The sequence below is a fragment of the Micromonospora taraxaci genome, assembly GCF_007830095.1.
GTDB classification, from domain to species: Bacteria; Actinomycetota; Actinomycetes; order Mycobacteriales; family Micromonosporaceae; genus Micromonospora; species Micromonospora taraxaci.
This window is the reverse complement of sequence record NZ_VIWZ01000001.1, coordinates 5,082,224-5,308,932: the sequence shown is the minus strand read 5'-3', so window position 1 is coordinate 5,308,932 and position 226,709 is coordinate 5,082,224. Positions and strand designations below refer to the sequence as shown.

Sequence of the window (226,709 nt, the reverse complement as noted above, 5' to 3'; positions counted from 1 at the left end):
ACGCCTCACGGATGGTGGGGGAGCGGAACGCCTGCGGGGTCTGCCCCCGGCGCAGCCGGGACCGCACCGGGATGTCGGTGATGCAGTCGTTGTCGTCCACCTGGATGATCGTGTCCGCGGAGGGGATGGCCACGTCCACGGCGTCGTAGGTCCAGAGGGCGTTGACGCACTCACGCACGATCCGGCCGCTGAGCAGCGGGCGTACCGCGTCGTGGAAGAGGATGTTGCAGTCCTCCGGGCCGACCGCGTCCAGGGCGATCCGGGTGGTGGCGTTGCGGGTGTCGCCACCCTCGATCACCTTGGTGACCTTGCGCAGGCCGGCCTTGTCGACGATCTGCTGGGCGTCATCGACGTGACCGGACGCCATCAGCACGATGATCTCGTCGATCTCGGGTGCCGCCTCGAAGACCGCCAGGGTGTGCTCGATGATCGGCTTACCGGCGATCTTCAGCAGCTGCTTCGGGATGCCGAGGCCCAGCCGGGTCCCGGTGCCGCCGGCCAGAACCACGGCCACCGTCCGCGAGGGCCGCCATGGCGTCGGGGTCTCCGCTGCGGCGTCCGGGCCAGTGGTCTGGTCCTGCGTCATTGCCGGATCCTCACTCTCAGGGATGCGTTAACGGAAAGTTCCGCCCGAGCGGCGACGGGATGAACCTTAACGCGCGGACCGCGCCGCCCCAACGCGGGCGACGCGGTCCGTGGCGTCGTGTCGATGCCGAGGCGCTACTTGCTGTTCGCGTACGCCTCGTAGGCCCGGACGACCTCGTCGGTGGGGCCGTCCATCCGCAGGACGCCCGATTCCAGCCAGATCGTCCGCTCGCAGGTGTCCCGTACGGAGGAGAGCTGGTGGCTGACCAGGAACACAGTGCCCGCGCCCTCGCGCAACTCCCGCACCCGCTGCTCGCTGCGCTTGCGGAAACCCTTGTCGCCGGTGGCGAGCGCCTCGTCGATGAGCAGCACGTCGTGCTTCTTGGCCGCGGCGATGGAGAACCGTAGCCGGGCCGCCATGCCGGAGGAGTACGTCCGCATCGGCAGGCTGGCGAAGTCGCCCCGCTCGTTGATACCGGAGAACTCGATGATGCCCGCGGCCTGCCGGGCGACGTCGTCGGGATGCATGCCCATGGCCAGGCAACCGAGGGTGACGTTGCGCTCGCCGGAGAGGTCGTTGAGCAGGGCGGCGTTCACGCCCAGCAGCGACGGCTGCCCCTGGGTGTAGATCGCGCCCCGGTTGACCGGCAGCAGCCCGGCGATGGCCCGCAGGATGGTGGACTTGCCGGAGCCGTTGGTGCCGATCAGCCCGATCGCCTCACCCCGGTACGCGGTGAAGGAGATTCCCTTGACCGCGTGCACCTCCCGGATGTTCGGCGCGGAGGTGCGCTTGACCAGTCGGCGCAGCGCGGCGACCGGTGTGGTGCCACCGCCGGCGCCCTGGTGCACCCGGTAGATGATGTGCGCGTCGTCGACCACGACGGTCGGGATGCGCTCCTGCGTCGGGGTCATCGTCGCGGTCGCCTCGATGGGCGTGTCGAAGTGCTCAGCCACGGCCGTACTCCTGTTCCCCGCGCCAGAAGTAGATGAACCCGCCGATCCCGGCGACCAGGGCCCACCCGGCGCCGACCAGCCAGAGCTGGGTCAGCGACTCGTTGAGCAGCGGTGCCTCCTCGAGCAGCGCGTACCGCGCCAGCTCGATGTAGACCAGCAGCGGGTTGTACTGCACGACCGTCGTCGCCCAGGCCGGCAGCCGCTCGAACAGGCTGACGCTGTAGAGGACGCCGGAGCCGTACATCCAGGTGCGCAGGACGAACGGCATGACCTGCTTGAGGTCGCTCGCCTTGGAGCCCATCCGGGCCACCAGCAGCACCACGCCGGCGTTGAACACCGCCTGCAGGAACAGGGCCGGTATCAGCAGCAACCACTCCAGTGTGATCGGCTCGCCGGTGACCAGCACGATGCCGATCAACACCACCATCGAGGCCAGCAGTTGCTGGAACTGCGTCAGCGTGGTGGACAGCGGCAGGCTGGCCCGGGGGAAGTGCAGCGCCCGGATCAGCCCCAGGTTGCTGCTGATCGCCTGGGTGCCGGTCAGGACCGCGCTCTGGGTGAAGTTGAAGATGAACAGCCCGGTGGTCAGGTAGGCGATGTAGTTCGGCATGTCGTTCTGTGCCAGCACCACCCCGAAGATCAGGTAGTAGACCGCCGCGTTGGTGAGCGGGGTGAGCACCTGCCAGAGCTGACCCAGCTTGGCGTTGCTGTACGAGGCGACCAGCTTGGCGTTGGCGTACGCGGCGATGAAGTGGCGGTACGCCCATAGTCGGCGGCTGTACTCGACGACGCTGGGGCGCTCACCGGCGACCCGTAGCCCGTGTCGAGCGGCCAGCTGCGCCTGGGTCAGGCCCGTGTCGGGGTCGACCAGCGCGGTGGTGGCCATGGAAATGGCGCTCCGATCTCTGTGCAGACGGGGTGGCTCGCGACGATGGGATCCTAGTGGGAGATGTGCGCGGGGCGCCGCCTCGTCGCTGCGTGGACAGTAGTCCGAAACACGTCGGGACGCAACCGTATCGTCGTTGCGTTACGCTGGTCCCCGTGACCTGCGATAAGAGCCCTGGATGACGACCGAGAAGAGGCGGGCCCCGGCCGGAGCGGCGGTGCTGCGCGACGAGATCACCGCGGCGATCCGGCGTGCGTTGATGCAGGAGCTCGCCGCCGTCGGCTACGGCCGGCTCTCCATCGAGGCGGTGGCCCGGCGGGCCGGCGTCAGCAAGACGGCGATCTACCGGCGGTGGAGCTCGAAGCTCGACCTGGTGTTGGAGATCGTCGCCGCGGCGGCACACGGCAAACTCCCGGCGCTGGACACCGGCACCCTGCGCGGTGACCTCGCCCTGCTGTTCCAGGCCGTGGCGCACGCGCTGCGGCACCCGCTGGCGTCGCAGATCATCCCGGACCTGCTGGCCGAGGCCGCCCGCAACCCGAGCATCGACGAGACCCTGCGTCGGGTGCTGCACGCGCGCCAACAGGAGATCGGCGGTCGCCTGGTCACCCGCGCGGTGCAGCGCGGCGAGCTGCCCGCCGACACCGACCCGGACGCGGCGATCGACCTGATCGTCGGCCCGCTCTACTGGCGGCTCGCCATCGCCCGACTGCCGCTCACCGACAGCTACCTCGACAACCTGGTCGAATCAGTGGCCGCCGGGCTCGGCGCCGACAGCGTCCTGCCCCGACCCCGGCCGGCCCCGATCCCGGGTTGACCAGGCGTCCGACACTCGGTCGCCCGCAGCATCGGTCTGCCTGTCCGATTCCGCTACGCTGCCCCCTTGACACCCGGCTGTCACCACGCCGAAAACCCTGATCCGCCTGACGAGTAAGGACGCCCGTGGCCAACGTCGACAGCATCGCCGTAGCGCCCGCCGATTCGGATCCGACGCCCGGGGCCGAGCAGGCAACCCGGCCCGCCGACAGTCGCGCCCTGGCGTCCCGGGTACGCGCACTGGTGGCCGACGCCCCGGCGCTGCTCACCGACGGGGCGGTGATGGCGTTCGCACTCTTCACAGTGCTCTACCACGCGGCCTTCCTGGGCGACCTGCGCCCGTCGGTGACCTTCCGGATCTGGCTGGTCGCCTGCGTACTGCTCGCGGTGGTGGCCCTCGTCCGTCGCCGTCGCCGTTCGGCCGCCGCCACGGCACCCGCCACCACCGCTGCCGGCGAGCCGAGCGAGCCGGCCGTGGAGCGGCCCGCCGTCGACCGCCGCCTGCTGATCGGGGTGCTGGTCGCCGCCGCCGTCGCGGCAGTCTCCGCCGGTGTGGCCGGGACCGGGGTCAGCCTCACGTGGTGGATTCCGGCGGTCGCCGGTCTGCTCGCCGCGGTCGGCGGGATCCTGCTCCTCCGCCGGGCCTGGCTCGACGGTCCGGTCCCCAACCCGGCCGCCCCGGCGCCCACCGCAGCGCAGTCGACGTACGCGCTGGTCATCTCGGTGCTGGTCGGAATCTCCTCGTTCTTCATGGCCCGCAACACCCCGGACGACGTGTACTACGTCGGCAAGTCGGTCTGGATCGCCGAGCGTGACCTGGTCCCGCTCAACGACTTCCTGTTCTCCGAGAACGTCCTGCCGGCCATGGGCTCGCAGCCGCCGATCCCCTCGATCGAGGTCTTCGACGGTGCGTTCGCCAACGTCGTCGGCATCCACGCCAGCTCGGCCCTCTGGTACGTGCTGCTGCCGATCATGGCGGTGCTCGCCGCGCTCGCCCTCTGGCGGCTGACGCACCGGTGGGCCCCGCGTCGCCCGGTGCTTGCCTTCACCGTGGCCATCGCCTACCTGTACCTCGTCGCCGGCGGCGACGCCGCGCTGGGCACGTTCCACCTTCCTCGGCTACACGAGGGCAAGGGCATGTTCGTCTCGGCGGTCATCCCGCTGATGTGGCTCTACCTGACCGAGTGGTTCGACAACCGGTCGCGGCGCAGCCTGGTGCTCATCGTGGCGCTCTCGATCACCGCGATCGGCCTCACCAACACCGCGGCGATCATCCTGCCGATGCTGGTGGGCGCCGCCGGCTTCGCCATGCTCCTGGTCGGGCGCTGGAAGGCCGCCATCGTCGCCGCGGTCGCCGCTCTCGCGTACCCGATCGGCTCACTGGTGGTCTCGCGGCTGCTGCTTGGCGGGATGGCCGCGGAGGGCGCGGACGACGCCTTCTACAACGCGGCCTCCACCTACCGGCGGACGCTGTTGTTCGGCGTGGTCGGGGTGATCAGCGGTCTGGCGCTGTGGTGCGGGCCACTGCTCGCCCGTCGGCGCACCCCGGCGCTGCTCATCGCCGGCGCCACCCTGGCGCTGAGTGTGATGTTCGTACCCGGCGTGCTGGAGCTGATAAGCGCGTTGAGCGGCATCTCGGTAGTGCTCTGGCGCGTGCCGTGGCTGCTCGCCCTGCCGACGCTGATCGGTCTGCTCTGTACCGTGCGCGTGCCGGCGCCGACACCGGCGCTGCGGCGCGCGGCGGCCGGCGGGGTCGCGGTGCTGCTGGTTGCCGCGTTCGCCCTGTTCGCGACTCCGATGTGGTCGCCGAAGAGCTGGGTCGAGGTGCACGAGCGGCCCACCTGGAAGCTTCCGCAGCAGCGTCAGAAGATCGCGTTCTGGATCAAGGAGTTGGACCGCCCGGAGGGCATGCTGCTGGCCCCGAAGGTGATCATGCGCACCACGCCGATCGTCACCAGCGAGGTCCGGGTCGTCCTGCCCCGCGACTTCTACCTCGTCGAGTACGACCTCAACTCGCAGTTCGCCAAGGACCGGTTGCTGCTCGCCGGCTTCGCCGACGGCGTCAGCGCCCCGGCGCCGGCCGAGCTGGCGCCCGCGCTGGACCGCCTCGACGTGGGCACCATCTGCGTCTACAAGGGCAACCAGTACGCGCGCGACACCGCGCCGCAGCTCGGCTACCAGGAGTTCGCCGCGCGCAAGGCGCCCGGGGCGATGATCTGCTTCCGGCGGGTCGCCTGAGCGGATCCCTGTCGAGCAGCCCGACCCAGGGATGGGTCGGGCGCACCCAGGCGCGGAGCTTTGCCCGAAATGGTGCCGGATACCCGAGTGACGCTCGGGCGTCCCCTCGCGTTAAGGTCGCAGTCACGCGCAGGCGGCTGCGGTCGACCCGCCGCGCGACGGGGGAGTGGCGTCGATCCATTCACGGGCACAGCCCGCAACGAAATCTTGTAGGGAGCGAACTCGTTTGTTCGGCACGTTGACAGGACGCCTCGGAGTGGCCGCCCACAGTGCCCTGCTGGTGGTGGCCTACCTCGTCATGCTCGTCGGTGGTGTATTCGGCTGGATCGGTCTGTTCGCTGTCGCAGGGCTCGCCGCCGTCATCGGCGAGTTCGCCGTCGCCCGCTGGTCGCCGTCGTCGCACCTGCTGCTGGAGAAGGTGGGCCTGCACTGGTCGTACCGGCAGCTCACCCGGGACCTCGCGGCCGTTCTGCTCGTCGCCGCCGAGGTGCGGCTCAGCGGCGGGGAGCTGACCCTGTTGCTGGCGCTGCCGGCTGCGGTGTGGGTCGTGTCCGTTTTCGCCGGCGCGCTCTCCGTCATGATCGAGCGTCGTAACCCGCTCTCCGCGATGGTGCGCAACATCGATCTGGGCGACCTGCGCTCCGCGAACCAACTGCCGGCCTGGGTGGCGGCGGTCACCGGTGACCGGATGCCCCTGCTCAACCTGCTGCTCGTTCCGGCCGCCGTGGTCGCCGCGGTGCGGCACGACCCGACGCCGTTCTTCGTCGCCGCCGCAGTGGCGGTCGTGATGACCGGTGTGGTGGGTGCCATCACCGCTCTGACCTGGTTGCGAGGCCGGGGTCAGGGCGCCGGGCAGGGTGTGGTGCTGCCCGCCGTCCAGCGGTGGATGGACACCTACCGACCCGAGGTGGCGCTCTACTTCGCAGGCCCGGCCAAGGACGTCTACCAGGCCAACATGTGGCTCGCTCCGACCGAGGCGCTCCACCAGCGCGCGGTGGTGCTGATGCGCAGCCGCGACGCGTTCCTGGAACTGGCCGACACCCGGCTGCCGGTGATCTGCGTACCGGCCGGTGTCGACTTCATGAACCTCGACCTTCGCGGCATCCGCGCGGCGCTGTACGCCGCGAACGTCGGCGCGAACATCCACATGCTTCGCGAGCCCACCACGAAGCACGTCTTCGTCGGGCACGGTGACAGCGACAAGCAGGCCAGCGTCAACCCCTACAGCAAGGTGTACGACGAGGTCTGGGTCGCCGGGCTGGCGGGGCGGGAGCGGTACGCCCGGGCCGGCGTGGGGGTGCTCGACTCGGACATCGTTGAGATCGGCCGGCCGCAGCTCGCCGGGGTGCACACCTTCGGCGCCGAGTCGGTGGACCGGCCGTTCACAGTGCTCTACGCCCCCACCTGGGAGGGTTGGCTCGACGACGACCCGTACCACACCTCGCTGGTGCTGATGGGTGAGCGGATCGTCAAGGGGCTGCTGGCCACGAACCCTCGGCTGCGACTGGTCTACAAGCCGCACCCGCTCACCGGGTCGCGGTCCAACAAGGCCAGGGCCGCACACGAGCGGATCGTCGCGGCCATCCGCGCCGCCGGCGGCAACGCGGACGCGTCCTCCTTGGACGGCACCGCGCACCTGGTGGTGACCGGTCGTACGCCGGCGTTGTTCGACTGCTTCAACCAGACCGACCTGCTGATCAGCGACGTGTCCAGCGTGGTCTCCGACTTCGTGCAGAGTCAGCGCCCGTACGTGGTGGCAAACCCGGCCGGTCTGTCCGAGGACGAGTTCCGCCGGGATTACCCGACGGCCCGGGCCGCGTACCTGCTCTCGAAGGACTGCGGTGAGCTGGAGAAGATCGTGTCGGTGACGCGGGCCGGCGACGACCCGATGACCGAGGCCCGGCGGGAGCTGAAGACCTACCTGCTCGGCCCCGCCGAGGCGAACCCGATGGACCGGTTCCAGGAGGAGATCAGCCGGCTCTGCCGCTGAGTCCGCACGGATGGCGTTGCGCGCCCGGCCCGACACCTGTCGGGCCGGGCGCGACCGTGTCAGCCCAACAGGGTGGCCACCGCCTCGGCGACCGGGGTGTCCGCGGGCAACGCCTGCGCCGCCACCACCGCGGCGACCGGCAGCGGACCGTACACATGCGGGAAGAGCTGCCCACCGCGCGACGGCTCCCACCGCAACGCGTCGCCCAGCCGGTCCTCCGCCACGCTCAGCAGCGTCAGCCCGGTCACGCCGGCGAAGTGTCGCCGCGCCGTCTCCACGACCTGGTCGCCGCCGGAGAGGTGGATGAAACCGTCCTGCCGGTCCAGGGCGGAGCCGGTGAAGGCGCCGGCGGCGAGGGCGTCGTCCCACTCCGTGCTGGACAGCAGTTTGTAGATCACTTCGTTAGCCTACGGCGCTGCCGTGGGCGCGCCGAGCCGGTTTCCCCGGTACCGCCGCGCTCGTCACCTCCCGCCGGGCATGCTCAGGTCAAGGCCGCGGAGGGGATGGGCGATGCAGAGCTACGACGACGACTGGACCGACAGCCAGCGCGCGCTGTACGACGAGTGTTACCGGGCTGGCGGCGAGTGGGCCGAGGACCCGGACACTCCGTCCGACGACGTCCAGCACGTGATCAACCTGGCTGAGGCGGACGACGACGCCTTCCAGGATGCCGAGATCGACTATCCGCCCCTGGTCGACGCGGTCACCCAGGCCAGCGGTGTCAACGTCACGAGCGTGCCAGCCAGCCACGAGGACCCGGGCTTCCGTGGTTTCACCGACGGCGTCCGGGACGCCACCGCCGACGACGTCTTCGGTTTGTAGCGGGTAGGCGGCCTCCCGCTCCGCGCCCCCTTCTGCCACCATTCGCAGAACGGTTGCGACGGACGGAGGCACGGGTGCGGATCCTGCTGGTGGAGGACGACCGCCGGGTCGCCGGTGCGCTCTCCTCCGCCCTGACCCGCCGTGGATACGAGGTGGAGCACGCGGCCACGGTCGCGGCCGCGCTCTCCGCAGCCCCGTGTGACCTGGTGTTGCTCGATCTGACCCTGCCCGACGGCGACGGTACGGACCTGTGCCGCGAGCTGCGCCGCCGCAGCAGCCAGCTCGGCATCATCGCGGTGACCGCGCGGGGTGAGGAGCGGGACCGGGTGCTCGGTCTGCGCCTCGGCGCGGATGACTACGTCGTCAAGCCGTTCTCGATGGTGGAGTTGCAGGCCCGGATCGAGGCGGTGCTGCGCCGGGCCGCCAACGCCGCGCCGGAGCGACACCTCATCGAGGCCGGGTCGGTTCGCATCGACGTGGCTGCCCGGACGGTGACCGTGGACGGCCGCGCCGTCACCCTGACCCGCAAGGAGTTCGACGTCCTGCTCTCGCTGGCCCGCCAGCCCGGGGTGGCGGTGCCGCGCGATCGCATCCTGCTCGACGCGTGGGGCACCACCTGGGCCGATCGGCACACGGTCGAGGTGCACGTCGGGTCGCTGCGCGGCAAGCTCGGTGACGCCCGCCTGGTGGAGACCGTCCGCGGCGTCGGCTATCGACTGCGTGACGCGTGAGGGGCTGACGTGCGCCGCCGACTGGTGATCAGCTACCTGCTGCTGATGGTGCTCGTCCTCATCGCGTTGGAGACACCGCTCGCCGCCACCATGGCCAGCCGGGAGACCGAACGGGTCCGCGCCGACCGGCTCGCCGACGCCACCCGGTTCGCCTCGCTGGCCGGCCCGGCGTTGCGCGACGGGGGGCCGGGCCCGATCGAGTCGGAGCTGAACAGCTACGACAACCTGTACGCGATCGGCGTCGCGGTCGTCGACCGGGACCGGAGCACCCCGGTCTCGTCGCCGAGGTGGCAGCCCAGCCCGGGGACGGCGATGGTTCTGGACATCGCGTTGTCCGGGCAGCAGACCAGCGCGCCCGAGTCGGTCTGGCCCTGGACGACCGACCCGGTGGTGGTGGCCGCGCCGATCAACGACGGCGGTGAGGTGCTCGGCGCGGTGGTGATCGCGTCGCCGTCCGGCCCGATCCGCCGAGCTGTCGCCGCGTGGTGGCTGCTGCTCGCCCTGGCCGGTCTGCTCGCCGTGCTAGCCTGCGTGCTCACCGCGTTCGGGCTGGCCGGTTGGGTGCTGCGCCCGGTCACCGAACTGGACGCGGTCACCCACGAGATCGCCGAGGGCGATCGGGGCGCCCGGGTGCAGCACCGCCTGGGCCCTCCGGAGCTACGCCGGCTCGCGACCAGTTTCAACCACATGGCCGACGTGGTGTCCGACGTGATGGACCGGCAACGCGCCTTCGTCGCGCACGCCAGCCACCAACTGCGCAACCCGCTCACCGCGCTGCGGCTGCGGGTGGAGGAGCTGGGCCCCAGCCTCACCGACCCCGACGGCCGGTCCGAGCACCAGCTGGCCCTGGAGGAGACCGACCGACTGGCGTTGGTACTCGACGCCCTGCTCACCCTCGCCCGGGCCGAACGGGAGGAGAACGAGCGGGTCACCGTGGACGCCGCCGCGGTGGCAGCCTCCCGGGTGTCCGCGTGGGCGCCGCTGGCCCGGCACCGGTCGGTCGCGTTGCGGTTGGCTACGAGCGACGCCCCGGCGTACGCCCAGACCGTGCCGACAGCCGTCGACCAGGCGCTGGACGCGTTGATCGACAACGCGGTGAAGTTCAGCGGGGCCGGCGGGGCGGTGACGGTGACCGTCGATCGCCGCGACGACGGGGTGTCCCTGGAGGTGCGTGACTCCGGCCCTGGCATGACCGAGAGTCAGCTCCGCCAGGCGACCGAGCGGTTCTGGCGAGCGCCGGACGCGCAGAACGTGGACGGCGCGGGGCTGGGCCTCACCATCGCCGCCGTGCTGGTGGACGCCTCCGACGGGCGGCTCACCATGCGCCCGGGGGAGTCGCGCGGCCTGGTCGCCGCCCTGTGGTTCCCGGCGGCGGAGCCCGACCCGGCGGCGGAGCCCGTGGACGAGGAACCGCCCGCCGACCTGCGGCCCGCCCCGGCGCGCTGAGGGCGGGTCGTCAGGGCTTGGCCGCCCGGTACCAGTCGGCGGCCCCGGGGTGCAGCGACAGCGGCGCGGTGACGATCGCCGAGCGGGGGCTCATCCGTCCCGCCGCCGGATGTGCGGCGGCCAGTTCGGCACGGCGTTCCATCAACAGCCTGGTCACCTCCCGGACCAACTGCTCCGGCAGGTTGGCCCGGACGATGAGGTAGTTCGGGTCGGCGACAGTGGTCACCGCGTCCACCCCGTACACCGAGCGGGGGATGTCCCGGGAGACGTAGACCTGGCCGTAGCGGTCGCGCAGCGGCTCGGTCCACTCGCTGAGGTCCACGATCCGGGTGGCGCTGCGCCAGGCCAACTCCTCGATGCCCCGCACCGGCAACCCGCCGGAGAAGAAGAACGCGTCGATGCGCCCGGACCGCAACGCCGCCACCGAGTCGTCCAGCCCGAGCCGCTCCCGACGGATCTCGTCGCCGCCGAGGCGGGCCACCTCCAGCAGCCGGGTCGCGGTGATCTCGGTGCCCGAGCCGGGTGCGCCGACGGAGACGCGACGGCCGCGCAGGTCGGCGACCGTGCGGACCGGGCCGCCGCCCGTGGTGACCAGGTGCAGTTGGTCGTCGTACACCCGGGCGATGGCCTCGACCGTCGGGTTCTCCGCCATGGTGGTGGGCAGCACGTCGGCCTGGGTGAAGCCCAGCTCGGCCGCGCCCGAACCGACCAGTTGGACGTTCTCCGCCGACGCGGCGGTGATCACCACGCTGGCCCGCACGTCGGGCAGGTCCCGGTTGAGGATGGCCGCCAGGGACTGCCCGAACGCGTAGTAGACGGCGGTGGGGCTGCCGGTGGCGATCCGGATCGTCGTCGGCGCGGTCGGGGCGTCCCGGCATCCGGCGGCCAGGGCCGCGGTCAGCAGCACCGTCAACAGGGCCGCCCACCCGGCGCGGTGGCGTCCGGGCCTGCGGGACAAGGTACGACTCACGCGGTGCACTGTGCGCCGTCGGGCCCGTGCGCGCAAGCCCTCCGTCGGTGCGCCGGGCGGGATCAGTAGGGCGGGCGTCCTGCCGTCGCCGTGGCCACGGCCCGAGTCGACGGCGGGGCCGTGCCGCGCGGCGTCGCTGGCCCGCGCGCCGGCTCCAGGGCAGCGCTACTCAGGATCCGCGCCCGGTCCGGGCCGTCGTTCACGCTGACCAGGAAGCAGCCGGTGCCGGGGCGGAGCCGGGCCGGCACGTCCAGCACCGCCGCGCTCCGGATCAGCACCGCGGCCAGCTCCCGGTCGGTGAGCCGCACGCCGAGGATGTGCCGGCGGACGTGCCGCCCGGCGGCCAGCAGCGCCGAGCGCCAGGCCGCCGCCGAGAGCCGGGTGGCCAACCGTCGGCGCGCCGGCGAGGCCCCGGGCAGCGGCCCGCCGAGCAGCTCACGCCGCCCCTGCCACCAACCCGCGTCCACCACCCGGGTGTACGCGCCCCGGTGTTCCTGGGGCACCCACAGCCGATGCAGCTCGTAGCGGCGGCGTAGACCTCCGACGGCGACCTCGTGGGTGACCGGGATGTCCAGCCGGGCGAGCAGTTGCCGCATCCGTTGTGCCGCGTCCTCCCGGTTGAACTCCACCCCCGACGCGTACGCCGGGAGTGCTGTGCTCGACCGGGCGGTGGCCGGGGGCGGCGTGCAGCGCAGCAGGCAGGCGGCCTCGAACGCGTCGCCCAGGGTCAGCCAGTCCATCGGAGACGGCAGCGCCGGAGGGCGGGGCCGGTCGAGCACTGCGGGTTCGGAGGTCAACGGAGGCTCCCTCGTCGGAGTCTGGGTGTCCCTACCGTGGCCCCTGCGCCCCCGTTACGGAACTGCTCCGGCCCAGCCTTGAGCAAATCTTGCGGCTGCCGACCCGTCAGAGGTCGGTGACCACCACATCCACCTGCCGTGCCCGCCCGCGCGCGGGGGTCTGCTCCACGACCGTGTGTTTCAACTCCCGCAACGCGCCGACCAGTTCGGTGGCGGTGCGCGGTCGAGCGCCGGCGACGAGGAGGTCACGCACCAGACGTCCCTTGGTCGCCTTGTTGAAGTGGCTGACCACCGAGCGGACCGGGACGCCGTCGACCTCCCGCTCGTGCAGCACCCGCACGGTGACCGTCCGCTCGGCCAGCTTCCCGCGCGGCGTCCAGGTGGCCGCGTACGCGCCGGAGCGCAGATCCAGCACCGGGCCGTTGCCTGCGGCGGCGTCCAGCACCGGCGCCAGCTCGGCGCGCCAGTACGCCGACAGCGCCCCCACGTCCGGCAGGCGAGCGCCGATCGGGCAGCGGTACGGGGGGATCCGGTCGGCCAGCCGGACCACGCCCCACAACCCGGAGCTGATCATGATCGACCGGCGGGCCGCCCGCTGCGCCGTGGCCGGCAGCGAGGCCAGGTCCAACGCCTCGTAGAGCACCCCGGTGTAGAGCCGTTCGGCAGGCGCGGTGGCTGCCTCCCGCAGTCGGGCGTTGCGGCGCAGTTCGCCGAGCTGACCCTCGCTGAGCCCGAGCGCCGCCCGCGCGGCTTCCGCGTCCGGCCCGGCGCAGAGCGCCACCAGCGCGTCCAGCACCCGCTCCCGGGCCGGGTTCAGCTCGGGCAGCGACATCCGGTCCGGGGACCAGCGCCGTCCGGTGCCGGCGTCGGCCTTCCCCTCGGAGGGCGGCAGCAGGATGAGCATGGGTCTCCTCGGGCGGTGCAACGGCGGCGGCCCGGCCAGCGTACGACCCGCCACTACCGCCAGGGGCGCACCGGGGTGTCGGGGTGGTACACGCGATACCCACCGACCTCGCGCACCGGTGCGGCATCGCCCCGGTCGGCGAGCAGCCGGCGCAGCCTCCGGTCCATCGGCGAGTCGACCTCCGTCACGTAACCCGGCCGATCGGCCCGACCGACCTGCCGCCAGTACGGCAGGTAGCGGTTCTGCCCGGGGGACAGGTCGCCGTCGAGCACCCCGCAGACCACCGTCTCGTCCGTGTTGAAGATCAACCGGTTGCAGGTCCAGTAGTCCCCGTACACCTGGTGGGGGCCGTTGGCCCGCAGCGCGGCGGCCAACTCCCGGGCCTGGCGCTCCTCGGTCCGGGACGCCGCCGTGCCGGTTGCCGCGAAGAGCACCGTGATCAGCAGCGCGGTCGCGGTCAGGGCGGCCAGCACGGCGGTGGACAGCGCCCCGGCGAGCCGTCCGAGCGCGCCGACAGTGCCCCGCCAACAGGCGACCGCCACCACCCAGAGCGGCCAGAGCACCGCAGGCAGCGACAGTTGCAGCACCGACAGGTACCGGGCGTTGTCCAGCGGGCTGGTCGCGGCGAGCGGGCTGCGGACGTACGACAACAGGGTCAACGCGGCACCGACGACCAGCGCGAGCTGCACGACCGGCCCGACCCGCGCCCCGCGCGGCCCCGCAGCCGCCCGGTCAGCCTGCTCCTCGCGCGGCCGGGCCGCCCGGCGGTAGGCGAGCGCGGCGAACACCGCGCCGGCCAGCAGCAGCACCGGATACAGCACCCCGAACCACTGTTGCCACCGACCGCAGCCGTCCACCGGGCAGAGCCCGTGTGCCAGCGGCACCCCCTCCAGCAGCCCGCCCCGGATCCGGTCGGACCACGGCGGCAGCGGCCCGGCCTTGGTGCTGATCTCCCGGAACACCGACAGCGAGTCGTCACCGGGCCCGGCCCGCAGGTTGTCGACGATCATCGGTGCCACGCCGACGGCGACCCCGGCCACCAGCAGCAGACCGGACCAGCCGAGCAGTTCCCGCCGCGCCGCCCAGACCAGGGCCAGCCCGGCCACCGCCAGGTACGGCAGGATCAGCCAGTCCGACCAGAGGGCCAGCCCGACGAGCAGGCCGAACGCGGTGACGGCGAGTCGTCGGCGGCGGATCGTGCCGGCGGCCAACCCCACAGTGATCAGCAGCATCAACAGCACCGCCGGCTTCACCTCGGGCCGACCGCCGACCACGGTGAGCTGGTCGCGCACCACCCGCTCGCCTCCGAGTACGAGCAGGCCGACGACGAAGGTGGCGAACCAGGGTGTGCAGATCCGGCGGGTCAACCGGTGGATCAGATAGAGGAACAGCGCGTACAGCGCGAGCATCGGCAACCGCAGCACCGGCCAGCTCGGCCCGGCCACCGCCACCAGGGGCGCCGCCAGGTACGACTCCACCATCCCCATGTAGTGCTGGCCGTAGAGGAAGACCGGGCGTTCCCGGCCCTGCCCGATGTGCAGCGCGGCAAGGCCGAACGTGGCCTCGTCGCTGTTCGACACCGGCACCGTGAACAGGGTCAGGACCAGTCGGTAGACCACACCGGCCACCCCGAACAGCAGCGCGACGAGCGCCGGCCGGTCGAGTCGCGGACGCCATCGCCCACGGTGCTGCTCTGGTTGCGACACGACCAACGCCCCCGTCGTCGTCCCGACCGGAGTGTTTCACGTTCCGTCGGGCCGCCGAGGTGGATCAGCACAGTCGGAGGCCACTCGCGTGGCCGCGGCTGTCGCCGTGTGGCAGGGTTGGCGCGTGCCACCCACTCCCGCCGGCCAGCTGGCCGTTCCGAACCTGCACCGGGCTGCGCGGATCGAGGACGCCGTTCACCAGCTCGTGCAGCGTCGGCTGCGGCGCACCGGCTGGCGGGTCAACATCGTCGCGTACACCGGCTACGGCGCTCCGGGCTGGGTACGGGTGATGTGCCGGGTGCTGCTGGGACGCCCGGACACCCGCCAGCGGGGTCGACTGGACAAGGTCCGCGGCTGGCGCAGCTTCACCACGCTGCCCAACAAGCACGTCACGGTGACCATCGAGGCGGGCGGGGTGCGGCACGAGACCCAGGCGGACCGCAGCGGCTTCGTCGACACACTCGTCGAGGCCGACCTGCCGCCCGGCTGGGGCACCGTCCGCCTCAGCGTCCCGGACGCCGAACCCGTCGACGCGCCGGTGCGCATCCTCGACCCGGAGGTCAAGTTCGGCATCCTCTCCGACATCGACGACACGGTGATGGTCACCGCGCTGCCCCGACCGCTGCTCGCCGCCTGGAACACGTTCGTGCTCGACGAACACGCCCGAGCCGCCGTACCCGGCATGGCGGTGCTCTACGAGCGGCTGGTCACCGCGCACCCGGGCGCGCCGGTCTTCTACCTCTCCACCGGCGCGTGGAACGTGGCACCCACCCTGACCCGCTTCCTGTCCCGGCACCTCTACCCGGCCGGGCCGCTGCTGCTCACCGACTGGGGCCCGACCGCCGACCGCTGGTTCCGCAGCGGCATGGAACACAAGCGGTCCACCCTGGCCCGGTTGGCCAAGGAGTTCCCCGACGTGCGCTGGCTGCTCGTCGGCGACGACGGCCAGCACGACCAGGAGATCTACCGGGAGTTCGCCGCCGCCCACCCGGAGAACGTCGCCGGGGTGGCGATCCGCCGCCTCTCCCCGACGCAGTCGGTGCTGGCCGGCACCCTGCCCGCCCCGGCCGGACGCCCCTCGTCGGGGCCGGTGGGGCAGAAGTGGCTGTCCGCGCCGGACGGCGCCGGCCTGTGGCAACTGCTCCGCGACGCCGGCCTGGTCTGACGCGGATTCCTGCGGGATGCCGCACTGATCAAGTGATGAAAAGTAGGTCAGAAACGACCCTGGCACCTACTTCTCATCACTTGATCAAGGTGAGTGCATCGTTGGCCGTTGTCGGGTGGTGGGTCAGCCCTGACGGAGCCAGACGGCACCCAACGGTGGCACCTGGAGAGCGGCGGAGGCGACCATCCCGTGCCACGGCACGTCCTCGGCCCGTACCTCGCCCAGGTTGCCCACCCCCGACCCGCCGTAGTGGTGCGCGTCGGTGTTGAGCACCTCCGTCCACGTCCCGCCGGCCGGCAACCCGATTCGGTAGTCGTGCAGGGGTTGGGCGGAGAAGTTCGCCACGCAGACCAGCGTGGAGCCGTCCGGGGCGATCCGGACGAACGACACTGTGTTGTTGGCGACGTCGTCGCCGGCGATCCAGCGGAACCCGGCCGGGTCGGTGTCCTGTGCCCAGAGCGCCGGGGTGTCCCGGTAGACCCGGTTGAGGTCGCCGACGAGCCGCTGCACACCGGCGCGGGCCGGGTCGTGCAGCAGGTACCAGTCGAGGCCGCGTTCCTCGCTCCACTCCCGGTCGTCGGCCAGTTCGGAGCCCATGAAGAGCAACTGCTTGCCCGGGTGCGCCCACATGTACGCCAGTAGCGCGCGCACGTTCGCCAGCCGCTGCCAGGTGTCGCCGGGCATCTTGCCGGCCAGGGAGCCCTTGCCGTGCACGACCTCGTCGTGGCTGATCGGCAGCACGTAGTTCTCGCTCCAGGCGTACGCCAGGGAGAAGGTGAGCTGATGGTGGTGGTGCTGGCGGTAGATCGGGTCCTTCGAGGTGTAGAGCAGGGTGTCGTGCATCCAGCCCATGTTCCACTTGAACCCGAAGCCCAGCCCGCCGTCGGCGGTGGAGCGGGTGACGCCCGGCCAGGCCGTGGACTCCTCGGCGATCATGACGACGCCGGCGTGGTGCTTGTAGACGGTCGCGTTCACCTCCTGCATGAGCGCGATGGCTTCCAGGTTCTCCCGACCGCCGTACTGGTTGGGCGCCCACTCGCCGTGGTTGCGGGAGTAGTCCAGGTAGAGCATCGAGGCGACGGCGTCGACCCGCAGCCCGTCGACGTGGAACTGGTCGCACCAGTAGAGCGCGTTGGCGACCAGGAAGTTGCGCACCTCGCTGCGGCCGAAGTCGAAAACGTACGTACCCCAGTCGGGGTGTTCGCCACGGCGCGGGTCGGGGTGTTCGTAGAGCGGGGTGCCGTCGAAGCGGGCCAGGGCCCACTCGTCCTTGGGGAAGTGCGCGGGCACCCAGTCGAGGATCACGCCGATGCCGGCGGCGTGCAGCCGGTCGACGAGGTAGCGGAAGTCGTCCGGGTCGCCGAAGCGGGACGTCGGCGCGAAGTAACCGGTGACCTGGTAACCCCAGGAACCGCCGAACGGGTGCTCCATCACCGGCAGGAACTCGACGTGCGTGAAGCCCAACCCGCTGACGTACTCGGTGAGCTGTTCGGCCAGCTCGCGGTAACTCAGGCCGGGTCGCCACGAGCCGAGGTGGACCTCGTAGACGCTCATCGGTTCCTGGTGCGGCTGCCGTTCGGCCCGCCGGGCCAGCCAGTCCGCGTCGTTCCACCGGTACGTCGAGTGGTGCACCACCGACGCGGTGGCCGGCGGCACCTCGGCGTACGCGGCCAGGGGGTCGGCCTTGTCCCGCCACTGGCCGTCGGCGCCGAGGATCCGGTACTTGTAGCGGGCACCGACGCGTGCGTTGGGCACGAACAGTTCCCACACGCCGGTGGAGCCGAGCGACCGCATCGGCCAGCCGTCGTCGGGCGCCCAGCCGGTGAAGTCACCGATCACCCGGACTCCGCGGGCGTTGGGCGCCCACACGCTGAACGCCACGCCCTCGTCGAAGACCCGAGCGCCCAGCGCGTCCCACAGCCGCTCGTGCCGGCCCTCGCCGATCAGGTGCAGGTCCAGCTCACCGAGGGTCGGCGGGTAGCGGTACGGGTCGTCGTGCGCGGTGCCGTCGACCTCCACCCGGTAGTCGAGCACGGTGCCCTCGACGGTGGCCTCGAAGACGCCCGCGTCGTGCACCCGCTTCATCGGGTACCGCTCGTCGCCGACGAGCAGCACCACGTCGCCGGCGCCCCGGCGCAGCGTGCGGATCGTCGTCGAGGAGTCGGTTGGGTGCGCGCCGAGCACCGAGTGCGGGTCGTGCGTCGCGCCGGAGATCAGCTGGTCCATCGGGCGTCCTTCGGGGCAGCGTCGGTCGGTGCGGAGGCGGGCGGACGGGTCGCCGATCGGCGCGGCGGGGTCGGTACCGGGCGCGACCGGCGAGGCGGAGTCGGAACGGGAGCTGCCGATACCGGAGCTGCCGGCGCGGGAGCCGTCGGCGCGGTGCCGCCGGAGAGTTCGTCCGGCACCTCGGCGACGGTGAGGTCGGCCGGCTCGGCGCCCGCTGGTAGCGGCTCGGCGGGCGGGGTCGGGCGGCGCACTGTCAACACGTGCGCCGGTTGCAGGTACGGGTCGAGCCGTACCGCGTTGCGTTGACCCCAGTCGTAGCTCGTGCCGGTGAGCTCGTCGTGCACTGTGAACCGCTCGTGCCAGTCGAAGCCCAGCGCCGGCATGTCCAGCGTCGTGTTGCCCCACTGCACCTCGCGCGAGTCGAACGAGCAGACCACGATGACGGTGTTGCCGGTCTCCGGGTCGTGCTTCGACCAGCACAGCAACGCCGGGTTGTCGATCTCGTGGAACCGCAGGTTGCGGAGCTGGTGCAGCGCCGGGTTGTCCCGGCGTACCCGATTGAGGGTGGCCAGGAACGGGGCCAGTGAGCGGCCCTGCGCCTCGGCGGCGGCCCAGTCCCGGGGGCGCAGCTCGTACTTCTCGTTGTCCAGGTACTCCTCGGCACCCGGGCGGGCCACGTGCTCGAACAGCTCGAACCCGGCGTACATGCCCCAGGAGGGGGAGAGCAGCGCGGCCAGCACCGCCCGGATCTTGAACATCGGCGGGCCGCCGTGCTGCAACGACTCGTGCAGGATGTCCGGCGTGTTGGGCCAGAAGTTCGGCCGCATGTAGTCGGCCGACTCGACCAGTTCCTCGCAGTACTCCCGCATCTCGGCGGCCGTCGTGCGCCAGGTGAAATAGGTGTACGACTGCGTGAAGCCGATCTTGCCGAGGCCGTGCATGATCGCCGGACGGGTGAACGCCTCGGCCAGGAACAGCACGTCCGGGTCGATCTTCTTGACCTCGGCGATCAGCCAGTGCCAGAAGTCGAACGGCTTGGTGTGCGGGTTGTCCACCCGGAAGATCCGGATGCCCTCGCCGACCCAGTGCAGCACCACCCGCAACACCTCGGCCCGGATGCCCTCCGGGTCGTTGTCGAAGTTGACCGGGTAGATGTCCTGGTACTTCTTCGGGGGGTTCTCCGCGTACGCGATGCTCCCGTCGGCCCGGGTGGTGAACCACTCCGGGTGCTCCGTCACCCAGGGGTGGTCCGGCGCGCACTGCAACGCCAGGTCCATCGCCACCTCGAGGCCCTGCGCCGCAGCCGCCTGGACGAAGGCCCGGAAGTCTGCCGGCGTACCCAGGTCGGGGTGGATGGTGTCGTGGCCGCCCTCGGCGGCGCCGATCGCCCACGGCGAGCCCACGTCGGTCGGGCCGGCGGTGAGCGCGTTGTTGCGGCCCTTGCGGTTGACCCGGCCGATCGGGTGGATCGGCGGCAGGTAGAGCACGTCGAAGCCCATCGCGGCCACCCCCGGCAGCCGGTCGGTGGCCGTCGCGAACGTGCCGGAGCGGCCGCCCACGGCCCCCTCGGAGCGGGGGAAGAACTCGTACCAGGCGGAGAAGAGCGCCCGCTTGCGGTCAACCCAGATCGAGTACGTCTCACCGGCGGTCACCAACTCCCGCACCGGGTGCTCCCAGAGCAGGTCGGCCAGGGCGAGCGCCGGGTCGACCCGCTGCGGCAGCGGCAGGTCGGTCTCGACGAGCGCGGCGAGCGCGTCGGCGACCCGGAGTCGGTCGGCGGCCGGGACGAGGTCCCGGGCGGCGGCGAGCACCCGCGCGCCCTCGGCCAGGTCGTTGGCCAGTTCGGCCGGCCCCTGCCCGGCGGCGATCTTCTTGGTCACCGCGTTCTGCCAGGTGAGGTACGGGTCCTGGAACGCCTCGACGGAGAACGTCCACGCGCCGACGGCGTCCGGCGTGATGACGGTGTGCCAGCGATCCTGGCCGGGTTCACCGGGACGCATCCGGGTGAACGGCCGGGTAGTGCCGTCGGGGCCGGCCCACACCACGTTGCAGCCCAGCGCGTCGTGCCCCTCCCGGTAGGCGCGTGCCGACACCGGAACCGGCTCGTCGACCACCGCCTTGGCCGGGTATCGCCCGCACGAGACGACGGGGGAGACGTCTTCGATCGGGAACCGTCCAGTCACCCCGCCAACCTACTGCGCGAGATCCGTTCGCGCGCGGCCAAGCACCTCCGTCCGCCCTCCAGCGGTCGCCAGCACAGATGTCCCGTATCGGGATGTGTCACGTATCGTTGGTATTACGTGACGGAGGTCCAGAGCATGCGGTTGAACAGCAAGGGTCAGGTGACCATCCCGGCAGCTCTGCGGGCGCGCTACAACCTGCACGAGGGCGACGAGGTCGATGTGGTCGAGGAGGGCGGGGCCCTCCGCATCGTGCGCGTGCACGGTGCCGACACCCGTGGGGAGCGTCTCGTCCGCCACATGCGGGGTCGGGGGAGCGCCAAGGAGACCGAGCACATGTCCACCGAGGAACTGATGGAGTTGCTGCGTGGCGAGTGACCGGCTCCGCGCCGTGCCGCCGCGTCCAACTGACGCCGTGACGACCCTGGTCGACACCAACGTGCTGCTGGACATCCTCACCGATGACCCCAAGTGGGCGGAGTGGTCCGGGGGCGCCCTCGCCGAGGCCCGCGACGCGGGCCATCTGGTGATCAACCCCATCGTGTACGCCGAGGCGTCGGTCCGGTTCGACCGGATCGAGGAGCTGGACGAGGCGTTGCCGGCGGGTGACTTCCTCCGCGAGGAGCTCCCATACCTGGCAGGCTTCCTCGCCGGCAAGGCGTACGCGCGATATCGGAGGCTGGGTGGCGCGAAGCGGTCGCCGCTTGCCGATTTCTACATCGGCGCGCATGCGGCCGTATGCCGGTACGACCTGCTGACCCGCGATGGGGCGCGATACCGCACGTACTTCCCGACCCTGACGCTGACCACACCAGGCGAGTGACCGCCCCTGGGTCATCGCTAGGCCGTGGGAGACGGCCGACGCGGCTCTCGGCGACGTCACCACGGCGACGGCCCGGCACGGGCGGCTGGTGGCCGGTGACGAGTGGCGGGGGTTGCCGCCCGAGCACCGGGCCGGGTACCTCCTTGATGTGGCCCGCCTGTACGCCTTGAACGGTGACATGCACCGCGCGGGCCCGAGCCGTCCTCGACGCGGAACGCACCGCCCGCAGTGAGGTGCACGACCGGCCGGCGGTACGGAAGCTGGTCGCCGTCGTGTGGCGGTCCGCCGACGCTCCGACCGGACTGGCGCAGCTCGCCGCCACCCTCGGCGTTGCCTGAGGGTGGTGCGCTGGTGCGTGCCTGAACTCGCTCATCGGGAGCGCTATCTGCGCCGGTGGTAGTGGTTGCGGCGGGGGAGTTGTTCGGGGTCGAGCCAGGCCGGTGGGATGAATTCTGGATGCCCGTCGCCGCCAAGCTGCACGACCCAGTCGCCGCGATGCACGTGTCGGTGGTGGTGGCCGCAGAGCAGCACGGCGTTGTCGAGGCTGGTGTCGCCGCCGTCGGCCCAGTGCCGCATGTGGTGGCCGTCGCACCAACGCGGTGGGCGATCGCACCCGGGAAACGCGCAACCACGGTCGCGCAGCACCAGGGCGCGACGGAGCGGGCCGCTGATGAGGCGGCGTTGCCGGCCGACGTCGAGGACCTGGCCGCCGCCGTCGAGCACGGCGGGCAGGATGCGCGCGTCGCAGGCGAGCCGACGCACGGCCTCGGCACTGAGGTGTAGGCCGCTGTCCAGAGCGCCGATGCCCACCTGCCGCGTCAACCCGTCGTAGCTGGTGGTGACGACGACCTGGGTCAGGTCGCCACCGTTCTCGGGTAGCTCACCGGTGCGCAGGGCGAGCCGGCACACGTCAGCCAGGGCGTCGTGGCGGCGTTGACCCGGGGTGCGGGTGTCGTCGGGCCCGCTGGGGGTGGTGAGCGGGTCGATTGCGGCGCGCACCGCGGCGGCGGCCTCGGTGTCGAGGATGCCGGCGAGGCGGAGCCGACCATCGGTCTGCTCGCTGATGGTGACGTGCCGGTCCCGGGCGGCCCGCGAATCCTGCGCCCGCAGCGCCGCCTCGGCGGTGGCGTCGGCGACCTCAGGGGCGACGTGGTCGAGGATCCGGGTGCCGAGCTTGCGCAACAGGGCGGCGTCGAACTGCGCCGCCCAGTCGACGAGGATGGCGACGGCCTTGTCTGCGGCCTGGGCGCCGGCGGCGGTCTGGACGGTCTGGACGGTTTCGGCGATGACCCGTACCTGTTCCAGGTCGACCGTTCCGCCAGACAACGCCTCCCGGATCCCGGCAGGGGCGGTATCGAGCGTCGCGGCCATCTCGACCAGTCGCCGGGCGGCACCGACCCCGATCCGCAGCCGGTCGCGCAGCCACACCGCCGTCGAGGACGCGCCCTGCGCCGTCGCGGTGCCTCGACCGTCCAGTTCCCGTACGAGACTCAGCTTGACTGCCGCCAAGCGCTGCTCCAGGCGATGCGTCGCATCCAACGCCGCCACGAGATCGCGCTCGCTGGTGGCCCAGGCGGGCGTCTCGAAGCAGGCCGCCATCACGGCCTCCGCCTGCTCCAACGCATCGATCACCTCTAAAGACTAGAACAGGTGTACGACAATTCCCGGTGCTGTCGGCGGTCCTGTCGGGGCGGCTCACCACACCGGAGGTGGCGTAGCCTCCCGCCATGATCGAACGGGTGAGGGTCGCGGTTGTCGGGGTCGGTAACAACACGTCGGCGCTGGTGCAGGGGCTTGCTCTCTACCGCCAGAGCGGCAGCCTGGTCGGAATCCGCAGACCGGTGATCGACGGGCTCGGGGTGGGCGACATCGACGTCGTGGCGGCCTTCGCCACCTCCGCGGAGAAGGTCGGTCGGGACCTGACCGAGGCGATCTTCCTGCCGCCCAACAACTTCCCCCGGCTGCCGTGCGACCTGCCCTGGGCGGATGTGCCCGTCACGAAGGGCCTCGTCGACGCGACCGAGGTGCGGCGGGTGGCTGCGGCGCTGGCGGGAGCGGAGGTGCTGCTCTACTCGGCGCCGAGCGGCCGGCCGGAGACCGCCCAGGCGTACGCCGAGGCAGCTCTCACCGCGGGTGTCGCCTTCATCAACACCACCGCCGACCCGGTCGCCCGCGACCCACGCCGGATGGAGAGGTTCGAGGCCGCCGGCCTGCCGCTGATCGGCGACGACCTGGCCAGCCAGTTCGGCACCTCGGTGGTGCACAACGCGCTGCTGCGGCTCCTGAAGGAGCGGGGCCTCACACTGGTCAGCTCCTACCAGGTCAATCTGGGCGGCACCGAGGACTTCCGCAACCTGGTCGAGAACCCCGACACCAAGAAGCGGTCCAAGCTCAACGCCCTGTCGGACGCCGACAGCGTCGAGGTCGCCCCCCTTGGGTACCTGCCGCACCTCGGGTCGCAGAAGGTGGCGCACCTCAACGTCGAGGCGCGGGGTTGGGGTGAGACCTCAGTGAGCCTCGACGTGAAACTGAAGGTGCACGATCCGAGTGGCGCCGCGGGCGTCAACATCGACCTCGTCCGCATTGCCGCCAGCGCCCTGCGCAACGGGCGTGGCGGTCACTGCGCCGAGGCGACGTCGTTGCTCAAGTCGCCGCCGGGAACGGCTATCTGAATTCGGCGCCGACCGAGCGGTAGACCTCCAGCGTCTGGCGGGCGATGGAGTCCCAGGAGAAGTGCTCCACCGCGCGCCGGCGACCGGCCAGGCCGAACCGCTCCGTACGTGCCGGGTCGGCGAGCAGGGTGTTGATCGCCGCCGCCAGGTCCGCCACGAACTTCTCCGGCTGCAACGGGGTTCCGGAGCCGTCGGTGGCCTGCTCGATGGGCACCAGCAGGCCGGTCTCATCGCCGGCCACGACCTCGGGGATGCCGCCGGTGGCGGTCGCCACCACTGCCGTCTCGCAGGCCATCGCCTCCAGGTTGACGATGCCCATCGGTTCGTAGACAGACGGGCAGACGAAGACCGTCGCGTGGGTGAGCACCTGGATCACCTCGGGCTTGGGCAGCATCTCGGCCACCCAGACCACTCCGGAGCGGTTGGCCCGCAACTCCGCGACCAGTCCCTCCACCTCGGCGGCGATATCCGCCGTGTCCGGCGCGCCGGCGAGAAGCACGAGCTGCGTGTCCGCCGGCAACTCCCGAGCGGCCCGCAGCAGGTACGGCAGCCCCTTCTGCCGGGTGATCCTTCCCACATACACCACGCTGGGACGGGACGGGTCGATGCCGAGTCGGTCGAGCACGTCGGTGTCGTGGTCCGGGGCGTACTGCACGGTGTCGATGCCGTTGTAGACCACCCGCACCTTCGACGGGTCGATCTGCGGATAGGCGGTCAACACGTCGCTGCGCATCCCCCCACTCACGGCGATCACCGCGTCGGCGGCCTCCATCGCGGTCCGCTCGATCCAGGACGAGAGCGCGTACCCGCCGCCGAGCTGCTCGGCCTTCCACGGCCGCAGCGGCTCCAGGCTGTGCGCGGTCACCACGTGCGGCACCCCGTGCAGCAGCTTCGCGGTGTGTCCGGCCAGGTTCGCGTACCAGGTGTGGCTGTGCACCACGTCGCTACCCGCGGTGCCGGCGGCCATCTCCAGGTCCACACCCATCGTCCGGAGCGCGGCGTTCGCACCGGTCAGGCCGGGCGGTCCGGGGTACGCGGTGACGCCCGGCTCGGTGCGCTGCTGGCCAAAGCAGTGCACGCGGACGTCGGTGAGGCGGCGCAACTCCCGGGCCAGGTACTCGACGTGCACGCCCGCTCCGCCGTAGACCTCCGGCGGGTACTCGCGGGTGAGCAGATCGACGCGCAGCGGGGTGGGTTCCGTCATGACCCCGCACCCTAGTGCAGAAGAGTCCCCGTACGAGTGGTGAAGTGCGACGCGGGTGGATAGCGTCGTGGCATGGCTGCCAAGGTGCTCGCGATCGTCCTGGCGGGTGGGGAGGGCAAGCGCCTGATGCCACTCACCACGGATCGGGCCAAGCCGGCCGTCCCGTTCGGCGGGATGTACCGCATGGTCGACTTCGTCCTCTCCAACCTGGCCAACGCCGGCTATCTCAAGATCGTCGTGTTGACCCAGTACAAGTCCCACTCCCTCGACCGGCACATCACCAAGACCTGGCGGATGTCCACGCTGCTCGGCAACTACGTCACCCCGGTGCCCGCGCAGCAGCGTCGCGGCCCGTGGTGGTTCGCCGGCTCGGCCGACGCCATCTACCAGAGCTTCAACCTCATCAACGACGAGCAGCCCGACTACGTGATCGTCTTCGGCGCCGACCACATCTACCGGATGGACCCCCGGCAGATGGTGGAGGACCACATCGCCTCCGGCGCCGCGGTGACCGTTGCCGGCATCCGCCAGCCGCTGTCGATGGCCGACCAGTTCGGTGTCATCGAGGTCGGCGAGGACGGCAAGCGCATCAGGGCGTTCCGCGAGAAGCCGACCGACGCTGTCGGTCTGCCCGACGCGCCGGACGAGATCTACGCCTCGATGGGCAACTACGTCTTCACCACCCGCGCACTGTGCGAGGCGGTCGAGCGCGACGCGGAAGACAAGACCAGCAAGCACGACATGGGCGGCAGCATCATCCCGATGCTCGTCGAGCGGGGCGAGGCGAACGTCTACGACTTCCGCGACAACGAGGTGCCGGGCAGCACCGACCGCGACCGTGGCTACTGGCGTGACGTGGGGACGCTCGACTCGTTCTACGACGCGCACATGGATCTGATCAACGTGCACCCCGTCTTCAACATGTACAACTTCGACTGGCCGATCTACACCGAGCAGCTGCCGTGGCCGCCGGCGAAGTTCGTCCACCAGTGGGGTGAGCGGGTCGGCCGCGCTGTCGGCTCGATGGTCTCCCCGGGCGTGGTGATCTCCGGTTCGCTGGTGGAGAACTCGATCGTGTCGCCGAAGGTGCGGGTGCACTCCTGGGCGCACGTCGAGGGCTCGGTGCTGATGGAGGGTGTGGAGATCGGCCGGCACGCGGTGGTTCGGCGGGCCATCCTGGACAAGAACGTGTTCGTCCCGGAGGGCGTCGAGATCGGCGTCGACCTGGAGAAGGACCGGCAGCGCTACACCGTCTCCGACAACGGCATCGTGGTGATCGGCAAGGGCCAGAAGGTCGAGCCGTGACCGACCCGCACACACCGAGGAGGATCCCGCAGTGACCCACCCCCGTGCCGGCCAGCCCGCCGAGCCCGCCGACCTGGTCGACGTGCCGCGCCTGGTGACCGCCTACTACGCCGAACATCCGGATCCCGCGGACCCGGCGCAGCAGGTCTCCTTCGGCACTTCCGGCCACCGCGGCTCCAGCCTGCGCAACGCGTTCAACTCCGACCACATCCTGGCGGTCACCCAGGCGCTCTGCGACTACCGACGGGAGCAGGGGCTCGACGGGCCGCTGTTCCTCGCCCGGGACACCCACGCGCTGTCCGCGCCCGCCGCTGTGGACGCGCTGGAGGTGCTCGCCGCCAACGGGGTCACAGTGCTGGTGGACAGCCGCGACGGCTACACCCCGACGCCGGCGCTGTCGCACGCGATCCTCACCCACAATCGGGGGCGGACCAGCGGGCTCGCCGACGGCATCGTCATCACCCCGTCGCACAATCCGCCCGACGACGGCGGGTTCAAGTACAACCCCACCAACGGCGGTCCGGCCGACACCGACGTCACCCGGTGGATCCAGGACCGGGCCAACGCGATCCTCGCCGCCGGGCTCAAGGAGGTCCGCCGGATCACCTACGCGCGGGCCCGGGCCGCGGACACCACCGGGGAGTACGACTTCCTCGCGCACTACGTCGACGACCTGCCGGCGGCGATCGACATCGACGCGATCCGCGACGCCGGAGTGCGGATCGGCGCTGACCCCCTCGGTGGGGCGAGCGTGGCGTACTGGGGCGAGATCGCCGAGCGGCACCGGCTGGACCTGACAGTGGTCAACCCGACGGTGGACCCGACCTGGCGGTTCATGACCCTGGACGGCGACGGCAAGATCCGGATGGACTGCTCCTCGCCGAACGCGATGGCGTCGCTGATCGCCGCCCGCGCCGACTTCCAGATCTCCACCGGCAACGACGCCGACGCCGACCGGCACGGCATCGTCACCCCCGACGCCGGCCTGATGAACCCCAACCACTTCCTGGCGGTGGCGATCGGTCACCTGTTCCGTACCCGTTCCGAATGGGGTCCGGCCGCCGCCGTGGGCAAGACGCTGGTCTCCTCGTCGATGATCGACCGGGTCGCCGCGGACCTGGGCCGACCGCTGCTGGAGGTGCCGGTCGGCTTCAAGTGGTTCGTGCCCGGCCTGCTCGACGGTGCTGTCGGCTTCGGCGGTGAGGAGAGCGCCGGGGCGTCGTTCCTGCGCCGCGACGGTTCCACCTGGACCACCGACAAGGACGGCATCCTGCTCTGCCTGCTCGCTTCCGAGATCCTGGCCACCACCGGGCGGAGCCCGAGCGAACACTGGGCGGAGCTGGCCGAGCGCTTCGGCGCCCCCTCGTACGCCCGGATCGACGCCCCGGCCACCCGGGAGCAGAAGGCAGTGCTCGGCAAGCTCTCCCCGGAGCAGGTCACCGCCACCGAGTTGGCGGGTGAGCCGATCACCGCGACGTTGACCACCGCACCTGGCAACGGCGCACCGATCGGCGGCCTCAAGGTCAGCACCGAGTCCGGCTGGTTCGCCGCGAGGCCCTCCGGCACGGAGGACGTCTACAAGATCTACGCCGAGTCCTTCCAGGGCCCCGACCACCTGAAGCAGATCCAGGAAGAAGCCAAAAACCTGGTGGACCAAGCCCTGACCCAGTCCTGACCCCCTGGACCCACGTTGATCAAGAGGTTTGCGTCATGCCGCCCGGCGTGTCGTGACGCAAACCTCTTGATCGAGCGCAGGGCTTCAGCAGGGTGGGGGGTCGGCGGGTGGGGGTAGCTCCTGGCTGCGTCGGCGTAGCTCTTCGGGCAGCAGTTCGCGGAGCTGCTCGGGGAGGAACGGCAGGTCGAGCAGCGTCATCTTCAACTGGTTGCGCTCCTGGTAGCGCAACGGGTCGAAGCGGACCACCAGACCGGCGTCGCGGCGGTACGAGATGTCCACAGTCCCCTCCGTGGCCGCGTCGCGGAACACCAGGCCGTCCATCTCCACCACGACCGGCGACGAGTTGGGCTGCAACTCCAACCGGATCTTCTCGTCCGGCGAGAGCACGACCGCCCGGGAGATGCCGGCCATCGGCGCCGCCGGCGTGATCACCACCGAGTCCGCCGCCGGGGAGATCAGTGGACCACCGGCCGCGTAGCTGTACGCCGTCGAGCCGATCGGGGTGCTGACCACCACGGCGTCGCTGCGGTAGTAGCCGTACTGCTGGCCGTCGATGGCGAGCGTGACGCTGACGAAACCGGCACCCGGCTGGCGGACCAACGCGATGTCGTTGAACGCCACGACGTCGTCACCGCACACGTCGCAGGCGAGGCACGCGTGCGACTCGACGGTGAAGTCCTTCGACAGCAGCCGACTCAGCGCGTCGGGCAACTCCGGCGGTTCGATCTCGACGAGAAACCCCAGACGACCCAGGTGTACGCCGAGCACCGGCTTCGGGTCGCGGACGGCGGAGCGCAGCGCACCCAGCATGGTGCCGTCACCACCGATGCTGATCAACGCGTCGGCGCGGACGGCGACCTCGCCCTCCGGCACCGGTTCGACGCAGGACGGGACGCGGTGCTGGTCCTCCTCGCGCACGAACAGCGTCTTGTGGTGGCGGGTGGCCCACCGTTCGATGATTTCGGCCACCTCGGTGACATCCCGGGTGGGGTGCAGCACAAGTCCCAGCCCCGACACCCGTACAGCTCATCACATCGTCGGCGGGCGCACCCGGCGTACGCCGAAGGTGCGCCGGCGGCCCGTGGACCGCCGGCGCACCTCGCCGCCGTCAGGGGCGGGGTTGACCGGTGAGGTGGGTCAACGAGCGGGCGACCAGGTCATCGCGGGCCGCCGGGGAGAGGCCCTCCAACCCGAAGCCCAGGTACACCGTGCCCCCGGTGACCACCACCGAGCCCTCCTCGAACGCCTGCTGGCTGCGCGACCAGTCGTTGGCGTTGCCACCGGACCCGGCCGGAGGCCCGGCCACCGTCCAGCCGCCCAGGTCGGCGGACTCGAACGAGGTCTCCGCCACCGTCGACCCGTCAACCACGACCCGGGCGTCGTCCAGGAAGACGCCGAGGCCCTGCGTGGCCCAGTCCGAGGCGTACGTGATCGACACCTCGACCTGCTTGCCGGCGTACGCGGTCAGGTCGACCACGAACTCCTTCCAACCGCTCGACGTCCCGGTCGCCGCGTTCCAGCTTCCGGTGCTACCGGTGGGGGAGCAGCCCGCGCCCTGGTAGTGGGCGAGGAACGGGTGCAACTGGCCCCAACCGGAGGCGCAGCTCTCCCCGGTGACCGTGCTGGTCTTGCCGTTGACGTCCGGCAGGGTCGTCCAGTCGTCGCTGCCCACCTCGTGGGCCTCGACAAAGAGGAAGTCCCAGTTCTGCTCGATTTCGTACGAGGTGAAGAAGCGCAGCTCCCCGCTGGTCGCCCCGCTGAGGTCCACCGTGCGGGTGAGCCGCTTGTACGACTCGTCGGCCTGCCCGCTGTGCAGGTACCACTCACCCGTACGCGGGTCGAACGGCGCGCCACCCGGTCGGGTCCAGCCCACCGGTGCGGAGCTGGCGAACTGCGGGAACTCGTCCGGCGGCAGGAAACTCGACGTGGTCAGGAACGACGCGGTGTGCCCCTGGTTCTCCGCCGAACCGGCCGCGTTGAGCTGCCCGTTGAAGCCGGTGAACGCGCCGTCGCGGCCGGCGACCGGGAACGGCTCTCCCTCCGGCGCGGTGCCGCCGTCGCTGACGTAGGTGTGCGCCCCCAACCAGTACTGCTGGAAGTCGTTCAGCAGCGGCAGGCAGGTGAGGTCGTCGGCGTTGGTGCACTCCGGCGGCGCGTCCGGGTGGTAGACGTACGAACCGTTGGCGCCCTGGGCGAACAACGCGTACTGGCCGCTGACCAGGAGCTTGCCACCCTCGTTCAGGTAGTCCCGGACGGCCAGTTCGGTGTCCAGCGCCGCCTTGGCCGTGGTGCCGGCGACCTGGCCGGGCGAACGCATGATCACGTCGTCGCCGGTCTCCCACACCACGGCCTTGTAGTGCGACAGCACCCCGAGCGGGTGCGGCGCCTTACGGCCCATCACGTCGAAGTCGTACACGTCGCTGCTGCGCCCGGCGGCGCTCAACGATGCCGCGATCTCGTCGGCGTACTTCGCGGAGGTGCCGGTCTGCGCCGGGCTGAGACCGGTGACGTCCTCAGCAGCGAGAACCAGCACGTCACCGCCGATGTCGCTGTGCACCCGGTAGGTGAAGTGAACGCTTGCGACCACCCCGGACCGGGGTTTGTTGCCGGTGAACCAGACCTCCACCCGGTCTCCCGGTTTCGTGCCGCCGACCGTCCCGCGTAGCTCCGCGTAGTAGTCGTCGTGCGTGCCGCCGTACCGCTCGCCGCCGCGCCACTCGCGGACCGCGACGGTCTTCGGTCGCCCGCCGTTGACCGTGTAGTGCATCTTCACGTTCTTGAGCGCCCGCCGGGTGATGGCGGCGACCTGCTGGGTGCGCCCGTACGAGGTGTCGAAGGCGTCCACCACGAAGTCCGGGGTGCTCCGGCCGACCACCGACACCGGCTCGTCCGGGTCCGCCGCCGACTTGGCCACGGCCAGCGCGAACGGCAGGTTCTTGCTCACCTCACCAGCGATCAACGTCTCGTCGTCGGGGAAGATGAAGCCACTGACGCAGTCCTCCGGGCGCCACTCGTCGTCCGGGTCGACCGCCGAGGCGGCCTCACAGGTGGACATCTCGGGGGTGAAGCCCAGCGTGCCGTACCGGACGGTGGCGTGGCTGTCGGTGTCACCGTTGGTCGTGTACAGCTCGGCGGAGATGTCCGGGTCGTAACCGGGCACCGCCGGGTGCGCGTCGTCCCCGGCCATCGCCTTGTAGATCTCGTCATCCGGGGTGGGAGTGCTCACCTGCCAGCCGAGGCCGTAGAGCAGCAGCTCGGCCGCCGAGTGATAGTTGACGAAGAATTCGAACCCGACTCGCTTGAAGAGCTGGTCCAGGGCCTTGGTCTCCGGCTCCGAGTTGGGGCCCGGGCCCCGGTAGGTCTCGCTGTTCGGCTCCGGTGACGAACCCTCGTTGTCGTACCCCCACTTGTAGCTGAAGTTGCGGTTGAGGTCCACACCGTCGCCGGAGGTGATCTGTCCGTCGCCGTTGTTGTCCCGCAGGTTCTTGCGCCACAGCCGGTTGCCCGAGGTGAAGGTGAAGTCGTAACCGTCCGGGTTGGCCACCGGCAGGAACCACAGCTCGGTCGTGTCCAGAAGTTTCGTGATCTCCTGGTCGGTGCCGTAGCTGTCCAGCACGTGGTGCATCAACCGGCGGGTCATCTCCGGCGTGATCCACTCGCGGGCGTGCTGCGCGCCGGCGTAGAGCACGGCGGGCCGCTTCCCGTCCGCGACGGTCCGCGCGTTCTTGGTGACCTTCACGGCGACGATCGGCTGACCCTGCTGGGTGCGGCCGATCGTCTCCACCTTGGTCAGCTTGGGATAACGGGCCGCGGTGGCGTTCAGCTCGTCGCGCAGACCGCCCGGCTCCCCATAGGGCCGGAACGCCGTCCAGCCCGCCGCCGCCTGCTCCCGCAGCGCCTGCGACGCGTCCTTGCCGCGCACCTTCTTCACCGACAACGGGACGCCCTGGTCGGTCAGCCGCTTCGCCTGCCGGCGACTGAGCACCGTCTCGACGGTCGTCGTGCCGGTCGAGTCCGTCTTCGCGTCGTGGCCGAGGTCGACCCCCGCCGCGCGTAGCTGGTCCCGCTGTTTCGCGTCGACCGTGCCGACGTAGACCTCCAGGCCGTCGCGGGCGCCCGGTTCGGACGGTGGCTTCGCGCTTGCCGGCGGGGTCAACGCCAGTGCGCCGAGCAGGGTGACCACGCTGGCGATCGCCAGTCGTCTCGGTCTCATCGCGCCTCCTTGGGTGAAGGACCTGTAGGCGCGAGCCTTCTGCTGGGGGGTGATCGATGTCAATAGGTCGAGAGGTGCGAGGTAGCTGGCCGTGTCGGTGTCGCTCCCTCGCGTGACGACCCGGGGCGGAAGGGGATCGGATTGAGGGTGCAGGCATGACCGGCGGGCCAAGAATGTGAATCAGGCATCGAGCGGTAGCGGTTCCGATACGCTCCGCTCCCATGGGGACAATCCATGCACCGGTCAGCCGTTCGGCGTTGCACGCCCGCCCGCGCGCCGGCGGGGTGCCCCAGTTCATGCGGAACCTGGCCGCCGGTACGGCGTGGCTGGTGGCCGGTGCCGCCTGCTTCGTTCTCAACCCGGCCCTGGCAACCGATTGGCACCGCGAGGCCACCATTGCCCTGAGTCTCCTCGCCATCCTCTTCGGCACCTGGGTCTTCTGGCGGCACGGGGGCACGCGGATCACGGCGGTGGGGATCTACAACCTCGCCTTCGCGGTCTTCGTCGGGTTCGGCGGCTTCTACCACAGCATCAAGAACGTGGCGACCGATCCCGGTATCCCGTTGTTCACCACCGTCGCCGTCTGCTTCTTCGGTCATGTGCTCACCTGGATGCTGTTCTGGGGTGACGGCGCGCCCTCCAGGGCCCGGTCCGACGCCGCCCGGGTGGACGCGGGCACCGCGGGGTGGGCGTTCACCTTCGGGCTGGTCCTCCTCGCCGTCGCCGTCATCGCCTCGCTGGTTGACGCCGAGACCGAGTTCACGGCGAAGCCGGTCGGCTTCGTCGGCGTCGTGTTACTGGCGGCGGGCCTGCTGCGTGGCCCACTCGGTCGGTGGAAGGTGCTGTGCGGATCGGTGTGTGCCGTCGCCTTCACCGTCTATTTCTTCTATCTGTTCAATGGATTCGGCCGCATCGTCCTCGGGTCCCTCGCCCTCGCCCTGCTCGTCGTCCTGGCTCACGGCGACCGGCGGCGTTACACCAAGGGGATCGTGATCCTCGGTGGAATTCCGGCCCTGTCGTTTCTCGCCGCGCTGCGCGCCGGCGGGGCAGCCTCGGACGTGGACAGCGACGGCTTCGGATCGGCCGTCAGTCCGATGTCCGCGTTCGCCGAACTCTGGCAGATGAACACCATCGGTCTGCTGCCCCGGGGATGGGGCGAGACCTTCTTCGCCGCCGCGGTCGCCCTGGTGCCCCGCGCGTTCTGGCCCGACAAACCAGTCGGCTTCGGTTATGAGCTGGTGCCTTACCTCGCGCCCGGACTGGCCGGCACCGGCCATTCCGTGGCGGCCCTCTGGTATGGCGAGTGGCTGTTCAATTTCGGTGTCGTCGGCATGGCGGTGATGATTCCGGTGACCGGTTTCGCCGTGTCCGCCATCGACCGGTTCCTGGCTCGTGCATCGGCGCGGCCGCTGACCACGCCCACGGCGCTCGGCCGGTACGTCGGCGGAGTTCTTCTCGCCGTCGGTCTCTTCGATCTGGTCTGGGTGGGTGGGTTCACCTACATGACCCGTACCGGGCCCCGGTTGGTGGTTCTGGCCATGTTGGTAATCGCGACGGCGTGGCTTGCCCGTCGTCCGACCGAGCCGGAATCGATGTTTAAGACGACCGCCCGCGCCCGTCGGTGATGCGCCAACATTGACCGCCCGGCCAAGTAACTGATCGTACGGCAACTCGTTGTTTCATTGCGCCAGCGCTTGCCGTAATGAGCATTGCTAACCAGGGGGAGTAATTGTGTCAGGCCGCCTTTTCACGTCCGAGTCAGTCACCGAGGGGCATCCTGACAAGGTTGCTGACCAGATCAGCGACGGCATCCTGGACGCGTTGCTCACCATCGACCCTCGTAGCCGGGTCGCCGTGGAAACTCTCCTCACCACCGGCCAGGTGCACGTTGCCGGCGAAGTGGCGACGACGGCGCAGGTGGACATCCCGGAGATCGTTCGCCGGCTGATCGTCGACATCGGATACGACTCGTCGGCCAAAGGATTCGACGGCGCCTCCTGTGGTGTGAGCGTCTCCATCGGTAAACAGTCTCCGGACATCGCTCAGGGTGTCGACAGCGCGATCGAGGTGCGGTCTGGCTCGTCCAGCGCGTTGGACACCCAGGGTGCCGGTGACCAGGGCATGATGTTCGGCTTCGCCTGCTCGGAAACTCCCGAGTTGATGCCTCTGCCGATCGCGCTCGCGCATCGACTGGCGCGCCGACTCGCTGCCGTACGCAAGAACGGCGCCATTCCCTATCTTCGTCCCGACGGCAAGACGCAGGTCACCGTCGAGTACGAGGGAATGCGTCCGGTCCGTCTGCACACGGTGGTCGTGTCCACCCAGCACGCCCCGAACATCGCGTTGGATTCGCTGCTCACGCCGGACATCCGTGAACAGGTCATCGCCCCGGAACTCGAAGGCCTGGACCTGGACACGGACGGATACCGGCTGCTGGTCAACCCGACCGGACGATTCGAAGTCGGTGGACCGATGGGCGATGCCGGTCTGACGGGACGGAAGATCATCGTCGACACCTACGGCGGTTACGCCCGTCACGGCGGTGGCGCGTTCTCCGGGAAAGACCCGTCCAAGGTGGACCGTTCCGCGGCCTATGCCATGCGATGGGTGGCCAAGAACGTCGTGGCCGCGGGTCTGGCCGAGCGCTGTGAGGTACAGGTCGCCTATGCCATCGGCAAGGCGCACCCCGTCAGCCTCTCCGTGGAGACCTTCGGCACGGAGAACGTGCCCGTGTCGACGATCAGCAGGAGCATCACCGAGGTCTTCGACCTGCGGCCGGCAGCCATCGTTCGTGACCTGGACCTGCTCCGCCCGATCTATCGGCAGACCGCGGCGTACGGACACTTCGGCCGTGAGCTGACGGACTTCACCTGGGAAAGTGCCGGCCGTGCGATCGCCCTCAAGTCCAGTGCCCTCTGAGCACGACTACCGGGTGCTGGCTACTTCGGCGTACTTCGAACCGGGTTATCGTGCCGGCGGTCCGGTGCGATCCATGGTCTGCATGGTTGACGGGGTGCCGTCGGACGTGCGCCTGACGCTGGTCACCAATGACCGTGATCTCGGTTGCCGGACGCCATATCCGGGACTGTCCGGACGGTGGACGACCCGGTCCCGGTCCCGGGTCTTCTATCTGAACCGCCGTAGCCCGCGGCACTGGTGGCGCATCTGGCGCGCTCAGCGGTCGGCCGGCCCGTTCGACCTGCTCTACGTCAACAGCGTCTGGCAGCCGACCTTCTCGTTGCTGCCGGTGCTGGCGACCATCCTGGGGCTGGTTTCCGCGAAGCGGATCCTCATCGCGCCGCGCGGAGAGTTCTCGCCGGGGGCGCTCGGTATCCGGTCGCACAAGAAGCGGCTGTTCCTGGCCCTCTGGCGTCGGCTCCTGGGCCGGCGGGATGTCCTCTGGCATGCGACGAACGATCGCGAGGCGGCGCACATCCGCGCCCTCGTTCCCGGAGCGCGGATCGTGCTACGGGAGAACCAGACGCTGCTGCCGGTGGACCCCGCACCGCCGGTGGAGCACGACGACGATCGCCTGCGACTCGTCTTCCTCAGCCGCATCACGCCGATGAAGAACCTCGACATGGTGCTGCGGGCCCTGACGACGGTCAGCCGCCCGCTGAGTCTCGACATCCACGGGCCGGTGGACGACCCGTCGTACTGGCGGGAGTGTCAACGGCTGTGCGACGAGCTACCTGCCACCGTGACGGTCCGGTACCGCGGTCCGGTGCCTCCGGCCGAGGTCCGCGCCACCTTCACGCGCTACGACGCCTTCGTGCTGCCGACCCGCGGGGAGAACTTCGGGCACGTCATCGCCGAGAGCCTGTCCGCCTCGTGCCCGGTGGTCTGCTCGGCGGAGACACCCTGGACCGACGTCCTCGAAGGCGGCGGCGGTGTCGTCCTCCCGGCGCTCTCCCCTGCGGAGTTGAGCCGGGTCATCGAGCGTATGGCAGCCGACGGCGTCGCCGAGCGTCACGCGAGGCGGGCCGCGGCCGGCGAGGCCTACCGCGCCTGGCGGGCCCGGCAGGCCACGCACAGTGTGGTCGATCTCGTCCGCACTGACACGTTCACCGACGTGACCGGTCCGCCGCCGCAGGGGCGCGCTGGCCGCGTACCGAGCGGCACGACCGCCGTCCGGGAGAGGAGCTGACGCATCGTGGCGGAGGTCCTCTTCATCGTGGAGGTGCCCACTCCATACCGGAATCCGGTGCTCGACCACCTGCACGTCGCGGGTCTCGATATGCACGCTCTCTATCACCGGGGCGACGCGGATCGTGGCTGGGGCGCGGCCGTGCCGGCTCATCCGCACGAGGTGGTTGATGGCGGGACGGTGTCGAGGTGCGTGGCCCTGGTGCGCGCCGCGCTCCGCCCCGACCTGAAGGTCGTCTGCTGTTTCGGCTACGCCCGGCTCGCGAACGTCCTCGCCGTGCTCACCGCCCGGCTGCGCGGCGCCCAGGTGGTGCTCCGGTCCGACAGCAACTGGCTCGACGAGCGCCGACGGCCGGCAGTGCGGCGATGGGGAAAGCGGCTGCTGCTGCGGGCGATCCTCGGGCGGCGGGCCCGGGTGTGGACGGTGGGAGCGCAGAACGACAGGTACTGGGCGGAGTACGGCTTCGGCAACCGACACCTGATCCCGTTCGGTCTGCCCAGGCCGCCCGTCGCGAGCCCGGAGCAGGCTGCGGCGCTGCGGACCCGACACGCCCTCGGCGACGGGCTCGTCATCCTGTTCGTGGGGCGACTCGCGCCGGCCAAGGGACTGGACACGCTGCTGTCCGCTTTCGCGGCGTTCGCCGATCCCGCTGCGCGGCTGGTGATCGTGGGGCAGGGGCCGCAACGGTCCCTGGTCGACCGCGCGGCTGCCGCCGATCCGCGTATCCGTGTCCTGGGCGCGCTGCCGCAGGACGAGCTCGGTCCCGTCTTCGCGGCGGCCGACCTCTTCGTCCTGCCGTCGCGCTACGAGCCGTGGGGTCTCGTTGTCGCGGAGGCGCAGGCCAACGGCGTGCGGGTCGCTGTTAGCGACGCCGTCGGATGTCATGCCGATCGCGTCACCACTGACAACGGTTGGGTGTTCCCAACAGACGATGCCGACCGCCTCGCGGAGGTGTTCGTCGAGGCACGCGACCTGAGCAGCCTGCGCCGGCTCCGCGTACCGGCGACCCCGGCCTTCAATGCCGGCCCCGCCATGGCCGCTGAACTCGTGGCGATGGGTGCCCGGGTGACATCGAGAAGGGCACGTCCGGTGCCGGAATACGAGAACGAAAGGTGTTGAGTGCGATGAGACGTCCGTCGGTGATGGACAGGGTTCGCGCGCGTGTCCCCGGCGTACCACGGAGCGGGCGGGAGGTGCTCACCTCGCTGCAGGTTCTGTCGACGCTCAGGGCGAAGGGTTGGCACCGGTCGGTCTCGGGCGGGGCGCCGAGCGGCTCGGACGGCGGGCCACGCCCCTGGTTGACCTACGGGGCGATGCACTGGCTCGCCACGCACGTCGGAGCCGATCGCCGGGTGTTCGAGTACGGTGCCGGCTCGTCGACCGCATGGTTCGCGGACGCGCTGCGGGTGCGGGAGATCGTGGCCGTCGAACACGACGCCGACTGGTTCCGTCGGGTTCCGCAACCCCGCCACGGTCGGGTCCTGCACGTGCCCTGCGACGGGACCTGGTGGGAGGCGGACGGGTCCGCGCCCTACGTACGGGCCATCGAGGAAGGCGCGCCCTGGGACGTGATCATCATCGACGGGATGGCGCGGACCACCTGCTCCCGTCTCGCGCAGGAGTACCTGACGCCCTCGGGGCTGGTGGTACTCGACGACACCGATCGCCCGACGACACGTCCGGCCGACGACGCGCTCACCGCCCAGGGATTCGGCCGGCTGGACTTCTGGGGCTTCAAGCCCGGGTTGGGTGTCGACGCCTGCACGACGGTGTTCAGCCGCGACTTCAACGCGTGGATGGTGCCGGCGACAGACGCCGTCCGCTAGTGCTGACCGCTCGGGTGGAAGGAGGCACCGGGAATGGCTGAACGGGTACTGATCGTGTCGCAGGATCACGAGGGGCACCGGTTGATGTATGTCCGCCTCCTGGCGTCCGCTGCCCTGGATCGCGGCGACAGCGTGGTGCTCGCCCTCACCCGGTCCGGCCTCCGGTCCACCGAGCATCGGCTGCACCTCGCCGAGGTGGCCGACCGCTGCCGACAGGTGGCGCTGGCGGATCCGTCGCTGACCGTCAGCGGTGTGCGCCGGCAGGCGATGCGGTACGGCTGCACGCGGGTCCTGGTTCCCGACGGCGACCGGTTCGCGATCCGGCTCGGGATTCGGGGCTGGCCGCCGGGCCCCCCGATCGTCGTTCTGGTCACTCAGGACCCCCGCTGGAACACCGACAACCGGCCGTCGATACGGGCCCGGTTGAAGACGAAGGACCTCATCCTGCGACGCACCGAACGGCTTCCCGGGGTCCGGCTGCTGTACCTGTCGGACCACTCGGTAGCGGGCCGGAAGGCCCGCGCGGCCGTCGCGCCCGACCCGGTGTTCTTCGACGCGGAGGACCAGGACCCGACCGCCCTGCGCGGCGCGCTCGGTGTCCCCGAGGACCGGTTCGTCTTCCTCGTGGCGGGTAAGGTGTCGGCCCGCAAGAACCTGCCCCTGGTGCTCCGCTGCCTGCTGCGACTGGCGGACCGGCCGGTGGCGCTGTTCGTGTGTGGGCAACTCGATCCGTCGGTGCGTGCGGAGGTGCAGCCGCTGCTCGACAGGGCCCGAGCCGCAGGGGTGCCGGTGATTCTGGACGACCGGGTGCAGACCGATCACGCCATCAACTGCGCGGTGCAGGCGAGCGACTGTGTCATGGTGGCGTACTCCAGCGACCAGCCCAACTCGATGATGGTCAAGGGCATCCGAGCAGGACGGCAGGTGGTCGTCGCGGGATCCGACCAGTTGGTGACCTGGGCCCAGCATCTCGGGCTGAGCCTCTGCGGACCACTGACCGAGGAGTCCGTGACCGGGCTGATGGAGAAGGCGATCGCCGCGCCCACGCCCGCCCCCCGGGTGGATCTGGGCAGCGACGCGTTCGTCGAGGCTTTCCTTTCATGATCGGTCGTGGCGGCCTCGCGGCGCAGACCGTGATCCTGGTCGTCGCGGGAGCCGCCTCACAGGCGCTGTACGCGGTCCTCGTCGCCCTGGTGGCGAATCGGGCGGGCCCAGCCGCGTTCGGCCTGGCGGCCGGCGCGATGGGCGTCGGTGGGATGTTGGTCGGAGTGGTGGACTTCGGCTTCAACGCCTTCTCGGTGCGGGAGCTCGCCGCCGGTCGGATCACCGAGGAGAGCTACTGGAACCGGCTGCGGGTGCTGTTCGCCGTGGCCGTCGCCGGCGCGCTCGTCATCTCGATGGCGGCACTGGCGACCCCGTGGCCGGAACTCGGTCTGGTGGTCGCCCTCGTCCTGCTCAGCCGGACGGCGATCAACGGCGTCGTGGTGCCGCTGAGGGCTGCCCGTCGGGTCATGAAGGTCGCCACCGTTCTCCTGTTGGAGCGCCTGGTGGCGCTCGTCCTGGCGGTGGTGCTCCTGACGACCACAGCGGTCGGTGCGCTGCCGACGCTGTGGTGGTCACTGGTCGGTGGTGCGTTCGCCGCCTTGGCGGCCGGCGTCCTGCTCGGCGGCCCGTCCCGGCTTCGCTGGGTGCCCACCGGCCTCACCGCACCGTGGCGGGCGACGGCGGGCTACGGCAGGTTCTCGTTGGCCGTCAGCGCCACCTCGCTGGACGTCACGTTGCTCGCGGCGACCGGTGGCAGCGCGCAGGCGGGCATCTACAGCGCGGTGTCCCGATGGACCCAGCCTGTCCAGTTCTTCGCCCAGGCGTACTCGTCCGCCGCCGCACCGGCCATCGCGCAGGCGTCCTCTTCCCGGGTCGCGTTGCAGGCGGTGCGCAGATCCCTCTGGCTGCTCTGCGGAGCAGTCGTCACATGTGCCGCTCTCGTCCTGCTCGCACCCACCGCGGTCTCCCTGGTGCTCGGCGACACCTACCGGCAGTCCGCCGACGTGTTGGTGGTGCTGTCGATCGGTGCCGCGGTGGTGGTGGTGAACCAGCCCCTCGCGACGTTCCTCCAGGCCCGGGGCCACGAGAACGTGGTGGGGATCTGCACGGTCGGCACGGTGTCGCTGCAGTTGGTCGCGGTCTGTGTGACAGCCGGTCCGTTCGGTGCGCAGGGCGCCGCCTGGTCGTACGGGGTGGGTCAACTCGCGCTGACCGCCCTGCTCGCCACGTACGCGTCGCTGCTGGTCCGGCGGCATCGGCGCGACGGGGCCCACCGACCCGGCCCGGGCGTGCGTGAGCCCGTACTGGCTGCGGACGCTCGGGGTGCCGACACCTGACCCCGTCTGGTGTGTCGACATTGGCCCCTTTGGTGACGTTTCGAAGGCTCCTGCTCGCTCGTTGGGCCGATTGCGGCCATTGACACCGCCGGCAGCTGCCGGCTGGACGCGAGCCATCAGTAACGAACGGAGCGGCAGTGACTTTTTTGACCACTGGACGGCGAGTCCTGATCACCGGTGGAACGGGTTCGTTCGGCCGGACGATGGTCCGCCGACTTCTCGATCGGGACGTCGCTGAGGTCCGGGTGTTCAGCCGGGACGAGGCCAAGCAGGACGAGATGCGCCGACTCCTCGGCGACGAGCGCGTCCGCTACTACGTCGGGGACGTACGTGACTACGACTCCGTGCTGCGGGCCAGCCGCGGCATCGACCACGTGTTCCACGCGGCCGCCCTCAAACAGGTGCCCTCGTGCGAGTTCTTTCCCCTCGAGGCGGTGCGGACGAACATCCTCGGCAGCGCGAACGTCGTCGAGGCAGCCGAGCGTAACGGCGTCGGCTCGGTGGTGGTGCTGAGCACGGACAAGGCCGTCTACCCGGTCAACGCGATGGGCATGAGCAAGGCGATGATGGAGAAGGTCGCGCAGGCGCACGCCCGCAACAACCCGAACAGCGCCACCACCGTCTCCTGCGTCCGGTACGGCAACGTCATGTACTCCCGCGGCTCGGTGATCCCGCTGTTCATCGAGCAGATCAAGGCCGGGCGCGCGCCGACCGTCACCGACCCGACGATGACCCGCTTCCTGATGTCCCTCGGCGAGTCGGTGGAGCTGGTGGAGCACGCCTTCCAGCACGCCCGCCCGGGTGACATCTTCATTCGCAAGGCGGCCGCCTGCACCATCGGTGACCTGGCCGAGGCGGTCTGCGAACTCTTCAACGTACCGGCGAAGCTGGACGTCATCGGCGTCCGGCACGGCGAGAAGCTCGACGAGACGTTGGCCAGCCGCGAGGAGCTGACGCAGGCGGAGGACTTCGGCGAGTTCCTCCGGGTGCCGCTGGACGCCCGCGATCTGAACTACTCGCTCTACGTCTCCGAGGGCGAGCTGGACGAAGGGCCCGTCGAGGACTTCAACTCGTCCAATGCGCCACGGATGGGCGTACCGGAGATCATCGAACTGCTGAAGAGGTTGCCGGAGGTCCGCGCCGAGCTGGCCCTGCGTGACCCGGTGCTGGCGTGCTGAAGCTGGCGTTGACCGGGGGCGGCGGATTTCTCGGCTGGCACGTGCGGGTGCTGCTGCGGGCGCTCGGTTGGCCGGAGCCGGTGATCATCACGCGCGCGGACCTGGCCGATCCTCGTGTCGTCGGCGCCAAGGTCAGCGGTGTCGACCGGGTGCTGCACCTGGCCGGCGTGAACCGCGGCGATCCGGCGGAGGTCGCCGAGGGTAACCTGCGCCTCGCCGCGCAACTCGCCGCCGGCCTGCGCGTCGCCGCGGATCCGCCGGCCTGCGTCGTCTACGCGAACTCGGTACAGGCTGGCAACGGCACGCCGTACGGCGACGCCAAGGCGGACGCCGCGCGGATCCTCGCCGACACCGGCATGCCGCTGGAGGACGTGCTGCTGTCCAACCTCTACGGCGAGCACGGCCGCCCGCACTACAACTCGGCGGTGGCGACGTTCTGCCGCGTGCTCGCCGAGGGTGGGCGGCCGGAGGTCCACACCGATCGCGAGATCGCCCTGGTGCACGTGACCGACGCCGCGGCCCGGCTCGTCGGCGTGCCGGCGGGTGGTTCCTGGGATCCGACCATGCCCGCGTTGCGGCTGGGCGTCCGTGAGCTCGCCGAACGTCTGGCCGGGCTGGCCGCCACCTACCGCACCGGCGAGATCCCGGTCCTGACCGACCGGCACCTCGTGCGGTTGTTCAACACCTACCGGTCGCACTGCTTCCCGGCGCACTTCCCGCTGGCACTGCCCCGCCGCGCCGATGTCCGCGGCGAGCTGGTGGAGACGGTCAAGGTGCACGGTGGCGCGGGGCAGACGTTCAGCTCCACCAGTCACCCGGGCGTGACCCGGGGCGAGCACTTCCACCTGGCGAAGGTCGAGCGGTTCGTGGTGTTGCGTGGCACCGCTGAGATCAGCCTGCGGCGGGTCGGTGACACCGACGTGGTGCGCTTTCCGGTCTCCGGGGACGCGCCGGTCGCCGTCGACATGCCCACCATGTGGGTGCACAAGCTGGTCAACACCGGTGACGACGAACTGGTCACCCTGTTCTGGACCAACGAGCTGTTCGACCCGGCGTGTCCGGACACCTGGCCGGAACCGGTGGAGTCGCGGATTCCGAAACCCGCGGTGGTCGCCGCGTGAGGGTCGGCCTGGTCAGCCAGTGGTATCCGCCGGAGGGTGTGTTCATCCCGGGCAATCTGGCACAGCACCTGAGCGCGCGCGGCCACCACGTGCGGGTGCTCACCACCTATCCGAGCTACCCGCACGGGCGGCTCTACCCGGGCTGGCGGCAACGCTGGCGGCATGTCGAGATGCAGGGGGCCGTCGCGGTGCGACGGGTTCCCGCGTACCCGAGCCACGACACGTCGGCGCTGCGCCGAGCGGCCAGCCACATCACGTTCGGTGTGAGCAGCGCGCTCGCCGGCCCGAACTGGCTCGGTGGCGTCGACGTCACGTACGTCTACCATCCACCGCCCACGGCGGTCGCCGCCGCCGCGCTCGTCCGGGCCGCCCGGCGTACGCCGATCGTCCTGCACGTGCAGGACATGTGGCCTGATTCGGTCCTGCATTCCGGGATGTCCCCGACCGGTCTGGCCGGACGAGCGGTGGCGGGCGGTCTGGACGTCCTCATGCGCACGGCGTACCGGTTGGCGGCCGCGATCGTGGTGATCTCACCGGCGATGGCAGCCCTCGTGGTGGAGCGGGGCGCCGATCCGAGCCGTGTGCGTGTGGTGTGGAACTGGACCGACGACGTTCTGTTCCGGCCCGTGGCACCGACGGACGCGGCCCGCGCGACGCTCGGACGACGCGACCGGTGCACGGTGATGTTCACCGGCAACCTTGGTCTGCTCCAGGGCGTGGACACGGCGATCCGCGCGGCGGCCGCCGTCCGGGACCGGGTGGACCTGGTGCTGGTCGGTTCGGGTGCCTACGAGGACGAGGCCCGCCGGCTCGCCACCGAGTTGAACGCGGACAACGTCCGCTTCGTCGGTCGCCGCCCGCCGACGGAGATGGCCGAGCTGTACGCGGCGGCCGACTGGCAGCTGGTGTGCCTGCGGGATCTGCCGGCGCTCCGCGGCACCGTCCCGTCGAAGTTGCAGGCGGCTTTTGCCTGCGGCGCTCCGGTGATCGCCGCCCTGGGCGGGGACGCCGCCGCTCTCGTCGAGTCGACCGGAGCCGGCCTGGTGTGCCCACCGGGGGACTGGGCGGTGCTCGCGGATCGTCTGCGGCAGGCGGCCGACACGGCTGCGGCCGAGCGCGTCGCCATGGGTCAGCGGGCCCGCCGGGCCTACCAGGAGCGCATGTGCGTGCGGGTCGGCGTCGACCAGTTCGAGGACATTCTGACGAAGGTGGCAGCAGGGAAAGGACGGCCATGACCCGTGTGATGACGCTGGTGGGTACCCGGCCGGAGATCATCCGGCTCTCGCGGGTGATGGCGAGGCTGGACGACGTGGTGGAGCACGTGCTGGTCCACACCGGCCAGAACTGGGACAGCTCGTTGTCCGAGATCTTCTTCAAGGAGTTGCGTATCCGGGAACCGGACCGGTTCCTGCGCGTGGACACCTCGACGCTCGGCCGGGTGCTCGGTGGCGTACTGGTCGGTGTGGAGGAGGCCATTGCCGAGGTGCGACCGGACGCATTGCTCGTGCTCGGCGACACCAACAGCTGCATCGGCGCGCTGATGGCCCGCCGGCTGCGGGTGCCGGTCTACCACATGGAGGCCGGCAACCGCTGTTTCGACCTCAACGTTCCGGAGGAGACGAACCGACGTCTGGTGGACCACGTCGCCGACTTCAATCTCGTCTACACGGAGCACGCCCGGCGGAACCTGCTGGCCGAAGGGCTGCACCCGCGCCGGATCCTGCACACCGGTTCCCCCATGCGCGAGGTGCTCGAGCACTACCGGATGGACATCGAGGCATCGACGATCCTGCGTCAGTTGGAGCTGACGCCGGGCCGGTACTTCCTGGTCAGCGCACACCGCGAGGAGAACGTGGACAGCCCGGACCGGTTGGCCCGGTTGCTGGAATGCCTGCGCGCGGTTCGTGACCGCTGGCAGTTCCCGGTACTCGTGTCCACCCACCCCCGGACCCGCAAGCGGCTGGAGTCGTTGGCGCCCGGCGCAGCGGCGCTGGACGGGATCGCCTTCCACGAGCCGTTCGGTCTGCTCGACTACGTGCACCTGCAGACGAAGGCCTTCTGCACGCTGTCGGACAGCGGCACGATCAGCGAGGAGTCGGCGATCCTCAACTTCGCCGCGGTGACGCTGCGCGAGTCGATCGAACGCCCGGAGGCGTTGGACGCCGGCGGCATCATCATGACCGGTCTCGACCCGGATGGCGTGGTGGAGGCGATCCAGGTGACAGTCGACCAGGTCCACGCCGAGGGAGTGCCCTGTCCGGTCGACTACCAGGTTCGGGACACCTCCCGGCGGGTGGTCGACTTCATCCTGTCCACCGTCCGCAGGCACCACGACTGGGCGGGCATCCGCCGCTGACCGTCGGGACAGGCAGCGGGCCCGGCGACCTCGGTCGCCGGGCCCGCTGAGTCTTGCGGCTCGGCCTAACGGGCCAGCGGCACGTGGATCGTTCCCGGCCGGGTGCTCGCCGGTGTGCACAGCGCCGCCAGGTGGGCGATCAGCTTCTCCGCGTCGTCGTACGGGTCGAGTCCGCCCACGTCGAGCGGGTCGAGCGCCGGCACGGTGACGTGTGAGATGAGCGGGTGCAGCGGACGGTCGTCGACCTCGCCGGTGCCGAGCAGGTCCTCGTGGAGTTTCTCGCCGGGCCGAAGCCCGGTGTAGACGATCGGCACCAGACTGTCAGCCTGCTCGGCCATCTGCCTCGCCAGGTCGGCGATGCGTACCGGCGCGCCCATGTCCAGCACGAGGGCCTCTCCGTCCCGGCCGATCTCGGCGGCCTGGAGCACCAGCCGCACCGCCTCCTCCAGCGTCATCAGATAGCGGGTGACGTCCGGATGGGTCACTGTCAACGGATTGCCGGACGCGATCTGGCGTTGGAACGCGGTGATCACTGAGCCGCGGCTGCTGAGCACGTTGCCGAAGCGGACACTGAGGAAGGTGCCGGGGAACCGGCCTGCGGCGTGCGCGGTCAGCCGTTCGGTGATGCGCTTGGAGTAGCCGAGCACGCTGATCGGGTCGGCGGCCTTGTCGGTGCTGATGTTGACGAACTTGGCGACGTCGCGGCACGCGTCCAGCACCGAGAGCGTGCCCCACACGTTTGTCATCACCGCTTCGCCGGGGTTGCGTTGCAGGAGCGTGAGGTGCTTCAGCGCCGCGGCGTGGAAGATGACGTCCGGCCGGCGCTCTCGGATGATGCGCCGGACACGCTCGTCGTCGCGCAGGTCGGCGAGGATCAGCTCGGGGCCGTCGAGCATGGCCCGCCCGTTCAGCGACATCTGTAGGGCGTGCAGGGCGGACTCGTCGCGGTCGAGCATCATCAGCTCGCCGGGGTCGGTCTTCAGAACTTGGCGGCACAGCTCCGAACCGATCGAACCGCCGGCACCGGTGACCAGCACCCGCAGACCGGCGAGGCCGTCCCCGCTCAGCGGCAGGTCGCCGACCACCTGCCGACGCCCCAGCAGGTCGCTGATCTGCACGTCCCGTACGTCGGTGACGGTGATGCGGTGGTCGACCAGTTCGCGGACCGGGGGCAGCACCTTGAAGGCGGCACCGGTCTGCAGGGTGGCCTCGCGGATCTGGCGGATCAGCGCGGCGTCGGCGCTGGCCACCGAGAAGATGACTGTGGTGGCGCCGGTGCGACGGACCGCCTCGGCGAGGTCCGCCCGGCCGCCCAGCACGCGGACACCGCCGAAACGCAGGTTGCGCTTGTCGGGGTCGTCGTCCAGCGCGCCGACCGGCAGGTACCTGCCGCGTGGGTCGCCGATCATCGCGCGCAGTAGCCCCTGACCGGCGTCGCCGAGGCCGAACAGCAGCACCGGCGTGGCGGAGCGCACGTCGGGCCGCATCGCGAGGTCGTGCCGGTGCCGGTACGCGGAGCGGGCCGCGAGCATCAACAGCAGCGTCAGTGAACCGCCGATCAGCGGGGTGCTGGCCGGCACCGGTCGGTCGGCCGACGGCAGCAGCCCGATCAGCAGGATGGCGATGGGTGTGGCGACGTTTCCGGCGAGCCCTCGCACCTCCTGGAGGCTGCCGAGTGGGTGCCGGCCCGAGTGGAGCCGGCGCACCGCAGCGACAGCCACGTAGATCAGCGCCGCGATGCCGCCGACGCCTGCTGCGCGGCTCAGCTGCCCGGCCGGCGGGTGGAACTCGTAGCGGGTCCAGACGGCGGCGACGAAGCCGCCTACCCACGCTGCGGTGTCGGTGGCGAGGAAACCCAGAGCGCGGCGGCGCGCCCGGGCCCGACGGACCCGTTGTTCGGCAGGCTCGGTCCTATCGGTGTCTTGCGACATTTTTGCTCCCGTCTCCGACCGATTGGCCCCGCAGAGCAAGGGTTTGGGGCTCTTTATCCTTTTTACACTTTTATCGGATGTTTCGCGGAATAACTGGATGGTGGCGGCTGCGAGCCAACCAGCTCAGCGCGCCGGCACGCCCTTGACCACCACGCCGTCAGGCACGTTCCGCACCACGCAGGCTCCGGCGCCGACGGTGCTGTCTCGACCTATCCGAAGGCCCTGCAGCACCGCCGCCGTCGTCCCCACCAGCACGCCCTCCGCCAGGTGGCAGTCACCGGAGATCGCGGCGAGCGGATTGACCGAGACGAAGTCGGCAAGCACCGAGTCGTGCCCCACAGTGGTGTTCTGGTTGAGATGGACGTGCCGGCCCACCGTCACGTTGGTGGTGATGCGGGCGCCCGCGAAGACGACCAGGCCGGGCCCGTGCCGCGTGTCCGGCCCGACCGTCGCGTCCGGGTGGACGAGACTGCCGGCTGGACTGCCGTACGCGTCCACCCGCGCGGCGACGGCTCGTCGCACCTTGGGGTCACCGATCCCGATGACGTGGTGGAGATCCGCCGGCGCGTCCCGTAGCCACGCGAGCCCACCCAGGTAGGGCACCTCCAGGCGCTGCACCCGCTTGAGGTTCTCCTCCGACGGCCGGTCGTCGACGAAACCGACCAGGTCCCACTGTTGTCCTCCGGCGACCGCGGCCGCCCGTGCGATAGCCAGTGCCTCCCGGCCGTGGCCGCCGCAACCCACGATGACCAGTGGCGTCACCCGGATACCGCTCCCGTCCGGACGGCCAGGAAACCTTCGATCGCGCCGAACACCGTGGCGATCTGCTGCTCGGTGAGGCCGCTGCCGCTGGGCAGGGTCAACCCCTCGGCGAAGAGATCGTCGGCCGCCCCGGTGAGCAGGCTCTCGAAGTCGGCGTACGCGGGCTGCCGGTGCATCGGCTTCCACACCGGCCGCGTCTCGATGTTCTGGGCGGCGAGGTGTGCGGCGAGATCAGCGGCCCGCCAACCCGAGCGCTCCGACCGCACCCGGATGACGGTGAGCCAGCAGTTGGACTCGACGTCCTCGGCGCCGACCAGCTCCACTCCGGGCACCGAGGCGAAGAGCTTCGCGTACCGGTCTCGCAGCAGGCGACGGCGGCCGATCATTCCGTCGAGCCGTGCCAGCTGGGCCCGGCCCACCGCGGCCAGCAGGTTGCTGAGGCGGTAGTTGTAGCCGGTCTCCCGGTGCTCGTAGTGCGCCACGGGCTCCCGCGCCTGGCTGGCCAGGTGGCGGGCGCGGGCCAGCAGCGGAAGGTCGTCGGAGACGAGCATCCCGCCGCTCGACGTCGTTATGATCTTGTTGCCGTTGAACGACAGAGCGCCGACCTGGCCGAATGAGCCGGCCGCCCGGCCGTGGTCTGTGGCCCCGAGCGCTTCCGCTGCGTCCTCGACGACCGGCACGCCCGCATCCCCGCAGACCGGCAACAACGCCGGGTAGTCGGCGCAGCTACCGAACATGTCGACCGGCACGACCGCGCCGACCCGCTCGCCGCGGGCGCGCAGCCGGTGCAGCAACTCGCTCAACAGTGGCACGTCGATGTTGCCGGTGCGCGCGTCGCAGTCGACGAAGACCGGCCGGGCGCCGGTGTAGCGCACGGCGTTCGCGGTGGCCACGAAGGTCAGCGTCGGGACGACGACGGCGTCACCCGGTTGGACGCCCACCCCGAGGAGCGCCAGGTGCAGCGCTGCGGTGCCGGAGCTGACCGCGACCGCGCCGCGTGTGCCGACCCGCGCCGCGACCTCGTTCTCGAAGGCATCCAGATCGGGACCGACGGGTGCGACCCAGCCGGACCGCAGGGCCGCGACGAGGTACGACTCCTCCAGGGGGCCGACGTCGGGATGGGAGAGGTGCACTCGGTCCGTCATCGGCGTTCGCCCTGCCGTACCGTCACCGCGGTGCGACGCCCCGTCGGGACGGTCCTCAGCGGTGCGGTGGCCCCGGCCGGACTGCCGAGGAATGTCGGAGCGGTGGCCACGCCGGCTGCCGAGATCCCCTCGCGACGCAGCACGGTGCGGACCGTCGCCGCCAGGATCGTCAGGTCGAGTGCGAGACAGCGGGTGTCGACGTACTCCACGTCGAGGTCGAACTTCGTCTCCCAGCTCAGCCCGTTGCGGCCGCGCACCTGCGCCAGGCCGGTCACGCCCGGCCGCACCTCGTGCCGGCGGGCCTGGTGAGGCGAGTAGCGGGGGAGGTACTCCGGCAGCAGCGGGCGGGGGCCGACCAGGCTCATCTCGCCCCGCAGCACGTTCCAGAGCGTGGGCAGCTCGTCCAGGCTGGTGGCACGCAGCCACCGTCCGAGCGGCGTCAGTCGGTCGCCGTCCTCGACAAGGCCGAGGCGGGGGTCGGGCGCACGCATCGTGCGGAACTTGATCAGCTCGAACGGCTCGCCGTGCCGGCCCGTGCGGAGCTGGCGGAACAGCACGGGACGCCCCAACCCGACGGCGACCAGCAGTGCCACCGTGGCGATCACCGGCACCAGCAGTGCGAGCAGGATGACGGCCGCGACGATGTCGATCACCCGCTTGCCGCGATCGGGTCGAACCGTTCGCTGAGGATCTTCGACGGTACTGACGCCCAGAACCGGCACCTTCCACCTCCCGCTCGGACAAATGCCTCTTATGGGTCTACCAGCTATGCGAGTGCGATACAGCGCAAACAGTCACAGTCAGTGCTGATCCCGACGGAACAACGCGGACCGGGACGGGAGGACACGGGTGTGTGAGCTGGTGGCCAGGGGAAACGGCGCTCCGGCACAAGCTGCCGACCGGCGGCGCGTCAGCTCCCGCGCTTGAGCACGGCGGCGAGCGCGCTGTCGAGCCGAGGGGCCAACGTCCGGGAGTAGGTGGCGGTGAGGTGGTTGCCGTCCCGGTAGACCAGCACGCCACCGATGACGGGCGCGCAGCGGTCGGTGGGGCATATCGCGTCGTTGAGGTTGACGAGATGCACGCCCTGTTGACCCTCTGCCGCCTGCTCCTGGGCGACGCCTCCACCGGCCGCCAGCACCTCGTCCCGGGACGGGGCGCACCGGGTGAGCTTGTCGGGGTTGGCCGAGACGCATTCGACGGGGTCTCGACGGTGGTACGGCGTGTCGCGGAGCACCGCCACCGGAATCTTGACCTCGGTCATCTCCCGCCAGGTCTCACGGAGACCGTCCGCCAACGTCTCGTTGACCCGCTGCGTGATCGGTTTGCCGTCACGCACCGGGAGATAGAGCGAGTTGCTGACCAGCAACAGGTCGGGTGGATCGGCGCGTAGTTGGTCGCGGACACGCTGGTTCCACTCGGTGCAGCTCTCGTACGGCCGTCCGGCCAGTGCCACCTCTGCCTTGAGAAACGGGCACGAGGACTTGGTGTGTGAGATCACCCGCCACTTCTGCTTGGCGGCGACCTCCTCGAGGGCGGGCAGCCATTGCGCGGCATGGGAGTCGCCGGCGAGTACGACGGTGAAGGTCGAGTCTCGGACGCCGTAGACGCAGGTCAGCGGATTGCTGCTGTTCTGCTGGACGTGACAGCCCGTTCGCGCGGTGGTCGGCAGATCCTTCGGTGCGACCAACGGGTCCGGGACGATGGACGCGACCCGGTCGACGGGTCGGCCCGCCTTGTCGCCTCGGGGTGACTGACCGAGGGCCGCGGCACCGGGCGGTCCGACGGGCGTGGCGCTCGCTGACGGGCTGGACCCGGCCACCGGCGGCAGTGCCGAGACGGGTGGGGGCGGCTGTGCCGCGGGCCAGACGGTGAGTTGGAAGAGGAGCCCGGCGATCACGGCCGCGCCCGTGCACGCGGCTCCGACGCGCAGCGCCTGCGCCGGTTGCCATTGCAGCGTTTGCGACCGACGAATCGGGTTCTCGACGAAGTGGTAGGTGAGGACCGCCGGCACGACCGAGGCCGCCACCACGGCCAGGCGCGCGGTCGCGCTCAACTCGCCGAACTGGTAGTCGGCGATGACCAGCAGCGGCCAGTGCCACAGATAGAGCGAGTAGGACAGCGCGCCGACCGCGCGCATCGGCGGCAGGCTGAGCAGCCCCGCTGGCCCGGCGCGGCGGGCCGCCACCGCGAACGCGATGACCGCCGCCGTGCCGCCGGTCGGCAGCAACGCGATGTACCCGGGAAACGCTGACGTGGCGTCCAGCAGGAACGCCGAAGCGACAACTGCGGCGAGGCCGGACCAGGCGAGCAGGACTGCCAGCACGCGTGGGGTGCGATGCAGCAGTCCGCCGGCGATGGCCACCGCGCCGCCGAGCGCGAGTTCCCAGAGCCGAGTCGTGGTCACGAAGTACGCCGGAGCGGAATCGGTCGACGTCAGGTGGATCGACCAGGCGAAGGACGGCACGGCCACGACGGCGAACCCGAGCATCAGCACGCCCCGGCGTAGCCGTCGCCGGCCGCCGAGGACGGCCAGGCCGAGCAACAGCAGCGGCCAGAAGAGGTAGAACTGCTCCTCGACGCTGAGTGACCAGTAGTGTTGCAGGACGCTTGGGGCCTGGTCGACGAACATGTAGTCGACGGACTGCTCGGCGAGGCGCCAGTTCATCACGTACAGGGCGCTGCTCACCACATCCCACGCGGTGTTGGAGTAACGCACCCTCGGCAGGAACAGGTACGTGAGCAGCAGAGTGACCAGCAGCACCAGGCCGGCGGCGGGCAGCAGCCGCTTCGCGCGTCGGGCGTAGAAGCCGAGCAGCGAGATGCGCCCGGTGCCGTCGAGTTCGGCGACGAGTAGACCGGTGATCAGAAATCCGGAGATCACGAAGAAGACGTCCACACCGATGAAGCCGGCAGGGACGAACTGACTTCCGGCGTGCCCGGCCAGCACCAGGATGACCGCGAGAGCGCGTAGCCCTTCGATGTCGCCCCGGAAGGACGTCGCCCGTGCTGGGGCCGTCGGCCGGCTTCGTGTCTGCGTCATCGTCCCACCCGAAAATAGAGTGTTATTCCTTTTTGACGTCGAAACGAGGCCAACGTCCGGTATGGTTCCCGCTGCGGATAAACGAGGCGGGCCGCGCGAGGGTGCGCTCAGCAGGCAGCCCGGGTCAGCGCGCGGGCTGTCCCGTCCGTCGAGCGAAGGCATGCCGACGGCGCCATCGGCCGGCCGGGCAGTAGTGACGTGACGCGGGCGTCAGCCGTCAGAACCGGCGTCCAGCCGGCGGGCGAGCAGGGTCCGCAGCGGGATCGACTCCCCGTCCCGGCCACCCTCGCCGACGATCAATGGCGCCGGGCTCGGCTCGGTCTGTGCGCCGAACAGCCGGGCTCGCAGACCTCCCGGCACTGTCAGCAGGTGGAACCGACCGTCCACGTCGACCGCTCGACTGCGGGCCTGGTCCACGTACCACCCGGACAGCCCGGTCCGGTACCAGCCACGACCGTCGTAGGAGCGCGCGACGAGCCGTGTCGGGCGCAGCCCTCGTCGGTTCGCCTCGGCCACGAACCAGGCGACGATCTTCGCGGCCTCGGCGTGCTCGGCCTCCCGCCGGCGTGCGTCGGCCGCCGCGTGCGCCAGCACCGCCTGCCGCTGCTGGTCCCGCCACGTCCGGCCGTCCGGCTCACTCACGACGTCGACGGTACGCGACGGGCCTACTCGAGTACGGCCCGCAGTGTGCGCCGGGCGATCGCGGCCATCACCGGGTTCGTCCGGACGTAGTACGGAAGCGCGTTGATCGCCTGCCCCAGCGCCCAGCCGCGCCCGCGCTCCCAGGTGGCGTCGTCCACGTCCAACGCCCGCCGGTACGTGTCCCGTGACCCGGCGTCGAACAGGTTCCACGCCGGCATCAGGTCCACCGCCGGGTCGCCCACCGTGACCGTCTCCAGGTCGATGACGGCAGCCAGTCGACCGTCCCGGACCAACAGGTTGCCCGGCATCAGGTCAGCGTGGATCCACCCGTCGGCGTCGTGGCGCGGGACGTCGCGGCAGCGGTCCCACACCTCGGCCAGCCGAGCGGTGTCGGTGAGTGCGCCGCTGACGGAGAGGGCCGTCCGCACCCCGGCGTCCTGCGCGGGCAGCGGGCCACCCCGGCCCGACCCGGACCAGACTCGACCGCCGGTGTCGATTTCCCGCAGGGCGGTCACGACGCCGGCCAGGTCGCGGGCGAACCCGTCCAGGTCGTTGATCCGGCCGGGGTGGATCGGCTCGCCGGCGATCCAGCGGTACGCCGTCCACGGCCCGGGGTAACCCTCGCCCGGGCCGCCGAGGCCGAGCGGTTCGGGCACGGCGACCGGTAGACGCGCGGCGAGCATCCTCGCGTGCTCCTGCTCGCGTTCGAGCTCGGCGCGCACTGCCGGATCGGTGCTGGGCCGCAGGGGAAAGCGCAGCACGATCTCCGTGCCGAGCCGGAACAGGGCGTTCACCGTGCCGGTCGAGGCGAGCGGGTGGATCGGCAGTGCCCGCCAGTGGGGGAACTGCGCGGCCACCAACGTGGCGACGACCTCGGCGGTGACGTCGACCTGGTCGGCATGCATCCTCACCAGGAGATCATTGCCCGAGGCCCCATCGCCACGCGAGCGGGTTTCGCGCAGCCGCCGTTGGCTGGCCGCAGCCCGTGCTGGTTGGCCGCAGCCCTCACTGACTGGCCGCAGCCGCGACCAGCCGCCGTCCCGATTGGCCGTCCGTCCACCCGCAAGACGGCCACCGATTGTCAATCTTGGTTCGCGCGGAACGGAAACTGTCCAAGATCTACCCGCGAGACGCGTCGCCCGGGATGCCTGCCGTGAACGAGGCATCCCGGGCGGCGTCGCCGTTGGTCTGGTCAGGCCAGCCCGGCGCGGCGCAAGGCCTCCGCCATCGCGTCGTTGGCCGGAGCCGATCCGCCCTGCCGCTGCTGGCCGCCGCGGCCACCCTGCGACCCGCGACCACTCTGGCCGCCGCGACCGCCCTGACCGCCCTGACCACCGCGACCGCCCTGGCCAGCCTGCGAGCCCTGAGCGCCGCGCCCGCCCTGGCCACCCGGCCCACGCTGGCCACCGCGGCCACCCTCACCGCCGCGTCCCTCCTGGCTCGTCCGGCCAGCACCACCGGCGACGGCGGGCTCGTCCTCCAGGCGCAGGGTCAGCGAGATGCGCTTGCGGGGTACGTCCACGTCGAGCACCCGGACCTTGACCACGTCACCGGACTTCACCACCTCGCGGGGGTCCTTCACGAACGTCCGGGACATGGCCGAGACGTGTACCAGGCCGTCCTGGTGCACCCCGACGTCGACGAACGCGCCGAACGCGGCCACGTTGGTGACCACGCCTTCGAGCACCATGCCGGGCGTCAGGTCGCTGATCTTCTCCACGCCCTCGACGAAGGTGGCGGTGCGGAACTCCGGCCGAGGGTCGCGGCCCGGCTTCTCCAGCTCGGCGAGGATGTCGGTGACGGTGGGCAGACCGAACCGCTCGTCGACGAAGTCGGTGGCCCGCAACCCGCGCAGGATGCCGCTCTTGCCGATCACCGAGCTCAGGTCCTGACCGGTGCTGGTGAGGATCCGGCGCACCACCGGGTACGCCTCCGGGTGCACGCTCGACGAATCCAGCGGGTCGTCGCCGTCGGGGATGCGCAGGAAGCCGGCGCACTGCTCGAACGCCTTCGGCCCGAGGCGCGCCACCTTCTTCAGCTCGGTACGCGACCGGAACGGCCCGTTGGCGTCCCGGTGCAGCACGATGTTCTCGGCCAGCCCGGCGCCGATCCCGGAGACCCGGGTCAACAGCGGCGCGGACGCGGTGTTGACGTCCACCCCGACGGCGTTGACGCAGTCCTCCACCACCGCGTCCAGCGACCGGGACAGCTTCACCTCGGACAGGTCGTGCTGGTACTGCCCCACCCCGATCGACCGCGGGTCGATCTTGACCAGTTCGGCGAGCGGGTCCTGGAGTCGCCGGGCGATGGAGACCGCGCCGCGCAGCGACACGTCCATCCCGGGCAGTTCCTGCGAGGCGTACGCGGACGCGGAGTAGACCGACGCGCCCGCCTCGGAGACCATCACCTTGGTCAGGTTGAGCTGCGGATACTTCTTGATCAGGTCGCCGGCCAGCTTGTCGGTCTCCCGCGAGGCGGTGCCGTTGCCGATCGCCACGAGCTCCACCCCGTGTGCCCCGGCGAGCCGAGCCAGGGTCTCGATCGACGCGTCCCACTGCCGACGGGGCTCGTGCGGGTAGATGGTGTCGGTGGCGAGCACCTTGCCGGTGGCGTCCACCACGGCCACCTTCACGCCGGTCCGCAGGCCCGGGTCCAGACCCATTGTGGGCCGGGTGCCGGCCGGCGCTGCCAGCAGCAGATCACGCAGGTTCGTCGCGAAGACCCGTACCGCCTCCTCCTCGGCCGCCTGCCACAACCGCAAGCGCAGGTCCGCGCCGAGGTGGATGAGGATGCGGGTGCGCCACGCCCACCGCACGGTGTCGGTCAGCCAGCGGTCGGCCGGGCGACCGGCGTCGGACACTCCGAACCGTCCGGCGATGGCCGCCTCGTACCGGCTGGGCCCGGTCGGTACGGCGTCCGCGTCGCCGGCCTCCTCCGGATCCATGGTCAGATCGAGCACGCCCTCCTTCTCGCCCCGGAACATGGCCAGGATCCGGTGTGAGGGCAGCTTCGGGTACGGCTCGGAGAAGTCGAAGTAGTCGGCGAACTTCGCGCCGGCCGTCTCCTGACCGTCGCGTACCCGGGAAACGAGGCGGCCCCGCGACCACATCTGCTCGCGCAGCGTGCCGATCAGGTCGGCGTCCTCGGCGAACGTCTCGATGAGGATCGCCCGGGCGCCCTCCAGCGCGGCGGCGGCGTCCGCGACACCCTTGTCCTCGTCGACGAACCCGGCGGCGGTGGCCCGCGGGTCCTGGGTGGGGTCGGCCAGCAGCGACTCGGCGAGCGGGGCCAACCCGGCCTCGCGGGCGATCTGCGCCCGGGTCCGCCGCTTGGGCTTGTACGGCAGGTAGATGTCCTCCAGCCGGGACTTCGAGTCGGCGGCCATGATCTGCGCTTCCAGGGCCTCGTCGAGCTTGCCCTGGGTGCGGATCGACTCCAGCACCGCGGCCCGCCGCTCGTCCAGCTCGCGCAGGTAGCGCAGCCGCTCCTCCAGGGTGCGCAGCTGGGTGTCGTCGAGCAGGCCGGTGGCCTCCTTGCGGTAGCGGGCGATGAACGGCACTGTCGAGCCGCCGTCGAGCAGCTCCACGGCCGCCCGCACCTGACGCTCGGCCACGCCGAGCTCGTCGGCGATCCGCTGATGAACAGACTGGGTCACGATCTCGATCCGCCTTCGGGAGTGGGTACCGGTTGCATTCTGCCGGGCGGCCCCGGTCGCTGTCGCCGCGCCCGGCCGGGTGACCCGGCGGCGGTCCCTCCCGGCCTGCGCTAGCGTGGCGATCATGGAAACACCTGCGGAGCCGCGTGCCCGGCGGCTCTTCGGCGGCAGCGCCCGAGCCCTCGGCGACCTGACGGCCAACCCGTTCCGTGCCGACCGGGACCGGATCGTCGGCTCACCGTTCTTCGCCCGCCTCGGCGGTGTCACCCAGGTGATCAGCCCGGTCGGCTCCGGGCTGCTGGTGCACAACCGGCTCACCCACAGCCTCAAGGTCGCCCAGGTGGCCCGGGCGATCGCCGAGCGGCTGACGGCCGACGACCGGTGGTGTGACCTGCTGGACAAGCTCGGTGGCCTCGACCCCGACGTGGTGGAGGCGGCGGCGCTCGCCCACGACCTCGGTCATCCGCCGTTCGGGCACCTGGGGGAGCGGGTGCTGGACCGGCTGGCCCGCCAGCGCCTCGGCCTGGCCGACGGTTTCGAGGGCAACGCCCAGTCGTACCGGATCGTCACCAGCACCGAGATCCGCGGCGCGGCCACCACCGGTCTGGACCTGACCGCCGCGGTTCGCGCGGCGATGCTGAAGTACCCGTGGACCCGGCTGGACCACCCCGACCCGCACCCCCGCACGATGGACCCGCCGCCGCGCGGGGCCACCCCGCCGCCGGACGACCCGGAGAGCGGCTCGTCGAAGTTCGGCGCGTACCGGACGGAACTCGACGACCTGCGCCAGGCCCGGGAACCGTTCACCGGTCGCATCCCGGACTGGCAGCAGACCGTGGAGGCGTCGGTGATGGACACCGCCGACGACATCGCGTACGCCATCCACGACGTGGAGGACTTCTACCGGGTCGGTGTGCTCCAACAGGGTTCGGTCTCCGCCGAGCTGATGGCGTGGCAGCGCGAGAGTGGGCACTTCCGGGCGATCACCGATGCGGCGCTGGCCACGTCGGCGCGGCGACCCGGGGCGGCGATCGAGCGGTTGCGGCGGCAACTGCACCGCAAGGACGCCTGGATCGCCGACGACGACGCGTTCGCCGCCGCCGTCGAGCACGTGCGCGAGGAGTTGGTCGACGGGCTGCTGGCGATGCCGTTCGACGGCTCGATCGAGGCCGAGCAGTACGTGGCGCGGTTCTCCGCCCGCTGGTCCACCCGCTTCGTCGAGGCCATCACGGTGACCGACCAGCCGTCGGTGCGGTCCGGGTACGTGCTGCTGGGCTGCGCGCAGTGGCACGAGGTGCAGGTGCTCAAGTTCGTCCACCACCGGTTCGTGCTGGCCCGCCCGGACCTCGCCCTGCACCAGCGCGGCCAGGCCCGGCTGCTGGGCACCCTGGTCGAGGCGCTCTGGGAGTGGCTGCTCGACCCGGAGGAGGAGTCGCGGCTGCCCCGCCGGCTGCACGACCTGGTCGAGTTGGCCGAGGCCGAGCTGCACCCGCGCATCCCGGACCGGATCGGCCGCGCCCGGGGGCGCGCCATCGTGGACTTCGTCGCGCAGCTCACCGACGGGCAGGCGGTGGCCATGCTGGACGCGCTCTCCGGCCGCTCTGGCGCGCTCTGGACCGACGCCTTCGTGCTCTGACCCGCGAGACCCGGGCCGGACGGCTCAGGCCGGCGCCGGACTGCTCAGGCGATGGCCTGCCACCAGCCGTCGACGGCGGGCGGCTCGTCGACCACCACCCGCTCGCCGGGGCGGGGCACGGCGAGCCGTACGTCGCGGGCCTTCGCCTCGGCCCACAGCCGGTCGACCGGCTCGGACCAGTCGTGCAGGGCCAGGTTGAACGTCGCCCAGTGCACCGGGACGAACAGCCCGCCGCGCAGGTCGACGTGTGCGTCGACCGCCTCCTCGGGGAACATGTGGATGGTCGGCCAGGCCCGGTCGTACGCGCCGATCTGCATCAGCGTCACGTCGAACGGCCCGTGTTCGGCGCCGATCGCCGCGTACCCGTCGAAGTAACCCGAGTCACCGGTGTAGAAGACCTTGCGGCGGGCCCCGGCCACCACCCAGGAGCTCCAGAGCGTGCCGTCGCGGCGCAGCCCTCGCCCGGAGAAGTGCTGGGCGGCGGTCGCGGTGATCTCCAGCCCGGCGACCCGGTGCGACTCGGACCAGTCCAGCTCGATGATCCGCTCAGCGGGTACGCCCCAGCGGTCCAGGTGCGCCCCCACCCCGAGCGGGACCAGGAACGGCGCGGACTGTGCGGCGAGCAGCGCCCGCACGGTGGCCATGTCGAGGTGGTCGTAGTGGTCGTGCGAGATCAGGATGGCGTCCAGCGGTGGCAGCTCGTCGATGCCCACCGGCGGCTCGTGCAGCCGGCGAGGACCCACCAGCCCGGAGGGGGAGCACCTGTCGCTCCACACCGGGTCGAGCAGCACCCGCCGGCCCTCGATCTCGATCAGCGTCGAGGCGTGCCCGTACCAGACGATGTTCAGCTCGTCGGCGCGCTCTGCCTGCGCGGGCGCTGCGGTGGGGCGCAGCAGCGGCACCGGTGTGGTCGGGTGCCGCTTCTGCTTACCGAAGATCAGCTCGCGGACCAGGTTGCGGCCCGGCTCGGCGACCATCGTGCGGGTGCCGGCCTGGTTGTGGAAGGTGCCGTCGCGGAACTGGGGCGAGCGGGCCGCCCGTTCGGCGCGGGCCCCGCTGAGCCGGCCGCCGAGCGCCGCCGGCACATCCCGGGCGACCCAGGCCAGCCCGGCAAGCGCGGCGAGCCCGGCCACGCCCCGCATCCGCCGGCCGAGTGACCGTTCGACGTCAGTGCTCTGCGCTCGTGCCATTGCCGTCCCTCCGACGTGTCCGCCCTACACGGTAGTCACACGGACCGGCCCGTGCCCCGGCGGCCGCCAGGCCGGGTCGGTCGCCGCCAGCGGCGACCGACCCGGAATCGCGGTCAGCCGCCGTTGCTGGGGCGCCGGGCGGTGATCCGGAACGTCTTGCCCACGCCAGCGATCCGGTCAACGGCGGCCAGGAACTTCGGGCCCATGGCGGCCCGGGCCTGCACCGCCGGGTGGGTGGCGCCGAAGTCCTCGGGGTTGGCCTGCCCGTCGGCGAAGAGCGCGTAGGTGAGCACCGCCGCCCCGGAACGGTCGAAGATCACTCCGGCCTCGTGCCGGGCGTCGGCGAACCAGCCGGCCTTCGTGGCGATCCGCGCCCGGTCGTCCGACGACATGGTGCGCCGGATGCCGTCGGTGAACGCCACCGGGGACCGCAGCAGCCCCAACAGGTACGTGGTCGAGGCGGGGGAGAGCAACGTGCCGGCGACCAGGGCGCGCAGCAGGTCGTGCGTCTCACGAGGGGTGCTGGTGCCGAGGAAGAACCGGTTCGGGTTGGCCACCGGCTGGACCTGGGTGTTCGGGAAACCCTTGGCGACCAGGATGGAGTTGATCTCGGCGGCCGGGGCGACCAGACCGCACAGCCGTACCGCCGTGTCGTCCGAGACGGTCAGCAGGTTGGCCAGCACGTGCCCGAGGGTGACCAGGCTGGGGTACGCGCCGTCCAGGCTGAAGATGCCGTCACCGCCCGGCACGACGATCGCCGCGCTCACCTCGACCTGCTGGTCCAGGGTGAGCAGCCCTCGGTCGACCTTGTCCAGCACCGCCGTGGCGACGGCGATCTTGTTGACGCTGTACGCCTCGATCCGCCGGTCCGCGTCAGCCTCCACCGCGACCACCGGCGTACCGGACGGGTCGGCGACGCTGACGTACGCCTGCCAGTTTCCACCGGCCGCGACGCTGTGCTTGGTGAAGACGGAGGCGACCCGAAGGGCGGCCCGAGCGGGGGTTGTCGGTGCGGCCTCGGTGGTCTCGGCGGCGCTCGCCGGGGCGGCAGCGCCCAGCACCGTGCCCGCGGTGGCCACAGTGCCCAACCCGAGTGCCGTCCTACGGTTCAGTCGCATTGTCAATCGTCTCCCCGATCGTGGTGTGCCAGAGCGCTTGCTGGCCCACCACCCTAGGCGAGTTGATCGACGCATGAGGCCCCCGAACATGTCCCGAACAAGTCCGAACAGGTCAGCCGAACCGTCTGCGCAGTGCGGCACCCACCACACTGACCGGTCCGAACACGATCTTGCGCAGGTCAGGCAGGTGGCCACCGCGGACGGCCTCGCCGCAGGGGTTCGGGGCGAAGACCGAGCCGTCGTGCGCGGCGACCGGCCGTCCACTCAGGCCCGCCGCCCGCATCAACGGCCCGACGAGGACGTCGTAGACCCCCGGCAGGACGGTGAAGCCGGCCCTCAGCACCACGTTGAGTCGGCCCACCGAGACCTCCCGGCGGGGCCGGTCCACACAGTCCACGATGGCCCGGGCCACCCGCTGCGGGCTGGTGACCGGCGGCGGAGGTCGTCCGACCCGCCCCAGATAGTTGGCCGCCTGCTGGTACACGGGAGTGTCCACGCTGCCCGGGTTGACCAGACACAGTCGGATCTCCGGACTGTCGCGCAGCTCCTGCTGCACCGTCCGGACCAGGCCCTGGATGCCCCACTTGCTGGCCACGTACGCGCTCATGTACGGCGCGGTGATGTGCCCGAGCAACGAGCCGGTGAGGATCACCGTCCCGGCCCCGGCCGCCCGGAAGTGCCGCAGCGCCACCCGCACCGACTCGGCGGTGCCGAGCAGGTCGGTCCGTACCACCTGATCGAAGACCCGCCCGGGCAGCTCGTCGAAGCGCCCGTAGGCCATCACCGCAGCCGTGTGCACCCACACGTCGACGCGACCGAACCGTTCCAGTGCCGCGTCCACGAGCGCGTCCAACGCGCCCGGCTCGGTGACGTCGGTCGGCACGGTCAGCACGTCGACGGCGGCGCACTCCCCGCGTACCTCGGCCAGGGTCGTGCTGGCGCGGGCGGCCAGGACGAGACGGTCGCCGCGCTCGGCGAACGCCCGGGCCGTCGCCCGGCCGATCCCGCTGGTCGCGCCGACGACCACCACCACCCGGCTCACGGCTCACTCCTCGCGCTCACGGTTCGAGCACAACCTTGATGCAGCCGTCCTCCTTCTTCTGGAACATCTCGTACGCCTGCGGCGCCCGGGACAGCGGCACCCGATGGGTCCGCAGGTCCTCGACGCCCAGTGGGTCGTCGTCGCGGGCCAGCAGCGGCAGGATCTCGTCGGTCCACCGGCGCACGTGGCACTGCCCCATCCGCAGTTGGACACCCCGGTCGAACATCTCCATCAGCGGCATCGGGTCCGCCTCGCCGCCGTACACCCCGGAGACCGACACGGTGCCACCGCGCCGAACCCCCTTGACCGCGGCGTGCAGGACGGACAACCGGTCCATGCCCGCCCGGTCGGTCATCGTCCGGGCCACCTTGTCGGGCAGCAGTCCGACGGCGGCGTGGGCCAGCTTGCCCACCGGCGAACCGTGCGCCTCCATCCCGACCGCGTCGATCACCGCGTCCGGGCCCCGCCCGTCCACCAGGTCGATCAGCGCGCCCGCCACGTCGGACAACTCGCGGACGTCCAGCACCTCGATGCCGTGCCGACGCGCCAACTCCAACCGCTCCGGCACCAGGTCCAACCCGATCACCCGGCCGGCGCCCAGATGACGACCGATCCGTGCGCAGAACTGCCCCACCGGGCCGAGCCCGAAGACGGCCAGGGTGCCGCCGGGCGGAGTGTCCGCGTACTTCACCGCCTGCCAGGCGGTCGGCAGGATGTCGGACAGGTACAGGTAGCGCTCGTCCGCGCCGGTCTCCGGAACCTTGATCGGCCCGAACTGGGCCTGCGGCACGCGCAGGTACTCGGCCTGCCCGCCCGGCACAGAGCCGTAGAGCGACGTGTAGCCGAACAGGGCCGCGCCCTTGCCCTCGCTGGTCACCTGGGTGGTCTCGCACTGGGCGTAGAGCTGGCGTTCGCACATCCAGCACCTCCCGCAGGCGATGTTGAACGGCACCACCACCCGGTCGCCCGGCTTGAGCCCGGTCACCTCCGACCCGACCTCCTCGACGATGCCCATGGGCTCGTGGCCCAGCACGTCACCAGGCTTCAGGTACGGCCCGAGCACCTCGTACAGATGCAGGTCGGAGCCGCAGATCGCCGTCGAGGTGATCTTCACGATGGCGTCGGTCGGTGCCTCGATCCGAGGGTCCGGCACCTCCTCGACCCGTACGTCCCGCTTGCCCTGCCAGGTCAGTGCCTTCATGTCCCTCGTCCCCTCTCAACGCCGTGTCAAGGGACTGCTACCCGGCGTCGAGCGCTTGAACCGGACTGCGAGGGCTGTCTGCGTGATCGACTCCAGGTCGCCGATGTGGCGGCATCACCGCCGCCGGACACCCCCAGGTCGGCGAGGTGGAGTCGATCAGGACGACGCCGTCCCCGCGAGGGCCGAACAGCAGACCGCCGTACCCCGGAAGAGGCCCGGGATACGGCGGTCTGGTGAGGCTCAGGAGCCGGGGGTGTTGTCGGCTCCGCCCTTGGCGGTGGCCGTGAGGTAGTCGCGGTTGAGCCGGCCGATGGTGTTGAGCGGGATGCCCTTCGGGCAGGCCGGGGTGCACTCACCCGCGTTGGTGCAGCCGCCGAAGCCGGCCTCGTCGTGCGCGTCGACCATGCCGATCACCCGGGTGTACCGCTCCGGCTGGCCCTGCGGCAGCAGCGAGAGCTGGGTGAGCTTGGCGGCGGTGAAGAGCATGCCGGAGCCGTTCGGGCAGGCTGCCACGCAGGCGCCGCAGCCGATGCAGGCGGCCGATTCGAAAGCGGCGTCGGCGTTGGCCTTGGCCACCGGGGTGGAGTGGGCCTCGGGCGCGCTGCCGGTCGGCGCGGTGACGTAACCGCCCGCCGCGATGATCTTGTCGAAGGCGCTGCGGTTGACGACCAGGTCCTTGACGACCGGGAAGGCGCTGGCCCGCCACGGCTCGATGTCGATCGTCTCGCCGTCCTTGAACTGGCGCATGTGCAGCTGGCACGCCGTGGTGCCGCGCTGCGGCCCGTGCGCGTCACCGTTGATCATCAGGCCGCACATGCCGCAGATGCCCTCACGGCAGTCGTGGTCGAACGCCACCGGGTCCTCGCCGGCGAGGATCAGCCGCTCGTTGAGCACGTCGAGCATCTCCAGGAACGACATGTCCGGGGACACGTCGTCGACCGGGTAGGTCACCATCCGACCCTTGTCCTCAGGGCCCTTCTGGCGCCAGATGCGCAGGGTCAGGTTCACTTGTAGCTCCGCTGCGTGGGGTGGACGTACTCGAATGTCAGGTCTTCCTTGTGCAGCACCGAGGGTTCGCCGTCGGCGGTGAACTCCCAGGCCGCCACGTACGCGAACCGGTCGTCGTCGCGCTGCGCCTCACCGTCGGGGGTCTGGTGCTCGGCCCGGAAGTGGCCGCCGCAGGACTCCTCGCGGTGCAGGGCGTCGATGCACATCAGCTCGGCCAGTTCGAAGAAGTCGGCGACGCGGCCGGCCTTCTCCAGCGACTGGTTGAGTTCCTCGCCGGTGCCGGACACCTTGACCCGCTGCCAGAACGCCTCGCGCAGGTCGCGGATCTCGCCGATCGCCTTGCGCAGCCCGGCCTCGCTGCGCTCCATGCCGCAGTGTTCCCACATGATCTGGCCCAGCTCGCGGTGGAACGAGTCCACGGTCCGGTCCCCGTTGACGGCCAGGAGCCGCCGAATCCGGTCCTCGACGTCGGTGCGGGCCTCGATCGCCGCCGGGTGGCTGGCGTCGACCTTGTCCAGCCCGCCGGAGGCCAGGTAGTTGGCGATGGTGGTGGGCAGGACGAAGTAACCGTCGGCGAGGCCCTGCATCAGCGCCGAGGCGCCGAGCCGGTTCGCGCCGTGGTCGGAGAAGTTCGCCTCACCGATCACGAACAGGCCAGGGATGTTCGACTGGAGGTCGTAGTCGACCCACAGGCCGCCCATCGTGTAGTGCACGGCGGGGTAGATCCGCATCGGCACCTCGTACGGGTCCTCGCCGGTGATCCGCTCGTACATCTCGAAGAGGTTGCCGTACTTGGCCTCGATGGCCTTGCGGCCCAGCCGGTTGATCGCGTCGGCGAAGTCGAGGTAGACGCCGAGCTTGGTCGGACCGACGCCGCGGCCCTCGTCGCACACGTTCTTGGCGGCGCGGGAGGCGATGTCGCGGGGGACCAGGTTGCCGAAGGAGGGGTAGATCCGCTCCAGGTAGTAGTCCCGCTCGTCCTCCGGAATGTCCTTCGGGCTGCGGTCGTCGCCCTTGGCCTTCGGCACCCAGACCCGGCCGTCGTTGCGCAGCGACTCGCTCATCAGGGTCAACTTCGACTGGTGGTCGCCGGAGACCGGGATGCAGGTCGGGTGGATCTGCGTGTAGCAGGGGTTGGCGAAGTACGCGCCCTTGCGGTGTGCCCGCCAGGTGGCGGTGACGTTGCAGCCCTTGGCGTTGGTGGAGAGGTAGAAGACGTTGCCGTAGCCGCCGGAGGCGAGCACGACGGCGTCGGCCATCTCGGTGCTGATCTCGCCGGTGACCATGTCCCGGACGACGATGCCGCGGGCCTTGCCGTCGACGAGGACCAGCTCCAGCATCTCGTGCCGGGTGTTCATCTCCACGTTGCCCAGGCCGATCTGCCGCTCCAGCGCCTGGTACGCGCCGAGCAGCAGCTGCTGGCCCGTCTGCCCCCGGGCGTAGAAGGTGCGCTGCACCTGGGCGCCGCCGAAGGAGCGGGTGTCCAGCAGGCCGCCGTACTCGCGGGCGAACGGCACACCCTGGGCGACGCACTGGTCGATGATGTTGACCGAGACCTCGGCGAGGCGGTGCACGTTCGACTCGCGGGAGCGGAAGTCGCCGCCCTTGACGGTGTCGTAGAACAGCCGGTGCACGGAGTCGCCGTCGTTGCGGTAGTTCTTCGCCGCGTTGATGCCGCCCTGCGCCGCGATGGAGTGTGCCCGGCGTGGGCTGTCCTGGTAGCAGTAGGACTTGACGTGGTAGCCCTGCTCGGCGAGGGTCGCCGCGGCGGATCCGCCGGCGAGACCGGTGCCGACCACGATCACCGTCATCTTGCGGCGGTTGGCCGGGTTGACCAGCTTGGCCTCGAAGCGCCGGGTCTCCCAGCGCTTCTCGACCGGGCCGGCGGGTGCCTTGGTGTCGGCGATCGGGTCGCCCTCGGTGAAGAGTTCCATGTCAGGACACCAATCCGGTGAGTACGGCGAACGGGACCACCAGGTACCCGGCGCAGAGCAGCACGGCGAAGACCAGAGCCGCGACGCGGGCCCGACGCTCGCCGCGCGGCGTCTGCTGGCCGAGGCTGCGGAACGCGCTGAACGCGCCGTGGCGCAGGTGGAAGCCCACCGTGACGATGGCGAGCGTGTAGAAGAGCGTGACGTACCAGCGTTCCGGCGCGAAGTCGGCGACGACGTTGCCGTACGGCTTGCTCTCGTTTCCGACCGGGTTGAGCGTGCCGGTGGTCAGGTCCAGCAGGTGGTAGATCACGAAGAGCAGGATGATCACGCCACCCCAGCGCATCGTGCGGGCCGCGTAGCTGCCGTTGACCTTCTTGCGGTGGGCGTACTTGACCGGGCGGGCGGCGCGGGCGCGCCGAGCCAGCACGGTGGCGGCGACGATGTGGGCGACGACCGCCACGACCAGCACGGTGCGCAGGATCCACAGGAACCAGACGCCGGGCAGCAGTGGCTTGCCGATGTCGCGCAGCCAGTGCGCGTAGTGGTCGAACGAGGTCTCCCCCGTGAACACCTTGAGGTTCCCGAGCATGTGGGCGATGAGGAACAGCGCCAGCAGGATGCCCGTCACCGCCATGACGGCCTTGAGGCCGACGTTGGAGCGGATGGGCGACCGAGTTTTCGTCATTACCACGAGTCCGACGCTAGGAGCACTTTGATCAGTCGTCCAATGCATCAAACTCGTAGTGTTGATAGCCGTAAGCTATGTAGATGCAGCTCCATCAGCTTCGGTACTTCGTCGCGGTGGCCGAAGTACGACATTTCACCCAAGCCGCCGACATCGTGGGCATCACTCAGCCTTCTCTCAGTAAGCAAATTCACGCTCTGGAGGCCGACCTCGGGGCGCCGCTGTTCGAGCGGGTAAGGGGCAACATCGCCCTCACCGCGGCGGGTGAGGTGCTGTTGCCCCTGGCCACCCGGATCCTCGCCGACGTGGAGACCGCGACCCGGGAGGTGCAGGAGCTGGTCGGGCTCCGTCGGGGTCGCGTCCGGCTCGGGGCCACCCCGAGTCTGGCCACCTCGCTCGCCCCGCCGGTGCTACGCCGGTTCCGCGACGCGCACCCCACCATCGACCTGCGGGTGGAGGAGGGCGGTTCCCAGGACCTGGTGCGGGACCTGCTCCGCGGCGATCTCGACCTGGCGTTGATCATCATGCCGGCGCAGGGCGCCGACCCCGGGCTGCGGGTCGACCCGATCCTGCGGGAGAGCCTGGTGGTGGCCTCGGTGGACGAGGTGCCGACCGCCTCGGCGACCGGCGAGCTGCGCATCACCGACCTGCGCGACCTGCCGATGGTCATGTTCCGCGAGGGCTACGACCTGCGCGACGCCACCATCCAGGCGTGTCGCGAGGCGGGGTTCGAACCGAGCTTCGCGGTGGACGGTGGCGAGATGGACGCCGTGCTCAGCTTCGTCGAGGCGGGGCTCGGCATCGCGCTGGTGCCGGGCATCGTGCTGGCCCGCCGACCGGGCGTGCGGATCACCCCGCTCGCACCGCCGGGGGTGCGGCGGACCATCGCGGTGGCCCGCCGCCGCGACATCGTGCCCACCCACGCGGGGCGGGAACTCCGGCGGATCCTGCTCGACTACATCCAGTCCGCGATCGAGCGGGGCGAGCTGCCGCCCGGCGTCGAGCCACTGACCTGACGAGACCCGACCCGCCGGCCGCCGCCGCCGCGAAGCGGCAGCCCGGCCGGGCTCGTCAGCGACCCTCCGCGTCGTCCATCGCGCGGTAGATCCGTTGCTCCGAGACGGGGTACGGAGTGCCCAGCGCCTGGGCGAAGACGTTCACCCGCAACTCCTCGATCATCCAGCGGATCTGCCGGACGGCGGTCTCCTGCCGGCGGGCCGGCGGCAGGTTGGCGAGCAGGTCCGCGTACTCCTTCTGCACCGTCGCGATGCGGTCCTGCTGCTGGCGGTCACGCTGCGGGTTGCCGCCCAGCCGCTCCATCCGGCGCTCGATGGCGCTGAGGTAGCGCAGCAGGTCGGGCAGCCGCGCGTACCCCGTTTCGGTGATGAACCCGGCGTGCACCAGCCCGGCGAGCTGGCTGCGGATGTCGGCCAGGGCGGCCACCACCGCGAGGTTGCGGGTGGCGCCGAGGCGCTGCTCGACGGCGTAGGCGGCGGCGAGGACCTTGCGAACCCGGTCCATCACCTCGACCACTGTGTCGACCAGGTCGGCGCGGACCTTCTCGCGCAGCGCCGCGAAGCCGCCGGCGTCCCACGCCGGGCCGCCCGCCGCGCCGATCAGCCGGTCGATGGCCGCGCCGGCCGCGTCCTCGATCAGCTCCTGCACGCCGCCGTGCGGGTTGCGGCTCAGCGCCAGCTTCGCCGCGTTGTCCAGCCGGCCCTGAAGGAACCGCGCCGGGGACGGCACGGTGAGGCGCAGCAGCCGACGGGTGCCGGCCCAGTGCGCCGCCTCCGCCTCGGCGGGGGAGTCGAACACCTTCACCCCGACCGTCGCGCCCTCGTCGACGAGCGCCGGGTACGCGGTCACCGCGTAGCCGGCACGGACCTGCTCGATGGTCCGTGGCAGGGTGCCGATGCTCCACTCGCGCAGCCCGGTACGGGCCACCTCCGGGGCGGCGGCCGCCACCACCTGGCGTACCTCCTGGCGGAGTTGACGTTGCAGGGCCGGCAGGTCCTTGCCCTCGGCGACCGGCTTCTCGTCGGCGTCGAGCACCCGGAAGGTCACCCGCAGGTGCGCGGGGAGCTTGCCCGGCTCCCAGGCGTCGCGAGGCACTGTGACACCTGTCATCCGGCGCAGTTGCCGGGTCAGCGCGTCCAGCAGCGGCTCCTCGCCCGGGGTGATCGCCGCCAGAGCGGCGCGGGCGTAGTCCGGCACCGGGACGAAGTTGCGGCGGATCGCCTTGGGCAGCGAGCGGATCAGCGCGATCACCGTCTCCTCGCGCAGCCCCGGCACCTGCCAGTCGAAGCTCTCCGCCGGCACCTGGTTGAGCAGCGGCAGGGGGATGTCGACGGTGACGCCGTCATCCGGTGTGCCCGGCTCGAAGCGGTACGTCAGCGGCAGGCTCACCCCCTGCGTCAGCCACTCGTCCGGGTAGTCGCCCTCGTCCACCCCCGGGCGACCGTCGTTGACCAGCAGGTCGCGGGTGAAGGTGAGCAGGTCGGGCTGCTCGCGGCGGGTCTTCTTCCACCAGCTGTCGAAGTGCCGGCCGGAGGACACGTCGGCCGGGATCCGCTGGTCGTAGAAGCCGAAGATGGTCTCGTCGTCGACCAGGATGTCGCGGCGTCGAGCCCGACTCTCCAGCTCCTCGATCTCGGCGAGCAGCCGCTTGTTGTCCGCCCAGAACTGGTGGTGGGTCTGCCAGTCGCCCTCGACGAGGGCGTGCCTGATGAACAGCTCCCGGCTCAACGCCGGGTCGATCCGCCCGAAGTTGACCTTGCGGGAGCTGACCAGCGGGACGCCGTACAGGGTGACCTTCTCGTAGGCCATCACCGCGGCCTGCTTCTTCTCCCAGTGCGGCTCGCTGTAGCTGCGCTTGACCAGGTGCTGCGCCAGCGGCTCGACCCACTCCGGCTCGACGCGGCCGGCGATGCGACCCCAGAGCCGGGAGGTCTCCACCAGCTCGGCGGCCATCACCCAGCGCGGCGGCTTCTTGAACAGCGCCGAGCCGGGGAAGACGGCGAACTTCGCGCCCCGCGCGCCCAGGTACTCGTGCTTCTGGGCGTCCTTGAGCCCGATGTGCGACAGCAGGCCGGGCAGCAGCGACTGGTGCACCTTCGGGGTGTCGATCTCTTCCGGCAGGTCCGTGCCACCCCGGCGACCCCGGCCGGCGTCCGCGTCGTCCGAGGCGTCGCGCGCCGGCCGCCCACCGCGCCGGTCACCTTCGGCCGGGGTACGCAGCACCTGCCGCAGTTGGCCGACGATGTCCTGCCACTCGCGGACCCGCAGGTAGTTCAGGTACTCCGCCTTGCACATCCGGCGGAACGCGCTGGACGACAGCTCTCGCTGCTGCTCCCGCAGGTAGCGCCACAGGTTGAGGTAGGCGACGAAGTCGGACTCCTTGTCGGCGAACCGGGCGTGCGCCTGGTCGGCCTGGGCCTGCTTCTCCGCCGGCCGTTCGCGCGGGTCCTGGATGGAGAGCGCGGCGGCGATCACCAACACCTCGGTGGCGCAGCCGTTGCGTTCGCCCTCGACCACCATCCGGGCGAGACGGGGGTCGACCGGGAGCTGAGCCAGGCGTCGGCCGAGCGCGGTGAGCCGCTTCGCCGGGTCGGCCTCGGTCGGGTCCAACGCGCCGAGCTCGTGCAGCAGGTTGACGCCGTCGGTGATGTTGCGCTTGTCCGGCGGGTCGATGAACGGGAACGCGGCGAGGTCGCCGAGCCCGATCGCGGTCATCTGGAGGATGACCGACGCCAGGTTGGTCCGCAGGATCTCCGGGTCGGTGAACTCGGGTCGGGACAGGAAGTCCTGCTCGTCGTACAGGCGGATGCAGATGCCGTCCGACGTACGGCCGCAGCGGCCCTTGCGCTGGTTGGCCGACGCCTGCGAGATCGGCTCGATGGGCAGCCGCTGCACCTTGAGCCGGCTGGAGTAGCGGGAGATGCGGGCGGTGCCCGGGTCCACCACGTACTTGATGCCGGGCACTGTCAGCGAGGTCTCCGCGACGTTGGTGGCGAGCACCACCCGGCGTGAGCTGTGCGCGGCGAAGACGCGGTGCTGTTCGGCGGAGGACAGCCGGGCGTACAGCGGCAGGATCTCGGTGCCGAGCAGCGACCGCTTCTTCTGCACCAGCTTGCCCAGCGCGTCGGCGGTGTCCCGGATCTCCCGCTCGCCGCTGAGGAAGACCAGGATGTCGCCGGGCCCCTCGGCGGCCAGCTCCTCGACGGCGTCGCCGATCGCCTGGATCTGGTCGCGGACGTTCTCCTCGTCGCCGTCACCGTCCTCCTCGCCCTCGGCGACCTCCAGCAGCGGGCGGTAGCGAACCTCCACCGGGTAGGTGCGCCCGGAGACCTCGACTACCGGCGCCGGTACGCCCTCCGGCTCGTCGGCGGTGGGCGGCCCGACGAAGTGCCGGGCGAACCGGTCGGTCTCGATGGTCGCCGAGGTGATGATCACCTTGAGGTCGGGGCGGCGGGGCAGCAGCTCCCGCAGGTACCCGAGGATGAAGTCGATGTTGAGGCTGCGCTCGTGCGCCTCGTCGATGATCAACGTGTCGTACTGGCGCAGCATCCGGTCGGTCTGCAACTCGGCCAGCAGGATGCCGTCGGTCATCAGCTTCACCAGGCTGCGTTCGCTGACCTGGTCGGTGAAGCGCACCTTGTAGCCGACCACGTCACCCAGCTCGGTGCCCAGCTCGTCGGCGATCCGGTCGGCCACCGTCCGGGCGGCCAGCCGCCGGGGCTGGGTGTGCCCGATCAGGCCGTGCACCCCGCGCCCCAGCTCCAGGCAGATCTTCGGGAGCTGGGTCGTCTTGCCGGAGCCGGTCTCGCCGGCCACGATCACCACCTGGTGATCGCGGATCGCGGCGGCGATGTCGTCCTTGCGCTCACTGACCGGCAACCCCGCCGGGTACGTGATCACGGGCACCGCCGCTCGTCGGGTGGCGAGCCGCTGCTCGGCCCGGGCCACCTCGGCGGTGATCTCAGCGAGGGCCGCTTCCCGGCGCTGCGGGTCGCGCAGCTTGCGGGCACCGTCGAGGCGCCGCTGGAGCCGGCGCTGGTCGCGGAACATCAGAGGGGTGAGGCGGCGGTGCAGCTCGCGGACCGGGTCGGTCGCGACGGAGGCGGTTGGATTCTGCATGTCGTGCCCAAGGATAGGCAGCCCGACGGCGCACCGCCCCTGGGTTACCGCGCTGCCGGCTCTCCGACTGTCACCTCCCGTCCCCGGACAGCCAGGAGCGGGCCCTAGAGTTGGCGGCCGACGTCGAGCGCTGGGGGAGCCGAATGGACATGCGGGACACCGACCGTGCGTTGGTGCAGGCCGCCACGGCGGTCGCCAAGCTGCGGTGTCGCAGCCAGCACCACACCGTCGCCTCGGCCGCCCGGAACGCCGACGGACGGGTCTTCACCGGGGTGAACGTCCAGCACGCGACCGGAGGTGTCTGCGCCGAGCTGGTGGTCATCGGCACGGCCGCCACGCAGGGAATCACCGAACTGGAGACGATCGTCACGGTCGCCGACCGGGGCCGCGAGGTGACCGCGCCCTGTGACAGGTGTGTGCGGGTCCTGCGGGACTACTTCCCGGCACTGCGGGTGATCATCGGCCCGGTGGACGACCTGCGGGTGGTCCCGCTGGCGGACCTGGCGACAGCGGCCGGGAACGGCACGGCCGGCTGACCCGCTCCGGCATCAGTCGCCGGAGGCCGCCTCCATCATCGACCGAGGCACCGGCACGCCCTCGAACCGCAGGTTGCCCTCCGGAAGCAGCCACGTGGTGACCTGCGCGAGCAGGCGGCCGGCCCGCACGGCCGGGTCGTTGGCGTAGAGGGCGCGCGCCTCGTCCGGCGCGATGGACAGCACGACGAATCCACGGAGGTGCTCGTCGTCGCCGTGCAGAAACGGGCCGGCGGCGAGCACCAACCCCTGCTCCACGAGGCCCGCCTGGTGGGCCAGGTGTGCGTGCTGCAGCCGATCGATCGCGTCCTGCGGCAGCTCCGGCGGATCCGACGGTCGGACCAGGAGCACGACCGTGTGCTGGTCGAATCGCATGCTCACACCCTATGACGCGAATGTCCCTCTTATGGGTGTCAACCGCCATCTGTCCGTCCTGTGATCGTCCGCGAAACTCATTCTCTTTCTGGGGAGAAGGCGATGGGAGGCGCGGCATGGTCAGCAGGCGACAGGTGCTCGCGGCGGGTGCCGCCGGCGGTGCGGTGGCTCTGGTTCCGGCGGGCTGGGCGGCATCGGGGCGGGCGCTGGCCGCGGTGGCGCCGCTGGACGCCGGGGACATCCCGAAGTACGTCGCGCCACTGCGGATCCCACCGGCCATGCCGGCGGTGGCGACCGGGCCCGAGCGGGACGAGTACGTGATCGCGGTCCGAGAGTTCCGCCAGCAGATCCTGCCGCGCCCCTGGCCGCGTACCACCGTGTGGGGTTACGGCTCCACCGCGCACGCCGGCAGCTTCGGTTGTCCGGCGCCCACGATCATGGCGCGGGTGGGTCGACCCGTGCGGGTGACCTGGGTCAACCAGCTCGTCGACGATCGGGGCGACCACCTGCCGCACCTGCTGCCGGTGGACCCCACACTGCACTGGGCCAACCCCGCCGGCGGCGTCGCGCACCGGGACCGCCACGGACGCCCAGACGGCAGCCCGCAGGGGTACCGGGGGCCGGTGCCGCAGGTGGTGCACCTGCACGGCGCGCACAGCGCGCAGGAAAGCGACGGGCATTCCGAGGCGTGGTACCTGCCGGCGGCCCGCGACGTGCCTCCCGACTTCGCCCTGACCGGCGGCGCGTACGCCGAGTTCCGGTCCCGGTTCGCCGAGCGGTACGGCCTGCGCTGGGCCCCGGGCTCGGCGACCTTCGAGTACGACAACGACCAGCGGCCCTGCACCCTCTGGTACCACGACCACACGCTGGGGCTCACCCGCGAGAACGTCTACGCCGGGCCGGCCGGGTTCTACCTGCTCGGCGGGGACGACCTGCCCGACGGGGCGCTGCCCGGCCCGGCGCCGGAGCGCGACGACCCGCCGAACACCGCGTACCACGACATTCCGCTGATGATCCAGGACCGCAGCTTCACCGCCGACGGCGACCTCTTCTATCCCGGCGGCTACTCGTCGCACCCCGACGGGCCGGTCTGGGTGCCCGGGTTCTCCGGCTCCACCATGGTGGTCAACGGCCGTACCTGGCCCACGCTCACCGTGCAGCGACGGCGGTACCGGTTCCGGTTGCTCAACGGCTGCAACAGCCGCTTCCTGCTGCTCAGCGTGACCGCGAACGCCACCGCGCGGCCAGCCCGCCCGGTGCTGCCGGTCTGGCAGATCGGCAGCGACGGCGGTCTCCTCCCGGAGCCGGTGCCGCACGAACGCGTGGCGCTCGGCCCCGCCCAGCGGGTCGACGCGATCGTCGACTTCACCGACGTACCGGCCGGGACCGAGCTGTACCTCGTCAACGAGGGCCCCGACGGGATGTACGGCGGCGGCCGACCCGGTGTGGACTTCGCCCCGGCCGACCCGCGGACCACAGGTCAGGTGCTGCGCTTCGTGGTCACCGACGCCACCGGCGTGGACCCGAGCGTGCCGCCTGAGCAGCTGCGACTGCCGTCGCACCCCAGGCTCGGCCCCGCCCAGCGCGTACGCCGGCTGTCGCTCAACGAGCGGAGATCCGGCGAGTCAACGATCATGCTGCTCGGCGTCCTCGACGAGCGCGGCCGCGGCCTACCGCTGCGCTGGAGCGATCCGCCGACCGAGCAGCCCATCCTCGGCGACACCGAGGTCTGGGAGGTGCGCAACTTCACCCGGCACGTACACCCGGTCCACCTGCACCAGGTCCAGTTCGAGCTGCTCGGCCGTGGGCACTCGGGCAGCGTACGACCCGAACCGGGGGACCGGGGGTGGATGGACACGGCGCTCGCGTACCCGTGGGAGGTGACCCGGATCAAGGCGCGCTTCGACCGGCCCGGCCGGTACGCCTGGCACTGTCACCTCCTCGAGCACGAGGACAACGAGATGATGCGACCGCTGAACGTGCTGCCGCGCGGTGCCGCGGCGGCGGGCGACGGTGGCGTGGCGAGCGCGCCGGTCGGGCCCGGATCGGCATCGACACCTACCGGTTAGGTCCCTTTCCGCAGGTCGGCTAAGGTTAGGCGAACCTAAGCCCGATCGTGCAGGAGATTCGTGACCGCCCTCGCCAGCCGGCCGACCCGGAGTCGGGCCAGCACTCGTACCGGGCGTCGGGTGGCCGTCACCGCCGGGGCCGCGCTGGTCCTGTTGCTCACCGTGCTGGCCAGTTTCGCGTTCGGCAGTCGGCAACTCGGCATCGACCAGGTCTGGCACGCCCTCGTCGCACCGGACGGTGGAGACGCCAGCACCATCGTCCGTGAGCTGCGGATGCCGCGTACCGCCCTCGGCCTCGCCGTCGGGCTCGCGCTCGCCGTCGCCGGCGTGCTGTTCCAGGCGCTCACCCGCAACCCCCTCGCCGAGCCCCGCATCCTCGGCATCAGCGCCGGCGCGTCGTTCGGCGTGGTCCTCGCCATCTCCGTCTTCGGCATCAGCACGCTCGCCGGGTACGTCTGGTTCGGCATCGTCGGGGCACTCGTCGCCGGGCTGCTGGTCTTCGCCATCGCCACCCGGGCCCGCGAAGGCGCCAGCCCGGTCACCCTCGCGCTGGTCGGCGCGGCGCTCGACGCCAGTCTCGCCTCCGGGGTGTACGCGCTGCTCAGCATCGACGCCCGCACCTTCGAGGAGTACCGGTTCTGGGTGGTCGGCGGGCTGTCCGGCCGGGACCTGTCAGTCACCGCGCAGGTGCTGCCCTTCGTCCTCGCCGGGCTGGTGCTGGCCGCCCTGGTGGCCCGAGGTCTGGACGCGCTGGCCCTCGGCGACGACGTCGCCCGAGGCCTCGGCCACCGGATCGGCCTGGTCCGCCTCGGCGGTGGCATCGCCGCCGTGCTGCTGACCGGGGCCGCGGTCGCCGCCGCCGGACCGGTCGCCTTCGTCGGGTTGGCGGTGCCGCACCTCGCCCGCGCACTGGTCGGCGCGGACCACCGCTGGACCCTCGCCGTCTCCGCCCTGCTCGGGCCCGCGCTGCTGCTCGGCGCCGACATCATCGGCCGGGTCGTCGCTCCACCCGGCGAGATACCGGCCGGGATCGTCACCGCCCTGATCGGCGCGCCGCTGCTGGCCGTGCTGGTCCGCCGCGCCCGGGTGGTGACCGCATGACCGTCACCTCGGCAGGGCCAGCCGGGCAGGCCCGGCTGGCCGGGCGGTCGCTGCTGCGGATCGGTCCGGTCAGTCTGCTGATCCGCCGCCGGGCGGTGCTGGTGGCCGCCGTGCTGACAGTGCTCCTCCTGCTGGCCGTCGTGCTCAGCCTCTCGCTGGGCACCCCGTACGTCGCACCGGCCGACGTGCTGCGTGCCCTCTCCGGGGCCGGCACGCCGTACGACCTCGTGGTCTTTGACCTTCGGCTGCCCCGGGTCGTGCTGGCCGCGGCGGCTGGCGCGGCCTTCGGTGTGGCTGGCACGCTCATCCAGAGCGTGGCCCGTAACCCACTCGCCAGCCCGGACGTCATCGGCATCACCCAGGGTGCCGGCCTCGCCGCGACGGTGGCCCTGACCAGCGGAATGGCAGCGGTGCTGGTCGCACCCACCGCGCTGGTGGGCGGGTTGCTCGCGGCGGCGGTGCTGTTCGCCCTCGGTGCCCGGCACGGGCTGGCCGCACAACGGTTCGTGCTCGCCGGGGTGGCGGTCGCGTTCGCCTTCCGGGCGCTCACCGAGGTCGTCATGCTCACCGCCGATCCGATCGACGGTCTCCGCGCGCAGATCTGGCTGATCGGCACCCTGGCCGGCAAGGGCTGGACCGAGGCGGCCTGGATCGCCGGCACGCTGCTGGTGCTGCTGCCGGTGCTCGCCTGGGCCGGCTGGGCGTTGAACAGCACCGCCCTGGACGACGACACCGCCCGGGGGGTCGGACTGCGCCCGGTGGCCCGCCGGATTGGCCTGGCCGGCACCGGCGTACTCGTCGCCGCGATGGTCACCGCCCAGGTCGGCGCCGTCGACTTCGTGGCCCTGGTCGCCCCCCAGGTGGCCCGCCGGTTGGTACGCGCCGAACGACCACCGCTGGTCTGCGCCGCGCTGCTCGGCGCGTTGCTGCTGGTGCTGGCCGACCTGGCCGGCCGACGCCTGTTCGCACCCACCCAACTGCCCGCCGGTGTGCTGACCGCCGCGATCGGCGGCCCGTACCTGATCTTCCTGTTGCTGCGCGGCCGGCGGCGGTCGTCGTGACGCCTCAAGGAGTCGTGTGATGCTCTCCACCCGCGACCTGGTCGCCGGCTACGACGAGCGGACGGTGCTCGACGGGCTCGACCTGGACCTGCCGACCGACGCGTTCACTGTGATCGTCGGCCCGAACGCGTGCGGCAAGTCCACCCTGCTGCGCACGATGGCCCGGCTGCTCAACCCGCGCCGGGGCACGGTGCTGCTGGACGGCACCGCGATCCGCGACCTGCCGACCCGGGAGGTGGCCCGTCGCCTCGGCGTCCTGCCGCAGAGCCCGCTGGTGCCCGAGGGCGTCACAGTGGCGGACCTGGTCGGGCGCGGCCGGCAGCCCTACCAGCGCTGGTGGCGGCAGTGGTCGTCGGAGGACGGCGCGGCGGTCGACCAGGCGATGGTCCTGGCCGACGTGAGCGACCTGGCCGACCGGCCGGTGGACAGCCTCTCCGGCGGTCAGCGGCAACGCGTCTGGATCGCCATGACGCTCGCCCAGGACACCGACGCCCTGCTGCTGGACGAGCCGACCACCTTCCTCGACCTGGCCCACCAGGTGGAGGTACTGGACCTGCTGCACCGGCTGCGCGTCGAGCGGGGCCGCACCGTCGTCGCTGTGCTGCACGACCTGAACCAGGCCGCCCGCTACGCCGACCACCTCGTCGCGATGCGCGCCGGCGCCGTGGTGGCCGCCGGACCGCCCCGGGAGATCCTCACCGCCGACCTGGTGCGTGACGTCTTCGGGTTGGCCTGCGTGGTCGTGCCCTGCCCGGTGACCGGCGCACCGCTGGTGGTGCCCGCGTACACCGGCGGCTCGATTGGCGCGTCCGCTGGCGCGGGAGACCGTGACTCGTCGACGGCGTCCGTACCGGACGCTCGATCCACCAACGGTGACGCGGCCACCCCGCTCGCCGACTCGTACCCCTCGAAAGGACTCTGATGCGTCGTCTCGTCGCCGCTCTCGCCGCGGCCGCCGCCCTCGGCGTCGGACTCACCGCCTGCGGTGAGAGCGACCCGGTCGCCGGCTCCACCGCCGGGGAGACCCGGGAGATCACCCACGCCATGGGCACCACCAAGGTCCCGGCCGAGCCCAAGCGCGTCGTCGTGCTCGACACCGACAAGATCGACACGGCGCTCTCGTTGGGCGTCACCCCGGTCGGCGCCGCCACTGCCGGTGAGGCCAAGAGCTGGCCCACGTACTTCGGCGCGGACAAGCTCGCCAGCATCAAGGAGGTCGGAGTGCTCACCGAGCCCGACCTGGAGGCGATCAACGCGCTGAAGCCGGACCTCATCCTCGGCAGCAAGTTCCGCCAGGAGAAGTTCTACGACGAGCTGGCCGCCATCGCGCCGACGGTGTTCACCGACAAGGTGGGCATCACCTGGAAGGAGAACCTCCTCCTGGACGGCAAGGCACTCGGCCGTGAGCAGCAGGCCAAGGACCTGCTCGGCGCGTACGAGAAGCGGGCCAAGGACTTCGGCGCGACCCTCGGCGACGCCGCCGCCCGCAAGGTGTCGATCGTGCGGTTCATCCCGGGCAACATCCGGGTGTACGGCCCGGACTCGTTCTCCGGCATCGTCATCGGCGACACCGGCCTCGGCCGCCCCGAGCGGCAGTTGCTCGCCAACAAGGAGGACAAGCGCTTCGACCTGGTCAGCCCCGAGCGCGTCAACGAGGTCGACGGCGACGTCATCTTCGTGACCGCGTACGGCGACAAGGCCGCAGCCGAGCAGAGCAAGGTCACCGGCGGGACTCTGTGGAAGGGCCTCAACGCCGTCAAGGCCGGCAAGGCGTACCCCGTCTCCGACGAGGTCTGGATGACCGGCATCGGCGTCGGCGCCGCCAACAAGATCCTCGACGACCTGGCCAAGTACATCCCGGCCGCCTGAGCCACGCCCGCCCCGTGCCCCTCCGGGCCCTCCGGGCCTCCCGCGGGCTCCAAGATCCGCGCAAGTTCGGGGAAACTGCTGCCTCAATTGCTGGCGAGGCAGCAGAATCCCTGAAGTTGCGCGGATCTTGCCTGTCTGGGGTGCTCAGCGGGAGCGGGACCTCAGGGCTTGACGAAGTTCGGCCAGGAAGCCGTCGAAATCCTCACGGAATCGCTTCGCGGTGACGTGGAGGACAAGCCAGTCCTCACCCAGTAGGCGGTTGAGGCGGCGTCGGTCCCGGTGGAACTGCTCGGGGTCGTCGTGCCACAAGCCGTCGTACTCGACGGCGACCTTGAGGCGTGGCCACGCAAGATCGAGTCGGGCCACGAACCTCCCGTCGCGTTCGACGACGAACTGGGTCACGGGAACCGGCACTCCGGCGAGCACGATCCGCACCCGCAACCGCGACTCCGGGGCGGATTCCGCGCCCGCGTCGGCCAGCTCGGCGACCTGCGTCATCCGTTTCCAGCCCCGCTTGCCGACCCGGGGCCTGATCGATGCACGTAGCTCAGGGATCGCCACCAGTCGGTGGTGGGCGAGGCGATCCACGATCGCGACAGCTTCCTCGGTTGGCAGCCATTGGGCCAGATCCCGGCAGGTGCGGGTTGGCGTGGTCAGCGGAATGCCGTGACGTAGCGTGATGTCGGTCGCAGCAAACTCGCCGCGGTGCACGATGAGCCCCTTGACCGGACCGAACCGCTGACCGGTAGGCACGAGCACGTCAAGTGGCTCGTGACTGACCACCGACGGCGCGTCGTAGAGTGCCGCAGCACTGCGACCCGCGACCACCACACCTGCTGGCAGAACCCACTGCGCCACGGCGGCGCAGCGAACGCGATGAGTGATCGCAAGCCCGGCATCCGCGTAGACGTCTCGGAACAGGGGGCGCCATGCCGCGCTTCGCAGCTCCGTCCGAGTGAGCAGGCCTTCGGTGACGACGTCGGAGCCGCGAAACACGCGTCCCTGCAAACTCGCCGGCCGTCGAGGGGGAACAGGCATGACGAAACCTTGACCGACGGAGGTGCTCGCTTGCAGTCCCTGTGGATAACCCCAATAGGTGCCCGAACGCCATGATCCGCGCACCTTCGGTGTTCTTGCTGCCTCTTCGCGACAGGAGGCAGCAGTATCACCGAAGGTGCGCGGATCTTGGGCGGTGAATAGGGGTGGGTGGATTGGTGGTTAGGCGGCGGTGGACCAGATGGCGCGGAAGGCGGCTGCTTCGCCGGACAGCCATCGCTCGATCTGGTCGGGCTTGGCGTCGGTGGGCATGTGGTGGGCCTGGCCGCGACGGACGTCGACCAGGACCGGCTCGGCGTGCGGGAGCACCGCGTCCATGTGTCGGGCCATCAGGTGCAGGGTGGCGAGCACCGACTCCTCGCTCGGTGGAGTCTCGTCGAAGTGCAGGCGGATGGCTTCGGCGCGACCGTCGGAGTGGCGTACCCCGAAATGGGGGTTGATCTTGACGGGTAGGTCACCCAGCATGGCCAGGGCGTCGCGGGTCTGGGCGAGGTCGACGGCGGCCGGCTCGCCGAGGGAGTGCAGCCAGGCCGTGGCGCCGGGAACGAGCGCCTGGTAGAGCGGGCGCCACCGTGGCTTGACCACGTCGACCACCCCGGTCAGGTGCGTGCCGCCGGTGTGGAAGGCGATGTCGGCCTTGAGTGCCTTGACGAACTGGCCGTGCGGGTTGAAGCCGGACCGGCTCGCGCGCTGCTTGCGCAGCCCTCCGACGAAGGTCGCCTTGGTCGGGCCGGTGCGGTCGACGTAGCGGGTGAAGCCGAGCAGGGTGGCGTAGGGAGTGAGGGGGGTGGAGGCGGGCGCGGTCATGGGCATCCTCCCAGGTCAGGAACCCGATTAGTACATACATTCTAATCGACACCCCTGACATCGCCCAGCGAATCTGGGTGCCGGAAGTTGTCTCTTGGAGGTCCCTCACAGGGTCAGCCGGCGGCGACCGGATCGCGCACTGTGACGCCGGTCAGGTCGTCGACGGCCCAGTCGGCTTTCAGTGCGTCCAGCTCCTCAATGGCGAAGGTGGTGGCCACCGCGATGACCCGCATGCCTGCCGCGCGACCCGACTCGATGCCCGCCGGGCTGTCCTCGACCACGACGCAGTCGGCCGGCGGGCAGCCCAGGCGCGCCGCCGCCATCAGGTAGCCGTCCGGGGCCGGCTTACCGTGGGCCGTGTCGTCGGCGGTGACCAGCACCCGGGGGGCCGGCAGTCCCAGGTGGCGGAGTCGGATCTCGGCCAGTCGGTGCCACGCCGAGGTCACCACGGCCCACCGCCGCGGGGGCAGCGCGGCCAACAGCCGCGCTGCCCCGGCGACCGGCCGGAGGCCGTCGGTGTCCTGCTCCTCGCGCCGGGCCAGGTCCGCCACCTCCGCCGCCAGGTCGAGGTGGGGAGCCATCAACCGGACGGTGTCGGCCAACTGGAGGCCGTGCGAGACGCGCAGCAGCTCGTCGACGTCCAGGCCGTGCCGGCGGCACCAGTCGCGCCACTTGCGCTCCACGCAGACCTGGGAGTCGACAAGGGTGCCGTCCATGTCCAGCAACAGGGCGCCGCAGGCGATGGTCACCGTCCGGCCGGCCGTGGTGATCGTGAGCTGCATCGTCGTACCGATCCGGCGGTCAGCGCTCGGCGCCGACGAACCGTTGACCCATTCCCCGGGTCTGCACCAGCTCGGGGTACGCCCGGGTCGGGTCGCCGTACGTGTTGCCGGCGCGGTCCTTGCCCCGGGCCAGGAAGATCTGGTGCTTGTGCCCCACCCCCTCGTGGTTGAACCGGACACTCGTGCTGATGTAGCGCATGGTGAACCCGCACCGCCGCAGTGCGCTGCGGTTGACCTCGCTGCTGTGGACGAGGGCCCCGGAGTGGATGCTGAACTGGTTGGGCCGTAGCTGCACGGGGATGGCCCGGCTGGCGTCGACGCGACTCTGGTCCAGCTCCTCGTCGAAGACGCTGGTGTCGTCCGTGACGCGCCGGTAGCTTTCCGTGCCGTCGACGTGGCTGCCAGGGATGACCTTCATGCAGCCGTTCTCCAGCGTGGACGGGTCGATCGCCAACCAGATCGTCATGGCCTGGCCGGCCGGTTCGATCATCTCCCGCCAGAAGTAGCCGTCGGTGTGCCACGGGACGCTCTTGCCGTCGCCCGCCGGCTTGCAGAAGAAGTGCGACGTGAACAGGGCGATGTCCGGCCCCACCACGCTCTCGACCACGTCGAGCACGTCCGGGTCGAGCAACCACCGGAACAGTTCCGGGTCGGTGAAGTGTGGAACGTCCATGTCCTCGGGCCGCTCTCCCTCGGGCAGGGCGGCGAGCTTGCGTTCGAAGTGGTTCTTGAGGCCGAGAAAGGTGTCCGGCTTGAGCAGTCCGTCGCCGATGACGTATCCGTCGGTGCGGTACGCCGCCACCTGTTCCGGGTCGAGCCCTCGCTTGCTGGTGCTCATCGCGTTGCCATCCTCTCTGACGCCAGCATCGACGCCGTCGTCGTCACCTCCCGGTCTGGGAGGAAGTCGTCGCGCACCCGTCGGTGCGCCCGTTCCCCGATCTCCTGGCGATCCGTCGCGTCACTCAGGACGGCGGCGACGATCTGGCCCAGGCCCCGCAGGTCCGCCGGATCGGTCAGCAGGAAACCGTCGACCCCGTCGGTGATCTGCGCTCGGATGCCGCCCACGGCGCTGCCCACCACCACCCGCGACTTCCACATGGCCTCCGACACGGTGAGGCCGAAGCCCTCGGCGAGGCTCTTCTGTACGACCACGTCGGACGCCCGCTGAACCGCATTGACCAGCAGCGCGTTCTCCGTCGGGTCGGCCATGGGGAGGCAGATCAGACTCACCCGTCGCCGCTGTGCCGGTGACAGCTTCCGCCAGTGGTCGAGGCAGTCCGCGTACCAGAAACCCTGCTCGACGTCGTCGGCGATCGCCGCGGGATCCGGGCCGACCAGGGCGAGATGCCCGACCGGTACGTGGTCGGTGACCGCGGTGAGGACGCCGGCCATGTCCTTGAGCCGGTCCCACCGGGACACCTGGGTGATCAGCGGTTCGCCGAGCTGATGGCCGCCGTCGGAGATCACGCTCGGCGTGGACTGGAGTCGGACGTCTCCCGCCGCGGTCTCCAGCAGCAGCGGCGACCTCGCCGGTGCGCCGGCTGGGTCGAGACCGCACTGCGCCAGGCAGGCGCGGACGGTGTCGGCCGGCAGGTCGACGTTCTTGGCGTCGAACGGGGAGATGAACGGCGGTTGGATCAGTACGGTCCGGTCGCGCAGCCGGGCGGGGACGTGGTCGGCGACCGAGAAGATCAGCGAGTCGACCTCGTCCAGCAGTTCGGTCAGGAAGTCCCACCCGCGCTCGGCGGCGTCGGTGGGCTCGTCCACGCCGACGTGGCAGCGCCAGTGCACCGACGCGACCCGGCCCGCCAGTGACGGGACCAGGCCGGCGGTCTGGTGGTCGTGCAGGATCACCACGTCGCGACTGTCGACCTTCTGGACGAGGCGGTCGGCGGCGGGCTTGAGGGCACGCAGGTACGCCTCGCGCTCGGCCGGACCGAGCGGACCCCCGTCGCCGTCGCTGCCGTAGAGGGCCACACCGAGCCGTTTGGTGATCCGGAAGAACGCGTCGTCTCCGCTGACCACCGCCCACCGGGACCGCACACCCAACTCGTCGTAGAGGGGCAGCAACGTCCGCAGCATCTCGGCCACGCCACCGCCGGTCGGGGTGGAGTTGACGTGCCAGAGCGTGCCGCCGTGGAGCCGGTCCTGGATCTCCGCGGCGGCTCGCCGGAGCCGGTCGGCCCGCTGCGGGCCGATGAGCCGTTCGAGTGAGGCGAGCACCGGCCTCGACCGGACTGGGTTGATCGTCAACATCGGGGCACCTCCTTTCGGCTACGCGGTCAGCTGAACCGCTTGGGCCGCCTGCCCGACGCGTTGCTTGAGCAGGCCGACCAGCATGTGGTTGACCGAGAGCATCAGGTCCTCGAAGTGGAAGTTGTTGTCGTTGCGTCCGGTCTGGCCGGGGAACCGGGAGGTGCCGGGCACGACGAGGCACACGTCGGCCAGTTCCCGGCAGCGACCGCCGTCGCCCTTGGTCATCGCGAAGGTGCGCGCGCCGGCCTTCGTCGCGGCCTGCAGGGCCCGTACCACGTTGGGGGAGTTGCCACTTCCGCTGTACGCCATGACCAGGTCGCGTTCGGTGGCGAACGGTTCGAGGGAGGCGGAGAACATGTTGTCCGGGCCGAGGTCGTTGACCAGTCCACTGAGCTCCGCCGAGGACCCGCACAGGTTGACGAAGGTGAGCCGTCGCACCGACGCCGACACCGGCCGGCTCTTGTCCTCGGAGACGAACGGGTGGTGCTTGAAGTCGCAGTAGGCGTGGTCGAGGGTGCCGGCGTTGCCGCCGTTGCCCATCGCGTACACCGTGCCGCCCTCGTCGTAGGTGCGGAACAGCATCTCCGCGGCGGCCACCACGGCGTCGACCGGGAACTGGTCGATGATGGCGCGCTTCTCCGCCAGGTAGAGCTGGATGTCGTCGACGGTGCTCATACCCGCGCCCCCACGTGCTCGACCTCGATGCGACCGTTGCCGCGGTTGGTGTCGTCCGCCCACCGGATCACGTCGTCCAGTTCCGGGGTGGAGACCTCGACGGACGTGTAGTCCGACTCGGCGATCACCCGGTGCAGCACGTTCGCGGCCGAGGACCAGCCCGACCTGCGGGCGTGCACCGCGCGTGGCAGGGCGTCGGTGTCGATGACGGCGTCGGTGTCCCCGGGTGCCGGCGTGCCGTTGAGGACTGTCGCCTGCCCGTCGACGACGTAGTTGGTCTCCACCTTCTGCTGGTGCGACTGCAACGACGACTGGTGCCCGGCGGTCATGTGGATCTGCTTGAGGGCGTACGGGATGTCGCCGAGGTTGTTGGTGTACCAGACCTCGTGCCCCCACGGCTTGTCGACGCGGTAGGAGTCGACGTCGCGGCAGTGGGCAGCTGTGGTCGGGGAGACCGGGACGTCCCAGGACTCGTGCACGGGACCGGTAGTGGATCCGGCCTCCACCACCACGGCCGGCTCCACGCCGACCTGGGCGAAGCGGTAGGTCGCGCCCGGCTCCGCGTGCCAGCCCCGTAGGTAGCCGTACTCGCGGTGACCGCTGCCGTCGGCGTGCCGTGACTCGACGCGGACCCGGCCGCCGATCACGATGAAGCTGCGGTGGTCGCCGGGGTGGCACCGGTACGGGGAGCTGGCGCCGAGGACCAGCTCGTGTTCGACGAACAGGTAGGGGGCCTGCGGGAGGTCGTGGGCGAGATTCTTCGGCGGGTCGATTCGCGTCATCGCTGGCTGTCTCCGATCTCGGGGGAGTTGGTGGTCACGGCTCGGATCCGGCTGGCCACACCGGGGGCGTCGAGCTCGTAGCGTTCGTAGAGTTCCTCCGGCGAGCCGGCCTGCCCGTAGTCGTCGACTCCCCAGGCGTCGAACCGGACGTGCCGGTCGAGGCCCAGCACGATCCGTCCGACCTCGTCGATGAGGCCGCCGCGGATGAAGTGGTCCTCGAAGACGAGGACGTGCCGGTGCTGCCTCAGCAGGTCGGTGGTGGCGGGCACGTCCAGGGGGAGGGACGAGGCGTTGACCACTGTGGGCCGGAGACCGGTCGGGGCGAGCAGTTCGACGGCGTCGAGCACCACCGGCACCATGCCGCCCATCGTCACGACGGCGACGTCCGTACCGTGGCTGACGACGTCCGGGTGGCCGGAGCGGAACCGGTAGTCCTGGTCGTGCACCTCGCGTTGGGGCTGCCGGCACAGCCGCAGATAGATGGGCCGGTCATGGGTCACCGCGTAGGCCACCATGGCGCGCGTCTCCACGCCGTCGGCCGGTTGCAGCACCTCCACGTTCGGCAGGCTGCGCATCAGGGCCAGATCGCGCAGCCCCATCTGGGTGGGGCCGTCCTTGCCGATGGCGAGCCCCGCGTGCGTGCCCACCAGCACGACACCGGCGTTGTTGAGACCCACCGACTGGAAGATCTCCAGGAACTTGCCGGTCAGGAAGTGACCGAAGCTGGCGACGAAGGGGCGGTACCCCTCCTGGGCCAGGCCCGCCGCGACGCCGATGCCGTTGGCCTCGGCGATGCCGATCTCGAAGAACCGGTCGGGGAAGGTCTTCTTGAACTGGGTGGTCTTGGTCGCCGAGGCGAGGTCGCAGTTGACGACCAGGACGTTCTCGTGGTCCGCGGCGACGTCCACCAACGCGTCCCCGAACCAGTCGCGCGTCGCCTTCACACGCTCACCCGCCCCAGGTAGCCGATGGCGTCCTCGTACACCTCCGGGGTCATGGTGCCGCTGTGTGAGCCGTTGAGCAGGATCTGTCCGGGGCCGAGGTAGCCCTTGCGGGTGTGCGCGATGATCACGGACGGCTGCATCCAGTTGTCCCGCGCGTTGGCGACGGCGTCCCGGATCGCCAGGTGGGAGTGGCCGTTGACCTCCTGGACGTGCCAGTGGAACGACCGCAGCTTCTCCGGGAGGGGGTGCAGCGGCATGATCTCTTCGAGCGTGCCGTCGTTCTGGCTGCGGTTGTAGTCGACGAGTAGCACCACGTTGCCCAGGCCCCGGGCCCCGGCGTACATGATGGCCTCCCACATCTGCCCCTCCTGCAACTCGCCGTCACCGACGAGGCAGTACACGTTGGAGTTGTCGCCCCGCAGGCGTCGCGCCTGGGCGCGCCCGATGCCGACCGACAGGCCCTGGCCGAGCGCGCCGGTGCTCACCGCCACGAGATCCAGCCGGGTGCGGTCGGGGTGTCCCTGGAGTCGGCTGTCGATCCGGCGCAGCGTGCCGATCTCGGCGGTGTCGAGGTCACCGGCGACCATCAGGGCGGCGTACCAGGTCGGTGCGGCGTGGCCCTTGGAGAGGACGAAGACGTCGTTGCCGGCGGTGTCCATCTGGTCGAACTTGAGCACGCTGACCAGGTCCGCGCAGGAGAGTGACGATCCCACGTGGCCGGAGCCGGCGAGGTGGATCATTTTGAGCAGATGTGCCCGTACGTCGTTGGACAACTGCGCGAGGCGGGAGAGTCGATACGGCAGTTCGAATTCATCGTCCACCAGATTCGGGTGCCGGTCCGGTGGTAGCGCGTCGAGATACGTCATGCTGGCAGTCAACAGATTCCGCCCTTCGAAACGAAGTGAGGAAAGGTCGTCGGACCTCTCCGATGTTCGGATTTCGGGCAGCATTCAACGCGCTTTTCTGTTGCTAGAAAAGTGTCGCTAGAATGCGTGCCGAATTGGCTGCGCGAATGGCGCAGCCTGTTGGTCGCATCTTTTCTGTGCGATTTGTCTGGCGGTCGTGGCACCCGCCCAGACGTCAGATGGAGGCGAATCGGCGCCTCGTGGTGCGAAACTTAATGACACCCCCGGCATAGACATTGTTGAGTATCTTCCTGTCACGAGATTTCCACAGAGCGCCATAGGCGTCAAGCGCTCGGTCACAGAAACATCGCCCGATCGGCTATTTTCTCTTTAAACAGTGATCCGCGTCACACCGGTGTTGGTGCAATTCCCACGGATCCCTGTGCTGTCTTTCGAGGGATACAGTGGCGTCATTTTCTGGAAACACAGGTAACGCTATCGAGATCACTTCACGCGGCTATAGCCGACGATGTTCGGCAAGCGCCAAGAATGGTGTCGGCCCGCATTGCAGCGGCCTGACCGGCGTCCTGTTCGCGCACGCCACCGACTTGCTTCGCGGCGGCCCTTGGTGATCAGTCCAGCGCCACCACGGCGTGCGGTTCGTAGCACCCCTCGAGCTGGTCGACCTCGTCCGCCGACAACTCGACGTCGAGGGCGCCCAACGCCTCGTCGAGCTGCCGCACGTCCGTCACGCCGATGATCGGGGCGCTCACCACGGGCTGCCGCAGCAGCCAGGCCAGCGCGATCTGCGCCCGAGGTGTCCCTCGGCCCTGGGCGACATCACCGAGTCGGGCCGCGACCGCCCGGTCCGAGTCCTCGGTCCGGGCGTACAGGCTGTGCCCGAAGGCGTCATCGGCCGTACGCCGGGTGCTCGTGGTCCAGTCACGGGCCAGCTTGCCGCGGGCCAACGGACTCCACGGCAGAGTGCCGATCCCCCGGGCCCGGCAGAGGGGGAGCATCTCCCGCTCCTCCTCGCGGTAGATCAGGTTGTGGTAGTTCTGCATGCTGACGAACCGGGACCAGCCGTGCTGCTCGGCGACCTGCAATGCGGTGGCGAACTGCCACGCGTACATCGAGGACGCGCCGAGATAGCGAACCTTGCCGGCCCGTACGACGTCGTGCAGGGTCTCCAACGTCTCCTCGATCGGAGTGGACGGATCCCAGCGGTGAATCTGGTACAGGTCCACATAGTCGGTGCGGAGCCGGCGCAGGCTGTTGTCCAGCTCGGCGAGTATCGCCTTGCGCGACAGCCCCCGCTGGTTGGGTCCCGGCCCCATCGGGCCGAAGACCTTCGTGGCAATGACCACGTCGTCGCGTCGCGCGTACTCGCCGAGGGCGCGGCCGAGGATCTCCTCGCTGGAGCCGTCGGAGTAGACGTTGGCGGTGTCGAAGAAGGTGATGCCGGCGTCGAGCGCGTGGCGGATCACCCTCCGGCTCTCCGACTCGGGCAGCGTCCACGAGTCGGCCCCACGGTGTGGTTCGCCGAAGCTCATCCCACCGAGGCAGAGCTGGGAGATGGTGAGCCCCGTCGAGCCGAGCCGCGCATACCGCATCGTCGAACCTCCTGTCACCGTGCCCGGGGACCGCGTGGTGCGGGCGGCCGGGTCACCGGACCGCCCGTGGCAGCGCGCCCAGCACCAGCGCGGCGCCGACCGCCATGATCGCGAAGACCATCACCATGCCGAACGCGTCGGTCAGTGGCCCCACCACGATCGGCGCCGAGATGGCGCCGACCCGGGACAGCGCCGAGACCATGGACGCCGTTCGGGCCGGGGGAATGCCGTGCCGCACGCTGAGCTGGTCGGCCGAGCCGAAGAGCAGGGGGAAGGCCGGCCCGGCCCCGAAGCCCGCCATGGCGACCGCCGCCAACGCCCACCACACCGGCGCGCCGACGAGCGTGCACACCAGACCGATACCCACAGCCGTCATCATGGTGGCGCCGCTGATCGCCGCGACCCTCGCCTGGCCGACCCGGGACACCGCCGCGTCCAACAGCAGGCGGGAGGCCAGCAGGCCGGCGCCGAAGAGCACCGGCGCCGCGGCTGCCACCTGCGGTGTCGCGTCGAACCCGCGGCTCAACAGGAGACCGGTCCACTCCTGCCCCGGGCTCTCCACATAGCTGGCGGCCACCGCCGCGAGCCCCAGCACCGGCAGCACGTACCGCAGGCGAGCAAGGGAACGCGCCGGTCGCGCCGGGCCATCGCCCGTCGAGGCTGGCGTGGACGAGCTGTCGCCCGTCGAGGCCAGCTCGGACGGGCCGTCGACCGGCGGGGTCGGCCCGGGCGGGCCCTCGGCCACCATCCCCTTGCGGCCGAGGGCGATTGCGAGCTGGGCGACCAGCGCCACCGTGGCGGCGATGCCGACGTGCAGGGCCACCGGCACCCGGAGCCCGGCGGCGACCGTGCCGAGCACGCCCGCACCGGCCAGTGAGAGCGACCAGGTGGCGTGCATGCGGCCCATCAGGGTCGTGGCGCGGTGCTGCTGCACCCGGACCGCGAAGGCGTTCATCACCACGTCGTGCGCGCCGTCGAGGATGCCCAGCAGCAGCAGCGCACCGCCCAACAGGATCAACTGCGGCGCCCACGCCACACCGACGGCCAGCAGCGCGTAACCCGCCCCGGCGAGCAGCGTGGCCGACCGTTCGCCGACGGCGCGGGCGAGCAGGGGGGCGACCAGCGAACCGAGCAGCCCACCGATCGCCGCCGCGAAGAGCACCACACCGAACTGGGTCTCGCTGGCGGACACCCGGTCCGCGATCTCGGGAAAGCGGGTGAGCAGGCTGCCGTAAAGTGCGCCGTTGACCGCGAAAGCGACCGCCGGCACGCGCCAGTCGCTGCTGGTGCGGCCGTCCAGGCCGTCCGCGACATCGACGCTCATGTGGCTAACTTATACGTATCAGAGGACCGGCACAACGCAGGGAGGTTCTCCAGTGCCCAGCGACCAACCCCCACGGATGCGAGACGTCGCGCGAGCGCTCGGAGTCAGTCAGGCCACGGTGAGCAACGCCTTCAACCGGCCCGACCAGCTCAGCCGCGAGCTGCGCGACCGGATCCTGACCGCGGCACGGGACCTCGGCTACCCCGGCCCCGACCCGATCGCCAACACGTTCCGCCGAGGACGGACCGGCGCGATCGGGCTGATCATCCACGAGCCCCTCCAGTACCTCTTCGAGGACCCCGCCGCCCGCCTGACCATGGCCGGCGTCGCCCGGGTCTGCGGCGAGCACGGCTCGTCACTGGTGCTGGTGCCCCGCGCCGAGCCGGGCCTGCCGGACGTCGTCCCCACCGCGCTCGTGGACGGGTTCGTCGCCTTCTGCGACCCGCTGGAGCCCGAGCGACGGGAGCTGCTGCGTGCCCGACGGCTGCCGGTCGTCGGGCTCGACGCCCCCGTGACGCCGGGGGAGCCGTACGTCGGCATCGACGACCGGGCTGCGGCCCGCGCGGCGGCGGCCCACCTGGTCGCCCTCGGCCACCGCCGGATCGGCGTGATCAGCTTCGCGCTGGCCCGCGACTCGGAGACGACTGTGGTGCCCGCCGGGCTCGACGCGCCCACCGGGTACGTCGCCAACCGGGCCCGACTGGACGGCTACCGGGACGCGCTCGGCCCCGCGCTCGACGACGGCGGCGGCCGGATCGTCGTCGTGGCGGCGCGCGGGGTCGAGGAGGCCGACGGGGCCGCCGCCGCAGTGCCCCTGCTCGACCACGCCGAGCCGCCCACGGCGATCCTGGCGATGAGTGACCGGCTGGCGCTCGGCGTCATCGCCGAAGCCACCCGTCGGGGCATCGACGTTCCCGGCGACCTCTCCGTCGTCGGCTTCGACGACGTGCCGGCGGCGTCTGCGGCCGACCCGGCCCTGACCACCGTGCGGCAACCGCACGACCGCAAGGGCGCGGAGGCGGTCCGCATGCTCCTGCGGCCGGCGTCCACCCGTCAGGCCCTGATCCTGCCGACCGAGGTCGTCGTCCGTGCCTCGACGGCGCCACCCCGGACGTAGGCCGGCCGTCGCCCGGCGCTACGTCCCGGGTCGGTCCGCCCCCGACGGTCCGTCGGGGGCAGACACCTCAGAGTTGGCCGACGTCGGTGACCCGGACGACCGCCGCGCCGACCTCGTCCGAGGCGGCCAGGTCGACCTCGGCGCTGATGCCCCAGTCGTGGTCGCCGTCCGGGTCGTCGAAGATCTGCCGCACGGTCCACCGCTCCCGACCCTGCTCGATCATCAGCAACGCCGGCCCGCGGGCGTTCGGCCCGACCCCGATCGAGTCGTACGCCTCGAAGTACGGCCCCAGCGCGTCGGACCACGCGTCGTAGTCCCAGCCGTCCTCGGCGTCCAACTCGGCGAGCAGGTCCCAGCGGCGCAGGGCGGCCAGCTCCACCCGGCGGAACAACGCGTTGCGCACCAGCACCCGGAACGCCCGCGCGTTGCGGGTCACCGCCGGCGGCCGGTCGGTCAGCGCCGCGTGCGCCTGGGCGACCTCGGCGACGTCGGACGGGTTGCGCAGCCGCTCCCACTCGTCGATCAGGCTGGAGTCGACCTGGCGGACCAACTCGCCCAACCACTCGATGAGGTCGATCAGCTCCTCGGTCTTGGCGTCCTCGGGCACTGTCTGCCGCAACGTCTTGTACGCGTCGGCCAGGTAGCGCAGGACGAGGCCCTCCGAGCGGGTCAACCCGTAGAACTGCACGTACTCGGTGAAGGTCATCGCCCGCTCGAACATGTCGCGGACGACGGCCTTGGGGGAGAGCTGGTGGTCGGCGACCCAGGGGTGGCCCTGCCGGTACATCTCGTACGCGGCGTTCAGCAGCTCGTCGAGGGGCTTCGGGTGGGTCACGTCCTCGAGCAGTTCGATGCGGGCCTCGTACTCGATGCCTTCGGCCTTCATCGCGGCGACCGCCTCGCCGCGCGCCTTGAACTGCTGCGCGGACAGGATCTGCCGGGGGTCGTCGAGGATCGACTCGATGACGCTCAGCACGTCGAGGGCGTACGACGGGGACTCGGCGTCGAGCAACTCGATGGCGGCGAGCGCGAGCGGGGACAGCGGCTGGTTGAGCGCGAAGTCGAGCTGGAGGTCGACGGTGAGCCGGATCCGCCGGCCCGTCTCGTCCGGCTCGGGCAGCTCCTCGACCACACCGCCGGCCCGCAGCGCCCGGTAGATGGCGATCGCCCGGCGGATGTGCCGACGCTGCGCGGCGGCGTCCTCGTGGTTGTCGGTGAGCAGGTGGCGCATCGCGCTGAAGGCGTCCCCGGGCCGGCCGATGACGTTGAGGAGCATCGAGTGGCTGACCTGGAAGCTGGACGTCAGCGGTTCCGGCTCGGCGTCGACGAGCCGGTCGAAGGTGGGCTGACCCCAGCCGATCGAGCCCTCCGGTGGCTTCTTGCGGACCACCTTGCGCCGCTTCTTCGGGTCGTCCCCGGCCTTGGCGAGGGCCTTCTCGTTGTCGATGACGTGCTCGGGGGCCTGCACCACGACCCGGCCGATGGTGTCGTAGCCGGCCCGACCGGCCCGCCCGGCGATCTGGTGGAACTCCCGGTTCTTGAGTAGCCGGGTACGGACGCCGTCGTACTTGGACAGGCCGGTGAACAGCACGGTGCGGATCGGCACGTTGATGCCGACGCCGAGGGTGTCGGTGCCGCAGATGACCTTGAGCAGGCCGGCTTGGGCGAGGGTCTCCACCAACCGGCGGTACTTGGGCAGCATGCCGGCGTGGTGCACGCCGATGCCGTGCCGGACCAGCCGGGAGAGCGTCTTGCCGAAGCCGGCGGTGAACCGGAAGTTGCCGATCGCCTCGGCGATCATGTCCTTCTCGGCGCGGGTGGCGACGTTGACGCTGGTCAGCGCCTGGGCGCGCTCCAGTGCGGCGGCCTGGGTGAAGTGCACCACGTACACCGGGGCCTGCTTTGTCTCCAGCAGCTCCTCGAGTGTCTCGTGCAGCGGCGTCATCGCGTACGAGAAGATGAGCGGGACCGGCCGCTCGGCCGAGCGCACCACGGCGGTCGGCCGCCCGGTGCGCCGGGTCAGGTCGTCGACGAACCGGGTGGTGTCCCCCAGGGTGGCGGACATCAGGATGAACTGGGCCTGCGGCAACTCGATGATCGGCACCTGCCACGCCCAACCCCGGTCGGGTTCGGCGTAGAAGTGGAACTCGTCCATGATCACCTGGCCGACGTCGGCCTTCGTGCCCTCGCGCAGCGCCAGGTTGGCCAGGATCTCCGCCGTGCAGCAGATGATCGGGGCGTCGGCGTTGACGCTGGCGTCGCCGGTCAGCATGCCGACGTTCTCGGCGCCGAAGACCTCGCAGAGCGCGAAGAACTTCTCCGACACCAGGGCCTTGATCGGCGCGGTGTAGAACGTCGTCCGGTTGTCGGCGAGAGCCGCGAAGTGCGCTGCGATCGCCACCAGGCTCTTACCCGAGCCGGTCGGAGTGTTCATGATCAGGTTGGCGCCGGAGACGATCTCGATGACCGCCTCCTCCTGATGGGGGTAGAGGTCGAGGCCGCGCTCCTTCGCCCAGCCGGCGAACGCGTCGAAGAGGGTGTCGGGGTCGGCGCTTCTCGGTAGCGCGGCGGTGAGCGTCATAGCCTGTCCATGGTGCCTGGATCATGCCCCGGTACGCCAACCCGGCCTCCGCCGGCCCCTCCACGGGGTGGTCTTCGCCGGTCAGCGCCGGCGGTAGATCAGGTCCGCGACCGGTCGACCGGCCGTGATCGCCCGCCGCTCGAACTTCGTCACCGGGCGATGCGCCGGACGTGGCGCGAAACCGCCGTACGCGTCCACCAGCTCCGGATCCGCATCCAGGGTCTCCCGCATCGCCTCGGCGTACTCGGCCCAGTCGGTCGCGCAGTGCAGCGTGCCGCCGGAACGCAGTCGGGACCGCAGCAACGCCACGTGCGCGGGCTGGATGATCCGCCGCTTGTGGTGGCGCGTCTTGGGCCACGGGTCCGGGAAGAAGACGTGCACCGCGTCCAGCACACCCTCGGGCAAGCCGCTGACCAGGGACAACGCGTCGCCCTCCGCCACCCGTACGTTGCGTAGGCCGCCACGCTCCACCAGGTCGAGCAGGTTGGCGATTCCCGGCGTGTGCACTTCGACCGCCAGATAATCTCGGTCCGGGTCGGCGGCAGCCATCGCTGCGGTGCTGTCACCCATGCCCGAGCCGATCTCCAGCACGACCGGGGCCCGGCGACCGAACAGGTCGGGCAGGTCCACGGGCACGACCGGTCCGTCCGGCACATTTAGGCCGTACGCGGGCCAGAGCCGGCCCAGCGCGTCGGTCTGCCGGTCGCTCATCCGACCCCGACGGGGGTGGAACGTGCGGATCGTCCGGCTCGCGGGCGGGACGGCGGGGTCATGGTCGGTGGTGGTCACAGCGACCCGAGCGTACGCGACGCCGTCGCCGGATCGGATGTGATGTGCGACCGGAAATGAGAGGATCCAACTGGTACGGCAGGTCGGGTGCTCCGCTGCCCGACACGGCCGCGCGGCGTCGAGAGGGGGCATCGTGACAGTGACCCGGGGCGGCGTGATCCTTTCCGTGCTGACCCTGCTCGCCAGCCCTCTGCTCGCTGCGCCTCCGGCGTTGGCCGCCTCTCCCGTGCTCGCGGTGCCCAAGCCTGTCGCAGCGGTGCTTGCCGCTCCTGCGGCCGCGCCCGCGCCGCAACCTGGAGGGCCGCCGGGCGGCGCGCCTCAGCCGGCGCCGGTGGACATCTTCGTCGAGGTGAGCCCGAGCACCGTGCAGCCCGGCTACCTGGTCGGCATCCGGGCCAGTTGCCGGGACAACTCGGTGGGTGCCACCGTCGTCTCGGACGCGTTCGGCGCGGTCGGTGTGCAGCCGCAACGCGGGGTGCTCACCGCCGCGCCGATGGTGCGCGAGCGCACCCGTCCCGGCAACTACCGGGTCAAGCTGGAGTGCCGGGACGGCGAGACCGCCTCGACCATGCTCCAGGTGGTCAAGAAGGTGCCGTCCCAGCCCAGTCGGGGTCCGGCTACCGGCTTCGGTGGTGGCACCGGCGGAATCACCGGCAAGCTGCTGTTGCCCGTCGGCGCGGCGCTGACCATCACCGGGTTGGTCCTCGCCGTAGTGGCGCTGCGTCGGCCGCGTCTGGTCCGTGGCGCTGGGCGCTGAGCCGGCCATGGAGATCTTCCGACCCGCGTCGCCACCGCCCGGTCCCCGCCCGTCCCCCGGTCCCCGCCCGTCGTCGGGTCCCCGCCCGTCCCCTGGTCCGCACCCCACCCGAGACGACCGGGACGACCGCTCGCCGACGGACGACCGCTTCGACGACCGGCTCCCGCGGGACGACCGTTGGCCGGGGGACGACCGCTTCGACGACCGCCCCCTGCCGCTGGACGACAGCCCGTTCGTCCCCGAGCGTCCGACTGTGGCTGCTCGCCCGCCGACCGCAGTCACGCCTCGGCGCAGCCGGCCCTCGGGCCGTAGCCCGTGGTCGGTGCCGCTGGCCGTGGTGCTGGTGCTGGCCGGGGTCTTCGCCACCGGGGCGGGGCTGGGTCGCTCGGTCGGACCGTTCGACTTCGCCCCGGCCGGCGGCGACCGGCCGCCCCGCAGCGAGTCCGTCGGGTTGTCGGCCAGTCGTCCGGTGCGCCTCAACGTCCCGTCGATCAAGGTGGCTGCGCCGGTGGAACCCGTCGGGCAGGCACGGGACGGCTCGATCGCCGTACCGCCGTTGGAACGGCACAACGAGACCGGCTGGTACGACCGTGGGCCGACGCCCGGCGAGCCCGGCCCGGCGGTGATCGTCGGGCACGTGGACACCAAGACCGGCCCGTCGGTCTTCTACGACCTGGGCAAGCTGAAGCCCGGCGACCTGATCGAGGTGGCCCGCGCGGACGAGTCGGTGGTGGTGTTCCGGGTCGACACCGTGGAGCACTTCCCGAAGGACCAGTTGCCCGCCGAACGGATCTACGGCCACGACGGGCCCCCCGGTCTGCGGTTGATCACCTGCGGCGGGCAGTTCATCGGCGGACGCACCGGCTACGCCGACAACGTCATCGCCTTCGCCACCTTCCAGTCCTCCCGCAAGTCCTGAGGCGGCGCTCAACCGCTTGATCCACTCGCCTTCGCCGACGTTGGGGTATCCCCGCCGCCCGGACACCCCCAGTTCGGCGAACTCGAGCGGATCAAGCCCGGGGTGGGCGGCCCGTGGGGTGCAGCGCGCTACTCGGCCTCGGCGACGAACACGCCTTGGCCTTGCTGTCCGTAGACGAGGTTGCGGTCATGCAGCTCTTTGACTGCGCGGTACGCGGTTGACCGCGCGACGTTGTAGATCTCGCCGATCTCCGACACGGATGGCAACTGGTGCCCAGGTCGGTATTCACCGGAGCGGATCTTCAGCTCGATGTCGTCCGCAACACGGCGGTAGTGCGGTGGTCTGGTTGGCATGATCGACTCTCCTGGACTTCAGCGGAGATCATGTTTCCAGCCCGGGCCCGAGCAGGACAAGGCGACAATCCAGCAAAGTAGATACAGTGAGAACTTGACTACACTGAGACAGTGGATACAGTGAGACAGTCGGGTAGTTCTGGACTTCAGCACTCCGAGGTATCCGGCACGTCCCGGGGAGCACGACGTCGGGCTCTGCCCCCGGGGCAGCTACTTCGGGACGCATGGAGGTGTCGCACATGCCCATCGACGAGCCGGTGTCCAAGGCGACCGAGTTGTTCGTGGCGAAGCGCGTGCTTGACGCGCATTGGACTCGGGCGGTCGATCGGCCCTGGCAGGCAGGCGGCTGCCGAGAGTGTCGAGGTCACGGTGACTGTCCGCAGCTCGATTGGTCGCTGGAGCTCCTGGCGGACGTCGCCGCAGTCATGTTCCAGAAACAGTGACCACTCGGCCCCGCAGTCTGCCGGCAAACGTCAACGCCTTCGCCCTCTCCAGTCCTCCCGCAAGTCCTGAGGCCGGATCAAGCCCTGGGGTGAGCGGCCCTCGGGCCGTGGCGGACTGGTATTCGCCGGGCATCAGTTCAGGAAGTCGAGGAGTTGGCGGGTGGTTTCGTCGGGGGCCTCTTCCGGGATGAAGTGCCCGACCGGCACCGGCCCACCGCGAACGTCGTCGGCCCACTCCCGCCAGATCGCGAGCGGGTCGTCGTAGAGCTTCGCGACCTGGCCGCGTTGGCTCCACAGGAACAGCACCGGGCAGGTGATCTTCCGGTTTCCCCGGTCCGCCTCGTCCTGCTGGTAGTCGAGCGTCGCGGCGGCGCGGAACTCCTCGCAGATCGCGTGTGCCGTGGCGGGGTCGCGGAACTGCTCGACGTACGCCGCCCGTACCTCGGGCGGGAAGGCGTCCTTGACCTCGGGCCAGGTGTCGAGCACGAAGTCGACGAGCACCGCGGGCGCCGCGTCGATGAACTGCTCGGGCACCGGCGCCGGTGCCGCCAGGAAGGACCAGACCCAGTAGGAGAGGCTGAACGCCTTGTCGGCGCGGTTGTAGACATCTCCGATGGGGACGACGTCCAGGACGGCCAGCCGGGTGACGACGTCCGGTTCGTCCAGCGCTAGACGGTACGCGCAGCGGGCCCCGCGGTCGTGGCCGACGAGCCGGAACCGCTCGTGGCCCAGGCGTCGCATCACCACGATCTGGTCGCGGGCGATGGCACGCATGCTGTACGGCTCGTGATCGGCGGTGCTCGGCGGTTTGCCGCTGCCGCCCCAGCCCCGCAGGTCGGTGGCGACGACTGCGTACTTCTCGGCGAGCCGTGGCGCGACCTGGTGCCACATGAGGTGCGTCTCGGGGATGCCGTGTAGCAGCAGAACGGGCGGCCCGCTTCCGCCTCGGCGTCCGTGGATCCTCGCGCCGGGCGTGTCGATGTCGAACTCTTCGAACCCGTCGAACATGACCAGGTCCCCCGCGCCTTGGGATGCGCCCTGACCGAACGGCGTGGAATGGCTGGCAGGGCGACTGGTGGCCGACCACCGTTCGGTCTGCTTCGACGCTATCAACGGCGACAGCCGGTCCGGCGCGATTCGGCTGCGGTGCTGGCTTGGGTACATCTGTGGGTGTGGCGGCGCGGCTTCGACGTCCCCGTGAACTCCGCCATCGATCTCCCGACTTCCCGCTTGACTTCAACCAGCATTCAGGTCCTAGCGTCGCTGACACGAGGTAGGGAAGCGGATCCGAAAGCACTGGACCGCGGCTGATCGGAGACATGCGTGCGGGCGATCCAGGTTTCTGAGTACGGGGGTCCAGAGGTTCTGATCCTGGTGGACCTGCCCGATCCGCAAGCCGGGGAGAGGGAGGTCATCGTTCGGGCCGAGGCCGTGGACACGATCTACCTTGAGACTCAGATCCGCGGTGGCTGGGGTGAGATGTTCGGTGTCACCCCGCCGTACGTACCGGGCGGCGCAGCGGCGGGAACTGTGGTTTCCACTGGTCCAGGCGTCTCTGCGTCCTGGCTTGGCCGCCAGGTCGTTGCGGGTGCCGGGACGCGGGGTTCATACGCTGAACTGGTTCGGGCCAGCGTCGACCGGCTGGTGCCGGTCCCCGACGGACTGAGCCTGCGGGAAGCGGCTGGTCTCGCACACGACGGCGTGACCGCCATGGGCATCATCGACAGTGTCGGCGTCAAGCCGGGCGACCGCGTCCTGATCCTGGGGGCCGCGGGCGGCATGGGAACGCTGCTTGTTCAGCTCGCACACCGTCTCGGTGCGCAGGTCGTGGGGGCGGCCCGTGGCGCGGACAAGCTCACACTGGTACGACGGCTCGGCGCCGATGCTGTCGTCGATTACGCCGGTGACGGATGGACCGACGCGGTACGCGAAGCCCTTGGCGGTCTGTCGGTCGATGTGCTGCTGGACGGTGTCGGGGGAAAACTCGGCAGCGACGCCTTTCATCTGGTGGCCGACGGCGGGCGGGTCTCGGCCCATGGGGCGGCGAGTGGCGAGTTCGCCACGATGGATCTACCGAGTTCGCGGGCGCGCGGCATCGATCTGTACGGCATTGCGGACGTTCAGTTCCAGGCGCCGGAGATGGTGCAGCTCGCGGGCAGGGCCCTGACCGAGGCGGTGGAGGGGCGGATACGCCCGGTGATCGCACGCGAGTATCCACTGCCTTCCGCGGCTGAGGCTCACCGCGCGATGGAGGCGCGCTCGATCCCGGGCAAGGCCCTCCTCATTCCGTGAGACGTGGCCGTCGCTCAGGGCTGGGGGACGTGCAGCGCCACCTCGAACTCCAGCAGGCTGGCACCGGTGGAGACCGGGGGACGAGGCTTGTCGCCGGGGGCGGCGGCGTGGGCGGCGCGCGACGGCCCGGCGGCCCATGCCTGGAACGCTTCTTCGCTCTCCCACTTCGTGTAGACGAAGTAGCGGGTCTCGCCGGCCACCGGGCGGAGGAGTTCGAAGCCGAGGAAGCCGGGGGAGTTCTCCACAGCTCCGGCCCGTGCGGCGAACCGCTTCTCCAACTCCGCGCCGCCACCAGGCGGGACGTCGATCGCGTTGATCTTCACGACTGCCATCTGCCCACCCTAGCCAGGCTCAGAACGTCTCGACTGCTGGGACCAGGTCCACGTCGACAACGATCGGCGCGTGGTCGGAGGGGCCCTTGCCCTTGCGGGCCTCCCGGTCCACGTACGCCGAGCGGACCGCCCGGGCGAATGGCGCGGACGCGTACACCAGGTCGATTCTCATGCCCTTGTTCTGGTGGAACATTCCGGCCCGGTAGTCCCAGTACGTGAAGGGGTGTGGCCCCTTCATGGGGGTGGGCACGACGTCGCTGAGGCCCAGGTCGCGCAGCGCGGCGAGGGCGGCCCGCTCGGCCGGGGTGACGTGCGTGGAGTGGGTGAAGACGGCCGGGTCCCAGACGTCGGCGTCGGTCGGGGCGACGTTGAAGTCACCGCTGACCGCCAGCGGGAGCCCGCCGGCCAACTCCGTCTCCAGCGCGTCGCGTAGCGCGGCGAACCAGGCCAACTTGTACGCGTAGTGCGGGTCGTCCGGCGTCCGGCCGTTGGGCACGTACACCGACCAGACCCGGACCCCGTCGCAGGTCGCGGAGATGGCCCGGGCCTCCGGGGCGGGAAAGCCGGGCTCGCCGGCGAACCCGACCCGGACGTCGTCCAGCCCGACCCGGGACAGGATGGCGACCCCGTTCCACCGGCCGTCGCTGTGGCTGGCCACGCTGTAGCCCAACGTGCCCACCTCGGCCACCGGGAAGGCCCCGTCGGGGCACTTGGTCTCCTGCAGGCAGACGACGTCCGGCCCGGTGTCGGCCAGCCACTCCAACATTCGGGGTAGGCGGGCCTTCACCGAGTTGACGTTCCAGGTCGCCAGGCGCATGCCTCCAGCCTGCCGCATCCGCCGCCGCTACGCCGGGTCAGCCGGCCGGGGTGTCGCCGGGACGGGTCTGTTCGGCCAGGAACCGTTCCAGTTCCGCGCCGAGTTCGTCGGCCGTCGGCAGTGGTCCGGCGTCCGGGGCGAGCAGGCTCTTCTCGCCCCGACCTCGGGCGAACGCGTCGTACTGCTCCTCCAGGGCCTGGACCAGGGCGGCGGCGTCGTCGGTCTGGGCGACCTGCCTGTCGATCTCCACCCGAACCACCTCGGCGGCCGAGCGCAGCCCGTCACCGGGCAGCAGCAGGCCGGTGCTGCGGGACACCGAGGTGAGCAGCACCTCGGCGGCGGCCGGGTACTCGGTCTGCGCCACGTAGTGCGGCACGTGGGCGGCGAAGCCCAGCGCGTCGCGACCCTGCTCGCCGAGGCGGAACTCCAGCAGGTGGCCGACGCTTCCGGGCACCTGGACGCGTTGCAGCCAGGGCTCGTAGCCGGAGATCAGTTCCGGGCGGGTGGCGTGCGCGGTCACCCCGGTCGGACGGGTGTGTGGCACCGCCATGGGGATGGAGTTGAGCCCCACGGTGAGCCGGACGTCCAGCCGGGCGGCGAGCCCGGCGACGGCGGCCACGAACCGTTCCCACTGCAGGTCCGGCTCGGGGCCGGTGAGCAGCAGGAACGGTGTCTCGTCGTCGTCCTGCAGGAGGTGCAGCTCCAGCGAGGGGGCATCGATGCTCTCCCAGTGGTCCTCGACGAAGGTCATCACCGGTCGTCGCGATCGGTAGTCGAAGAGCTGGTCGACGTCGAAGGTGGCGATCGGCCGACCTTCCAGCGAGGTGAGCAGTTGCTCGCGCGCCAGCCGGCTGGCGTTGCCGGCGTCCACGAACCCGGTGAGGGCCTGGATCAGGACCGGTTGCCCGAGGTCGGGCAGATCGTCGGTGAGCTGGTAGAGCTCGTGTGGGTCGAGCACCGGTGCGGACCTCCCTGAAATGTGCCTGCGGGGTGCCGTCGCGACGGAGGGCACCCGTTCGGGCAACGTACCCGCCATCCTGGCGCATTCCTGCTCCGGGCGATCCGCCGCCCGGGGGATGGGCATGACCGGACTAATCAGCTGTTTTCATCGCGAGGCGGGTCCGGCGGGCCGATCGGTGGAGGTCCGGTTCAGCCCAAAGGCCGAGTTTGTCGATCATGTCGGGTCCGAGAGTCGGATGTGGCTCCCTGTCCCCGGCCGGGTCGGCCTGCGGGAAATGCCGGCTTCATCCGGTACGCGAGGTCCGTTCCTCGGGCGGGTCGACCCGACCCTGTCGTCCACCGGGGCGGACCGGATGTGTGGCGATGGCCACGTGATCACCGTGCGTGATCGGCGTTTCCACCTGCCTAGCCTCGGTTGATGCGTGACGACGGCACCCTCGACGACCCGTACGCCCCGAGTACGCCCACTGCCGATACGGAGGATGGCACTTCAGCCGAACGGACAACAGCCGCGAGCCGGCTCCGGGCGTACGCCCGGGACCTGACCGGTCGACGCCGGGCGCAGGTGGCGCTCGCCACCGGGGTGGTCTGCTGCCTCGGCCTGGCCGCCGTCGCGCAGGTCCAGGACGGCACCGCGGACGCCGCGACGCGGGGCACGTCGCCGACCACCTCCGAGCTGGCCCAGCGCGCCGAGCAGCAGACCGCCTCGCGTGGCCTCGACCGGACGGCTGTCCCGAGCCCATCCGCCACGGCGACCCCGGCCGACCCGGACACCACGGCTCCGACCCGCAAGGCCAAGCCGGCTCGCCCGACCCGCCCGGCTCCCGTCGCCGGCCTGGACCGGGCTCAGATGGAGAACGCCGAGGCGATCGTCCGTACCGGCCGCAAAATGGGGGTGCCCCGCCGCGGGCTGGTGATCGCGGTGGCCACCGCCATGCAGGAGAGCAACCTCTACAACGTGGCCAGCGGCGTCCTGCCCGAGTCGCAGGACTACCCGCACCAGGGCGTCGGCTGGGACCACGACTCGGTCGGGTTGTTCCAGCAGCGTTCGAGCAGCGGTTGGGGTCCGGTGGGTCAGTTGATGGACCCGGAGTTCGCCACCCGGCAGTTCCTCGCCGCGCTGGAGCAGGTGCCCGGCTGGGAGGGGATGCGACTGACCGACGCCGCTCAGGCGGTGCAGGTGTCCGCGTACCCCGAGCACTACCAGCAGCACGAATGGCGGGCCACCCGGGTCGTCGACGCCATCGTGCCGGCGGGGCGGTAACCTACCGACCACTGTGGACGGTGAGGGTTGAGGCTGTCGTATCCCGGGTACATGTGTTGCGGGTTAGGGGTACACATGACAGAGGGATCATCGACAGGAGGACGCCATGTCACTGATGCAGCGAATCACCACGTTCCTCAGATCGCCGAAGGGGCAGCAGTTGGTGGAGCGAGGCCGTCGCGAGATGGCCAAGCCGGCCAACCAGCAGAAGCTCAAGGGGCTGGCGGCTCGGCTGTCCAACCGCCGCCGCTGACCGCTCCATCGGCCGCCCTGTCCGCCATCTCCACCCCTGGGGAGACCCGGTGACCGACACCCCACCCGTTGGCGGCCAGCCCGCCGCCCCCACTCCGCAGCCGTCCGCCGGCCTCCCGGCCGAGCCGGTGGGCGCCCCCGAGGGTCCACCGGCCCGTCTCTGGGACCGGATGCGGGACGACCCGCAGTACGCGCCGGAACACCTCGCCCTGGAGGCCGTACGCCGGCTCGGGCCGGAGGCCGTGCAGTGGGCCGCCCGGGCCCGGGCCGAGCAGCCCGGCGTGTCGGCCGACGTCCTCGCCGACCAGGCGGCCCGCAAGTTCGTCAACCTGGCCCGGCTGTCGGGCGCGGTCTCCGGAGTGGCCGGGCTGCCCGGGGCGGTGATCGACGTGGGCGTGCTGGCCTGGACCCAGGCGCGGATGGTGCTGCACATCGCCGCCGCCTACGACGTCGACCCGCTGCACGGCGACCGGGCCACCGACCTGCTGGTGCTCCAGCGCGTGCACAAGGTTGCCGAGAGCGCGCGGCTGGCTCTCGGCGTGGCCGCCGGCCGGGAACGCGCCGACGCGCTCTTCGGTCTGGGCGGCCAGCGCCCGCTCGGTCGGGTCATGCTGCAACTCGGCGTCCGGCTGGCCCAGATGGCCGGTGTCCGGGCCGCCAAGCGGATGGTCGCCAAGGTCATCCCGGGCGCCGCCATCGTGCTCGGCACCTGGGCCAACTCGTCGGCCACGAAGGACCTTGCGAAGCGATCCCGGGCCCTCTACCGCGCCCGGGGCGTCGGCGTCCCGGAGCCCCGCCAGCGCTGAGGGTCGGCCGGGCCGGTCAGTTCGCCGGGCCGGTCAGTTCGCCAGGCCGGAGGAGCGCCAGGTGACCTCGGCGATGCGGCCCTGGCCGGTGGCGTTGGGGTGGAACCAGTCCAGTGGGTTGAGCATGTCCAGAGTGAACCGGACCTTGTGCACCGCGCCGCCGTCGTGCCGGCAGCGTGAGCCGTACGCCCGGCAGGCCGCCACCAGCTCGGTGTTGTACGCCTGGATCCGCTCCCGTACGGCGGCGCGGCGAGCCCGGTCGGCGGGCGCCGTCGAGGTCGCCTCGGCCAACAGGGACGGGCAGATGCCCCGGCGCCACGCGCGAACCGCCCGGGAGTCGCCGTGCCCGACCTCCCAGAGCCGGTACAGGTCGGGGATGCTAACCACCAGCACCCGGGCCTTCGGGCGGCCGGTCTTCAGCACCCGTAGGCCCCGGTCGACGTCGGCGCGGAACTCGGCGACCGGCGTCATCGCGTCCACCCCGCCCCTGCAGACGTCGTTGGCGCCGATCAACACGGTGACGTAGTCGGGGCGGTCGCGTACCGCCGCCTGGGCCTGGCCTTCGAGGGCGTCCGCGCGGGCGCCCGGACGGGCGTGGTTGTACGTCCGCTCGCGGATCGCCGAATTCTGCTCCAGCAGTCGCCGGTAGTGGCTCTGCACCCGCAGGCCGTCCCCCGTCGACCAGGAGTTGCGCTCGCAGGAGGTCAACACCAGGCAGGACGCGAAGCCGGTGGTGATCGAGTCGCCGAGCGCGGCGATGCCACCCGGCCCGCTCGACGGCGGGGCGCTCTTGGTGGGGCGGGGCGTCGCGGAGGTGCCGCCCTCGCAGGCCAGCGCCACCAGCGCCGCGGTACAGGCCAGGGCGGCGACCCAGCGTCGAGGCATGACGTCTCCCGTTCCCGCAGCACAGAGCGACAGCGCGGTAACTCTATGCGTAGGACGGGGTTTGTCGCGAAGTTGCTGTCGGCTATGCGGCAGAGCGCCGACGTAGACGCTCTCGGGGTGCTATAAGCCCCGCCAGGGTGCCCGCTGGCCGTGCAGCCACCAGTGCAACGCCCGGGTGATCCGCGGCAGCACCAGGTACGTCATCAGCGGGGTCAGGCAGAGCGTCATCAGCAGCACCCGCGCCGCCAACGGCACCGCGTCGAGGAAGTGACTCGTCAGCAGCGTGGCGCTGAGGCTCAGCGGAAAGAACGCCAGCCAGATGGTCACCGCCTGCTTCCACCTGGGCGGCGACGTCGGGGCGACCGGCGCGACCAGGTCCACCGAGTGCTCCGACGGAGGGTCGAACCACCCCTCGATACCGGTACGCCGCTCGACCCGGGTGTGCTCGACGATGCCCTGCGCCGAGCTGAGCCACCAGTGCCGCTGCGGGGACTCCTCCCACCGGCGCAGCGTCTCGGCGTCGGCGAAGCGGTAGAGCATGTGCCACTCCGGCGAACCCGGGCCGCTCTGCACCCAACCGGCGCCGAGGAACCCGGGAAACGCCTCGGCCAGCGCGGTACCGGCCCGCATCCAGGCCACCATCTCGCTGGACCGGCCCGGGTCGACACGGCGGGCGATGGCGACGGTCACCGGCACGGCGAGGGTCATTGACATGCGCCCATCCTGCGGTCGGCGGGGCTGCGGGCGCGAACGGATGTAATCGAGCACACCAGCCCGCCGGGGGTGGGAGCGCGCACTGCCGGTTAACCCGGCGAATCGGGGGTAGGTGCGTGGGTATGACGAGATCGCAGCCCCGGCGCGCCCGTGGCACGGTCGGCCACGCCTACAGCGCGCTGAACCTCCGGCTCACCCTCGCCGGCTTCGGGCTGGTGATCATGGTGGTCTTCGCGGTGTTGGCATTCTGGGCCGGCATCGCCTGGCTCGGCGTGGTCTGTGCGATCTTCGCTGTGGTCGCCGTAATCGACCTGGTCGTGATCCAGCGCCGCCGCGCCGCCCGCCGCCGCGAGGAGCCGGGCGTACGCCACTCGTTGTTCGAGTGACAGGAGGACGAGATGCCCCACATCGCCACCACCAACCCCGCCACCGGACAGGTGCTCAAGACCTACGAGGCGATGTCCACCGAGCAGCTCGACGGTGCCATCGAGCGCACCCACCTCGCCTACCAGCAGTTGCGGACGACGACCGTCGACCAGCGTGCCCGGTGGATGAACGCCGCCGCCGACCTGCTCGACGCCGAGCGCGACGAGATCGCGCGGATCATGACCACCGAGATGGGCAAGACCTACGCCTCCGCGCAGGCCGAGGTGACCAAGTGCGCCACGGCCGCCCGCTTCTACGCCGACAAGGCCCCCGCGTTCCTGGCCGACGAGCCCGCCGACTCCGCCGCCGTCAAGGCGACCCGGGCGTTCATCCGCTACCAGCCGATCGGTGTGGTGCTCGCGGTGATGCCGTGGAACTTCCCGCTCTGGCAGGTGATGCGTTTCGCGGCGCCGGCGCTGATGGCCGGCAACACCGGGCTGCTCAAACACGCCTCCAACGTGCCGCAGACCGCCCTGCTGCTGGAGGATGTGTTCCGACGCGCGGGCTTCCCCGAGGGGGCCTTCACCACGGTGCTGGTCGGCTCCGACGCTGTCGACCGGATCCTCAGCGACCCCCGGGTCCGCGCGGCCACGCTCACCGGCAGCGAACCGGCCGGTCGGTCCATCGCGCAGATCGCCGGGCGGGAGCTGAAGAAGACCGTCCTGGAACTCGGCGGCAGCGACCCCTTCGTGGTGATGCCCTCGGCCGACGTGGACCGGGCCGCCGAGGTGGCCACCACCGCCCGCTGCCAGAACAACGGCCAGTCGTGCATCGCCGCGAAGCGGTTCATCGTGCACACCGACGTGTTCGACGCCTTCGCGGAGAAGTTCGCCGCGAACATGGCGGCGCTGCGCGTCGGTGACCCGATGGACGCGAACACCGACGTGGGGCCCCTGGCCAGCGAGCGGGGCCGCGACGAGGTGCACGCCCAGGTCCGCGACGCGGTCGACAACGGCGCCACGGTCCTCTGCGGCGGCGAGCTGCCCGGCGGTGACGGGTGGTTCTACCCGCCGACAGTGGTCACCGACCTGACCCCGCAGATGCGGATGTGGTCCGAGGAGGTGTTCGGCCCGGTCGCCGGCCTGTTCCGGGTCTCGTCGTACGAGGAGGCGATCGAGGTCGCCAACGGCACCAACTTCGGGCTCGGCTCGAACGCCTGGACCCGGGACCCGGACGAGCAGGAGCGCTTCGCCACCGACCTGGACGCCGGGAACGTCTTCGTCAACGGCATGACCACGTCCTACCCGGAGTTGCCGTTCGGAGGGGTGAAGAACTCCGGTTACGGGCGGGAGCTGTCCGCGCTCGGTATGCGGGAGTTCTGCAACACCAAGACGGTGTGGGTCGGCGAGGGCGCCGCCTCGGCCGGCGCGGGGGCACACGCGGAATAGCGCACGCATCAGCCGACGCCGACATGGGTAGGAAGTGCGCCCATGACGACGTTCGGATTCCACGCCTCACATGAGCAGATCGGCCCGCGCGCCCTCCTGGAGGCGGTGATGCACGCCGAGCGGGCCGGCTTCGACGCCGCCATGTGCTCCGACCACTTCTCCCCGTGGAGCGCCCGGCAGGGCGAATCCGGCTTCGCCTGGTCCTGGCTGGGCTCCGCGTTGCAGGCCACCGGTCTGCCGTTCGGAGTGGTCAACGCACCCGGCCAGCGGTACCACCCGGCGATCATCGCGCAGGCCATCGGCACCCTCGGCGCGATGTACCCGGGCCGTTTCTGGGCGGCGCTGGGCACCGGCGAGGCCAGCAACGAGCACATCACCGGCGACCCGTGGCCGCGCAAGGACGTCCGCGCCGACCGGCTGCGCGAGTGCGTGGACGTGATCCGGGCGCTGCTGGCCGGCGAGGAGGTCAGCCACGACGGCCTGGTCCGGGTGGACCGGGCCCGGCTGTGGACCCGCCCGGAGCAGCCGCCCGCGCTGGTCGGCGCCGCCGTCAGCGTGGCCACCGCCCGCTGGTGCGCCGAGTGGGCGGACGGGCTGATCACCGTGAACGCGCCGGTGGCGCACCTGCGCGAGATGATCGACGCGTACCGGGACGCCGGTGGGCGCGGGCCGCTGCACCTGCAGGTGCACGTCTCCTGGGCGCCCGACCAGGCGCAGGCCGAGGCCATCGCGTACGACCAGTGGCGCAGCAACGTCTTCGCCCCGCCGGTCTGCTGGGACCTGGAGACCGCCGAGCACTTCGACGTGGTCTCCGCCGACGTACCGGCGCAGCGGGTCGCCGAGGTGGTCAACGTGTCGGCGGACCTGGGTCGGCACGTCGGCTGGCTGGAGGAGTACCTGGAACTCGGCTTCGACCAGATCGCCCTGCACCACGTCGGGCAGGAGCAGCGCGGGTTCATCGACGCGTTCGGCACCGAGGTGCTGCCGAAGCTGCGCCCGGCTGGCTGATCGAGGCTCGGATCCGCCGGACCCCTAGGCTCGTACCCCATGGAAAGCCTGTTTCCGGTCGTCGTCTTCCTGGCGATCGCCACCCTGGGCGCCGCGCTGGCCCGGCGGCTCGGCCTGCTCGCGCCGATCGTGCTGGTCGTGCTCGGTCTGGCGCTCTCGTTCGTGCCGGGCTTCCCGCAGGTCCACCTCGAGCCCGAGTTGGTGCTGATCGGCATCCTGCCGCCGCTGCTCTACGTGGCCGCGCTGGAGACCTCGGTACCGGCGTTCAAGAACAACATCCGGCCGATCCTGCTACTCGCTGTCGGCCTGGTGCTGTTCACCGCGTTCGTGGTCGGGTTGGTGCTGCACCTGCTGCTGCCGCAGTTGCCGTTCGCGATCTGCCTGGCCCTCGGCGCGGTGGTCGCCCCGCCGGACGCGGTGGCCGCCACGGCGGTGGCCCGGCGGGTCGGCCTACCCCGCCGGGTCGTCACCATCCTGGAGGGGGAGAGCCTGGTCAACGACGCCACCGCGTTGGTGCTGCTGCGGGTCGCGACGATGGCCACGGTCGGCTCGGCGGTCGGCACTGCCGACGTCGCCATCGAGGTGCTGCGGGCCACCGGCGGCGGCATCCTGATCGGGGCGCTCGGGGCGGTGGTCTTCGGGTTCCTGCACCGGCGGATCAGCGACCCGCTGCTGGACAACGCCCTGTCGCTGATCATCCCGTTCGCTGTGGTGTTCACCGCCGAGCACCTGCACGCCTCCGGGGTGGTCGCGGTGGTCGTCACCGGCCTGGTGCTCGGCCACAAGCTGCCCCAGTTGCTGTCGGCGGCGTCCCGGTTGCAGATCGGCGCGTTCTGGCGGCTGGTCCGTTTCCTGCTGGAGGGCCTGGTCTTCCTGCTGGTCGGGCTCCAACTACGGGAGGTGCTGCGCGACCTTGACGAGCCGATCGGCTCGCTCGTCCTGATCACGTTCGCGGTGCTCGCCGCCGTCTTCCTGACCCGGTTCGTCTGGCTCTTCCCGGCCACCTACCTGGCCCGGTTGGTGCCCCGGGTGCGCCGACGGGACGCCAGGCCGTCGCCGAAGTTCCCGATCATCATCGGCTGGGCCGGGATGCGCGGCGTGGTGACCCTGGCCGCCGCTCTGGCGTTGCCGCTGACCCTCGCCGACGACGAGCCGTACCCCCGGGCGTTGTTCATCTGGCTGGCCTTCGCGGTGATCGTCTTCACGCTCGTCGGCCAGGGCGCCACGCTACCGTTGGTCGCACGCCGGTTGCGGCTGCCACCGGACGACCCGGTGCAGGACGCGCTGTCCGCGGCCGGTGTGCAGCAGCAGGCCAGCCGGGCCGCCCAGGAGCGCCTCGACGCGCTGGCCGACAGCGCCCCGGAGGCGGTGGTGGACCGGCTGCGTCGAGCGGTGGAGGACCGCACCAACATGGCGTGGGAACGGCTCGGCGGCACCGAGCGGGAGACCCCGTCGCAGGCGTACGGTCGGCTGCGGCAGGAGATGATCGACGCCGAGCGGGATGTGTTCCGGTCCGCCCGGGACTCCGGTCAGATTCCTGAGGAGGTGCTGGTGCGGGCCTATCGTGACCTGGACCTGGAAGAGTCGTTGCTGCGGGAGGTCGAGAAGTGAGTTGTGAGCACCTGACCGAGGCGGGTGCCGTCGAGGCGCGCACCCCCGACGAGTGCGCGGACTGCGTCGCCGTCGGCGACACCTACTGGGTGCACCTGCGTACCTGCCTGAGCTGCGGGCAGGTCGGCTGCTGCGACTCGTCGCCGAACCAGCACGCGAGCAAGCACTACGCGTCCACCGGTCACCCGGTGATCCGTTCGGCGCAGCCCGGCGAGGCGTGGCGCTGGTGCTACGTCGACGAGGAGATCGGCTGACCACTGGCCGGAAGCGGCTCGGCGCGGTGCGCCAGGGCCCGTCGGGTCAGCGGTGGCACAGCCAGACCGGTGACCGCGAGCAGCCCGGCAAGGGCCAGCCAACCGATCGGGCCTCCGTCGAGGATCAGCCAGGTCAGCAGGGCCGGCCCGGCCGCGCGGGCCAGCCCGGCGAGCAGTGTGTCGACCCCCTGGTACGCGCCGATGGCGTCCGGGGCGGCGAGGTCGTAGGCCAGCGCCGCCCCGGCACCGCTGTGCCACAGGTCGCCCACGGTGTACACCACCGTCGCGACCAGTAGCAGGCCGACCGCCACCGCGGTGGGCACGACAGCGGTCGCGGCCCAGAGCAGCATCCCGGCCGCGAGCACCAGGCCGCCCCGCCGCATCGTCGCCGCCGCCGGCACCGCGTGCCGGGCGCTCCCGCTGAGCCGTACCGCGAACAGCACGGTGAGCAGCGTGTTGACCAGCAGCACGGCCGCGACCGTCACCGGGGGCGCGTCGGTGCGGGTCACCACCCACAGCGGCAGAATCAGCGTCAGCGCCACCCAGTGCAGGGAGAGCACCGCCGAAGCGCCGGCGACCGCGAGGAAGCGCCCGTCGCGCAACGCGCGGCCCGGTCGCGGCCGGACCGGCCGCCGGACCGGCGGATACGACGGCAGTCGCATGATCAGCGCCGCCGAGACCAGGTAGGTCGCGACGTTGCCGAGCACCAGCAGCCGGTACGCCCACCCGGTGTCCGCCACCAACGCGAACGCGGCCAGCCCCGCGCCGAGCGTCACGCCCAGGTTCGCCACCGCCCGCAATGTGGCGAAGGCGTGCACCCGGCCCTCCGGACCGCCGACCGCGGCGACCAGCGCGGCACGGACCGCCAGGTTGCCGGAGACCAGCAACGCGTCCACAGTGGCCACCAACAGGAAAACCGGGAACGAGTCGACCAGCAGGTACGCGGCGGCGACAGCGGCCTGTGCCAGTTGGAGGATCGCGCGTAACGCTCGCGGATCATGCCGGTCGGCGAGCCCACCGAGCGGCACGCTCGCGGTGAGCCCGACCAGGCCGGCGACGGTGAGCCCCCACCCCACCTCCGTCGGCGTCAGCCCCACGAAACGGGTCAGATAGAGCGCCGCAGCGGTCACCCACAACCCCGTGCCGACCGTGTTGGCCAGAGTGGCCAGCGACAACGTGCGCAGCCGACCGGGCGGCGGCAGCGGCGACAACGACCGCCAGCGGCCGCGAAACCCCGCCCGGGTGCCCATTCACCGACCCTAGAGCCGCCGCCCGCGCACCGATGCCCCGCACAGTGCGGCCCCCATCACAGTCAGTGGCCAGCTCGTCTGGTCACGTCCGTCGGTGGTACTCGTTCCGACGGGGAAGTTGGTCGGGATCGAGCCAGGCCGGCGGAACGAACTCGGGGTGACCGTCGCCGCTGAGCCGGACCGCCCACTCACCTCGGTGGACGTGTCGGTGATGGTGGGCGCAGAGCAACACGGAGTTGGCCAGGCTGGTGCTGCCACCGTCGACCCAGTGGCGGATGTGGTGGGCGTCGCACCAGCGGGGCGGGCGGTCGCAGCCCGGGAAGGCGCAGCCGCGGTCGCGCAGAACCAGGGCGCGTCGCAGGGGGCCGGTGACCAACCTGCGTTGCCGGCCCACGTCGAGCGTCTGACCACTGCCGCCGAGGACGGCCGGAAGGATCGCCGCGTCACAGGCGAGGCGACGTACCGTCTCCGGGGTCACCCGTGGCCCGGTGTCGAGGGTGCCGGCGGCGAGCTGCCGGGTCAACACGTCGAAGCTCGTGGTGACGACGACCTGGGCGGCCTCGCCGCCGTGCTCGGGTAGCTCGTCGCTCCGCAGGGCGAGCCGACAGAGGTCGGCGAGCGCGTCGTGGCGGCGTTGCCCAGCACAACGCGGATCGTCCGGACCGGACGGCGCGGTCAAGGGGTCGAGCGCGGCACGCAGCAGACCGGCCGTCTCGGCATCGAGGTTGCCGGACAGTCGCAGCCGGCCGTCGCGACGCTCGGACAGCGTGAGGTGACGATCCTGGCCGGCTCGACGCGCCTCGGCGTCCCACGCCGCCCGGGCCGCCGCTTCGGCGACCTCCGGGGCGACGTGGTCGAGGACCCGGGTGCCCACCTTGCGCAGCAGCGCCGGCTCGAACTGCCCGGCCCACTCGACCAGGACACCGACCGCTTTCTCGGCCGCCTCGGCGCCAGCGGCCGTGTGCACAGTGCGGACCGTGTCGCCGATGACCCGGGCCTGCTCCACGCTGATCCTTCCGCTGGCCAGCGCAGCGCTCACCCCGGGCGCTCCGGCGTCCAACGCGCTGGCGAGGTCGACCAGCCGGCGAGCGGCGGCGACGTTCAGCCGCAACCGGTCCCGCAACCACACCGCTGTCGAGGACGCGCCCTGCGTCACTGCCGTGCCACGGCCGTCCAGCTCGCGCACCAGGGCCAGTTGCACGGCCGCCAGGCGCTGCTCGAGCCGGTGCGCGGCGTCGAGTGCCGCGACGAGGTCGTGCTCTTGAAGGGCCCACATTGAGGCGTCGAGGCACTCGGCGACGCCCGCCTCCGCCTGCGCCAACCCCTCCCACATGGACCGATAATAGAACAGGTGTACGACATTCTTGCCGCCTGGAAGGACAGCACAGCGCGGCGATCAGAGGCCTGATGGGGTACGAGGTCCGAGCGTCGGGAAGGCTCGCCTCAGTGGGCCACGTGGCCGGCGAGGCGTTCGGTGGCGAGGCACGAGATGAGGCAGCGTTCCTTGGCGTCGCCGCTCAGTCGGGCGGTCCAGTCGGTGAGGCCGCCGTCGCCGATCTCCAGGTCGCCGTCGAGGAGGCTGATCCGTAGGGCGCAACCGGTGTAGTAGCCGCGTCCGCGTGTGCGCTCCGGCTCGTCCACGAGCGGCACCGCGTCCTCGTCGAGAGCCGGTCGGACGGTGTCCGCCAGCCGTTCCCGGACGACGCCCTCGTCGTCGAGCGTCGTGACGTGCAGCTGAGGCGCAGCCGCCGGCGCCAGGTCGGCGAGGACCGTCTGCCAGTAGGTGAGGTGCCGGATCAGCAGGCGGGCCTGGGTGCTGCCCGAACCGGTGTCCCGGGCGCTGGACACCAGGGCGAAGAGCCGGAAGTGCGACGACGCGCCGCTACCGAAATCCTGCGCCCGAAGTACGCGATGGGCGGCGGCCAGGTGCACCTCGTCCTGTCGACGGCGACGCACGGCTGCCTCGATCGCGAGGGCGTTGGTGGGGTCGCTCAGCACCTCGCTGGCCCGCATCGTGGTGACGATCCTGTTCTGGCTGCCCGGCGCGACCGCCGAGCAGGCGCCCACCGGCACGACCGGCGACAACTCGACCCCGGAGACGTCAGCGGGCAGCAGTTGCCACATCCGGGCCTCCACCCGAGCGAGTACGCGTGGATCCGCGCCGGCCGGGCGGACGAACCGGTCCTCGCGCCAACGGCGTACCACCTCGGACGGGCGCACAGTCGCCGCGCGGTCGCGGGCCACGCCCAACAGCAGGCTGCGCAGATCCGCGCCGGACAGCCCGGCCAGTGCGGCCCGCGTTCCCGCCGGCATCGTCGTCCACACACGACACTCCGCGTCGGTCAGTTCACCGTCGTCCATGGCCTCACCATGGCCCACCCGGACCGACGGTTCCACCGAGTTTGGCGGGCACGGGTTGGTGAATCGTCTACGCCGCCCGCCCGCAGCCGCAGCCCGCCGCCCGCGCGGGGGAGCGCGGGAGTCGTTTGCCATTTATGCTCCGCCCGGAGCTGCACCATGACGGGGGTCAGGAATGATCAATGCGGTCTTCTTCGATGTCGGTGGAACGATTTTGGACGAATCCCGCGAGTTCGCGGCATGGGCGGACTGGCTCGGCGTTCCCCGGCACACGTTCTCGGCGGTCTTCGGTGCGGTGATCGCCCGAGGGCTGGACTACCAGGAGACGTTCCGAACCTTCCGCCCCGACTTCGATCTCGCGGCCGAGCTCGATCGTCGGGCGACCGCCGGTCAGCCGGAGACGTTCGGCGCGGAAGACCTCTATCCGGACGCGCGAGGGTGCCTGACCGCATTGCGGGACCAGGGTCTGTTGGTGGGCCTGGCCGGTAACCAGCCGGCCCACGCCGAGGCGACCCTGCGCGCTCTCGATCTCTCCGTGGACGTGATCGGCACGTCGCACGGTTGGGGTGTGGCGAAGCCGTCGGCCGCATTCTTCGAGCGAGTCCTCGCCGAGGGTGGCGGCGACGCGTCGTCGATCCTGTACGTCGGCGACCGGCCCGACAACGACGCACGTCCGGCCCTGGCGGCCGGGATGAAGGCCTGCCTGATCCGGCGCTCCCCGTGGGGACACATCCTGGACGTCCCGGCCGTGGCTGAGCAGTGCCTGTTCCGCATCGACTCGCTCGACGACCTGCCGGGTCTGGTCGCCGAGCACAACGCGGCACGCGTCTAGGGCCTGTTTCATAAGGACTGGCCGGCCTGCGCGGGCCCGGACGACGCCCGGCGGCGTTGCGGTTTCGTCCGGATACAACACCGGTATCCGGACGAAACCGCGCCTTGCCGGATCGCCGCCCGGACTCCGCCTCGGCTCGACCGCCCTTATGAAACAGGCCCTGGGGCGGGGCCCTGGGTGGCCGCCCCGGGGGAAGGGCGGCCACCCAGGAAGACGTCAGCTCAGCGAGCAGGCCGCCCCGTTGACGGTCACCAGGCCGGGGCTCGGGTTGGCGCCCCCGGTGGTCGTCGCGTTGAAGCCGAACATCACTGAGCCGCCCGGCGCGATCTTGGCGTTGTGCGACTCGTTGCGCGCGGTCACCGTCGCGCCGGACTGGGTGACCTTCGCCAGCCACGCCTCGCGTACGCGCTGGTCGCCGGTGAACGCGAACCGCACGTTCCACCCGTTGACGGCCGTGGCGCCGGTGTTGCGGACGGTCAACTGGGCGGTGAACCCGGTGCCGCCGTGCCAGGCGCCGTAGTTGGTGTAGGCCACCGAGCAGGTGGTGGCCGGCACCGCGCCGGAGTCACCCTGGTCGGCCAGGAACGAGGCGATCCAGGTCAGCGCCGAGTTCCAGTTGATCGCGACCTCGTTCGTCGAGTACGAGTTGATGTCGTCGACGTAGCAGAACATCGGCTTGCAGCCGGCCAGCAACTGCGCCACGAACGGGTCCTGGAGGGCCGCGTTCGGGCCACCGGCGATCGAGCCGGCCGGCGGCCGGGGCATGCTCGGGTTGAGCTGGTGGCCGAAGATGCGACTGTGCTGGTTCTGCGCGGCGTGCTCGCCCCAACCGGTGACGTAGGAGATGTTCAGCGCGTTGCGACCCAGGATGTAGTCCATCGCCTGCACGGCGCCGTCGCGGTAGACGGGGTTGCGGGTCAGATCGAACGCGGTGGCCAGCACGACGGCGTTGTTGATGACGTTGCTGTTGCCGCCCCAGAAGTAGCTGTTCGCGTCACCAGGCATCGGCAGCCCGTACGCCTGCCGGCGCAGCTCGGTGAGGTACGTGTCGGCGGCGGCGGTGACCGACGCGCGGACCCGGGCCAGGTCGGCGGCGGGCAGCCCGTTCGGCACGGTGGCCAGGTCGAGGCGGCCCAGTGCGGCGACGCTCTGCCAGCCGAAGCCGCGAGCGTCGAACACGTTGCCGGTGTGGTGCGGCGACGCGGTCAGGTCGGTCAGGTAGGTCTGCGCCCCGGTGGTCAGGTACAGCTCGGCCGCCGCCCAGTAGAACTCGTCGGTGACATTGCTGTCGTCGTACGCGCCGCCGCCGGTGCCGTCGGTCGGGCTGGCGTACACCGCCGGGTTGGCCTTGGCCGCGCTGTAGGCGGTCTTCGCCGCTGTGGCGCAACGGTTCGCGAACGCCGCGTCGTAGGGGGCGAACAGGCGCGCGCACTGGGCGGCGGTGGCGGCCATGTTGAGGGTGGCCGCTGTCGACGGCGGGTGCAGCTCGCGCGGCTGCGGGTCGTCCTGCGGGGCGAGTGGCAGTCCGGTCCAGTTCTGGTCGTGGATCTTGTGGTGGACCATTCCGGCGAGCGGCTTGCCGGCCGGCACCTGCATGCGCAGCAGGAACTCCAGCTCCCAGCGGGCCTCGTCGAGGATGTCCGGTACGCCGTTGCCGCGCTCGGGCACCCGCAGGGTGCTGTCGCCCAGCGCCGCGCCGCCGTCGGCGGTGGCCGCCGTCTTGGTCCGCTCGAAGGTGCTCAGCAGCTGGTAGGTGGCGATGCCGCCGTTGACCACGTACTTGCCGTGGTCGCCGGCGTCGTACCAGCCGCCGCGCACGTCCAGCGAGTAGTCGCAGACGCCCGGCTGGCAGGGCACGCTCGTGTCACCCCGGTTGGGTGCCACGCCGAGGTGACCGGCGGGGCGCGCGTACTCGTCGCCGATCAGGTCACCGTCGATGGCGATGCCGCTGCGCTGGGCGTAGAAGAACTGCAACGAGTCGGAACGCAGTTGGTCGTAGAGCGTGCCGGAGATGTCGAACGGGTGACTGGTCTCGCCGTCCACGGTGAGCGTCAGCCCGCTGGCCGGGGTGCGGTAGCTGGAGAAGTCGACGCTGTGCACGTTCTGCCCGGAGGCGGCGTCGACACCGCGCGCGGTGGTGGTGCCGCTGGCCACGACGGCGCCGGCGGCGGAGCGCAGCTGCCAGGGCAGCGCCGTGGTGGCCTCGGTGACGACAGTGGCGTTCTTCGGGCCGCCGGGCAGGTAGCCGACCTGGTTGACGCGGACCCGTGGCCCGGTGTCCGGCACGTACGGCTCGGGCGGCTCGCCGCCGCGCAGCGAGACGTCGTCCAGGCAGATGGTCTGCGCCTGGGCGGCGCCACCGACCTGGAAGATCAGTTGGGCGTTGGGGTTGTCGTCCGGCACGGTGAAGGTCTGCTCGACCCGCTGGAGGGTGCCGGTCGCGGCGGCGTCCACGGCCGCGTACGTGGTGTAGGGGGCGCTGCCGAGTTGCAGCACTGCCTTGACTGCGGCGCCGGGCGTGGCGGAGACGGAGAAGCCGAGGGTGTATTCGGCGCCGGCGATCAGTGGCACGCCGTCCTGGCCGATGCCGGCGTCCCACGGGTTGGCCAGGCCGCCTGCGACGGTCGTGCAGAGCCGCCCGTCGGTGACCGCGAGCGCGCCGGTGCCGAAGGAGAACCAGGGGCTCACCCCTTCGCTGAAGTCGCCGTTGTCGATCTGCTCGGGGGCGTCCGGTGGTGGGTCGGCGTGGGCCGCGCCGGCGCCCACGCCGGTGAGGGCCAGAGTGGTCGCCGCTGCCAACAGGAGGCGGCGTCGGGATGACGTCACGGGGAGTCCTTCCGGGACGGAAACGGGACGGTGGTGGCGACAAGAAGCTGGGAGCGCTCCCAGTATCGGCTCGATGTTTCCAGCGTCGGTAGACGATGTCAATTGATCTGGTTGGATGGGTTGTGGCATCCGACAAGGGCGGTCGCGCGCGGCGGTGCACCGACACGCCGCGTCACCAAGACGTGAGATTGGCCGCGCCACGCCCCGTCGTCCTGATCTCCTAGAGACAACTGCGCCCTTCGCCTGGCAGGCTGCCTCCCATGACCCTGAAGCTGCGTTCCGTGGGAACGAGCGACCGTGGGCTGATCCGCAGCGGAAACCAGGACGCCCTGCACGCCGGCACCTGGCTCGTCGCCGTCGCCGACGGCATGGGCGGAATGGCCGCCGGCGACCTGGCCAGCGCCCTCACCATCGACGCCGTCGCCCCACTGGACGTGGAGACACCCGAGGACGCCCTGGTCGCCGCGCTCGAAGGTGCCATCGCCCTGGCCACCTCCCGCATCCGGCAGGCGGTCGCCGAGGACCCCGAGCGTCAGGGCATGGGCACCACACTGACCGCCCTGCTCTTCGCCCGTACCGGCAGCTGCCTGGCCCTCGCACACGTCGGTGACTCCCGGGCCTACCTCTTCCGCGAGGGCGTGCTCAAGCAGGTCACCCGGGACGACACGTTCGTCCAGATGCTGGTCGACCAGGGCGTGATCACCCCGGACCAGGCCAGCAGCCACCCGCGACGCGCCGTGGTCACCCAGGCGTTGCAGGGCGACGAGGTCTCCCCGTCGTACGCGACGATGGTGCCCCGGGCCGGCGACCGGTGGTTGCTGTGCAGCGACGGCCTCTCCAACGTCGTCCGTCCGGACACCCTCACCGAGGTGCTCAGCGGTTACCCGGACCGGTCGGAGTGCGTCGGCAAGCTCATCGACCTGGCACTGCACGCCGGCGCACCGGACAACGTCACGGTGGCGGTGGCCGACGTGTCGGAGGAGTAGGGGCCGCGATCAGCGCCGGCGCGGGGTCGCGTGCCGGGTGGGCGTCGCCGTGCCCGGGTCCTCCGGCCACGGGTGCCGTGGATAACGCCCGCGCAACTCGGAACGGACCTGCGGGTAGCCGGTGCGCCAGAACGAGGCCAGATCGGCGGTGACCGCCACCGGACGGCCGGCGGGGGAGAGCAGGTGCAGCAGCACCGGTACCCGCCCGTCGCCGACGCGTGGCGCCACCGACCAGCCGAACGTCTCCTGGAGTTTCACAGCGAGCACCGGCGCGGCCGGGTCGGTGTAATCCACCCGGATCCGTGAACCGCTCGGCACCTCGATCCGCTCCGGGGCCACCTCGTCCAGCCGGGCGGCCTGCGCCCAGGGCAGCAGCCGGCGCAGCGCCGAGGTCACGTCCGCCCGCGCCAGGTCGGCGCGTCGCCGGGCTGCCGCCAACTCCGGCCCCAACCAGGTGGGTGCCGCGTCGAGCAACGCCGCGTCGCCGACGTCCGGCCACGGGTCGCCCAGATGGTGCCGGAGGAACGCCAGCCGCTCGCGCAGCACCCGCGCCGCCGGCGTCCAGGTCAGCAGCCCCAGACCTTCCTGGCGTAGGCCGGTCAGCAACGCCGCGGCCACCTCGGCCCGGTCCGGCCGCTCCAACCGCCGCTGGACCAGCTCGATCGCGCCCAGGCGAGTCACCTCCCGCGCCACCACGTCCCCGTCGGACCAGCCCACCTCCCGATCGGTGCGCAGCAGCGAGCCGGCCGCCTCCCGGGCCGTCGCCTCGTCCACCGGCGAGGCCCGGCGGATTCGCGCCGCCGACGCGCCGGGCGTGCGGTCCGCGACGGCCACCGCCAGCCAGTCGGCACCGGCCAGCCCCGAGCCGGCCGACAGGTCCGCGGCGGTCCCGCCGGTCATCAGGTACGCCGATCCGCCCGGCCGTCGCACCCGGGCCAACCGTTCCGGGTACGCCAGACCGACGAGCAGCCCGGCGGCGAGATCGTCGCTCAGCGCGCTGGCCCGTCCCACCGAGGTGGCCGTTGCGCCGTGCCGCCCGTCGGCCCGGCCCGCGGCACCGGCCTCGGATCGGCTGTCGGCCGCTCGGCCCTCGGTGGGCAGCGCGGCGCGCAGCCGTCGTACCTCGGTGCGCCAGCGGGCTGTCGCGCCCGCGTCGACACCGGCGCGCAGCCGACGCCAGCCGGCCACCAGGTCGTCGCCAGGGCCGGCCGTGCTCTCCTCGGCGAGCAGGGCGACCACTTCGGCCGCCCGGTCGGCGCCGACCCGACCGGCACCGTCGAGTAGTGCCCGGGCCAATCGGGGATGCGCTCCGGCGGCGGCGATCGCGCGTCCCCGCGCGGTGATCCGGCCGTCGACGTCGACCGCGCCCAGGGTGTGCAGCGTGTCCCGGGCCACCGTCATCGCGGCGGCCGGTGGGGCGTCGGGCAGGGCGAGCCCGACGCCGTCGGGTCGACCCCAGGCGGCCAGCTCCAACGCGAAGCCGGTCAGGTCGGCGGTGGCGATCTCCGGTTCGGGCCGCGCCGGCAGTCGCTCGTGGGTCGCTGCGGACCAGCACCGGTAGACGTACCCGGGAGCCTCCCGGCCGGCCCGGCCCGCGCGTTGGGTGGCGGCGGCACGGGAGACCGGCACGGTGACCAGTGCGCCCAGCCCGCGGGCCAGGTCGATCCGGGGTACCCGGGACAACCCCGCGTCCACGACGACCCGCACGCCCGGAACGGTCAGGCTGGTCTCGGCCAGCGCGGTGGCCAGCACGACCCGACGTCGATCGGCGGGACGCAGCGCGGCGTCCTGCTCGGTGCCGCGCTGCCGTCCGTGCAACGGCAGCAGCGCGACGGCGTCCCGCAGGTCGGTCAGCCGACCGGTGACCGCGGCGATCTCCCCGGCCCCGGGCAGGAAGACCAGCACGTCGCCGTCGCGCTCGCGCAGCGCGCGCCGGACGGTGGCGGCCACGTGGTCGAGCAGGGCCCGGTCCACGGGGCCGGCCCCGGGTGGAGCGATCGGGCGCGCCGGCGGCGCCCAGATCCGCGTCACCGGGTGCAGCGCCGAGTCGGCCCGTACGACCGGGGCCGGGGTGGACCCACCGAGGAGCGCGGCGAACCGGTCGGTGTCCGGGGTGGCGGACATCGCCAGCAACCACAGGTCCGGCCGGAGGGTGGCCCGGGCCTCCACGGCGAAGGCCAGCGCGAGGTCGGCGTCGAGTTGTCGTTCGTGACACTCGTCCAGCAGCACTGCCCCCGTGCCGGGCAGCTCCGGGTCGTGGTGCAGCCGCCGCAGCAGGAGGCCGGTGGTGACAACCTCCACCTGGGTGTCCGGCCCGACCCGGCGTTCGCCGCGGACCGCGTAGCCGACGCGTTCGCCCACCCGCTCGCCGAGCAACTCGGCCATCCGTCGGGCGGCGGCGCGGGCCGCCACCCGCCGGGGCTGGGCGATCACCACCCGGCCGGTGACCTGGTCGGCAACGGCCAGCGGCGCGAGGGTGGTCTTGCCGGTCCCCGGCGGAGCCACCAGCACGCCGGTGCCGGCCGCGTCGAGGGCCGCGACCAGTGCCGGCAGCACGGGGCGTACCGGCAGGTCCACTGTCACATCGGAGAGCACGGCCCAGTCTCGCACCGGCGCGTACGCCTCAGCGGCGATGGACCTCGCCCACGCCGGACACGAAGGCCCGCCAGGCGGTCGGGCCGAAGGCGAGCACCGGGCCGGAACGGTCCTTGCTGTCGCGTACGGCGATCTGACCGTCGGCTGTCGCGACCTCCACGCAGTTGCCGTTGCCACTGCTGCGCGTGCTGGTGCGCCAGGCCGCTCGGGTCAGGTCGTGCGCCGTCATCCGGGGTACCTCTCGTCTGCGTCGGCGTGCCGCCGAAGCGGTCACGCAAAGTTACGAGAAGCATGCTCAAGACGGGTCAAGGACGCCGTCGGATCGAGCGCCATCCGGCACAGCTCCTCGTGCAGAAGGCTATACCCGAGCACCTGGTCGGCTTCCTCCAGAGCCAGCCCCATCGTGAGGTTATCCAGGTAAACCACGGACGCGTCGGCGGCGTCGGCGAAGTTGAGGATCACGTACGGGGTACTCATCGCGGGATGGCCGCCGGCCGCGAAGGGCAGTACCTGAATTGTCACGTTGGGTAACTGTGCGATCCGGCTCATGTGGACCAGCTGTTCGGCCATCACCGCGGTGCCGCCGACCGGTCGCAGCAGCACCGCCTCGTTGAGCACCACCGAGAGTTGGACCGGGTTCTCCCGGCGCAGCACCTCCTGCCGGTGCAGCCGGGCCGCCACCTTGCGCTCCAGGCCGTCCTCGCCGGCGGTACGCCGGTAGATCTCCCGGGCGTACGCCTCGGTCTGCAGCAGCCCCGGCACCGACTCGGCCTCGTACGTGCGCAACGCCGCCGCCTCAGCCTCCAGCCCCACGTAGAACTCGAACCACTCGGGCAGCACGTCGCTGTACTTCTGCCACCAGCCGCGTTGCTGCGCCCCTCGGGCGATCTCGATCAGGGCCTCCGCGTCCGAACCGGTCACCTCGTACAGCGCGAGGGCGGCTCGCACGTCGCGCGGTTTGATGCCGATCTGCGCGGTCTCGATCCGGGAGAGGTTGCTCTTCGACATGTCGAGCTGGCGGGCGGCCACGTCGAGTGTCATGCCCGCGCGTTCCCGGAGCTGACGAAGCTCCCGGGCGATGCGTCGGCGGCGCACGGTCGGGCTGGCGGCGGGTCGGTTGGTCGGGGTGGCGGTCACTGTCCGAGTCTGACAGACCAAGATCCGCAGGTCGCGCCAGCACGGAGTGCAATTGTCAAATCTGGGAGTTGCATTGCAATAGCTCTGGGTGCATCCTTTCCCGGTCGCGATCACTGTGGACACACCTGCGCGGGAGGGCCGTTGCTCATCGCCGACGAGTTCTTCCTGATCGCACACAACGACAGTCGCGGCAAGGCCAAGCTGCACCCGGCGGCGACCGGGCTCGGGCTGGCCAGCGGGCTGCTCGGCGAGTTGCTCCTCTACGGACACATCACCGTGTCGGCCGGGCAGGTCACCGTCATCGACCGCCGTCCGCCCGCGGACGCGCTGGCGCACACGGTGCTCGACCAGCTGATCGGCGAGCCCCAGCACCAGGAACTGCGTACCTGGCTCAGCTTCCTTGCGCAGACCGCCACGACCTCGGTGGGGGAGCGGCTGGCCCGTGCCGGCGTGCTGCGCCGCCAGGAGAGTCGCCGGTTGCTGCGTACCTCGGTCACCTACCTGCCGATCGACCTCAACGCGGTGGCCTGGCCGGCAACCCGGCTGCGGGCGCTGCTGGACCGGCCCGACCCGCCGAACGTGCCGGACGCGTTGCTGCTCGGCCTCGTCGTGGCCGCAGGGCTGACCCGCGAGGTGCTGTGGAGCGCCGGCCCGCGCGCCCACCACCGGCTGAACGTCCTCATCCCCGCACTGCCGGCGCCTTTGAAGGAACTGGTTGGGCACACCGAGGCCGCCGTCGGCGCCGCAGTGCTGCGCGGCATTCCCTGATTTCCCCGGTAACCCCCTACCCCTCCCCCTCGACGACCGGAGTAGTCGTATGCCCTCGACATCGACAGTCGACCGACCCAGCAACGTCTCCGATGCCCTGGCCCGAGGCCGCCTCGGCATCCCCTCGGTGATCTTCTTCGTCCTCTCCGCAGCCGCGCCGCTGACCGTGGTGGCCGGCGTCGTCACCACCGGCTACGGCGTCATCGGGGTGACCGGCATCCCGCTGGCCTTCCTGCTGATCGCCGCAGTGCTCGCGCTCTTCTCGGTGGGCTACGTCGCGATGTCCCGCCGGGTGGAGAACGCCGGCGCCTTCTACGCGTACATCTCCCGCGGTCTCGGCCGACCGGCGGGCGTGGGCGCCGCGTGGGTCGCGCTGATCGCGTACAACGCGCTCCAGGTCGGGCTGTACGGCACGATCGGCGCGGCGGCACAGCCGGTGCTCGACCGGCTCTTCGGCGGACACCCGCACTGGGCGGTGGTGGCCCTGGTGGCGTGGGCGTTGGTCGGCCTGCTCGGCCTGCTCCGGGTCGACCTCAACGGCCGGGTGCTGGCCGCGCTGCTGGTCGCCGAGATCGTGGTGGTCCTGGTCTTCGACCTGGGGCAGCTCGGCAACCCGGCCGGTGACCAGGTCAGCTTCGCCAGCTTCGCGCCGGACAACCTCTTCGTGCCGGGGGTCGGCGCGGTGCTGGTGCTGGCCATCCTGGGCTTCGTCGGCTTCGAGTCGGCGGTGGTCTTCAGCGAGGAGAGCAAGGACCCGAAGCGGACGGTGCCGCTGGCCACCTACCTCTCGGTGGCGATCATCGCCGGGCTGTACGCGCTGTCGTCCTGGACCATGACGGTCGCCGTGGGGCAGGACCAGATCGTCCCCGAAGCCGGCGCGCAGGGCGTCGAGCTGATCTTCAACCTGGCCGCCACGCAACTCGGCGACACCGTGGTCACCATCGGGCAGGTGCTCTTCCTGACCTCGGTGCTCGCAGCGATGATCTCGTTCCACAACACCACTGCCCGCTACACGTTCGCGCTCGGCCGGGAGCGGGTGCTGCCTGCGGTGTTCGGGCAGACCTCGGCCCGAACCGGAGCGCCCCGGGCCGCCTCGGTGGCGCAGAGCGTCCTCGGACTGGTGGTCATCCTGCTGTACGCGATCAACGGCTGGGACCCGGTGATCCAGCTGTTCTTCTGGGTCGGCACCACCGGCGGCTTCGGCGTCCTGCTGCTGATCGCCACCACCTCGGTGGCGGTGATCGCCTACTTCGCCCGTTCCGACAGCGGCGAGAACCTCTGGCGACGGGTCGTCGCGCCCGGCCTGGCGACCATCGCGCTCTTCGTGATCATCTGGTTGGCGGTGTCGAACTTCGCCAACCTGCTCGGCGTCGCGCCGGACTCCACGCTGCGCTGGGCGCTACCCGCCGCTTATCCGGTGGCCGCCCTGCTGGGCATCGGCTGGGCGCTGCTGCTGCGCGGCAGCCGCCCCGACACGTACGCCCGGATCGGCCTGGGCGCGGCGAGCAGCGCCGCCGTCGTCACGCCGTCGGCGCAGCCCACCGCGGAGGCGACCCGATGAGCGTGGTCATCGAGCGGCTCGGGCCGGAGGAGACCGCTCTCGTGGCGGGTCGGATCGCCGAGGCGTTCACCGTGCTCGAGGTGACGTACTGGCTGGTGCCCGACGCGAGCAAGCGGGAGGCCGTGTTGGCCGGGGACTTCGAGATCCTGGTCGGCCATGCCATGCGGCACGGCATGGTGCACGCCACCGAGGACCGGGCGTCGGTAGCGGTCTGGTTCCCGTCGGTCGGTGAGCCGGCGCCGCCACCTGCGGACTACGACGCCCGACTGGCCGCCGCCTGCGGTGAGTGGACCGACCGGTTCCAGCACCTCGACGAGCTGTTCGCGGCGCACCACCCGCACCCGGACCACCACCACCTGGCCTTCCTGGCGACCCGGCCGGATCGGCAGGGGCAGGGGTTGGGCAGCGCGTTGATGCGGCACCACCACGCCTGGCTGGACGCCAACGGGATGCCCGCGTACCTGGAGGCGAGCAGCCCGCGCAGCCGAGACCTGTACGCGAAGCACGGCTACCTGGCCGGGGAGCCGTTCCGGGTGCCAGGCGGTACGCCGTTCTGGCCGATGTGGCGGGAGCCGGCGGGAAACTGACACCGCCCCACACATGCTGTCACGTGAGCGTGACAGCGTGGACATGAGCGGAGGGCCGGGTCCACGGACCCGGCCCTCCGCTTCGTCACTCGCTCAGTACGTGCCGTCCAGCTGGCCGCGCAGCTTGGTCAGCGCCCGGGTCAGCAGCCGGGAGACGTGCATCTGCGAGACACCGATCTGGTCGGCGATCTGCGACTGGGTCAGGTTGCCGTAGAAGCGCAGCGTGAGGATCTTCTGCTCGCGCTCGTCGAGGGTGGCCAGCGCCGGGCCGAGGGCGACCCGCAGCTCGGCCAGCTCGAACTCGTTGTCCTCGCCGCCGAGCATGTCGCCCAGCTCGGTGGCCCGCTCGCCGTCGCCGGTCGGGGTGGAGAGCGACACCGCGTTGTACGCGCGGGCGCCCTCCAGGCCCTCCAGGACCTCTTCCTCGGTGAGCTTGAGGTGGGCGGCGATGTCGGCGACCGTCGGCGAGCGGCCGAGGGTCTGCAGGAGCGAGCTGTTGGCGTCGGAGATGGCCAGCCGCAGCTCCTGGAGCCGGCGGGGCACGCGGATGTCCCAGGTACGGTCCCGGAAGTGCCGCTTGAGCTCGCCGATGATGGTGGGGATCGCGTAGCCGGCGAAGTCGACACCACGGGAGGGGTCGAACTTGTCGATGGCCTTGATCAGGCCGACCGCGGCGGTCTGGGCCAGGTCGTCGGTCGGCTCGCCGCGCCCGCTGTAGCGGTGGGCCAGGTGGTTGGCCAGCGGCAGCCAGGCCTCGATCGCGCGGTCCCGCAGGGCGGCGCGCGACGGGTGGTTGGCGGGCAGCGCCGCCATGGCGTTGAGCAGGTCGGCGGCGCTGTCGGTGAGAGCGCGCGGGTCAAGCTTTGCGGGTGCCTTCACGGCGGTGCTCTGCTGCTCAGTGATCGTTGGCGCGGTCATGGGTGGTCCTCCCTGCACCTCGTCCGCGGACAAAAAAGGTGTGACTCTTTGGTTTAGCTTTCTATGGGCCGTTCGGGAGTCACCTTAACCTGATCGTCTCGCAGAAATCTAGCCGAAAGGCTGATGTACTTAAGGTGTGTTGAGCAACAAAAGCAGCAAATCCGGCATTATGCGGTCTGGCTGTGAGGATCCTTACCCGTTCTGCGGCTGCGCTTCGCCACCCGGTCATCCGTCCGGCCTGACCGACCGGCCGTCGTCCCGCCCCAACCGGTCAACATGAAATCCGACATCAGGGCAGGAGTGTCGCCTATCCGTCGTTGTCCCGCTGGCGGGACCGGCCGTAGCGTCGCCTGTACACACCCGGTTCGGAGGCACCGTGCTCGATCCAGCCGCTCCCCAGCTCGTCCTGAACAGTCGAACGCTCTACTTCAGTTGGCTGCCGGCGGACCCGGACGCGGTCGCCGCACTGGTTCCGCCGGGGCTGTGCCCCCGCCCCGACCGTCAGGTTTTCCTCAACCAGTACATCGTGGATGACGAGACACAGACCTCCGGCTTCGGCGCGTACTCGCTGACCTACCTCGGGGTCTCACTGGTGGGCGTGGACGCCCCCGGTGGCCTCAACCCGGGGGGCTGGTGGAGCCATTACGTGGCCTCCAGTCGGCGGGTCCGTGAGTACGCCGCCGCCCGTGGCGCCCCGGTGCTCTCCGGGCGGACCAGGATCGAGGTGAGCGGCGAGGACCTGCTCTCCGAGACGGAGATCGACGGGGCCCCGTTGATCCGGGCACGCTGCCGGGTGGGCGAGACCGGTCACGTGATCAGCAGCGGGCACCACCGCTACTTCACCCGTCGTGACGGCCAGCTCCTCAGCTCGGCGTACCCGTTCGTCGCCGAGCCGGTCGCCCCGTTCGAGATCGAGTCGGTGGAGTTCCTCCAACCGGGGCACCCGATGTACGCGCTCCGCCCGGCCAACCCGCTGACCATCGGCTTCGGCTACTACTCGCCGCGTTCCTCGTTCGCCTATCCCGGCGGGTTGACGGTGCACCCGGTCGCCGCGCCGGAGCCGGCCCGACCTGTTCACCAGGTGCCGGCCAGCCTCGCCCGCAGTGGCCTGCCGTCCGGGTCGTAGACCAGCCGGTACACCGGCAACGCCCACGCCCTGGTGAACCACGGCAGCCGCTCGGGGCGGTGCGGGCGCAGCCGTCCGGGCGGCCGTTCGCCCACCTGACCGCCGTCGTACCACCGCTGGAGCGCGTCGGCGGCAGCGGTGACAGCCGCGACGGCGTCCGCCGGGTCGAGCAGGTCGGCGTCGTCCGCGCCGTCCGGATCACGATCCAGGTGCTCGCGCCAGAGCCGTAGCCGCAGGTCCCGGGCGAAGACCCGAGCGCCGTCTCCCTGACCTGCCGGATCGGTGGGCTCCCGCTGGTCGCGGGTCTCATCGAGCACGGCGCAGGACAACTCACTGTCGTGCGTCCAGGACCGGCGGTTGAAGTTGTCGCTGCCCACGCTGGCCCACACGTCGTCGACGACACACACCTTCGCGTGCACGTAGACCGGGTCGCCGGAGCGGTTCTCCACGTCGAACACGTGCACCCGGTCCGGTGCGGCGCGCTCGCACAGCGACAGCGCCTGCTCCCGCCCGACCATGTTCGGTGGCAGCGCCAGCCGGCCGTCCACGTCCGGGTGCCGCGGCACCACGGCGACCAGGTGCAGATCCGGGTTGTCCCGCAGTGCGTGCGCGAACAGGTCCGCGACCTCGGCGGACCAGAGGTACTGGTCCTCCAGGTAGATGAGTCGGCGGGCGCGGCGCACCGCCTTGGTGTAACCCCGGGCCACGGTCCGCTCGCCGTCGGGGGCGAACGAGTAGCGGGGGCGGACGGCGGGGTAGGTGCGCAGCACCTGGATCTGGTGCGGACCGCAGGGCGGTGGATCGGCCGGTTGTTCGGGCAGCGGGTCCGGGCGCAGGTCCGCGCCGCGCAGCCGGTCCCGCAGGTAGGCCATCGGGTTCTCCGAGTCCAGGGGCATCGGGTCGGTCCAGCGTTCCCGGAACAGCGTGTCCAACGCGCCGACCACCGGACCGCGTACCGCGAGCTGGACGTCGTGCCAGGGCGGGGTGGGTCCGTAGCGGGGGGACATCTGTACCGGTTGCGGGTCGCCATGGTGATCGGCGTCGTCGCGGCGGCTGTGGCACAGGTCGATCCCGCCGGCGAACGCGATGTCCCGTTCCGGTGCGTCCGGGTGCCGCAACACCACGAGTTTCTGGTGATGCGACCCGCCGCGCCGGACCCGCTGGTCGAGCAGCACCTCGCCACCGGCTGCCGAGATCGTCTCGCTGAGGTCGCGGTTCTCCGCCTCGCTGTAGGCCAGCACGTCGAGGTGCGAGCGCCAGATCAGCCCTTTGACCACCACGCCGCGCTGCGCGGCCTGGGCGAAGAGTTGGGCCACGGTCGGGCCGTCCGGGCGCAGCCGCTGGTCCGGGTCACCCCGCCAGTCGGTGAAGAACAGGTGGTCACCGGGGCCCAGCGCCTGCACCTCGTCGACCAGTCGGTCGAAGTACGCGGCACCGTGAATCAACGGCTCAGCGAGGTTTCCCGTGGTCCAGACGGGTAACCCAGACACCGGGTTGGCGCGTTCCTCAGCGGTGAGAAACCAGTCCTGCAATGGCACCGTCCAGCCCCCTGGAGGTCGGCTACGTCCTCACGGTAGGACGAGCGACCCCGGTCCGCACGCCGGGCCGACGGACCAGTGACCTGGTCAACGTCATCGAAGAGCGACGCGACGACAGCCGAGGAGGCCACACCATGCCCCGCGACATGACGAATCCCGTGACCGAGGACCGCGAGCCGGCGGTGGAGAGCGAACGGGGTGCGCTGGTAGCGGTGTTGCTGATGGTGATTCTGGGCGTCGCCGGGATATTCGCGGTCTCCTGAGGCGGCGCCGACGCCCCGGCGGTGATGCGGGAGCGTCGGCGTCGATCGCAGTGGCGACCTGCCGTCAGGCGGGTCTGACGACCCTGGCACGGGCCCTCGTCAGGGCCGGGTGCCCTGGCCGCCGGTGTGCGGCAGCCGCTCGCTGGGGATCACGCCGAGACGTCCGGCCTGGAAGTCCTCGAAGGCCTGGATCAGCTCGTCCCGGGTGTTCATCACGAACGGGCCGTACTGTGCCACCGGCTCCCGGATCGGCTGACCTCCCATGATGTAGAGGTCGAGCGCCGGGGTGTTGCTGTCCTGTGCGACGTCGGCGCTGAATCGCAGCGCGTCACCCGGGCCGTGCACCGCGAGCTGGCCGGTACGCACCGGCCGCCGGTCGGTGCCGACCGTGCCGCGCCCGCCGAGCACGTACACCAGGGCGTTGAACTCGGGCTGCCAGGGCAGGTCGACCTGAGCCCCCGGCTGCACGGTGACGTGCGTGATGGTGATCGGGGTGAAGGTCGAACCCGGGCCGCGGTGCCCGGCGATCTCACCGGCGATGACCCGGATCAGCGCGCCACCGTCGGGGGTGGTGAGCAGTGCCGACTCGCCGCCCCGGATGTCCTGGTAGCGGGGCGGGTTCATCTTGGCCGAACGGGGCAGGTTGACCCAGAGCTGGGTGCCGTGGAAGAGGCCGCCACTCATCACCAGGTGCTCCGGCGGCGCCTCGATGTGCAGCAGGCCACTGCCCGCCGTCATCCACTGGGTGTCGCCGTCGGTGATGGTGCCGCCACCGCCGTGCGAGTCCTGGTGGTCGAAGACGCCGTCGATGATGTAGGTGACCGTCTCGAAGCCCCGGTGCGGGTGCCACGGGGTGCCCTTCGGCTCACCCGGCGCGTAGTCGACCTCGCCCATCTGGTCGAGGTGGATGAACGGGTCCAGGTCGGTGGTCGACACCCCGGCGAAGGCGCGACGGACCGGGAAGCCCTCGCCCTCGAAGCCGCTGGGCGCGGTGGTCACCGTGCGGACCGGACGGAAGGTGGTGGACTCCTCCAGCTGGGGCAGGCGGGGGAGGACGAGAACGTTGTCGACGGTGATCGCGGGCATCGAAGGCTCCTAGCTCGTGGCATGGGTGGTCGAACCGGAGCGGGACGCCCGCAGGCGGTCACCGATCCGGCCGAAGACCCGGGTGAGGCAGGCGACCTCGGCATCGTCGAGGTCGTCCATCAGGTGGGTGCGCACCGACGCCAGGTGGTGCGGTGCGGCGTCCCGAAGTGCGAGCAGCCCGGCGGCGGTGAGGACCGCCTCGCTGCCGCGTCGGTCGTCCGGGCAGGGCTCCTTGCTGACCATGCCGCGGCGCTGCATCGAGGAGATCTGGTAGGTCAGTCGGCTCGGCGAGAAGATGAGTCGACTGGCCAGCTCACCCATCCGCAGTCGCTGCCCCGGTGCCTCGGAGAGCAGGACCAGCACGTGATAGTCGGCGAAGCTGAGATTGCTCTCGGCGCGCAGGTCTTCTTCCAGCTGGGTGTAGAGACGCTGGCTGGCCTCGATGTAGGCCCGCCAGGCGGCCTCTCGGGTGCTGTCCAGGCTCTCGGTCATGCGGTTGACGATAGCACTCGTTAAAAATTTAACTAGTGCTCCTGCGCGTTGCCTGGATCACCTTTTCGGCATGCGGCACCCGCCTCGTGCAGCTTTGAAAGAAGTGGCCGACAATTCGGCGGCGCGGCTGGTGCGCGATGTGTCAGACTCCGGCCTCGTGGAACACGTACAACTCACCGCCGAAGACCTGCTGCTTCGTCCCTGGCGGGACGAGGACGCCCCAGCGGTGCGCGAGGCCCTGCGCGACCCGGCGATCGCCCAGTGGAACCCGCAGGGCGGCGGCCCGATCGACGACGAGATCGCGTTGTCCTGGGTGCGCCGCCGCGCCGACTGGTCCGCCGGGGACCACGCCTCGATGGCGGTGACCTCGGCGGTCGACGGCGGCCTGCTCGGCTCGGTGTCGCTGCACCGCATCCACGACGGCGACGCGTCCATCGGCTACTGGACGGTGCCCGCCGCCCGAGGGCGTCAGGTGGCGGGCCGCGCCGTCCTCCGGCTCACCGACTGGGCGTTCGTCGACCTCGGGCTGCACCGCGTGGAGTTGTGTCACGCGGTGGCCAACCCGGCCTCCTGTCGGGTGGCCGACCGGGCCGGCTACCGGGCTGAGGGCACGCTGCGCGAGTCGTACCGGTACGGCGACGGCCGCCGCTACGACGAGCACCTGCACGCCCGCCTGGCCACCGACCGCTAGCCGGAGGCGGGCGGGAACCGTTCACGCTTCGGCCCTCGGCCGCCCCGCTCGCCTCGACCCGTCAGTCGGTGACCTTGGAGAGGAATGTCGCGAGGGCGCTCCGCACGCGGTCGATCCTCTCCGGCAGGGGCAGAGGCTCGGGCGCGGGGGGCCCGGCGTGCTTCTTGCCCCGCAGGTAGAGCGAGCAGGCCAGGTCGGAGCACAGGTACGTGCCGACGGAATCACCCTGCCGCCCGCTCGGGCCGGCTTTGGGGGCGGTCATCAACGAGACGCCTCCGCCCAGGTGGGTGGTCAAGCAGAACGAGCACATGCTGTGCCGCACGCGCCCCGTCTGGTGCGTGGCAGCCCGCAGCACCACCCCGGCCAGCCCGCCGTCGGTCTCGGCCACCAGGTAGGCCCGCTGTGGTGCGGACGGGTCCCGCCAGCCGAGAAAGTCGAGGTCGTCCCACGGACGCAATTCAAGATCATTGGGTACGGCCAGCCGCTTCGCCTCGCCCCGACTGCAATTGACGAAGGATGAGCGGATGACGGATTCGGTCAGGGCCAACATAGGCAGTAGCCTAGCCACCCTAGGCAAGTGATTATTAGGGGTAGGTTGGGAGTGTGTTGGATGGCACGTGCCGGGGTTACCGCCGAGCGCCTGACGCTGGCCGCGGCCGCGCTGGCCGACGAGGTGGGCGTGGAGAACGTGACAGTCGCCGCCCTCGCGCGCCACTTCGGGGTCAAGGACGCGAGCCTGTACTTCCACATCAAGAACGCGCGGGACCTGCGCGTCCGGATCGCTCTGCTGGCCCTGGCGGAACTCGCCGACCGGGTCGCCACCGCCCTCGCCGGTCGGGCCGGCAAGGACGCGCTGGTGGCCTTCGCCAACGCGTACCGGGACTACGCGAGGCAACACCCGGGCCGCTACGCCGCGATGCAGATCGACCTCGACCCGGAGACCGCCATGGCGAGCGCCGGCGTTCGGCACGCGGAGATGACCCGGGCCATCCTGCGCGGCTACCGCCTCGCCGAGCCCGACCAGACCGACGCGGTGCGGATGATGCACAGCACGTTCCACGGGTTCGTGAGCCTGGAGAAGACCGGCAGTTTCCGGCACACCCCCCGTACGACCGACGACTCGTGGGCCCGCACGTTGGATGCCCTCGACGCCGTCCTGAGCAACTGGCCGTCCCGGTGAGCGGCCCCGCCGTCACGACATAGGCTCGACGGCGTGGATCATCTTGAGCTGGCCGACTGGCGGGAGCGGGTGGCCCGTCTGTACCTGTCCGACGTCGACCTGACCGGGTTCCGGGCGCAGCGCGACGAGCTGTTCGCCACCCACCCGCAGAGTCCGATCCCGCCGGCGGAGCGATCCGACTTCACTGGGGTTCGTTACTTCCCCGCCAACCCGGACGCCGTGGTGGAGGCGCCGCTGCGACCGGCCAGCGGCGAGCTGCGGATCGACACCGGCGGCCCGGACGGGGTGGTCGCGTACCGGCGGGTGGCGGTGGCCGAGACGCCGTGGGGACCACTGACCCTGTGGTGGATCGAGGCGTACGGGGGTGGACTGTTCGTTCCGGTGCGCGACGGCACCTGCGGGCAGGACACCTACGGGGGTGGGCGGTACCTCACCGACACCGTGAAGGGCACCTTCGGCCGGGGCGTCGAGCTGCTGCCCGGCGACCGGGTCCGGCTGGACGGCAACTATCTCTACAACCCGAGCTGCGCCTATGACGACCGCTGGGCCTGCCCACTCGCACCGCCGGAGAACCGGGTCGCTGTCGACATCCGCGCCGGCGAGCTGGCGTACCACGACTGAACGGCCGCCCGCCCCGAGCGCTGCCGGGACGGGCGGTCGTCAGGTCGTGGCTCAGCGGGCGTTCGCGCCCGGCACCTGCATCCGGGCCAACAGCTGACGTGCCTGGTCGGCGAGCTGCGCGTCGACGATCACCGCGTACTGGCCGGCGCGCAGTGAGCTGGCCGAGGTGAAGTCGCGCTGTCCGCCGGTCATGGCGTGGGCGACCGCGCCGAACACGGCACCCCAGATCGCACCGATGACCAGTCCGACCAGGATCACCGCCAGCCAGTTGCCGACGGTGAAGATGCCGAACAGCAGACCGATGAAGAGCCCGAACCAGGCGCCGGTGCCCGCACCGAGCAGGCCGGCGCGACCGGTGGTCATCCGCCCGAGCACCGTCTCCACAAGTTTGAGGTTCGTGCCGACGATGGCGCTGTGTTCCACCGGGAAACGGTTGTCGGCCAGGTAGTCGACGACCCGCTGCGCAGCCGGATAGTCCGGGTACGAGCCGATCGTCACGGTCGGCGGACCGGCCTCCGGCCCGTGGCCGTCACCGGCCGGCGTCGACGGCCGGCCGGCCGGCCCGGACGGAAGCAGGTCGCCACCCTGTGTGCCGGGCCGCCACGCGGCGGTCGGCCCCGAAGCTGACGTCATGAGCATCCTCCCTCGTCAGCTTCCGGGGTTCCCGCCCACGGCCGGCGGTAACGCCGGCCGGCGTGCTTCGGCCGCTGCGCCCTGGGGCATGGGTCCGACCAGCCCGGGTAGGTACGCAGGTGCAGAGCGGACAGATCAGCGACTACGGCTTCCTCGCCGACGGCCGCAGCGCGGCGCTGGTGGACCACACCGGCTCGGTGAACTGGTGGTGCCCGGGCCGGTTCGATGCCCCGTCGGTGTTCGCGCGGCTGCTCGACGACGGCGCCGGGCACTGGTCGATCCGTCCGGAGGGCGACTACACGGTCGAACGCCGCTACCTCGACGACACCCTGGTGCTGCGGACGGTCTTCCGCACCGCACAGGGGGAGGTGGCGCTCACCGACGCGCTCGCCTTCGAGCCCGGCGCTCGTGGTCACGACATCGGCGTGAACTCGCCGCAGGTGCTGGTCCGCTCGGTCGAAGGGCTGTCCGGTGAGGTGCCGATGCGGTCGTACTACCGGCCGCGCTTCGAGTACGGCCGCACCATCGCGTACCTGGTCGAGCGGGACGACATGTTGGAGGCCATCGCCGGCGCCGCCCGGCTCACCCTGCGGTGCAGTGTGGGATTCACCCCCGGCGACGGCGAGGCCACCGCCACGTTCACGGTCCGCGCCGGCACGACACACAACTTCACCCTCGGGTACGCCCCGACCTACGACGCGCCGTTGCCCGAGGTGCCGGACGCCGACCAGACCATCGCCGACACCGTGGCCGGCTGGCGGTCCTGGGCCGACGAGCACGAGTACCAGGGCCTCTACGCCGAAGAGGTGCGGCGCAGCCGCCTGGTGGTGCAGGGCATGACGTACGGGCCCAGCGGCGCGGTGGTGGCCTCGGTGACCACCTCACTGCCGGAGAAGCTCGGCGGGGACCGCAACTACGACTACCGCTACGTCTGGGTGCGCGACTTCAGTCTCACCCTGCGGGCGCTGTGGCGCTCGACGTGCGTTTCCGAGGTGCAGCGGCAGTTCGCCTGGCTGGGCCGGGCGATGGGCCGGGTCGACGACAAGCCGGTGCCCATCATGTACGGGGTGCTGGGGGAGCGGGACCTCACCGAGCACCGACTGGAGCAGCTCGGCGGGTACCGCGACAGCCCGCCGGTGGTGATCGGCAACGACGCCTGGCAGCAGCGGCAGACCGACATCTTCGGCGAGGCGATGGATGCCGCCTGGTTGATGCGCGACAGGCTGGTGCCGCTGGACCAGGAGGTGCGCCACGTCCTCCGGGTGCTCGCCGACCAGGCCGCTCGGGACTGGGAGCTGCCCGACGCGGGGATGTGGGAGGAACGTGGCATCGAACACCACCACGTGTCGTCGAAGGTGCAGTGCTGGGTCGCGCTCGACCGGGCGGTCCGCTTCGGTGACCGGCTCGGCGAGGCACCCGACGTGGCCCGCTGGGCGGCCGCCCGCGACAAGGTACGCGCCGAGGTGCTCGAACGGGGGTGGAACGAGCGCGTCCAGGCGTACACCGGGAGTTTCGAGTCCGACGAGCTGGACGCCTCGGTGCTGGTGATGCCGCTGGTGGGGTTCCTCCGGGCCGACGACCCGCGGATGCGCTCGACGATTCACGCTGTGGAGGACCGGCTGTCGCACGACGGCCTGTTGCGGCGATGGGACGGCGACCCGGCCGGTTTCCTCATCTGCTCGTTCTGGCTGGTGTGCTGCCTGGCGCTGGCCGGCGACCGCGACCGGGCGCACACTCTGTTCAAGGAGTTGGCGGGGCGGGTCAACGACCTGGGCCTGTTCGCCGAGCAGATCGACCCGCTGACCGGCGAGCAGTTGGGCAACTTTCCCCAGGCGTTCTCCCACATCGGCCTGATCAACGCCGCCGGTGTGCTGACCGACGTCGAGCGGGATCCCGCGTTGCGCGGTCTCGGCATGCCGCCGAAGCACTTCAGTCCGGCGCGTTCCTGAACCGCCGGCTGCCGGCGGGCGGCACCGGGGCGCGGGGGAGAATGCCGGCATGCGGTTGGTGCTCACGGCAGACACCCACGTACCCAAGCGGGCCCGGGACCTGCCCGGCCCGCTCTGGGCCGCGATCGAGGCGGCGGACGTGGTGGTCCACGCCGGCGACTGGGTGGACGAGGCGCTGCTCGACGCGATGACAGCGCGTTCGCGCCGACTCGTCGGGGTGTACGGCAACAACGACGGGCCGGCGCTGCGCGCCCGGCTGCCGGAGGTGGCCCGGGTCGACCTCGACGGCCTGCGGGTCGCCGTGGTGCACGAGACCGGCCCACGGACCGGACGCGAGAAGCGGTGTGCCGCTCTCTACCCCGACGTCGACCTGCTGGTCTTCGGGCACTCGCACATCCCGTGGGACACCGAGGCACCCGGTGGGCTGCGCCTGCTCAACCCCGGGTCACCCACCGACCGGCGCTCCCAACCGCACGCCACCTACCTCAGCGCCACGATCAGCGCCGGCCGCCTGACCGAGGTGACGCTGCACCGGGTCACCCGCGACTGACCGCGCGACGGTCCTGCGCACGTGCGTCCTGCGGGGTCCTACTGGCCTCGGCCCGTCTCCGCCTGGAGTTCGTCGATCTGCTTGGAGGCCTCGGCCTTGGTCAGGTCGGCCGGGATCTCCGCGTTCGCCTCGCGGGCGAGCGTGTGCAGGTAGGACTCCTGCGCCGCGGTGGGCGGCTCGTCGCCGGTGACCCACTCGTCCGGGTCCTTGATCGCGGCGTTCTGGTCGGCCTGCTGGTTGTCGCGGTCCGTCATCGTCATCACCCTTTCTTCGAACAGGTGTGCCAGTACCCCGATCATCGGCGGTTCATGCGCCCCGGCCCCGCTCGCCCGTCCCGGGCGCTCGTCGCCACCATCCGCGCAACATCAGGGATGTTGCTGTCTCCGGCGGGTCTGAGACAGCACCATCCGGGAAGTTGCTCGGGTGTGCGGGGGCAACGGCGAGTCCAGCCCGGGATCGGCCATCGCGCGCCGCCTACGATCAGCGGATGACGGTGGACCGGTCAGGTGTGGTGGTGGTCGGAGCGGGCATCGCCGGGACGGCCTGCGCTGTGGAACTGGTGCGCGCCGGGGTGCCGGTGCAGGTCCGGGAGCGCGGGCACGTCTGCGGAGGCCGGATGGCCAGCAAACGCTTCGGCGGCCGCCCCGCCGACATCGGCGCCGCGTACTTCACCGCCGACGACCCGGACTTCACCGCCGTGGTCGAGCAGTGGCGCGCCGCCGGCCTGGTCCGCGAATGGACCGACACCTTCCAGTCGTACGACCGTGACGGGCGTCGGGACGTACCCGGACCGATGCGCTTCGCCGCGCCGCGCGGGCTGCGGTCGCTTGTCGAACACCTGGCCAGCGCGGTGCCGGTGACCGTCGACCGGCTGGTGCTCACCGTCGAGCCCGGGCCGACGGTGGACGGCCAGCCGTGCGCGGCGGTCGCCCTGGCCATGCCCGGCCCGCAGGCTGCCCTGCTGCTCGACCCCGCCCTGGCCGACGCCACACGGGTCGTGCAGGCGCAGGGCTGGTCGCCGACGATGGCCGCAGTGCTGCGCTTCCCGACCCGGCGGTGGCCGGACTTCCGGGGCGCGTTCGTCAACGACCACCCGGTGCTCGGCCTCGTCTGCGACGACGGTGACCGGCGTGGTGACGGTGCTCCGGTGCTGGTCGCGCACACCGTCGCGGAGTTCGCCGCCGGTCACCTGGCCCAGCCCACCGGGGCCGGACCGGCCGTCGAGCAGGCCGTCCGCGACCTCCTGAGCCTTCCCGAGCAGGCCGTCGACGTGCACGTGCACCGGTGGACGTACGCGAAGCCGACCGCCCACACCGCCGGTGCCACCCACCACCTCGACGCCGACGGGATCGGCCTGGCCGGCGACGCGTTCGGTAAGCCGCAGGTCCAGACCGCCTGGCGCTCCGGCCGGGACCTCGGTCGTGCCCTGGTCGCCCGCCTGACCTGAACAGGTCGTCAGGAGTGCCCGGCCGCCGCGACGGGCCGGGCGTCGCTGTCCCGCTCGGCCGGGTCGGACGTCCGCTCGCCCTCCCGGTCCAGCAGTTGCATCACGGGTGTCGCCGTGATGCCGTGCACCACCACGGACACGAGCACCACCAGGCCGACGGTCGCCCAGAGCAGCTCGGCCTGCGGGAAGTCGGCCTTCGTGGTGGCGTACGCGAGGTAGTAGAACGAGCCGACGCCGCGGATGCCGAACGACGAGATGACCCAGTGCTCGGCCGGCCGTCCCGGCGCCCCGCGCAGCGACAACCAGCCGAACAGCGGCCGGATCAGGAACACCAGCGCCAACCCGACGGCGGCCGCCGACCAGGTCAGCGGGATGAGCAGGCCACCCACGATCGCGCCGCCGAGCAGCAGCAGCAACACCAGGGTGAGCAGCCGTTCGACCTGCTCGGCGAAGTCGTGCAGCACCGAGTGGAACTCGTGGGTCCGCTCGGCGGCCCGGATCGCCCGGGCGGCCACGAACACCGCCAGGAAGCCGTACCCGCCGACCACCTCCACCAGCCCGTACGCGAGGAACGTGGCGGCCAGCGCCAGGAAACCCTCGGCGTGCCGGGCCAGCCGTAGCTTGCTGGGCGCGCGGAAGAACAACTTGCCCAGCAGCCAGCCGATGAGGAGACCGCCGCCGACGCCGACGCCCACCTTCCACAGCACGTCCACCGTGAACCACTCGACGAACCACTCGCGGGGGGCGAGGCTGGTCGAGGCGATCGCGATGGCGGCGTAGACGAACGGGAACGCCAGCCCGTCGTTGAGCCCGGCCTCGGAGGTCAACGCGAAGCGGACCTCGTCCTCGGAATCCTCCACATCCGTCGGCTCACCGACCTGCACGTCGGCGGCGAGCACCGGGTCGGTCGGGGCCAGCGCGGCGCCCAACAACAGGGCGGCGGCCGGCACCAGCCCCGCCCACCACCACCCGAGCAGGGCGACAGCCGCGATGCACAGTGGCATCGCGATCGCCAGCAGCCGCCAGGTGGACGACCACCGCCGCCAACTCAACGGTCGGTCGATCTTGAGCCCGGCGCCCATCAGTGCGACGATCACGCCGATCTCGGTGAGGTGGGTCGCCAGCTCCGGGTGGGCCAGCGGGTCGGGTGTCGGTAGCCCCACCGGCAGCAGGAACACCAGCATGCCGAGGGCGAGGAAGGCGATCGGCATGGAGAGTGGACGCTGCTCCAGGACCCGCGGGAGGATGCCCGCGAGCAGAGCGCCCACACCGACCAGCGCGAACGCCACATCTACCGGCTCCACGGCACCACCTTTCGGCCGCACCCGCGAGGCGCGGGCAGGTGGTGACAGACCTTGCCCCGCAATGCCCCCCGCTAAGCGCGTACCGGCGGGCCAACCGGAGTGATGCTTACCCTCTCGGTCGGGCGAGTGGCGACTCCGCCAACTCACCCAGCAACGCGGCCGGGTCGTCGTACACCGCCACCGCGCCGGCGCCGGCCAGCTCGCCCCGGCTGGTGCCGCCACAGGTCAGCCCCACGCACGGGATGTCCAGCTTGCCGGCCGCGACGACGTCCCACACGGAGTCACCGACGAAGACCACCCGCTCGGCCGCCAACCCGGACTGCTCCAGCGCCGCGACCAGGATGTCCGGGGCTGGCTTGCTCTGTTCCGCGTCCGCCGAGGAGGTGATCGTGTCGATCACGTCGTCGGCGGCCAGCGCCCGGCGCAACGCGCCGACCTCCGGTTCCGACGCGGAGGTGGCGAGCACGATCCGCATCCCCCGCTCCGCGCAGGCGCGCAGCAGGTCGGCGGCCCGGGGCAGTGGTGTGAGCCGCTCCCAGTACTCGGCGTACAGGGTGTCGTGCGCGTCGCGCAGCTTGGAGTCGGCGTCGCGGTCCCGCTCGGGGCCGAGCAGGTGGTCCAGGAGTTTGTCCGAGCCCATCCCGATCGAGCGGTGCACCACGGCCATCGGCACCGGCTGGTCGGTCTGGCGCAACGCCTCCCACCAGCTCACCGTGTGCAGGTAGGTGGTGTCGACCAGAGTGCCGTCGACGTCGAAGAGGACTCCGGCGGGTTTGTCGGTACGCATGGGCGTCCTCCTACCCGGTCGGGCGGTCTTCAGGCGGCGTCGGCGTTTCGGGTGCGGATCTCGAACCAGACCGTGGAGCCGCGGACCGACGGGTCGGTGCCCCAGGCGTCGCTGAGCTCCTCGATCAGGCCCAGACCGCGCCCGCGACTGCTCAACGTGTCGGTGCGGGCCCGGGTCACGGTGCCCCGGGTGCCGGAATCGGCGACCGAGACGAGCAGCCGTTCGGGGCTGAGGTCGATCTCCACCCGGGCGGCCGTGCCGGCGTGCAGCAACGCGTTGGTCGTCAGTTCGCTGGTGCACAGCACCGCCGCCCCGATCACCGACTCGGCCACCTGCCAGTCGGTGAGCTGACCGGTCATCCAGTGCCGGACCCGGCTGGGCGCGGTCGGCTCCGCGGGCATCTCCATGCTCGCCGACCGGCTCGGCTTGAGGGCGTGCTCGACCGCCAGCACGGCCACGTCGTCCTCGGTGCCGCCCGGAACCGCCGCGGTTGCCACCGCGCAGAGGGCGCGCGGGTCACCGCTGCCGGCCTTCGCGACGGCGTCGCGGAGGGTGGTCAGCCCGACGGTGAGGCTGTGCCGTCGGCGTTCCACCACCCCGTCGCTGAACAGCAGCAGGGTGTCACCGGGGCGGAACGGGACCGTCACGGTGCCCGGCCGGCCGCCCAGACCCAGCGGAGGACCGGCGGGAACGTCGAGATACTCGGCGTGCGAGCGGCCCCCCGGGTCGCCGCGACGGATCAGCGGCGCGGGGTGCCCGGAACTGGCCAGGGTCAGCTCCCGCCGTTCCGCGTCGATCACCCCGAACACCACTGTGACGAAGAGTTCGTGTGTGCCGGCCTCCACGCCCAGGCTGCTCACCAGCCGGTCCAGCCCGGCCAGCACGGTGTCCGGCGCGGAATCGGCCAGAGCCAGCGCGCGTAGCGCGGCGCGGACCTGTCCCATCCGCGCGGCGGCCTGCACGTCGTGGCCGGCGACGTCGCCCAGCACCACGCCGAGCGCGCCGTTGGGCAGCAGGAAGGCGTCGTAGAAGTCGCCCCCGGCGGCGTTGCCGTCGACCCCCGGGTCGTAACGGGCCGCGATCCGCAGCCGGGGCAGGTCCGGCAGATGCTCCGGCAGCATGCTGCGCTGCAACAACTGGGCGGTGCCGTGCTGGGTCTCGAAGCGGCGGGCCCGCTCGGCGGCCTGACCGATCAGCTCGGCCGAGGCGGCCAGCAGCGCCCGCTCGGCCGGCGACCAGGTGTGCGGGATCTGGTAGCCGACCGCCAGCCCGCCGCGCACCACCGAGGTGCCCAGCGGCAGGGCCGCCATCGAGCGGACCTTCTGGTCGTGGCGGTCCACCGCGGTGTCCCGCAGCGGTTGCCCGTCCCGGACGAACGACGGGCCACCGGAGCGCGCCGCCTGCACCACAGGCGACGACCAGTCCGCCGGAGCGCGCCGCCAGAGCGGAGGGAGTCGCTCGTCGGCCTCGTCCAGCAACTCGCCGCGCACCCGGCGCACCATGCGCCAACCGCCGCCGCCCTCGTCCACGACGAACGAGGCCTGGTCGGGGTCGAACGTGGTGATCGCGTACCGCAGCGCCACCCGGGCCACGTCGTCGAGGGTGAGCGTGCCGGCGAGCGCAGCGGCCACCTCGCTGAGACTCTGCAACTGTTCGGTGACGTGAGTGGTCTCGGCCGCGACCGTCAACACGCCGACGATCCGCCCGACGCTGTCCCGTACCGGCGAGTATCCCCTGGTGAAGACCGCCTGCTCCACTGTCGCGGAGTGCCCACGGACCAGGGGCAGCGTCGACTCCTTCTCCAGGAACGGCACCCCCTGCCGGTAACAGCGCTCGATGACCGCACCGACGCCCGGGAGCGCCCAGATCTCCGCGAACACCTCGGCGGCCGGGCGACCGAGGGCGCTCGGGTGCTTGGTGCCCAGCAACTCGCCGTAGCCGGCGTTGTAGAGCAGCACCAGGTCGTCGCCGTACGCCAGCGCCATCGGCATCGGTGAGGCGGCGATCAGCTCGACCACGGCCCGGACCGCCACGTCCCAGCCTTCCGGTGGGCCCAGGGGGGTGCCAGCCCAGTCGTGGGCGAGCACGGTAGCGACCGCACCGGACCCGGTGGACGCGCCCGGGCCGGGAGTTGCTGGCGTGGGGACTCGCCCGACCGTTCCTGGCATGTCCGCAGCCTAGTCGGCCGGTGGGAAAAGGCATCCGATCATGGCGGTGAGCCGTCGCCGTCCCCGGCCGCGGGGGGCGTTCGGGCAGTTCAGGGCCCCTGTCGGGTGGCTTGTCGCAAAAATGGCGGCGCTCTGCGCGGACTGCCGCACCGGTTGCCGGGTATGCGCCCGGCGCAGTCCATGCGACAGGAGGGACATCATGCTGAAAACCCTCGCGGTCCGGCAGGCCGACATCGGCGATGCCATCGCCGACACCTGGAGGTCAGTGCTGCTCTTCATCCCGAAGGCAGTGGCCTTCATCGTCATCCTCGTGGTCGGCTGGCTCATCGCCAGAGCCGTCCTCAAGATCGTGGATACGGTGCTGGAACGGGTGCGCTTCGACCAAGCGGTCGAACGCGGCGGGATCAAACGGGCCCTGGAGAGAACGAAGTACGACGCCAGCGACATCCTGGCCAGACTTGCGTACTACGCCGTACTGCTGTTCACGCTCCAGTTCGCCTTCGGAGTCTGGGGACCCAACGCGATCAGTGACCTGATCAGCGGCGTGGTGGCCTGGCTGCCGCGTGCGTTCATCGCGATCGTCATCGTGGTGGTGGCGGCCGCGATCGCCAACGCCGTCCGGGATCTGGTCACCGGCGCGCTGGGAGGGCTCTCGTACGGCAAGGTGTTGGCCGACCTGACGGCGATCTTCATCATCGCTCTCGGTGTGATCGCCGCGCTGAACCAGGTGGGTATCGCCACTACGGTGACGACCCCGGTGCTGATCGCGGTGCTCGCCACGGTGGCCGGCATCCTGATCGTCGGTGTCGGCGGTGGTCTGGTCAAGCCGATGCAGAACCGTTGGGACGGTTGGCTGCGTCGGGCGGCCGAGGAGGCCCGGGCGGTGCAGCAGCAGCGTCAGGCCAGCACTGCCGGGCGGAGCGACGTGGAGCGGCAGATGGCCGACCGCGGCGGGGACCGCACCCAGGCCATGCCTCGGGTGGACGAAGCCCAGCAGTACCGCTCGTAGCGGGCGCAACGGCACGGCTGGTGGGGAGGGCGTTCCGCGGACGATGCGGGACGTCCTCCTCGCGCCGTGACCGGGCTGGCCTGCGGATCAGGCCCGGTCGAGCGAGCGGGCCAGCGCGCAGACCGCGAGCAGCCGGGTGAGCAGCCACTCCGGCTGACTCCAGTCCACCGGCCCGTCCGGCGGCGTCCACCCGTGCTCCAGGGCGGCCTCGCGGACCCCCTCGGCGTAGCCGGCGAGCATCGCCGGGCTCAGCGGTTGGCGGTCCCCGTCGAGGCTGTCCCGTACGGCAGCCGCGTGCTGGTCGACGAGGGCGAGCAGCCCCGGTCGCGCGGCGGCGGCGGCCAGCCCGACGGTGCCGACGGAGACGGTGAGGGCGGCCAGGGTGGACCGCGCCGAGTCGACGGCGGTACGGGGGGCGACCCGGGTGAACGGCACACGCATGGTGACCGAGGCTAACCGACCGGTGACCGCCTCGACCTCGGCCGCTCGGCGGATGTCGGCAGCGCCACTGGGCGAACCAGCGCTGACCGTGGGGGTTGATCCGGCACAGACGGGGCAGCAGGAACAGCACCCGCGAATGGCGCCATACGGCACGGAGGCAGGCATGGAACAGCAGGTGGACGGACCTGACGAGCAGCACCGGCGGCCAGCCGGCGTGAGCGACGCGACGGTCGCCGCGCTCGGCAAGCTCAGCGAGGCGCTGGAGTGCGTGGAGCGGGCCCGGGGGCACCTGTACTCGATGCACCAGTTGATCGGGCATGCCGACCTGATGCTCGACGACGCGGTGGAGCAGTTCCGCGCCGCCGGGCATCCGCGGCTCGCCGAGCGGATCGGCACCGAGTTGCGCGGCCGCAACGTCATCGCCGGGCGGTGGACGTTCCAGATCGTCGAGGACTTCGACGACGGTTACCACGCGCTGTTCCGGGAGCTGGACCAGCAGGCCCGGGACGAGTTGGTGGGCGGGCGACGGCACCTCTACGAGGCGGAGATGAAGGAGCGCCGCCGCAGCCCGGGTCGGCCGGGGCACGAAGCCCGGCCGGGCGGGGAAGGTTAGTCGCCTGTCGCGTCGGCCGGCCGACGCCGTGCCGCGTCGTCGGCGATGATCACAGTGGCCACCATCAGCGCGACACAGAGGCTGAACAGCCACGACTCGTCGGCGACGAGCCAGGCGGACACGGGCGCCTGCAGCGCGGCGAGCAGGAAGCCGAGCCAGGCGAGCCGGCGCTGACGCGGGGAGAGAACTCCGGAGCCTTGATGCATCCCGGAATTCTTACGCGTACACGCCGGATTGCCGTCCTCCGATCGGCCGATTCTGGATGAGCTGTCCGTTTTCTCGACCGTCCGGACACGACTTCTTTCCGTGGCGGGCGCCCCGGTGCCGACCGCGCTAGGGTGCCTCTGCGGCAGGATGGTGCCTCGTGTCCACCACACCACCACGCCCCCGCGCCTCGCTGCTCCTGCTGGCCTACCTCGGGTTCGTCAGCCTCGGTCTACCTGACAGCCTGCTCGGGGTGGGCTGGCCCTCGATCCGGGGCGACTTCGACGTACCGACCGAGGCGGTCGGTTGGGTGCTCACCGCCGGCACTGTCGGTTATCTCACCTCCAGCGTGCTGGCCGGGTTCACGTTGGCCCGGGTGGGCGTGGGCGCCCTGCTCGCCGGGAGCACCCTGCTCGCCAGCCTGGCGCTGACCGGCTATTCGGTGAGCCCCACGCTGGCCGTGCTGGTGGGTTGTGCGCTGCTGGTCGGGCTCGGGTCCGGCGCTGTCGACTCCGGGCTCAACGCGTACGCCGCCGGGGCCTTCGGGCCGCGCCACATGAACTGGCTGCACGCCTTCTTCGGCCTGGGCGTGGCGATCGGCCCGCTGATCATGACCGGGGTGCTCAGCGCCGGGCTGGTCTGGCGCTGGGGTTACGGCATCGTGGCCGCCGCCCAGCTCGTTCTCGCCATCGCGTTCGCGCTCACCGTGCGGGCCTGGCAACGCGGCGTCCCGGCCGACACCGCTGTCGACGCCGCCGGAACGGAAGGCGCCGGGATCGCGCCCGCCGCGTCGGCGGTCGTCCGGGTTCCGGTCCGGGAGACGCTGCGGCTGCCGGCGGTCTGGTCCGGGCTGCTCGCCTTCGCGCTGTACGTGGCCATCGAGGTGTCCGCCGGCCTCTGGGCGTTCCTCCTGCTGACCGAGGGGCGCGGGCTGAGCGCGGCGGTGGCCGGCGGTTGCGTCTCCGCGTACTGGGGCAGCCTCTTCGTCGGTCGGATCGTGCAGGGTGTGGTGGCCGAGCGGCTGGGTTCCAGCCTGGTGCTGCGGGCCAGCCTGGCCGGAATGGCAGTGGGGGCCGCGCTGATCGCGATCCCCGGGCCGGCAGCGCTGGCGGTGCTCGGTCTGGTCGTCGTCGGTTTCGCCGCCGCGCCGGTGTTCCCGCTGCTCACCCTCACCACCGCCGACCGGGTCGGCCCGGCGCACACGGACCGGGCCATCGGACTGCAGATCGGCGCGTCCGGCATCGGCGCGGCGCTCGTCCCGGCCGCGCTGGGCGTGCTGATCGGCAACACGTCAGTGGAGGTGCTGGGATCGGCCCTGGTGGTGCTCGCGCTGGGGCTGATCGCGCTCTACGAATGGGGTGCGCGGCGACCTTCCGCAGGTCCGTCCGCTGCGGTGGTGCTGCCCGCCCAGCCCGACGGCGATCAGACGTCCGGGCCGGTCCGTCCGGTGGTGGACGGGCGGTAGGCGCGCTGCGGGTCGGTGGCCTCCCGGGTGTTGCCCTGGGCCTGTCCCTCGCGGTCCGACGCGGCCGGTCCGTGCCCGAACGCGGCCTCTTCGCCCGCGTCGTTACCTGTCACGTCGTCGGCCTGCCCGTCGAGGCTGGAGCCGGACACGGCCCGTTCCAGCTCTTCCAACGGAAGTCGTTCCTCGTCCCGCCACACCCTGATGTTGTCGTCGGTCATGCTCTCAGCCGTACCCGGGCGCGATGATCGCAAACGGTGTCGCGGGAGCGGGCTCGGACACGGCGATGGCCGCCGGAGATCCGGCGGCCATCGGTGAAGCTGTCCAGGGTCACGGCTGCGGGCGGTCCACCGACCCGCGCCAGGCGCCGGTCTCCTGACCGCGCCGCTCGATGTACGTCTTGAAGCGCTCCAGGTCGCCCTTGGCGCGTCGGTCGACGATCCCGAGCTTGTCGCCGGCCTGCTCGACCACGCCGTGCGGCTCGAACTCGAGCTGCAGGGTCACCCGGGTCTTGTCCGCGTCGAGCCGGTGGAAGGTCACCACGCCGGCCTGCTGGGTGCCGTCGGTGGAGCGCCACGCGACGCGCTCGTCCGGGAGCTGTTCGGTGATCTCGGCGTCGAACTCGCGCTTCACCCCGGCGATGTCCACCTTCCAGTGGGTCATCGTGTCGGAGAGCTGCCGGACCTCCTGCACACCCTCCATGAACTCGGGGAACTCCTCGAACTGCGTCCACTGGTCGTACGCGGTGCGTACGGGCACGGAAACGTCGACATGTTCGGTTACGCCACTCATCAGAGAACCTCCTTCAGTCGCTAATGGTCGTCGGGTCGGGGGTGACCCGGTCACCAGCGAGTTGTCTCGTTCTTGTTGCCGAGCGCGGCCCACACCTCGGAAACGGTCTGGTAGACGGTGCCCTCGGGCAGTCGTTCCAGTGCCGCCACGATGTCGTCCGGCGCCTCGTTCTCGCGGGCGCTGGCGATGAGCACCAGGCGGTCGCCCGGCAGCGCGCTCATCGAGATGAACCGGCCGAGCCGGCTGCGCTGCTCGACGTCCGTGGAACTCATTCCCTGTGGGGTGCCGGTGCGCAGGTCGCCGGCCGGGGCGGTGGTCGTCTCCGGCTGGTCCTCGCCAGCCGGTTCCGGCACTCGCGACTCGTCGACCCGAGAGCCGCCGGTCCCCGGCCCCTGCACGAGGCCGCTGACCTCCTGGCTCATCTGTTCGTCGATCCTCGGTCCGTGCTTGCTGTTGCCACGCTCCATGTCTTCTGCGCTACCCGGCACCTCGCCCGCTAAACCGGCACCCGGTCGCGAACGGGCCCATGGTCCGGCGTCGAACCGGACAACCACCCCGACGGGGTTCAGTCGTCGGCCGGCCTGCGTGGTGGCAGCACCGGATCCTCCGGGTCCCGGTCGCCGGCCTGCAACTGTCGCCCGCGCTGCACCTCGGCGTTGATCTGGACCCCCAGCATCAGCGCGGAGTTGCTCAGGTAGAGCCAGACCAGGAAGGCGATGGCCGCCCCGAGGCTGCCGTAGGTGGTGTTGTACGAGCCGAAGTTGGCCACGTAGAGGCCGAAGCCGAAGGAGGCCACCGCCCAGGAGACCAGGGCCACCGCACCGCCCGGTGTGAGCCAGCGGAACCGGGGCTGGCGCACGTTCGGCGCGATCCAGAACAGCAGGGACAGCAGGATCATCATGATCATGGCGAGGACCGGCCACTTCGCCACGCTCCACACCGTGCGGGCCAGACCGCCGGCATTGATCAGATCGCCCACCGCGTCGGTGACCGGGCCACTGACGATCAACGCGAGGGCGACCACAGCGAGCAGCACCAACGTGATCGCGGCCAGGCCGATCTGCAACGGGCGCAACTTCCAGACCGGGCGGCCCTCGTCCACCCCGTACACGGCGTTGGAGGCCCGGGTGAACGCACCGATGAAGCCCGACGCGGACCACAACGCGCCCAGCAGGCCGAAGCTCAACAGCAGCTTGGGGTTGCTCTGGTCGAGCACCACGGTCCGGATCACGCCGACCACGCCGCCCTCGTCGTCGGTCAGCACCGACCCGGCGCCCACCTGGTTGGCCAGGTCGACCACTGTGTCCAGGGTCCGCTCTCCGTCGGAGACCAGTCCGACAAGCGCCACCACCACGATCGCGGACGGAAACAGCGCGAGGACCCCGTAGTAGGTGAGTGCGGCGGCCCAGTCCGAGCAGTTGTCGTTGACGAAGTTCTGCACGCTGCGGACCAGCACCCCACGCCAGGTCCGCCAGCTCAACTGCCGCATCCGTCGGGGAACCCGGGGGCGCTGGGCACCGTCGAGCGTCGTACCGGGCTCCATGGTCGTCATGCCGCTCCCTGCGCCCCGGCCACCGGATGACCGGTCGTCCGGTCAGGCCTGGCCCGCCGGTACCCGCACCGGGAAATCGACAAACCCGACCGTCGTACGCCGCCGTTTAGGCGGGGATGCCGGGGGAACGTCAGGGGGATCCGAACGACGCGGAGGAGGACGAGATGCCCGGGCGCGAAGACCTGCCCAGCACGCTGCGACGCTCCTCGGACAAGGCGCAGCGCACCTGGGAGAAGACGCACGACTCGGCGGTCGAGACCTACGGCGAGGGGGAGCGGTCGCACCGGACCGCGTTCGCCGCGGTGAAGCACCAGTTCGAGAAGGTGGGCGACCACTGGGAGCCGAAGGGGCGCAAGGGCCCGAGCGACCAGCAGGCCGCCGGTGGCGGACCGGAACGGCGCGCACCCACCGCCGGTGGGGTGGACGCCAACGCCACCAAGGACCACCTGATGGCGGTGGCCCGCGAGCTGGACGTACCCGGACGGTCCAACATGAACAAGCCGGACCTGGTCAAGGCGATCCAGAAGGCCAACGACCGGGCCACCCGCAAGGCTCGCGGGGACTGACCTGTCAGACGACGGTACGGGCGGACGCACCACCCCTGCGTCCGCCCGTTCCGTTCACCATTCGCCGCCGCCGGGCGCCTCGATGTGCACCGCCTTGGTGGCGGTGAACTCGTCCAGCAGCTCCGGGCCGTACCCGAAGCCCTGCCCGCTGGCGCGACGCGGGTGCGCGGCGCCACCCGGCGCTCCCCCGAACACTGCGTTGACCTTGACGGTGCCCACCGGCAGCTCCCGCCAGGCCCGCTGCGCGTGACTCATCGACGTGGTCAACACGGTGGCGGCCAGCCCGTACGGGGAGTCCGCGGCGCAGCGCAGCGCCTCGTCGAACGAGTCTACGACCACCACGGGCGCGACCGGCCCGAACGTCTCCTCCCGCACCAGCGGCATGTCGTGCCGGCAGTCCGTGACCACAGTGGCCGGGTAGAACGCCCCCGGCCCGTCCGGCACCTCGCCTCCGGCCCGCACCCGTGCGCCGGCTGCCACCGCCGCCGTCACCTGCCCGTGCACGTGGTCGCGGTGCCGACGGTCGACCAGCGGGCCCAGCTCGGTACCCGGGTCCCGGCCCGGCCCGACCCGCAGCGCCTCGGCGTGCCGCGTCAGGGCGGCCACGAAGTCCCCGGCCACCTCCCGGTGCACGTAGATCCGCTCCACCGCCACACAGATCTGCCCGGCGTTGGCGAACGCGCCGAGCGCGGCCTGACCGGCCGCCCACTCCGGGTCGACGCCTGCGTCGACGATCAACGGATCACTGCCCCCGTTCTCCAGGAGCACCTTCGCGCCGGTGCGGGCCGCGGCGGCGGCGATCGCCCGACCGGTAGCTGTCGACCCCACGTGCGCCACCACGTCGACGTCCTGCGCGGCCAGCGCCGCACCGACCTCCGGGCCGCCGGTGAGCAGGGACAGGACACCAGCCGGCAGCGCCTGGTCCAGCGCCCGGGCCAACAGCCAACCCGTCGCCGGTGCACGTTCGCTCGGCTTGTAGAGCACCACGTTGCCGGTGACCAGGGCCGCACCGAGCAGACCGCAGGACACCGCCACCGGGTCGTTCCACGGGGTGATCGCGGCGACCACACCACGCGGCTGCGGGGTCAGGAAGTCCAGCGCGTCGACTCCACCGTTGAGGGTCCGCCCGCCCCGCAGCGGGGCGAGCTCCGCGTACTGTCGCAGGGTGCCGATGCCCGCCTCGACGCCACCGCGGGCGTCCGCCAACGGCTTGCCCATCTCCGCCGTGACCGCCTCGGCCAGCTCCTCGGTGGCCGCCGCCACCGCGTCCGCGGCCCGGTGCAGCGCCGCCGCCCGTTCGGCCGGCGCGGTCGCCGCCCACTGCGCCGCCGCGTTCCGTGCCGCCTGGGCCGCCTTGCCGACCTCGTCGGCAGTGGCCACCGGCACCGTGCTGACCGGCGTTCCGTCCGCCGGATCACACACCACCAGTTCACCGCCGTCGCCGCCCGCGCCCCACACCCCACCCACCAGCTGCGCAACCGTGTACATGCGGCGCTGGATGCCCGGGCCTCGGCGAGACAAACGCGTTTCGCCCGGTTGCACGCCGGGTAGGCGGATCGGATGACCACCACCGCCGCACAGAGCGCGGACGCCGTCATCGTCGGGGCCGGTCACAACGGCCTGGTGGCGGCGAACCTGCTGGCCGACGCCGGCTGGGAGGTGGTGGTGCTGGAGGCCACCTCCGCGCCCGGTGGCGCGGTCCGCTCCGCCGAGGTCACCGCGCCCGGCTACCTGAGCGACCTCTACAGCTCGTTCTACCCCCTGGGGTACGCGTCACCGGTGCTGGCCGACCTCGACCTGGGTCGGCACGGCCTGTCCTGGCGACATGCGCCGGACGTGCTGGCGCACCTGCTGCCTGACGGCCGAGCAGCGGTGATCAACCGGGACCTGGACGTCACGGCGGCCTCGCTGGAGCAGTTCGCCCCCGGTGACGGCAAGCGCTGGCTCAACGCGTACACCGACTGGCTCGACGTGGCCGACCCGATGCTGGACGCGATCACCTCGCCGTTCCCGCCGGTCCGTGGCGGGTTGGGTCTGCTGCGTCGGCTGCGGGTCGCCGGCGCGCTGCGACTGGCCCGGCGACTGGTGGTGCCGGTGCGCAAGCTCGGCGACGAACTCTTCGACGGCCCCGGCGGGCCGGCCCTGCTGGCCGGCTGCGCCCTGCACACCGACCTGTCCCCGGAGGAGGCCGGCTCCGGGGTGTACGGCTGGTTGCTGGCCATGCTCGGCCAGCAGATCGGTTGGCCGGTGCCCGAGGGCGGCGCACAGCAGATCACCAACGCGCTGGTGGCTCGGTTGCAGGAGCGCGGTGGGGTGATCCTCTACGGCGCCCACGTCGACCGGGTGCTCACCGCCCGCGGCCGGGCCATGGGGGTCCGCACCGTCGGCGGTGCGCTGTGGCGGGCCCGACGGGCCGTCCTCGCCGACGTGCCGGCGCCGGCGCTCTACCTCGACCTGGTCGGTGCGGCAGCGCTGCCGTCACGGCTGGTGGAGGACCTGGCGCACTTCCGCTGGGACGGTTCGACGCTGAAGGTGGACTGGGCGCTGTCCGCGCCGATGCCCTGGATCAACCGCGAGCTGGCCGGCGCCGGCACTGTGCACCTGGGCGCGGACCTGAACGGGTTGACCCGGTACGCGAGCGAGCTGGCCCGAGGCGAACTGCCCCGTGACCCGTTCCTGCTGCTCGGGCAGATGTCCGTGGCCGACCCCAGTCACTCCCCGCCGGGCACCGAGTCGCTCTGGTCGTACACCCACCTGCCGTTTCGTCGGGACTGGCGGGCCGAGGACGTCGCCGGTCACGTGCAGCGCATGGAGGACGTGTTGGAGGCGGCGGCACCGGGTTTCCGGCAGCTCGTCGTCGGCCGGCACGTGGCGGGCCCGGCCGACCTGGAGAAGGGCAACCCGAGCCTGGTCGGCGGCACCCTCGGCGGTGGCACCGCCGCCGCGTACCAACAGCTGTTCCTGCGCCCGATCCCGGGCCTGGGCCGGGCGGACACTCCGGTGGACCGGCTCTTCCTGGCCAGTGCGTCGGCGCATCCCGGCGGCGGGGTGCACGGCGCGCCCGGCGCGAACGCGGCCCGCGCGGCGCTGGCCCGCGACCGCGCCCTGACCGGCCGGGCGTACGCCGCAGCCATCGCAACGGCCCACCGAGCTGTCTACCCCGATTGACCCGCCCGGCCCGGCCGTCGGTCCTCGCCTACGGTGATCAAGAGGTTTGCGTCAGATTCCGGGGTGCCGGTGACGCGAACCTCTTGATCGCGAGAGGGCCGAACGGGTTCAGTTGGTGGTGATGTTGCGGTGCTTGCTGCGCAGGCGGAAGGGCATCAGGGCGCTCTCCACCTTGGTCGCGGTGGTCATCTTGGACGCACCCTCCTTGCGCTCCTCGAAGCGGATCGGCACCTCCAGGATGGTGTGCCCCAGCTTGGTCGCGAGGTAGTGCATCTCCACCTGGAAGCTGTAGCCGTTGGACTGCACCCGGTTCAGGTCGATGTTCCGCAGCGCGTCGGCCCGCCAGATCTTGAAGCCGGCGGTGAGGTCCCGGATGCGCACCCGCAGCAGGGTGTGCACGTAAAGGTTCGCCCAGCCGCTGAGGGCCCGGCGGTACAGCGGCCAGTTCTCGTCCAGCTCGCCGCCCGGCACGTAGCGGGAACCGATCACCACGCTGGCCTGGGTGGAGAGCAGCGCGCCCAGCATGCCCGGCAGCGCCTCCGGCGGGTGCGACAGGTCGGCGTCCATCTGCGCCACGTACTCGGCGCCACCATCGAGCGCCCGTCCCATCCCGTCGACGTACGCCCGGCCGAGGCCCTCCTTGCCGGCGCGGTGGACGACCTCGATCCGCTCCGGGTGCTCGATGGCCAGCTTGTCGGCCACCTCACCGGTGCCGTCCGGGGAGTTGTCGTCGGCGACGAGGATGCGCAGGCCGGGCAGCGGCAGTGCGAGGAGCCGCTCCACAAGCGTGGGCAGGTTTCCCGCTTCGTTGTAGGTGGGAACGACGACGGTCAGGCGTACGTCCCGCCACGGCGACGGCAGCTGCACAGGCTCGATCATGCGGGCATCCTCGGTTTGCGGACATGGGGCTCAGGGAAAGGGTATCGAGTTGTCGCATTCGGGTTGAAGAGGCACCCCTTCCGGGCGTTGCGGGAGCCGGTGGCACGCGGTGTCCGATCATGGGTCCAGTGGCCGCGGGGTTGCCAGGCCAGCGCCCACGAAGACCCTCAGCGCCTGCGTCGTGTGACGGCGGCGAGGGTCAGAGCCGCGACGGTGAGTGCGATCCCGGTCAGCGCCGGCTTGTGGGTGCCGACCCAGAGCGCCGCCGAGCGGTCGTGTGCCCGGTCGGAGAAGACGCCCGCCGCGCCCCGGTCCGTGTCCTCGTCGCAGGGATGGTCGAGATTGTCCCGCCAGGTGGCTGGATCGATCTCCTCGTCGGTCTGCTGGCTGTCGTAGCCGTCGCGGGCCAGCTTCCGGTCGAGCAGCCCGGGGAACAGGATGTCGGCCAGTCGGGCCTGCCACGTCGGGCCGCCCACGTTCAGCTCCCGGGTGCCGCGCTCGGCGGCCCAGACGACGGCCCGCGCGGCCAACTCCGGCGTGAAGATCGGCGGCACCGGCTGCGGATGCCGGGGCAGCCGGGTACGGACCCAGGAGAACTGCGGCGTGTTGATGGCGGGCAGCTGCACCATCGACAGCCTCACCCCCGGGCAGTCGTGCAGGAGCTCGGCGCGCAGCGAGTCGTTGAAGCCCTGCACCGCGTGTTTGCTCGCGCAGTACGCCGACTGCAGGGGGATCCCCCGGTAGGCCAACGCGGAGCCCACCTGCACGATCGTGCCCCGCCCGTGCGCCCGCATGTGTCGCAGCGCCGCCAGGGTGCCGTGCACGGTGCCCAGGTAGGTGACCTCGGTGACCCGGCGGAACTCGCGCGCCGGGATCTCCCAGGCGGGCGCGAACACCGACGCCATGGCGTTGTTGATCCACAGGTCGATGCCGCCCCACCGGTGCACCACGTCGTCGGCGGCCTGCTGCACCGCCCCCGCGTCGGCCACGTCGACCCGGTAGACGCGGACGTCCGTCGCGCCGCGCAGCCGGCACTCCCGCTCGGCGGCGGCGAGGCCCGCCTCACCCCGTGCCAGCAGCGCCACCCGGGCGCCCCGAGCCGCGTACGCGTGCGCGACGGCCCGACCGACGCCGGCGCTCGCGCCCGTCACCACCACGGTCTGCGCCACGGTCACCCCTTCTGCCGGGTGGCGATGTCGGCCAGCCGGTCCAGCGTCTCCCGGTTGCGCAGATGCAGCACCAGGTCGTTGAGCTTGTTGTGGAGCCACCGCAGCGGGCCGGCGGCGAAGTCCTCCCCGATGCGCACCCGGGTGGCGTCCTCGCCGACGGGTTCCAGCGTGAAGGCCACTATCGCCTCACCCGCCGGCCAGAGGCCGGCCTTCAGCACGAGTCGGTGCGGCGGTTCGCAGACCAGCACCGTCGACGCGTCCTGCAGCGAGAACGGCCACGGCCCGGCCCGGTGGTGCAGTTGGCTGCCCACCCGGGGCCAGGTGTCGTCGACATCGCGCATGTGTGCCGTGCCGACCACCCAGTCGCTGTACGTCCACCCGTCGGCCAGCACGTCGAACACCTGCTGCGGGGGAGCTTCGATCACTTTCTCCACAATCGCCACTGGATTCCCGTACCCGCGCCTGGGCGGTGCTAACGGCCGGCGGGTTAGCTTCTCGGGCACGGCGGGTAAGGCCGACGCGGGGCGCCGCTGGTGGCGCTGGCCCACCCCCTCGGCGACGACGTTTACTCCTCGGGGCGCAGGGAACCCGCCGGCTGTGCGACAGGACCAGGAGGATCGGTATCAGCGCAGGTCAGCCCCGGTTTACGCCGCTGCTGACCGCGCCGGTTCGGCCGGGTTGCGCACCACCGCCGGAAGCCCTCGACCCGTCCTGTACGACGCCGTGTTGCTGGACCGCGACGGCACGCTGATCGAGGACGTTCCGTACAACGGCGACCCGGAGAAGGTGCGACCGGTGCCGGGAGCGCGGGCCGCGCTGGACCGGTTGCGGGCGGCCGGGCTGCGGCTGGCGGTGGTCACGAACCAGTCGGGTCTGGCCCGGGGCTACTTCACCGGGGAGCAGATGCGGGCGGTGCACGCCCGCGTCGAGGAGTTGCTGGGCCGGTTCGACGCCTGGCTGGTCTGCCCGCACGACGACGAGGACCGGTGCGACTGCCGTAAGCCGGCACCCGGCCTGGTGCACGCCGCCGCCCGGGAACTGGGCACGACCGCGTCCCGGTGCGTGATGGTGGGCGACATCGGCCGGGACGTCGCGGCCGCACTGGCCGCCGGGGCGACGGGCGTCCTGGTGCCCACTCCGGTGACCCGACCGGAGGAGGTCGCCGCCGCCGGGTGGACGGCCACCGACCTGCCGGCGGCGGTGGACGAGATCCTGCGCCGTCAACGGGCCGTGCTGCCGACCGCCCCGCCCGGCGAGCCGGTGCGGACCGCGTTGGTGGTCCGATCGGACTCGGCGGGGGACGTGCTGGTGACCGGGCCGGCGATCCGCGCCGTCGCGGCCGGGGCGCAGCGGGTGGTGCTGCTGTGCGGGCCGCGGGGCCGTGCCGCCGCCGATCTGCTGCCCGGCGTCGACGAGATCATCGAGCACCCGCTGCCCTGGATCGACAGCACCCCGGCACCTGTCGACCCGGAGGACATGCGGAGCCTGATCGCCCGCCTCGGCGCGGTCGGCGCCGACCAGGCGGTGGTCTTCACCTCGTTCCACCAGTCCGCACTGCCGCTGGCACTGCTGCTGCGGATGGCGGGGATCGGCCGGATCGCGGCGATCAGCGACGACTACCCGGGCTCGCTGCTGGACGTCCGACACCGGGTGCCGGTGGGCGTCCCCGAACCCGAACGCGCCCTCTCTCTCGCCGCCGCCGCCGGACACCGGCTGCCCGACGGCGACGAGCCGGTGCTCCGGCTCCGCCACGACGTCGTGGCGGGGCGTCCGTCCGATCTCGGCGACCCGGGGTACGTGGTGCTGCACCCCGGCTCGGCCGCGTCGAGCCGGGCCTGCCCGCCCGACGTCGCGACGAGGATCGCCGCAACGCTGACCGCCGCCGGGCACCGGGTGCTGGTCACCGGCGGCCCCGACGAGCGTGAGGTCACCGCCCGGGTCGCGGCGGCGGGTGGCACCGACCTGGGTGGACGAACCGACCTGGCCGGCCTGGCCAGAATCGTGGCGGACGCCAGCGCTGTCGTCGTCGGCAACACCGGGCCGGCGCACCTGGCCGCCGCCGCCGGTGTGCCGGTGGTGAGCCTCTTCGCGCCGACCGTCCCGTTCGGTCAGTGGGGCCCCTACCGGGTGCCCACCGTCCGGATCGGCGACGCGACCGCGCCGTGCCGGGACACCCGGGCCGCCAGCTGCCCGGTCCCCGGCCACCCCTGCCTCAGCGACGTCGACCCGGACGCTGTGGTCGACGCGCTGCGGATGCTCGCCGTCGGTGGTGGTGGCGGCCGATGAACATCCTGCTCTGGCACGTGCACGGATCCTGGACCACATCGTTCGTGCACGGCGGCCACCGCTATCTGATCCCCACCACACCCGACCGCGGCCCCTACGGCCTCGGCCGGGCCCGCACCTACCCCTGGCCGGACAGCGCGGTCGAGGTCACCCCTGAGGATCTGCCCGGCACCGACGTCGACCTGGTCATCCTGCAACGACCGGAGGAGATCGACCGGGCGCAGGAGTGGCTGCGTCGCCGCCCCGGACGTGACGTCCCGGCCATCTACGTCGAACACAACACCCCCAAGGGCGACGTACCCAACACGCGCCACCCGATGGCCGACCGCGACGACCTGCTCATCGCTCACGTCACGGGGTTCAACCAGATCTTCTGGGACACCGGCGCCACCCGCACCACAGTGGTCGACCACGGCATCGTCGCACCCACCGTCTCCTACACCGGGGAACTCGACCGGCTCGCCGTGGTGATCAACGAACCGGTCCGGCGCGGCCGGGTCACCGGCACCGACCTGCTGCCCCGGTTCGCCGAGATCGCCCCGCTGGACGTCTTCGGGATGGGCGTCGCCGGTCTGGCCGACCACCTCGGGTTGCCCGCCGACCGACTCACCAGCCACGACGACGTGCCCCAGCACCGGATGCACGCCGAGCTGGGCCGGCGGCGCGCGTACCTGCACCTGTGCCGGTGGACGTCGCTCGGGCTCAGCCTCATCGAGGCGATGGCGATCGGCATGCCGGTCGTCGCGCTCGCCACCACCGAGGCGGTGATGGCGGTGCCCCCGGAGGCCGGGGTTCTCGCCACCCGGATCGACACCCTGCTCGACGCCGCCCGCCGGTTCATCGACGAACCGGCGACCGCACGTCAGGCCGGAGCGGCGGCGCGGACCGCCGCGCGCGACAGGTACGGCCTCGACCGTTTCCTCGCTGACTGGGACCGGCTGCTGGAGGAGGAAGTATGCGGATCGCGATGATCTCGGAGCACGCCAGCCCGCTCGCCGTCCTCGGAGGGGAGGACGCCGGCGGCCAGAACACGCACGTCGCGGAGCTGTCCGCCGCTCTCGCCGCCGCCGGGCACGAGGTGCGGGTCTACACGCGCCGGGACGCGCCCGACCTGCCGGTGACCGTCCGCAGCCCGGACGGGTACGACGTGGTGCACGTGCCCGCCGGCCCGGCCGAGCCGGTCGCCAAGGACGCGCTGCTGCCGCACATGCGGGAGTTCAGCCGTTGGTTGACCGAGCGCTGGCGGGGCGGGGAGTGGGTGCCCGAGGTGATCCACGCGCACTTCTGGATGAGTGGCCTGGCGGCGCTGACCGCCGGGCGGCAGACCGGGGTGCCGGTGGTGCAGACGTACCACGCGTTGGGCACCGTGAAGCGCCGCTACCAGGGTGTGCAGGACACCAGCCCGGCCCGGCGGGTGTCCTACGAACGCGAGTTGGGCCGATCGGTGGACCGGATCGTCGCGCAGTGCCGCGACGAGGTGGGCGAGCTCGTCCGGATGGGTGTACCCCGGTCCCGGATGACCGTCGTGCCCTCCGGGGTCAACCTCGCCACGTTCGCCCCGCTCGGGCCGGCCGCCGACCGGGAGCCGGGTCGGACCCGGATCCTGACCGTGGGCCGGCTGGTCGAACGCAAGGGCTTCCAGACCGTGATCCGCGCGATGGCGCTGGTCGCCGGCGCCGAGTGCGTGGTCGTCGGCGGCCCGCCCGAAGGACTGCTCGAAACCGACCCGTACGCCCGGCGACTGCGGGCCCTCGCCGAGTCGTGCGGGGTGGCCGACCGGGTGCACCTGGTCGGCGCGGTGCCCCGGGAGGAGATGGGCCGCTGGTACCGCTCGGCGGACCTGCTGGTCGCCGCACCCTGGTACGAGCCGTTCGGGTTGACCCCCTTGGAGGCGATGGCCTGCGGGGTGCCGGTCGTCGGCACCGCCGTCGGCGGCATCCGGGACACCGTGGTCGACGGGACGACAGGTGACCTCGTACCGGCGCGGGACCCGCACGCGCTGGCCGCCGCGATCCAGGGGTTGCTCGACGACCGGATCAGGCGTTTCGCGTACGCCACGGCGGCCCGCGAGCGGGCCCGGACCCGGTACTCGTGGGCGGCGACCGCCGAGCGGCTGGTCGAGGTCTACAGCGAGGTGGCCGCCGTCCGCCGGCCGACGCGGGTGGTGGCCTGATGCCGGCGGGCAGCCTGCTCGACACCCACCTGACGAACCTCGCGGCGGCGTTGGTGCCGTACCGGCGGTGTGAGTCGCAGTTGGCGCGCTGGGGCGCCGACCTGGCCCACCGGCTGGCCACCGGGGGGCGTCTGCTGGTCGCCGGCAACGGCGGCAGCGCCGCCGAGGCCCAGCACCTCACCGCCGAGCTGGTCGGCAAGCTCCACGACGACCGCCAGCCGCTGTCGGCGATCGCGCTGCACGCGGAGACGAGCGCGCTCACCGCCATCGCCAACGACTACGGCTACGACGACGTCTACGCCCGGCAGGTGCAGGCCCATGGTCGCCCCGGTGACGTCCTGTTGCTGCTCAGCACCAGCGGGGCCAGCCCCAATCTGGTCCGCGCCGCGCAGGCCGCCCGCGATGTCGGCGTGACCAGTTGGGCGCTCACCGGGGCCGTTCCCAACCCCCTCGCCGACGCCTGTGACGACGTGCTGGCCGTCGTGTCCGGTGACACCCAGGTCGTCCAGGAGCTGCACCTCGTGACCAGTCACCTTCTCTGCGAGTACCTGGAACAGGAGTTGCCCGCCGCGTTGGCCGCGGCCGACGCGGCGGCGATCGTCCGCCGCGTGCCGGGGGAGGCCGGGTCGGTGCGCGCCGGGGTCGACGTGGTGCTCGACGGTGGGGCCGCACAGCAGGTCGACGCGTGAGGATGAGGAGGCAATCGTGAGGGGACCCGTGGTGGTGCTCGGCGACACCCTGCTCGACCGGGACGTGGAGGGGGTGGTGAACCGTCTCTGCCCGGACTCCCCGGTGCCGGTGCTCGACGAGACCTCGGCCGTCGACCGGCCCGGTGGCGCCGGTCTGGCAGCGGTGTTCGCGGCCGCGCAGGGCGCCGAGGTGGTGCTGGTGACAGCGCTCGCCGACGACGCTGGTGGCGCCCGACTGAGCGCGCTGCTCGCCGCCGCCGGCGTGCAGGTGTACCCGCTGGCCCTGCCCGGTGCGACACCGGAGAAGATCCGCCTCCGGGCTCGGGGCAGGGTGCTGCTGCGCCACGACCGCGGCGGCGCGTCCGGGGAGCCCGGTGAGCCGTCCGACGAGGTCCTTCGGGTGATCGGTTCGGCGTCGGCGGTGCTGGTCAGCGACTACGGCCGGGGGGTGGCCCGGCAGCCCGCGCTGCGCGACGCGTTGGCCGCGACCCGTGCGCCGGTGGTGTGGGACCCGCACCCGCGTGGCCCGGAGGCGGTGCCCGGTGTGCACCTGGCCACCCCGAACGAGTCGGAGGTACGTGAGCTGGTCCCGGCGGTGCCCGGCGCGTCCCGGTTGGCCACCGCGTCCCGCGGGGCGCAGGGGCTGCGGCGGCGCTGGCGGGCCGGTGCGGTGGCGGTGACGTTGGGCGGTGACGGCGCGTTGCTCTGCCATGCCGGGTCGACGCCGCTCGTGGTACCGACCCCGGGCAGCGCCGAGGGGGACACCTGCGGGGCCGGCGACCGGTTCGCGGCCGCCGCCAGCCTCGCGTTGGCCGAGGGCGCGTTGGTCTCCGAGGCGGTGCAGGTGGCGGTCGCCGAGGCGTCCAGTTTCGTGGCCGGTGGGGGAGTGGCCGCGGCGCTGCCGTCCGATCTGGCGCCGGCGAGGAGCGCGCCCGGCCGGGGAGTCTTCCGGTCGCTGCCGAGGGGCGGTATGGCGGGCGACCCGGTGGGGGTCGCCGCGGTCGCCACGCTCCTGCGGGAGGTACGCGCCGCGGGCGGCACTGTGGTGGCGACCGGCGGCTGCTTCGACCTTCTGCACGCCGGGCACGTGGCCACCCTGCAGGCCGCCCGGCAGCTCGGTGACTGCCTGATCGTCTGTCTGAACTCCGACGCCAGCGTGGCCGGGTTGAAGGGCCCGGACCGGCCGGTGATGTCCGAGGGTGACCGTAGCCGGGTGCTGAGCGCACTGAGCTGCGTCGACGCGGTACTCGTCTTCGACGAGCCGACCCCGGCCGCGGCGCTGTCCTGGGTACGCCCGGACATCTGGGTGAAGGGCGGCGACTACGCCACCGGAGGCGGGGACGACGCCACCGCCCTACCGGAGGCGGAGGTCCTGCGCCGGTGGGGCGGGAACACTGTGGTGGTGCCCTACCTGGACGGTCGGTCCACCACCGACATGATCGTCCGTACGCTCGCGGAGCAGACCCGATGACCGCCACGCGGCCCGGGGCCGGCCCGACGGTCCTGGTCACCGGTGGCGCGAGCGGGCTCGGCGCGGCGGTGGTCGCGGCGGTGGCCGCGTCTGGTGGCCGGCCGGTCGTGCTGGACCGGCAGCCACCGGCCGACGGGGTGTCCTGGACCGAGTGCGACCTGGCCGACACGCGGGCCGCGGAGGTGGCCACCCAGCACCTCGCCGAGCAGGCCGGCGGTCTGGACGCGGTGGTCACCGCCGCCGGCATGGATGTGCCGGGTCGACTCCTCGACGTGCCGGGCGAGACCTGGGACCGGATCGTCGCCGTCGACCTGTTGGCCACCGCGGCGGTGATCCGGGCCGCGTTGCCGTTCCTGCTGACGTCTCGGGGCCGCATCGTCACGGTCGCCTCCACCCTCGGTGTCAAGGCGGTCAGCGACGCCACCGCGTACTGCGCGGCGAAGTTCGGGGTGGTGGGGTTCACCCGAGCCCTCGCCGCCGAGTTGGCCGGTCAGGTCGGCGTCACCCTGCTCATTCCGGGTGGGATGCGCACCGCGTTCTTCGACGAACGTGACCCGCAGTACAAGCCGGGGCCAGACGCGAACCTCAACGAGCCCGCCGACACCGCCGCCGCGATCATGTTCGCGCTCAACCAGCCGCCCGGTTGCGCGGTGCGCGAGTTGGTGGTCTGCGCCGAGCAGGAGACGTCGTACCCGTGATCCTCGTGCTGCGCGCTCTCGGCGTCGGCGATCTGGTGACCGCGGTGCCCGCGCTGCGGGCGCTGCGGGCCGCGTACCCCTCTCGGGAGCTGGCGCTCGCCGCGCCCGCCGGGCTGGCTCCGCTCGTCGACCTGGTCGGCGGCGTGGACCGGCTGGTGGACACCTCCGGGCTGGACCGGCCCTTCCGGGTCGGGTCGGCCCCGCAGGTCGCCGTCAACCTGCACGGGCGCGGCCCGCAGTCGCACCGGTTGCTCGCGGCCACCAGGCCCGGCCGGCTGCTCGCCTTCGCTGACCCGGACGGCGACCACGTCGACGGTCCGCAGTGGGCCGACGACGAGCACGAGGTGGACCGGTGGTGCCGGCTGCTGTCCTGGTACGGCATCCCGGCCGACCGGGCCGACCTCGGCCTGCGCCGGCCCGCGCCGGCCGGGCTGCCCGCCGGTGTGACGGTGCTGCATCCCGGCAGCAAGGTCCCCGCCAAGCGGTGGCCGGCCGAGCGGTTCGCCGCGCTGGCCCGGGCGTTGACCGACCAGGGACACCGGGTGCTGCTCACCGGATCGGCCGACGAGCGGGCGCTGGCGGCCCGGGTGGCCGAGGCGGCCGGCCTGGGGTCGGACGCGGTGCTTGCCGGCCGGACCGACCTCGGCACGCTCGCCGCGCTGGTGGCCGACGCCCGGCTGGTGGTCAGCGGGGACACCGGCGTGGCCCATCTGGCCACCGGGTACGGCACCGCGTCGGTGGTCCTCTTCGGGCCGGTGCCGCCGGCGCACTGGGGACCGCCACCGGACCGGCCCCGGCACCGGGTGCTCTGGGCCGGCGAGGGCGATTGGCCCAGGTGGGACGGGGTAGGAAGCCACCCGACGATGGCGGCCCTGCGTCTCGACGAAGTGTTGGCCGCGGTGGCTGAGGTGGAGAGGGTGGTGCGGGTCTCCGGTGCGGTTGCGGCGTAGTGACCCGGGTCGACCGGGGTACGGACGGCGTCGGCGCGGTCGGGGCTGGCACTTCGTCGACCCGACCGGTGCTCCGGTTCGGGACGCGGAGGTCCTGGCCCGGCTGCGGGAGTTGGTCATTCCTCCGGCCTGGCAGAACGTCTGGATCTCGCCGTACCCGAACGGCCACATCCAGGCGATCGGGATCGACGCGGCCGGGCGCAAGCAGTACGTCTACCACCCGCGGTGGCGGGAGAAGCAGGACGAGGCGAAGTTCTACCACATGCTGGAGGTGGCCCGTCGGCTTCCGGCGCTGCGGGAGCGGGTGGGGCGTGACCTGGACGGCCGGGGGTTGAACCGGGACCGGGTGCTCGCCACGGTGGCCCGCCTGCTGGACATGGGGATGTTCCGGGTCGGCAGTGACCAGTACGCGGCCGGCGACGACCCGACGTACGGGGTGTCCACCCTGCGCCCCGAGCATGCCCGGTCCCGCGGCGGCTGCGTGGTCCTGGTGTTCCCGGCGAAGGGTGGCATCGAGCAGGTACGCCGGATCGAAGACCCGGAGTTGTGTCAGGTGCTGGTCGATCTGCGCCGTCGGCGTCGGCGGGCGGACCGGTTGTTCGGCTACTGGGACGGCCGGGACTGGCGGGATGTGCGCAGCGACGAGGTGAACGGCTACCTGCGTGATGCCAGTGGTGGGGAGATGACCGCCAAGGACTTCCGCACCTGGCACGCGACGGTGCTCGCCGCCACCGAGTTGGCCGCTGCCGCTCCGGCCCGGTCGGTGACCGCCCGGCGCAGGGCGGTGGTCGCCGTGATGCGTGCGGTGGCCGAGCTGCTGGGCAACACTCCGACGGTGGCTCGTGCGTCGTACGTGGATCCTCGGGTGGTCGACCTCTACCACGACGGGGTGGTGGCGTCGGTGGATCCGAAGGCGTCACGCGAGGAGGCCGAGCGGGTCGTCCTGGAGCTGTTGGAGAAGGCCTGACCGGCCCCGCCTACGATCCTGGGGGGAAGTGGCGGGGCCGGAGACTCGGGCGTGACCGGGCAGCCACCGGGCGGCCGCCCGCCGCGCTCAGGCGGCGGGCGCCTCGCCACGGCCCCCGTTGGCGGCCCACCGCGAGCGGTCGGCCACGTGGTGTCAGTCTGCCCGCCTCGAGTTGACCACGGACGCCGCGCTGTTGACGATCCGCGCCGGATGCGAGGCGCTGTCGCGATGTTCCTGCGGGCTCACCCCGTAGGCTGCCCGGAACGCCCGGCTGAAGTGGGCTTTGTCGGAGAACCCCCACCGTGCCGCAATGGTCTGCACCGGTTGGTTGCGCAGCGCCGGGTCGGACAGGTCGCGTCGGCACCGGGTCAGCCGCAGATCACGGATGTACGACGCCACAGTGGTCTCCTCGGCCTCGAACAGTCGATGCAGGGACCGCACCGAGATGTGGTGAGCGTCGGCGACGGCCCCGGGGCTGAGCGTCGCGTCGCCCAGGTGCCGGTGGACGTACGCCTGCACCTGGGCGAGCAGTGCCCGGCGGCGCACCTCGGTGGGTACGGCGTCCTCGGCGACCAGGTGCCGGCCGAGCATGGTGGTGGCCAGGTCGAGCCCGACCGCGCCGAGCCGGCTCGCGTCGGCGGCATGGTACTGCTCGGGGTGCCTGGTCACCTGCAACAGGAACTGCGCGAGCAGCGCCCCGATGCCCTCGCTGCCGGACATCCGTCCGCCGTAGAGCGCGGCCATCCGCTGCGGCGGCAGCGGTAGCGCGGCGTGGGGGATCAACGTGATGATCGAGGTCGCCTGGTCCCGTTCCGGTTCCGTCGCGTGGTGGCAGACGTCGTGCGGTCGGGACCCGTCGTAGAAGGTGAACTCGCCGGCCAGGATCTCGCTGCGGCGACCGTCCTGACTGGACGTGCCGATGCCGCCGGTGGTGTAGGCGAGGATGTACAGCTCCGGGTCGGACTGACGGACCAGCTTCTGGGTGCGGGTGGCGTCCAGTGACGGGTACTGGTATTCCACGAGTTGGATCGGACCGAGCGAGATGAAGTCGGCGCGGGCGGCGAAATCGTCGGCGTGCGCGGACTGGATGCGCAGTGGCGCCGAGGTGCGTGCGACCAGGTCCAGCCACATCCCGAACCGCTCGCCCGGGGGCAGGACTGTGGTGTCGATGGTGTCTCTCGGTAGCATTTCGCGCCTCAGCCCGCTCGACGTTCCATGAGTGCCTCGACGCCGTCGAGGATCCGGTCCAGGCCGAAGACGAACTCGTCGTCCGGGTCGTCGTCCTGGTTGATCACACCGGCGCTCAGCACCCGGTGCAGCGCCGGGAAGCGGGCCGGGTCGATGAGCCGGGCCAGCATCCGGCTGTAGGCGGGCATCATCTCGCTCGGCGTGAGGCCGGAAGCCTGGGCGCCCTCGGCGATCTGCGACGTGAGCGTGGCCTCGTTGCGGACGTACCCGGTGATCAGGAGCAGCGTCGACATCTTCTCGCCCTCGCCGAGGGTGGTGCCGTCGAGGCAGCGCAGCCCGTCCTCCATCCAGCCGAGCTGCTGAGGCGTGATCGGCGGACCGCTGATCGGCACGTGCAGCAGCCAGGTGCGCCGCCGCAGCACGTCGTGCTCGGCCCAGGCCCAGCGGGTCAGACCGGCGCGCCAGTCGGTCTCCGGCGGGGGCGGTCCGGGCGACGGGCCGTAACCGGTGTCCACCATGAGCAGCAGCAGCTCGTCCTTCGAGCCGACGTACCGGTAGAGGGCCATGGTGGCGGCGCCCAGCTCCTTGGCGACCCGGCTCATGGAGACGGCCGCCAGCCCGTCGGCGTCGGCCACGCGTACGGCGGCGTCCACGATGGTGGACACGCTCATCCCCGGCCGGGGGCCCTTGGGTGGTCGTTCCCGCAGACCCCAGGCGCTCTCGATGGCCGGCGGGAGCACTGGCCCGCTGTCGTCTGTCTGTGCCGCCACATTTCCTCCTTGCCCCGCCATCCTAGTTCTGCGTATGGTCTACGCATAACAGCGTACGCCATACGCGGAAGGAGAAATGATCATGACGACCACCACCACACCGGCACCGCGAGCGGGCCGGCGGGAGTGGATTGGCCTCACGGTGCTGATGCTGCCCCTGCTCCTTGTCTCGATGGACGTGTCGGTGCTCTACTTCGCCGTCCCGTTTATCAGCGCGGAGTTGCGCCCCACCGCAACCGAGCAACTCTGGATCTTCGACATCTACGGCTTCGTGCTGGCCGGGCTGCTCATTACCATGGGCGCTCTCGGCGACCGGATCGGCCGACGTCGACTCCTGCTGATCGGCGCCACCGCGTTCGGGGCGGCGTCGCTGCTGGCCGCGTACGCCGACAGCACCGCGACGCTCATCGCCGCGCGCGCCCTGCTCGGCGTCGGCGGAGCCACCCTCATGCCCTCGACGCTCGCCCTGGTGCGCAACATGTTCCACGACGCGAAGCAGCGCGGCACCGCCATCGCCGTCTGGACCGCCACCCTCACCGGCGGCATCGCGATCGGCCCGGTGCTCAGCGGCATCATGTTGGAGCACTTCTGGTGGGGCTCGATCTTCCTGATCAACATCCCGGCGATGCTGATGCTGCTCCTGCTCGCCCCGCTGCTGGTGCCCGAGTTCCGCAACCCGGCGACCGGGCGGTTCGACCTGGTCAGCGCGGCGCTGTCGCTCGGGGCGCTGCTGCCGGTGATCTACGGCATCAAGGAGATGGCCCGCGACGGCCTCAGCCCGGTGCGGGTGCTCGCCATCGTCGGCGGCCTGCTGGTGGGCGCGCTCTTCCTGCACCGTCAGCGGACGCGGGCGTACCCGATGGTCGATCTCAGGCTGTTCCGCCGTCGCGGCTTCGGCGGGGCGCTCGCGGTCAACCTGCTGGCGATGTTCGCCATCGTCGGCTTCGCCATCTTCACCACCCAGCACCTCCAGTTGGTGCTCGGCCTGAGCCCGCTGCGGGCGGCACTGTGGAGCCTCGTACCGTCCCTCGCCGTGGGCGGAGTCGCACCGGCCGCCGCCGCCCTCGCCCACCGCGTCGAACGGGCGTACCTGATCGGTGCGGGATTCGGGATCGCCGCGGTCGGCTTCGTGGTGTTGACCCAGGTCACGCCCGAGACGCCGCTGTGGTTGCTCCTCGTCGGCGCCAGTGTCTACGCGGGTGGCCTGGTGATGGTGATGTCCCTCGTCACCGAGCTGGTCCTCGGTGCGGCGCCGCCCGAGCAGGCCGGCGTCGCGTCGGCGCTGACCGAGTCCAGCAGCGAGCTGGGCGGTGCGCTGGGAATGGCGATCCTGGGCAGCGTGGGCGCCGCGGTCTACCGCCGCGAGATCGTCGACGGCCTGCCGGCCGGGCTGCCCGCCGACGCCGGCGACGCGGCGCAGGAGACGCTTGGCGGTGCGCTCGCCGTCGCCCAGGGGTTGCCGGCGGAACTGGCCGACGCGGTGCGACACGCCGCCGGTGTCGCGTTCACCGACGGGCTGCACCTGGCCGCGTACGCCGCCGTGGCGGTGATGCTGCTGGGCGCGGTCACCGCGCTGGTCGCCCTGCGCGGCGTCCGACCGGCCGACTCCACGGCACTGGCCGCCGAGCCGACCGGTCCGGCCGACGCGTCGCTGTCGTCGGTCAGTCGTTGAGCACGTGCGCGAGCCGGTCGCGGAAGCGCCGCTCGGAGTCGCTGACGGATTCGCCGCCGATGCCCAGCAGCCCACCGCTGGACGCGGCGCCCACCACCTGCTCGGCGATCTGCACGAGCCAGTGCTTGTACGCGCCGGCCTCGCCCTCGTCGACACGGGCGGCCAGCAGCGCGGCGGCCTGGCCGGCCCGCAGCAGCACGTCGTCGATCAGCGCGCGCGGGTCGTCGGGCGCGATGACCGGCAGCTCGGCACCGGCCTCCGGGTCGCCCACCCGGGTCACGATCTCACCGGCCACGGCGGCGACCAACGGGCTGGCCGACTCGCGGCCGGTAGAGATGGTCTCCAGGCCGGCAGCGGTCTCCGCCATGGTCCGGCGGGTGCCGTCGGACTCGGCGGCGCTCGCCGCGGTCAGCACCGACTGCGGCAGGCCGACCAGCAACCCCCACTCCCCGTCGGAGAAACCGAATCCGGTGTACGCCGGCTGCTCGATCACGGCAATGCCCCTTCCGCCCTGCTCTGCTTGGTCATTCGGTGCTCTGGTCGGTCGATCCACCGGGCCCGACACGGGCGCCCGGGTCAGGCTAGTCCAGGGTCAGCAGGCCCTGTTCGGACACCACGCGCACCGACAACGTCTTGTACCCGACCTCGTCGAAGAGAACCGTCATCTTGTCGTCCTCGTAGGAGAGCACCAGGCCCTGGCCCCACTCCGGGTGACGCACCCGGCTGTGCACCGGGAACGGGCCGACCGCGCCCTCGTCGGCGACGCTGGTGCCGTTGTGGCAGTTGTCGCAGTGACCGCAGACGTCGGTCATCTGCTCGCCGAAGTAGGCCAGCAGGGTCTGCCCCCGGCAGGCGTTGGTCTCGGCGAAGGCACGCATCATGTCGGTGCGGGACCGGGTCACTGTCTGTTGGCGTTCCGCCTCGGCCAGCGCCGCCGAGGCGGCGTCGGTCGGGGTGGGGGAGTAGCGCGGTGCGCCGATGCGCTGCCGGGCGCGCGGCTCGGCGGCCCCGACCTGCTCCAGCAGGGCGAGATACTGGCCCAGCTTGCGCGGCCCGAGGCCGGTGGCCTCGCGCAGGTCGGTCTTGGTGGCCGCCTTGCGACGCAGCAACGCGGCCAGGTCGCGCAGCTCGTCGACGTCGGGCAGACCCCCGCTGAAGAACCGTTGCAGACCCACGTCCTCGGCCCGCCACAGCAACAACACCCGGGCCGGTTGCCCGTCGCGCCCGGCCCGGCCGATCTCCTGGAAGTAGCTGTCCGGTGAGTCGGGCAGCGCCATGTGCACCACCCAGGCGATGTTCGGCTTGTCGATGCCCATCCCGAAGGCAGAGGTCGCCACCATGATGGGGACCTGGTCGGCGAGGAACGCCTCGTGCAGCTCCGCGCGGGCGCCGACCGGCATCCCGCCGTGGTACGACAGCGCCGGGAAGCCGGCGTCGGTCAGCCGGGCGGCCAACTCCTCGGAGGAGCGGCGGGTCGGCACGTAGATGATCCCCGGCCGCCCCTCGTCGCGCAGCAGCGTCATCAGACGCCGCCACCGGTAGTCCTCGTCCGGGCAGTGCGCCACCTCCAGGAAGAGGTTGGGCCGGTCCAGCCCGGAGATGACCACGTCCGGATCGCGCAGGCGCAGGCGGGCGATGATGTCGTCGCGTACCGGTGGGGAGGCGGTGGCGGTGAGCGCCACCACCGGTGGCCGACCGAGGCCCTCGATGAGGTGCCCGAGCGCTAGGTAGTCGGGGCGGAAGTCGTGCCCCCACGCGGAGATGCAGTGCGCCTCGTCGATCGCCACCAGCGCCGGCTTCAGCGCGGCGACCTCGGCCATCCGGTCGGGGTTGCTGAGCTGCTCCGGGGTGATGAACAGGAACTCGGCCCGACCCTCGCGGATCTCGGTGATCGCCTCGGCCTGCTGGGCGGCCGACTCGTTCGAGCTGATCCGCACCGCCCGCAGCTCCGGGCGCTGCCGTTCGTTGAGGGCGGCGATCTGGTCCTGTTGGAGCGCCAGCAGCGGGGAGATCACCACGGTGGGGCCGGGGATCAGGCTGGCCGGGATCTGGTAGATGGCCGACTTGCCGGCACCGGTGGGCAACACCACCAGGGCGTCACGTCGCTTCATCACCGCGCGCATGGCGGCCAGTTGGTTGGGCCGCAGCGCCTTCCAGCCGAAGAGGCTCCGGGCCGCGCGGCGCAACGTCATCGAATGCGTGGACAGTTTCATCGAGGGCCGGAGGTACCCGAGCCCATGACCGCCGAAACGCGTTCCGACGATCATGGGCCCGTTGATAGCCGACTCAGCGCAGCCGGGGCAGGACCTCGCGCTGGTACAGGTCGAACAAGCCCTGGTGGTGCGGGCCGGTGTTGGCCACGTAGACCTCGTCGAAACCGGCCTTGGCGTTCTTGTCGATCATCTCCAGGTGCGCGTCCACGCTGTTGCCGCAGACGAACGCCTCCTTCAGCATCTCCGGCTTGACCAGCTCGGAGGCCTGCTCGAAGTGTCGTGGTGAGGGCAGCACCTGGGACAGCTCACCGGGCACCCCCGCGTTCGGCCACCGCTCGTACGCGATGCGCATCCCCTCGTCCTCGCTGTCCGCGTACGCCGCCTTGAAGCCGGCCTGGCACGGCTTGTCGCCGCCACCGTTCTCGCGGAAACGCCGGACCATCTCCCCGTCGGGCATGGTGCTCACGTAGCCGTCACCGATGCGCGCGGCGAGGTCGATCGCCTTCGGGCCGAAGCCGGAGACGTAGATCGGCGGGGGAGTGTCGGGCAGCGTGTAGATCCGCGCGTGTTCGACTGTGTAGTGCTTACCGTGGTGGTTGACGAATCCGCCGCCCCACAGCTCGCGCATCACCGCGACGGCCTCCTCCAGCATCTCCAAGCGGACGTCGGCCTGCGGCCAGGCGTCACCGAAGATGTGCTCGTTGAGCGCCTCGCCGGTGCCGACGCCGAGCACGAACCGTCCGCCGTGCAGCACCGCGCTGGTCGCCGCCGCCTGCGCGATCACGGCCGGGTGGATCCGGACGGTCGGGCAGGTCACCGCGGTGGTCACCGGCAGTGAGCAGACCTGGCTGAGCGCGCCGATCATCGACCAGACGAAAGGGCTCTGGCCCTGGGCGTCGACCCAGGGGTGGTAGTGGTCGGAGATCCAGAGCGCCTCGAAGCCGGCCCGTTCGGCCCCCTGCGCCTGCTCCAGCAACTCGGCTGGCGTGAACTCCTCACTGGACAGAAAGTATCCGATCTTCATGGTCTCCCCTTCGGCGCGCGGTCCTGCTGATAGGGAAGCCGTACCCCGGGCGTGGTCGGCCACACCGGCCTGCCGGGGCCCGTTCGTTCAGCGCCGGCCGAACATCGCGCGGATCGCGGCGAGCAGCAGCAGGGCGCCGACCACCAGGCCGAGCAGGCGTACGCCGGGGATGTCGGCCGGGCTCGTCGCGTCGGCCAGCAGGGCGGGGTCCATCCCCGCACTCTCCCCGGGGAGCGGGCCCTGAGGCAACTGTAAGGTTTATTGACTATTGAATCGCCCGGTGTGACCATGGCATGACCGCCTGCCGGTGGCGGTGCGCCGATGGCGCGCGAGAGATGGGGTACGGGGGCCGCATGAGCGAGCGCAACCAGCGGGTCGACGGGGGCGCACCGACGCCGGCGATCGAGACCGGTCGTCCTGAGGGGGCGGTGTGACCACTCCCGCCGGCCACCTCCCGGCGCTCGCCGCCGCCGTCCTGCAACCCGGGTTCGTCGGCACCACCCCGCCACCGTGGGTGTGCCGCTGGCTCGGTGAGGGCCTCGGCGCTGTGGTGCTCTTCGCCCGCAACGTCGTCGACCCCGCACAGGTGGCGGCGCTCACCGCGACGCTGCGCGCGGAACGGCCGGACGTCATCGTCGCGATCGACGAGGAGGCCGGCGACGTCACCCGGCTCGAATCGGTGCACGGCAGCACCCGGCCCGGCAACTTCGCCCTCGGCGCTGTCGACGACCCGGAGCTGACCGAGGCGGTCGCCCGGGACCTCGGCGTCGAGCTGGCCGCGGCCGGGGTGACCCTCAACTACGCCCCGGACGCCGACGTCAACTCCAACCCCGACAACCCGGTGATCGGCGTGCGCTCCTTCGGCGCCGACCCGGCGCTGGTCGCGCGACACACCGCCGCCTGGGTACGCGGGCTCCAGGCCGGCGGCGTGGCCGCCTGCGCCAAGCACTTCCCGGGCCACGGCGACACCCGCGTCGACTCCCACCACGACCTGCCGCGGATCACCGCCGACCGGGACCGGTTGGATGCCTGCGAGCTGGCCCCGTTCCGGGCCGCCGTGGCCGCCGGCGTGCAGGCGGTGATGACCGGCCACCTGCTGGTACCGGCGCTCGACCCGCAGCTGCCGGCCACGTTGAGTCAACGCATCCTGGGCGGGCTGCTCCGCGACGAGATGGGCTTCTCCGGTGTGGTGGTGACGGATGCGATCGAGATGCGCGCCGTCGCCGACCGGTACGGCTTCGCCGGGGCGACCGTCCGCGCCCTGGCGGCGGGCGCCGACGCGATCTGCATCGGCGGCGAGCGGGCCGACGAGGAGGCGGCGCGCGAGCTGCGCGACGCCATCGTCGCCGCTGTCGTCTCCGGTGACCTGCCCGAGGAGCGACTCGCCGAGGCCGCCAAGCGGGTCGGGCAACTCGCCGCCTGGACGATGGCCGCCCGCACCGCCGGGTCGGCCGGGCGGCGTGACGCCGCCGACGTCGGGCTGGTCGCCGCCCGCCGCGCCGTCCGGGTCACCGCCTCCCGGACCGCGACGGACGCGCTGCCGCTGACCCGCCCGGCGTACGTCGTCGAGTTCGAGCCACTTCGCAACATCGCTATCGGCGCGGAGACCCCGTGGGGGATCGGCGCTCCCCTGGGCGAGTTGCTGCCCGGCACCAGCACGGTCCGCTACGCCGAGCCCGATGTGCCGGCCGACCCCGGCGCCGGAGCGGGCACCCGCCCACTGGTCCTGGTGGTCCGCGACCTGCACCGGCACGACTGGATGCGCTCCGCTGTGCACCGCGCGTTGGCCGCCCGGCCGGACGCGGTGGTGGTCGAGCTGGGCGTGCCGGAGCTGGTGACCGGGTCGGTGCACCTGGCCACCCACGGCGCCACCCGGGCCAGCGGCTGGGCCGCCGCGGAGGTGCTGACCGGCGCCCGCTGACCGGCCCGCGCCCGTCGACCGATGGCACCCGTTGGCGGGCCCGCGTTACGGCAGGTCGGCCACCAGGTCGGCGTACTCGGGGTGCTTGTCGATGAACGCCGCCATGAAGGGGCACTGCGGCACCACTGTGGCCCCGCGGGCGCGGACCTCGTCGAGGGTGCCCCGGATCAGCGCGCCGCCCACGCCCTTGCCCTGGAAGCCCCGGTCCACCTCGGTGTGGGTGAAGACCAGGACCTCCCCGCGCATCAGGTACGCGGTGAAGCCGGCCAGCGCGTCGTCGACCAGGATCTCGAAGCGGCGCTTCGCCGGGTTGTCCTCGACCAGGGTGCTCATCCGGCCATTGTCCCCGCGGCGTCGGCCAGCGCGTCGAGTTCGGCGAGCAACCGGTCCACCTCGTCCGCGGTGTTGTAGTGGTAGATGCTGGCCCGCACCGCGCCGCCGCTGTCGCGCAGGCCCATCATCTGGAAGTACTCGTAGGCGTAGTAGTCACCGACGGAGAGGCAGAACCCGGCGGCGCCCAACGCCTCCTGGGTGGCCCCCGGCGACATCCCGGCGACCCGGAACGAGACCGTCGGGCAGCGTCGCGCCGGCGAACCGTAGACCGTGACGGCCGGCCGCTGTGCCAGCCCGGTGAGCAGCCGGTCCAGCAGTGCCTCCTCGTGCGCCTGCGCGGCTGCCAGCCCGGCCCGCAGCCGCGCCCGCCGGTCCCCGACCGCGTCCGGGTCCAACCCCGCCAGGTGATCCACCGCCGCCGTCACGCCGGCGAGCAGCGGGAAGCTCGGCGTGCCGTACTCGAACCGGTCCGGCACCGCGTCCGAGGACGGCACCAGCTTCGCCGGGCGCAGCGCCGCCCACCGGGCCGGGTCGGCCACCATCGCCGCCAGGTGCGGTCCGGACCACTTGTACGCGCTGGTCACCACCACGTCCGCGCCGAGCGAGGCCAGGTCGGTCGGTCCGTGCGGAACCGAGTGCACCCCATCGACGTAGACCAGCGCGCCGGCCGCGTGCGCGATCTTGGCGATCGCCGGCACGTCCGGCACGGTGCCGATGGCGTTGCTGCCGGCAGTCACCGCCACCAACCTCGTCCGCTCACCGACCAGGTCGGCGTACTGGGCGGCGGGCAGCTCACCGGTGCTCGGGTCGACCTCGGCCCAGCGCACCGTCGCACCGGCCGCCTCGGCGGCCTGCACCCACGGCCGGATGTTCGCGTCGTGGTCGAGCCGGGACACCACCACCTCGTCACCCGGACGCCAGCTCGCGCCGAGCGTGCGGGCCAGGGTGTACGTCAGCGCGGTGGCGCTCGGGCCGAGCACCACCCCGGACGGGTCGGCGCCGAGCAGGTCGGCGACCGCCGAGCGGGCCTCGGCCACCAGCTCCAACGACCGGCGGCCCGCTACGTTGGCGGCGCTGCGGTTGCCGACCGCCGACCGCATGGCGTCGGTGACCGCGTCGATCACACCCGCTGCGGTCTGGGTGCCGCCGGCACCGTCGAAGTGGACGAAGCCCTCGGTCAGGGCGGGGTATGCGGCCCGGGTGCGGGCGATGTCGAACGGCATGTCCCGGACCCTAGCCGGGGCGCTCCCCGTGCTCGCCGTCGCCTCGGCGTCGCGGGCGTCTCGTACTCTTGGCGGGGTGACGAACCGACCCGCCACCATGCCCATGCCCCCCGTCCGCCGCGCCGCCGGTCTCTTCGCCGGTCTGGCGCTCGGCCTCGCCGTGCTCGCCGGTTGCAGCTCCCAGGGCGCCTCCACCGACTGCGGGCTGGACGCCTGCACTGTCACCTTCGAGCGGGGTGTCGACGCGAGGGCCTCCATCTTCGGCGTGGAGGCCAAGCTGGTCGGTGCCGAGGGTGACCAGGTCACCGTCGAGGTCGCCGGTGAGCAGCTCAGCCTCACCGTGGGCCAGCAGGCCGCCGAGGCCGGCGGTTTCGCGGTCACGCTGGACAGCGTCACCGACCAGCAGGTCAAGATCCGCGTTTCCCGCAACCCGAGTAACTGATCCGCGCCGGGCGGCGGTGGCCGACGTTTGGGAATCTTCGAAATCGGAGATTGTGACGCCATGTCACTCACCCGTAGCGCCGAAGCCACCGCCTCCCGAACGGCGGACAGCCGGTGGCTGGAACTCCTCGCCCGGGCCGGCTTCATCGGCTACGGCATCGTCCACCTCCTCTTCGCCTGGTTGGCATTGCAGATCGCGTTCGGCACGTCGTCCGACGACGGCGACCAGTCCGGCGCGCTGCGTACCCTCTCCGAACAGCCCCTGGGTAAGTTCCTGGTCATCGCGGTCGCGGTCGGCCTGCTCGCGATGGCGATCTGGCAGGCGCTCGAGGCGGCGGTCGGGCACCGCGCCGAGCGCGGCAGTGAGCGGGTCACGGAACGGCTCGCCTCGGCCGGCCGGACCATCGTCTACCTCTACTTCGCCTGGACCGCCTTCAAGGTCTTCAAGGACGCCGGGTCGAACAGCGCCGACCAGCAGGAGGCGTTGACCGGCAAACTGATGACCTCCAGCGGCGGCCGTTGGCTGGTCGGCCTGGCCGGTCTGGTGCTCGCCGCGATCGGCATCGGTCTGGTGATCTACGGGGCCGTCAAGCGGTTCGAGAAGCACCTGAAGACCGGCGAGATGAGCCCGAAGACCCGCCAGTTGGCCCGCCGACTCGGCATGGCCGGGTACATCGCCAAGGGCGTCGCGTACGGCATCTCCGGTCTGCTGATCATCGTGGCGGCGGTCAACTACGACCCGGAGAAGGCCCGTGGTCTGGACGCCGCGCTGCACACGCTGCGCGAGCAGTCGTACGGCATGTTCCTGCTGACCCTTGTCGCCCTGGGCATCGCCGCCTTCGGCGTCTACTGCTTCCTCCAGTCCCGGTACCGCAAGGTCTGAGCTGGTCGATACCACGGACATCGGGCACTCTTGGGCTTTTGCCCGGAGTGCCCGACGTCTGATCGAAGGGAAGCAACGGAGCTGTGCAGAATTATCTCGAAACGGCCGTCGCCGCGCTCGTCGCGGCGGCGGTCGCTCTCTTCCTGGTCGAGGTCGTCCACCGGCTGACCCGGCGGTTCGGCCGTCGGTCGCAGCTGCTCACCGAGCTGACCGATCACGCCCACCGCCCGTTCCAGGTCGCCGGGACGGTCCTCGCCGTGCAGTTCGCCGTCCGCTTCAGCACCGGGTACGCGGTCGGCGAGAGCTGGCGCCGCCTGTTGCTGCACCTGCTCGTCCTCGGCGTCATCGCAACACTGGCCTGGTTGGTGGCCGCGCTGCTGGTCGTCGTGGAGGACACCGCGCTGGCCCGGTTCCGGGTCGACGTGCCGGACAACCGGCACGCCCGGCGGGTCCGGACCCAGGTGGTGATGCTGCGCCGCCTGACCATCGCGGTGATCGTCATCCTGACCGTCGGCGTGATGCTGATGACGTTCCCCAGCGTGCGGGGCATCGGCGCGGGTGTGCTCACCTCGGCCGGTGTGGTCGGTGTGGTGGCCGCGCTCGCCGCGCAGAGCCTGCTCGGCAACGTCTTCGCCGGCGTCCAGCTCGCCTTCAGCGACGCCGTCCGGCTCGACGACGTGGTGGTCGTCGAGGGGGAGTGGGGTCGGATCGAGGAGCTGACCCTCAGCTACGTGGTCGTGCAGATCTGGGACGACCGGCGGCTGATCCTGCCCACCTCGTACTTCACCAGCAAGCCGTTCCAGAACTGGACACGGACCGAGTCGGCGGTGCTCGGCACCGCCGAGTTCGACGTGGACTGGGCGGTGCCGGTGCAGACCATGCGCGAGGAACTGCGTCGCCTGGTAGAGGGCACCGAGCTGTGGGACGGGCGGGTGTGCGTCCTGCAGGTCACCGACGCCACCGGCGGGATGGTCCGCATCCGCGCGCTGGTCAGCGCCGCCGACGCGGGCAGTCTGTGGGACCTGCGCTGCCTGGTGCGGGAGCACCTGGTGACCTGGATCCGGGACAACCGCCCGACCGCGATGCCCCGGGTGCGCACCGAGCTGGGTGACTCCACCAGCAACCTGCCCTGGCAGTGGGTGCAGCCGAGGCGGCCGGTACGCCGCCTGTCCGACACCGAGGCGCCCGACGACGCCCGCGTCTTCGGCGGCAGCGACGACGGCGACGCCCGCAGCGAAGCCTTCGTGGGCCCCGAAGAAACCCGCCCCTGACCCCGCCCCGGCCCTCCCTTTTTCCGTCGGTCATGAAGTTATTGCCTTACCGCCCGGTGTGTCGTGGCAACAACTTCATGATCGACCGGGATGGGGGTGGAAAGGGGGTGGGGTGGGAGGTTTGGTCGGGCTTGGGTGGGGGATGTGCTGCCGGACGTCTCTGCCGCGATCACGGCATCGGCCGGCGTATTCGCGGCGCGGCGTGCGGACGACGCGGACGGTCGGCTGCTCGGCGCGCTTTAGGATTGACGGGCGGCGACTCCGGGCATACAGCGCGGTGATGAGGAAAGGAGGACAGCATGGCTGACGTGGCGAACGCCCGCACATCCCACAACGGGAGCGAGCCCTCCACCGCCGAGTTGGTGCAACGGGCCACCGAACAGGTCTCCCGTCTGGTGCGGGACGAACTGGCGCTGGCCCGAGCGGAGTTGACCCAGAAGGGCAAGCACGCCGGCATCGGGATCGGCCTCTTCGGCGGCGGCGGTGCGCTGGCGTTCTTCGGCCTGGGCGCGTTGGTCGCCACGGCGATCCTGCTGCTCGACCTGGTGTTGCCCGCCTGGGCCGCCGCGCTGATCGTGGCGGTGGCCTGTTTCCTGGTGGCCGGCATCCTCGCCCTGGTGGGCAAGAAGCAGGTCAGCCGCGCCGTCCCGCCCGTGCCGGCGGCGACGGTCCGCAGCCTCCGGGCCGACGTGGACACCGTCACCGCCGCGGTGAAGGACAGGGGGCGGCAATGACCGGCAACGGGACCGGCGACACGGAGGCGCTCCGCGAGGAGATCCGTCGCACTCGGGTCGAGTTGGGCGAGACGATGGAGGCGTTGGCCGCCAAGGCCGACGTCAAGGCGCGCCTGAAGGAGTCCGCAGGGCAGGCGAAGGAGCGGATGCGCGAGCAGGCGGCGCAGACCGTCGCCCGGGTCCGCGGGCAGGCCGTGCGTGGCGCCGGGATGGCGCGGGCGCAGGCCCAGCACAAGGGTGAGCTGGTGCGTGACAAGGGCGAGTTGGTACGCCGCAACCCGGTGCCGTGGGCGGCCATCGCCGCCGGTGCGGTGGCCACCGTGGTGGTGTTGATGATCGTGCGGGGGAGGCGTAGGTGAGCAAGAGCATCAGCCGGGTCGCGTACCGGCCGGTCGGCGTGTTGATGGGTATCGCCGCAGGCGCGGTGGCCGGGGCGATCTTCCGGCAGGTCTGGAAGGTCACCGCGGGCGACGGTGAGGCGCCGAACGCGACAGACGAGGATCGCGGCTGGGGTGAGATCCTGGCCGCCGCGGCGTTGCAGGGAGCGATCTTCGCGGTCGTCCGGGCCGCCGTGGACCGGGGCGGCGCGGTCGGCGTCCGCCGGATGACCGGCTCCTGGCCGGACTGACCACAGCGACTTCGGCCCCCTTCCCGCATCGATGGGAAGGGGGCTTTCGCATGGGTTCGGACGCCGCCCAGCGGATCTCGGGCATCCGTCAGGTCACATGTCGGAGAAATTCGTCGGAGAGGTCGTGACAGACTTTTTGCGTACGTGATTTGCTGGTCCACGCTGTTGAGAGATGGCGTGGGTTGAGAGAAGTCTCCTTCGTGGGGCCGCCTCAGGCGCCGCTGCTCGAAAACGGCCAATCGGCCGGACGGCGTGCACGGCCACCAGTTTTTAGAGGGAGATACACATGGCTCAGGGAACCGTGAAGTGGTTCAACGCTGACAAGGGCTTCGGCTTCATCACCGTCGATGGTGGGGGTGCTGACGTGTTCGTCCACTTCTCGGCCATCCAGACCAGCGGCTACCGCTCGCTGGAGGAGAACCAGCGGGTGGAGTTCGAGATCGCTCAGGGTCAGAAGGGCCCGCAGGCCGAGCAGGTTCGTCCCATCTGAGTGAGACGGCCGGCCCCCACCGGCCAGTGGGACGATCCGGCCAGGGTCGTTGAAAGCCCTGCACCCCTCCCGGGGTGCAGGGCTTTTCCACGCGTTCGGGTTGCTCAGGTTCGGCGACGTGAGCGCAGACCGAACCAGAGCACCACCAGCCCGGCCAGCGACACGAGCGGCCCAAGCACCGCCCAGATCCTCTCGTTGGTCATCAGGCTGCCGCTGACGTAGCCGAGGCCCTGCACCGTCCACACCGCACCGATCACGACGGCCAACAGGCCGAGGGTGAGCGAAAGCCAGCCCCTCATCACGTCCCCTCTCCGCTGCCCGAGGCAGCGCGCCGCCCTCCAGCATGGCCGGCCGCGCGGCGCGACGCGAGTACCCGGGAAGCGCGGGTCACCACCGGTCGTGCACCTGCGGGCGGATCAGCTCGTCGTAGATCTCGCGTACGGCTGCCAACTGCTCGTCGGTCAGCGGCGACAGGGCCGCCGTCGCGGCGTTGCGTCGCGCCTGGTCGGCGTCGCGGGCACCGGGGATGACCACTGTGACGCCCGCCTGGTCCAGCACCCAGCGCAGCGCGAACTGCGCCATCGTGCGGTCCGCGTCGACCAGCGGCGCGAGTCGGCGGACGGCGGCGATCCCCTGCTCGAAGTCGACGCCGGAGAACGTCTCGCCGACGTCGAAGGCGGCACCGTGCCGGTTGTAGTTGCGGTGGTCGTCGGCGGGGAACTCGGTGTGCTCGTCGTACCGGCCGGAGAGCAGGCCACTGGCCAGCGGCACCCGGGCGATGATGCCCACACCGGCGGCCGCGGCGGCGGGCAGGACCTGCTCCAACGGCTTGTGGCGGACCGCGTTCAGGATGATCTGGACGCTCGCCACACCCGGCCGGGCGATCGCGGTGAGGGCCTGGTCGCAGGTCTCGACGCTGACCCCGTACCCGGCGATGGCCTTCTCGGCGACCAGGGTGTCCAGCCCGTCGAAGACCTCGTCGGAGGAGAACACGGCGGTGGGCGGGCAGTGCAGCTGGACCAGGTCCAGCGTGTCCATTCCCAGGTTGGCCCGGGAGCGGTCGGTCCACTGCCGGAAGTTGGCCAGGGTGTACGCCTCCGGTCGCTGCTCGACGCGGCGGCCCATCTTGGTGGCGACGGTGAGCCCGGCGTCGGGCCGGGAGCGCAGGAAGCGGCCGATCAGTTGCTCGCTGCGGCCGTCTCCGTACACGTCGGCGGTGTCGAGGAAGGTGACCCCGGAGTCCACGGCGGCGGTGAGCACCGCCATCGCGTCGGCCTCGCTGACGGTGCCCCAGTCGGCGCCGAGTTGCCAGGCGCCCAGGCCGACCGCGCCGACGGTCCGGCCGAGCCGGGTGAAGCTGCGCTGTTCCATGCCCCGAGCCTAGTGATCGGGTTGCCGCCATGCCACGCGAGCCGTACCGTAAAACAAAACGGACGTACGGTTTGGGAGGCGAGATGTGGGATCCGACGGCCTACCTGCGCTACGGCGACGAGCGGTCTCGACCCTTCCACGACCTCGTCGCACGGATCCCCGCCGCGCGACCCCGGGCCGTGGTCGACCTCGGATGCGGCCCCGGCCAGCTCACCGCCACCCTCGCCGAGCGCTGGCCGACGAGCCGGGTCCTCGGCCTGGACTCCTCACCCGAGATGATCGACCGGGCCAGTGCCCTGGGCGCTCCCGTCGACTTCGCGGTCGCCGACCTGCGCGACTGGCGACCGACCGGCGACGAGGACGTGGTGGTCAGCAACGCCGCGCTCCAGTGGGTGCCCGGTCACCAGGAGCTGCTGCGCCGCTGGGCCGCCGGGCTGCCCGCCGGCGCGTGGCTCGCCATGCAGGTCCCCGGCAACTTCGAGGCTCCGTCACACCGCGCCCTGCGCGAGGTCGCCGACCGGCCGACCTGGCGCGGTGAGGTGGCCCCGCTGCTGCGCGCGGACCCCGTCGACGACCCGGCCGACTACGCGGCGCTGCTGACCACCGCCGGCTGCGCGGTGGACGCCTGGGAGACTACCTACGTGCACCTGCTGCCGGCTCGGCCCGCCGCCGAGCACCCGGTCCTGACCTGGATGGAGGGCACCGCGCTGCGCCCCGTCCGGGCCGCGCTGGACGCCGCCGGGTGGTCGGCCTTCCGAACCGAGCTGGGGGTACGGCTCACCGCCGCGTACCCGGTGCGGCAGGGTCAGGTGTACTTCCCGTTCCGCCGCGTCTTCGTCGTCGCCCACACCGGCGACCATGCACAGGAGAACCAGTGACCGATCTGACCACCTTCATCGCCGGCCTGCCCAAGGTGGAGCTGCACGTGCACCACGTCGGCTCCGCCTCGCCCCGGATCGTCGCGGAACTGGCCGCCCGCCACGAGGGACGCACCCCCGTACCGGCCGACCCCGAGGCGCTCGCCTCCTACTTCGAGTTCCGCGACTTCGCGCACTTCGTCGAGGTGTACCTGAGCGTGGTGGACCTCATCCGCGACCCGGAGGACGTCTGGATCCTCACCCACGAGGTGGCCCGGGAGCTGGCCCGCCAACAGGTCCGGTACGCGGAGCTGACCATCACCCCGTACTCGCACGTGCGTCGGGGCATCCCCGCGCCGGCGTTCTGCGAGGCCATCGAGGACGCCCGCCAGCGCGCCCTGGCCGACTTCGGCCTGGAGCTGCGCTGGTGCTTCGACATCCCCGGCGAGGCCGGCCTGCCCGCCGCCGAGGAGACGCTGCGCATCGCCCTGGACGAGCGGCCGGCCGGGCTGGTCAGCTTCGGGCTGGGTGGCCCCGAGATCGGCGTACCCCGGCCGCAGTTCCGGCCCTACTTCGAACAGGCCCGCGCGGCCGGTCTGCGCTCGGTGCCGCACGCCGGGGAGACCACCGGGCCGCAGACGATCTGGGACGCGCTGAACGAGTTGGGCGCCGAGCGGATCGGGCACGGCATCTCCGCCGCCCAGGACCCGGAGCTGCTGACCTACCTGGCCGAGCGGCAGATCGGGATGGAGGTCTGCCCGACGTCCAACGTGCGGACCCGGGCGGTGGCCAACCTCGACGAGCACCCGCTGCGTCAGCTCGTCGACGCCGGGCTACTGGTCACCATCAACTCCGACGATCCGCCGATGTTCGGCACCACCCTCAACGACGAGTACGCGGTGGCGGCCCGCCTCCTCGGGGCCGATCGCGAGGGCGTGGCCGGGCTGGCTCGCAACGCGGTGACCGCGTCCTTCCTCGACGCCGCCGGCAAGCAGCGGATCACCGCCGAGATCGACGCGTACCTCACCAGCGCCGGCTGAGCCGACACGGCCGGGGTCGAGGGGGAGAGCAGGGCGCGCGGCGGGAGCGTGGGTGTGGGGGGACCTGAGACTCCCGCCGCGCGCGCGGCTTCACCGGCCGTGGGTGCGTGGTGCGCTCGACCGGTGAAACTGTTGGGTTCCTGCACTGATCCTGTCAGCCCACAACCGTTCCAGCTCGGTCGTTAACCGCGATCTAAGGAAGACTTGCACCGGGGCACAACCCGGGCCGGCACTGTCACTCGTCGGTGGGTCGCTGGCGTGGCCAGCGCCGTCCGGTGGCCTTCGTGTCCCGGGCGTCACGCGCCATCCGACCCACCAGGCCGAACCGGCTGACCTGACGAGGCGTCGCCTCCGGGTCGGCCAGCAGCATCACCACGCTGGCCCCGCCCAGCCGGGCGCGGTCGATGCTCACCGAGCCGTTGGCCTGCAACGCCACCCGCTTCGCGATGTCCAGACCGAGCCCGGTCGAACCCTGGTCGCTGGTCCCCCGGCGCAGTGCCCGGTCCGGGTCGGGGATGCCGGGTCCGGCGTCGTCGACCCGGATCGCCACGTAACCGTCGCGCCGCGACACGGCCACCTCGAACGCGGTGCCCTGCGGTGTGTAACGGAAGACGTTACCGATCACCGCGTCCAGCGCGGCGGCCAGCTCGGCTCGTGGCACCGGGGCGGGGATGCGCAACTGCGCGCCGTTCACCCGGTGCGGCCGGTTCTGGTCACCGGCCAGCGCCGCCCAGAACACCATGCGGTCCCGGACCACCTCGCTGACGTCGCACATCGCCGGCCCGGCCTCGTGCGCCACCGCCTTGCGGGTGGTCTTGATCAGCACGTCGATCTCACCCTCCAGGGTGACGATCGCCTGCCGGATCCGTCGGATGCCACGGAGCCGGTCCAACTCCGCAGGGCTGAACGAACCCACGCTGGTGTCGTCGGACTCCAACGCCTCCGCGTCCAACCGCAGCACCGTCAACGGGGTACGCAGACGGTGCGACAGATCGGCCACCAGCTCCCGCTCGTCGGTGCGGGCCGCGTCGAGCCGGTCGGCCATCCGGTTGAAGGCGTAGCCGGCCTCGGCCAGTTCACGGGGACCGGTCGGCTCGACCCGTACCCCCAGGTCGCCGTCGCCGATGGAGAGCGCGGCCTTGACCAGACCCCGGGTCGAGTCCACCGCGCGGGCGGCGACCCGGTCGACCACCAGCACCGCCGCCCCGGCCATCGCCGCGCCGACCGCGAACAGCAGCCACCAGGTGCCGCCGCCCTCGCCCAACGTCGAATCCGGGAGGAACACCTCGACCACCGCCGTCCGGTCACCGAGGACCACCGGGTCGAGTCGAAGCACACCGCCGTCGACATCGACGACCAACGACCGTCGGTCGGCTCGGGCCTGGTCAAGGTCGCTGCCGCTGGCCCGACCGGTCGACTCGTCCAGCCCCAACCCGTGCACCACCGGCGGGAAGTCGGACCCCTCGGCGCTGGCCACCACGGCACGCTCGACGGCCGCCGGGTCGGTGCTCACCGCCAGCGCGCCGGTCACCAGCGCGCTGCGCCGGGCCGCGTCGGCGATCGCCTCGTCCCGGCTCTGCTCCCGCAGGCTGAGCCCGAGCGGGATCAGGAAGGCGAGCGCGACGAGACTGCACATGCCGGCCGTGAGCAGGGCCAGCGCCGTCCTCAGTCCGGTGCCACCAACCGGAATCCGACCCCCCGCACGGTGCGCAGGTAGCGCGGCTTCGCTGCGGACTCGCCCATCTTTCTGCGAAGCCAGTACAGGTGAACGTCGATTGTCTGGTCCTCGCCGACCGATGGCTGCCGCCATACCTCCTCCAAGAGTTCCCGGCGGGACACTACCCGCCCAGGTCGCGCGGCGAGATACGCCAGCAGGTCGAATTCCTTACGGGTCAGCGCCAGTGGCTCCCCGTCGAGCAGGGCGCTGCGCTCGCCCACGTCCACCCGGAGCCCACCGACGCTGTGCACCGCCGGCTGCACCGTCCGGCTGGCCCGCCCGGCCCGGCGCAGCACTGTGGTGATCCGCGCGTCCAGGTGCGCCCCCGTGAACGGCTTGACCATGTAGTCGTCCGCGCCCGCGCGGAGCAGCTTCACCACGGACTGCTCGTCGTCGCGGGCGGTGGCGATGATGATCGGGACGTCGGTGATGCCCCGCAGCATCCGCAACGCGTCCGAGCCGTCCAGGTCGGGCAGGCCCAGGTCGAGCACCACCAGGTCGGGTGTCTCCGCGGCGACCCGACGCAGCGCGTCCAACGCCGTACCCACGGCGTGCACGGCATGCCCACGGTCGGTGAGGGACCGCAGCATCGCGCCGCGTACGACGTGATCGTCTTCGACCAGGAGCACGGAGGCCACGACAAGACCGTACTTGGCCTGGCAAGTTGATCGCGTTGCGGCGTACCTGAGGGGCGGGCCAGCTGGTACGACGATGTCGTTCACGCTGTTCGTCGATGCCCGACTGGCGCTCTGACGCCGCGCCCGCCTGGCCGCCCAGGGCGTCCTGGGCGTCCTGGGCGTGATCAACTCGGGTTTCCGGACGTCGGGCCGTCCGCGCGACTGGGATGCTGCGGTTTCCGGAAACCCGAGTCGATCAACGAGAAGCGGGCACCGGTTCGGCGGGGGCCGCGGTTTCGGCCGGCGTCGTGGGGTCGTCGGTGGGTTCGGTGCCGTCGGCCCGGGTCGCGGGTTCGTCGGTGCGGCGGCCGGTCACTTCGGCGAGGGTCGGGGGCTGGTCCGCGTTCCCGGTCGCCTCGGCGAGCGCCAGGGGCTCGGCCGGGTCGCGTCGGCGCCACCGGCTGACCAGCCAGCCGATCGCCGCGCCGCCGCCGAGCCCGGCGAGCAGGCCAGCGGCCAGCATCCCGTCGGCGCTGCCCGACTCCTCGCCGGCACCACCGGCACGAGCGGCCGGATCGTCGTCGACACCGGTGCCCGGACCGGCCGGCGCGCCGGGGGCCGGTGCCCCGTGGCCCCCGCCGTGTGCGGCCGGTCCGGCAGCGCCCGGGGCCGCCGGCAGCAGGGTCAGCACCGGGGCGCGGTGCGCGCCCGTCGCGTCCGCCCACCGGACCACAGTGCCATCGGCGTACGTCTGGACGACCTCGAAGGTGAGCCGCTCCGCCTGCGGCATCGGGCCCATGGACAGCGCCAGCCGGGCCGGCCCGGACCCGCTCTCGCCGACCCGGACCCAGGTCACCGCCGTGGTCACAGTGCTCACCCCGGAGGAGTGGATTCCGGCCAGCGGCTTGTCCAGGGTGCGGGAGCTGAGCCGGGGCGCCCACCCGTCCACCGACATCGGGTAGACCTCGGCGATCGGCGCGTCGACCGGCAGCCGGACCTCGATCTGGTTCGTCTTCGTGCCGGCTCGATCCTCCGGCACTGTGAATTCGAGGCGTACGGCGTCGCCCTGTCGGGCCTCGGTCGGGGTGGTCGTCACGTCCGCCGCGGACGCCGCGCTGGGCCAGAACAGCAGCCCGGCGGCGGTCAGCGCGGTCACCGCCGCGATCCGCCGTCGGCGCTCGCCGCCGTGCGTGCTCGCCATCTCGTGCCCCCATCCGTGTCCGTGCGGCCGGCACCGGTTTCCGGCCACACCTGGTAGTTCGGCTGCGGGGCGCGAAAGGTTCAACGTGGCCGGCAGGAAGGTGCCCTTCCGGACCCCGGGAGGGTGGACCGATAGCATCGGCAGGAGCCGAGGATCGGCACCGTTTCGTACCGCTTGGAGGAGTCACCGTGTCCGCACCCCGTACCCCCGCCGTGGCCGACCCCGTCGTCGTCGCCGCCGGGACGACGGCGGCCGACGCGGTGGCCGCGGCCGGACTGCCCGCGAACGGCCCCAAGGCGATCGTCGTGGTCCGCGACCCGCAGGGTCAGCTGCGTGACCTGGACTGGTCGCCGGCCGAGGAGACCGTCGTCGAGCCGGTCAGCCTGGATTCGCCCGACGGGCTCAACGTGCTGCGCCACTCCACCGCGCACGTCCTCGCCCAGGCCGTGCAGGACATCTTCCCCGAGGCCAAGCTGGGCATCGGCCCGCCGATCGAGAACGGCTTCTACTACGACTTCGACGTCGACAAGCCGTTCCAGCCCGATGACCTCAGCAAGCTCGAGAAGCGCATGCAGGAGATCATCAAGTCCGGGCAGCGGTTCCGCCGTCGCCGCTTCGGCAGCCTGGACGAGGCGCGCTCCGAGCTGGCCGACGAGCCCTTCAAGCTGGAGTTGATCGAGGTCAAGGGCGAGGGCCTGGACACCGACGAGGTCATGGAGGTGGGCGGCGGCGAGCTGACCATCTACGACAACCTCGACGCCAAGGAGGACAAGGTCTGCTGGTCGGACCTCTGCCGGGGCCCGCACCTGCCGACCACCCGCCTGATCGGCGCGTTCAAGCTGATGCGCTCCGCCGCCGCCTACTGGCGCGGTTCGGAGAAGAACCCCCAACTGCAGCGGGTGTACGGCACCGCGTGGCCGACCCGGGACGAGCTCAAGGCGTACCTGAAGCTGCTGGAGGAGGCCGCCCGGCGCGACCACCGCAAGCTCGGCGCGGACCTCGACCTGTTCAGCTTCCCCGACGAGATCGGCTCCGGCCTCGCGGTCTTCCACCCCAAGGGCGGGATCATCCGCCGGGAGATGGAGCACTACTCGCGGCGGCGCCACGAGGAGGCGGGGTACGAGTTCGTCAACACCCCGCACATCACCAAGGCGCAGCTGTTCCAGACCTCCGGTCACCTGCCGTACTACGCGGACACCATGTTCCCGCCCATGCAGCTGGAGGGCGCGGACTACTACCTCAAGGCGATGAACTGCCCGATGCACAACCTGATCTTCAGGGGGCGCGGGCGGTCGTACCGGGAGCTGCCGCTGCGGATGTTCGAGTTCGGCACCGTCTACCGGTACGAGAAGTCCGGCGTCGTGCACGGCCTGACCCGGGTCCGTGGCCTGACCCAGGACGACTCGCACATCTACTGCACCCGCGAGCAGATGGCCGGTGAGCTGTCCACGCTGCTCAGCTTCGTGCTCGACCTGCTGCGTGACTACGGGCTGGACGACTTCTACCTGGAGCTGTCGACCCGGGACGACTCGCCCAAGTTCATCGGCGCCGACGAGGACTGGGAAGAGGCCACCGAGGCGCTGCGGACCGCCGCCGCGACCTCCGGCCTGGACCTGGTGCCCGACCCTGGCGGCGCGGCGTTCTACGGGCCGAAGATCTCCGTGCAGGCGCGGGACGCGATCGGCCGGACCTGGCAGATGTCCACCATCCAGGTCGACTTCAACCAGCCGGAGCGCTTCGGGCTGGAGTACCAGGCAGCCGACGGCAGCCGCCAGCGGCCCGTCATGATCCACCGGGCGTTGTTCGGGTCGATCGAACGGTTCTTCGGGGTGCTCACCGAGCACTACGCGGGGGCGTTCCCGGCCTGGCTGGCGCCGGTGCAGGTGGTGGGCATCCCGATCCGTGAGGACCACACCGACTACCTGCACGGCTTCGTCGCGGCGCTGCGCGCCGAGGGGATCCGCGCCCAGGTGGACGCGGGTGACGACCGGATGCAGAAGAAGATCCGTACGGCGCAGCAGCAGAAGATCCCGTTCATGGTGATCGCCGGTGACGACGACGTGGCCGCCGGCACCGTCTCCTTCCGCTACCGCGACGGATCCCAGCGCAACGGTGTGCCGGTCGCCGAGGCGGTGACCCACGTCCTCGACGTGGTCAGCTCCCGCACCAACATCGGCCCCTCGGCCGCCGCGGAATGACGCCCCCGGTGCGTGCCCGGCCGACCGGCCGGGCACGCACCGGAGTCAGATGCCGCAGTTCGGTGCTGACCAGCCGCCGACCGCCGCGACGTGCGTGTGGTCGTTGTGGTCCGGGTAGCCGGGGCCGAGGATCTGCCCGAAGCCGTGGTAGCGGGCCTGCTGGGCCAGCCGGCAGAACGACGGCGACCCGACCAGGTCGACCCCGTCGCCGTACAGGTGTCGACTGTTCGACGCGCCGCCGACAGCGCTGTTGCAGGCGTAGCTGCGGAAGCTGCTGCTGATCGAGATCGACACGTCGCCGAGGGCGTGCCGCATGGCCTGGAGCTTCCACATCGAGACGAGCGCGTTGAACCGTGCCGTGCTCGCCGAGACCGCACCGCCGGACCAGTCGCTGTTGCACTTGTTCAGCTCGGGGTAGCTGAAGTTGGCCGGTGTGCAGTCGTCGTCCTGGAGGGCGTAGAGCCGATTGAACGTCTGCGGGCCGGCGATCCCGTCCGCGGGCAGCCCGTACGCCTGCTGGAAGCGGATTACCGCCGACCGGGTGGCCGGGCCGAACGCGCCGTCGAGGCCGAGCACCGCGCCGTAACCGGGGTAGCCGGCGACGCGGATCTGGAGTTGCCGGACGTCCTCACCGGATGCCCCCTGGGACAGGGTGCGACCCCAGGTGTAGCAGCCGTCCGCCTGGGCGGCGCCGGCGGTGAGGGTGACGCCGGCCACTGTGGTGGCGGCGGTCAGGGCGAGTGCCGCGAGGAGCCGGCCGAGCCGTCGGATCATGGAGCCCTCCATTAATGCATGGAAGTTTCTGGATGCATGGAATCTTCATGTTTCACTGTTGATCCGTCAAGAACTTGCACGGTGACGTTTTCCCGTCGGGCAGGTGTCGCGGCATGCCTGCGGGGCTCCGTAGGATCGGCTCGTGACAGGGGCGGAACGGCACACGGACATCGGCGGCATGGCGGACGGCCTGGAGCGGCTCTGGACGCCGCACCGGATGACCTACATCTCCGGCGAGGACCGCCCGGCCGAGGGCTACGAGAAGCCGACCGGCTGCCCGTTCTGCCGCGCTCCCCAGCTGCCGCCGGAGGAGAGCCTGGTGGTGGCCCGCGGCGAGCACGTCTTCGTGGTGCTCAACCTCTACCCGTACAACCCGGGCCACCTGCTGGTCTGCCCCTACCGGCACGTCGCCGACTACACCGACCTGGACGTGCCGGAGACCACCGAGCTGGCGTCGTACACCCAGACCGCGATGCGGGTCATCCGCACGGTGAGCAACGCGCACGGCTTCAACCTGGGCATGAACCAGGGCGGGGTGGCCGGCGCGGGCATCGCCGCGCACCTGCACCAGCACGTGGTGCCCCGCTGGGGCGGCGACGCGAACTTCATGCCGGTGATCGGCCGCACCAAGGTCCTGCCGCAACTGCTGCACGACACCCGCGACCTGCTCGCCCGCGCCTGGCCGTCCTGACCGTCGGCGCGACGCGAGGCCTGCGCCGGTCCCTCTAGTCGGCGCGCAGCAGCGGCGTCAGCTCCGGCCAGCTCTCCACCCGGTGTACGAGAGGCAGCAGCGCTGTGCGAGCGGCGACCTCCGCCGGGCGGGGCCGGAACAGGAAGCGGTGCGGCACCGACGTCAGGTAGCCGAGCACCTCCAGCTTGTCGTCCACGAAGTGGGTCAGCCCGAGGCGCTGGGCGATCGGCGCCTTGTCCGGACGGGTACGGCAGAAGTGGAGCCGCTCGACCGGGATACCGGTGCGCGCCGCGAAGTCGTGGTGGGCCAGCCACTCCCGGGTGCGGCGCTCGGTGGCCTCCCCGCACTTGGACACCAGGTGCACCTCGTCGAACGCCGGGCCGAGCGCCGCGAGCGCGTCGAACGCCCCGTGGACCACAGGTGTACGCAGGTAGTGCGCGCCGAAGAACGAGGTGTCGGCGTCCCCGTCGGCCGGCTCGATGATCACGCCGCCGATGTCCACACCCAGCCTCCGCATGCGGGTGATCATGCCGTAGTGGTCGGTCGGCTCGCATCCACGATTCCGGCCCCGGGATCTGCTACGCCCCGGCCCGTGGAGGTGGCACGATCGGCCGATGGCAGTCACGACACGGACGTTGGGACGCAGCGGCATCGAGGTCAGCGCCCTCGGTATGGGGTGCTGGGCGATCGGCGGCCCGTGGGCTGAGGGCACCCAACCGCTGGGCTGGGGCGCTGTCGACGACGACGAGTCGGTGCGGACGGTCCGCCGGGCGCTCGACCTGGGCGTCACCCTCTTCGACACCGCCGACACGTACGGCGCCGGGCACAGCGAGCGGGTGCTCGGCCGGGCGCTCGCCGGCCGCCGGGACGAGGCCGTGATCGCCACCAAGTGGGGTTACACCTTCGACGAGGCGAGCCGACAGGCCACCGGTGAGGACGCGTCGCCCGCGTACCTGCGCACCGCCGTGACCGACTCGCTGCGCCGTCTCGGCACCGACCGGATCGACCTCTACCAGCTGCACCTCGCCGACCTGTCGGTGCCACGCGCGCAGGCGCTGATCGGCGGCTGCGAGGACCTGGTCGCCGAGGGCCTGATCCGCGCGTACGGGTGGAGCACCGACCGTCCCGACCGGGCCACCGCGTTCGGGCACGCCGCCACCGGGGCGACTGCCGTGCAGCACACCCTGTCCGTTCTGCGGGACGCCCCGGAGCTGCTCGCCGTCTGCGACAAGTACGACCTCGCCAGCGTCAACCGGGGCCCGCTGGGCATGGGACTGCTCACCGGCAAATACTCGGCCGGGTCGACCCTGCCCCACGACGACGTACGCGGGTTGGCCCCCGGTTGGTTGGAGTGGTTCCGCGGTGGCCGGCCCGCGCCGGAGTGGCTCCGTCGGGTGGGTGCGGTCCGTGCCGCGCTCACCGCCGACGGGCGCACCCTCGCCCAGGGCGCGCTGGGCTGGATCTGGGCCCGCAGCGGCCGCACCATCCCGATCCCCGGCTGCCGTACTGTCGCCCAGATCGAGGAGAACGCCGCAGCGCTGCACCGGGGCCCGCTGCCGCCGGACCAGTTCGTCGAGGTCGAGCGCCAGTTGGCGGCGCTGCGCACGGCGGCGCTACGCGACGCCGACCGCCCCCACTGGCCCCCGCCCATCCATCCCACCGTGCACCCCTGACGCAGTGTTCTGACCCGGTCGGGTCCGCCCCGCGGAGCGGAGCCACGCTCCCGGCGGGTCAGGCCTGTCGCGGGTCGGGGTTCGTGCCACCCCCGATGTCGGTGCCGGCCCCTGTAGAGCTGCCCCATTTCTGGGGCGGCCGCTGCGCACTCGGGCGTTGGGTGCGTTGACGTCGCACTGAGGGCGCGTTGTCGCCGCGCTGAGGGCGCGTCGGCGGCGGCTTGGTCGGCATGCAGCGGGAGGTAGCCGCGCCCCACATCTGGGGCAGCTCTACAGGACGCGACCACGGCAGACCCATCCGCCCGGCCCCGCCCGCCCCGATGACCTTGTCGGTCATGCCGAGACGAACCGGGCGGGCAGGCAGGGCCGAGCCGGGCAGGCGGGTGGGGTCAGGTGGTGTGCTCTTTGCGGATCTGGTCGGCCAGGTGCGCCGGCATCGGGTCGTGGCGGACGAAGTGACGGCGGAATGTGCCGGTGCCGGCCGTCATCGAGCGCAGCTCGACGGCGTACCGCAGCAACTCGGTGGCCGGCACCTCGGCGCGGACGAGGGTACGGCCATCGGTGTCCGGGTCGGGCTCGGTGCCGAGCACACGGCCTCGTCGGCCGGACAGGTCGCCCATCACCGTGCCCACCGAACCGTCCGGCACCCGGATGGTGACCTCGTCGATCGGCTCCAGCAGTGCCGGCTGGCCACGGTCGGCGGCGTCGCGCAGGGCCAGTGCTCCGGCGGTCTGGAAGGCCGCGTCGGAGGAGTCGACGCTGTGCGCCTTGCCGTCGACCAGGGTCACCCGCAGGTCCACCACCGGGTGACCGGCGACCAGACCGCGTTCGAGTTGGGCGCGGACGCCCTTCTCCACCGAGGGGATGTAGTTGTGCGGCACCGCGCCGCCGACGACCCGGTCGACGAACTCGAAGCCGCTGCCCGCGGGCAGCGGTTCGACCTCGATGTCGCAGACCGCGTACTGGCCGTGGCCACCGGACTGCTTGACGTGCCGGCCGTGCCCCTTCGCCGGCACTGTCAGGGTCTCGCGCAGCGACACCTTGACCGGCTCGGTGTCCAGTTCGACGCCGCCGGCCCGCAGCCGGTCGAGCACCACGTCGGCGTGCGCCTCGCCCATGCACCAGAGAACCAGCTGGTGGGTGTCCTGGTTGCGTTCCAGGCGCAGCGTGGGGTCGCCCGCGACGAGGCGGGCGAGGTTACGGGCCAGGGCGTCCTCGTCAGCGCGACTGTGGGCGACGATCGCCACCGGCAGCAGCGGTTCCGGCATCTCCCAGGGGGCGATCAGCAGCGGGTCGGTCTTGGCCGAGATGGTGTCGCCGGTCTCCGCGCTGCCCGACTTGGTGATCGCGCAGAGGTCGCCGGCCACGCAGAGCGGCACCTCGCGGAGGGTCGCGCCCAGCGGGGTGTAGATGTGCCCGACCCGCTCGTCGGCGTCGTGGTCGGGGTGCCCGCGTTCGGCCATGCCGTGACCGGAGACGTGCACCGTCTGGTCGGGGCGCAGCGTGCCGGAGAAGACCCGGACCAGCGAGACCCGGCCGACGTGGCGGTCGACGGTGGTCTTGACGACCTCCGCGACGAGCGGCCCGGCCGGGTCGCAGGTCAACGGCGGCCGCGGTGAGCCGTCCACGCCGGTCACCGCCGGCAGGTCGTGCTCCAGCGGCGACGGGAACGCGGCGGTCAGCACCTCCAGCAGCACGTCCAGCCCGACGCCGGTCTGGGCGCAGACCGGCACCACCGGGTAGAAGTGACCCCGGGCGACGGCCTTCTCCAGGTCGTCGATGAGCACCTCGTCGCTGATGTCCTCGCCGTCGAGGTAGCGGTCCATCAGGGTCTCGTCCTCGCTCTCGGCGATGATCCCCTCGATCAGCTCGTCGCGGGACTCGTCGATGGCCCGCTGGTGCTCCGGGTCGGGATCGCGGACGTCGGCGGGCAACCCGGCGCTGTAGTCGAAGACCCGACGAGTGATCAGGCCGAGCAGGCCCTCGGTGGACACGCCGTCGTCGCCGAGCATCGGCAGGTAGAGCGGCATCACGTTGTCGCCGAAGAGGCGCTGGCAGAGCGCCACCGTCTCGTCGACGTCAGCGCGGGGCTGGTCCAGTCGGGCCACCGCGACCGCGCGCGGCATGTCGACGGCGGCGCACTCCTCCCACAGCGCGACGGTGGCGGCGTCCATGCCGCCCGCCGCCGAGACGACGAAGAGCGCGGCGTCGGCGGCCCGTAGCCCGGCCCGCAGCTCGCCCACGAAGTCGGCGTACCCGGGGGTGTCCAGGAGGTTGACCTTGATGCCGTTGTGCAGCAGTGGTGCGCAGGACAGGCTGACCGAGCGTTGTTGGCGCACGGCGGCGGGGTCGTGGTCGCCGACAGTGGTGCCGTCGACCACGGAGCCGGCCCGGCCGATCGTGCCCGTCGCCGCGAGCAGGGCCTCGACAAGTGTCGTCTTGCCCGCTCCGGAGTGCCCGACGAGCACCACGTTGCGGACCCGCTCGGGCTCGGTCATGACCGGCGTGCCGCCGGTGGAGCCCTTCTCCTGGTTCTTCTGCGCCATCGGGCGCACCTCCCTCAGCCGGTGGTGGGTGGCGACCGCCGCGCGACGGGAAGCGGCCCGGGGCGAGTGCGCGGCGATATCCTCCGGTGGTCTGCTGCACAGCGGGAACGGGACGGGTGGATGGGTGAGCTGGCTCACCCCCTGGCCCGATCTCACACCCGTTGCCGGGTAGGCACAAGCCTCTCGCAGGCGCGTCGGCGGGACCGGCCGTATCGGCGGAGCTGGGCGGACCGTTATCGTGGGGACCGCCATGGCGAAGATCTTCCAAGTGTCGGCCCGCGCGGGGATGACCCGCGTCGTCGAGCCGATTGCCCGTGCCCTTCTGCGCGCGGGCGTCACCCCCAATGCCGTCACCGTCGCGGGCACCGTTGGTGTGCTCGTCGGCGCGCTCGGCTTCGGTGCCCGCGGCCATCTGGTCGCGGGCGCGTTGATTGTCACCCTGTTCGCGCTCACCGACCTGCTCGACGGGACGATGGCCCGGATGAGCGGTGGCTCCACCAGGTTCGGCGCGTTCCTCGATTCGAGCATGGATCGGGTCGCCGACAGCGCCGTCTTCGGCGCGGTCGCGTACTGGCTGGCCACGCAGGACAACTACTCGGGGGTGGCTGCCGCGCTGGTCTGCCTGGCCGCCGGGAGCCTGGTCTCCTACGTGAAGGCCCGCGCCGAGGGTCTCGGCATGACCTGCAACGTGGGTATCGCCGAGCGCACCGAGCGGCTGCTGATCGTCGGCGTCGGCGGAATCCTCACCGGCGTCGGTGTCGATCCGGCGCTGGAGATCGCGCTCTGGCTGCTCGCCGCCGTGTCGATCTTCACGGTGGGGCAGCGGATGGCGCACGTCTACCGCCAGGCCCAGCAGCTCCAGCCGGACGGCCAGGCGTGAGCGGCGCGGTGACGCGGTCCCGGAAGACCGGCGGCCGGGCCGCGTGAACCTCACCGAGCTGGGCTACGTCGCCGGGTGGCGGGTGGTCCGCGCGCTACCCCGGCCGCTGGTCGCTGCGGCGTTCCGAACGGGCGCGGACCGCGCCCACCGACGCGGCGGCGGGGGTACGGACCGACTGCGCGCGAACCTGCGCCGGGTGGTCGGCCCGGAGCTGCCCGACGCCGAGCTAGACGATCTCGTCAAGCGGGGGCTGCGCTCCTACGCCCGGTACTGGATGGAGGCGTTCCGGCTGCCGTCGTTGAGCCGGGCGCAGATCCTGTCCGGCTTCCGGCTCGACGGCGCCGAGATGCTCGCCGCCGACGTGGCCGCGGGCCGGGGCGCCGTGGTGGCGTTGCCGCACGCCGGCAACTGGGACGCCGCGGGGGCCTGGGTGGCGGCCACCGGTTGGCCGCTCACCACGGTCATGGAGCGACTCAAGCCGGAGGGCGTCTACGAGCGTTTCATCGCCTTCCGGGAGAGCGTGGGGATGGAGATCCTGCCGACCCACGGTGGGCCGCGTCCGGCGTTCGAGGTGCTGCTGGACCGGTTGCGTGCCGGTGCGGTGGTGCCGCTGCTGGCCGACCGGGACCTCTCCGCCCGTGGTGTGGAGGTGGACTTCTTCGGCGGGAAGACCCGGATGCCGGCAGGGCCCGCGTTGCTCGCGTTGCACACCGGAGCGCCGCTCTACGTGGCCTCGATGTGGTACGAACCCGACGCGGCCTGCGCGTCGCTCGCCGGCCCGCTGCCGGTGCCGGGGCCCGAGGTGGGGCCCCTGGACGAGCGGGTCCGGTCGCTGACCCAGCTGATCGCCGACCGTCTGGCGGCGGGTATCGCCCGGCATCCGGAAGACTGGCACATGTTGCAGCGGATGTGGCTGGACCAGCGGGCGGCGGGGGACGGCACGGCGCTGCCCTCGTCGGCCTCCGGTCCGGCCTGAGGGCGAGGTGGGCACGGTGGGATGGTGTCCCACGATCACGGACAGGGGGCGCTGACGCATGCGGATCGGCATCGTGTGCCCGTACTCCTTCGACGTCCCCGGCGGTGTGCAGAACCACGTGATGGACCTCGCCGAGGCGTTGATCGCCCTCGGTCACGAGGTCAGCGTGCTCGCCCCGGCCGACGAGGATTCGCCGCTGCCGCCGTACGTGGTGTCCGCCGGCCGTGCCGTGCCGCTGCCGTACAACGGATCGGTGGCCCGGATCGCGTTCGGCCCGGTCTCGACCGCCCGGGTCCGGCGCTGGATCACCAACGGCGACTTCGACGTGCTGCACGTGCACGAGCCGCTCACGTTGAGCCTGTCGTTGCTGGCCGTGCTCTCCGCGCGGGGCCCGGTGGTGGCCACGTTCCACACCGCGATGACCCGTTCCCGGGTGTTGGCGGCGGCGCAGGGTGTCCTCCAGATCGTGTTGGAACGGATCACCGCCCGGATCGCGGTCAGCGCGCTGGCCCGCAAGGTGCAGGTGGAGCACATGGACGGCGGCGCCGTGGAGATCCCCAACGGGGTGGCGGTGGCCAAGTTCGCCGACGCCGAGCCGTTGCCGGGCTGGCCGGGGGATTGGGGCCCGGGTACCGGCGGCACGCTGGGGTTCCTCGGCCGGTTCACCGAGGCGCGCAAGGGCTTCCCGGTGCTGCGTGACGCGTTCGTGGCGCTGGCCGCCACCCGACCCGGGCTGCGGTTGCTCGTCGCCGGCCCCGGTGACCCCGACGACCTGTACGACCAGTTCCCGGCCGATCTGCATGAGCGCGTCACGTTCCTCGGCCTGGTCACCGAACCGGACAAGGCGCGCATGTTGCGGAGCGTTCACCTCTACGTGGCGCCGAACACCGGTGGCGAGTCGTTCGGCATGATCCTCACCGAGGCCCTGGCCGCGGGTACGACGGTTGTCGCCAGCGACCTGGACGCGTTCCGGCGGGTGCTCGACGGTGGGCGCGCCGGTCGGCTCTTTCCCACCGGCGACCCGGTGGGGCTGCGCGACGCGCTGACCGAGCTGTTGGACGACCCCTCCGCGCGGGCGACGTTGACCGCCTGCGGGGATCAGGTCGTGGCGAATTTCGACTGGCCGGTGGTTGCCCGCCGTGTTCTGGAGGTATACGCAGCGGCGATCGAGGCAACCGACGGGCGGGTCATCGACCAGGAATGGGTGGGGCTGGGCTGACCGCTGTGACTGACGGTGTTGCGGTGATTGGTCAACCGGCCTGACCGCACCCAATCGGAGCTGAAACGGAGCAGCACTACGATGCCGCACATGTGGTGGGTGGTGGCCGCGAGCGTGGTCGTAGGGCTGGTCGCGGCGTACCTCATCTGGACGGCCGGTCGGGTCGACAGGTTGCAGGGTCGCGCGGAGCTGGCGGCCCGGGCCCTGGACGCCCACCTGCTGCGCCGGGCGGCCGCGGCCGCGGTGCTGGCTGAGCGGCGTTTCGGCGTCGAGCTGTACGCGGCGGCCCGGATCGCCCTGGACGCCGGCCCGGACGAGCGTGAGGCGGCGGAGAACGACCTGACCCGGCAGTTGCGTGCCGTCCAGTTGGATCCGGACGATCCGGACTGTGGGGCGGTCATCGCGGCCAGTCGCCGCTTGGCGCTGTCCCGGCAGGTGCACACGGATCTGGTCCGGGACGCGCGCTCGGCGCGTAGCCGGCCGCTGGTGCGGTTGTTGCGGATGGGGCGGGGCCGGGAGTGGCCGCGCTACTTCGACATCGACGACCCGACCCTGACGGTGCCCGCCGACGTCCCCGCCACCTGACCGGGAGGTCGCGCACGACCGGTGATCAGGGCCACAGGGCAGGCCACCGGGGGTCTGATTGGCTGTCGGTGCGGCGTTGAACCGCACGTAGCATTTTTGCTGCCACCCCCCAGAGTCCGTCCAAGGAGCGATGACCCGTGCCCGAAAACACCGCCTCGAACACCGGTACCGCCCCCGTCGTCGGCTCGGCCCGCGTGAAGCGTGGCATGGCCGAGATGCTGAAGGGCGGCGTGATCATGGATGTGGTCAACGCCGAGCAGGCCAAGATCGCTGAGGACGCCGGCGCCGTCGCGGTGATGGCCCTGGAGCGGGTGCCCGCCGACATCCGCGCGCAGGGTGGGGTGTCCCGGATGAGTGACCCCGACATGATCGACGGGATCATCGAGGCGGTCTCCATCCCGGTGATGGCCAAGGCCCGCATCGGCCACTTCGTGGAGGCGCAGATCCTCCAGTCGCTCGGCGTGGACTACGTCGACGAGTCCGAGGTGCTGACCCCGGCCGACTACGCGAACCACATCGACAAGTGGGCCTTCACGGTGCCCTTCGTCTGTGGCGCGACCAACCTGGGCGAGGCTCTGCGCCGGATCACCGAGGGTGCGGCCATGATCCGCTCCAAGGGTGAGGCGGGCACCGGTGACGTCTCCAACGCCACCACCCACATGCGCAAGATCCGCCAGGAGATCCGTCGGCTGTCCTCGCTGCCGGCCGACGAGCTGTACGTCGCGGCCAAGGAGCTGCAGGCCCCGTACGAGCTGGTCAAGGAGGTCGCCGAGAGCGGCAAGTTGCCGGTGGTGCTGTTCACCGCCGGTGGGATCGCCACTCCGGCCGACGCCGCGATGATGATGCAGCTCGGTGCGGAGGGCGTCTTCGTCGGCTCGGGCATCTTCAAGGCCGGCAACCCGGCCCAGCGGGCCGCAGCGATCGTCAAGGCCACCACCTTCCACGACGACCCGGATGTGCTGGCGAAGGTCTCCCGTGGTCTCGGCGAGGCCATGGTCGGCATCAACGTCGACGAGATCCCGCAGCCGCACCGCCTGGCCGAGCGGGGCTGGTGACCGGACCCATGGCCGTACCCGTGATCGGTGTTCTCGCGCTTCAGGGGGACGTCCGCGAGCACGTGGCGGCGCTGGCCGCGGCGGGTGCGGACGCCCGCCCGGTGCGTCGTCCGACGGAGCTGGACACGGTCGACGGCCTGGTGATTCCCGGGGGCGAGTCCACCACCATCAGCAAGCTCACCGACATCTTCGAGATGCGCGAGCCGATCGACAAGCGGATCGCCGACGGCATGCCGGTCTACGGTTCCTGCGCCGGCATGATCATGCTGGCCACGGCGGTGCTGGACGGCCGACCCGACCAGCGTGGCTTCGCCGGCATCGACATGACAGTGCGGCGCAACGCGTTCGGTCGGCAGGTCGACTCGTTCGAGGCCCCGGTGGAGATCACCGGGGTGCCGGGGGAGCCGTTCCACGCGGTGTTCATCCGGGCGCCCTGGGTCGAGCGGGTCGGTGCCGGTGTCGAGGTGATCGGCACGGTGACCGGTGGTCCGGCCGCCGACCGGATCGTGGCGGTCCGGCAGGGCAACCTGCTGGCCACCTCGTTCCACCCGGAGTTAACGGGTGACCTGCGGGTGCACGCGTACTTCGTGGACCTGGTGCGGGCCGCCTGAGCGGTCGGGCGGCGCCGCCCTCAGAACGGCGGGCATGTTCTCCGGCCCTGGCTGGTTGTCCTGCGGGTCGCCAGCGGCACCCCGGCGGGTGCCGGATGTGACACGCCCGGGTGTGACCTCGGTAAGATTGCCGCGGTTCGGCAGGGCCGTCGCCCGGCGCGGCATTCCCGCGGAGCCGACCGGCCGCCGGACCGCCCGATGCGGCGCGTCGTCGGTGCGGCAGTCGATGCAGGCGTGGAATGACAGACGGAGGTAGAAGATGTCCGGCCACTCAAAGTGGGCGACGACCAAGCACAAGAAGGCCGTCATCGACGCCAAGCGCGGCAAGATGTTCGCCAAGCTGATCAAGAACGTCGAGGTGGCCGCGCGCACCGGTGGCGGCGACCCCTCCGGTAACCCGACTCTCTTCGACGCGATCCAGAAGGCGAAGAAGAGCTCGGTGCCGAACGACAACATCGATCGCGCCGTCAAGCGCGGCTCAGGCCTGGAGGCCGGCGGCGCCGACTGGCAGACGATCATGTACGAGGGGTACGGCCCGAACGGCGTCGCGATGCTGATCGAGTGCCTCACCGACAACCGCAACCGGGCGGCGACCGAGGTGCGCACCGCGCTGACCCGCAACGGCGGCTCGCTGGCCGACGCCGGCTCGGTGTCGTACATGTTCTCCCGCAAGGGCGTGGTGATCGTCCCCAAGGAGGGCACCAGCGAGGACGACGTGATGATGGCCGTCCTCGACGCCGGCGCCGAGGAGGTCAACGACCTCGGTGAGGCGTACGAGGTGGTGTCCGAGCCGACCGACCTGATCGCGGTCCGCACCGCCCTGCAGGACGCCGGCATCGAGTACGAGTCGGCCGAGTCCTCCCTCATCCCCAGCATGAACATTCCGCTGGACGAGGAGGGCGCGCGTAAGGTCTTCAAGCTGATCGACGTGCTGGAAGACTGCGACGACGTGCAGAACGTCTACGCGAACTTCGACGTCAGCGACGACGTGATGGCGGCCGTCGACGCCTGAGGGCGGCAGCCCGCAACGGTAGCCGGCGCCAAACCGCAACGGAGGGGGCCGTCACCGGCCCCCTCCGCCTTGGTACGACCAACCACCCGCCATGATCCACACCAAGTCGGCGACATCGCGGTATCCGAGCCCCGGGATACCCCAACATCGGCGAAAACAGCAAGAACCCGGACGGCGGAGCGCTGACTTTCGGGCAGGCATCGTGGCGGAGCCTCGTCAGCCTGGCAAAGAGAATCGGCACCGCACGCTGATCACCGAGAAGCCCTGACACGCATGAGTGTCAGGGCTTCCGTGCGCCTCGCCGTGATCAACCAGCGGCTTTGACCTACTCCGCCGCAGCCCCTAGCGGGCCAGGCGGTCCAGCAGCTCGCCAAGCAGTGCCTGTTCGCCAGGGGTGAGGTCACCCGGGTCGTTGCCGACCAGCGCACGCAACGTCAGTGCGGCGCTTGCGCGGCTCGCGGGGGCGTCGGTGGAGGGCGTGTGCAGGACTCCACCCAGCGCGGCCTCTCGGACGCGTTCGGACAGCCCGAAGTCCGGCTCCGGCTGGCTGATCAAGGTGAGCGTGATGCCGACGTTGGCGGCGAGCACCTGTTCGGCGGCGTCGTCCGCGGGCACTGTGAGCAGGCCCTGGGCGGCGGCGTCGGTGAACCGCTCGCGCAACGCGGCGTGCGCGGGAGCGGTGACCACGCAGGGCTTTCCCGGCTCGACGCGGCCGTAGAGCAGCCCGTAGAACGACGGGTGCTCCAGCCCGAACTGCACGTGTCTGTCCCAGCCCTCGCGTAGGTCGTCGAGCGGGTTGCCAGAGCTCTCGACAGTTGTGTACTGGGTGAAGCCGTGGTTGACCACGGCGTCGATCAGGCCCTGCTTGCTGCCGAAGTGGTGGTACAGCGTGGGGGCCTGTACTCCGGCGCGTTCGCACACCGCCCGAGTGGACACCGTGCCGCCGGCCTGCAACAACTCCGCCGCGGCGAGCAGGAGTCGATCCCGTGCGTTCTGCATGTTTGCTATGGTAGCTCATGTAGCGCTACATTGGCTGATATAGCGAAGGGGGAAGTCCATGAGGACTTGGTTCATCACGGGTGGGACGCCCGGAGGGTTCGGCCTGGTCTACGCGGAGGCTGCCCTGGAGCAGGGCGATCAGGTGGTGGTGACCTCGCGTCGGCCCTCCGAACTGCGAGAGTGGGCTGAATCACACGGCGACCGTGTGCTGGTGCTCCAGCTCGACGTCACCGATGCCGACCAGGTGCGTGCGGCGGTCAAGGCGGCCGAGGAGCGGTTCGGCGGGATCGACGTGCTCGTCAACAGCGCGGGTCGTGGCTGGTACGGCTCGATCGAGGGTGCCCCGGACGAGACGATCCGCCGAACGTTCGACCTCAACCTGTTCGCCGTGGTCGAGATGGTGCGCGCGGTCCTGCCCGGTATGCGGGCACGCGGCAACGGCTGGATCGTGAACATGTCGTCGGTGGCAGGCCTCGTCGGCGCACTGGGGTTTGGCTACTACGCGGCGGCGAAGTTCGCGGTCGAAGGAGTGTCGGAGACACTGCGCCAGGAAGTTGAGCCGTTCGGTGTGCGCGTGCTCGTCGTGGAGCCGGGAGCATTCCGCACCAAGGCCTTCGCCTACTTCCAGAACGAGGACGTCAACGAGATCGTCGACGCCTACGTGCCGATGGTCGAGAGCGTCAAGGCGGCGTTCGTGGACCACGACGGCAAGCAGGCAGGAGACCCCGTCCGCGGAGTGCGGGCCGTGATGAGCGCGATGAACGCACCCGTTCCGCCGAAACGGATCGTGCTCGGCAACTCCGGCTACGACGTTGTCGTCGCGATGCATGAGAACGCACTCGCGGAGCTGCGCGCCAACGAGAAGCTCTCCCGAGGGGCGGACTTCTGACGCACGCCCATACCAGCACGCGCCCGCGTCCTGACAATCAAGAAAACTGGAGAACAGAAATGAACGACATCACTCTGCCCAAGGCCGTCGACACCTTCATCACGGCCACCAACGCGCACGACGCGAACGCGCTGGCCGCGGTCTTCGGCGACGGGGCCACCGTACGCGATGACGGGCAGACCTGGGCCGGCGAGGCCGAGATCCGCGAGTGGATCCAGGGGCACCTGATCAACCCCAAGGTCGTGCTCACGCCGACCTCGTTCGCGGACGACCGGCTGGTGGCCTCCGGGGACGGTGACTTCCCCGGCGGGCCTCTGTCCTTCGCCCTCGTGTTTGATATCAAGGACGACCAGGTCACCGACCTCACGATCGAGCCCGTCTGACTCGTGATCGGCCGGGGCTGCCCGAGGGCTGCTCCGGCCTGAGACCTCGGTGGGGAGAGTGCGGAGGTGACAGTGGTGGCGGACCGGTTCGCGCCCGGCGACACTGTGGTGCGTCGTGAGGTGCTGCGCGGCGAGGTGTGGTTCGCCTGCCCGACGATCTGCGTCGAGGACTCGCCCGACCTGCTCGCGCTCTACCTCCCGCCGGGCGCCGAGTTCGGCTTCCCGGCGGCCGGTGCCTTCCCGTGCGGGAGGCACCCGTGGGAGACCGCCGGGCACCGCTCCTGGTCGGGCCACGGCAAGTTGATGCTGCAACGCCCCGGTGAGGCGCACTCGGTCGACGTGTTCTGGACGGGGCCGGGTCGCGACTTCGCCGGCTGGTACTTCAACCTCCAGGATCCGGTGCGGCGTACCCCGATCGGGGTGGACACCCTGGACCACGAGCTGGACCTGTGGTGGGGTGCGGACGCCGACCGGTACGTCTGGAAGGACGTGGAGTTGTTCGCCCAGCGCCTCGTCGAGGGGCGCTACCCGGGCATGGGTGACGCGATCCAGGCCGAGGGCGACCGGATCGCCGCGCTGCTCGACGCCGGTGAACGGTGGTGGGACCCGGCGTGGGCGACATGGCAGCCTGAGCCGGCCTGGTCCGCGCCGCCGCTGCCGGTCGGTTGGGACCGGGTGCCCCCGGCCCGCTGAGCGGCCCTCGGCTCAGCGGCCCGGCAGTGTGTCGACCAGGAACACCTGGTCCGCTCCGTTGGTGCACGGCTCGGCGAGCGCCTCGGCCGAGACCTCGGTGTCGTCGTCGCGCAGGCCGACGCACAGGTCGCCGCCGGCCGGCCGGATGCGGTACGAGGTCGGCGTCGATCCGGTCGACTCGAACCGGAACAGCCGGGACGATTTGGCACTGGAGCAGTCGATCACGGGTTCGAGCATGTTCCGCCCGGGATCCTCGTCCCGGACACTGAGGCACCCCACCCCGTGCGCCGGGTGGTTCCACTTGATGAAGTACACCCCGTCCGACACCGGCTCCAGGTAGGTGTCCGGCGGGGTGGCCTCCGCGCAGGGCCGCTGAACCGCCACCTCGTGCCGGTACTGGCCGGTGCGATCCCGCCCCTCCGTGACACAGAGCTGCGGACTTCGGGCGGGCCGGATCTGGCTCAGCCGAGCGCTCGGCGCGAGCGTCGGGCTGGCACTGACGTCCGATGTGGCCGACGGGCCGGCGCCGCCGTCCGGTGTGGATGCCGGGCCGGCGCTCGCCGAGGTGGTCGATTCGCCGAGCGGTGTCCTTCGCTGCTTGTCATCGGGCCGCTGGATCCAGACACCGACGCCGATCGCGACCAGCAGGGTGCCGACGAGAGGCAGCGCCAGCGGCACGGGCCGCGTGAACCACCGCGAACGGGTCGCGCTCCCGTCCACCACCCCCGGCACCGTGGCCTCGGCGGGCGGACGGTCGGGCGACGGGTGGTCGGGCGCGGTGCGGTCCGTGGACGGCTGGTCGGGCGTGGGCGGCTCCGGTGCGTAGGCACCCACCGCGAGGCGGTGCCGCGCCCGCAGCCACGCCTCGACTTCGTCGCCGGCACCGCAGGCCCGGACGAAGGCGGCCACCACCTCGGGTCGCGGCAGCGTGTTCCGACGGACGATGTCCGCCGCCGTGCTGCGGGCCAGCACGTCACCGACCGCCGCCGCGCGTTGCTCCAACTGGCGGTACGTGAGCCGCGACCGGTCCTTGAGTTGGCGTAGCAGGTCGACGAACTCGGTCGGGTCGGCCGCCTCGTCCGGTCGTAGTTCCCCCGTGGACATCGCCCGATTCTCCCGACCGTGCAGCAGCGGGGGCAAGCCGGGGTCCAGCGACTGTCCGAGATGGTCGGACAAAACCCGGACAGGTGGCCTTGAGCTGCGCGGACACTGCACCGGGGCGGCCAGGCCATTGTTCCGGCCGACGGCCTTCTCTAGCGTCTTCCTCGATGGCCGCGCCGCTGACGGCGTACGGCCCACGGGTTCGGACCGGCACCGGTCCGGACCCGACGACACCGACGACCTGGGGGATTCGATGGATGACGCTGCCCTGGATCTGGCGCCGCAGGCGACCACTGCGGGGGAGTACGTCGCGCTGCTCCGAGACGTCCGTCGGCGCTCCGGCCTGACCTACCGGGAGGTTTCCCGCCGGGCCTCGGCCACCGGACACTGGCTTCCGCCGAGCACCTTGGCCACGATGCTGGGGCGGAGCACCCTGCCCCGGGAACGTACCGTCGTGGCGTTGCTGGCGGCCTGCGGTACGACGGCCGGCGAGGTCGAGCGGTGGTTGACGGTGCGGCGCGACATCGAGGCCCACCTCAGCGAGCGGGACCGCGTCGCGATTCAGGAAACGGGGACCACCACGGCCCCGCCCGCCGACCCAGCCCCGCCGGCAGACCCGGCCCCGCCCGCCGCTCCGGCCCCGCCGGCCGCTCCGGCTCCACCGGCGGACCTGGCCCCGCCTGCCGGACCGGTCCCACCGGAGTTGGTGTCACCCGACGTGCCCCGGCCGGCACGTCGACGCCTCCGGCTGGCGGCGGTAGCTCTGCTCGCCGTGCTGACGGTCGGCGCGGCCGGGACGCTGCTACCGCGCGCCAACCCCACGACGGACGACGCGCCGACCGACGACTGCCCGGTCGTCCTGCGCCAGGGCATGTACGGCCCGTGCGTGCAGAGCCTCCAGGAACGTCTGGTGGCGGGCGGACTGTTCGTGCCGGTGGACGGCTGGTTCGGCCCGGACACCACCAGTCGGCTGATCGCCTTCCAGGCACTGGGTGGCCTGCCGGTCAGCGGCACCGCCGACGGCAGGATGCTCGACGAACTGTCGGGCGATCTGGTGGCGGCCAGGTGGCCGGAGGAGCGGGTCGGAAAGTACGTGCGGAAGGCGTTCCCGGAGGATCCGGCGGCAGCGGTGCAGGTGGCGCGGTGCCTGTCCGGGCTCGACCCGTACCGGGTGGAGATCGCCGCGGACGGATCACGGCGCTGGGGGGTGTTCCAGTTCAGCGATGTGGAGTTGTCCCGCCTCGGCGTCGACCGTCGGACCGCGCTCGATCCGGTGTGGAACGTCCGGGCCGCGCGGGACGTGTGGTCGCGTACCACCAGCTTCGAGCACTGGGACTGCGCCCCGCTGCCGTGACCGAGACGTGCTGCTCCCCGCCCGCCCCCGTGGGCCGGGCGGGGAGCAGCCCGCGTGGGCTACACCGACTGACGACTCACGGTCGCAGGAGGTTGGCGTAGACGTACGCGCCCACCGAGCGTCCGGTGGCGAGTCCGGCGTCCGCGTCGAACCGGTAGTGCACACCGAGGTAGATCCGGCTGAGCGCGTTCTCCTCGGCGGCGTGGTCGAAGCCGGTCATGCGCCGGACCACGCCCTGCGCGTGCGGATCGTCGGTGGTCGCGTCGAAGGCGATCGCGTCGGTGCCGAAGAACCTCTTCATGACGGCGGACCAGGCCCCCGCGAAGGTGGCGTGCCCGGAGATGTAGGCCGGGAAGGCCGGCGTGTACGGGACCCCGGCGCGATCCTGTGACAGCGGCTGCCAACCGACGCCGCCCGCCGCCTCGATGGCGGACACCGGCCGCCACAGGTCGATCGGTGTCTGGTACTTGGCGTCCCAGGCGGCGATGGCGGCGTCGGCGAGCGCCAAGGCGACCAGGCCGAAGAGCCGGGCGTTGGCCAGGATGCCGAGCTGGCGCTGCTCCGACACGATTCGGGTGTGCGCGAACAGCTGACCCGGTGGTTTGTAGGTACCACCCAGGTCGTTGGCCCAGAAGAACGCGATCTGCGTCTGTTCGGGGGTCCGCAGCGACGGCGTCCGACCGCCGTAGTCGCGGATCTCCTGCACCTGCGCGGAGTACTCCGCTCTGCCGAGCAGGTCGGCGTACCCGGTGGCCCCGGCCGGTAGACCGGGGCGGAACTGCCGGCCGGAGGTGAGCGCGAACGGGGTGACCAGGCCCCAGTTCGGGCTGACCGCCGCCTTGCCGTTGGTCGGCCGCCACGACCCGGGTACGCCGTCCAGCTGGTAGGGCGTGTTGTTGCCGGAGCCGTCGTTGGCGCGGGCCTGAAGGTTGGCGGTGGCCGCCGCCGCGCCGACGGTGTCACCCCGGGCGACCTCGGCGGCGTTCACCCCGGACGGCCGGAGCGCCACGGCACCGGCGAGAGCCTGGGAGTAGGACTGACCCTGCCCGCCGTAGAGGGCGGTCAGCACGTCGTACGCGGCCCGGTCGATGGCCGCGTGCAGGGACGGCGCCACGACGTTGTCCATGGTGCCGGGGTAGCTGACCGGCACTCGTACCCGATAGGGGCTGCCGACGCCGGTGACCGAGACGGCGGCGTCGTGCATCGCCGCGTGCAGGATGGCGGCCTCGCGGGACGAGGTGGTGGGTGGCAGGTCCAGAGCCTTGTACGTGGCCAGGAGGACGCCGTTCCAGTACAGGATCGGGTCGGTGGCCGGGTCGACGGCCAGCGGGGTGAGCGAGATGTTGTCCAACCGGACCGTCGAGGCGGCCTGGCCACCGAAGTGGAACAGGAGTACCGCCTTCGGGTCACCGAACGGGGACACGAAGTCGAAGGTGAACCGGCGCATCGTCGGGGTGAGCGCGACGCTCTGGTCGACGGCGGAGGTGAAGGGCGTGTCCGCCCGGGAGACCGAGACGCGTAGCGAGCGGCTGACGTCGGCGGTGGCGTCGAACTGCAACCGGTACCGTTGCGCCGCCGTCACGCCGAACTCGAAGTGGCCGACCAGGTCCTCCCAGACGGGCTTGCCGACCGTCGCGCTGGTGCGGACGCGCAGTTGCCCGGCGTTGACAGTCGTGCTGGTCGAGGCGAGCCGGGTCCACCAGGGCTGGGTGCTGCCGTTGTCGAACGTGCCGTTGAGGATGAGGTCACCCGAGACGGCGGCGGCCGGCGTGGGCCGGACGAGGGCGGCGAGGGTGCTGGCGAGGACGACGGCGAGCACCGCGCTGAGGAGACGACGGAGGTGCCGTGGGTCGATCGGTGGGGACATCGAGAGCCTTTCCGGTCCGAAAACCGGCGACGACCAGGTCGTTGCCGTGAGGATCGGCTCACCGTAGGAGCGTTCGCCCTGTTCGCAGCCGCCGAACAGTATTCGGACCGGTGCCGTACGGCGGCGGGCGCCGGTGTCCGACCAGGACACCGGCGCCCGCGCGCGAACCGTCGGCTCAGCCGATCGTCTCCCGCTCCCGCCAGGCGGTACGCAGGGAGGTCCGGCCGTTGGTGCGCAGGAGCGAACCCTCGTACACCCGGGCACCGGCGACCAGGAACGCGCCGGCGGCGAGCACCAGGATGACCAGCGAGACGAACGGTTCCCAGCCGGCCGCGTCGCCGGTGAACAGCCGCAGCGGCATGGCCGTGGGCGACGAGAACGGCAGGTAGGACAGCACCCGCATCGCGGTGTCGTTGTCGTTCAGGAAGATCACCGCGAAGAACGGCAGCATGACGGCGAGCTGCACCGGCGTCGACACCGCGGCGATGTCCTCCTGCCGGTTGGCCAGTGCGCCGGCCGCCGCCCACATCGCCGCGAGCAGCACGAAACCGATCACGAAGAACGGCACGAACCAGCCGATCGCCGGGGCGAGCAGGCCGAGCAGGCCGCCACTGTCGCCGATCTGCATGCCGATCACCGCCACCACGGCGATGAGCGCGATCTGCGCGAACGCCAGGATGGCGCCGGCCACCACTTTTCCGGCCAGCAGGGCCCGGACCGGCACGGCGGCGACCAGGATCTCCACGATCCGGGTCTGCTTCTCCTCGGTGACGCTCTGCGCGATCTGCAGGCCGAAGGTCTGTGAGGTGATGAAGAAGACGAACGCGAAGACGAACGGCACCAGGAACGCCACCACCGGGTCGACCGCGTCCGGGTCGAGCAACTGCACGGGCGGCGAGCTGCTCAGCGCCTGGACCACATCGGTGGGTGACTCGTCCATCGCGAGCACCTTCGGGCCGGAGACCACAGCCGCGTCCACGTCACCGTCGCGGACGGCCTGCTCGGCGGCCCGGTCGTCGGCCACGACCCGGACGTCGAGTCCGGCGTCGCGCAGCGGGCCGGCGGCCTCCTGGGTGACGGCCACGCTGTCCGGGCCGCCGGAGAGCAGCGGCGGCAGGATGGTGCCGGCCGCAGCGATCAGCAGGAAGAACAGGGTGCCGAACAGGAACGTCCGGTCGCGGAGCTTGACCCGGATCTCGCGTTCGGCGACCAACCGGGTGGCCTGGGTGACGTTCACTGGGTGACCTCTCGGAAGATCTCGGTGAGCGAGGGGCTGACCGGGCGGAAGGCGCGGACCGGGCCGCGGGCGAGGGCTGCCTGCAACACCTGTTGCTCGTCGGCGCCGGCGGGCAGGTCGAAGACCACCCGCGGGCCGTCCAACTCGACCACCGTCACCCCGGGGTGGTCGCGGACCCAGCCGGCGTCGCTCGCCACCACCAGCTCGAAGCGCGGCATCGTGTACGAGTCGCGTAGCTGCTGTCGGCTGCCAGCGGCCCGGATCACCCCGGCTCCGATGATCACCAGGTCGTCGCAGAGGCGTTCCACGACGTCGAGTTGGTGGCTGGAGAAGAGCACCGGCGCTCCGGCCGAGGCCCGTTCCCGCAGCACGGTGACGACGGTGTCGACGGCCAGCGGGTCGAGGCCGGAGAACGGTTCGTCGAGCACCAGCACCTCGGGGTCGTGCACCAGCGCGGCGGCGATCTGGGCGCGTTGCTGGTTGCCCAGCGACAGCGTCTCCAGCAGGTCGTCACCGCGTTCACCGAGCCCGACCCGTTCCAGCAGGGTGTCGGTGGACCGTCGTGCCGCGGCGGCGTCCAGACCGTGCAGCCGGCCGAGGTAGGTCACCTGCTCCCGGGTGGTCATCTTCGGGTAGAGGCCCCGCTCCTCCGGCATGTAGCCGAAGCGTCGACGGTCCTGCCGGGTCAGCTTCGTGTCACCCCAGCTCACCTCGCCGGCGTCGGGAGAGAGCACACCCAGGATGATCCGCATGGTGGTGGTCTTGCCGGCGCCGTTGGCGCCCACGAAGCCGGTCATCCGTCCGGCGGTCACCTCGAAGGACACGTTCTTGAGCACCTGCCGGTCGCCGAAACTGCGGTCGACACCGTCGAGGCGGAGCGTTCTGGTCACGGACCCACGCTAGATCGAATACGCCGGCCCGCCGTCCGTCCGGCGGCTGAGCGGGCGGTCCGCCTCGCGGCGGACGGCGGTCAGCCCCCGGGTCGGACCACCCCGTTCTCGTAGGCGAACACCACCGCCTGCACGCGGTCGCGCAGGCCGAGTTTGGCCAGCACCCGGCTCACGTGCGTCTTCACCGTCGCCTCGCCCAGGTGGATGGTCGCTGCGATCTCCGCGTTGCTCGATCCGGCAGCGAGCAGCACCAGCACCTCGCGTTCCCGTGGCGTCAGCTCGGCCAGCGCGGCGTCGGCGTCCGGGCCTCGGTGGGCGGTACCCGTCGGGTCACCGGGGCGGGCGAACGTGGAGATCACCCGCCGGGTGATCTCCGGGGCGAGCAGGCCGTCACCCCGGGCCAGCACGCGGATCGCCTCGACCAGTTCCTCCGGCGTGCCGTTCTTGAGCAGGAAGCCACTGGCCCCGGCCCGCAGCGCGGCGAACAGGTAGTCGTCGCGGTCGAACGTCGTGAGGATGAGCACCGCGGGCGCAGCGGGCCCGTCGGCGGTGATCTGCCGGGTGGCCTCCAGGCCGTCCATCCCGGGCATCTCCACATCCATGAGTACGACGTCGGGGCTGGTGGCCCGGGTCATGCTGACGGCGCGTTCGCCGTCGGCGGCCTCGCCGACCACCTCGATGTCGTCCTCCACCTCGAGGATGACCCGGAAGCCGGTGCGGACGAGGTGCTGGTCGTCGGCGAGAAGAACCCGAACCGTCTGATCGGCGGTGCTCATGCCCTGCCCTCCCCGTCGGCGACCAGGAGTCGCTCGTCGCCCGGCTGATGCCGCGTGCCCGCCGCCGAGGCCAGCGGGAAGCGGGCGCGTACCCGCCAACCGCCGCCGGCGCGCGGCCCGGCCTCCAGGTCGCCGTCGTGGGCGGTGACCCGTTCGCGCATCCCGATCAGCCCCAGACCCTGGGTGTTGGTCCGGCCGCCGGCCCGTCCGTCGTCGGTCACGTCGACCTCCACCTCCCGGGCCAGATACCGGACCCGTACGTCCAACAGGTCCGCCCCGGCGTGCTTCAGGGTGTTGGTGACCGCCTCCTGCGTCACCCGGTAGGCCGCCTGCGAGACCGACTCGGGCAACGCGACAGCGTCGCCGTACACCCCGAGGGTTGCCGTCAGGCCGGCGACGCGGGCCCGCTCGACCAGCTCGCCGATCCGCTCGACGCCGCCAGCGGCCGGCGGCGCGGCGTCGGCGCCGGTGGAGGTCCGCAGCACGCCGAGCATGCGACGCAGTTCGTCGACGGCGGTGCGCGCGCTCTGCTCGATGGCGGCGAGCGCGGCGCGGGCCTTGTCCTGGTCGCGGTCGAACACCCGGCGACAGGCGGACGCCTGCACTCCCATCACCGACACGTGGTGCGCGACCACGTCGTGCAGTTCCCGGGCGATCCGGACCCGTTCGCCGAGCACCGCCCGTTCCCGGGCCTCGGCCTGGGACCTGCGCAGGTCCTCGGCCTGGGTACGCAGTTCGTGTTCCCGCCGGGCGGACACCCAGGCGGTCTCGCCGAAGAAGTACGCGAAACCGAGCGTCAGCAGGTTGACCAGCACGCCGGTGACGATCGCGGCGAGCACGGGTGGCACCGGACCGACAGCTTCGTCGAAGGCATCGGGGGGAATGTGGTCGATCATCACCGCGTAGTAGACCCCCAGCCAGGCGAACATCGTGGCGATCACGCCGAGCCGTAGCCGGCGGGCCAGCTGGTGATTCCTGCCCCAGGCGCCGGCGGTGTAGAGCGCGCAGAACAGAGCCCACGCGGAGAACTGGGTCTCCGGGGCCGAGCGTGCCTGCGCGGCGATGAACACCACAGCGACAACCAGCAGGATGGCGACCGGCCAGCGCCGCCGCCACATCAGCGGCAGCGTCACCGCGACGGTCCAGAACAACTGCTCCAGCCCGGACGGCGGCGGGCCCAGGAGGAACGCTCCCGTGCTGCGGGCCAGCGTGAGGCTGACCAGCGCCAGCCCGGTCACCGCCAGCCCGATCCAGAGGTCGTTGCGGCGCTGTTCGGCCGTCGGGCCCGGGCGGCGCCATTCCTCTCGCGGTGCCTCGGTCATCCGGGAACGATGCCACGGCGGTCTGCGCGCCCGCCGACCGGGCGGGCGGCTGCCGCGACGGTCACGCCGACGGGCGGCGGCCCGACGCGGGGTACGCGCCGGGCCGCCTCGGGTGTCGCTCACGCCGTCTGCTGGCGCGTCTTACGGGCGGTGTCGATCATGTCCCAGACCACGATCGCGGCGGTACCCAGCGCGATGGCCAGCCCGATGCCGTCCCGGTTGTCCGCCTCCGCCACCCAGCTCAGCCGCTCGCCCAGGGCCGGGTTGAGCAGCCGGTCGGAGAGCGCCAGCCACACCAGCGGCACCGAGAATGCCAGGTTGAGCACTGCCTTGACGCCGAACAGGGCCCAGGTCCAGCGCCCGATCCGGTACTTCACGACCTCGAAGATCACGCTGGCGACCAGCACCACGATCAACGCCGGCAGCCAGAACGACCACAGGGCCGGGTCGAGGATCGGGATGTTCTCGCCGTCGGTGCCCCTGACCCAGGACTGGTAGTGCTGGAACGGCAGGTAGCCGATGGTCAGCACCAGCATGATCACCGACGCGATGGTGTCGGCGAGGGGGATGCCCCGGCGCACCGGGGCGTCGGGCAGTTGGTCGACGGTCCACTCCGGCAGGTCCACGGCCGTCTGGGTGCGCTCGATGATGGCGAAGGTCAGGGTGAGCCAGAAGGTGATCTGAACGGCCACCTGCATGGCCACGACGAGGCCCGGCCCGATCGCGCCGAAACCCTTTCCCTCGGCGGCTTCCACGATGGTGACGATCGTGCCGACGAGCGCCGGGATGAAGCTGAGCAACAGCTTCAGCAGTCGCAGCCAGAGCAGGTAGTAGGTCGGGCCGATCAGTTGCAGCCGGCGGTCGGCGTACCGGGCGGCCAGCACGTCGGGGTTGCCCAGCTCGGTGAGCACCTCCCGCTCGGCGGTGGTGGCGTCCTGGCCGCCGTCGGTCCGACCCTCGATCATGTCGTCGATGGAGGCGCGCAGCTCGCTGGCGATCTCGTCGCGGCGCGGAGCGGGCACCGAGCGCAGGGTGGCGGCGAGGTAGCGGTCGGTCAGGGTGTTCATCGGTCCACTCCTTGGATCAGCCCGGTGACGGAGGTCTGCACGGCGGCGAGGTCGTCGAGCAGCCGGCTCAGCATCGACTCGCCCTCGTCGCTGGTCCGGTAGAACTTGCGCGGCCGGCTCTCCTCGGTGTTCCACTCGCTGGTCAGCAGCCCCTGGTCCTCCAGGCGGCGCAGCAGCGGATAGAGGGTGTTGGCGTCCACCGGGAAGCCGTGTTCGGTGAGCCGTTGCAGCAGTGCGTAGCCGTAGTCAGGTCGGCGTAGCGCGACCAGGCTGGCCACCACGACGGTGCCTCGACGCAACTCCTGTAGGTGCGTCCGTAGAACGTCCTCGCTAACCATGTGTCACACCATACTGTGTGGCACACAGTGTTGTCTACGGCGATAGCGTTGTGTCTCCTAGGGGTGTCGAACGCGACCCGCCTGCCCTACGCGTCCCGCCCGTCGGCGACCGTTGTTCACCCCCTTTGCTCTGCTGCTGCGGATGCGCCAGGGCGTTGCCGCAGGGTGGTGCCTCAAGGGCAGCAGAGCAAAGGAGGCGCGGGGCGCCCGGCTCGCACCGGACGCCCCGCAGAAAGCCCTGGTCAGCAGGCCGCGCCCTGCCGGAAGTTGCGCTCGACGAAGCTGGCCGGCCCGACCTGGAAGTAGCCGACGCCAGGCCGGATCGGGTGCCCGGTAAACAGCTCCACCCGCGAGCCGACCCGCACCAGGTACGCCTCGGCGTCCCCCGCGTCGTTGCGGATCAGCGAACCCCGCAGCCCGTAGATGTCCTCCAGTTCGGCGAAGGACATGCCGACCGACGCCCCGGCGGGGGAGTAGGGCGGCACGGTGGCCGTACCGACCTCCACCAGCCGGCCGTCGCGGAAGGCCAGCAGGAGCACACCGGCCCAGGAGCCGGTCGCGCCGGCGTGCACCACCCCACCGCAGGCCGGCGCGGTCCAGTCGATGTGCCCGGCCGCGGTGAGCGCCGCCAGGCTGGCACCGATCCGGTACGCCCCGGCGCCGCCGACGCCGAGCACCTGCGGGTGGTGGTGCACCGCGGTCGGCGGGGCGCCGACCGGAGCTGCCGCCGCTGCCGGGCCGGCGACGGTGGCCGGGACGAGCGTGCCGAGCGTCAGCAGGGCGGCGGTGAAGAGGATCGAGGGACGTTTCATGGCGTTCTCCTTCGGTGACGAGGTGTCCTGCCCTGTTAGTCACCGCGCCGGAGCCAACGGTTCGTGAGGTTCACGTCCGGCCCGGTCTACTGTGCAGAGAGACGCCCACCGGGGGTGACACCGTGACGGCTCCGCTGCGGATCGGGCCCTACGCCGTCGAGCGACTGCTCGGCGTCGGGTCGTTCGCGACGGTCTGGCTGGGCTACGACCAGGTCCTCGACACCCGCGTCGCGATCAAGGTGTTGGCCGAGAACTGGAGCCACGACCTGCGGGTGCGGGAACGCTTCCTGGACGAGGCCCGGTTGCTGCGCCGGCTGGAACACGAGCGACTCATCCGGGTGCACACCGTCGGTGAGTTGCCCGACGGTCGCCCGTACGCGGTCCTGGCGTGGGCGGATCGGGGGAGCCTGCGGGACCGCCTGGCCGGCGGCGAGATCCCCGCGTCCTCGGCGCTGCGGCTGCTCGGTGAGATCTGCGCCGGCGTCGCCGTACTGCACCGAAACGGCGTCGTGCACCGTGACCTCACCCCGGGCAACATCCTGTTCCGCTCCGTCGGCCCGGACGCCGAACAGGTGCTGATCGCCGACCTCGGCCTCGCGAAGGCGCTCGCCGCCGCCTCCGGGCTGACCGCCCGGGCCGGCACCCCCGGGTACATGGCCCCGGAGCAGGACGACCCGGGCGCGGTGGTCGACACCCGCGCCGACGTGTACGGGCTCGGCCGGCTCGGCATCCGACTGCTGGCCGCCGGCTCGCCGGCCGGCACCGAACCGCCTCGACGCCCCGCGGAGATCCGACTACGCGAAGGCGTGCCCGCCGCAGTCGCGGCGGTGCTCGTCCGGGCCACCGCGTACCAACCGGCCAACCGTTACCCGGACGCCTCGGCGCTGCACGACGCGCTGGCCCGCGCCCGCGCCCGCGCTGCGGTGGAGCGGGTGCTCGGTACGACCCGCCGCCGCCCGTACCTGTCGCGGCTGGCCGGGGCCGTCGTCGCGACCGCCCTCGTGGTGGGTGGGGTGGGTGCCGAGCCCGGCGGTGCCGGGTCGGGTCGACCGGTCGTCGGCACGTACACCACCGGGCCGCTCACCGTGGCGTTGCCGGCAGGCTGGTCGGCCACGGGAACCACCTGGGCCGGCCAGTTCGATGCCGGCGGCGAACCGGAACCGGCGCTGGTGATGTCGCCGCAACCCCGCCGCTGGGCCGCCGACCCCCGGCTGCCCGGCGCGTTCGTCGGCCTCTCCGCCGCCACGGCGGTCCGCACCACACCGGCCGGGTTCCTGGCCGAGCGGACGCACGGGGACTGCACACCCGCCCCGGCTCGCACCACCCGCCAGGCGGGCGTCGAGTGGACGGTGGTGGCGTACCGCTGCGACCAGGGTCGGCCGCGGATCGTCGAATCCGCCGGCCTGCATCCCGGCCGGGCCGCTCTGGTGTACGTGCAGATCGTGCCACCGGAGCACGCCGCCCCCGAGTTCGTGGACGCCGTCCTCGCCGGAGTGCGGGTCGGGTAGGTACGGTCCGGCAGACCGGCGGCGCGCTAACGAACCACCACGGTGATGGTGTGCGCGCGGTCGTCCTTGGGGATCGTGACGGCGACGGTGCCGGGTCGGACGAACCGGATGTCCACCACCCCGGCCTCGTAGTGCTGCGAGACCAGCTCCGGCCGGTCCACGGTGACCAGACCGGGCCCGATTCCCTGGATCCGCAGCACCGCGCCGGTGGCGAAGCAGAGCGACCGCAGCAGCTCCAGTTCGGTGTCGGCCACCGGCAGGTCGTAGCGGACCGCGCCGAGGCAACTGCTGGTCGGCGTGGTCGGTGACAGGGTCGGTCGCGGTGGCGTACCCCGGGTCCTGATCGGCGCGGGGGGCACCGGCGGCTCGGCGGCCGGCGGCGGCCGAGTTGGTGACCGGCTGGCGCCGGGCGTCACCGACGGTGTGGGTGCAGACGCCACCGCCGACGTCGACGGGGACGGCCCGGGTGGCTGTACGGGCAGCGGCGAGACCGCGTCGCTGCCGCAGGCGGCGATCGTCACGGTGGCCGCGAGAGCGGTGACGGCGCGGCCGACGGCCCGGCGGAGCGGCATCACCCAGCCCCCTTCCCCCGATCGTCGATGCGTCTCGCCGACTCAGCCCGAGTCGGTGCCGAGCCGTTGTCGGACCTGGTGACGGGCCAGGTGCAACCGCGACTTCACGGTGCCCACCGGCACGTCGAGCAGCTCGGCGATCTCGGGATAGCTCAGCCCGAGAACGTCGCGCAGTGCCACCACCTCGGCGAGGTCGGGGCGGACGGCGTCGAAGGCGTCGAGCAGGTCGAGGCGGGTGCCCGCGACCACGCTCGTCCGTCGTGGGTCGGCCCGGTCGGGTAGCGGTACGCCGTCGGCCTCCAACCGGCAGCGGCGGCGCAGCGTGCGGTACGTCGAGCGGGCCCGGTTGGCGGTCAGCCGGTGCAGCCAGGTGCGGAACGAGGAGCGTCCCTCGAACCGGGTGATGCCGTTGGCCAGCGCCAGCAGGGTGTCCTGGCAGGCCTCCTCGGCATCCTCCCGATTGGGCAGGAACCGGGCGCACAGCCGCAGCGCCTCGGGGCGCACCGCGAGCAGCAGGGCGTCCAACGCCGCCGGGTCGCCGTGTGCGGCGGACCGGGCCAGGGCGTCGATGTCGTCCGCGTCGGGCATGCCGGGTGTCCAATGCTCGCCGGTGCCGATCCCCGAGCGTACGGCGAGCGGTGCCGCAGCGCCCCCGTACGGTCCGGCACCCGACGGCTATTCGAAGCGGGACACGTCGCCGGCGCCCCGGCGCAGGATCTCCGGCTCGGGGCCGGACAGGTCGATCACGGTCGTCGGCTCCATGCCGCAGTCGCCGGCGTCGAGCACCGCGTCGACCTGGTGGTCGAGCCGTTCCTTGATCTCCCAGCCCTGGGTCATCGGCTCGTCGTCGCCGGGCAGGACCAGGGTGCTCGACACCAGCGGCTCGCCCAGCTCGGCCAGCAGCGCCTGGGTGACGGTGTGCCGGGGTACGCGTACCCCGACGGTGCGCTTCTTCGGGTGCAACATCCGGCGCGGCACCTCGCGGGTGGCCGGCAGGATGAAGGTGTAGCTGCCCGGGGTGGACGCCTTCACCAGGCGGAAGACCGAGTTGCTGATCTGGACGAACTGACCGAGCTGCGCGAAGTCCCGGCAGATGAGCGTGAAGTGGTGCCGGTCGTCGAGGTGGCGGATTTGCCGGATCCGGTCCAACCCGTCCTGGTTGCCCAGCTGGATGCCGAGCGCGTAGCAGGAGTCGGTCGGGTAGGCGACCAGCCCGCCACCGCGGATCAGGTCGGCGACCTGGCCGATGATCCGGGGCTGAGGGTTGTCCGGGTGTACGTCGTAGTACCTCGCCATCCTGCGAGCCTAGGCGCATGTGCGGCCGGGCAGGAGACGAGGGCCACGACCCTCGGCGCGGACGGTGGAGCCGTCGAGATCACCTCGGTAGGGTAGGTCCCGGTCGGCTCCGACCAACAAGATCCACACCGCCGGGGGGCGCCACGCATGGCTGATTCGTTCGCGCATCTGCACGTGCACACGGAATACTCGATGCTCGACGGAGCGGCCCGCCTGAAGGACCTGTTCGCCGAGGCCAACCGGCTCGGCATGTCCGCCGTGGCGATCACCGACCACGGCAACATGCACGGCGCGAACGACTTCTACAACCAGGCGATGGCCGCCGGGATCACGCCGATCCTGGGCGTCGAGGCGTACGTGGCGCCGGAGTCGCGCTATCACAAGGCTCGGGTCAAGTGGGGTCGGCCGGAGCAGAAGAGCGACGACATCTCCGGTAACGGCGCGATCACCCACAAGACGATGTGGGCGAAGAACGCGCAGGGCCTGAAGAACCTGTTCACCCTGAACTCGCGGGCGTCCATGGAGGGGCACTACGTCAAGTGGCCCCGGATGGACATGGAGCTGATCGCCGAGCACGCCGAGGGGATCATGGCCACCACCGGCTGCCCGTCCGGCGCGGTGCAGACCCGCCTGCGCCTGGGCCAGTTCGACGAGGCGCTCAAGGTCGCCGCGAGCTACCAGGACATCTTCGGCAAGGACAACTACTTCCTGGAGATCATGGATCACGGCCTCTCTATCGAGAGCCGGGTCCGTGAAGGGCTCACCGAGATCGCCCGCAAGCTGGACATCCCGCCGGTCGTCACGAACGACTCGCACTACACCCACGAGGCGCAGGCCACCGCGCACGACGTGCTGCTCTGCGTGCAGACCGGCAGCAACATCGACGACCCGAACCGGTTCCGGTTCGAGGGTGGCGGCTACTTCATCAAGAGCGCCGACCAGATGCGCGCTGTGGACTCGTCGGAGCTGTGGCAGGAGGGCTGTCGCAACACCCTGCTGGTCGCCGAGAAGGTCGACCCGAAGGGCATGTTCGAGTTCCACAACCTGATGCCGCGCTTCCCGGTGCCGGAGGGGGAGACCGAGGAGTCCTGGTTCCGCAAGGAGACCTTCGCCGGCCTGGGCCGCCGCTACCCGAACGGCATCCCGGAGGGGCACGTCGTCCAGGCGGAGTACGAGCTGGGCGTCATCAACCAGATGGGCTTCCCGTCGTACTTCCTCGTGGTCGCCGACTTCATCCAGTGGGCCAAGAGCCAGGGCATCTCGGTGGGCCCGGGCCGTGGTTCGGCCGCCGGCTCCCTCGTCGCGTACGCGCTGGGCATCACCGACCTCGATCCGATCCAGCACGGTCTGATCTTCGAGCGGTTCCTGAACCCCGAGCGTGTCTCGATGCCGGATGTCGACATCGACTTCGACGAGCGTCGGCGCGGTGAGGTGATCAAGTACGTCACCGACAAGTGGGGTGAGGACAAGGTCGCTCAGATCGCCACCTTCGGTACGATCAAGGCGAAGGCCGCGATCAAGGACTCCGCCCGGGTCCTCGGTTTCCCGTACGCGGTCGGCGACCGGATCACCAAGGCGATGCCGCCGGCGGTGATGGGCAAGGACATCCCGCTCACCGGCATCTTCGACACCAAGCACCCCCGGTACGCCGAGGCCGGCGAGATCCGTGGCCTGTACGACTCCGACCCGGACGTCCGCAAGGTGATTGACACCGCGAAGGGCATCGAGGGGCTGATCCGGCAGACCGGTGTGCACGCCGCCGGCGTCATCATGTCCGCCGAGCCGATCATCGAGCACATCCCGTTGATGCGCCGCGACGCCGACGGGGCGATCATCACGCAGTTCGACTACCCGACCTGCGAGTCGCTCGGGCTGCTGAAGATGGACTTCCTCGGCCTGCGCAACCTGACGATCATCGACGACGCGGTCAAGAACATCGAGCTGAACCACGGCCTCAAGCTCGACCTGCTGGCCCTGCCGCTGGACGACCCGGCCGCGTACGAGCTGCTGGCCCGGGGCGACACCCTGGGCGTGTTCCAGCTCGACGGTGGGCCGATGCGGTCGCTGCTGCGGTTGATGAAGCCGGACAACTTCGAGGACATCTCCGCCGTCCTGGCCCTGTACCGGCCCGGCCCGATGGGCGTCGACTCGCACACCAACTACGCGCTGCGCAAGAACGGCCTCCAGGAGATCACGCCGATCCACCCGGAGCTGGAGGAGCCGCTGCGGGAGATCCTGGCACCCACCCACGGCCTGATCGTCTACCAGGAGCAGGTGCAGCGCGCCGCGCAGATCCTCGCCGGTTACACCCTCGGTCAGGCGGACCTGCTGCGCCGGGCCATGGGTAAGAAGAAGAAGGAGATCCTCGACAAGGAGTTCATCCCGTTCCGGGACGGCTGCCGCGAGCGCGGCTACTCCGACGAGGCGATCCAGGCGGTGTGGGACGTCCTGGTGCCGTTCGCCGGGTACGCGTTCAACAAGGCGCACTCCGCCGCGTACGGCCTGGTCTCCTACTGGACGGCGTACCTGAAGGCGCACTACCCGGCCGAGTACATGGCCGGGCTGCTGACGTCCGTCGGTGACGACAAGGACAAGATGGCGCTCTACCTGTCCGAGTGTCGCCGGATGCGTATCCAGGTGCTGCCGCCGGACGTGAACACCTCGGCCGGGCCGTTCACCCCGGTCGGCAAGGACATCCGCTTCGGCCTGGCGGCGGTCCGCAACGTCGGCGCGAACGTGGTCGCCTCGATCATGCGCTGCCGTGACGAGAAGGGCGAGTACGCCGACTTCTACGACTTCCTGTCCAAGGTGGACGCGGTGGTCTGCAACAAGAAGACCATCGAATCGCTGATCAAGGCGGGTGCGTTCGACTCTCTCGACCACCCCCGCAAGGGTCTGCTCGCGGTCCACGCCGACGCCATCGACGCGTACGCCGACGTCAAGCGCAAGGAGGCGGTCGGCCAGTACGACCTCTTCGGCGCGGGCTTCGGCGACGCCGACACCGGCAGCACCACTGTGATGCCGGTCATCGGTGACAGTGAGTGGGACAAGCGCGACAAGCTGGCCTTCGAGCGGGAGATGCTCGGCCTGTACGTGTCCGACCACCCGCTGTTCGGTCTGGAGCACATCCTCGGCGCTGCGGCCGACACCACCATCGCGTCCCTGGCCGAGGACGGCGCGGTGCCCGACGGGGCGGTGGTCACCCTCGCCGGCATCCTCTCCGGGGTGCAGCGCCGGGTCACCAAGCAGGGCCGCGCCTGGGCCTCGGCCACCCTGGAGGATCTCGCCGGTGGGGTGGAGGCGCTGTTCTTCCCCAACACCTACGAGGTGATCGGGCAGTACATCGCCGAGGACGCCATCGTGGTGGTCAAGGGTCGGGTGGACCGCCGCGACGACACCCCCCGGATCATGGCGATGGACATGTCCATGCCGGACGTCAGCACCAGCGCCACCAACAAGCCGGTCACCCTCACGATCCCGGTGCACCGCTGCACGCCGCCACTGATGGAGAAGCTCAAGGAAACCCTGGTGCTGCACCCCGGCGACACCGAGGTGCACGTCAAACTCCTCAACGGCGGGCGCACCACCACCCTGCGGCTGGGCCCGTTCCGGGTGGCGGCGACGACCGCGCTGATGGGTGACCTGAAGAGCGTCCTCGGCCCGGCCAACGTGAGCTGACCGTCCGCGGCCCAGCCGGCGTCATCGCCGGCCGGGCCGCGGACGGTCGCCGGGCTCAGCCCCGGTCGGGGGCGGCGATCTCGCGCAGCTGGCCGTCGGCCAGCCGCAACCAGCGCTGCACGCCGATCTCGGCGAGGAACCGTTCGTCGTGGCTGACCACCACGAACGCACCCTGGTACGCGGTCAGCGCGCTCTCCAGTTGACCGACGCTGACCAGGTCCAGGTTGTTGGTCGGCTCGTCGAGCAGCAGCAGTTGCGGTGCCGGCTCGGCGCAGAGCACACAGGCGAGGGTCGCGCGCAGCCGCTCACCGCCGGAGAGCACCCCGACGGGCAGGTTGACCCGGGCACCCCGGAAGAGGAACCGGGCGAGCAGGTTCATCCGCCTGGCGTCCGGCAGGCTCGGCGCGTACGCGGCGAAGTTCTCCGCCACCGTCCGGTCGAGGTCCAGCAGGTCCAGCCGCTGCGACAGGTACGCGATCCGCCCGTCGGCTCGCTTGACGTCACCGCCGGCCGGTTCGAGGTCGCCGTTGACGAGCCGCAGCAGGGTCGACTTGCCGACGCCGTTCGCCCCGGTGAGCGCGATCCGTTCCGGACCTCGGATCACCAGGTCCGCGCCGTCGCCGCCGAACAGCTCCCGGTCGTCGAAGCGGGCCCGCATCCCCGTACCGGTGAAGACCGTCCGTCCGGCCGGGACGGTGGTGTCCGGCAGGTCCACGACGATCCGGTCCTCCTCGCGGACCGCCCGACCGGCCTCATCCAGTCGGGCCTTGGCCTGACCGAGCCGGCTGGAGTGCGTTTCCTGGGCCTTGCCCGCCGACTCCTGCGCGCTGCGCTTGAGCCCGCCGGCGACGATCCGGGCCAGCCCGGCGTTCTTGAGGTTCTTCGAGGCGTTGCTGGCCCTCCGGTCGGCCCGCTCCCGCGCCTGCTGCATCTCCCGCTTCTCCCGCTTCACCTCCTGCTCGGCGTTGCGCAGGTTGCTCTCAGCCACCTCCCGCGCCGCCTGCACCGCCTCGGTGTACGCGGTGAAGTTGCCCCCGAACCAGCGGATCTCGCCGCGCTCCAGCTCGGCAATCCGGTCCATCCGATCCAGCAGCTCCCGGTCGTGGCTGACCAGCAGCAGGCACCCGGACCAGTCGGTGAGCACGTCGTAGAGCTTGTGCCGGGCCTCCACGTCGAGGTTGTTGGTCGGCTCGTCGAGCAGCAGCACGTCCGGGCGTCGGAGCAGCTGCGCCGCCAGGCCGAGGGAGACCACCTGGCCACCGCTGAGCGTGTGCAGCGGCCGGTCGAGCGACAGGTCGCCCAGACCGAGCCGGTCCAGTTCACCGCGGGTGCGCTCCTCGATGTCCCAGTCGTCGCCGATGGTGGCGAAGTGCTCCTCGCTGGCGTCGCCGGCCTCGATGGCGTGCAGTGCCGCGATCCGCTCGGCGACGCCGAGCACCTGCGCCACGGCAAGGTCGCCGGCCAGGGGGAGGGTCTGCGGGAGGTAGCCGAGCAGGCCGTCGACGGTGACGCTGCCGCCGCTGGGCCGCAGCTCCCCGGCGATCAGCCGCAGCAGGGTGCTCTTGCCGGCGCCGTTGGGCGCGACCAGGCCGGTGCGACCGCCGGGAACGGTGAAGGACAGCTCCGAGAAGACCGGGGTGTCGTCCGGCCAGGAGAAGGACAGGTTCGAGCAGACGATGAACGCATCAGACATGCGAGTGACCTCAAAGGGTGGGCTGGGCGCGTTCGAGCACGCCCGACGACAAACGGGACCGGTGGAACGACGTCATGGCCACCGCGGCTGCGCGGAACGCGCCGAACCGATGGCCGCACACATCCGGTCTCACCCGGAGATGTCGTCGTCACCCGCCATGTCTGGTCTCCCTGGTCGTACCGCTGACCCAACGGGCCCAGTCTAACAACGGATCTTCACCCCGCCACCGGGTTCCCGCGCTGTCCGGGCGTGGAGGAAGCTAGGAGACGTCGAAGAGGCGTAGCCCGTCGTACTCGGCGAAGTCGGCGAAATCCTTGCCGTTGAACGTCGCGAGCGGTAGCCGGTCGACGAGGCAGCACGCCGCGATCCAGGAGTCGTTGGTCGGCCGGGGGCGCCCACGGTGCTGAGCTCGCGCCTGAAGATGCCCCCAGGTCACCGCCACGGCCTCGTCGAAGGGCAGCACGACGATCCCGGACCGCCACTGCGCGAGATCAGCCAACTTGCGTGGCCCCCAACTGCGCAGTGCCGTCCACTTGGTCAGTTCGCCAAGCGTCACGAAGGTTACGCAAAGGGTCTTACCGGCCAAGCGGGCGCGGAGACGGTCCGACAGCCGCCCGCGGAGGATCGCTGACGCCACGTCGGTGTCGAGGACGACGAGGCTCACGCGGCGCCGGCCCGCCGGGAGGTGTACAGGTCTGCGAGGAATTCGTCCAACTCGTCGTCAGACTCGAACAGATCGGGACGCGCCAGGTCGTCCACGGAGGCGATAGGTCGAACGCCCTGGCGTCGAGCCAACTCCTCCGCCGGGACATGCTCGGCCGTTGGCCACTCGGGCATCCGCTCCGCGTTACTCGACGTCACGGCTCACCTCCTGGTTGTCGGTCTGGTCGATTCTCCCACCTTCCCCGTCGACTGACCGCCTCTCGCGGCGGTGGCGAGTCGACGTTTCGTCGTGCTCACCGGGGCCGGTATTCGACTTCGGGGCGGCCGGGAGTGCCGTAGCGGGGGGTTCGGACTGCCCTGTCGATGGTCACCAGGTATTCCAGGTAGCGGCGGGCGGTCACCCGGGAGATGCCCGTCGCCGCGCTCACCTCGGTCGCCGACAACCCCACCTGCGCGCCGGTCCCGTCGGTGAGGGCTGCGCGTACCCGATTGAGGGTCTGCGCGTCGAGCCCCTTGGGCAGGCTGTGCCCGGCGGTGCCGCGCAGGGTGGCGAACATCCGGTCCACGTCGTGCTGGGCGGCCACCTCACCGTCGGCGAGCGCCTGGGCGCGGTAGTCCGCGTACCGCTCCAGCTTGTCGCGGAACGCGGCGAACGTGAACGGTTTGAGCAGGTAGTGCGTCACCCCGAGGGACACCGCGGTCCGCACCACCGCCAGGTCCCGCGCGGAGGTCACCGCGAGCACGTCGACGCTGCTGCCGGCCGCGCGCAGCGCCCGGCAGACGTCCAGGCCGTGCAGGTCGGGCAGCCGAAAGTCCAGGAGTACGAGGTCCACGTCGCCGCCGTCGTTGGCCCGCAGCGCCGCCATCGCCGCCCGCGCGGTGTGCGCCACGCCGACCACCACGAAACCGGGAACCCGTTCGGTGTACGCGCTGTGCGCCTCGGCCAGCAGCGGCTCGTCCTCGACGACCAGCACCCGGATGTCGGTCATGACCGCCCGCCCGGCAGCCGGACGGTGAACAGGCTGCCGCCGTCGTCCGAGCGGGTCACCTCGGCGCTACCGCCGTGTCGGCGGACCACCTGCCCGACCAGGGCCAGGCCGAGGCCCCGCCCGGTGCTCTTGGTGGACCAGCCTCGCCGGAACGCGTCCGCCACCCGTTCCGGGGCCAGCCCGGGTCCGCTGTCGGCGACCCGGATGACCAGCTCGTCGTCGACAGCGCCGACGAACACCCGTACCCGTCGAGGCGCGGGTGTGCCGGCCACCGCCTCCAGGGCGTTGTCGACCAGGTTGCCGACCACGGTGAGCAGGTCGCCGGTCGGCAGTGGGCTGTCGTCGAGGCGGCAGTCCGGCTCGACGACCAGGTCCACCCCGCGCTCGCCGGCCTGCGCGGACTTGCCCAGCAGCAGCGCGGCCAGCGCCGGCTCGGTCACGGCGCCGACCACCCGGTCGGTCAGTTGCTGGGCGAGGGCCAGGTCCCGGGTGCCGAGCCGGACGGCCTCGTCGGCGCGACCCAACTCCACAAGGGTCAGCACGGTGTGCAGCCGGTTGGCCGACTCGTGGGTCTGCGCCTGCAGCGCCTCGGTCAACGCGCGCACCGAGTCCAGCTCACTTGCCAGGGTGCGCAGCTCGGTCTGGTCCCGCAGGGTCAACACGGTGCCGAGCACCGCGCCCTCGAAGCGGGTGGTCCGCTGGTTGGCGACGAGGACCCGGTCACCAGCGAGGATCGGCTCGTCGCGGGCGTCGCGCCCGGAACTGAGCAACTCGGCCACCGCCGGTGGCAGGTCGATCCCGGCGACCGGCTGGTCGATCACCGGCGCGTCGGTGTCGAGGCCCAGCAGACGCCGGCCCTCGTCGTTGACCAGCGCCACCCGCCGGTCGGTGGTCAACACCACGAGACCCTCGCGGACGGAGTGCAGAACCGCGTCGTAGTACTCGTACATCCGGGTCATCTGCGCCGGGCCAAGACCGTGGGTCTGGCGGCGGAGCCGGCGGCTGAGCAGCCAGGAGCCCGTCGCGGCGAGGGCCAGGGCCGGCGCGGCGACACCGAACAGCACCGGCAACTGGCCGAGCAGCTTCTTGTCGATGGCGCGGGTGGTGATGCCCACCGAGACCAGACCGACGAGGCGTCGCTGCTCGTCGTACACCGGGACCACCGCGCGCACCGACTCGCCGAGCGTCCCGACGTTGGTGGTGGTGAACGCGCGGCCCGCCAGAGCGGGCCCGATCTCGCCGACGAACGGCTCGCCGATCCGGTCCGGGGTGGGGTGCGAGAAACGGGTGCGGTCGGGGGCCATCACCACCACGAAGTCGGTGCCCGTCGCCTGCCGGGTCGATTCGGCGTACGGCTGGAGGACGCGCGCCGGGTCGGCGGTCGTGAGGGCCGCGCGGACGTCGGGGGAGCGGGCCACGGTCTGCGCCACCGCGAGCACCTCCTCCTGCGCGGCCTGGCGGGAGTCGCTGCGGGCCAGCCAGACGGCGCCCGCCGCGCCGGCCAGCACGAGCAGCGTCACCACCACCGCCTGGAGGGCGAAGAGTTGCCCCGCGATGCTCCACTGGCGTCGGGCCACCCTCCAACACCTCCTTCGTGTGCCGCCGCTGCTGCGGTCGCGGTGAACAGAATGACCGCAAGGCTGTCAACGGGTGAGAGGCACTTCACATTGTTGACATGGACACCGAATCCACCACCTCAGCGGCGCCTCCGGTCCGCCGGGACCGTACCCGTTACCTCTACCTGGCCGTCATCGTGGCCGTGGTCGCCGGCATCGTCGTCGGCCTGGTCGCCCCCGATTTCGGCAAGGAACTCAAGCCGATCGGCACCGGCTTCGTCAACCTGATCAAGATGATGATCAGCCCCGTCATCTTCTGCACCATCGTGCTCGGCGTCGGCTCCGTGCGGCAGGCCGCGAAGGTCGGCAAGGTGGGCGGTCTCGCCCTCGGCTACTTCCTCACCATGTCGACGGTCGCGCTCGCCATCGGCCTGGTGGTCGGCAACCTCATCCACCCCGGCTCCGGTCTCGACCTCGGCCAGGACCTCGCGGGCGCGGGCAAGGCCGCCGCCGGCGACGAGGCCGGCGGGACGGCGGACTTCCTACTCGGGATCATCCCGACCACGCTGCTCTCCGCGCTTACCGAGGGCGAGGTGCTCCAGACGCTGCTGGTGGCCCTGCTGGTCGGCTTCGCCGTGCAGGCCATGGGTCGACGTGGTGAGCCGGTGCTCGGCGCGATCGCCGTCATCCAGCGGGTCGTGTTCAAGGTGCTCGCCATGATCATGTGGCTGGCGCCGGTCGGCGCGTTCGGGGCCATGGCCGCCGTGGTCGGCGCGACCGGCGTGGACGCGCTCAAGAGCCTCGCCCAGATCATGCTCGGCTTCTACGCCACCTGCCTGATCTTCGTGCTGGTGGTCCTGGGCGCGCTGCTCTGGTTCGTGGCCCGGATCTCGATCTTCTCGCTGCTGCGGTACCTGGGCCGGGAGTTCCTGCTGATCCTGTCGACGTCATCGTCGGAGTCGGCGTTGCCGCGGCTGATCGCGAAGATGGAGCACTTCGGGGTCAGCAAGCCGGTCGTCGGCATCACCGTGCCAACCGGCTACTCCTTCAACCTGGACGGCACGGCGATCTACCTGACGATGGCGTCGCTGTTCATCGCCGACGCGCTGGGCAAGCCGCTCTCGATCGGCGAGCAGATCTCGCTGCTGCTGTTCATGATCATCGCCTCGAAGGGCGCCGCCGGGGTCACCGGCGCCGGGCTGGCCACGCTGGCCGGCGGACTTCAGTCGCACCGGCCGGACCTCGTCGACGGCGTCGGTCTGATCGTCGGCATCGACCGGTTCATGTCCGAGGCGCGGGCGCTGACGAACTTCGCGGGCAACGCCGTGGCGACAGTGCTGGTGGGGACGTGGACCGGGGAGTTCGACCGGGACCGGGCGGCCGAGGTGCTGCGCGGTGACGACCCGTTCGACGAGGCCACGATGCTCGACGACCACGACGACTCGGACGAGGACGAGACGTCGGCGCGGCGGTCCACCCAGGAGGTTGGCGTCCCGGCCTGACGCCGTCTCGATGGGTCAGGGGTCGCGCCGGCCGGGGGCGGGCGCGACCCCGCCCGCGCCGAATGCTCGTCGCCAGGATCCGTGCACCATCAGGGTTGTTGCTGCTCGGGTCTTGGGGGCAGCGCTAAGGGCGGGCGCGTGGGTCGTCGCGGAAGGCTTGGGGGGACACCCCGAATGTGGTCGTGAAGACCCTGCTGAAGTGGGCCTGGGAGCGGAAACCCCAGCGGGCGGCGATGCTGTAGATGGGCCGCCCTCGGAGCAGGGGGTTGCGCAGGTCGCGGGCGCACCGATCCAGGCGCTTGCTGCGGATGATCTCGGCGACCGTCTGGTCCTCGGTCTCGAACGCTCGGTGCAGACTGCGGAGCGAGACGTGATGCGCGGCGGCGACGGCGCTTGGCGACAGGTCGGGGTCGGCGAGGTGCTCGTCGATGAACGCCTTGACCAGCATGCTCAGGTTGTGGCCACGTACCTCGGTCGGCAGGGTGTCGGTGAGGTCCAACTGCTGGGCGACCATCGCGGAGATGAGATCCTGCACGACGGTGCCCAGGAGCGGGATGTCGCGCTCGTGGTACTGCTCGGGATGGCTCATCACCTGGTGGACGAACTGGTTGAGCAGGACGCCGATGCCCTCGGTGGCGGAGATGCTCGTGCCGAGCAGCCGCGAGATCCGGTTGGGATGCACCGGCAGGAGACCGTGCGGGACGAGGATCGTCCGGGTGGTCAGGATGCCCTCGTGGTGCGACCGTACCTGGTGTGTCGACTGATGGGGTCGGGACGTGTCGACGATGGCGAAGTTGCCCGGCGTGAAGTGGTTCGCCCGCCGTTCCTGCTCCACCCCGCCCTGCCCGGACAACGGGAGTGCGAACTGGTACATCTCCGGGTCGCTGCGGCGGATGAAGGTGCCGGTCCGCTGCATGTCCAGGGAGGGGTACCGCCAGGTCGACAGCACGACCTCGCCCAGGCTGATGACCTCTGCCCGGGCCCGGAAGTCCGCTGCGTGGGCACTGTGGATGCGCATCGGCACCGACTCTCGTGCCACCAGGTCGTGCCAGTACCCGAACCGCTCAGCCGGGGGCACCACGGCGGTGTCCGCCGAGCCTACGGTGAGCACGAGTTGCCTCGATCCTTGTCGATGCGTCGACGAGCCAGGATGGCGCTACCGCATGAGCCTACAAGATCAACCAATGCGGGCCCAGGTCCGACGGGATCAGGTGGACCGGGGCCCGCCGAGCGTCGTCCAGCACGTCCAGCTCCTGCGGTGGGTCACGACCGCCAGGCGTTCAGGCAGCCTGCCATGACCCGGAAGGGGATGGCCTGCCCCCTGGTCTGGTCCACAGTGCCGGCCAGGTGGAGGTCCAGTTCTCGGCAGTGGAAGAGCCAGGTCCCGAGCGTGACCGGGCGGCGCCTCGGCGACATGAGCCGCCCGACCGCGAAGAGCATGGTGCCCAGCCCGCACCACATCGAGG

Annotated in this window: 214 protein-coding genes (2 of these 214 running past the window's edge); 101 read left to right on the top strand and 113 right to left on the bottom strand. The window is 71.4% G+C overall.

All coding sequences use genetic code 11. From position 1 onward, the window contains the following. From FHU34_RS23995 to FHU34_RS23985, 3 genes are all read right to left on the bottom strand, one after another. Positions 1–586, bottom strand: the 5' portion of a protein-coding gene (locus tag FHU34_RS23995; RefSeq protein ID WP_145784279.1) for a bifunctional cytidylyltransferase/SDR family oxidoreductase. It extends 932 nt beyond the left edge of the window; the window shows 586 of its 1,518 coding nt (coding positions 1–586); the start codon lies at positions 584–586; its stop codon lies off the left edge, out of view. Positions 587–720: 134 nt separating this feature from the next. Then, complete coding sequence (locus FHU34_RS23990; RefSeq protein ID WP_088991800.1) at positions 721–1,497, bottom strand: ABC transporter ATP-binding protein; 777 nt, start codon at positions 1,495–1,497, stop codon at positions 721–723. Positions 1,498–1,531: 34 nt separating this feature from the next. Then, entirely contained in the window at positions 1,532–2,425 is an 894-nt protein-coding gene (locus FHU34_RS23985) for an ABC transporter permease (RefSeq protein WP_145784277.1), read from the bottom strand. A 178-nt stretch (positions 2,426–2,603) separates the two neighbouring features. On the opposite strand from FHU34_RS23985, the gene FHU34_RS23980 reads away from it, so the two are divergent. From FHU34_RS23980 to FHU34_RS23970, 3 genes are all read left to right on the top strand, one after another. Next, entirely contained in the window at positions 2,604–3,242 is a 639-nt protein-coding gene (locus FHU34_RS23980) for a TetR/AcrR family transcriptional regulator (protein WP_145784275.1), read from the top strand. Positions 3,243–3,367: 125 nt separating this feature from the next. Next, a complete protein-coding gene (locus tag FHU34_RS23975; RefSeq protein ID WP_145784273.1) occupies positions 3,368–5,479 on the top strand; it encodes a DUF6077 domain-containing protein in 2,112 nt (703 codons plus the stop codon). A gap of 226 nt (positions 5,480–5,705) precedes the next feature. Beyond that, positions 5,706–7,469: a CDP-glycerol glycerophosphotransferase family protein gene (locus tag FHU34_RS23970; protein ID WP_208745063.1), complete on the top strand. Its 1,764-nt coding sequence runs from the start codon at positions 5,706–5,708 to the stop codon at positions 7,467–7,469. A gap of 59 nt (positions 7,470–7,528) precedes the next feature. On the opposite strand, the gene FHU34_RS23965 is transcribed toward FHU34_RS23970, so the two are convergent. Further along, positions 7,529–7,867 (bottom strand): DUF952 domain-containing protein, encoded by a 339-nt coding sequence (locus tag FHU34_RS23965; RefSeq protein WP_145784268.1) that lies wholly within the window; start codon positions 7,865–7,867, stop codon positions 7,529–7,531. A 112-nt stretch (positions 7,868–7,979) separates the two neighbouring features. Between FHU34_RS23965 and FHU34_RS23960 the strand changes: the two genes are divergently transcribed. The 3 genes from FHU34_RS23960 (at position 7,980) to FHU34_RS23950 (ending at position 10,468) form a co-directional block, all read left to right on the top strand. Then, positions 7,980–8,291 (top strand): hypothetical protein, encoded by a 312-nt coding sequence (locus FHU34_RS23960; protein ID WP_088947217.1) that lies wholly within the window; start codon positions 7,980–7,982, stop codon positions 8,289–8,291. A 74-nt stretch (positions 8,292–8,365) separates the two neighbouring features. Further along, a complete protein-coding gene (locus tag FHU34_RS23955; RefSeq protein ID WP_088990531.1) occupies positions 8,366–9,022 on the top strand; it encodes a response regulator transcription factor in 657 nt (218 codons plus the stop codon). Between the two features lie 9 nt (positions 9,023–9,031). Then, on the top strand, positions 9,032–10,468 hold the full coding sequence (locus tag FHU34_RS23950) for a sensor histidine kinase (RefSeq protein ID WP_145784264.1): 1,437 nt from the start codon (positions 9,032–9,034) through the stop codon (positions 10,466–10,468). A gap of 10 nt (positions 10,469–10,478) precedes the next feature. On the opposite strand, the gene FHU34_RS23945 is transcribed toward FHU34_RS23950, so the two are convergent. From FHU34_RS23945 to FHU34_RS23930, 4 genes are all read right to left on the bottom strand, one after another. Continuing rightward, positions 10,479–11,426: a TAXI family TRAP transporter solute-binding subunit gene (locus FHU34_RS23945; protein WP_145785774.1), complete on the bottom strand. Its 948-nt coding sequence runs from the start codon at positions 11,424–11,426 to the stop codon at positions 10,479–10,481. Between the two features lie 74 nt (positions 11,427–11,500). Next, positions 11,501–12,178: a hypothetical protein gene (locus FHU34_RS23940; RefSeq protein WP_244312002.1), complete on the bottom strand. Its 678-nt coding sequence runs from the start codon at positions 12,176–12,178 to the stop codon at positions 11,501–11,503. A gap of 163 nt (positions 12,179–12,341) precedes the next feature. Further along, positions 12,342–13,139: a peroxide stress protein YaaA gene (gene yaaA / locus FHU34_RS23935; RefSeq protein WP_145784259.1), complete on the bottom strand. Its 798-nt coding sequence runs from the start codon at positions 13,137–13,139 to the stop codon at positions 12,342–12,344. A gap of 53 nt (positions 13,140–13,192) precedes the next feature. Then, positions 13,193–14,845, bottom strand: a complete 1,653-nt coding sequence (locus tag FHU34_RS23930) for an ArnT family glycosyltransferase (RefSeq protein WP_145784256.1) — start codon at positions 14,843–14,845, stop codon at positions 13,193–13,195. A gap of 124 nt (positions 14,846–14,969) precedes the next feature. On the opposite strand from FHU34_RS23930, the gene FHU34_RS23925 reads away from it, so the two are divergent. Continuing rightward, entirely contained in the window at positions 14,970–16,010 is a 1,041-nt protein-coding gene (locus FHU34_RS23925; protein WP_145784254.1) for an App1 family protein, read from the top strand. A gap of 123 nt (positions 16,011–16,133) precedes the next feature. Here FHU34_RS23925 and glgB read toward each other — a convergent pair whose 3' ends face one another. Beyond that, positions 16,134–18,236 (bottom strand): 1,4-alpha-glucan branching protein GlgB, encoded by a 2,103-nt coding sequence (gene glgB, locus FHU34_RS23920; protein WP_145784252.1) that lies wholly within the window; start codon positions 18,234–18,236, stop codon positions 16,134–16,136. Further along, the gene (locus FHU34_RS23915; protein ID WP_145784250.1) at positions 18,224–20,419 is read right to left on the bottom strand and encodes an alpha-1,4-glucan--maltose-1-phosphate maltosyltransferase; all 2,196 of its coding nucleotides are present in this window, start codon (positions 20,417–20,419) and stop codon (positions 18,224–18,226) included. The genes glgB and FHU34_RS23915 overlap by 13 nt, the downstream gene beginning before the upstream one ends. Before the next feature lie 117 nt (positions 20,420–20,536). Between FHU34_RS23915 and FHU34_RS23910 the strand changes: the two genes are divergently transcribed. The 3 genes from FHU34_RS23910 to FHU34_RS33100 all read left to right on the top strand — a co-directional run bounded on the left by FHU34_RS23910 (position 20,537) and on the right by FHU34_RS33100 (position 21,577). After that, positions 20,537–20,794 (top strand): AbrB/MazE/SpoVT family DNA-binding domain-containing protein, encoded by a 258-nt coding sequence (locus FHU34_RS23910; protein WP_244311810.1) that lies wholly within the window; start codon positions 20,537–20,539, stop codon positions 20,792–20,794. Further along, positions 20,784–21,239, top strand: coding sequence for a type II toxin-antitoxin system VapC family toxin (locus tag FHU34_RS23905; protein WP_145784247.1), 456 nt, complete (start codon positions 20,784–20,786; stop codon positions 21,237–21,239). The genes FHU34_RS23910 and FHU34_RS23905 overlap by 11 nt, the downstream gene beginning before the upstream one ends. Before the next feature lie 173 nt (positions 21,240–21,412). Next, positions 21,413–21,577: a hypothetical protein gene (locus FHU34_RS33100; protein ID WP_167524890.1), complete on the top strand. Its 165-nt coding sequence runs from the start codon at positions 21,413–21,415 to the stop codon at positions 21,575–21,577. A gap of 43 nt (positions 21,578–21,620) precedes the next feature. Here the strand turns inward: FHU34_RS33100 and FHU34_RS23900 are convergent, their stop codons facing one another. Then, the gene (locus FHU34_RS23900) at positions 21,621–22,871 is read right to left on the bottom strand and encodes an HNH endonuclease signature motif containing protein (protein ID WP_145784246.1); all 1,251 of its coding nucleotides are present in this window, start codon (positions 22,869–22,871) and stop codon (positions 21,621–21,623) included. Positions 22,872–22,966: 95 nt separating this feature from the next. Here FHU34_RS23900 and FHU34_RS23895 point away from each other — a divergent pair, with 95 nt between their 5' ends. Next, positions 22,967–23,911, top strand: coding sequence for an inositol-3-phosphate synthase (locus tag FHU34_RS23895; RefSeq protein WP_145784244.1), 945 nt, complete (start codon positions 22,967–22,969; stop codon positions 23,909–23,911). Here the strand turns inward: FHU34_RS23895 and glgA are convergent. Further along, positions 23,904–25,115: a glycogen synthase gene (gene glgA, locus FHU34_RS23890; protein ID WP_145784243.1), complete on the bottom strand. Its 1,212-nt coding sequence runs from the start codon at positions 25,113–25,115 to the stop codon at positions 23,904–23,906. The two genes, FHU34_RS23895 and glgA, sit on opposite strands and share 8 nt — an antisense overlap. 72 nt (positions 25,116–25,187) lie before the next feature. Here glgA and glgC point away from each other — a divergent pair, with 72 nt between their 5' ends. Next, positions 25,188–26,420 carry a glucose-1-phosphate adenylyltransferase gene (gene glgC / locus FHU34_RS23885; protein ID WP_088990519.1) on the top strand — a complete coding sequence of 411 codons (1,233 nt, stop codon included), beginning with the start codon at positions 25,188–25,190 and terminating at the stop codon, positions 26,418–26,420. Between the two features lie 31 nt (positions 26,421–26,451). Further along, positions 26,452–28,095, top strand: a complete 1,644-nt coding sequence (pgm, locus tag FHU34_RS23880) for a phosphoglucomutase (alpha-D-glucose-1,6-bisphosphate-dependent) (protein WP_145784240.1) — start codon at positions 26,452–26,454, stop codon at positions 28,093–28,095. An 84-nt stretch (positions 28,096–28,179) separates the two neighbouring features. Here the strand turns inward: pgm and FHU34_RS23875 are convergent, their stop codons facing one another. Both FHU34_RS23875 and FHU34_RS23870 read right to left on the bottom strand, forming a co-directional pair. Beyond that, positions 28,180–29,103 (bottom strand): NAD(+)/NADH kinase, encoded by a 924-nt coding sequence (locus FHU34_RS23875; RefSeq protein WP_423438427.1) that lies wholly within the window; start codon positions 29,101–29,103, stop codon positions 28,180–28,182. Positions 29,104–29,203: 100 nt separating this feature from the next. Next, entirely contained in the window at positions 29,204–32,308 is a 3,105-nt protein-coding gene (locus FHU34_RS23870; protein WP_145784236.1) for a M14 family metallopeptidase, read from the bottom strand. 221 nt (positions 32,309–32,529) lie between these two features. Between FHU34_RS23870 and FHU34_RS23865 the strand changes: the two genes are divergently transcribed. The 11 genes from FHU34_RS23865 (at position 32,530) to wecB (ending at position 45,317) form a co-directional block, all read left to right on the top strand. Then, positions 32,530–33,933 carry a hypothetical protein gene (locus tag FHU34_RS23865; RefSeq protein WP_145784234.1) on the top strand — a complete coding sequence of 468 codons (1,404 nt, stop codon included), beginning with the start codon at positions 32,530–32,532 and terminating at the stop codon, positions 33,931–33,933. Between the two features lie 106 nt (positions 33,934–34,039). Then, positions 34,040–35,227 (top strand): methionine adenosyltransferase, encoded by a 1,188-nt coding sequence (gene metK, locus FHU34_RS23860; RefSeq protein ID WP_145784232.1) that lies wholly within the window; start codon positions 34,040–34,042, stop codon positions 35,225–35,227. Positions 35,228–35,300: 73 nt separating this feature from the next. Further along, complete coding sequence (locus FHU34_RS23855; RefSeq protein ID WP_145784229.1) at positions 35,301–36,455, top strand: glycosyltransferase; 1,155 nt, start codon at positions 35,301–35,303, stop codon at positions 36,453–36,455. 6 nt (positions 36,456–36,461) lie between these two features. Then, positions 36,462–37,574: a glycosyltransferase family 4 protein gene (locus tag FHU34_RS23850; RefSeq protein ID WP_145784227.1), complete on the top strand. Its 1,113-nt coding sequence runs from the start codon at positions 36,462–36,464 to the stop codon at positions 37,572–37,574. Positions 37,575–37,579: 5 nt separating this feature from the next. Then, positions 37,580–38,281 (top strand): O-methyltransferase, encoded by a 702-nt coding sequence (locus tag FHU34_RS23845; RefSeq protein WP_145784224.1) that lies wholly within the window; start codon positions 37,580–37,582, stop codon positions 38,279–38,281. Positions 38,282–38,314: 33 nt separating this feature from the next. After that, a complete protein-coding gene (locus FHU34_RS23840; protein WP_145784221.1) occupies positions 38,315–39,385 on the top strand; it encodes a glycosyltransferase family protein in 1,071 nt (356 codons plus the stop codon). Beyond that, complete coding sequence (locus FHU34_RS23835) at positions 39,382–40,662, top strand: lipopolysaccharide biosynthesis protein (protein ID WP_145784219.1); 1,281 nt, start codon at positions 39,382–39,384, stop codon at positions 40,660–40,662. Before FHU34_RS23840 ends, FHU34_RS23835 begins: the two co-directional genes overlap by 4 nt. Positions 40,663–40,799: 137 nt before the next feature. After that, on the top strand, positions 40,800–41,840 hold the full coding sequence (locus tag FHU34_RS23830) for an SDR family NAD(P)-dependent oxidoreductase (protein WP_145784217.1): 1,041 nt from the start codon (positions 40,800–40,802) through the stop codon (positions 41,838–41,840). Beyond that, positions 41,834–42,961 (top strand): polysaccharide biosynthesis C-terminal domain-containing protein, encoded by a 1,128-nt coding sequence (locus FHU34_RS23825; protein WP_145784215.1) that lies wholly within the window; start codon positions 41,834–41,836, stop codon positions 42,959–42,961. Before FHU34_RS23830 ends, FHU34_RS23825 begins: the two co-directional genes overlap by 7 nt. Beyond that, positions 42,958–44,196, top strand: coding sequence for a glycosyltransferase family 4 protein (locus tag FHU34_RS23820; protein WP_145784213.1), 1,239 nt, complete (start codon positions 42,958–42,960; stop codon positions 44,194–44,196). Before FHU34_RS23825 ends, FHU34_RS23820 begins: the two co-directional genes overlap by 4 nt. Further along, on the top strand, positions 44,193–45,317 hold the full coding sequence (gene wecB, locus FHU34_RS23815; protein WP_145784209.1) for a non-hydrolyzing UDP-N-acetylglucosamine 2-epimerase: 1,125 nt from the start codon (positions 44,193–44,195) through the stop codon (positions 45,315–45,317). Before FHU34_RS23820 ends, wecB begins: the two co-directional genes overlap by 4 nt. Positions 45,318–45,382: 65 nt before the next feature. Here the strand turns inward: wecB and FHU34_RS23810 are convergent, their stop codons facing one another. The 8 genes from FHU34_RS23810 to FHU34_RS23775 form a co-directional block, all read right to left on the bottom strand. After that, positions 45,383–47,248 carry a nucleoside-diphosphate sugar epimerase/dehydratase gene (locus FHU34_RS23810; protein ID WP_145784207.1) on the bottom strand — a complete coding sequence of 622 codons (1,866 nt, stop codon included), beginning with the start codon at positions 47,246–47,248 and terminating at the stop codon, positions 45,383–45,385. A 123-nt stretch (positions 47,249–47,371) separates the two neighbouring features. After that, on the bottom strand, positions 47,372–48,010 hold the full coding sequence (locus FHU34_RS23805) for an acetyltransferase (protein ID WP_145784205.1): 639 nt from the start codon (positions 48,008–48,010) through the stop codon (positions 47,372–47,374). Further along, a complete protein-coding gene (locus tag FHU34_RS23800) occupies positions 48,007–49,155 on the bottom strand; it encodes a DegT/DnrJ/EryC1/StrS family aminotransferase (RefSeq protein ID WP_145784203.1) in 1,149 nt (382 codons plus the stop codon). Before FHU34_RS23800 ends, FHU34_RS23805 begins: the two co-directional genes overlap by 4 nt. Beyond that, positions 49,152–49,808: a sugar transferase gene (locus FHU34_RS23795; protein ID WP_244311809.1), complete on the bottom strand. Its 657-nt coding sequence runs from the start codon at positions 49,806–49,808 to the stop codon at positions 49,152–49,154. Before FHU34_RS23795 ends, FHU34_RS23800 begins: the two co-directional genes overlap by 4 nt. A gap of 257 nt (positions 49,809–50,065) precedes the next feature. Further along, positions 50,066–52,195, bottom strand: coding sequence for an acyltransferase family protein (locus FHU34_RS23790; protein ID WP_145784201.1), 2,130 nt, complete (start codon positions 52,193–52,195; stop codon positions 50,066–50,068). Between the two features lie 210 nt (positions 52,196–52,405). After that, positions 52,406–52,837, bottom strand: coding sequence for a hypothetical protein (locus FHU34_RS23785; protein WP_145784198.1), 432 nt, complete (start codon positions 52,835–52,837; stop codon positions 52,406–52,408). Positions 52,838–52,860: 23 nt separating this feature from the next. After that, positions 52,861–53,742: an aminoglycoside phosphotransferase family protein gene (locus FHU34_RS23780; RefSeq protein ID WP_145785771.1), complete on the bottom strand. Its 882-nt coding sequence runs from the start codon at positions 53,740–53,742 to the stop codon at positions 52,861–52,863. Positions 53,743–54,029: 287 nt separating this feature from the next. Further along, the gene (locus tag FHU34_RS23775; protein ID WP_145784196.1) at positions 54,030–56,492 is read right to left on the bottom strand and encodes a Tex family protein; all 2,463 of its coding nucleotides are present in this window, start codon (positions 56,490–56,492) and stop codon (positions 54,030–54,032) included. A gap of 124 nt (positions 56,493–56,616) precedes the next feature. On the opposite strand from FHU34_RS23775, the gene FHU34_RS23770 reads away from it, so the two are divergent. Further along, entirely contained in the window at positions 56,617–58,128 is a 1,512-nt protein-coding gene (locus tag FHU34_RS23770) for a deoxyguanosinetriphosphate triphosphohydrolase family protein (protein WP_145784194.1), read from the top strand. A 44-nt stretch (positions 58,129–58,172) separates the two neighbouring features. Here FHU34_RS23770 and FHU34_RS23765 read toward each other — a convergent pair whose 3' ends face one another. From FHU34_RS23765 to FHU34_RS23735, 7 genes are all read right to left on the bottom strand, one after another. Continuing rightward, positions 58,173–59,318 (bottom strand): MBL fold metallo-hydrolase, encoded by a 1,146-nt coding sequence (locus tag FHU34_RS23765; RefSeq protein WP_145784192.1) that lies wholly within the window; start codon positions 59,316–59,318, stop codon positions 58,173–58,175. A 113-nt stretch (positions 59,319–59,431) separates the two neighbouring features. Further along, positions 59,432–60,436 carry a serine hydrolase gene (locus tag FHU34_RS23760; RefSeq protein WP_244311808.1) on the bottom strand — a complete coding sequence of 335 codons (1,005 nt, stop codon included), beginning with the start codon at positions 60,434–60,436 and terminating at the stop codon, positions 59,432–59,434. A gap of 112 nt (positions 60,437–60,548) precedes the next feature. Continuing rightward, the gene (locus tag FHU34_RS23755; RefSeq protein ID WP_145784187.1) at positions 60,549–61,478 is read right to left on the bottom strand and encodes an SDR family NAD(P)-dependent oxidoreductase; all 930 of its coding nucleotides are present in this window, start codon (positions 61,476–61,478) and stop codon (positions 60,549–60,551) included. 16 nt (positions 61,479–61,494) lie between these two features. After that, entirely contained in the window at positions 61,495–62,679 is a 1,185-nt protein-coding gene (locus tag FHU34_RS23750; RefSeq protein WP_145784184.1) for a zinc-dependent alcohol dehydrogenase, read from the bottom strand. Between the two features lie 240 nt (positions 62,680–62,919). Continuing rightward, positions 62,920–63,687 (bottom strand): succinate dehydrogenase/fumarate reductase iron-sulfur subunit, encoded by a 768-nt coding sequence (locus tag FHU34_RS23745; RefSeq protein ID WP_145784182.1) that lies wholly within the window; start codon positions 63,685–63,687, stop codon positions 62,920–62,922. Next, positions 63,684–65,621, bottom strand: a complete 1,938-nt coding sequence (locus FHU34_RS23740; protein ID WP_145784180.1) for a fumarate reductase/succinate dehydrogenase flavoprotein subunit — start codon at positions 65,619–65,621, stop codon at positions 63,684–63,686. The genes FHU34_RS23745 and FHU34_RS23740 overlap by 4 nt, the downstream gene beginning before the upstream one ends. Position 65,622: 1 nt before the next feature. Next, positions 65,623–66,306, bottom strand: coding sequence for a succinate dehydrogenase cytochrome b subunit (locus FHU34_RS23735; protein WP_145784178.1), 684 nt, complete (start codon positions 66,304–66,306; stop codon positions 65,623–65,625). Positions 66,307–66,389: 83 nt separating this feature from the next. Here FHU34_RS23735 and FHU34_RS23730 point away from each other — a divergent pair, with 83 nt between their 5' ends. Next, complete coding sequence (locus tag FHU34_RS23730) at positions 66,390–67,322, top strand: LysR family transcriptional regulator (protein WP_145784176.1); 933 nt, start codon at positions 66,390–66,392, stop codon at positions 67,320–67,322. A 55-nt stretch (positions 67,323–67,377) separates the two neighbouring features. Here FHU34_RS23730 and hrpA read toward each other — a convergent pair whose 3' ends face one another. Next, positions 67,378–71,442 carry an ATP-dependent RNA helicase HrpA gene (gene hrpA, locus FHU34_RS23725; RefSeq protein WP_145784173.1) on the bottom strand — a complete coding sequence of 1,355 codons (4,065 nt, stop codon included), beginning with the start codon at positions 71,440–71,442 and terminating at the stop codon, positions 67,378–67,380. Between the two features lie 149 nt (positions 71,443–71,591). Here hrpA and FHU34_RS23720 point away from each other — a divergent pair, with 149 nt between their 5' ends. After that, positions 71,592–71,978 carry a cytidine/deoxycytidylate deaminase family protein gene (locus FHU34_RS23720; RefSeq protein ID WP_244311807.1) on the top strand — a complete coding sequence of 129 codons (387 nt, stop codon included), beginning with the start codon at positions 71,592–71,594 and terminating at the stop codon, positions 71,976–71,978. A 12-nt stretch (positions 71,979–71,990) separates the two neighbouring features. Here FHU34_RS23720 and FHU34_RS23715 read toward each other — a convergent pair whose 3' ends face one another. Beyond that, positions 71,991–72,350, bottom strand: coding sequence for a YciI family protein (locus FHU34_RS23715; protein ID WP_145784169.1), 360 nt, complete (start codon positions 72,348–72,350; stop codon positions 71,991–71,993). A 116-nt stretch (positions 72,351–72,466) separates the two neighbouring features. On the opposite strand from FHU34_RS23715, the gene FHU34_RS23710 reads away from it, so the two are divergent. Genes FHU34_RS23710 through FHU34_RS23690 form a run of 5 tightly spaced genes read left to right on the top strand, consistent with a single transcriptional unit; the run spans position 72,467 to position 78,450 of the window. Next, complete coding sequence (locus tag FHU34_RS23710; protein WP_145784167.1) at positions 72,467–74,419, top strand: multicopper oxidase family protein; 1,953 nt, start codon at positions 72,467–72,469, stop codon at positions 74,417–74,419. 60 nt (positions 74,420–74,479) lie between these two features. After that, positions 74,480–75,520, top strand: a complete 1,041-nt coding sequence (locus FHU34_RS23705) for a FecCD family ABC transporter permease (protein ID WP_145784165.1) — start codon at positions 74,480–74,482, stop codon at positions 75,518–75,520. Next, positions 75,517–76,581, top strand: coding sequence for a FecCD family ABC transporter permease (locus FHU34_RS23700; protein WP_244311806.1), 1,065 nt, complete (start codon positions 75,517–75,519; stop codon positions 76,579–76,581). Before FHU34_RS23705 ends, FHU34_RS23700 begins: the two co-directional genes overlap by 4 nt. Positions 76,582–76,600: 19 nt before the next feature. Continuing rightward, the gene (locus tag FHU34_RS23695) at positions 76,601–77,503 is read left to right on the top strand and encodes an ABC transporter ATP-binding protein (protein ID WP_145784162.1); all 903 of its coding nucleotides are present in this window, start codon (positions 76,601–76,603) and stop codon (positions 77,501–77,503) included. Continuing rightward, positions 77,503–78,450 carry an ABC transporter substrate-binding protein gene (locus tag FHU34_RS23690; protein WP_145784161.1) on the top strand — a complete coding sequence of 316 codons (948 nt, stop codon included), beginning with the start codon at positions 77,503–77,505 and terminating at the stop codon, positions 78,448–78,450. Before FHU34_RS23695 ends, FHU34_RS23690 begins: the two co-directional genes overlap by 1 nt. 144 nt (positions 78,451–78,594) lie before the next feature. On the opposite strand, the gene FHU34_RS23685 is transcribed toward FHU34_RS23690, so the two are convergent. The 11 genes from FHU34_RS23685 to FHU34_RS23635 form a co-directional block, all read right to left on the bottom strand. Further along, positions 78,595–79,572: an endonuclease domain-containing protein gene (locus FHU34_RS23685; protein WP_145784159.1), complete on the bottom strand. Its 978-nt coding sequence runs from the start codon at positions 79,570–79,572 to the stop codon at positions 78,595–78,597. A gap of 96 nt (positions 79,573–79,668) precedes the next feature. Continuing rightward, positions 79,669–80,313: a hypothetical protein gene (locus tag FHU34_RS23680; protein WP_145784157.1), complete on the bottom strand. Its 645-nt coding sequence runs from the start codon at positions 80,311–80,313 to the stop codon at positions 79,669–79,671. Between the two features lie 113 nt (positions 80,314–80,426). Further along, positions 80,427–81,095 (bottom strand): HAD-IA family hydrolase, encoded by a 669-nt coding sequence (locus tag FHU34_RS23675; RefSeq protein ID WP_244311805.1) that lies wholly within the window; start codon positions 81,093–81,095, stop codon positions 80,427–80,429. A gap of 19 nt (positions 81,096–81,114) precedes the next feature. Further along, on the bottom strand, positions 81,115–81,933 hold the full coding sequence (locus FHU34_RS23670; RefSeq protein WP_145784155.1) for a phytanoyl-CoA dioxygenase family protein: 819 nt from the start codon (positions 81,931–81,933) through the stop codon (positions 81,115–81,117). Beyond that, positions 81,930–83,351 (bottom strand): glycosyltransferase, encoded by a 1,422-nt coding sequence (locus FHU34_RS23665; RefSeq protein ID WP_145784152.1) that lies wholly within the window; start codon positions 83,349–83,351, stop codon positions 81,930–81,932. The genes FHU34_RS23670 and FHU34_RS23665 overlap by 4 nt, the downstream gene beginning before the upstream one ends. Before the next feature lie 18 nt (positions 83,352–83,369). Further along, positions 83,370–84,026, bottom strand: a complete 657-nt coding sequence (locus FHU34_RS23660) for a D-sedoheptulose-7-phosphate isomerase (protein ID WP_145784150.1) — start codon at positions 84,024–84,026, stop codon at positions 83,370–83,372. Then, positions 84,023–84,808: a cupin domain-containing protein gene (locus FHU34_RS23655; protein ID WP_145784148.1), complete on the bottom strand. Its 786-nt coding sequence runs from the start codon at positions 84,806–84,808 to the stop codon at positions 84,023–84,025. Before FHU34_RS23655 ends, FHU34_RS23660 begins: the two co-directional genes overlap by 4 nt. Beyond that, positions 84,805–85,752, bottom strand: a complete 948-nt coding sequence (locus FHU34_RS23650) for a transketolase family protein (RefSeq protein WP_167524889.1) — start codon at positions 85,750–85,752, stop codon at positions 84,805–84,807. The genes FHU34_RS23655 and FHU34_RS23650 overlap by 4 nt, the downstream gene beginning before the upstream one ends. Further along, the gene (locus FHU34_RS23645) at positions 85,749–86,618 is read right to left on the bottom strand and encodes a transketolase (RefSeq protein WP_167524888.1); all 870 of its coding nucleotides are present in this window, start codon (positions 86,616–86,618) and stop codon (positions 85,749–85,751) included. Before FHU34_RS23645 ends, FHU34_RS23650 begins: the two co-directional genes overlap by 4 nt. Before the next feature lie 611 nt (positions 86,619–87,229). After that, positions 87,230–88,210 carry an aldo/keto reductase gene (locus tag FHU34_RS23640; RefSeq protein ID WP_145784142.1) on the bottom strand — a complete coding sequence of 327 codons (981 nt, stop codon included), beginning with the start codon at positions 88,208–88,210 and terminating at the stop codon, positions 87,230–87,232. 52 nt (positions 88,211–88,262) lie between these two features. Further along, positions 88,263–89,534, bottom strand: a complete 1,272-nt coding sequence (locus FHU34_RS23635; protein ID WP_145784140.1) for an MFS transporter — start codon at positions 89,532–89,534, stop codon at positions 88,263–88,265. A 76-nt stretch (positions 89,535–89,610) separates the two neighbouring features. Between FHU34_RS23635 and FHU34_RS23630 the strand changes: the two genes are divergently transcribed. Further along, positions 89,611–90,651, top strand: coding sequence for a LacI family DNA-binding transcriptional regulator (locus FHU34_RS23630; protein WP_145784138.1), 1,041 nt, complete (start codon positions 89,611–89,613; stop codon positions 90,649–90,651). Between the two features lie 67 nt (positions 90,652–90,718). Here FHU34_RS23630 and FHU34_RS23625 read toward each other — a convergent pair whose 3' ends face one another. Both FHU34_RS23625 and trmB read right to left on the bottom strand, forming a co-directional pair. Beyond that, positions 90,719–93,232, bottom strand: a complete 2,514-nt coding sequence (locus tag FHU34_RS23625) for a DEAD/DEAH box helicase (RefSeq protein WP_145784136.1) — start codon at positions 93,230–93,232, stop codon at positions 90,719–90,721. An 81-nt stretch (positions 93,233–93,313) separates the two neighbouring features. Then, on the bottom strand, positions 93,314–94,021 hold the full coding sequence (gene trmB / locus FHU34_RS23620) for a tRNA (guanosine(46)-N7)-methyltransferase TrmB (RefSeq protein WP_423438255.1): 708 nt from the start codon (positions 94,019–94,021) through the stop codon (positions 93,314–93,316). 130 nt (positions 94,022–94,151) lie between these two features. On the opposite strand from trmB, the gene FHU34_RS23615 reads away from it, so the two are divergent. Together FHU34_RS23615 and FHU34_RS23610 are read left to right on the top strand one after the other, a co-directional pair. Continuing rightward, positions 94,152–94,778, top strand: coding sequence for a hypothetical protein (locus FHU34_RS23615; RefSeq protein WP_145784124.1), 627 nt, complete (start codon positions 94,152–94,154; stop codon positions 94,776–94,778). A gap of 253 nt (positions 94,779–95,031) precedes the next feature. After that, complete coding sequence (locus FHU34_RS23610; protein ID WP_244311996.1) at positions 95,032–95,697, top strand: class F sortase; 666 nt, start codon at positions 95,032–95,034, stop codon at positions 95,695–95,697. Positions 95,698–95,825: 128 nt separating this feature from the next. On the opposite strand, the gene FHU34_RS23605 is transcribed toward FHU34_RS23610, so the two are convergent. Further along, positions 95,826–96,050: a GntR family transcriptional regulator gene (locus tag FHU34_RS23605; RefSeq protein ID WP_145784120.1), complete on the bottom strand. Its 225-nt coding sequence runs from the start codon at positions 96,048–96,050 to the stop codon at positions 95,826–95,828. Between the two features lie 239 nt (positions 96,051–96,289). Here FHU34_RS23605 and FHU34_RS23600 point away from each other — a divergent pair, with 239 nt between their 5' ends. Further along, a complete protein-coding gene (locus tag FHU34_RS23600; protein WP_145784118.1) occupies positions 96,290–96,493 on the top strand; it encodes a hypothetical protein in 204 nt (67 codons plus the stop codon). 132 nt (positions 96,494–96,625) lie between these two features. Here FHU34_RS23600 and FHU34_RS23595 read toward each other — a convergent pair whose 3' ends face one another. Further along, on the bottom strand, positions 96,626–97,501 hold the full coding sequence (locus FHU34_RS23595) for an alpha/beta fold hydrolase (protein ID WP_145784115.1): 876 nt from the start codon (positions 97,499–97,501) through the stop codon (positions 96,626–96,628). 315 nt (positions 97,502–97,816) lie between these two features. Between FHU34_RS23595 and FHU34_RS23590 the strand changes: the two genes are divergently transcribed. Further along, positions 97,817–98,785: a zinc-binding dehydrogenase gene (locus FHU34_RS23590; RefSeq protein ID WP_145784114.1), complete on the top strand. Its 969-nt coding sequence runs from the start codon at positions 97,817–97,819 to the stop codon at positions 98,783–98,785. 14 nt (positions 98,786–98,799) lie between these two features. Here FHU34_RS23590 and FHU34_RS23585 read toward each other — a convergent pair whose 3' ends face one another. From FHU34_RS23585 to FHU34_RS23575, 3 genes are read right to left on the bottom strand one after another with little or no spacing between them, the layout of a single operon-like run. After that, entirely contained in the window at positions 98,800–99,117 is a 318-nt protein-coding gene (locus FHU34_RS23585; RefSeq protein WP_145784112.1) for an antibiotic biosynthesis monooxygenase family protein, read from the bottom strand. A gap of 19 nt (positions 99,118–99,136) precedes the next feature. Further along, positions 99,137–99,934 carry an exodeoxyribonuclease III gene (locus FHU34_RS23580; protein WP_145784110.1) on the bottom strand — a complete coding sequence of 266 codons (798 nt, stop codon included), beginning with the start codon at positions 99,932–99,934 and terminating at the stop codon, positions 99,137–99,139. A gap of 37 nt (positions 99,935–99,971) precedes the next feature. Next, on the bottom strand, positions 99,972–100,892 hold the full coding sequence (locus tag FHU34_RS23575; protein WP_145784107.1) for a proteasome assembly chaperone family protein: 921 nt from the start codon (positions 100,890–100,892) through the stop codon (positions 99,972–99,974). 420 nt (positions 100,893–101,312) lie between these two features. On the opposite strand from FHU34_RS23575, the gene FHU34_RS23570 reads away from it, so the two are divergent. The 3 genes from FHU34_RS23570 to FHU34_RS23565 all read left to right on the top strand — a co-directional run bounded on the left by FHU34_RS23570 (position 101,313) and on the right by FHU34_RS23565 (position 103,216). Further along, positions 101,313–102,158, top strand: a complete 846-nt coding sequence (locus tag FHU34_RS23570; protein WP_145784105.1) for a peptidase M23 — start codon at positions 101,313–101,315, stop codon at positions 102,156–102,158. 106 nt (positions 102,159–102,264) lie between these two features. Beyond that, complete coding sequence (locus FHU34_RS33095; RefSeq protein ID WP_165435705.1) at positions 102,265–102,411, top strand: hypothetical protein; 147 nt, start codon at positions 102,265–102,267, stop codon at positions 102,409–102,411. A gap of 49 nt (positions 102,412–102,460) precedes the next feature. Further along, positions 102,461–103,216 carry an EcsC family protein gene (locus FHU34_RS23565; RefSeq protein WP_145784102.1) on the top strand — a complete coding sequence of 252 codons (756 nt, stop codon included), beginning with the start codon at positions 102,461–102,463 and terminating at the stop codon, positions 103,214–103,216. A gap of 33 nt (positions 103,217–103,249) precedes the next feature. Here FHU34_RS23565 and FHU34_RS23560 read toward each other — a convergent pair whose 3' ends face one another. Both FHU34_RS23560 and FHU34_RS23555 read right to left on the bottom strand, forming a co-directional pair. Continuing rightward, positions 103,250–104,101, bottom strand: coding sequence for a GDSL-type esterase/lipase family protein (locus FHU34_RS23560; protein ID WP_145784100.1), 852 nt, complete (start codon positions 104,099–104,101; stop codon positions 103,250–103,252). Between the two features lie 120 nt (positions 104,102–104,221). Further along, entirely contained in the window at positions 104,222–104,815 is a 594-nt protein-coding gene (locus tag FHU34_RS23555) for an antibiotic biosynthesis monooxygenase (RefSeq protein WP_145784098.1), read from the bottom strand. A gap of 122 nt (positions 104,816–104,937) precedes the next feature. On the opposite strand from FHU34_RS23555, the gene FHU34_RS23550 reads away from it, so the two are divergent. The 5 genes from FHU34_RS23550 to FHU34_RS23530 are packed head-to-tail and all read left to right on the top strand — an operon-like array spanning position 104,938 to position 109,502. Further along, on the top strand, positions 104,938–105,201 hold the full coding sequence (locus FHU34_RS23550) for a DUF6343 family protein (protein WP_145784097.1): 264 nt from the start codon (positions 104,938–104,940) through the stop codon (positions 105,199–105,201). A 12-nt stretch (positions 105,202–105,213) separates the two neighbouring features. Further along, positions 105,214–106,629, top strand: a complete 1,416-nt coding sequence (locus FHU34_RS23545; protein WP_145784095.1) for an NADP-dependent succinic semialdehyde dehydrogenase — start codon at positions 105,214–105,216, stop codon at positions 106,627–106,629. Positions 106,630–106,671: 42 nt separating this feature from the next. Next, on the top strand, positions 106,672–107,637 hold the full coding sequence (locus FHU34_RS23540) for a TIGR03885 family FMN-dependent LLM class oxidoreductase (protein ID WP_145784094.1): 966 nt from the start codon (positions 106,672–106,674) through the stop codon (positions 107,635–107,637). A 39-nt stretch (positions 107,638–107,676) separates the two neighbouring features. Then, positions 107,677–109,248, top strand: coding sequence for a Na+/H+ antiporter (locus FHU34_RS23535; protein ID WP_145784092.1), 1,572 nt, complete (start codon positions 107,677–107,679; stop codon positions 109,246–109,248). Then, positions 109,245–109,502 (top strand): UBP-type zinc finger domain-containing protein, encoded by a 258-nt coding sequence (locus FHU34_RS23530; protein ID WP_145784090.1) that lies wholly within the window; start codon positions 109,245–109,247, stop codon positions 109,500–109,502. The genes FHU34_RS23535 and FHU34_RS23530 overlap by 4 nt, the downstream gene beginning before the upstream one ends. On the opposite strand, the gene FHU34_RS23525 is transcribed toward FHU34_RS23530, so the two are convergent. The 3 genes from FHU34_RS23525 to FHU34_RS23515 form a co-directional block, all read right to left on the bottom strand. Next, entirely contained in the window at positions 109,478–110,752 is a 1,275-nt protein-coding gene (locus tag FHU34_RS23525) for an MFS transporter (RefSeq protein WP_145784088.1), read from the bottom strand. The genes FHU34_RS23530 and FHU34_RS23525 overlap by 25 nt on opposite strands. Before the next feature lie 82 nt (positions 110,753–110,834). Further along, positions 110,835–112,085: an HNH endonuclease signature motif containing protein gene (locus FHU34_RS23520; RefSeq protein WP_145784086.1), complete on the bottom strand. Its 1,251-nt coding sequence runs from the start codon at positions 112,083–112,085 to the stop codon at positions 110,835–110,837. A gap of 110 nt (positions 112,086–112,195) precedes the next feature. Then, positions 112,196–113,113: a hypothetical protein gene (locus tag FHU34_RS23515; RefSeq protein ID WP_145784084.1), complete on the bottom strand. Its 918-nt coding sequence runs from the start codon at positions 113,111–113,113 to the stop codon at positions 112,196–112,198. Positions 113,114–113,285: 172 nt separating this feature from the next. Here FHU34_RS23515 and FHU34_RS23510 point away from each other — a divergent pair, with 172 nt between their 5' ends. Continuing rightward, positions 113,286–113,942: an HAD family hydrolase gene (locus FHU34_RS23510; protein WP_145784082.1), complete on the top strand. Its 657-nt coding sequence runs from the start codon at positions 113,286–113,288 to the stop codon at positions 113,940–113,942. A 216-nt stretch (positions 113,943–114,158) separates the two neighbouring features. Here FHU34_RS23510 and FHU34_RS23505 read toward each other — a convergent pair whose 3' ends face one another. Then, entirely contained in the window at positions 114,159–116,768 is a 2,610-nt protein-coding gene (locus FHU34_RS23505; protein ID WP_145784080.1) for a glycoside hydrolase family 9 protein, read from the bottom strand. 260 nt (positions 116,769–117,028) lie between these two features. Between FHU34_RS23505 and FHU34_RS23500 the strand changes: the two genes are divergently transcribed. Continuing rightward, a complete protein-coding gene (locus FHU34_RS23500; RefSeq protein WP_145784078.1) occupies positions 117,029–117,754 on the top strand; it encodes a PP2C family protein-serine/threonine phosphatase in 726 nt (241 codons plus the stop codon). A gap of 9 nt (positions 117,755–117,763) precedes the next feature. On the opposite strand, the gene hrpB is transcribed toward FHU34_RS23500, so the two are convergent. From hrpB to FHU34_RS23485, 3 genes are read right to left on the bottom strand one after another with little or no spacing between them, the layout of a single operon-like run. Further along, positions 117,764–120,349: an ATP-dependent helicase HrpB gene (hrpB, locus tag FHU34_RS23495; RefSeq protein ID WP_145785768.1), complete on the bottom strand. Its 2,586-nt coding sequence runs from the start codon at positions 120,347–120,349 to the stop codon at positions 117,764–117,766. 28 nt (positions 120,350–120,377) lie between these two features. Beyond that, positions 120,378–120,578, bottom strand: coding sequence for a DUF397 domain-containing protein (locus tag FHU34_RS23490; protein ID WP_145784076.1), 201 nt, complete (start codon positions 120,576–120,578; stop codon positions 120,378–120,380). 41 nt (positions 120,579–120,619) lie between these two features. Continuing rightward, positions 120,620–121,444 carry a helix-turn-helix domain-containing protein gene (locus FHU34_RS23485; protein ID WP_280116518.1) on the bottom strand — a complete coding sequence of 275 codons (825 nt, stop codon included), beginning with the start codon at positions 121,442–121,444 and terminating at the stop codon, positions 120,620–120,622. 183 nt (positions 121,445–121,627) lie between these two features. Between FHU34_RS23485 and FHU34_RS23480 the strand changes: the two genes are divergently transcribed. Genes FHU34_RS23480 through FHU34_RS23470 form a run of 3 tightly spaced genes read left to right on the top strand, consistent with a single transcriptional unit; the run spans position 121,628 to position 124,402 of the window. Continuing rightward, entirely contained in the window at positions 121,628–122,254 is a 627-nt protein-coding gene (locus FHU34_RS23480; RefSeq protein ID WP_145784072.1) for a GOLPH3/VPS74 family protein, read from the top strand. A 49-nt stretch (positions 122,255–122,303) separates the two neighbouring features. After that, on the top strand, positions 122,304–123,815 hold the full coding sequence (locus FHU34_RS23475; RefSeq protein WP_145784070.1) for an APC family permease: 1,512 nt from the start codon (positions 122,304–122,306) through the stop codon (positions 123,813–123,815). After that, positions 123,812–124,402, top strand: coding sequence for a GNAT family N-acetyltransferase (locus FHU34_RS23470; protein ID WP_145784067.1), 591 nt, complete (start codon positions 123,812–123,814; stop codon positions 124,400–124,402). Before FHU34_RS23475 ends, FHU34_RS23470 begins: the two co-directional genes overlap by 4 nt. Before the next feature lie 93 nt (positions 124,403–124,495). On the opposite strand, the gene FHU34_RS23465 is transcribed toward FHU34_RS23470, so the two are convergent. Continuing rightward, entirely contained in the window at positions 124,496–125,320 is an 825-nt protein-coding gene (locus FHU34_RS23465) for a SigB/SigF/SigG family RNA polymerase sigma factor (protein ID WP_145784061.1), read from the bottom strand. A gap of 376 nt (positions 125,321–125,696) precedes the next feature. Between FHU34_RS23465 and FHU34_RS23460 the strand changes: the two genes are divergently transcribed. After that, positions 125,697–126,446 carry a hypothetical protein gene (locus FHU34_RS23460; RefSeq protein WP_145784059.1) on the top strand — a complete coding sequence of 250 codons (750 nt, stop codon included), beginning with the start codon at positions 125,697–125,699 and terminating at the stop codon, positions 126,444–126,446. On the opposite strand, the gene FHU34_RS23455 is transcribed toward FHU34_RS23460, so the two are convergent. Beyond that, positions 126,395–127,984, bottom strand: coding sequence for a phospholipase D family protein (locus FHU34_RS23455; RefSeq protein ID WP_145784057.1), 1,590 nt, complete (start codon positions 127,982–127,984; stop codon positions 126,395–126,397). The genes FHU34_RS23460 and FHU34_RS23455 overlap by 52 nt on opposite strands. Here FHU34_RS23455 and FHU34_RS23450 point away from each other — a divergent pair. Continuing rightward, positions 127,978–128,247, top strand: a complete 270-nt coding sequence (locus tag FHU34_RS23450) for a hypothetical protein (protein ID WP_145784055.1) — start codon at positions 127,978–127,980, stop codon at positions 128,245–128,247. The two genes, FHU34_RS23455 and FHU34_RS23450, sit on opposite strands and share 7 nt — an antisense overlap. 99 nt (positions 128,248–128,346) lie before the next feature. Here FHU34_RS23450 and FHU34_RS23445 read toward each other — a convergent pair whose 3' ends face one another. Together FHU34_RS23445 and FHU34_RS23440 are read right to left on the bottom strand one after the other, a co-directional pair. Further along, on the bottom strand, positions 128,347–129,333 hold the full coding sequence (locus FHU34_RS23445; RefSeq protein WP_145784053.1) for a pirin family protein: 987 nt from the start codon (positions 129,331–129,333) through the stop codon (positions 128,347–128,349). Positions 129,334–129,342: 9 nt separating this feature from the next. Then, a complete protein-coding gene (locus tag FHU34_RS23440; protein WP_145784050.1) occupies positions 129,343–129,825 on the bottom strand; it encodes a MarR family winged helix-turn-helix transcriptional regulator in 483 nt (160 codons plus the stop codon). Between the two features lie 157 nt (positions 129,826–129,982). Between FHU34_RS23440 and FHU34_RS23435 the strand changes: the two genes are divergently transcribed. After that, a complete protein-coding gene (locus FHU34_RS23435; protein WP_145784048.1) occupies positions 129,983–130,516 on the top strand; it encodes a GNAT family N-acetyltransferase in 534 nt (177 codons plus the stop codon). Positions 130,517–130,577: 61 nt separating this feature from the next. On the opposite strand, the gene FHU34_RS23430 is transcribed toward FHU34_RS23435, so the two are convergent. Beyond that, positions 130,578–131,066 (bottom strand): FBP domain-containing protein, encoded by a 489-nt coding sequence (locus FHU34_RS23430; protein WP_145784046.1) that lies wholly within the window; start codon positions 131,064–131,066, stop codon positions 130,578–130,580. A gap of 60 nt (positions 131,067–131,126) precedes the next feature. On the opposite strand from FHU34_RS23430, the gene FHU34_RS23425 reads away from it, so the two are divergent. Together FHU34_RS23425 and FHU34_RS23420 are read left to right on the top strand one after the other, a co-directional pair. Beyond that, the gene (locus tag FHU34_RS23425; protein WP_145784043.1) at positions 131,127–131,696 is read left to right on the top strand and encodes a TetR/AcrR family transcriptional regulator; all 570 of its coding nucleotides are present in this window, start codon (positions 131,127–131,129) and stop codon (positions 131,694–131,696) included. A gap of 33 nt (positions 131,697–131,729) precedes the next feature. Further along, complete coding sequence (locus FHU34_RS23420) at positions 131,730–132,317, top strand: DUF1684 domain-containing protein (protein WP_145784041.1); 588 nt, start codon at positions 131,730–131,732, stop codon at positions 132,315–132,317. Positions 132,318–132,368: 51 nt separating this feature from the next. Here the strand turns inward: FHU34_RS23420 and FHU34_RS23415 are convergent, their stop codons facing one another. Then, positions 132,369–132,950 (bottom strand): general stress protein, encoded by a 582-nt coding sequence (locus FHU34_RS23415; RefSeq protein ID WP_145784039.1) that lies wholly within the window; start codon positions 132,948–132,950, stop codon positions 132,369–132,371. A 119-nt stretch (positions 132,951–133,069) separates the two neighbouring features. On the opposite strand from FHU34_RS23415, the gene FHU34_RS23410 reads away from it, so the two are divergent. Beyond that, positions 133,070–134,899: a glycoside hydrolase family 15 protein gene (locus tag FHU34_RS23410; protein ID WP_145784036.1), complete on the top strand. Its 1,830-nt coding sequence runs from the start codon at positions 133,070–133,072 to the stop codon at positions 134,897–134,899. A 49-nt stretch (positions 134,900–134,948) separates the two neighbouring features. Continuing rightward, a complete protein-coding gene (locus FHU34_RS23405; protein ID WP_145784034.1) occupies positions 134,949–135,449 on the top strand; it encodes a metallophosphoesterase family protein in 501 nt (166 codons plus the stop codon). Positions 135,450–135,487: 38 nt separating this feature from the next. Here the strand turns inward: FHU34_RS23405 and FHU34_RS23400 are convergent, their stop codons facing one another. Beyond that, positions 135,488–135,703 (bottom strand): DUF3072 domain-containing protein, encoded by a 216-nt coding sequence (locus FHU34_RS23400; RefSeq protein WP_145784032.1) that lies wholly within the window; start codon positions 135,701–135,703, stop codon positions 135,488–135,490. 254 nt (positions 135,704–135,957) lie between these two features. On the opposite strand from FHU34_RS23400, the gene FHU34_RS23395 reads away from it, so the two are divergent. Continuing rightward, positions 135,958–136,896 (top strand): NAD(P)/FAD-dependent oxidoreductase, encoded by a 939-nt coding sequence (locus FHU34_RS23395; protein WP_208745201.1) that lies wholly within the window; start codon positions 135,958–135,960, stop codon positions 136,894–136,896. Between the two features lie 8 nt (positions 136,897–136,904). Here the strand turns inward: FHU34_RS23395 and FHU34_RS23390 are convergent, their stop codons facing one another. The 3 genes from FHU34_RS23390 to FHU34_RS23380 all read right to left on the bottom strand — a co-directional run bounded on the left by FHU34_RS23390 (position 136,905) and on the right by FHU34_RS23380 (position 141,155). After that, positions 136,905–138,200, bottom strand: a complete 1,296-nt coding sequence (locus tag FHU34_RS23390; RefSeq protein ID WP_145784028.1) for a cation:proton antiporter domain-containing protein — start codon at positions 138,198–138,200, stop codon at positions 136,905–136,907. A 106-nt stretch (positions 138,201–138,306) separates the two neighbouring features. After that, complete coding sequence (locus FHU34_RS23385) at positions 138,307–138,987, bottom strand: HAD family hydrolase (protein ID WP_145784026.1); 681 nt, start codon at positions 138,985–138,987, stop codon at positions 138,307–138,309. A 29-nt stretch (positions 138,988–139,016) separates the two neighbouring features. Beyond that, positions 139,017–141,155, bottom strand: a complete 2,139-nt coding sequence (locus tag FHU34_RS23380) for an ATP-binding SpoIIE family protein phosphatase (RefSeq protein ID WP_145784024.1) — start codon at positions 141,153–141,155, stop codon at positions 139,017–139,019. A gap of 199 nt (positions 141,156–141,354) precedes the next feature. On the opposite strand from FHU34_RS23380, the gene FHU34_RS23375 reads away from it, so the two are divergent. Beyond that, positions 141,355–142,164: a mechanosensitive ion channel family protein gene (locus FHU34_RS23375; protein WP_145784022.1), complete on the top strand. Its 810-nt coding sequence runs from the start codon at positions 141,355–141,357 to the stop codon at positions 142,162–142,164. Positions 142,165–142,251: 87 nt separating this feature from the next. Here FHU34_RS23375 and FHU34_RS23370 read toward each other — a convergent pair whose 3' ends face one another. Further along, positions 142,252–142,605 carry a DUF6401 family natural product biosynthesis protein gene (locus FHU34_RS23370; RefSeq protein ID WP_145784019.1) on the bottom strand — a complete coding sequence of 118 codons (354 nt, stop codon included), beginning with the start codon at positions 142,603–142,605 and terminating at the stop codon, positions 142,252–142,254. 163 nt (positions 142,606–142,768) lie between these two features. Here FHU34_RS23370 and FHU34_RS23365 point away from each other — a divergent pair, with 163 nt between their 5' ends. Continuing rightward, a complete protein-coding gene (locus FHU34_RS23365) occupies positions 142,769–143,218 on the top strand; it encodes a hypothetical protein (RefSeq protein WP_145784017.1) in 450 nt (149 codons plus the stop codon). Here the strand turns inward: FHU34_RS23365 and FHU34_RS23360 are convergent. Then, a complete protein-coding gene (locus FHU34_RS23360) occupies positions 143,215–143,424 on the bottom strand; it encodes a hypothetical protein (protein ID WP_145784015.1) in 210 nt (69 codons plus the stop codon). The two genes, FHU34_RS23365 and FHU34_RS23360, sit on opposite strands and share 4 nt — an antisense overlap. A gap of 158 nt (positions 143,425–143,582) precedes the next feature. On the opposite strand from FHU34_RS23360, the gene FHU34_RS23355 reads away from it, so the two are divergent. After that, positions 143,583–144,887 carry an MFS transporter gene (locus FHU34_RS23355; protein WP_145784013.1) on the top strand — a complete coding sequence of 435 codons (1,305 nt, stop codon included), beginning with the start codon at positions 143,583–143,585 and terminating at the stop codon, positions 144,885–144,887. Here the strand turns inward: FHU34_RS23355 and FHU34_RS23350 are convergent. The 4 genes from FHU34_RS23350 to FHU34_RS23335 all read right to left on the bottom strand — a co-directional run bounded on the left by FHU34_RS23350 (position 144,845) and on the right by FHU34_RS23335 (position 147,228). Next, positions 144,845–145,105: a hypothetical protein gene (locus FHU34_RS23350; RefSeq protein ID WP_145784010.1), complete on the bottom strand. Its 261-nt coding sequence runs from the start codon at positions 145,103–145,105 to the stop codon at positions 144,845–144,847. The two genes, FHU34_RS23355 and FHU34_RS23350, sit on opposite strands and share 43 nt — an antisense overlap. Positions 145,106–145,214: 109 nt before the next feature. Beyond that, complete coding sequence (locus tag FHU34_RS23345; RefSeq protein ID WP_088990440.1) at positions 145,215–145,676, bottom strand: SRPBCC family protein; 462 nt, start codon at positions 145,674–145,676, stop codon at positions 145,215–145,217. A gap of 50 nt (positions 145,677–145,726) precedes the next feature. Further along, positions 145,727–146,143 (bottom strand): DUF2795 domain-containing protein, encoded by a 417-nt coding sequence (locus FHU34_RS23340; protein WP_088947320.1) that lies wholly within the window; start codon positions 146,141–146,143, stop codon positions 145,727–145,729. A gap of 98 nt (positions 146,144–146,241) precedes the next feature. Continuing rightward, the gene (locus FHU34_RS23335) at positions 146,242–147,228 is read right to left on the bottom strand and encodes a YihY/virulence factor BrkB family protein (RefSeq protein WP_244311804.1); all 987 of its coding nucleotides are present in this window, start codon (positions 147,226–147,228) and stop codon (positions 146,242–146,244) included. A 164-nt stretch (positions 147,229–147,392) separates the two neighbouring features. Between FHU34_RS23335 and FHU34_RS23330 the strand changes: the two genes are divergently transcribed. Further along, positions 147,393–147,794 (top strand): ChaB family protein, encoded by a 402-nt coding sequence (locus tag FHU34_RS23330; protein ID WP_145784009.1) that lies wholly within the window; start codon positions 147,393–147,395, stop codon positions 147,792–147,794. Positions 147,795–147,848: 54 nt separating this feature from the next. Here the strand turns inward: FHU34_RS23330 and FHU34_RS23325 are convergent, their stop codons facing one another. Beyond that, positions 147,849–149,282: an aldehyde dehydrogenase family protein gene (locus FHU34_RS23325; protein ID WP_145784008.1), complete on the bottom strand. Its 1,434-nt coding sequence runs from the start codon at positions 149,280–149,282 to the stop codon at positions 147,849–147,851. A 72-nt stretch (positions 149,283–149,354) separates the two neighbouring features. Here FHU34_RS23325 and FHU34_RS23320 point away from each other — a divergent pair, with 72 nt between their 5' ends. Further along, the gene (locus FHU34_RS23320; RefSeq protein WP_145784006.1) at positions 149,355–150,962 is read left to right on the top strand and encodes a phytoene desaturase family protein; all 1,608 of its coding nucleotides are present in this window, start codon (positions 149,355–149,357) and stop codon (positions 150,960–150,962) included. A 108-nt stretch (positions 150,963–151,070) separates the two neighbouring features. Here the strand turns inward: FHU34_RS23320 and FHU34_RS23315 are convergent, their stop codons facing one another. The 3 genes from FHU34_RS23315 to FHU34_RS23305 form a co-directional block, all read right to left on the bottom strand. Continuing rightward, positions 151,071–151,841, bottom strand: coding sequence for a polyprenol monophosphomannose synthase (locus tag FHU34_RS23315; RefSeq protein ID WP_145784005.1), 771 nt, complete (start codon positions 151,839–151,841; stop codon positions 151,071–151,073). A 167-nt stretch (positions 151,842–152,008) separates the two neighbouring features. Further along, the gene (locus tag FHU34_RS23310; RefSeq protein WP_145784003.1) at positions 152,009–153,010 is read right to left on the bottom strand and encodes an SDR family oxidoreductase; all 1,002 of its coding nucleotides are present in this window, start codon (positions 153,008–153,010) and stop codon (positions 152,009–152,011) included. Between the two features lie 2 nt (positions 153,011–153,012). Further along, on the bottom strand, positions 153,013–153,435 hold the full coding sequence (locus FHU34_RS23305) for an SRPBCC family protein (RefSeq protein WP_341874450.1): 423 nt from the start codon (positions 153,433–153,435) through the stop codon (positions 153,013–153,015). Between the two features lie 172 nt (positions 153,436–153,607). On the opposite strand from FHU34_RS23305, the gene FHU34_RS23300 reads away from it, so the two are divergent. From FHU34_RS23300 to FHU34_RS23265, 8 genes are read left to right on the top strand one after another with little or no spacing between them, the layout of a single operon-like run. After that, positions 153,608–155,296, top strand: coding sequence for an HAD-IIIA family hydrolase (locus FHU34_RS23300; protein WP_145784000.1), 1,689 nt, complete (start codon positions 153,608–153,610; stop codon positions 155,294–155,296). After that, on the top strand, positions 155,293–156,267 hold the full coding sequence (locus FHU34_RS23295; protein ID WP_145783998.1) for a glycosyltransferase family protein: 975 nt from the start codon (positions 155,293–155,295) through the stop codon (positions 156,265–156,267). Before FHU34_RS23300 ends, FHU34_RS23295 begins: the two co-directional genes overlap by 4 nt. Further along, positions 156,252–157,469, top strand: a complete 1,218-nt coding sequence (locus tag FHU34_RS23290) for a glycosyltransferase (RefSeq protein WP_145783996.1) — start codon at positions 156,252–156,254, stop codon at positions 157,467–157,469. The genes FHU34_RS23295 and FHU34_RS23290 overlap by 16 nt, the downstream gene beginning before the upstream one ends. Beyond that, the gene (locus FHU34_RS23285) at positions 157,466–158,158 is read left to right on the top strand and encodes a D-sedoheptulose-7-phosphate isomerase (protein ID WP_145785766.1); all 693 of its coding nucleotides are present in this window, start codon (positions 157,466–157,468) and stop codon (positions 158,156–158,158) included. Before FHU34_RS23290 ends, FHU34_RS23285 begins: the two co-directional genes overlap by 4 nt. Before the next feature lie 16 nt (positions 158,159–158,174). Next, a complete protein-coding gene (locus FHU34_RS23280) occupies positions 158,175–159,629 on the top strand; it encodes a PfkB family carbohydrate kinase (RefSeq protein WP_145783994.1) in 1,455 nt (484 codons plus the stop codon). Continuing rightward, entirely contained in the window at positions 159,626–160,327 is a 702-nt protein-coding gene (locus FHU34_RS23275; protein WP_145783992.1) for an SDR family oxidoreductase, read from the top strand. The genes FHU34_RS23280 and FHU34_RS23275 overlap by 4 nt, the downstream gene beginning before the upstream one ends. Continuing rightward, positions 160,324–161,277 (top strand): glycosyltransferase family 9 protein, encoded by a 954-nt coding sequence (locus FHU34_RS23270; RefSeq protein ID WP_145783991.1) that lies wholly within the window; start codon positions 160,324–160,326, stop codon positions 161,275–161,277. Before FHU34_RS23275 ends, FHU34_RS23270 begins: the two co-directional genes overlap by 4 nt. Continuing rightward, positions 161,261–162,244: a DNA topoisomerase IB gene (locus FHU34_RS23265; RefSeq protein ID WP_145783989.1), complete on the top strand. Its 984-nt coding sequence runs from the start codon at positions 161,261–161,263 to the stop codon at positions 162,242–162,244. Before FHU34_RS23270 ends, FHU34_RS23265 begins: the two co-directional genes overlap by 17 nt. 153 nt (positions 162,245–162,397) lie before the next feature. Here FHU34_RS23265 and FHU34_RS23260 read toward each other — a convergent pair whose 3' ends face one another. Next, a complete protein-coding gene (locus tag FHU34_RS23260; RefSeq protein WP_145783987.1) occupies positions 162,398–163,432 on the bottom strand; it encodes a helix-turn-helix domain-containing protein in 1,035 nt (344 codons plus the stop codon). Between the two features lie 8 nt (positions 163,433–163,440). Then, complete coding sequence (locus FHU34_RS23255) at positions 163,441–164,202, bottom strand: TetR/AcrR family transcriptional regulator (protein WP_145783985.1); 762 nt, start codon at positions 164,200–164,202, stop codon at positions 163,441–163,443. An 82-nt stretch (positions 164,203–164,284) separates the two neighbouring features. On the opposite strand from FHU34_RS23255, the gene FHU34_RS23250 reads away from it, so the two are divergent. Next, positions 164,285–165,874 carry an MFS transporter gene (locus tag FHU34_RS23250; RefSeq protein ID WP_208745062.1) on the top strand — a complete coding sequence of 530 codons (1,590 nt, stop codon included), beginning with the start codon at positions 164,285–164,287 and terminating at the stop codon, positions 165,872–165,874. Here FHU34_RS23250 and FHU34_RS23245 read toward each other — a convergent pair. The 4 genes from FHU34_RS23245 to FHU34_RS34085 form a co-directional block, all read right to left on the bottom strand. Further along, positions 165,864–166,367, bottom strand: a complete 504-nt coding sequence (locus FHU34_RS23245) for a hypothetical protein (RefSeq protein WP_145783981.1) — start codon at positions 166,365–166,367, stop codon at positions 165,864–165,866. The genes FHU34_RS23250 and FHU34_RS23245 overlap by 11 nt on opposite strands. Positions 166,368–166,455: 88 nt before the next feature. Then, positions 166,456–168,087, bottom strand: coding sequence for a RecQ family ATP-dependent DNA helicase (locus FHU34_RS23240; RefSeq protein ID WP_145785765.1), 1,632 nt, complete (start codon positions 168,085–168,087; stop codon positions 166,456–166,458). Between the two features lie 73 nt (positions 168,088–168,160). Then, positions 168,161–169,111: a TIGR03557 family F420-dependent LLM class oxidoreductase gene (locus FHU34_RS23235; RefSeq protein ID WP_145783979.1), complete on the bottom strand. Its 951-nt coding sequence runs from the start codon at positions 169,109–169,111 to the stop codon at positions 168,161–168,163. Between the two features lie 87 nt (positions 169,112–169,198). Next, a complete protein-coding gene (locus FHU34_RS34085; protein ID WP_255421242.1) occupies positions 169,199–169,324 on the bottom strand; it encodes a hypothetical protein in 126 nt (41 codons plus the stop codon). Positions 169,325–169,541: 217 nt separating this feature from the next. Between FHU34_RS34085 and FHU34_RS23230 the strand changes: the two genes are divergently transcribed. Beyond that, positions 169,542–171,032: a glycoside hydrolase family 3 protein gene (locus FHU34_RS23230; RefSeq protein WP_145783977.1), complete on the top strand. Its 1,491-nt coding sequence runs from the start codon at positions 169,542–169,544 to the stop codon at positions 171,030–171,032. Between the two features lie 45 nt (positions 171,033–171,077). Here FHU34_RS23230 and FHU34_RS23225 read toward each other — a convergent pair whose 3' ends face one another. After that, positions 171,078–171,365 carry a GNAT family N-acetyltransferase gene (locus tag FHU34_RS23225; protein ID WP_145783975.1) on the bottom strand — a complete coding sequence of 96 codons (288 nt, stop codon included), beginning with the start codon at positions 171,363–171,365 and terminating at the stop codon, positions 171,078–171,080. Then, the gene (locus FHU34_RS23220) at positions 171,362–172,588 is read right to left on the bottom strand and encodes a cysteine desulfurase-like protein (protein WP_145783973.1); all 1,227 of its coding nucleotides are present in this window, start codon (positions 172,586–172,588) and stop codon (positions 171,362–171,364) included. Before FHU34_RS23220 ends, FHU34_RS23225 begins: the two co-directional genes overlap by 4 nt. Before the next feature lie 76 nt (positions 172,589–172,664). Here FHU34_RS23220 and FHU34_RS23215 point away from each other — a divergent pair, with 76 nt between their 5' ends. The 7 genes from FHU34_RS23215 to FHU34_RS23185 all read left to right on the top strand — a co-directional run bounded on the left by FHU34_RS23215 (position 172,665) and on the right by FHU34_RS23185 (position 177,035). Further along, positions 172,665–173,030: a hypothetical protein gene (locus FHU34_RS23215; protein ID WP_423438456.1), complete on the top strand. Its 366-nt coding sequence runs from the start codon at positions 172,665–172,667 to the stop codon at positions 173,028–173,030. A 60-nt stretch (positions 173,031–173,090) separates the two neighbouring features. Beyond that, entirely contained in the window at positions 173,091–173,912 is an 822-nt protein-coding gene (locus FHU34_RS23210) for a DUF1206 domain-containing protein (protein ID WP_145783972.1), read from the top strand. Between the two features lie 83 nt (positions 173,913–173,995). After that, positions 173,996–175,183: a mechanosensitive ion channel family protein gene (locus FHU34_RS23205; protein WP_145783970.1), complete on the top strand. Its 1,188-nt coding sequence runs from the start codon at positions 173,996–173,998 to the stop codon at positions 175,181–175,183. Between the two features lie 299 nt (positions 175,184–175,482). Continuing rightward, positions 175,483–175,917 (top strand): phage holin family protein, encoded by a 435-nt coding sequence (locus FHU34_RS23200; protein ID WP_088990414.1) that lies wholly within the window; start codon positions 175,483–175,485, stop codon positions 175,915–175,917. Further along, positions 175,914–176,276 carry a DUF3618 domain-containing protein gene (locus FHU34_RS23195; protein ID WP_145783969.1) on the top strand — a complete coding sequence of 121 codons (363 nt, stop codon included), beginning with the start codon at positions 175,914–175,916 and terminating at the stop codon, positions 176,274–176,276. Before FHU34_RS23200 ends, FHU34_RS23195 begins: the two co-directional genes overlap by 4 nt. Continuing rightward, the gene (locus FHU34_RS23190) at positions 176,273–176,545 is read left to right on the top strand and encodes a DUF4235 domain-containing protein (protein ID WP_145783967.1); all 273 of its coding nucleotides are present in this window, start codon (positions 176,273–176,275) and stop codon (positions 176,543–176,545) included. Before FHU34_RS23195 ends, FHU34_RS23190 begins: the two co-directional genes overlap by 4 nt. A gap of 286 nt (positions 176,546–176,831) precedes the next feature. Then, positions 176,832–177,035, top strand: coding sequence for a cold-shock protein (locus tag FHU34_RS23185; protein ID WP_030338233.1), 204 nt, complete (start codon positions 176,832–176,834; stop codon positions 177,033–177,035). 104 nt (positions 177,036–177,139) lie between these two features. Here FHU34_RS23185 and FHU34_RS23180 read toward each other — a convergent pair whose 3' ends face one another. Beyond that, positions 177,140–177,334 carry a hypothetical protein gene (locus FHU34_RS23180; RefSeq protein ID WP_145783965.1) on the bottom strand — a complete coding sequence of 65 codons (195 nt, stop codon included), beginning with the start codon at positions 177,332–177,334 and terminating at the stop codon, positions 177,140–177,142. A gap of 88 nt (positions 177,335–177,422) precedes the next feature. Beyond that, complete coding sequence (locus FHU34_RS23175) at positions 177,423–178,406, bottom strand: aldo/keto reductase (RefSeq protein ID WP_145783963.1); 984 nt, start codon at positions 178,404–178,406, stop codon at positions 177,423–177,425. Between the two features lie 83 nt (positions 178,407–178,489). Between FHU34_RS23175 and FHU34_RS23170 the strand changes: the two genes are divergently transcribed. After that, the gene (locus FHU34_RS23170) at positions 178,490–179,284 is read left to right on the top strand and encodes a trans-aconitate 2-methyltransferase (RefSeq protein WP_145783961.1); all 795 of its coding nucleotides are present in this window, start codon (positions 178,490–178,492) and stop codon (positions 179,282–179,284) included. Then, positions 179,281–180,303, top strand: a complete 1,023-nt coding sequence (locus FHU34_RS23165; protein ID WP_145783958.1) for an adenosine deaminase — start codon at positions 179,281–179,283, stop codon at positions 180,301–180,303. Before FHU34_RS23170 ends, FHU34_RS23165 begins: the two co-directional genes overlap by 4 nt. A 235-nt stretch (positions 180,304–180,538) precedes the next feature. Here the strand turns inward: FHU34_RS23165 and FHU34_RS23160 are convergent, their stop codons facing one another. From FHU34_RS23160 to FHU34_RS23150, 3 genes are all read right to left on the bottom strand, one after another. After that, positions 180,539–181,939: a HAMP domain-containing sensor histidine kinase gene (locus FHU34_RS23160; protein ID WP_208745061.1), complete on the bottom strand. Its 1,401-nt coding sequence runs from the start codon at positions 181,937–181,939 to the stop codon at positions 180,539–180,541. Positions 181,940–181,968: 29 nt separating this feature from the next. Next, a complete protein-coding gene (locus tag FHU34_RS23155; protein WP_088990407.1) occupies positions 181,969–182,658 on the bottom strand; it encodes a response regulator transcription factor in 690 nt (229 codons plus the stop codon). 235 nt (positions 182,659–182,893) lie between these two features. Continuing rightward, positions 182,894–183,838, bottom strand: a complete 945-nt coding sequence (locus FHU34_RS23150; RefSeq protein WP_145783956.1) for a DUF1775 domain-containing protein — start codon at positions 183,836–183,838, stop codon at positions 182,894–182,896. A gap of 188 nt (positions 183,839–184,026) precedes the next feature. On the opposite strand from FHU34_RS23150, the gene thrS reads away from it, so the two are divergent. Then, on the top strand, positions 184,027–186,036 hold the full coding sequence (gene thrS / locus FHU34_RS23145; protein WP_145783954.1) for a threonine--tRNA ligase: 2,010 nt from the start codon (positions 184,027–184,029) through the stop codon (positions 186,034–186,036). A 45-nt stretch (positions 186,037–186,081) separates the two neighbouring features. Here thrS and FHU34_RS23140 read toward each other — a convergent pair whose 3' ends face one another. Then, entirely contained in the window at positions 186,082–186,810 is a 729-nt protein-coding gene (locus FHU34_RS23140) for a D-Ala-D-Ala carboxypeptidase family metallohydrolase (protein WP_145783952.1), read from the bottom strand. 178 nt (positions 186,811–186,988) lie between these two features. Here FHU34_RS23140 and FHU34_RS23135 point away from each other — a divergent pair, with 178 nt between their 5' ends. Next, a complete protein-coding gene (locus FHU34_RS23135; RefSeq protein WP_208745200.1) occupies positions 186,989–187,501 on the top strand; it encodes an HIT family protein in 513 nt (170 codons plus the stop codon). A gap of 34 nt (positions 187,502–187,535) precedes the next feature. Here FHU34_RS23135 and FHU34_RS23130 read toward each other — a convergent pair whose 3' ends face one another. Continuing rightward, on the bottom strand, positions 187,536–188,018 hold the full coding sequence (locus FHU34_RS23130; RefSeq protein WP_244311802.1) for a hypothetical protein: 483 nt from the start codon (positions 188,016–188,018) through the stop codon (positions 187,536–187,538). 97 nt (positions 188,019–188,115) lie between these two features. On the opposite strand from FHU34_RS23130, the gene FHU34_RS23125 reads away from it, so the two are divergent. After that, on the top strand, positions 188,116–189,174 hold the full coding sequence (locus FHU34_RS23125) for an aldo/keto reductase (protein WP_145783946.1): 1,059 nt from the start codon (positions 188,116–188,118) through the stop codon (positions 189,172–189,174). Between the two features lie 389 nt (positions 189,175–189,563). Here FHU34_RS23125 and FHU34_RS23120 read toward each other — a convergent pair whose 3' ends face one another. Then, positions 189,564–191,720 (bottom strand): elongation factor G-like protein EF-G2, encoded by a 2,157-nt coding sequence (locus tag FHU34_RS23120; protein WP_145783944.1) that lies wholly within the window; start codon positions 191,718–191,720, stop codon positions 189,564–189,566. A 250-nt stretch (positions 191,721–191,970) separates the two neighbouring features. On the opposite strand from FHU34_RS23120, the gene pgsA reads away from it, so the two are divergent. The 8 genes from pgsA to FHU34_RS34295 all read left to right on the top strand — a co-directional run bounded on the left by pgsA (position 191,971) and on the right by FHU34_RS34295 (position 198,309). After that, on the top strand, positions 191,971–192,600 hold the full coding sequence (gene pgsA / locus FHU34_RS23115; RefSeq protein WP_145783942.1) for a phosphatidylinositol phosphate synthase: 630 nt from the start codon (positions 191,971–191,973) through the stop codon (positions 192,598–192,600). Positions 192,601–192,643: 43 nt separating this feature from the next. Continuing rightward, positions 192,644–193,576, top strand: coding sequence for a phosphatidylinositol mannoside acyltransferase (locus FHU34_RS23110; protein WP_145783940.1), 933 nt, complete (start codon positions 192,644–192,646; stop codon positions 193,574–193,576). 58 nt (positions 193,577–193,634) lie between these two features. Continuing rightward, positions 193,635–194,795 carry a glycosyltransferase family 4 protein gene (locus FHU34_RS23105; protein ID WP_145783939.1) on the top strand — a complete coding sequence of 387 codons (1,161 nt, stop codon included), beginning with the start codon at positions 193,635–193,637 and terminating at the stop codon, positions 194,793–194,795. Positions 194,796–194,876: 81 nt separating this feature from the next. Beyond that, positions 194,877–195,380, top strand: coding sequence for a hypothetical protein (locus FHU34_RS23100; RefSeq protein ID WP_145783937.1), 504 nt, complete (start codon positions 194,877–194,879; stop codon positions 195,378–195,380). A gap of 137 nt (positions 195,381–195,517) precedes the next feature. Continuing rightward, complete coding sequence (gene pdxS / locus FHU34_RS23095; protein WP_145783934.1) at positions 195,518–196,435, top strand: pyridoxal 5'-phosphate synthase lyase subunit PdxS; 918 nt, start codon at positions 195,518–195,520, stop codon at positions 196,433–196,435. 8 nt (positions 196,436–196,443) lie between these two features. Then, positions 196,444–197,046, top strand: a complete 603-nt coding sequence (gene pdxT / locus FHU34_RS23090; RefSeq protein WP_145785762.1) for a pyridoxal 5'-phosphate synthase glutaminase subunit PdxT — start codon at positions 196,444–196,446, stop codon at positions 197,044–197,046. Positions 197,047–197,305: 259 nt separating this feature from the next. Then, complete coding sequence (locus FHU34_RS23085; protein ID WP_145783932.1) at positions 197,306–198,058, top strand: YebC/PmpR family DNA-binding transcriptional regulator; 753 nt, start codon at positions 197,306–197,308, stop codon at positions 198,056–198,058. 122 nt (positions 198,059–198,180) lie between these two features. Further along, a complete protein-coding gene (locus FHU34_RS34295; protein ID WP_145785761.1) occupies positions 198,181–198,309 on the top strand; it encodes a DUF397 domain-containing protein in 129 nt (42 codons plus the stop codon). Positions 198,310–198,400: 91 nt separating this feature from the next. Here the strand turns inward: FHU34_RS34295 and FHU34_RS23075 are convergent, their stop codons facing one another. After that, positions 198,401–199,057: a TetR/AcrR family transcriptional regulator gene (locus FHU34_RS23075; RefSeq protein WP_145783930.1), complete on the bottom strand. Its 657-nt coding sequence runs from the start codon at positions 199,055–199,057 to the stop codon at positions 198,401–198,403. Between the two features lie 58 nt (positions 199,058–199,115). Between FHU34_RS23075 and FHU34_RS23070 the strand changes: the two genes are divergently transcribed. From FHU34_RS23070 to FHU34_RS23060, 3 genes are all read left to right on the top strand, one after another. Next, positions 199,116–199,946, top strand: a complete 831-nt coding sequence (locus FHU34_RS23070) for an SDR family NAD(P)-dependent oxidoreductase (protein ID WP_145783927.1) — start codon at positions 199,116–199,118, stop codon at positions 199,944–199,946. Between the two features lie 59 nt (positions 199,947–200,005). After that, positions 200,006–200,329: a nuclear transport factor 2 family protein gene (locus FHU34_RS23065; protein ID WP_145783925.1), complete on the top strand. Its 324-nt coding sequence runs from the start codon at positions 200,006–200,008 to the stop codon at positions 200,327–200,329. A 66-nt stretch (positions 200,330–200,395) separates the two neighbouring features. After that, positions 200,396–201,022, top strand: coding sequence for a ribonuclease FAU-1 family protein (locus FHU34_RS23060; protein ID WP_244311801.1), 627 nt, complete (start codon positions 200,396–200,398; stop codon positions 201,020–201,022). Between the two features lie 12 nt (positions 201,023–201,034). Here FHU34_RS23060 and FHU34_RS23055 read toward each other — a convergent pair whose 3' ends face one another. Further along, positions 201,035–202,126 (bottom strand): RICIN domain-containing protein, encoded by a 1,092-nt coding sequence (locus FHU34_RS23055; RefSeq protein WP_145783923.1) that lies wholly within the window; start codon positions 202,124–202,126, stop codon positions 201,035–201,037. 250 nt (positions 202,127–202,376) lie between these two features. Between FHU34_RS23055 and FHU34_RS33090 the strand changes: the two genes are divergently transcribed. Next, positions 202,377–203,477 carry a peptidoglycan-binding protein gene (locus tag FHU34_RS33090; RefSeq protein ID WP_167524887.1) on the top strand — a complete coding sequence of 367 codons (1,101 nt, stop codon included), beginning with the start codon at positions 202,377–202,379 and terminating at the stop codon, positions 203,475–203,477. A gap of 76 nt (positions 203,478–203,553) precedes the next feature. Here the strand turns inward: FHU34_RS33090 and FHU34_RS23040 are convergent, their stop codons facing one another. From FHU34_RS23040 to FHU34_RS23005, 8 genes are all read right to left on the bottom strand, one after another. Next, positions 203,554–205,344 (bottom strand): carbohydrate binding domain-containing protein, encoded by a 1,791-nt coding sequence (locus FHU34_RS23040; RefSeq protein ID WP_145783918.1) that lies wholly within the window; start codon positions 205,342–205,344, stop codon positions 203,554–203,556. A gap of 175 nt (positions 205,345–205,519) precedes the next feature. Beyond that, positions 205,520–206,581, bottom strand: a complete 1,062-nt coding sequence (locus FHU34_RS23035; protein WP_145783916.1) for an ABC transporter permease — start codon at positions 206,579–206,581, stop codon at positions 205,520–205,522. Next, the gene (locus tag FHU34_RS23030) at positions 206,578–207,471 is read right to left on the bottom strand and encodes an ABC transporter ATP-binding protein (protein ID WP_145783914.1); all 894 of its coding nucleotides are present in this window, start codon (positions 207,469–207,471) and stop codon (positions 206,578–206,580) included. Before FHU34_RS23030 ends, FHU34_RS23035 begins: the two co-directional genes overlap by 4 nt. Before the next feature lie 80 nt (positions 207,472–207,551). Beyond that, entirely contained in the window at positions 207,552–208,247 is a 696-nt protein-coding gene (locus tag FHU34_RS23025) for a response regulator (RefSeq protein ID WP_145783912.1), read from the bottom strand. After that, entirely contained in the window at positions 208,244–209,569 is a 1,326-nt protein-coding gene (locus FHU34_RS23020) for a sensor histidine kinase (RefSeq protein ID WP_145783910.1), read from the bottom strand. Before FHU34_RS23020 ends, FHU34_RS23025 begins: the two co-directional genes overlap by 4 nt. Positions 209,570–209,688: 119 nt before the next feature. Further along, positions 209,689–210,636 carry a permease prefix domain 1-containing protein gene (locus tag FHU34_RS23015; RefSeq protein ID WP_145783908.1) on the bottom strand — a complete coding sequence of 316 codons (948 nt, stop codon included), beginning with the start codon at positions 210,634–210,636 and terminating at the stop codon, positions 209,689–209,691. Further along, entirely contained in the window at positions 210,633–210,974 is a 342-nt protein-coding gene (locus FHU34_RS23010; RefSeq protein ID WP_088990384.1) for a PadR family transcriptional regulator, read from the bottom strand. The genes FHU34_RS23015 and FHU34_RS23010 overlap by 4 nt, the downstream gene beginning before the upstream one ends. A gap of 242 nt (positions 210,975–211,216) precedes the next feature. Further along, on the bottom strand, positions 211,217–211,786 hold the full coding sequence (locus FHU34_RS23005) for a hypothetical protein (protein WP_145783905.1): 570 nt from the start codon (positions 211,784–211,786) through the stop codon (positions 211,217–211,219). A 122-nt stretch (positions 211,787–211,908) separates the two neighbouring features. On the opposite strand from FHU34_RS23005, the gene FHU34_RS23000 reads away from it, so the two are divergent. Further along, positions 211,909–213,294 (top strand): serine/threonine-protein kinase, encoded by a 1,386-nt coding sequence (locus FHU34_RS23000; RefSeq protein ID WP_145783903.1) that lies wholly within the window; start codon positions 211,909–211,911, stop codon positions 213,292–213,294. Between the two features lie 26 nt (positions 213,295–213,320). Here the strand turns inward: FHU34_RS23000 and FHU34_RS22995 are convergent, their stop codons facing one another. From FHU34_RS22995 to FHU34_RS22985, 3 genes are all read right to left on the bottom strand, one after another. Further along, positions 213,321–213,866, bottom strand: a complete 546-nt coding sequence (locus FHU34_RS22995; protein ID WP_145783901.1) for a superantigen-like protein SSL4 — start codon at positions 213,864–213,866, stop codon at positions 213,321–213,323. 42 nt (positions 213,867–213,908) lie between these two features. After that, entirely contained in the window at positions 213,909–214,454 is a 546-nt protein-coding gene (locus FHU34_RS22990; RefSeq protein WP_145783899.1) for an RNA polymerase sigma factor, read from the bottom strand. 87 nt (positions 214,455–214,541) lie between these two features. Beyond that, positions 214,542–215,162 (bottom strand): L-threonylcarbamoyladenylate synthase, encoded by a 621-nt coding sequence (locus FHU34_RS22985; protein WP_145783897.1) that lies wholly within the window; start codon positions 215,160–215,162, stop codon positions 214,542–214,544. A 147-nt stretch (positions 215,163–215,309) separates the two neighbouring features. Here FHU34_RS22985 and dnaE point away from each other — a divergent pair, with 147 nt between their 5' ends. Further along, positions 215,310–218,840 carry a DNA polymerase III subunit alpha gene (dnaE, locus tag FHU34_RS22980; RefSeq protein ID WP_145783895.1) on the top strand — a complete coding sequence of 1,177 codons (3,531 nt, stop codon included), beginning with the start codon at positions 215,310–215,312 and terminating at the stop codon, positions 218,838–218,840. Positions 218,841–218,895: 55 nt separating this feature from the next. On the opposite strand, the gene abc-f is transcribed toward dnaE, so the two are convergent. From abc-f to FHU34_RS22950, 5 genes are all read right to left on the bottom strand, one after another. Further along, complete coding sequence (gene abc-f, locus FHU34_RS22975; RefSeq protein WP_145783893.1) at positions 218,896–220,533, bottom strand: ribosomal protection-like ABC-F family protein; 1,638 nt, start codon at positions 220,531–220,533, stop codon at positions 218,896–218,898. Between the two features lie 259 nt (positions 220,534–220,792). Continuing rightward, positions 220,793–221,197, bottom strand: coding sequence for a type II toxin-antitoxin system VapC family toxin (locus FHU34_RS22965; RefSeq protein ID WP_145783888.1), 405 nt, complete (start codon positions 221,195–221,197; stop codon positions 220,793–220,795). Further along, entirely contained in the window at positions 221,194–221,394 is a 201-nt protein-coding gene (locus tag FHU34_RS22960) for a hypothetical protein (protein WP_145783885.1), read from the bottom strand. Before FHU34_RS22960 ends, FHU34_RS22965 begins: the two co-directional genes overlap by 4 nt. 95 nt (positions 221,395–221,489) lie before the next feature. Next, positions 221,490–222,185 carry a response regulator gene (locus tag FHU34_RS22955; protein ID WP_145783883.1) on the bottom strand — a complete coding sequence of 232 codons (696 nt, stop codon included), beginning with the start codon at positions 222,183–222,185 and terminating at the stop codon, positions 221,490–221,492. Further along, the gene (locus FHU34_RS22950) at positions 222,182–223,762 is read right to left on the bottom strand and encodes an ATP-binding protein (RefSeq protein WP_145783881.1); all 1,581 of its coding nucleotides are present in this window, start codon (positions 223,760–223,762) and stop codon (positions 222,182–222,184) included. The genes FHU34_RS22955 and FHU34_RS22950 overlap by 4 nt, the downstream gene beginning before the upstream one ends. Positions 223,763–223,860: 98 nt before the next feature. Here FHU34_RS22950 and FHU34_RS22945 point away from each other — a divergent pair, with 98 nt between their 5' ends. Next, positions 223,861–225,243, top strand: coding sequence for a cation:dicarboxylate symporter family transporter (locus tag FHU34_RS22945; RefSeq protein ID WP_145783879.1), 1,383 nt, complete (start codon positions 223,861–223,863; stop codon positions 225,241–225,243). Between the two features lie 124 nt (positions 225,244–225,367). On the opposite strand, the gene FHU34_RS22940 is transcribed toward FHU34_RS22945, so the two are convergent. Continuing rightward, complete coding sequence (locus FHU34_RS22940; RefSeq protein WP_145783877.1) at positions 225,368–226,354, bottom strand: AraC-like ligand-binding domain-containing protein; 987 nt, start codon at positions 226,352–226,354, stop codon at positions 225,368–225,370. A gap of 183 nt (positions 226,355–226,537) precedes the next feature. Between FHU34_RS22940 and FHU34_RS33880 the strand changes: the two genes are divergently transcribed. Then, positions 226,538–226,709 carry the 5' portion of a hypothetical protein gene (locus FHU34_RS33880; protein WP_167524886.1) on the top strand. Its footprint extends 59 nt past the window's final position, so the window shows 172 of its 231 coding nt (coding positions 1–172); the start codon lies at positions 226,538–226,540; its stop codon lies beyond the right edge, outside the window.

What these genes read in the sequence shown, in the direction of transcription:
- FHU34_RS23120 (WP_145783944.1), bottom strand. Translation starts at nt 191,720, where the DNA reads ATGGCGCAGAAGAACCAGGAGAAGGGCTCCACCGGCGGCACGCCGGTC.
- FHU34_RS23770 (WP_145784194.1), top strand. Translation starts at nt 56,617, where the DNA reads ATGGAAACACCTGCGGAGCCGCGTGCCCGGCGGCTCTTCGGCGGCAGC.
- FHU34_RS23370 (WP_145784019.1), bottom strand. Translation starts at nt 142,605, where the DNA reads ATGCGTGTGCCGTTCACCCGGGTCGCCCCCCGTACCGCCGTCGACTCG.
- FHU34_RS23325 (WP_145784008.1), bottom strand. Translation starts at nt 149,282, where the DNA reads ATGTACACGGTTGCGCAGCTGGTGGGTGGGGTGTGGGGCGCGGGCGGC.
- FHU34_RS23465 (WP_145784061.1), bottom strand. Translation starts at nt 125,320, where the DNA reads ATGACCGCGCCAACGATCACTGAGCAGCAGAGCACCGCCGTGAAGGCA.
- FHU34_RS23960 (WP_088947217.1), top strand. Translation starts at nt 7,980, where the DNA reads ATGCAGAGCTACGACGACGACTGGACCGACAGCCAGCGCGCGCTGTAC.
- FHU34_RS23630 (WP_145784138.1), top strand. Translation starts at nt 89,611, where the DNA reads ATGCGAGACGTCGCGCGAGCGCTCGGAGTCAGTCAGGCCACGGTGAGC.
- FHU34_RS23015 (WP_145783908.1), bottom strand. Translation starts at nt 210,636, where the DNA reads ATGAACACCCTGACCGACCGCTACCTCGCCGCCACCCTGCGCTCGGTG.
- FHU34_RS23025 (WP_145783912.1), bottom strand. Translation starts at nt 208,247, where the DNA reads ATGAGCACCGCCGATCAGACGGTTCGGGTTCTTCTCGCCGACGACCAG.
- FHU34_RS23250 (WP_208745062.1), top strand. Translation starts at nt 164,285, where the DNA reads ATGACGACCACCACCACACCGGCACCGCGAGCGGGCCGGCGGGAGTGG.
- FHU34_RS23375 (WP_145784022.1), top strand. Translation starts at nt 141,355, where the DNA reads ATGCTGAAAACCCTCGCGGTCCGGCAGGCCGACATCGGCGATGCCATC.
- FHU34_RS33095 (WP_165435705.1), top strand. Translation starts at nt 102,265, where the DNA reads ATGTCACTGATGCAGCGAATCACCACGTTCCTCAGATCGCCGAAGGGG.
- FHU34_RS23790 (WP_145784201.1), bottom strand. Translation starts at nt 52,195, where the DNA reads ATGACGCAGACACGAAGCCGGCCGACGGCCCCAGCACGGGCGACGTCC.
- FHU34_RS23335 (WP_244311804.1), bottom strand. Translation starts at nt 147,228, where the DNA reads ATGACGACCATGGAGCCCGGTACGACGCTCGACGGTGCCCAGCGCCCC.
- FHU34_RS23545 (WP_145784095.1), top strand. Translation starts at nt 105,214, where the DNA reads ATGCCCCACATCGCCACCACCAACCCCGCCACCGGACAGGTGCTCAAG.
- FHU34_RS23800 (WP_145784203.1), bottom strand. Translation starts at nt 49,155, where the DNA reads ATGACGGACCGAGTGCACCTCTCCCATCCCGACGTCGGCCCCCTGGAG.
- FHU34_RS23635 (WP_145784140.1), bottom strand. Translation starts at nt 89,534, where the DNA reads ATGAGCGTCGATGTCGCGGACGGCCTGGACGGCCGCACCAGCAGCGAC.
- FHU34_RS23130 (WP_244311802.1), bottom strand. Translation starts at nt 188,018, where the DNA reads ATGCGGAGGCTGGGTGTGGACATCGGCGGCGTGATCATCGAGCCGGCC.
- FHU34_RS23240 (WP_145785765.1), bottom strand. Translation starts at nt 168,087, where the DNA reads ATGAAACTGTCCACGCATTCGATGACGTTGCGCCGCGCGGCCCGGAGC.
- FHU34_RS23010 (WP_088990384.1), bottom strand. Translation starts at nt 210,974, where the DNA reads ATGGTTAGCGAGGACGTTCTACGGACGCACCTACAGGAGTTGCGTCGA.
- FHU34_RS34085 (WP_255421242.1), bottom strand. Translation starts at nt 169,324, where the DNA reads ATGGACCCCGCCCTGCTGGCCGACGCGACGAGCCCGGCCGACATCCCC.
- FHU34_RS23415 (WP_145784039.1), bottom strand. Translation starts at nt 132,950, where the DNA reads ATGACGTCAGCTTCGGGGCCGACCGCCGCGTGGCGGCCCGGCACACAG.
- FHU34_RS23550 (WP_145784097.1), top strand. Translation starts at nt 104,938, where the DNA reads ATGACGAGATCGCAGCCCCGGCGCGCCCGTGGCACGGTCGGCCACGCC.
- FHU34_RS23400 (WP_145784032.1), bottom strand. Translation starts at nt 135,703, where the DNA reads ATGACGGACCGCGACAACCAGCAGGCCGACCAGAACGCCGCGATCAAG.
- FHU34_RS23490 (WP_145784076.1), bottom strand. Translation starts at nt 120,578, where the DNA reads ATGACGGCGCACGACCTGACCCGAGCGGCCTGGCGCACCAGCACGCGC.
- FHU34_RS23865 (WP_145784234.1), top strand. Translation starts at nt 32,530, where the DNA reads ATGGGGACAATCCATGCACCGGTCAGCCGTTCGGCGTTGCACGCCCGC.
- FHU34_RS23985 (WP_145784277.1), bottom strand. Translation starts at nt 2,425, where the DNA reads ATGGCCACCACCGCGCTGGTCGACCCCGACACGGGCCTGACCCAGGCG.
- FHU34_RS23470 (WP_145784067.1), top strand. Translation starts at nt 123,812, where the DNA reads ATGAGCGTGGTCATCGAGCGGCTCGGGCCGGAGGAGACCGCTCTCGTG.
- FHU34_RS23385 (WP_145784026.1), bottom strand. Translation starts at nt 138,987, where the DNA reads ATGCGTACCGACAAACCCGCCGGAGTCCTCTTCGACGTCGACGGCACT.
- FHU34_RS23585 (WP_145784112.1), bottom strand. Translation starts at nt 99,117, where the DNA reads ATGGCAGTCGTGAAGATCAACGCGATCGACGTCCCGCCTGGTGGCGGC.
- FHU34_RS23765 (WP_145784192.1), bottom strand. Translation starts at nt 59,318, where the DNA reads ATGGCACGAGCGCAGAGCACTGACGTCGAACGGTCACTCGGCCGGCGG.
- FHU34_RS23315 (WP_145784005.1), bottom strand. Translation starts at nt 151,841, where the DNA reads ATGATCGAGCCTGTGCAGCTGCCGTCGCCGTGGCGGGACGTACGCCTG.
- FHU34_RS23320 (WP_145784006.1), top strand. Translation starts at nt 149,355, where the DNA reads ATGACCACCACCGCCGCACAGAGCGCGGACGCCGTCATCGTCGGGGCC.
- FHU34_RS23810 (WP_145784207.1), bottom strand. Translation starts at nt 47,248, where the DNA reads ATGTCGCAAGACACCGATAGGACCGAGCCTGCCGAACAACGGGTCCGT.
- FHU34_RS23730 (WP_145784176.1), top strand. Translation starts at nt 66,390, where the DNA reads ATGCAGCTCCATCAGCTTCGGTACTTCGTCGCGGTGGCCGAAGTACGA.
- FHU34_RS23330 (WP_145784009.1), top strand. Translation starts at nt 147,393, where the DNA reads ATGCCCGGGCGCGAAGACCTGCCCAGCACGCTGCGACGCTCCTCGGAC.
- FHU34_RS23085 (WP_145783932.1), top strand. Translation starts at nt 197,306, where the DNA reads ATGTCCGGCCACTCAAAGTGGGCGACGACCAAGCACAAGAAGGCCGTC.
- FHU34_RS23220 (WP_145783973.1), bottom strand. Translation starts at nt 172,588, where the DNA reads ATGCCGTTCGACATCGCCCGCACCCGGGCCGCATACCCCGCCCTGACC.
- FHU34_RS23735 (WP_145784178.1), bottom strand. Translation starts at nt 66,306, where the DNA reads ATGACGAAAACTCGGTCGCCCATCCGCTCCAACGTCGGCCTCAAGGCC.
- FHU34_RS22955 (WP_145783883.1), bottom strand. Translation starts at nt 222,185, where the DNA reads ATGACCGACATCCGGGTGCTGGTCGTCGAGGACGAGCCGCTGCTGGCC.
- FHU34_RS23660 (WP_145784150.1), bottom strand. Translation starts at nt 84,026, where the DNA reads ATGAGCACCGTCGACGACATCCAGCTCTACCTGGCGGAGAAGCGCGCC.
- FHU34_RS23500 (WP_145784078.1), top strand. Translation starts at nt 117,029, where the DNA reads ATGACCCTGAAGCTGCGTTCCGTGGGAACGAGCGACCGTGGGCTGATC.
- FHU34_RS23440 (WP_145784050.1), bottom strand. Translation starts at nt 129,825, where the DNA reads ATGACCGAGAGCCTGGACAGCACCCGAGAGGCCGCCTGGCGGGCCTAC.
- FHU34_RS23105 (WP_145783939.1), top strand. Translation starts at nt 193,635, where the DNA reads ATGCGGATCGGCATCGTGTGCCCGTACTCCTTCGACGTCCCCGGCGGT.
- FHU34_RS23600 (WP_145784118.1), top strand. Translation starts at nt 96,290, where the DNA reads ATGCCCATCGACGAGCCGGTGTCCAAGGCGACCGAGTTGTTCGTGGCG.
- FHU34_RS23425 (WP_145784043.1), top strand. Translation starts at nt 131,127, where the DNA reads ATGGCACGTGCCGGGGTTACCGCCGAGCGCCTGACGCTGGCCGCGGCC.
- FHU34_RS22945 (WP_145783879.1), top strand. Translation starts at nt 223,861, where the DNA reads ATGGACACCGAATCCACCACCTCAGCGGCGCCTCCGGTCCGCCGGGAC.
- FHU34_RS23065 (WP_145783925.1), top strand. Translation starts at nt 200,006, where the DNA reads ATGAACGACATCACTCTGCCCAAGGCCGTCGACACCTTCATCACGGCC.
- FHU34_RS23135 (WP_208745200.1), top strand. Translation starts at nt 186,989, where the DNA reads ATGGCGGACGGCCTGGAGCGGCTCTGGACGCCGCACCGGATGACCTAC.
- FHU34_RS23160 (WP_208745061.1), bottom strand. Translation starts at nt 181,939, where the DNA reads ATGTGCAGTCTCGTCGCGCTCGCCTTCCTGATCCCGCTCGGGCTCAGC.
- FHU34_RS23175 (WP_145783963.1), bottom strand. Translation starts at nt 178,406, where the DNA reads ATGGAACAGCGCAGCTTCACCCGGCTCGGCCGGACCGTCGGCGCGGTC.
- hrpA (WP_145784173.1), bottom strand. Translation starts at nt 71,442, where the DNA reads ATGCAGAATCCAACCGCCTCCGTCGCGACCGACCCGGTCCGCGAGCTG.
- FHU34_RS23510 (WP_145784082.1), top strand. Translation starts at nt 113,286, where the DNA reads ATGATCAATGCGGTCTTCTTCGATGTCGGTGGAACGATTTTGGACGAA.
- dnaE (WP_145783895.1), top strand. Translation starts at nt 215,310, where the DNA reads ATGGCTGATTCGTTCGCGCATCTGCACGTGCACACGGAATACTCGATG.
- FHU34_RS23720 (WP_244311807.1), top strand. Translation starts at nt 71,592, where the DNA reads ATGCGGGACACCGACCGTGCGTTGGTGCAGGCCGCCACGGCGGTCGCC.
- FHU34_RS23150 (WP_145783956.1), bottom strand. Translation starts at nt 183,838, where the DNA reads ATGGCGAGCACGCACGGCGGCGAGCGCCGACGGCGGATCGCGGCGGTG.
- FHU34_RS23625 (WP_145784136.1), bottom strand. Translation starts at nt 93,232, where the DNA reads ATGACGCTCACCGCCGCGCTACCGAGAAGCGCCGACCCCGACACCCTC.
- FHU34_RS23350 (WP_145784010.1), bottom strand. Translation starts at nt 145,105, where the DNA reads ATGACCGACGACAACATCAGGGTGTGGCGGGACGAGGAACGACTTCCG.
- FHU34_RS23340 (WP_088947320.1), bottom strand. Translation starts at nt 146,143, where the DNA reads ATGGAGCGTGGCAACAGCAAGCACGGACCGAGGATCGACGAACAGATG.
- pgsA (WP_145783942.1), top strand. Translation starts at nt 191,971, where the DNA reads ATGGCGAAGATCTTCCAAGTGTCGGCCCGCGCGGGGATGACCCGCGTC.
- FHU34_RS23645 (WP_167524888.1), bottom strand. Translation starts at nt 86,618, where the DNA reads ATGACGTATCTCGACGCGCTACCACCGGACCGGCACCCGAATCTGGTG.
- FHU34_RS23670 (WP_145784155.1), bottom strand. Translation starts at nt 81,933, where the DNA reads ATGAGCACCAGCAAGCGAGGGCTCGACCCGGAACAGGTGGCGGCGTAC.
- FHU34_RS23260 (WP_145783987.1), bottom strand. Translation starts at nt 163,432, where the DNA reads ATGCTACCGAGAGACACCATCGACACCACAGTCCTGCCCCCGGGCGAG.
- FHU34_RS23290 (WP_145783996.1), top strand. Translation starts at nt 156,252, where the DNA reads ATGCGGATCGCGATGATCTCGGAGCACGCCAGCCCGCTCGCCGTCCTC.
- FHU34_RS23980 (WP_145784275.1), top strand. Translation starts at nt 2,604, where the DNA reads ATGACGACCGAGAAGAGGCGGGCCCCGGCCGGAGCGGCGGTGCTGCGC.
- FHU34_RS23055 (WP_145783923.1), bottom strand. Translation starts at nt 202,126, where the DNA reads ATGTCCACGGGGGAACTACGACCGGACGAGGCGGCCGACCCGACCGAG.
- FHU34_RS23070 (WP_145783927.1), top strand. Translation starts at nt 199,116, where the DNA reads ATGAGGACTTGGTTCATCACGGGTGGGACGCCCGGAGGGTTCGGCCTG.
- FHU34_RS23525 (WP_145784088.1), bottom strand. Translation starts at nt 110,752, where the DNA reads ATGGGCACCCGGGCGGGGTTTCGCGGCCGCTGGCGGTCGTTGTCGCCG.
- FHU34_RS23040 (WP_145783918.1), bottom strand. Translation starts at nt 205,344, where the DNA reads ATGTCCCCACCGATCGACCCACGGCACCTCCGTCGTCTCCTCAGCGCG.
- FHU34_RS23740 (WP_145784180.1), bottom strand. Translation starts at nt 65,621, where the DNA reads ATGGAACTCTTCACCGAGGGCGACCCGATCGCCGACACCAAGGCACCC.
- FHU34_RS23100 (WP_145783937.1), top strand. Translation starts at nt 194,877, where the DNA reads ATGCCGCACATGTGGTGGGTGGTGGCCGCGAGCGTGGTCGTAGGGCTG.
- FHU34_RS23225 (WP_145783975.1), bottom strand. Translation starts at nt 171,365, where the DNA reads ATGAGCACCCTGGTCGAGGACAACCCGGCGAAGCGCCGCTTCGAGATC.
- yaaA (WP_145784259.1), bottom strand. Translation starts at nt 13,139, where the DNA reads ATGCTCATCCTGCTGCCGCCCTCCGAGGGGAAGGCCGACGCCGGCACC.
- FHU34_RS23940 (WP_244312002.1), bottom strand. Translation starts at nt 12,178, where the DNA reads ATGGACTGGCTGACCCTGGGCGACGCGTTCGAGGCCGCCTGCCTGCTG.
- FHU34_RS23845 (WP_145784224.1), top strand. Translation starts at nt 37,580, where the DNA reads ATGAGACGTCCGTCGGTGATGGACAGGGTTCGCGCGCGTGTCCCCGGC.
- FHU34_RS23570 (WP_145784105.1), top strand. Translation starts at nt 101,313, where the DNA reads ATGCGTGACGACGGCACCCTCGACGACCCGTACGCCCCGAGTACGCCC.
- FHU34_RS23680 (WP_145784157.1), bottom strand. Translation starts at nt 80,313, where the DNA reads ATGACCGCGCCCGCCTCCACCCCCCTCACTCCCTACGCCACCCTGCTC.
- FHU34_RS23140 (WP_145783952.1), bottom strand. Translation starts at nt 186,810, where the DNA reads ATGATCCGACGGCTCGGCCGGCTCCTCGCGGCACTCGCCCTGACCGCC.
- FHU34_RS22995 (WP_145783901.1), bottom strand. Translation starts at nt 213,866, where the DNA reads ATGCCGCTCCGCCGGGCCGTCGGCCGCGCCGTCACCGCTCTCGCGGCC.
- FHU34_RS23075 (WP_145783930.1), bottom strand. Translation starts at nt 199,057, where the DNA reads ATGCAGAACGCACGGGATCGACTCCTGCTCGCCGCGGCGGAGTTGTTG.
- FHU34_RS23515 (WP_145784084.1), bottom strand. Translation starts at nt 113,113, where the DNA reads ATGGACGACGGTGAACTGACCGACGCGGAGTGTCGTGTGTGGACGACG.
- FHU34_RS22990 (WP_145783899.1), bottom strand. Translation starts at nt 214,454, where the DNA reads ATGCCCGACGCGGACGACATCGACGCCCTGGCCCGGTCCGCCGCACAC.
- FHU34_RS23840 (WP_145784221.1), top strand. Translation starts at nt 38,315, where the DNA reads ATGGCTGAACGGGTACTGATCGTGTCGCAGGATCACGAGGGGCACCGG.
- FHU34_RS23895 (WP_145784244.1), top strand. Translation starts at nt 22,967, where the DNA reads ATGATCGAACGGGTGAGGGTCGCGGTTGTCGGGGTCGGTAACAACACG.
- FHU34_RS23020 (WP_145783910.1), bottom strand. Translation starts at nt 209,569, where the DNA reads ATGACCGAGGCACCGCGAGAGGAATGGCGCCGCCCGGGCCCGACGGCC.
- FHU34_RS33090 (WP_167524887.1), top strand. Translation starts at nt 202,377, where the DNA reads ATGGATGACGCTGCCCTGGATCTGGCGCCGCAGGCGACCACTGCGGGG.
- FHU34_RS23005 (WP_145783905.1), bottom strand. Translation starts at nt 211,786, where the DNA reads ATGAAACGTCCCTCGATCCTCTTCACCGCCGCCCTGCTGACGCTCGGC.
- FHU34_RS23750 (WP_145784184.1), bottom strand. Translation starts at nt 62,679, where the DNA reads ATGAAGGCACTGACCTGGCAGGGCAAGCGGGACGTACGGGTCGAGGAG.
- FHU34_RS23690 (WP_145784161.1), top strand. Translation starts at nt 77,503, where the DNA reads ATGCGTCGTCTCGTCGCCGCTCTCGCCGCGGCCGCCGCCCTCGGCGTC.
- FHU34_RS23345 (WP_088990440.1), bottom strand. Translation starts at nt 145,676, where the DNA reads ATGAGTGGCGTAACCGAACATGTCGACGTTTCCGTGCCCGTACGCACC.
- FHU34_RS23380 (WP_145784024.1), bottom strand. Translation starts at nt 141,155, where the DNA reads ATGCCAGGAACGGTCGGGCGAGTCCCCACGCCAGCAACTCCCGGCCCG.
- FHU34_RS23180 (WP_145783965.1), bottom strand. Translation starts at nt 177,334, where the DNA reads ATGAGGGGCTGGCTTTCGCTCACCCTCGGCCTGTTGGCCGTCGTGATC.
- FHU34_RS23170 (WP_145783961.1), top strand. Translation starts at nt 178,490, where the DNA reads ATGTGGGATCCGACGGCCTACCTGCGCTACGGCGACGAGCGGTCTCGA.
- FHU34_RS23185 (WP_030338233.1), top strand. Translation starts at nt 176,832, where the DNA reads ATGGCTCAGGGAACCGTGAAGTGGTTCAACGCTGACAAGGGCTTCGGC.
- FHU34_RS23605 (WP_145784120.1), bottom strand. Translation starts at nt 96,050, where the DNA reads ATGCCAACCAGACCACCGCACTACCGCCGTGTTGCGGACGACATCGAG.
- FHU34_RS23430 (WP_145784046.1), bottom strand. Translation starts at nt 131,066, where the DNA reads ATGTTGGCCCTGACCGAATCCGTCATCCGCTCATCCTTCGTCAATTGC.
- FHU34_RS23665 (WP_145784152.1), bottom strand. Translation starts at nt 83,351, where the DNA reads ATGTTGACGATCAACCCAGTCCGGTCGAGGCCGGTGCTCGCCTCACTC.
- FHU34_RS23655 (WP_145784148.1), bottom strand. Translation starts at nt 84,808, where the DNA reads ATGACGCGAATCGACCCGCCGAAGAATCTCGCCCACGACCTCCCGCAG.
- FHU34_RS23365 (WP_145784017.1), top strand. Translation starts at nt 142,769, where the DNA reads ATGGAACAGCAGGTGGACGGACCTGACGAGCAGCACCGGCGGCCAGCC.
- FHU34_RS23870 (WP_145784236.1), bottom strand. Translation starts at nt 32,308, where the DNA reads ATGAGACCGAGACGACTGGCGATCGCCAGCGTGGTCACCCTGCTCGGC.
- FHU34_RS23710 (WP_145784167.1), top strand. Translation starts at nt 72,467, where the DNA reads ATGGTCAGCAGGCGACAGGTGCTCGCGGCGGGTGCCGCCGGCGGTGCG.
- FHU34_RS23780 (WP_145785771.1), bottom strand. Translation starts at nt 53,742, where the DNA reads ATGCATGCCGACCAGGTCGACGTCACCGCCGAGGTCGTCGCCACGTTG.
- FHU34_RS23595 (WP_145784115.1), bottom strand. Translation starts at nt 97,501, where the DNA reads ATGTTCGACGGGTTCGAAGAGTTCGACATCGACACGCCCGGCGCGAGG.
- FHU34_RS23560 (WP_145784100.1), bottom strand. Translation starts at nt 104,101, where the DNA reads ATGCCTCGACGCTGGGTCGCCGCCCTGGCCTGTACCGCGGCGCTGGTG.
- FHU34_RS23275 (WP_145783992.1), top strand. Translation starts at nt 159,626, where the DNA reads ATGACCGCCACGCGGCCCGGGGCCGGCCCGACGGTCCTGGTCACCGGT.
- glgC (WP_088990519.1), top strand. Translation starts at nt 25,188, where the DNA reads ATGGCTGCCAAGGTGCTCGCGATCGTCCTGGCGGGTGGGGAGGGCAAG.
- FHU34_RS23450 (WP_145784055.1), top strand. Translation starts at nt 127,978, where the DNA reads ATGGCACCGTCCAGCCCCCTGGAGGTCGGCTACGTCCTCACGGTAGGA.
- FHU34_RS23555 (WP_145784098.1), bottom strand. Translation starts at nt 104,815, where the DNA reads ATGTCAATGACCCTCGCCGTGCCGGTGACCGTCGCCATCGCCCGCCGT.
- FHU34_RS23520 (WP_145784086.1), bottom strand. Translation starts at nt 112,085, where the DNA reads ATGTGGGAGGGGTTGGCGCAGGCGGAGGCGGGCGTCGCCGAGTGCCTC.
- FHU34_RS23990 (WP_088991800.1), bottom strand. Translation starts at nt 1,497, where the DNA reads ATGACCCCGACGCAGGAGCGCATCCCGACCGTCGTGGTCGACGACGCG.
- FHU34_RS23580 (WP_145784110.1), bottom strand. Translation starts at nt 99,934, where the DNA reads ATGCGCCTGGCGACCTGGAACGTCAACTCGGTGAAGGCCCGCCTACCC.
- pdxT (WP_145785762.1), top strand. Translation starts at nt 196,444, where the DNA reads ATGGCCGTACCCGTGATCGGTGTTCTCGCGCTTCAGGGGGACGTCCGC.
- FHU34_RS23200 (WP_088990414.1), top strand. Translation starts at nt 175,483, where the DNA reads ATGGCTGACGTGGCGAACGCCCGCACATCCCACAACGGGAGCGAGCCC.
- FHU34_RS23640 (WP_145784142.1), bottom strand. Translation starts at nt 88,210, where the DNA reads ATGCGGTATGCGCGGCTCGGCTCGACGGGGCTCACCATCTCCCAGCTC.
- FHU34_RS23835 (WP_145784219.1), top strand. Translation starts at nt 39,382, where the DNA reads ATGATCGGTCGTGGCGGCCTCGCGGCGCAGACCGTGATCCTGGTCGTC.
- FHU34_RS23405 (WP_145784034.1), top strand. Translation starts at nt 134,949, where the DNA reads ATGCGGTTGGTGCTCACGGCAGACACCCACGTACCCAAGCGGGCCCGG.
- glgB (WP_145784252.1), bottom strand. Translation starts at nt 18,236, where the DNA reads ATGGACCAGCTGATCTCCGGCGCGACGCACGACCCGCACTCGGTGCTC.
- FHU34_RS23295 (WP_145783998.1), top strand. Translation starts at nt 155,293, where the DNA reads ATGAACATCCTGCTCTGGCACGTGCACGGATCCTGGACCACATCGTTC.
- FHU34_RS23855 (WP_145784229.1), top strand. Translation starts at nt 35,301, where the DNA reads ATGGTCTGCATGGTTGACGGGGTGCCGTCGGACGTGCGCCTGACGCTG.
- FHU34_RS23675 (WP_244311805.1), bottom strand. Translation starts at nt 81,095, where the DNA reads ATGCAGCTCACGATCACCACGGCCGGCCGGACGGTGACCATCGCCTGC.
- wecB (WP_145784209.1), top strand. Translation starts at nt 44,193, where the DNA reads ATGACCCGTGTGATGACGCTGGTGGGTACCCGGCCGGAGATCATCCGG.
- FHU34_RS23475 (WP_145784070.1), top strand. Translation starts at nt 122,304, where the DNA reads ATGCCCTCGACATCGACAGTCGACCGACCCAGCAACGTCTCCGATGCC.
- FHU34_RS23235 (WP_145783979.1), bottom strand. Translation starts at nt 169,111, where the DNA reads ATGAAGATCGGATACTTTCTGTCCAGTGAGGAGTTCACGCCAGCCGAG.
- FHU34_RS23695 (WP_145784162.1), top strand. Translation starts at nt 76,601, where the DNA reads ATGCTCTCCACCCGCGACCTGGTCGCCGGCTACGACGAGCGGACGGTG.
- FHU34_RS23535 (WP_145784092.1), top strand. Translation starts at nt 107,677, where the DNA reads ATGGAAAGCCTGTTTCCGGTCGTCGTCTTCCTGGCGATCGCCACCCTG.
- FHU34_RS23210 (WP_145783972.1), top strand. Translation starts at nt 173,091, where the DNA reads ATGTCACTCACCCGTAGCGCCGAAGCCACCGCCTCCCGAACGGCGGAC.
- FHU34_RS23360 (WP_145784015.1), bottom strand. Translation starts at nt 143,424, where the DNA reads ATGCATCAAGGCTCCGGAGTTCTCTCCCCGCGTCAGCGCCGGCTCGCC.
- glgA (WP_145784243.1), bottom strand. Translation starts at nt 25,115, where the DNA reads ATGACGGAACCCACCCCGCTGCGCGTCGATCTGCTCACCCGCGAGTAC.
- FHU34_RS22985 (WP_145783897.1), bottom strand. Translation starts at nt 215,162, where the DNA reads ATGGCGAGGTACTACGACGTACACCCGGACAACCCTCAGCCCCGGATC.
- FHU34_RS23445 (WP_145784053.1), bottom strand. Translation starts at nt 129,333, where the DNA reads ATGCCCGCGATCACCGTCGACAACGTTCTCGTCCTCCCCCGCCTGCCC.
- FHU34_RS23540 (WP_145784094.1), top strand. Translation starts at nt 106,672, where the DNA reads ATGACGACGTTCGGATTCCACGCCTCACATGAGCAGATCGGCCCGCGC.
- FHU34_RS23195 (WP_145783969.1), top strand. Translation starts at nt 175,914, where the DNA reads ATGACCGGCAACGGGACCGGCGACACGGAGGCGCTCCGCGAGGAGATC.
- FHU34_RS23700 (WP_244311806.1), top strand. Translation starts at nt 75,517, where the DNA reads ATGACCGTCACCTCGGCAGGGCCAGCCGGGCAGGCCCGGCTGGCCGGG.
- FHU34_RS23715 (WP_145784169.1), bottom strand. Translation starts at nt 72,350, where the DNA reads ATGCGATTCGACCAGCACACGGTCGTGCTCCTGGTCCGACCGTCGGAT.
- abc-f (WP_145783893.1), bottom strand. Translation starts at nt 220,533, where the DNA reads ATGTCTGATGCGTTCATCGTCTGCTCGAACCTGTCCTTCTCCTGGCCG.
- FHU34_RS23760 (WP_244311808.1), bottom strand. Translation starts at nt 60,436, where the DNA reads ATGCGACTGAACCGTAGGACGGCACTCGGGTTGGGCACTGTGGCCACC.
- FHU34_RS23125 (WP_145783946.1), top strand. Translation starts at nt 188,116, where the DNA reads ATGGCAGTCACGACACGGACGTTGGGACGCAGCGGCATCGAGGTCAGC.